Raw genomic sequence first — 163,881 nt, 5'->3', positions numbered from 1 at the left:
CAGAGAAGTTAAGCCCACCAGAGCCGATGGTACTGCGGTAACACGTGGGAGAGTAGGTCGGTGCCAAATCTTAAAGAGACCCTGTAGTGAAAACTGCAGGGTTTTCTTGTTTATAAACGGTTTTCAGGAGCTGATGTATATTATCATTTGGAAATCTAGAGGCCGGAATAGTAGTCGTAACCCTGTTCAGCCCAGTAATCCCGTGGCCGGGTATTGCTAAAAGATAATGTTCCGATCCGCTTTAAATTCTTAATCCCATATTTTACAGGAACGATTAATCTAAGGGGAGCTCCATGCTCATTTGTTAAGGGTTGGTCGTTCATCTCGTAGGCCAGTATCGTTTGAGGGTGAACGGCACTTTCCATATCTAATCCTACATAGTATTCCCCATTTGGTGTTTCCAATCCGATATACTTATTTCCGGCATTTTCCTCCATTTTATAATGATCCAGAAAATCAATCAACCTGACCCCTGCCCAATGCTGGATCTGGTCCCAACCTTCAACGCATTTAAAATCGAATATAAGTTCCGTTTTAGGCATAGCTTTAATCTGTTCCAAGCTCACGCTGAGTAAGCTTCCATCTGCATTTTTAACTTTTAGTGCCCATGTATTAACACTGAAACCTTCGTCTTCGATACCAATCATGCTGTTAATACGAACCTTCGTGGCTGCCATTGATTTTGGGTATGTTTTTACCAGGTGCTTATTACTAAAGAAATTTCGAAAGAACAGTTCGCTTTGATTAAGCGCTCTTCGCAGGGGCACTCTGGCTCCGCCGGTAACGGTAGTTACCTCTTTGGGCGAATTATATAACCATTTCCAACCTGCAAACGCGCCCGTGCCGATCGCTGTAAATATACCAAATGATATAAATGTTCTTCTTTTAATCTGCCGTTCTACACTTAGTTCAGCTTGTTGATTTTGATCGGATTGGTCATTCATGTGTTTTCGTTTTAGCTTTATGCGGTGTCTCATTATCTATCACTTCAAATCCTGAAACTACGGACCTGAAATTGTTCCATCCTGCAAGCATTACTTGCACTACATGGATTAGGAAAAAAAACACATAGCCTATAGTTAGTGCAAAATGTATGATACGTGCAACATGATAACCACCACACAACCAGCAGATCCAAAAGAATTGAACGGGCTTATAAATAGCAAGGCCGGTGAATATAGACCCTAAGCCCATAAATATGATTATTGTGTAAGCTATACGCTGTGCGGCATTGTATTTTTTCTGCGGGGGAATCGTTTTACGGATATGTAAATCGTGTAGCAATACCTGCCAGGCTTCGCTAAAAGAGTTTTTCTTGGGTACTAACTCTCTCCAGGCTCCGGAAACGACGGTGTAAATAATATAGAGCATCCCATTGAAAAAAAAGAACCACATAAAGAAAAAATGGAAAGCCATGCCTTCAGCCAATCGCTGTTTAAGGTTTAAGAATTTATAAAACCACTGCGGAAAAAACTGAAAGATCGTGCTACCTAATATGTTAATGCTATATGCATCATTTGCCCAATAGATTAATAGTCCGCTCCATATCATCAACATCAGCATTGGGAAGTTCACCCAGTGTGTCCAGCGCATAACTAAAGAATGTTTCTCCCTGATCTGTTTCATACCGTAATTTAGTTACTTAGTCGTATAAATGTTTAAAACCTTACTCAGTATTTTTTTTGTAAGGTACTAGCATTTGTTTCGTCTATGAGGGAAAGTATAATTAACTAAGGTGTGCTTTGAATTGCATTGTTTAAAAAAATAGAAAAATGAAAAAGATTGTATTCGTCGTTTTTGCACTTGTGTGCATGCAAATGGGTGTTAAGGCCCAGACTGGATTAAAAGTTGGGCAGCAAGCTCCTCAATTTAGTGGTAGAGACCAGAATGGTAATACCGTGGATTTGAAACAGGTGCTTAAAGCCAAAAAATCGGTGGTGTTGTTCTTTTACCGCGGTCAGTGGTGCCCATATTGCAATAAACATATTAAGGAGATGCAGGATTCGCTGCAGCTGCTGACAGGCAAAAATGCTTATGTAATTGGGGTGACACCAGAGACTGAAGAGAACATTAAGGTTACTATTAATAAGACCAAAGCTGGTTTTTCTATGGTGCAAGATGTAGATGACCGGATTATGAAAGCTTATGGCGTAAATTTCAGGATGGATGATGATACTTTTGCGAAATACAAGACGTATGGGGTAAATCTGGATGCCATCAATGGTAATACTCGCCATACGTTACCTGTGCCAGCAACTTATATCATTGGTCCATCCGGCAAGATTAAGTTTGTTCAGTTCGACAGTGATTATAAAAAGCGTGCTTCGGTTAAAACCCTACTTGCTGAGCTGTAATAGGCTGCATCAATTAATTCGATGGATTGTGTCAAGGATTTTTTGATGTAATTTGTCCTTAAAATCTTTGTCGAGTACGAGATCTTTATACTGATCAGCAAGATGTTTGCTCACCATTTTGTTGATCAGTATACTTTGTTGCTGGAAGATTTTACATACTGAGCATCCGGCTAAATGAATTTTTAGTTCAAATTTTTCTTTCAAAGTAATGCTGCTGAGCTGTTGCTTTTCGATCAGGAATGTTGCTTTCCTGCAGTTATAGGCTATTTTCTTTATTGGATCCATCACAACCAGTTTTTTTGAAGACAAGACCTTAGGTTTACTTTCGTACGGTGGATGATTACCCAGAAGTTGGCAGGTGTTACTTTTAACTCCGTGCAGATAAACTCCGTCGCCTCATCATCCAGATGTTTCATGCTAAATACTGAAAACCAGAGGGAAGGAAGTTTTTGCATGCATTGTTGAAGAATCTTATTGAATTCTTTGCTAACGAGGAGGTCTTCGTGCTCAACTGCAAATGGACTTGGCTGATGTTGATTGTTCCAATGTCCATTTTCCGGATCAAAAAAATCCTGCCGATCGTAATCTGTTTCTTCGGTTGACACGGTCTGATTAGACCGGGAAGATTTCTTACGATAGATATCTATAATTTTATTTTTTAGTATCGCGGTAAGCCAGGTCTTTTCCGAACTGATTCCTTTAAAATTATCGAGCTTTTCAAGTCCAGAAAGAAAAGTTTCCTGTACGAGGTCTCGCGCTTGCTCTTCATCGTTAAGTCTGGACATAGCATAGCGAAAAAGGTAATCCGCATATTGACTTACCCATGTTCCAGGGCTAGCTATATTTTTGTCGAAAATGGGGTGCCCCAAGCTATTATCCATTATTTCTTTTGATTCGCATAAATATACTTTTTCTTTTGTTAGTCGTGGTTTACAGAAAAGCCTTACAATAGAAAATGGGATAATTGAAATAAGATGAATCTTGCTATGTGGCGTGGCTGTGCGGAGAATTCAGCTAGCAATTACCGGCAAGTACATTCATCGTCTATATAAATATATTTGCTAATATATTTAACTATTATTATATTGGTGTAATTATGAGATATGTAGTAAAAATAATGAAGTAGCAGTTTAGATTGATATATAGTAATTGCTAACAGGCCTCGCCCCTATAACCTGACAGTTTGATCTCGCGAGCATAAGTTGAGCAACCGAAACCTTATATTTACAATAGGGCTGGTGCTCACTTATGTCTTTTGTGAGGCGCCTTTTGAAAAAAAGGCGGGTTTTGTCAGGACCAAGGGACATTAGATAAAGTGAGTTACCAGCCCTTTCGTTTTTGTAGGGAACTTATTTTTGAGGCTTATTTAATGAATCAATTAAATAAGGTCATATGGAACAGATTTTAAAAAGGCTGAACTTTCAGCCTGCCACTTTAACGATTACAGAGATGGAAAACCCGGAACAAGTACTAGCAACTTTCTTTGAGAATTGTCCTATCCATGAGGTTAGGGAGAATTTATGGGAGATGTATAAAGGTTGGATTTATAACTCAGCTGAATATACAGATCCTGACCAAACAAGAGCAATGATGTCATTTTATACTGAGCTAGTTAATTTTGTAAATGCTGCTTTTTTATCTGCCGAGAAGACGAATGGAAATTAGTGGCGGAGAGGTATGGTGCGGTTGTAATTTCATGGCCCATACTCACAGACCTTGGTTTTCGTTTAAGGGATAGAAAATGTATTATTGTATTCAGTTTATCTTATCGTAGAATTTCTATGACCAACCCTTTAAAGCATATATGCTGGCTGCTGCTTTTATGTAGTCAATCCCTTTTTTCACAAAGTAAGAAGGTAATTCTTCCACCTAACTGGTATAACCTGGATCGGGTAGAGAGTGGCTACTTTGGCATCAGTACTGAAAAGGCATATCGCGAATTGCTGAAAGATAAAAAGCCTAAAAAGGAAATTATTGTTGCTGTGTTGGATGGGGGTGTAGATGTTAACCATGAAGATCTTAAGGACGTAATCTGGACAAATCCGAAAGAGATCCCTGGGAACGGGATTGATGATGACGGCAATGGATATATTGATGATATCCACGGATGGAATTTTATTGGTTCTGCTAAGGGCAACCTCGCTTATGATAATCTGGAATTGGTAAGGATTTACAGGAAACTAACGCCAAAATACAGGTCGATGATTAATGCCAATAATCTGGACAGTCTGGAAAAAACTGAATTTGCGTTATACCGGAAGGTAACAGCTGAGCTTGGAAAGAAATACGATGACGCGCATCAAACTTTCAGGGTATTGGATTTAATCACGAAAATGCTGGATTCTGTAGCACGGGTTAATCAGGTTAAAGTTCCTACACTGGAACAAATGGATGCTTACAAGCCTGCTGATGAAGAAGAGGAACAAGTAAAAAAAATCATTCGCTCTGAAGCGAAGGATAGAATAAGTTTTGAACGTTTCTGGAAAGATATGAGGCAGGCGTACAAAGAATATGATGTGATGTTACGTTACAATTTGAACCCAGCATATAACGAGCGCGAGCAAATTGTCGGGGACGACTACGCCAACGCAAATCAACGTAATTATGGTAATAACGATGTTAAAGGTCCAAATGCAGAACATGGATCGCATGTTTCAGGTATCATTGCAGCGCTACGGAATAACAATATCGGGATCAACGGTATAGCCGATCATGTGAAGATTATGGCGATCAGGATCGTTCCTGAAGGCGATGAACGCGATAAAGATGTAGCGAACGGCATCCGTTACGCAGCAGATAATGGAGCGCGTATTATCAATATGAGTTTCGGTAAGAATTTTAAATGGGACAAAAAAGCCGTGGATGAGGCAGTCAAATATGCTGCATCGAAAGGCGTTCTACTGGTGCACGCTTCGGGTAATGATAACGCCAATATTGATGTTACAGAATCTTACCCGACGCGATATTATGATAGTCCGGAGGCATTGGCTTATCAACAGAAGCTTAAAAAAGATAAGCCAGCAACTCCACTCAGCAAACCTAACTTCAGTCAAATGACAGGAAGGTATGGTGCGGCAAAATTTAATAAAGAGGTTCCTTTGCCACTGGATACACTAAAGTTCAAGTTGCCACATGCTGAAAATTGGATAGAAGTAGGCGCCAGTACTTATAAAGATAATGAGGAATTAAAAGCAGATTTTTCCAATTATGGAAAGCATACTGTCGACGTATTTGCTCCTGGTTTCATGATTAATTCAACGGTGCCGGATTCTAAATATGATGAGTTTGATGGCACCAGCATGGCGGCACCAGTTGTTTCTGGCCTGGCCGCTTTGATTTTGGGCTATTATCCTGATCTCAGTGCTGTAGATGTAAAGCAAATCATCATGCAGTCGGTAGAAAAAATAGCACATAAGGTAAGGTACAAGAATGAAAAGGATGAAGGTGTGCGTCAAAACTTCAGCGACATCTGTATTAGTGGCGGCGTTGTAAATGCCTATCAGGCGTTAAAGCTCGCTGAAAGTTATCGGCCGAAGGCCAAGTAAATACCCGTTACAAACCGTTTATCCTTGTAAATTGCCATTGGTCATAATTTGGTAGTTGGTTCTGCAATATCTATTGATATTTGAGGGGACAATTAAAATTAACCTTCAGATTAATATGAAAAAATTGACTTTTACGCTGCTCAGCTTTCTAATGATGGGGAGTCTCTATGCGCAGGATATAGCTAAAACATGGTATGGCACAATAAGTATTCAGGGTACAGCGTTGCGCGTTGTTTTCAATATCAGTAAAACTGGCGACAGTTATATTACCACAATGGACAGTCCCGATCAAGGTGTTAAAGGGATTCCAACGGACAAGACCACATTTTCAGGAAATCAGTTGATTATTGAAGCCAGTAAGATGGCATTGGTTTATACCGGAACTTACACCTCGGAAAGTAATACGATTACTGGAATATTTAAACAGGGACCGGGCGAACTTCCACTTACGTTAAGTGCAACGGCACCTGAGCCTAAGAAAGTAGTACCACCTGAAGTTAGGCCTCAAGATCCGAAAGATTTTCCCTATAGACAGGAAGATGTGATGTTTGACAATGCTCAGGCAGGCGTTCAGCTTGCGGGCACCTTGACATTGCCAAGCAGTGGAAAGGTAAATAAAATTGTGGTGCTGATCAGTGGCTCTGGCCCACAGAATAGGAATGAGGAAATACAAGCGTTTAACCACAGACCATTTTTAGTGTGGAGCGACTGGCTTACGCGGAATAATATCGCGGTATTGCGGTACGATGATCGCGGGATAGGGAAATCTACGGGGATATACAAAAAGGCAACTACAGCGGATTTTGCATCCGATGCTGAAGCTGCAGTACGTTATATCCAATCCAGAGTAGACTTGAAGACAATGAAGATCGGCTTAATTGGTCATAGTGAAGGCGGATTGATTGCGCCAATCGTGGCAAATCAAAATAAAGCTGTTCAGTTTATTGTGTTACTTGCTGGCCCCGGGATTCCAATTGATGAGTTGCTGCTTGAACAAAATGAGGATCAGGCACGCCTTGCAGGTGCTCCTGCCGACATGATCAAGATGTCGTCAGTTCTGAATAAAACGCTTTATACGGCGGTTAAGAACTATAATGATTTACCGGAGCCTGCGTTTCAGGAAAAAATAGATACTGTTTTACATGATGCATTGAAGGGCTTTCCTGTTGATGCCCTTGGGGGACGCAGCATGGCACAGGTGATCAGCGAGAGTAAGGTACAGGTTTCTTCGATATGGTTTAAGTATTTTGTAGGTATGGATCCTGCTGTCGACCTTAAACGTGTTAAATGTCCGGTTTTGGCTTTAAATGGAACATTGGATAGTCAGGTGCGTAGCACGAGTAACCTTTCAGGGATTAGAAGTAACTTGCAGAAAGCTGGAAACACAAAGTTTGAAATCGTTGCTATGCCTGGCTTGAATCACCTGTTTCAAAAGTCAACAACGGGAGCTGTTTCAGAATATAAAGAAATTGCGGAGACAGTAAATCCTGAGGTATTACAAAAGGTTTCTACCTGGATTAATAGGATATAAGATGACAAAGGAAAAGTCCTGGTTCTGGCCTGTGCAAATATTGATTTGGCTGATTGTTGGTCTGCTGAATTATCTTGTGCAACATTTTAACGGGAGTTTTCCTTTGGGTATCCAGATCATCAACCTCGTAGGTATGAGTTGCGGGGGATTACTGGTCACAACTATATATCGTTTTTATCTAAAGAAAATCCGGTTCAACTACAGCTTGAGGGTCGGTAAATTTATCGGTTTTGTATTGGGACATGCTGGTATCCAGTCTGTTTGCTGGATGGGTTTTATCATGCTTATTTCTTTGCCCTTTGTAGGAGAATACCACATCAGGATAATTTATCTGCCATTTAATATTGTTCCGTTGCTTACTTTGGTATTGGTCTGGGACCTCGGGTATCTTACTTACCACATCATCAAAAATGCCCACCTGCGGGAAGTAGAGAAATGGAAGATGGATGCGGAGGTGCAGAAGGCGCAGCTAGGTTCGCTGAAGGCACAAATCAATCCGCATTTTATGTTCAATACGCTGAACAATATTAGGTCTTTGATCTTGGAGGATCCACAGTTGGCGCGGGAAATGCTGACTAGATTTTCGGAGCTTTTCAGATACACCCTGCAGCATTCTGATGATCGGGAAACAACGGTAGCAGAAGAACTGATAATTTTAAGACAGTATCTGGATCTGGTTAAAATGCAATATGAGGAGAAACTGCAATATTCAATTGACGCTGGGCCGGAGGTTTCTATGAGAAAAATACCACCGATGGTGTTACAGTTGCTGGCAGAAAATGCAGTCAAACATGGTATAGCGCAAAGCGCTGACGGGGGAATTGTAGCCGTTTCCGTTCATGCTGATGCAGATATGCTTCAGATAGTCGTAAAAAACACCGGAAGTCTTCAAATAGCCAGGCAACTTGAGCATGGTTTGGGGATAGGCCTAAACAATATCTCCGAACGGTTGCGTTTGCTTTACGGAAATCAGGCGAAGCTGACTATACATGAGGAACATCCTTTCGTAATTGTTGAAATCTTAATTTTAAACTCATGATCAGAGCGGTTATTGTTGAAGATTCACGTTTGGCACGGCAGGAGCTAAAGGAGCTACTTAAAGTACATTCGCAAATCCATATTATTGCTGAAGCGGCTTCGGCGGATATAGCCCTGGAACTTATTAAAAAGGAAGATCCCGATCTTATCTTTCTCGATATACACCTGCCTGGCAAAAGTGGATTCGATTTGTTGGCTGAACTGGACTATTTACCCGCAGTGATCTTCACTACGGCGTTTGATCAATACGCGCTTCAGTCTTTTAATTACAATACCGTTGACTATCTCTTAAAACCTATTGTTCCTGATAGGTTGGCTGCTGCAATACAGAAGTCGGAAGCCCTTTTGGGTGCAGCTAAACCATTACCAACCGCAGGTCGGTTAAGTGCGCAATCACGCATCTTTGTTAAAGACGGAAGCAAGTGCTGGTTTGTTACCTTGAGCGATATTCGGTTGTTTGAATCTAAAGGTAACTACACTCAGATTTTTTTTAACAATGATAGTCCTCTGATATTAAAGACGTTGCAGCAATTGGAAGATACGCTTGATGAAAAAATGTTTCTGAGGGTAAACCGGCAGCAAATTGTTAACGTCAACTTTATCAGCTCTGTTACCGAATGGTTTGGCGGGCGATTAAAGTTGACGCTCAATACTGGCGAAAGCATAGAGGTGTCCCGCCGGCAGGTTAGTAAGCTCAGGGAGCTTTTTAGTCTGTAGGCCTATTTTTTATTGGGATACGAATAACGCTTTCTGTACTCCATTTTATTTTCAACGGCGTTTTAGCATCTGAAATTGTTTCTTTACTTACGTCTTTTCCGGTGCCATAATTGATTTGAGCAAAAGAGTTTTTGTCGATGTTCAACACGATCAGAAGTCTGCTTCCTTTGCTTAATTGTTTGCTAATTAGCCGTGTTCTTGAAAAAGGTATTGTTTCCAGTTTGCCCGGTTTTAGTAGTTTTCTATTGGCCATATCCTCTGCATAGCTGGCTCGCCCTAGAAAATAAGACAATTGAAAATATTCACCCGCAGGGGTAACTTCATAAAGTACAACACCGATATCCATGTCTTTTTTGTTGATGATGGCTTTAAGCGTTCCGTTGAATATGCCGTTCAGCTCCATCTGTTTCGTAAGGGGTTCGGTCAAAAAGAACAGACCATTTTCAGTGTCAATTTCCTTTTTTATAATTGGATCGGGATAATAGTCATTATTGGATGAGCTACGATCGGCGAGGTCTACTTCCTGGCTGATGAATCCCGGTCTATCTGGCTTTGAAGAAAGTACATGAAAGTTTGTACCATCCATTCGATCAGATAGATAGAAGGTCAGCGTGGAATCTGCCATTTGAGAAATGGATGCTGTATGTTGCCAGGTATTTGTTCCCATTATCTGATAATTGATTTTGTCTTTTAGCAGACCTGGCTTTTTTCCGTCTTTAAGGATATAGTCAAGCCATTCGAACGTGATCTTTCTTGTATTGATTAGCGCCACGCTATCCACCTGATATCCCCTTAGTACGGAGGTGCCGCCACGTTGCGCACCGAAATGATCGTAAGGGCCGATAATGAGGTAATGGTTTGCCTGAGGATTATATTTATAATGCTCGTTTAGATAATGCATAGCAGATATCTGCCCGTCATCATAATAGCCTGTGATCGACAATATCGGGATATTGATTTTTGCATATTCCTGTTTATAGGGTACCATGGCTTGCCAGTACGCATCGTAAGAAGGGTGTTTTAGCCAGCGCTGCAGCCAGGGATTAGCTTGCCCGTCTATGCTGTCGATTCTGTTATATGCAGCGCCGGTTTGGTACCAGGTGTTCTGCATTTTCCGGAATCGAGCATTATCTGAATTGATCTTGTCGTCAGTATATTTGTTGTTTGTTACGTAAAAAGCCCATTGGTAATTGGCATTCAGAAACACGTTATTTTCCATTGGCAATCCCAGACCGGGTATGGCGGCAACATAGGGAACGATAGTTTTAAGTGCAGGATGCGGATGTTTAAGTGCTGCCCACTGCGCATATCCAGAATAGCTGCCTCCGTACATGCCCACTTTTCCATTGCTCCAGGGTTGTTTAACAATCCAGCTGATCACAGCGTTGACATCATCTACTTCATGTTCGTATGGCGCTATCTGATCAGGACTTAAGCGTTTGCCGCGCGTATCGGCAACAATGCCGACGTAGCCGTGGTCTGCAGCAAAGGTTGCTTCCTGCAGACTTCTGTTTAAGTTGGAATAGATAAAAAACATCAGCGCTGTTGGCTGTGGTTTATCTACGCTTTTGTTGCGTACTACTACTGCGGAAAGCGTTGCACCGTCGTCTGTTTTGATAAATACGCTGTCCTGGATGATGTAATCAGATTTGATTTCGGTAGTGCTTTGCGCATGGCAAAAACCCGCGGTGATTAGGCATAGCAATGCCATACAGAGTTTTCTGTTCATATTTTTTTGATTATATTTTTAAAGGATTGTTCTGTTTTTGAATCTTACGGTTTGTCGGTCTGAAGCTTCAAATAATTCTCCATTATTTGAGCTGATCAATAGCCGGCCAGCGGCATTTGTCTTTATTTGGGTTACGAATTGGAGATTAATGATCTGAGCTCTATTTATCCTAAAGAATAATTGAGGATCCAGTTCTTTTTCGAGGAGGGTCAGTGACTTTTTGATACAGATGATTTGATTGCCAGTATGTAGCTTAGCATAGTTATCCATAGATTCTATAAGATGCACATTTGACCAGGTAATGAAGTGGTATTTGTTGCCGTCCTTTAAAAAAAACTGTTTAGTGCTGTCTGTATTAAATTTCATCAGTACCTGAGCAATTGCTTTCGCAAAGCGTTCTGTTCTTACAGGCTTCATTAGGTAATCTAATGCGCTTACTTCGAAAGCTTTCAGGGCATATTTGTCAAAGGCGGTAACGAAAATCACCTGAGGCGTACTGTTCAATTCTTCGAGTAGTTCAAATCCAGACTTGCCCGGCATTTGAATATCTAGTAACAGTAGATCAGGTTTTTCCTGATTAATCATGGTTAGCGCCTCGTCTGCGTTTTTCGCTTCGCCGATTATAAAGAATTCCGGGAAGCTGGCTAGTAACCTGCGAAGTTCTTGTCGTGCGGCGCGTTCGTCGTCTACAATTAAGGTTCTGATCGGTCTCATGTCAATGGGATTTTGATAGTCGCTAAAACTGTTTGATCAATCTGCTCCATGATTTCAAATGAAGCCCGCTGTCCGTAGTGCAAACTCAGTCGTTTTCTTAGATTCTTTAGGCCGATTCCATTATTTCTCTTTAGGTTTAATATACCCGGATTTTGCACTAAGATGTTCAGGTATCCCTGGTTTTTGTTGATTTTTACCGAAATGCAGCCACCATTCTGCTGTGTGCTAATACCATGTTTAACTGCGTTTTCTACGAGGGTCTGAATGCTAAAGCGTGGAATCATCAGGGTGTTGCAACTTTCGTTGATTGTAAATTCCTTTTCCAGACGTTCCTCAATACGGAGTTTTTCCAGTTCGAGGTAATCGGTAACCAATTCCACTTCCTCAGCGACGCTGACAAGTTGCAGATCGTGCTGATCAAGACTTTTTCTGAGCAACTCTGATAATAAATCAATTCCCCGGCGTGCGGAATCTGCATCTTCAATGATCAATGATTTAATAGCATTGAGTGCATTGAAGAGGAAATGTGGGTTGAGTTGGCTGGATAAATTATGGAGCTGAGCTTCTTGCGTAATTATAGCTAATCGTGCATTTTCTTTCGCAATTCTAATTTCCCGTTGTGCATAATGATAAAGGTGATAGGCAAGGAGCCAGATTGACATCAGCCTGATGCCGGCAATAAATATTGTGGGGCCGTTAATTTCTATGAAGGTTAAAAGATCCTGCCTATAATCGGGCATTGCCAGTCGGCGTAAGAAGTAGATCTTAAAAATGGTGACGACACTATAGGCTACTGCCATAATTAGTATAGAAGGTACTATCCTTTTTACTGTTTCATCGAGGGGTAGATTCTGCCAGCCGTTTCTGATGACAATATTTCGGTACTGGTGACTGAGTACGACATAAAACGCTACATCCGTTACAAACTGAAGTGCCGCCAGTGGAAGTTGAAAATGTTGACCTATTAAACCAGTATACATCCAATATAAGGCGGCAACCGACCATCCGATAAGCTGACATTTCCAATAGAGACTAAGATGTAGGTTGTTGTTCAAGGTTGTTTTGTTATGAATACCCAAAGCAACACATTTGACAATATAAATGAAAGAGAAAATACAGGACTGCGGGATATTGGGTATAAACGCGGAAAGTTGGATGACCTTTAAAATAAAAAGTGCAGGAGATTAATCATCCTGCACTTTTTTGGAGCCAAGCTATTTAAGGCCAGCTTTATCGTAGGTTGTTATTTCAAAAATTGAATTACAGCTTTACCATCTGGGTTCGTCAATTTAATTTCCAGAAGTTTTGCCACAGTAGGAGCAACGTCTTCAAGGCCTATAGATTCCAGTACAACACCTTTTTTAACACCTGCTCCGGCGATAATGAAACCTGTTTGAATATCAGCGACATCAGGATAGTATCCGTGAGCACCACCTTTTTTTGAACTGACTAAGGGTCCGGATGCTCCATCTTGAATATATACACCTTTGGCTGCCGCCAAGGCAAAACTAGCATGTGGATCTGCACCTATCTTATCAAGCTCAGGTCGCTCAACGATCCTGTACATGTCTTTATATTCCTGTGGAAGCTCAGCTAGTTTTTTGCGAACTTTCGCAAGTGTAGCTCTGTCCTTCAAATCCTTGAGGTGAAAGAATGCTGATCCACCGGCAGACTGGAATTTGGCAACAGGCTCTTCTGCACCAACTTTAGTATCGATCCCGATTTCTTTCAACCATACATTGGGAGCCAGAACTTTGTTGTAATCTAGAAATCCATGGTCACCAGTGATGATGATTGTGGTGCTATCCGCGAGTCCCGAACGTTTCACTGCATCCATAAGATTCATTACAGCGTGATCAGCAGCAGCAACGGCCTTGCTGACGCCGACCCCTGAACGACCTTCCTTATGTTCTGCTCCATCAACACCAGCAATATGAATACTTAGCAGACTGGGCTTATACTTGCGGAAAATATAAGCGGCCATGCGGCTGTTATTTTCATCCATGGCAAGCGAAGTCAGGTTCAGGTCTTCCATCTCCACATCGCCAATGGCATATTTTTCCATTTCTTCCAGTAAGCCTTTTGGTGTTGCAAATTGCGATACACCAGTCTTTCTATCGGCCATGTTGGTGGAAGACCAGATTTCGGGCAAGTTATAATCAACCTCCGCACCAACAGATACCGGCCAGGAGATGGAAGCTGATTTCATTCCGCCTTTTCTCACTGCCTGCCATAACGTTTCTGCCTTGATCTTTTTACTGTCAGTCGTCCATTCATATACACGCGAGTCATTTGGCATTGTATTATAATAGATACCATGTTTCACAGGGAAAGTTCCAGTGATGAGGGTGGTATGAGAAGGATAGGTAACACTTGGAAAAATGCACCTTACGCCCTTTGCATAAGAACCTTCAGCCATGAGTTGCTGCAAGTTTGGTGTCGGCCAGCTTTTATCCAGATAGAAATCTGGTCTGAAGCCATCAATACTAACCAAGATTACGTGTTTACCCGACTGTGCAAATACAGTGGCAATACTTGTTAACGCTAGTACAGCGCTGATAGAAATTGTTTTTATGTAGGATTTCATTTTTTGAAAATTAATTGATGAATGGGAAGATTTCTTTGGCTGTTTTGTTAGCTATTAATATTTTGTTCATGTCGTACTTCATCGTAACTACTCCAGTTGTCGTGTTATTGGTGAAGTCGTCCATCCCCTTATTTAAAGGAATGAAGGAAGGAATCTGTGCAACAAGATCTGCAGTTTTAACATTAGGGTTGTTCAACTGCTCAGTTTGTGATACCGGGTATCTGATGCCAAGGTCGGTCATCCTTCTGCCTTCAGCAATAAAGATCTCCTGTCTCATTCTGTAGACCAGATAAAGTAAAGCATCCTGAGTAGTTGCGGAGCTGATGTCTGCTGGAGTAACCAATGTTCCGGAGATTGTAGACACGTTAATGTTAGCAGTTTTCCTGTTAAGCACATACCCTGTTCTCTCGATATCATTAGCATCAAACTTTACCTTTACTGCTGTCAGTGGGTAGTCGAGCCTGTTACCGCCATTTCTGGTTTCCTTGTTATCATTGAGTGATATAACTAGTCTTTTAGCAACAACATCCGTTAAAAGATTTTTCAGCGTTGTTTGTGCAGCCGTTAATTCATTTGCGGAAACCTGAACCTCGGCCAGGATAAGGTATGCTTCTTCAGATTTGATATAGCTCACGGGCTTCTGATCCAGGGCTATAGTTCCTGTATTGTAATACTTAGGATCCAGGAAGTCTAATCTGGGCAGGGGAGCAAATTCATTCGTTGTAGAAGAAAAAAGATACGTCTGGAAATCATTAGAAGCACCATTTTGTCCGTCAAAGACTTGTTGTTTGAGCAGCAGTGGATTCGCCATCGCTGCTGTTGCAAAGATCCTTGCCTGAGCAGCGTTACCCATATCGTAGTATACCCGGGCTTTAAGCAAGGTATACGCTAGTTTCTCTGTTGCGTCTGTTTGTAATGCAATGGCCTGATCAAGGGCAGTGATGGCCAGGTTATAATGGGTAGCCGGACTAAGTACTTCACCCTTATTGGCGCCTGGAAGTCCAATAAACAGCTCTCCACTTAAGATATGCGAATAAGCATTTATAAAATACATTTCTGCCCTTTGTACATTTGTTGTTGTTTTATCGGCAGCAACTACGATTGACAGCCCATATTCTGAGAGTTCTCTTAAGCGTTGTATAGCAGACTGGATGCTATTTACATCAAGATCATAGTTGTCGATCTGAGGAATATCAAACAGTTTGCTGCTCAGGGTTCTATTGTTGTAATAATTATCTGAAACCAGTTCAGTATTTACTATTACCTGATTCATTGTCAGCGCCATCTGCCTTCTCATTCCTGTGAGCCATGTTGTGGTCACATTGGTTGTAGTAAGGTAAACATCATCAGTGATATTAGGATTGTCTTTTGTACAGCCCAGGATTGTCATGCCTGCTGTAACACCAATTATAATCGTTTTTATGAATGTTTTCATGTGTTTTGCTATTAGAAATTTACGCGTAAAGAACCTACAAATTGTCTTGGTGAAGAATAGGTAGAGTAGGATATTCCACCTGTGGTTGCACCATTTTGTCCCTGTGCACTACCACTAATAGTTGCTTCGGGATCGAAGCTGGATGCAGAGAAATTTAATGGATTTACTACAGAGAAGCCGATATTTACACCTTTCACTGCTCCGTTCCAGAATTTAGGCTTAAAACTATACCCTGCGCCAATTGTCCTAACTTTGATGAAATCTGTTTTCTCTACAAATCTATTGGTCACATCAAGCCATCTTGTTCTTCCACTTTTGTCGATCTCTGCTTGTGGAATTCCTTCTGTTGAAGTGCCATAATTAAATCTGAACTGCCTATCGAATGACACAGCATATGCACCTTTCTGATAATCTGCATTGGCAAAGACATTGAATGATTTGTATTGGAAATTCATGCCCATGCTACCAAATAAATTAGGAATGGTAGTTCCGAGATCTTGTTGTGCTGTGGTACTAGTTAATAATCCATCTGCGTTAAACTCGGCATAGTTACCTCTGATAAAGCCGATCGGATAACCTTCCTGCACTACTGTTTGTACTGTTCTGGCACTGAAACCATTGATTGCGAATGCCGCTGCACCCCCTGAACTTAATACTTTATTATAAAGCGTATTTATGGATAGGTTGAATCGCAAGCTATAGTCTGTTGTTTTAATAGGCGTAAGGACTGTATTAAATTCCAGTCCGCGGTTTAGAATCCGACCTGTATTCTGCAACTGGCTGGTTTGTCCAGATGAAGGAGCTGGCGGAACAATGAATAACGCATCGTTGGTGATGGAGTGATAGAATCCTCCGGAGATAATGATGCGATCATTTAAGAACCCAAGATCGATTCCGGCCTCAATAGTTGTTGTTTTCTCTGGTTTCAGGTCCGGGTTCCCAGGCTGACCGAATGAAGCAGCCTGATCTCCGTTAAAACCAATAAAAGATATGGTCCGCTCATTGGCGTATGGAGTCGGGAAGTTACCGGCGATACCATAGTTACCACGGATTTTTGTCGAGGACAGCACATTTGAAATTCCTTTGAAGTAATTTTCTGCACTTGGGATATAGGAGAATCCTATTTTAGGATAGTATTGAATTCCGATATTTTTTCCGAAGGCAGAATTACCGTCTCCACGCAAGCCAAGGTCGAGGAACATTTTATTTTTGTAACCCATGTTCTCTTGGAGGTAAAGACCATAGCTCGTTACTGCCGAGAAATATTCGTCGCTTGTGCGGGTGGCGGCGATACTGATGGTAGCGGCACCATCTCTGATGTTAGATCCGAGGTACTCAATCTGGTGGTCTTCATTTCTGAACAACTGGCCACCCATGGTGGTGATAAACGAGAAGTCATTTACTTTAGCTTCGTACTGACCGTTGAATTCAAAAGTCAATCCCAGATAGTTCCTGTCAAAATTATCTATACTTCCCTGCGTTGTGATGTTTGTGTTGGTGGTGTGCGACAAGTATTTATTTGTGGTAATGATTTGCTGGCGCTGGGCTCTGTAATCAACACCACCTGTTGCCTTAAATGTCAGATTTTTTAATGGCTGGTATTTGAAAACCTGTGAGGTCTGGAACCTGTTTACACTAATTCCATTATTTTGTAATGCTTCTGCTTGATCAACATATGCCTTTATGGAAGCATATTCATCATCAGTCATTGCATCAAGATCACTTTTGAACCTTGGTCCGGTAATGGAGGAAGCCCCACTCTCGGCAAACCACAACCCTGTGTAACCACCTTGATTACCGTTACGGCTACGTTTGTATTTGTTATTGATATAGCTGAAAGAACTTTCATAAGTTACTTTAGAACCAAGAACAGCTCTCAAGCCTGTCCTTAAATCAATTCTTCTGTTGCTGTTCTGGTTGTAAATCTGCGTTCCGGTACTGTTTTGAAAACCACCAGAAAAACTATAGCCAAACTTGCTGTCGCCACCATTGAGCGCCAGGTTGTGCTTCTGATAGAAACCATTTTCAAATAAAAGGTCTTTGGTACGTTTAAAATGCAGAAAATCTGTTGTAGGTGTTTCCAGTCCTAACTGTGTTTCTACGGTGATGTCCGTTTTGTCGCCACCCCCTTTTTTCGTGATAATCTGGATTACACCGTTGGCAGCATCAGAACCGTATAATGTTGTTGCAGCTCCACCATTTACGAACTCAATCTTTTCGATATTGTCCATCGGAATGTCTGCTATAGAACTAATTGCAGCTCCGGTAGCACTTCCACCACCAAGCGCAGCTCTAGTGTTCAGGTTGTCCATACGTACACCGTCGACGTAGATGATGGGTGTTGAGCTGATGAATGCAGAGTTAACACCTCTTGAGCGGATGATAGATGTTGCACCCGCTTGTCCACCAGTGAGCTTAATCTGTGCATTAGGTAGTTTAGATTGCAATAACTGATCTATCCTTTGCGCAGGGATATCTTTTAGATCTTTTTCAGAAATGCTGACCACGTTAGAAGACAATCGTCTTTTGCTGATGTCAATTCCCTGTCCGGTAACAACAACCTCATCAAGACCCAATAAATCCTCTTCCAGTTGGAGATTGAAGATAGTTGTTGTGCTATTGCGCAATACTGTATATTCTCTGGCTTTATAGCCAATTGATTTAACCTCTACAAGAACATCTTCTTTGTCAGTAGGTACAGACAGTCTGTAGTTACCTTTGCTGTCTGTCTGTGTAGCGGCGCTGGTTCCTTTCACTTTAATGCTCACGCCCGGCATAGTCTGACCAGTACGCTTGTCTGTTATCGTTCCAGATATGATAAGCGGAGGGAAAACCTTTTTAGTGTTAATCAGAATATAGGTATCGCTGATCTGGCGGATATCAACATTGGGATAATTGATAAGTCGCTCCAGCACATCGGATACCGATTGTTGTCTGGCTTCGATGTTAATGGTTTTGTTGTTTCCTGCATCGCTGTTTTTGTAACCGATGATAAATGGGGTTTGTTTTTCTATGAGATCAAGTACCTTTCTCAGTGGAAGATTTTTTACTGATAGATCTATTTTTACGTCCTTCATCGACTGAGCAGTAGTTGTACCGGCGTAGATCAGTGCGTTTGAAAGAAAAAGCAGTGCGATTGTTAGCTTCATTTTTAAGTTAAAAAGTAACCGTATCGGGCTTTTGTAAGCCTGGTAAATATTTTGCATATTTGAATAAGTTTTTAATGTTTTTACACGATTCATTGGGAACGATGGGCATTGCTACAATGCGCATGCAGAGCCGGAAATGTTAGCGCAGTTCCGGCTTTTCTATGTCTGATTGTTACATGGTTTTTATTTAATTATGATCTGATTAGTTTGATATATAAATTGTCGTTTGGTAAGCATTGATAAGATTTCGAGAACATTCCGCATAGATTCGTTTTTAAATCGGATGTTGTACCGGTCATCGGCATTTGTTTTACTTTTAATAATCACCTTGATGTCGTAATACCGCTCCAGTTGTTTTGCGATATCATTTATGTTTGCATTGTCGATATATAATTTGTTATCGCGCCAGGAGGTAATAGGGCCAGTATCTTCCGTTCTGAGCTCGCTTTTACCCGTAGATTTGTAATAGCTAAGTGTTTCTCCTTGGGTCATTCCGAGCGCAATAATCTTTTTATGCACGCCCTGCTGCTCTGCCACCCGTACTTTTCCCGTAAACACCGCGACCTTGATTTTTTCCAGGTCTGGATAGGCATTGATATTGAATGATGTACCAACTACCCGGGTGCTTATATTTGCGGTGTGAATGATGAAGGGCTTGGTTTTGTCTTTGGCAATGTCGAAAAAAGCTTCTCCAGAAAGCGAAACGTTTCGGTCATGTTCGCCAAAGTCTTTTGCTATGACAAGCTTACTGCCCATGTTCAATACGATCTCTGAACCATCAGCCAGGGTGATCTTCTTTTGTGTTCTTCTACCCGAAAAAATTGTTGTTTCGTTTTTTGAGGAGTCTTTCAGGTCGGACCGATTAGTAAGAAACAATCCAACACCGGATATCAGGATAATTGCTGCAGCATATTTCAGATATGCTTGTAAAAACCATTTTTTTCGTTCCCGGGGGAGCTGTGCTTTTAAATATCCCTTGATACTATTTTCAAGTTCGGATTTCGAAACAGGATGATCAAGTACAGGTACCTCATCATTTTTCACGCCCAGGTTTTGATACCAGGAATCTACAGCCTCAGATTCTTCCGGACTGGCCGTATGTTGCAGATATTTTTTAAGGATTGATTTAAGCTCCTTCGGCTTGTTGTAGTGTGACATCGTTACTATAGAGATCACACCAAAGGGTGGGAGGTACTTTAAGCTAATGTTATCAGTAGATCAATTTATTTGCAATGAAGTACACAAGCTAGTGCAAGCACGAAACTAACCGTGGTATCTGAGTTATTATGTTTACTGATCTTGAACCTGACGGCGTTAAGTGCGGAAGTGATGTTGTTTTTTACAGTTTGTTCAGAGACAGATAATTTGAGTGCGATCTCTTTGATGCTGAGTTCCTGATCTCTGCTAAGCCGGTAGGGCAGCTTTAATCGTTCCGGAAGTTTATCTACTTCGGAATCTACCAGTTGTTGGAGTTCTTTCAACAGAATCTGATCATCAGCCTGCGTTGTTGAAATAGCGTTTACAGCCAGGTCTAATGCCGTTTCGTCTGCAATAGTTATGGAAGGTCTGGAAAAATAATTGATAATATTATACTTTGCTGCGCGGAATAAATAAGGTGCTAGGCTACCCCGATCATCAGCCATAAGTGTGGATCTATTTTTCCAAAGTCCGAGAAAAATGTCCTGAACGATATCCTTTGCATCATCGGTGTTTTTAATTTTCAACCAGATGTGTCGATATAAGTCTTCCCAATATCTATCTACCAAGGTCGTATATGCGACATGGTCATCTTTTTTTACCAATTCAACTAAGCTACTATCCGAAGGAAGTTTCATAAACTCCGACAAAACTACAAGGACACTATAAACTCCATATTAAGTTATGGTAAGGGATTTGGAGTGGTTTGGGCGGATATTATTCGAATTCGTCATCTTCTGAGTCGTCCAATAACATTGATGTCATTTTATGTGGATCGTCCAGGAAACGTTTGTACAATTGGTAGGCGTCGGTTTCTTTATAATTTACTTTTGCTATTCCTTCTGGTGTAAGTTGGTAAATTAAAGCATTCGGGTAAGCCAGAATAATAGGTGAATGTGTGGCGATGATAAACTGTGATCTCTTGTTAACGAGCTTGTTTATCCTTACCAGCATCGCCATTTGGCGTGTAACGGAGAGTGCAGATTCAGGCTCATCCAACATGTAGAGACCATCACCGCCAAAGCGGTGCATAAAAACGGACCAGAAAGATTCGCCATGGGATTGTTCATGAAGGGATTTGCCGCCGTAAGAATCTTTTATAGGTGGGCCCATGCCCTCTTTGTCCAGTTTGTCTATTTGCGAAGCCACGTTGTAGAAACTTTCGCCTCTTAAGAAGAAACCATCTTTCATCCTGTAGGGGCCTCTACTTATTCTTAGGTAGTCTGTTAAATTGGAGTGTGTCGCTTGAGTATTAAAATTGAAGTTTTTAGTACCGCCTTCCGCGTTAAATCCAAGACTTACTGCAATAGCTTCCATAAGGGTTGATTTCCCCATGCCGTTTTCACCAATCAGGTAGGTTACCTTGGGATGGAAACTGATTTTATCTATATTCTGGATACAGGGGATGTTAAAAGGATAGTTATTCCGGACGTTGTCTGGAACAGTGAGTTTGACGGTGTCGAGATACCCTTGGAAATTTTTCATGAGATGAGCGGTAGACGCTAAATTAACGAATAATATCTAAAAATCGCGTTTAATGATAATTTGACGAAGGGGTACACATTCGCGTGTAAATAAATTTGCTAATCGGCCTTTGAAGCTCTTTGAAGGCACTTCTCGTTTTTGTAAAAAAATATTTTCGACGTTTAAATGGCTTAAAGGCCAATTTTCCCTTTTTTTAGTGGGGGGGTGTATATCCTCCGCAATTGTTATAAATTTTCTTGACTTACGATGTTTACAAAAGGTAAATTGATGCGTGCATCGATAGACCAGGCAAATAGCCGGGATAGCGTTGCAACAGTTGATATATTGACAAACCGATTATAGCGATGAGTAAATTGCTATCGGATCGGTTTGTAAAATTGAAAGGTACCTTTTATGATATGCACCCTATGGGAAGGGCGTATCATATTTTACGGTGTATTATTGGATCTGTGGTGTCAAATGTAGCTGATGAAATAGCTTCCGAAAACATTCATCACATAGATTTGCACAAAACGATTTATTCACTTACTTTTTTCTAGATAGCTTTGAAAATGGATCGACAAATTTAGCGCTGTATAAATTGAGCTTAACGTTTATCTGACGATCAGGTCTGTAAATTAACAAAGTAATTAAAGAGTAAAACCCAGTAGAATTCTTATATCAAACCATTCACATGAATCGCATTTCTCTACTTCTTTTCGCCTTATCGGGTATTTGTTTTTCTGCAAAGTCTCAACGCTTTGAGAAAACAGCTTTAGGTGCGAAAGTCAACATAAACGAAACGACCACAGAGATTCAGTTTTATAGTCCCGGGATTGTAAGAATCCTAAAATATCCGGCGAGCAAAATATTTACGAAAAGAAGTCTCTCTGTAACAAAGAGTCCAGAAACTGTAGCCTTAAAAATCGTACAAAAAGGCGATGTCCTTATGCTGTACAGTAAGGATTTGAAAGTTGTGCTAAATGTTCGAGACGGTCAAATTAATTTCAATAAATCTGATGGTAAATCTCTGCTAAAAGAAAAGATGGCGGGAGCATCTTTTACAGATTTTAATGATTCAGGAACAAAAAGTTACACCGTCGCTCAATCATTTGTTTTGGAAAAAGAGGAACCTATTTACGGACTGGGTATTCTTCAGAATGGCAAACTATCTCAACGCAACCAGAAAATCAAAATGGTTCAAAATAATACCTGGGATTTTATTGCTTTTTTTCAATCGGTAAAAGGGTATGGGTTGTTTTGGGACAATTATTCTCCAACTACATTTAACGATACGGCTGAAGAAACTTCTTTTTCTTCTGAGGTGGGCGATGGGATCGATTATTATTTTATCTATGGAACTAATGCAGACGGGGTTGTGTCGGGCATGCGAAAACTAACAGGGCAAGTGCCAATGTTTCCCTTATGGACTTATGGTTTCCATCAAAGTAAAGAAAGATACAAGAGTCAGGCCGAATTGGTAAGTGTAGTTAAAAAATACCGGGAACTTGGTGTTCCACTAGATGGAATTATCCAGGACTGGCAATATTGGGGGAATAACTACCTTTGGAATGCAATGGATTTTCTTAATCCGGAATTTTCCAATCCGCAAAAAATGATAGATGATGTTCATCAGCTAAATGCCCACCTACTGATCTCTGTGTGGTCATCCTTTGGTCCTGCAACCAAACAATACCGGAAACTCGACAGTTTAGGTGCACTTTTTAACATTGGGACGTGGCCTGAATCGGGCTTAGAAACATGGCCACCAAATATGGATTATCCTTCAGGCGTGCGGGTATACGATGCGTATAATCCCAAAGCAAGAGCTATTTACTGGGACTTTTTAAATAAAGGACTTTTTTCCAGGAATATTGACGGGTGGTGGATGGATTCTACTGAACCTGATCACTTGAGCTACAAGCCATCAGACATGGATACTAAAACTTATTTGGGTTCTTTTCGGAAAGTACGCAACGCTTATCCATTGATGACTGTAGGTGGGGTATATGATCATCAAAGGGCAGTGAGTTCAGACAAACGGGTGTTCATTTTAACCCGTTCGGCCTTTGCCGGACAACAACGATATGGTGCAAATACATGGTCTGGTGATGTTACGTCTTCATGGGAGTCGCTGAGAAATCAGATCCCTGCCGGACTGAACTTTGCACTTTGCGGAATTCCCTATTGGAACAGCGATATTGGCGGTTTTTTCGCAGGTTCGTACAACAAAAGTTGGAATGACGGCTCTGGTGCTAAAAATCCACTCTTCCAGGAACTTTATGTACGTTGGTTACAATTTGCTGTCTTTACACCAATGATGCGTTCGCATGGTGCAGATGTGCCCAGGGAAATTTACCAGTTTGGAAAAAAAGGTGAGCCTGCATACGACGCGATCGAGAATGCAATTAAACTCCGTTACAGCTTATTGCCTTATATTTATTCGACGGCTAGAAAAGTTACTAATGATCAATCAACTTTTATGCGTGCGTTAATGATGGATTTCAGTAACGACAAAAAAGTGCTGGATATCAATAATGAGTACCTCTTTGGCCAGTCACTTTTAGTAGCACCAGTAATTAATGCACAATACACACCCGAAACCGTAGTAAACGTAAATGAAGAAACTGGTTGGAATCGTAATGTTACTAAAGGGAATACCATTGCAGCCGTAAATTTTGAGCAAATTAAATCAAAGAAGGTTTATTTGCCCGCCGGAACTATGTGGTACGACTTCTGGACTAACAAAAGATACGCTGGCGGACAGGAGCTAACTACAGCTACTAGCTTAAACACTATCCCTTTATTTGTCAAAGCCGGAAGCATTATTCCTATTGGCCCCAACGTTCAATATGCTACTGAACAAAAATGGGATAATTTAGAACTCAGGGTTTATGAAGGTGCTAATGGAACGTTCATGTTGTATGAAGACGAAAATGACAACTACAATTATGAAAAAGGTATTTTTGCGACGATTACGCTAAATTGGAATGATAGCAGCAAGACCCTGACCATAAGTGACCGCAACGGTAGTTTTCCAAACATGTTGACTAGTCGTACTTTCAAGATCAAATTGATGACGGCTGGTGGAACTGTACAAGGAGCTTATAGAACAATATCATATACAGGGCATAAAATATCTTTAAAACTGTAATTCCTGATCTAAACTTTTTTTAATAAGTGTACTAGAATAATTAGATTAATAGCTGAAACCGCAGCAATTTCAAGCAATAATAGAAAAGCCAAATATCAATAATATGATGAAGCTCCAACAATATTTGTTAGCATTACTTCTGGTGTTTTTGTTCCATTTACCTAAGCAAAGTACTGCTCAAAACACAGTGAGCGCACCGATTCCGCCAGAAATAGAGAATCCAGAACTTCTTGGTATTAACAAAGAGCCGTACCACGCAACGCTCATGCCCTACGCAAATATGCAGGAGGCATTAGTTGCTAAACGGCATGCATCATCATTAAGCAAATCGTTAAATGGAAATTGGAAATTTAATTGGGTGCCAAGGCCTGAAGAGCGACCTGTTGATTTCTACAAGCCTGAATTCAACGTTGCGGACTGGAAAGAAATACCGGTACCATCAAATTGGGAGGTGCACGGATATGGGACCCCATTTTATCGTAATCTTGGGTATACGATTAAAAAGGACTTTCCACACGTAATGAGCGAGCCTGAAAAATGGTATACTTCATATAAAGAACGCAATCCGGTAGGAAGCTACCGAAGAACGTTTGAAGTTCCTGCCAGTTGGATTGGCAGACGTAATTTCATTACGTTCGATGGTGTTGATTGTGCTTTCTTCATATGGATAAATGGACAAAAAGTTGGCTTTAGTGTAAATAGCAGGAATACAGCCGAATTTGATCTCACCAAATACCTCAACCCTGGGCAGAACATGATTGCTGTTGAAGTATATCAGTACAGCTCGGGAACCTGGCTCGAAGATCAGGATATGTTCAGGTTGCACGGGATTTTTCGCAATGTAACACTATGGAGCGCACCACAAATACACATCCGGGACTTTTTTATAAAGCCTGATCTGGATCAGAATTACAGGGATGCAACAATAGATGTAACTGCGAAAATCAAAAATTACAGCGATAAAGCCGCTAAATCGCAAACGCTAGTGGCTACATTGTATGATAAGGAGGGTAACGAAATTGCAGCAGGCAATGTGAATAGTAAGGCACTAAAAGCCAATCAGGAAGAAGTGGTTCAGGTGAATTTAAGCGTTAAAAATCCACTGAAATGGACAGCCGAAACTCCAAATTTATATACCATGGTTATTAGCAGTTCTCAAGGTGAGTTCTTGTCATCAAAAATCGGCTTCCGGAAAATAGAAATTAAAGGACGCATTTTTACGGTCAATGGCGTTCCTATTAAGCTGAAGGGTGTGAACCGACATGAACACTGGTCGGATGTTGGGCACGCAATTACTGAGGCCCAGATGATAGAAGATCTGAAGGTAATTAAGCAGGGAAACTGTAATCATATCCGTACTTCACATTATTCTGATGACCCCAGATGGTACGAGCTCTGCGATGAATGGGGGATTTGGCTGGTAGCCGAGGCTAATGTTGAATGCCATGGCTATGATAGTCGATTCGATAACGAACCCACCATCAAATCTGCAATTATTGATCGCAACATTGCCAATATAGAGAATTTTAAGAATAGCCCATCGGTTATTATATGGTCTTTAGGCAACGAGTGTGGCTGGGGCCCAACACCAAATTTCGTTGCGGCAATGAATGCAGTAAAGGGTTTAGATCCCTCGAGACCCATTCACTACGAAAGGTTTGGTGTTGGCAAAAACAATCCGGCTGATTTAGATGGAAGGATGTATGGAACTGCACAAGATTACGCGCGTACTGCCCAGGATAAAAGCCTGACCAAGCCTTTCTACATCTGTGAATTTGTACACGCCATGTTCAATTCTATGGGGTCGCTTGATGAGTATGCTGAAGTTTTTGATAACAATCCAGAAATATTGGGCGGTGCAATATGGGAATATCAGGATCAGGGTTTGTGGAACAAAAGAGATCCAAATCATCCTATATTGGCGTATGGTGGTGGCTTCGGTGAAGCACCAAACGATCACTATTTTATCCATAAAGGGGTAGTGTCTTACGACCGGGCAACTTCTGGTAACAATGTCAAGCCACATTTTCCTGAAATGAAAAGAGCATTTCAGTGGATTGACACCGAATTGACTGATCCGATTTCGGGAGAAATTTCTATTAGAAATAAGTTTCAGTTTATCTCATTGAATGGATTTGCGGCATCATGGACACTCACTGAAAATGGAATAGAAATAGCAGCCGGAGAAGTTAATATAGCCCGTCCAATTGGTGCGCGCTCAACGGGTAGGGCATATATTCCATTTAAGATCGCACATCCGAGAGCTGATGCCGAATATTACCTTCGTATTTCTTACCGGCAGAAGGAAAATACGTTATGGGCAGCGAAGGGTTATGAAGTGGCTACTACTCAATTTAAGTTGCCAATAAATACGCCGTCTGGTGCTGTGTCAAAAGCAACACAAGGAGTAAAACTCTCAGAAACAGACCAGGTAGTTACTGTGTCGGGTAAAAACTTTTCATTAACGTTCGACAAAAAAACAGGGTTTATCGGTCAGTTATCAAAAAACCAAACCAACCTGATTACTTTAGATGGAGCTCCGAAATTGCATCTGTGGCGTGCCCCTCATCGCACCGATGACGATTGGGCATACCGGCAATGGGAAAAATTTGGCGTAACCACACTCCAGTACAAACCCCTGTCATTTAGTGCTAAAGTTGTTGACAACGCTACGGTGACTATTACATCGACAACTAAAGCTGAAGGAAAAGAAGGTTTTGCAGTTTACCATACCGCAACCTATTCCATTACCGGAGACGGTTCGATAAGGGTAGATAACCAAGTTAAATTTATTGGACTTCCTATTAACCTCGCCAAAATTGGCATTCGGATGTTACTTGATAAGAAACTGGATCAGATGAAATTCTTTGGACGCGGACCTTTCGAAAACTATGCGGATAGAAAAAGTGCCGCTGAAGTAGGTATATACACCTTGGACGTTAACAAACAATATGCGTACGAAAAGCCCATGGAGCGAGGCAATCACGAAGATGTCCGTTGGGCCGAACTGAGTGGAGCGGGTATACCTTCATTATCGATCCAGTCTGACGAAAAGCTAATGCAGGTAGCTGCATTGCCCCATACCGATGAGCAAATGTATCCTGTGGAATATAAAATTGATCTTCCGGAAAGTTCGGCTACGGTGCTGAGTGTGTCTACTAAAACGCTCGGTGTAGGCTCTAATAGTTGTGGTCCGCAACCGCTGGAAAAATTCAAGGTAGCCGCCCGCGATACTTCGTTTAGCTATACTATTAGGCTTTTTGGTTCTGCAAAATCTGAATAATCAGTTGTCGTTGTGGTAAATGGTATGCATAACTAATTATTTCATGAAGTTATGATGGTGGTGCTCGAACGTTTACCATTAAACCAAATCAGCTGATCTTATCCGTTGATTGTGATGTTGGGTCAAGTTCCTGATGATTCTTGATCAGAAAGATAGTAAATTTGAAGTAAATCATCAATGCCCTTATATGCTTTTTCATTTTAAAGACCAGTTTCCGGAACTGGAGCCATTTCTGGAAAAATACCGATCATACCAGCAGCGCCTCGATGTTGGTGCTAAAACCATTTTGCTGGAAGAGGGTAAGGTATCTGGACAGTATGTTTTTATTGAAAAGGGTTGTGTACGCCTTTTCTTTAATAACGATGGACTTGATAAAACAGTGCAGTTCTTTTTTGAGCATGAAGGGCTGACTTCCCTGGAAAGCTTTGTAGGTAATGTACCAAGTGCATTTACTATAGAAACTATAGAACCCTCGGTGATTTATTTGCTTCCTAAAAAATATGTGATCGAGCTTATAGATGATTTAAGTAGGGAGCCGCAATTTTTCAAGATGATTATGTCGATTTTTGCCCAGCGACAAAGTCATTATATCAATGAGTTCGTGTCTTTTATTAGGGATACGCCCGAACAGCGCTATCTGAAACTGCTAACTGATCGCCCGCATATCATTCAGCGTGTTGCTCAGCATTATATCGCTTCTTATCTCGGCGTCAGCACTGTACATCTCAGCAGGATTAAAAGTAAACTAGCTAAAGGCAACGCTCATTTCTAAACTTGATAACAAATGTTATCGTTCCTGCAGAACCATCCTGGCTAATTTTGTTTCATAATATTTAAGAAAATGAAAGCAGCAGTATTATTTCAAAAGGGGGAAATGCCTCAATATGTCGATTTCCCAGATCCTATTGCAAAAAATCATGATGAAGTGGTTGTTGCCGTGAAAGCGGTAGCTATTAAACATCTGGATAAAAGTCGTGCAAGCGGGAAACACTATTCTACACTTAAACTTACACAAAAGGAAAGCGTTGTTGGCGGCGACGGAGTATGCACGTTGGAAGACGGCAGCCGTGTATATGCTATGGCTGTAAACGGGATGGCAGCGGAAAAGGCGGTGGTTTATAAAGATCGGATGGTTAAAATTCCTGCACTGTTAGACAACATGACGGCAGCAGCGTTGCCTAATGCCGTTATCGGTTCTGCGATGGCTTTACGGTTTAAGGCAGATATTCAGCCTGGTGATATTGTGCTGATCAATGGCGCAACGAGTTTTACCGGGCGAGTGGCCGTTCAGATTGCTAAATACTATGGTGCAAAAAAGGTGATCGTAACTGGCAGAAATCCAGGTTCTCTAGCTGAGTTAGCCGTATTGGGTGCTGATGAGCAGGTTTCGCTATTGCAGGATGACACGCAAATTGTTGAACAGCTTGCGCGCATACACATGCAGACGCCTATCGACGTTGTTATCGATTATTTATGGGGACATACTGCAGAGCTATTGTTGTCGGTAATCAAAGGTGATGGCTCCTTTACCAACCAGATCAGGTATGTTTCTGTAGGCAGTATTGCAGGCGATCTTATCCAATTATCTGCAGCAAGTTTGCGGGGTACAGATCTTCAGTTAACAGGTTCAGGACTTGGCTCCTGGTCAAAAAAACAAGTCGGCCTGCTTTTCTCGGACATTCTTCCCGAAATGTTCGAACTAGCCGCAGCAGGCAAACTGAAGATAGAAACCATAAGCGTTAAATTGGAAAATGTTGCTGAATTATGGGACCTGGAGGTTTCTGGTGGCAAGCGTTTGGTGCTAAGTGTAGGATGATCTGATGACTACGGCTTTTTGAAAATCTTTTTTGCTTTTTCCTCAAACTCCGGAAGTTTGCGCTTATAGTCTTCCAGATCCCAGGTCATTTCCATCGCCTTGGCGTATTGATCCATCGGTATCAGACCCATAGATTTTCTCCTCTCGTCTACATGGTCAGGGTCTTCTATCGGGTAAAAATACAACTGTGCAGATTGCGGGTCTCTTATCGCCTGACTGCCATATGGTTGTTTTTTGCCTTCACGCATCTGTACACGATCCTCCATAATGGCAAGATTGCTTGAAAGTATTTGTCCACGTTTTTCTGCCGAGCGGATCATGGGCAGATACTTTTTTTGTGTAGCGAGGTCTGCATGCTGCAGGACAAGGAACAAAGCCTGACTGGCATTTAAACCTACCTGTTCCGGGCCAAGCCAACCGTACTTATCGATAATTGCGTTTACTTTTTCGAGATTCTCGTGGTCTTTAGTCAACATGATCTTTCTCAGGCTATCAACTACCGGCTGCGGGTCTTTACGTTTTAGCGCTTGCGCAAAGGCTTCGCGCGGTTTTTGATCCTCAATGTAAATGCTATCCAGTGTTTTTGTAAGTGGTTTGATAAATTTGTTGCTATCAATATTGAATGACGTTACTTGTGCTTGAACTGCTATACTTGTTAAAGTAACAGTTACTAAAAGGATATACTTTCTCATGCTTATTTAAATTTCAGCAAAAATGCAGGATGCCGCGGAGCTCGATGGTTAATGTAAGGTTAATGAAAAGTTAATGATGTTTCGATTGTCCGGTTTTTTCTTTCTGCAATGTATCTTTGAGTACTATGAAATTCCGCTCCAAAATACGGGCACTAATTGCTGTTAGCCTAATCACCCTGGGTTTGCTCATTTATATTCAGTATGAGCTGGTGAGCCAGAATTATAAGCAAACATTGGCGCAATACAATCGGGAAATCAAAGCAGTTGCCGTCCCCATCATCACGCAAGGTAAAACGCTGCAATTTGAAATTCTACCAAACCTGACTGCTGATATCCGATCTTTTTCAGGTAAACAGGTCTCGGACGATGTGCTGATCGGATACCTGGCGCGTAAAAACGATTCGTTAACCCGCGTAATCAGCGCTTTGGTTAATTTAAACTTTCAAAAAACAGATCAGCTAAAGAACGGAAAATATCTATTCAGATTCGAGGGGTTCAGTGTTCAGATCAATGGTGTTGTGCACAATATGTTGGCTACGCAAAACAAGCTTTATCGAGATTATGAACGTAATAACGCTGCCAAGGATTTACTCAAATTGGCATCGTTCAAGGGGTCTTTTGATTTAACCATCGACGGTGCAAAAAATAAGGATAAACAGATTAAAGTTTCTTTTTCAGGTATGCAGTATGTGGATGTGGTAGCTATGGGGCAGGTGGTGCTCCACAGAACAACCCGGACCTTTTTATTGGCAACTGCGCTTCTGTTATCCGTAGGATTGCTTTTCTATCTAACGTTTAGTGCTATAATACGTCAGAAAAAGATCAGTGATATTCAAACAGATTTTGTGAACAATGTTACGCATGAGTTAAAAACACCACTCAGTTCGGCCAGTATTATTGTAAAGAGCCTGTCTTTACCCGAAATACGTGAAGATGCCAATCTTTTTGATGAATTACTTGGATCACTCGCGAGGCAGCATGAGAAAATCCGGCAAACGGTAGACGAGGTTTTGGAAACTGAAATGAGCAACTATCGTCAGATTCAAGTTGAACTATTAAATATAACTGATTTTCTTCGTGCCTATATTCAGGATGTCAGACTTGAGGCGCATCAACTGGTTGCTGATATTGAAACATCAACAGTCGAATTACGTGGTAATAGAAAAGTATTGGAAAAGGCCCTGGATAATCTGATCAGCAACGCCGCTAAATATAGCCTGTCAGGAACCGATATCAGTATCGACACTTTCGTGCTTAATCGTTTTTACCTTATCAAAATTACAGATAAAGGCATCGGTATTGCGTATAAACATCAGCGCCTTGTTTTTGATAAATTTTATCGCGTACCGGAACAAAACCTCCATACCGTTAAAGGACTTGGGCTTGGTTTGTACGTAAGCAGGCAGGAAATCTCACAGATGGGTGGTGATCTGATTCTTGAGCACTCTACTAACGAGGGGAGTACTTTTACTATAAAATTGGCACTGTATGAAAACTAAGGTGTTGATTGTAGAGGATGACATAGACCTGGGTAATCTATTAAGCAGATATCTGACTTTAAATGGCTTTTTTAGTAACAGGGTATATAACGGTCGCGAGGCACGGGAAGAATTAAATAATAACACCTATTCGATCCTAATCATTGATGTGATGATGCCCGTTGAGGATGGATTTAGTTTTGCTGCCTATCTTTCTGAAAAACATCCTGAACTACCATTTTTGTTCGTAACCGCGCGCAAACTAAAGGAAGATGTTTTGTTTGGGTTAAGACTTGGTGCCGATGATTATATCGTGAAACCTTTTGATGTTGACGAATTGATTTTGCGCGTTCGGAATATCTTAAAACGAAACAAGCCCTTAGATCGAGCGGGAGGTACGGTCATTCAGCTGGGGAATTCCGAATTCGATCCGGAGAATCTGACATTGGTCGTTGGTAGTGCTGAGAAAATACTTACTGAGAAGGAAGCCGGTTTATTAAAATATTTATATGATCACGGTGATCAACTGATTAAAAGGACTGATATTCTCCATGCTTTGTGGCAAGAACAAGATTTTTTTAGCGGTCGGAGTCTGGATGTATTTATTACCAGGATTCGAAAATTATTGGCGGATGATACTACAGTTAGTATTGAAAGTATCCGGGGAGTCGGGTTTAGATTAAAGATTTTTAAAGATTGATTCTATATTTCTTTCCTGGTAAGTATGTGCATATTGAATAAACAATTAGATAACTAAAAACTAAGGATTGTGTGTTTGAAATCGTTTGATTTTAATTACAAGATTATAAATGATCAAAGCAAGGACAGTCCAATAAATTGCAAGTCCGATAGCCAAAAATGGTGGAGGCGGATCCGGCAGGTCCATTAAAGGCAACACAGGACCAATCAAGACAATTTTAACTGGGTACAAAATTGTGGCGACTGCACTTTTCCAGCCTGTAAGGGTGTCTGTTCTTAAAAAGGCTGCTCCGCTTTCAGGTATGAGTCGGACGACTGATCGAATACCTAGGTTATATAAAAAAAGAAAGATAAATCCAGATGTGAGGAAGATAGCTACAAATTTCTTTTTGGTCGTTTTCATGAGCTGAGACTGATTAACTTCACTTTGAATTGCAAAGTAAATAAAATACTTTGCAATTCATATAAAATATTAGGTAGCCATGCGCTGTTGGGTCAATTACTTACTTTCAAACTGAAGCCCGCTCAAATACTTATATAGGCCTTGCTCAGTCTGGATTAATTCAGCGTGTGTACCAGATTCAATAATTTGTCCCCGCTCTAATACGAGGATTTTATCTGCTTCGCGTATTGTCGATAAGCGATGTGCGATGATGATGGAGGTTCTGCCCTTCATTAATTCTTCGAGCGCGTCCTGTACGAGACGCTCTGATTCAGAATCCAGGGAAGAAGTGGCTTCGTCTAAAATCAATATAGCTGGATTTTTTAGCAATGCCCTTGCAATAGCAATGCGCTGTCTTTGTCCGCCTGAAAGTTTTACACCCCGTTCTCCAACTACAGTTTCATAACCTTCGGGGAATGCAGTGATAAATTGATGGGCATTTGCGCGTTTGGCCGACTCGAGGATTTCTTCCTTCGTGGCAGTTAGTTTACCATATGCGATGTTTTCCAAAATTGTACCGCCGAATAACAAGACATCCTGTGGAACAATAGCTACCTGATTCCTGATATCGCTAAGAGAATACTTGCTGGCAGGCTTGCCGTCAAAAACTATTGCTCCACTTTGCGGGTGATAAAACTGTAAGATTAATCCGGCCATTGTAGATTTTCCTGAACCACTTGGACCTACGATAGCTACTTTTTGTCCGGCTGCGGCCTCAAAAGATACGTTGCTGAGCACCTCTACTTCTGGTCTTGAGGGGTAGGCGAAATTGACGCTTTTAAACTCAAGATTTCCTGCGATAGTTTGTGTTACCCTGTTGTCCTTTTCGTTTACAGCTATTTCTTCCCCCTGTTCAGCCAATATTTCCAACACGCGTTCACTGGCACCAACAGCCTTTTGCAGATTTGCAAATAGCTCAGGGAAACTGCCCAGTGAGCTTCCCAGGAACATCGCGTACAGTGCAAATTTTAATAATTCGCCGAAGGTGATTTCGTGCTGACTGACCAGGATACAACCATAACCGACAACACCCAATATGCCTCCAAAAACACATAGTACGATAAAAGAGACAAACATGCCTCTGAATTTAGCACCCTTAATGGCAATATTAGCTACCTCACGAATGGTGTTTTGATACCTGGTGGCTTCGAAAGATTCGTTAACAAATGCTTTTACATTTGCTATGCCCCAAAGGGTTTCCTCTACAATGGTATTGGATTCTGCCATTTTATCCTGTGCCTGGCGTGAGATCTTTTTAATAAAACGGCCAAATAAAACAGCGAAAACAATCATCACAGGTAAAACGAGCAGCAGTGCGAATACCAGTTTTTCAGAAATAATAGCCATGAAAATGATACCTCCTACCAGCAAGATAGCCTGTCTTAGCATCTCTGCAATGGTAGTGGTTAGCGTGTCCTGCACCTGAGACAGATCTGCAGATATCCTACTATTAAGTTCGCCAACCCTGCGATTGGAAAAGAAGTTCATAGGGAGCGTAATTAACTTGAAGTAAGTATCCCTTCTGATGTCTGCCAGGGAGCGTTCAGCCACGTTGACAAACCATAATATCCTAAAATAGGAAACTACAGCCTGTAAGGCTAATACCACGAAGGCAAGCAATAGAATGCCCTGAATGGTATCGGGTAAATAGTTATTCGTATGTTTCCCTTGTGCAGTATCAATTAAGGCACCTATAAATGTTGGAAAAGCCAGGCCAACCAGGCTTGACAAAAACAGAAAGAATAATGCAGCGATAAATTGATGGCGGTATGGCTTTAGATAGGAGAGCAGACGTGCAACATGACTTAGCGTCTCCTTATTTATCTTTGCTTTTGTCAACTCAATACCCGTTGCGTTACCACTGTTTAAATGTTTTCTTGCCATTATATTGTGTTAGATACACGGCAATTTAAGCCGTGATGTATTAAATAAGTATGGTGTTTTTTTGTTACGCGAATTTTGCGACAATATTGGACACAATATATAAGACGAGGGGGAAGTGAAAATACTTTAAATAATTAAAAATAATTTTTGGTGCCTGTTTGTTCTGCTAGGTTTTGCAGATTGTTATACGCTGCAGGTTGGAATAGATTAGTTTCTGTAATTGTAAGCAAATGCCTGCGCGATGCCTGTTGAATTGCTTGTTCTCTAATATTCACTGGCACGAGGCTGGTCCCGTGCCAGTGAATAATAGAATTACTTAGCTAAGTAAGTCATGCCACCATCAACAAGAAGTTCAGCGCCAAGCAGGAACGAAGAATCTTCGGAAGCAAGAAAAACCGCTGTTTTGCCAATGTCTGATGGTTGTCCGATCCTGCCTATCGGCATTACGCTTGCAAACTGAGTTTTCATAGCATCGATTTGTGCTGCGGGAACGAACTTATCAAATGCAGGTGTATCGGTAGTACCCGGTGTGATTACGTTTACTCTGATTTTTCTTTCCAGCAAGTCGTTTGAAAAGCTTTTTGCGAAAAAGATTACTGCAGCTTTTGCGGCGCCGTACAGCCCAAATGATGGGTATGCCCGATGTGCGGCATTTGATCCAATAAGAATTATAGATCCGCCATCATTCATATACGGTAGCGCTTTTTGCACCGTAAAATAAACGCTTTTCAGATTAAGGTCCATGGTCTTGTTGTAGTCGGCCTCAGTAACATCTGCCACTGTTCCGGTTGTCCCTGCACCGGCATTAGCTACCAGTACATCTATTTTACCAAACTTTTCGGCTGTATCCTTAAAAACTCTTTCTAAATCGGTAAGGTTAGTTACATCAGCATTGATGGCTATAAAATTATCACCTAGCTGAGCCGCAGCATGTCCTAAAGTTTGATGATTTCTGCCTACAATAGTTCCGGAAGCACCTTCGCTTTTAAATGCTTCGGCAATCCCAAATCCAATACCGCTATTGCCGCCTGTAATCACGACTACTTTGTTTTTTAATTTACTCATGATCTTTAGTATTTAATAATAGTTCAAAGATGCACCAGCGCGGCGAGCTGCATCTTATCAAAAGTCATGAAATAGGCTTGACAAAGATCAATCTATTTTGAGGAGTTTTTCCTGATCCGGCTTAGAGTTTCCGGGGTTAAGCCCAGGTAGGAGGCAATTAAATTTTGCGGGAAGCGCTGTATAAAGTGAGGATAATGGTTAATGAGTTCTTGAAATCGTTCTTCGCCAGTCTGGCTGATGGACGACTGCATTCTTTTTTGGGCAGCAATAGTGTTGTTTTGACTGAGCACATTCTGCATCGCTGAAAAAGCAGGAATAGGCTTAATAAATTCTTCTACAAGGGCATGGGTTATTTGTAGGATTTCCATATCCTCCAGTGCTTCTATGTTAAAGCGGCTCGGTGTTAATGTGTAAAAACTTTCAAAATCGGCTAACCACCAGTCTTCAATGCTTAATTTTAATATATGCTCATGTCCTTTTTCATCCACTGTAAATGTCTTTGCAGCCCCTTTTACAATGAATCCAGTGTATTTACATACATCGCCCTCCTGTAAAAAGTATTGTCGCTTCCTTATTTTTTTAGGTTTGAAATGTGCGGTAATTATATGCTTATCATCCGCCGAAAGCGTTTTGCCGGAAAGTCTTTGAACGTAATCGAACAGCGCTTCAAAATTATGCATGTTTAGAGTTCTTGAGGAGAATCTTCAAAAATAAAACTTTCAACTTGTTTTCTGTCGCTTATTATTCGAACTTATGCCTAACTTATAAGTGATAATGACCTTCAACCTCCGCATATTGCCTGCGTTTCTCATGTTATTAATCATGGGGCAGGCCTTCGCGCAAAAACCAAAAGATAAAGTGAAAATATTAACAATAACAGGAACCGCCGCAATTAATGGTATTACTATGTATTATGAGATTCATGGCAAGGGCAGTATACCATTAGTCCTGATCCACGGTGGCGGCTCCACCATACAAACCTCTTTCGGCGTTTTACTCCCGTTACTTGCCGCTGATCATCAAATTATAGCGGTAGAGTTGCAGGCACATGGCCGAACCAGCGACCGTAACGCCCCCGAATCGTTTGAACAGGATGCGGATGATGTGGCGGCATTGCTCAATTATTTAAAAGTAGCTAAGGCTAATATTATAGGATTTAGTAACGGTGGTACCACAACCTTGCAAATAGCTATTAGACATCCAAAGCTCATCAATAAAATGGTGGTCATCTCAGGTGCTTATAAACGTGATGGCTTTATGCCCGGCTTTTTCGATTTTATGAAGACAGCCACCTTTGAAAGTATGCCGCAGCCACTTAAAGACGCTTATCTAAATGTAACACCAAATCCGGCCGGTCTGCTAAACATGTTTAACAAAGACAAACAGCGCATGATTGATTTTAAAGATATCAGTGATGATGTTATCGGTAATATCAAAGTCCCAGCACTTTTTATGGTTGCTGATAAGGACGTGATAACGATCGAACATACTGTTGCCATGTCACGGCTAATACAGGGGTCTAAGCTGATAGTTTTACCTGGTGTGCATGGCCAATTTTTTGGTGAAATGGGATCGGTAAATGATAGCAACAAAACACCTCAGGCTACGGCGATATTGCTTAACGAGTATTTAAAATGATAAGACGTTTGATCTACCCAGATTAGTCATCATGAAGTTAGCCCTTTACAAGAACATAACTTGTGCTTCTACCCCCAGCCTCTTCTTTTATCAGCAAGCCTCGCTCGATTAAATCTGTAATATCGCGCCCAGCAGTGTCTTGAGAACATTTTGTTATTTTAGCCCATTTCGAGGAACTAAGTTTTCCATCAAACCCATCCAAAAGCTTATTAAGCATCAACTTTTGCCTGTTATTGATATTTTCAGTGGCAGGACTTTCCCAAAAGTTAGCTTTTTGCATTACCGTTGATAGCGTTTGATCTGTATTTGACAAAGCTCTGTCATAACAGGAAAGAAACCACTCTAGCCATTCCGTTACATCAAGGCTGCCTTTTTGTGTTCTCTCCAGCATTTCATAGTAGGCGTTTCGTTCCAGCCTTATTTGAGTGGACATGCTATAAAAACGTTGGGCACTTTCATCTGCTCGAGCAAGCTGCATGTCTGTAATTGCCCTGGCGATACGGCCATTCCCATCATCAAATGGGTGAATCGTCACAAACCACAAATGTGCTAATCCGGCCTTTAACACCGGGTCAATGTCCATTATGGCATTGAACCAGTTTATAAATTGAGCCATCTCATTATTCAGAATTTCAGAATCCGGTGCCTGATAATGGACTAGTTCACGTCCCATAGCACCGGACACAACCTGCATAGGGTCATCTTTCCTATTATTACGCCAGTCGCCAAAGACGATTTTATACATGCCGCTTCTGCCGGTTGGGAACAGCGAGGCATGCCACCCAAATAGACGTTCGTCATTTAGCGCTATAGTATATTGTTGAGTAGCATCCAACATCATTTCGACAACGCCATCGACATTTTGGTCTGAAGGCACTAGCCCTGCGACTTCCTTCCTAAGCGCCTTGCAATGGATGAACGTACCTGGTCTGGATTTAAGATTTCGCCTTCGATCTCGCTCGACTTCAAAACATCTTGCGTTAAAGTATATAAGGTCGCTTCTTCTTTTAAACTAAAACCAAGACCCTCCATTTTGCCTAATAGACGACCCTGTTTATGCCGCGCGTTTGCAAGCATTTTAGAAAGAGCTTTCTCTTCCCAAGTTAAGTTTGGCCAAGCTTTGTATTGATGGATGAACATGATATTCTCGGCAGGTTATGCGGTAAATATAACATATAATCTCCGCATGATCAATATTATTATACGCATGATGTGCGGAGATTAAGGGCGCTATTCTCCGCATCAATTTCACTGAATTACGGGGATAAATTTCAAGGTAATAACTCTTTCCTAAGGATAGGTCTATTCAAAGTTAATGGCAGTGGATACGTCTGGGTATCGTTAAATTATAGCAGCAGGGGAAGGTCAGTCTAAAAGTAGGTCTTAATGCTGATGAAGTCAAACAGCTCGAAGAGTTTGCCGCTAATATTCCGGAGATTACCATTTATAAAAGAACGGAAAATTAATAAGCATATAACTTCCATTCTGGTGCGTTTTAACCAAATATAGCATAATTTGTCTTCTTCTCAAACGCGGTGTTATTTACTAAGGAAGGATTGGAATTCACTTGAGTATTACTCGAGTAAAAGAGCTGGAATAAAAAAAGCCTCTAGCTGTTTGTAGCTAAAGGCTTTATTTTCAAGTAGCGGGGAGCAGGATCGAACTGCCGACCTCAGGGTTATGAATCCTGCGCTCTAACCATCTGAGCTACCCCGCCGAAGGGCTTCTTTTTTTAAAGAGTTGCAAATATAGAATAATTTACTTTTCTTTAGAAATAAATAAAAAAATTTAGTCAAATAAACTCAAAATCAGCGAATCAGCGATGTCAGAAAAGAAGAAGTTTACCCTGGAATATGAATTGAGATCCTCGCCGCGTATTTTGTTTAGCTTTATAAGTGAACCAAACGGACTATCACAATGGTTTGCTGATGACGTAGTATTCCGTGATCAGGTATACACTTTCACATGGGACGATGAAGTACAAAAGGCCAAATTACTCAGCATAAAAGAGAATAAGATGGTTAAATTTAAATGGATCGACGATGAACCACACTGCTATTTCGAAATGGAAATTGTGCAGGATGAGTTAACGAATGATGTTGCGCTGTCGATTACGGATTTCGCTACCGACGAAACACTTAAAGAGCGTACGCAAATCTGGGATAACCAGATCACCTATCTCCACAGCGTAATTGGTGCTTAACATTTCATAAGCAATGTTTACCTTTGTATCTTGAAAAAGATTCATAAACTTTTAATTCAAGCTTTTGTAAGGCCGTTTATCGTTACATTTTTTATTGTAATGTTTATTCTGCTTATGTTCTTCCTCTTCAAATATGTAGATGATTTGATTGGAAAGGGGTTTGAATGGTATACCATCCTGGAGCTGATGTTCTATGCATCGGCCTCGAACGTTGCCATGGCGCTGCCATTGGCCGTTCTATTGTCCTCGATCATGACATTCGGGACACTTGGGGAGAACTATGAACTCGTAGCTATCAAGTCTGCAGGTGTATCGCTACAGAAGGCAATGATGCCATTGCTGGTCGTGATTTTGCTGCTTGCCGGCGGCTCGTTTTTATTTTCAGAATACATGCTGCCAAAAGCTAACCTGAAGTATGGATCCCTGCTTTACGATGTCCGTAATAAGAAGCTTTCTTTCCTGATCAAGGAAGGGGTATTTAACAATAGTGTTCCTGGTTATTCTATCCGTGTTGAAAAGAAGTGGGATGATGGCCGACTTGCCGGATTGATGATTTACCAGCGTAACCCGTCAAATGATATCGCCAACGTAATCATGGCTAAAGAAGGGGAGATGACTAAAACGCCCGATGGCAATTTTATCGTTTTAAAGATGAAGGATGCAGTTCGGTACCAGGAAAATCCAGGGAAAAACTCCTATGCCAGTCCGCGTCAGGAATTCACGCGGATGCGTTTTAAAGAGACCGAAGAAAAGCTGGACTTCTCAAGTTTTAAGATGAATAAGACTGACGAAAATAGCTTTAGCTCAAATGACAAGATGCTCAATCTTAAAGGGCTGCAGAAAAAAACAGACTCTCTGCACCGGGATCTCGATAGCGTGGATCGATTTGCGAAGACGAGCTTGGGTAGCTACTTCAAACAAAACAACTTTACCAAAGGCTATACTAAATTAAAAGTTCCAGCGAAAGTGATTAAGGGCTCTGTATTGAATTCGATTCCTGGTAACCAGCGTGTATTGGTGACGCAGGCAGCATTGGATATCGCCACAGCCATACAACAATCTGTATTTATCCGCATCGCCGATCACGATGAGAAAGTGAAGAATCTTGTCAGGGTGAGAATTGAATATCAGCGAAAGTTCACCCTTGCAGCATCCTGTATTCTGCTGTTCTTTATTGGAGCGCCATTAGGGGCAATTATCCGTAAAGGGGGGCTGGGACTACCTGTTGTTATGGCCATCATTTTCTTTTTGATCTACCACATCATTTCTACAGTGGCAGAGAAATCAACTGTGCAAGGTAACGTAAGTCCTGTACTTGGCATCTGGCTTGCCATTCTCATCCTCAGTCCATTGGCGGTATTCCTTACCTACAAAGCTACCGTTGACTCTGCGTTATTCGATCTGTCTTACTATAAGGGTATTATGCAGAATGTTGTCAAGCGTTTTAAGCGTCAGACTAAGTAACTGCGGTCTCGCTATAGTGATTACTTACGCATGATAATTCTAGTATACAAATCGCCATTTAGATCGTAACTTTGTACAAGTATTTGCGCCTGTAACCGCAGGCGGGATATGGCTAAATACTATATAATGGATATTCAATTAAATACAATAGCAGATGCTATTGAGGATATAAAAGCTGGTAAAGTTGTGATCGTTGTTGACGATGAGGACAGGGAAAATGAAGGTGACTTCCTCACAGCGGCCGCCAATGCTACTCCAGAGGTTATTAATTTTATGGCTACTTATGGCCGCGGACTGATTTGCGCAGCACTGACTGAACAGCGTTGTGACGAGCTCAACCTGGAACTGATGGTTGGTAAAAACACCGCTGCGTACGAGACTAATTTTACAGTCTCAGTAGACCTTATCGGACACGGTTGTACGACTGGTATCTCTGCGTCAGACCGTTCTAAAACGATTCAAGCACTCATAAACCCAAACACTGATCCATCAGAATTAGGCAGACCAGGACATATTTTTCCGCTACGTGCTAAAGACGGCGGGGTTATCAGACGCTCCGGTCACACTGAGGCAACAGTTGATCTGGCTAGGCTTGCTGGAATGGAGCCAGCCGGAGTTTTGGTAGAGATCATGAAAGATGATGGCGAAATGGCGCGCTTACCTGATCTGATCAAAATTGCTGAGCAACATAAGCTTAAAATTATTTCTATTAAAGACCTTATTGCATATAGACTCGCGCAGGAAAGTTTAGTGGTTCCCGAAGTTACGATCAACCTGCCTACAGAATGGGGCGATTTTAAAATGACTGCCTATACACAGGTGGATAACAATGCTACCCATTTAGCAATCAGTAAAGGAACCTGGACTGCAGACGAGCCTGTGATGGTTCGTGTACATAGTTCTTGCGTTACAGGGGATATATTCGGTTCCTGCCGATGCGATTGTGGTCCGCAGTTGCATGAGGCTTTAAAAATGATTGAAAAAGAGGGTAAAGGACTCGTAGTGTATATGAACCAGGAAGGTCGTGGTATCGGACTGGTTAATAAGTTAAGATCTTATAACTTACAGGATGCAGGTTTTGATACTGTAGAGGCAAATATTAAATTAGGTTTTAAAGGGGATGAGCGTGATTATGGCGTAGGTGCTCAAATTATCAGGGCACAGGGCGTAACTAAAATGCGTTTAATGTCTAACAATCCTACAAAGCGTGCCGGACTTATTGGCTACGGTTTGGAAGTGGTTGAAAACATTCCTATCGAAATAGAAAGTAATGTGCATAACGAGACTTATTTGCGTACTAAAAGAGATAAAATGGGCCACCAGATTATGAAAGGTTAATTCTTTTTAATCTTCTGGTTTTTTTCATTTTCTAAAACAGCTTCTTTATTCAGGAGCTGTTTTTCTTTTTGTGCCTGTTCTTCTGCTTTCTTTTTCTGATTCCTTTTGTATTGCCCGGTAACCTTTTGCAGGAATTCCCTGAAGGTATCGAACTGTTGGGTGTAAATAAGCCCGAGTGAGGTTACATTTGTGTTTTGATTGATTCCTGAGTTGATAAAGACACTTTGCTGTGTAGGTGGCTTATTAGCCAGTTTACCTACAAGCGATCCGTCTCTTTTAATCAGTGCGAGGATCTCTACTTCTCCACCTACGTTATTTTTGGAAAAGCCAATTAATGAAAGGTCGTTGTTGCTTCTTCTGTCTACAATACCCGCATTGAGTACGATCCTGTCGTTAAAGAATTTGAAGGATGCATTAGCCTCGCTGAATGACCGCACGTTGATATCCACGAAATCAAGATTGAGACTAGACAGCACATTGTTGAATTGATTAAAGAGCAATTCTGTGGCTGTACTCGTTACACCAGAAGTGATCTGCTGACCGAAGTCTTTACCTGTTCCGGGAGCAAAACTTCTGCGTATAATTAAACTGAAAGCCTGAATATCAAGGTTGTTTGAGTCATTAAAGTACGCCTGAAATTCTTCTTTAATACCAGGATTGGAAGGGAAGAAAATATCCAGTTTAATGTCTGGTTTCAATAACAGGCCTGATAAACCCATTTCTACCTCAGTAAGTACCCTGTCGTTTGCAGAACTACTCTGATCCCTGTTGGCTGCGGTATATAGATCTGCAAGGCTCGCGCGCAGCGAATAAACTGCCTTAAGCTGGATCTGTGCATTTAGCGGGTTACCGGTCCAGCGGATAGATCCACCTTGCCTGATGGTGAATTTTTTATTGATGACCTCTTGTGCTGTAAAGTCGAAACTACCTGATTCGATGATATAGTCGCCAGACATCTCAAAGTCGCCAAAACTATTGATCTCCAGACTAAGCTCTGCATTACCTTTCCCACTTAGGTTACCAAGGTTTGTAAACAGGTTACAGGTGGTATTTGGATCTACAGAAAGCTTAAAGCTCATGGTTAGTCCGTCGAAACTAGAGGACGGTTTGACAGCATTAGCCGTGTCTTTGCTCACAAAGGTGATAAAGTCTTTGCTACTCACGGTTTCAGAACTGTTTAACGGCAGATTAAATACTGTCCCTTTTTCAGTTTTAGCATCGATCCCAATGAACATTTTATTTGTTGGGCCTTTAAATTTAAAGGTTCCGGTAGCGTAAGCTAATCCGAAGTAAAGCGGGTTATCTTTTGCAGTAGTATTTAGCGCCATAAAATTACGTGCAGATATATCTATGTCAAGATTAGGGTTGTTAAGATCGTTTAAGTTAACTGTGCCATTTGCTGTAGCTATGTTGCCGTCAACATCTTTTAGTTTAAGGTCCTCAATCTGAACGACACTATTTTCTACCCGTACTTTTTGTGATATTGTATACGCAGTTTTCAGGTAGTTTACGGTGAGTTGCCCCTCGTCGAAACTTACATCGCCATTGATTTCTGGCTTGCTGAGCGGTCCCTTTACAGTGATGTCAGAAGAGATATTCCCGCGTAGATTAGAAACCAGGTCTTTTACGAAAGGTTCAAGAACGGCTAGTTTGCTGTCGTTCATTTTCACCGTAAGGTCGATCTGTTTCTCTTTTAGATCCAGCCCCCCGTCAATTTTGAAAGTCTCCTTGTCGTCGGTTAGGATCCGGGTATAGATATTGACCTGGTCTTTTACCTGGTTGAAAGAAGATGTATCAACAAGACTGCCGATATAGCTATCGTTAAACGTTAAGGAGTCAATTGTAATGTTATCACTAACCCTTGGTGATTTAAGCACACCATAAATACTTGTCCCTCCATTTAAATTGCCTCCAAGTTTCACGCCATATCCTCTGGTGAAAGGATTGAAGGTTTTCAGGTTAAAATTCTTGAAGCCTATGATTACCGCATCAGCTGGATCATTAGATACTTTTCCATCTATTGTAAGCAGTTGTGTCCCGTTGCTTAGGTCAAAATTACTGATCTCGGTTTTTCCATCGATAAAACTGATCCTTACTTTTTCCTGGATCTTCCAATCTTCACTATTGATTTTTAACGTCGATGGCAATATGCTGACTCGTGCAGTGGTATCACTTGCGAATTCTACCAGTCCGTTTAAATCCAGTTGATTGGCGTCATCTGCGTTGGACAGTTTGACGTTGAGCGCCAGACTGTCGTTTCTTAAAATGTTGGAAATGTTGACGTTCTTAATATATAAGCTATCATTTATGTCAACCCGGTCAGATGTGATGATTGCCTGTAATTGTTTGGTGGTTGTATTTTCATCAATAATGATATTATTGGCCGTAATACCATTATACTTTAATTTTTTCACAAAGCCGTTTAGTGTAGCGATGTTATTTCTGGAATCAAAATTTCCAATTAGAAGTGCTTGTTCATCAATTTCAAGTCCGGGTGCAATAAGCTGTGCTACTGGCGCAAACCTTTTGATTTGTAAGTTAAACTGGAAGATCTGATCGTTATAATTTCTGACATCGGTCTTCAGAGATGGGATATAGGTCTTTGCCAGCGCTTTATAATAAGATGGAATGGTGTTCAGGTCATATTGCCCCTTAATGCTGGCGTCAAATACATCCGAATTGATCGTCAACGCACGGTCGGCTCCAAGTCCTTGCGCCTTTAAATACACGGAATCAATGTTGTAGATGCCCTTTACATTGTCCAATCGAATTCTTTCGATCCTAAGATCTCCCTGGATATTATTGAGGTTATCACCTGAAAAATTGGTCTTAAATTCAGCATCTACTTTGAGTGAATCTTTAAAGAGTTTAAGTGCTTTCAGTTTTGCGTTTTTGATGCTTGCCTGGAAATTAAATACTGGCAATTTTGGGTTAAGGTTTACGCTGCCATCAAAAACCAGCTGGATGTTCTTGTCGTTCACTTTAAGGCTACCATCAAACAATCGTTTGTCAAACGTTCCTTTGATTAGCGCATTCCGATATCGGTAATCGTTAAAATCTATATAGTCTACTTTCCCATCAATCTTTTCTTTAAGGGTGCGAATTTCAGTTCCTACCCCCTGTACGGAAACTGTAGCAGACACTTTTCCAAGACTCTGCTCGTCAAGCAGGTTGCCGATATTAAAATCGTATGCCTGAACCTTGCCAGAATAGGAGGGAACCCCCTTCTTGTCAATCTTCATATTCACATCGGAAACAATACGACCTATCTTGGTCTTAAATTCTCCGTAGGCAATGAAGTCATTCTGAAATCCAGTAAAAGAACCATTGAAATTGATATTTCCGAACTTTTCAATTATAGGTGGAATAAGCTTAACTTTCTTTCCTGTCGTGCTACTCAGAATATCGTCCAGATCTTTTCTATTTGTTCCGGCCATTGCAATCTTCAGATCCATATAGGTATCATTCAAATTTGGCAATCCTTTCAGTATAAAATCCCCTTTGATATAGGTTGCCTTCCCGGCCTTTACAAGCAGTTTTTTTGCTTTCAGATCGTTCACCAATCCCGTAATCTCCCCGTCAACGTCAATGTCGAGTTTCATGTTCTCCATCTCAGGAGCGAAATAGGCTATATCATGCGATGACAAGTGGCTATCCTTAAAGTTAGCTTTCATTCTTACTTTTGTGATATAGCTGTTGAAGTCTTTGAAACTATTGAATTTCATTCTGAAATAATCTTTCAGCCGACTTTGGTTTGTTACCAATAACAAGTTCTTCAGTTCAATAGCGTTAGTATCTATCGTAGTATAGGCAGTAAGGTTTTTAAGTTGGAAGCCGCTCTTTTCCTTGAAGTTTAGATTTTTGATGTTTGCCTGCAACAGGTGATCTTTAGTATTTAGGTTTTCGAAAATTCCGTTAAATTGTGTAAGATGTGCATCGTCAAAATTAACCCCTTTGATCGTATCCTTATATTTGAGGTTTTTATACCTGAAATCAATATTATTTAAGATGATCCTGTCGAAAGTTATATTGTAGGGTTTTTTCTTTTTTACCGGCGTTGTAGTTCCGGAGTCAAAGTAATTAATGATGAAATCAAGATTGGTATCGCCATTTGCATAAGATTTAAGAAAAAATCGCCCATCGTTGATCTGGACGGTATTGACATCTACAATACGCTGTTTGATGGACAGCAGGTTTAGATCGATCAAAAATCTTGGTGTATTCAGTAAGGTGTCGTGTTGCAAATCCAGGACCATCAAATCTTCGATGACTACAGATTTAAAAGGCTTAAGGTAAATTCCGGAAAGTGAAATTGTGGTATGTAGTTCTTTAGACAGGTATGCGGCTGCTTTTTTAGCCACATAGGTCTGTACAGGTTTGAACTGTAGGGAGAAAATCAGTACTGCAATCAAGAGCAAAATTGATGCAATGAACCAAAGAAGTATTTTTAATAGTTTTTTGATAGTTTTGTAGCTTAATAAATATAAACGTGTCTATAATCCTTGCTATTGAATCTTCTTGTGATGAAACTTCGGTTGCTGTCTGTAACAACGGCAAAATTACGGCCAATGTTATCGCAAACCAAACAATTCATGAAAATTATGGAGGTGTAATTCCGGAACTCGCTTCCAGGGTACACCAGCAAAATATCGTTCCGGTAATTCAGCAGGCTTTAACAGATGCTAAAGTTAATAAAAAGGAACTGAATGCAGTAGCATTTACGCGTGGGCCAGGACTCTTGGGTTCTTTACTAGTAGGGGTGTCTTTTGCCAAATCGTTTGCTTTGGCGCTCGATTTGCCGCTTATTGCTGTGAATCACATGCACGCGCATATCCTGGCTCATTTTATTGATGATCCCAAACCATCGTTTCCTTTTTTATGTTTGACGGTTTCTGGCGGACATACGCAGATTGTCCTCGTTAAAGATTATTTCGATATGGAAATAGTAGGAGAGACATTGGATGACGCAGCAGGTGAGGCCTTCGATAAGACGGCTAAGATTCTGAATCTTCCTTATCCTGGCGGCCCGTTAATAGATAAACATGCGCAACTGGGTAATCCATTAGCCTACAAATTCCCAGTGCCACAAATAAAAGATCTCGATTATAGCTTTAGTGGCTTTAAAACGGCCATTCTATATTTTGTGCGTGACAACGTGAAAGCCAATCCCGATTTTATTGCTCAACATTTAGAGGATATCTGTGCTTCTGTACAGCATAGTATCGTACAAATTTTACTTGCAAAACTTAAGAAGGCTGCACAACAATATGGCATTAAGGAAATTGCTATTGCTGGGGGTGTTTCGGCAAACTCTGGCTTGCGCGCGGCGCTTAAGGGAATGGAGGCCGAATTAGGTTGGAGAACTTACATTCCGGCGTTTCAATATTGTACTGATAATGCGGCAATGATTGCTATCGCAGGACATTATAAATTTATAGAAAAAGATTTTGTTGGGCAGGATGTTGCTCCCACTTCTAGGATGGTTTTCTAGTATAAAAGATACAGATTATGAGTACAATGAGCTTTGTGTTTATCGGCCTGATGCTGATTCCATTTATTATATTCCTGGTATGGTTGATCAAACAGGATAAAAAGAAAAACTACCTTGGGATTGCCGTGCTGATTGCTGCAATTATTGTAGCGGTTATTGTTGCAATTACCATTGACGCCAAATTTATGGATGGTACAAATACCATCAGCAATACACAATAAAAAAGGCCGCCTGTTTTTGCAGGCGGCCTTATCTACTTTCTAAAGACTAAGCTTCTTTTTCTTCCAGTTTTTCTCCGGTAACTTCTTCCCTGATCTTTTTCTCGATCTCGTCGGACAATTCCGGATTATCAAGCAAGAGTTGTTTCACAGCATCTCTACCCTGACCAAGTTTAGTATCTCCGTAAGAGAACCATGATCCGGCTTTTTTAATGATATTAAAATCAACACCAAGGTCAATAATCTCACCTACCTTAGAGATCCCCTGGTTAAACATGATGTCGAACTCAGCGATTCGGAAAGGAGGAGCAACTTTATTTTTTACGATTTTCACTTTGATTCTGTTTCCTGAAACTTCATCAGAGTCTTTGATCTGTGAGGTTCTGCGGATATCAAGACGAACCGAAGCATAGAATTTCAATGCATTACCACCTGTGGTAGTTTCCGGGTTACCGAACATCACACCAATTTTTTCACGCAACTGGTTGATGAAGATACAGCAACATCCGGTCTTAGCGATGGTACCTGTTAACTTACGCAAGGCCTGAGACATCAGTCTTGCCTGTAGACCCATTTTTGAATCACCCATTTCACCTTCAATCTCTGCCTTAGGAACTAATGCAGCCACGGAGTCAATCACAATGACATCAATTGCACCAGAGCGGATCAGATTATCTGCGATTTCCAAGGCCTGCTCACCATTGTCAGGCTGAGCAATCAGCAGGTTCTCAACATCTACACCCAGTTTCCTGGCGTAAAATTTATCAAATGCATGCTCTGCATCAATAAAGGCAGCGACGCCACCTTTCTTCTGAGCTTCTGCAATAATATGCGTTGCCAGGGTAGTTTTACCTGAAGATTCAGGTCCGTAGATTTCAATAACACGACCTTTAGGTACACCACCAATGCCCAAGGCGATATCCAGACTGATAGAACCTGTTGAAATAGACTCGATCTGCTCTATAGCTTTGTCGCCGAGTTTCATCACAGCACCTTTACCATAAGATTTTTCCAGTTTATCTAAGGTCAGCTGTAAAGCTTTTAATTTATCTGCGTTTGGATTCATATGTTGTTAAATTCTGTACGTAAATATAAAATATTTATTTTTTATAAAAAAGTTTATTTGTATTGTCGTGCTAACTATTTTAGCAAAAATACATATTTATTTGGGAATAAAAGTATATTGATAAAAAATATTTATTCATGACTAATATCTTTAGTTGCTTTAGTCATCCTTTCAAAGTACCTGCAAATAGAAGTGATCTCACAGATGCTACATTTAGGTGATCTGGCAACACAGACGTACCTCCCATGTAGAATCAGCCAATGGTGCGCAATATGAATGGTGTGTTCCGGAAGATTCTTGACAAGGTCTTTCTCTACCGCCAGGGGAGTCTTACCATTAGTAAGGCCAATTCTTCTGGCTACCCTATACACATGGGTGTCAACTGCCATAGCTGGCGCATTATATATTACCGAAGCAATTACATTTGCTGTTTTTCTGCCTACGCCGGGCATTTTTTGCAACTCATTGATGTCTGAAGGAACTTCATTGTTAAAATCATGTAATAGCATATTTGCCATACCTACAAGATGTTTAGCCTTGTTATTAGGATAACTCACGCTTCTGATATAATCAAAAACGATATCAGGCGTCACTTCGGCAAGTGATTTTGGCGTCGGAAAACGTTGAAAAAGTGCCGGGGTAACCTGATTAATCCTTTTGTCTGTGCACTGTGCCGACAAAATTACGGCTACAAGCAGCTGGAATGGATTGTTGTAATGAAGCTCTGTTTCTGCATCAGGTTGTTTTGCGGCGAAATGCGTAACAAAAGCTTGATACCTTTCCTTTTTAAGCATCTACAAATATAAGATAGTAAATAAAAAAAGCTGTCAGATTCTGGCAGCTTTCTTATCGAATTTACATTGTCCTGGAATAGGAAAGTATTTTTAAGATGGTCTCATCACTAGGGTCTTTAACCAGCTTATTGAGTTCTGGTTTAATACTTTCGTAATACAAAGCATCTGCCGGTTCCAGCAAATCCGGATCCGATAAGTCCGGTTGTTGCTGTGCGTGATTTACACTGTCGGGTGAAGTAAAGGTTTTAATCATAAGCATAAATAGGTTTTTGTTTTATATGAAAACGCAACTATTTGCTATTTATTTTAAGCCATAAAAGAATATTAGCTTTTCTTAAACTTAAAGGATTAACTCACCTCTTTTACCTTCATCATCTTACGCAGATTGCTCAATGCATAGCGCATTCTTCCAAGTGCAGTGTTGATGCTAACGTCGGTAAGATCAGCGATTTCCTTAAAGCTGAGATCAGCATAATGACGCATGATCAAAACTTCTTTCTGTTCATCAGGAAGCAGATGGATCATCGTCCTGAGGTCGGCATGGGTCTGTTCCCTTAACAGGCGGTCTTCCGCACTTTCTTCCAGGATTTGCAGGGCACCCAGAACGTCGGTTCCGTCAGAACTTGTGATGACAGGTGTCCGCTTTTCTTTTCTGAAATAGTCGATCACCAAATTGTGCGCAATGCGCAATACCCAAGGTAAAAATTTACCTTCTTCGTTATAACGTCCTGAACGGAGTGTGTTGATTACTTTAATGAATGCATCCTGGAAGATGTCTTCTGCCAGATACTGGTCTTTAACCAATAAATAGATAGAGGTGTAAATCTTAGATTTGTGCCTTTTTAAAAGCTCCTCCAAAACAGATTCATCCCCATTGAGGTAAAACTTCACCAGATCCTGATCACTATGTAACTGTAGTTTAATAGGAGTTTTCATACTAAATTCCTTGCTTTTGCTAAAAAATATCTAGTAGAGGTTTTAATCTATAGCGTTTCTCCTATGAGGTTTAGATGGTGGTGTAAATCGTTTTCTTTATTCTTTTCAAAAGAAGCATTTTTTTATTACAATGCAATATAAAAAGTGTTAAAAAATATTAAATCTGTTTCCGAGGTTTCTTTTTGGGCATCTCCAAAAAACTAATATTGCGTTATTTGGGTTATATTTGCATCCATCTATTAATAGATCAATGAGCAAAGAAACCGAGAAAGATCCACATCAACATATTATCATAAAAGGTGCCAGAGTACACAACCTCAAGAATATTGATGTTGCAATTCCTAAAAACAAACTTGTTGTCATTACAGGGATGTCGGGCTCCGGCAAATCATCCCTTGCTTTCGATACTTTATATGCTGAGGGTCAGCGTAGGTATGTAGAAAGTTTGTCGTCTTATGCGCGACAGTTTATGGGCCGGATGAACAAACCAGACGTAGATTACATCAAGGGGATTGCACCTGCTATTGCTATAGAACAAAAAGTAATTACCTCTAATCCGCGGTCGACAGTAGGAACCTCAACAGAGATTTACGATTACCTGAAATTATTGTTTTCCAGGATTGGAAAGACCTATGCGCCTGAATCTGGTAAGCAGGTAAAAAAAGATACAGTATCAACAGTGGTAGATTTTATTGTCTCGCTTGGCGAAGAAACTACCGCAACAATCTATTGTCCGTTATACCCCCACAACAGTCGCTCGTTAAAAGAAGAACTGGCAGTATTGTTGCAAAAAGGGTTTTTGCGTGTTTTTATTGATGATAAATTATATAAAATCGAAACAGTACTGGAAGATGCTGACTTTGAGGATTATGAATTAACAGATTCCGGAACGGTCAAAATTCTGATCGATCGCGTTGTAGTTCGTACCGATGAAGAAACGATCAACCGGATTGCTGATTCTGTACAAACAGCGTTTTTTGAAGGAAAAGGGGATTGTTATGTAGAGACAGGCAATGAGATTTCTCATTTCTGCGATCGTTTTGAGCTGGATGGAATCCGGTTCGAGGAACCTACGCCGAACTTCTTTAGCTTCAACAATCCTTATGGTGCCTGTAAAAGATGTGAGGGCTATGGGAATGTAATCGGTATTGACGAAGATCTCGTTATCCCCGATAAGAGTAAAAGTTTATATGATAATGCCATAGCTCCATGGAGAGGTGAGAAGATGCGGGAATGGTTGAACAAACTGATCAAAAATGCGGAGAAGTTTGATTTTCCGATACACCGTTCTTACAGCGACCTAACCGAAAAACAACAACGTCTTGTCTGGACGGGAAATAAATATTTCCAGGGCCTTGATGATTTCTTTAAAGAACTGGAAGAGCAGACGTATAAGATCCAATATCGGGTAATGCTGTCGCGTTACCGCGGAAAAACCGTTTGTCCAGACTGCAAGGGATCAAGGCTGAGAAAAGATGCATCTTATGTGAAGATTGATGGACGCTCAATCATTGATGTCGTACTGATGCCGCTGTCGGGTATGCTTGACTTCTTTGATGGCCTGAAATTATCGGAAAACGATCAGAAGATATCTAAACGGTTATTGGCAGAAATCAGGAACAGAGTCTTGTATTTAAATAATGTAGGGTTAGGGTATCTTACCCTGAATCGTTTGTCAAACACACTTTCGGGTGGGGAATCGCAAAGAATTAACCTCGCCACATCGTTGGGCAGTAGCTTGGTTGGATCTATCTATGTACTGGATGAGCCTAGTATCGGTTTGCATCCACGAGATACTAACAAACTGATTGAGGTATTGGTGTCATTGAGAAATGTGGGCAACACGGTGATTGTAGTAGAGCACGAAGAAGAAATGATGAAGGCCGCCGATCATATCATTGATATTGGTCCTGAAGCGGGAACGCATGGTGGTAATCTGGTTTTTAGCGGCACCTACAATCAGATTATTAAAGATAAGAAGAGTCTTACAGGGAAGTACCTTTCTGGTGCAGAGCAAATTGCTATTCCCAAATTGCGCAGGCCATGGAAAGATCATATACTGATTAAAGGGGCGCGTGAAAATAACCTCAAAAATATAGATGTTAAATTCCCTTTAGGTGTATTCACAGTAGTAAGTGGAGTTTCTGGATCTGGTAAAACCAGTCTGATCAAGAAAATTCTGTATCCAGCTTTGCAAAAAGCAATAGGGAACTATGCAGGTGAGCAGACCGGGTCTTATGATGGTATTTCAGGCAACGTGGATCTGGTAAGCCAGGTGGAAATGGTCGACCAAAATCCTATTGGACGGTCGTCGAGATCTAACCCTGTGACCTATGTTAAGGCCTGGGATGATGTAAGGGCATTATTTGCTGCTTTGCCAGCATCTAAAGCTGCCGGATTAAAACCCGCTGCCTTCTCATTCAATGTAGAGGGTGGAAGATGTGATGTTTGTCAGGGTGAAGGAGAAGTGAAAATAGAAATGCAGTTTATGGCAGATATCTATCTACCATGCGAAACCTGCGGTGGCCGGAGATTTAAACAGCAGGTACTTGATGTTACCTATCAGGATAAAAATGTTGCAGACATCCTGGATTTAACGATTGAGGAAGCAGTAGCATTCTTCAAAAACGAAACGAAGATTCTAAATAAACTACAGCCGCTGGTTGATGTAGGCTTGGGCTATGTTCACCTGGGGCAGTCATCAAATACACTATCGGGCGGTGAAGCACAGCGTATCAAGCTGGCCTCTTTCCTTATTAAAGGAAATCAGGCAAATAAAACGATGTTTATTTTTGACGAACCCACTACGGGACTGCATTTTCATGACATCAAAAAACTGCTTATTGCCCTGAATACCTTAATTGAACAAGGGAATACGATCTTGGTAATTGAGCATAATATGGATATGATCAAATCAGCCGACTGGGTTATTGACATCGGTCCGGAGGGTGGCGATAAAGGAGGTAACCTTGTTTTTGAGGGGACGCCTGAAGCACTGCTTACTGCAAAAAGTTCTTATACGGCCAGGTATTTGGCAGACCACATGAAATAATTGTATCTTCGCCTATGCTTTTTTTAACACTCTTTCTGGGAATTCTGTGCAATTCTATCGGCTATATCCCTCCAGGGAATATTAATTTAACAGTTGTGCAGATTACCATCAACAAGGGGTTAAAACAAGCCTATTATTTCATTGTGGCATTTGCATGCGTAGAGATATTATTTACGTTTGCGATTATGCGCTTTGTGCAGTGGTTGGCGCTAACGGTAAATCTAAGTGATTACATCGATATAGCGATGATTGTGGTGTTTGGTATCCTGGGTATAATTACCTGGAGATCGAGAAAAGAGATGCCCAATACAGACCATTCAAAGAAAGACAGTATTCGATATGGTATGTTGCTTGGCGTACTCAACCCCATGCAAATTCCATACTGGTTGTTTGTCGGCACCTACCTTATTTCGCATGAATGGATCAATACGGGCTATTTGTCATTAGCAGTATTTAGCATTGGATCTGGTATTGGTGCAGCCTTGGTTTTATATGGATTTGCACGCTTTGCAAGTTACATTCAGGAAAAGTTTACTTTGAGTAGCTATGTGGTCAATAAAAGTATAGCCCTGCTGTTTTTTGCATTGTCGTTATATCATATTGTTAAAGTCAGCCTGCACTTTATCAAACACTAACGTTTAAGGAATTCCACATTCCAGATCTTTTCAGCTCTGCGGCCAATAAACCAGAATGAGGCCGCGAGCACGCAGAAAAACAATGCTTTATGCCAGCTGTCCCAGAAATATTCAAAATAGCGGGTATATAAATTAAGGAAAAGAAAGGTAATGCCAAATTCGCGAGCTATATCGTCCCGGTATTTCAATCCTGCGTAGATGCTGACTACACAACATCCTGCAGAGATAATAGCCCAGTAAAACAAGTGGATTTGTTTAATGCCAGACCATTCTTCTATCGTGCCGAAGTTGCCAAATACGGAAAGCAACCATAACGATACAAACAGGTAAACCATGCCGCAGATATAACTTGTCTGATAGAAAACGGAGAATCGTTTACTGTCTCTCAACAGGAGAGCGACAGCGGTGATGACCAATCCAAATGCGACAAAACGTAAAGGATAATTCATGCCGGCAAAATACCAGTTCCACCGTGACAGGTAGCCGGTTTCGGTTCCAAACCAGGCGCCTAGGGATACCAGGACAAAAATCCAGATTAACCGGGATCTAAACAGGAAGGCCAGCGCTCCGTAAATAAAAACAGAGAGCAAAATTAACAGGGAATAATGTGAGCCACCATGACTGATACTTTTTCCGAGGTAGGCGATTGCATTGGCGGTAAGCATCACCGCACTGAAAATCAAAGCATCATTGCTAAATATCTGCCGTACATGCGTTTGCCGGCGTTTGAAAGCGAAATAATACAGTGTGCCTGCTGCAGCAGCAGATAGCAAACAGATGATAAAATCGGGTGTGTCGTATAATTTTGCGAGGTAATTTAAGATCTCTTTGTCGATTAACAAGGCACCAAGGGAGATAACACCACAGGCCATGGCAATCCAGAAAGAGTATTGCGCAAGTCGGCGCCAGTCGAATGCCTTTGTTTCGTAACTATTCTTTAGTCGCTTTACCTCATCAGCCGTTAGCAGTTGCTCGTCCTTCCAATGCTCCAGCATCTCATCTAAGAAGTCGCTTTTTTCCTGGTCTATTTTCATGATTGATGATACTGGTTGCAGATTTGAATTTATGTTTTCTTAAGCAGATCAGGAATTTTTTTATTGTTACCAACAATCCAGACGATGTCTTCGTTTTCAAAAATAAGGTTAGAATCAGGATTTAATATCCGCTGACCGCCTCTTTCTATGCCCACAACGAGTCCTTGCGTTTTTTCGCGGATGCCTGAATCCCGGATACTTTGTCCATACACTGGCGAACTACTGTTGATGACGATCTTTTGAAGGGTCATATCTTTTTTAGGAAAACTGACTTCATGTTCGTGTGCATTGCCCTCAAAGAGTTGCTTAACAGCAGCCAGCTCTTCATCAGTTCCGATAATCAATACTTTATCGTTAGGATATAAGCGTTCCGCTCTACCTGGCGTAGGGATCATCAATTTCCCGCGTTCTATAAGTGCGATGTTTATCCCATATTTTTCGCGCACACCAAGGTCTACCAAAGAACGGCCAACAATTTCTGATTCTGGAGCAACAATCAACTCTGTCAGGTGACTATCCCAGGGAAGTATTTCTGGCTGTGCATTTTCAATCTCGCGGGCGTTAAGGTTCCCGAGAAAACGATTTTCTAATCTATCGTAAAAAGTCTGCAGCTTTCTGGAGAAGATAAACAATACCGCAATCATCAACACCAGTGCGATTAGTCCGGCTACTGCGCTGTCATAAAACTGATAAATCAGGAAGCCCACAAAGAAGATTCCCAGTAAAATCCTGAGTACCTCAATCGCTATCAGTGGGCCACGGGTATATCTTTTGTTAAGCCAAAGATTCGTGTAAGCCTTTCTTTGAATTCTTCGGATAGACAATGCCCATAAAAACGGAAGCATCAGCACCAGCGAAAGAAATAAAGCCAGGATAATACCACGGTCGCCATTAATCAGGTGCTCGGTAATAAACGGTTGTAAATATCTTGCCCCTAAAAACACACAGGCAATGAGGATTACAGCATGAATTACCGTATTAGAGGCATAGGATTTTAATAGCGTTTTCCAGTCGCTCATCGTCGTGATCCCAGCCGTAGAAGCACTGTATTTGCGAATACCTGCTGTCCATTTTTCAGGGAGTTTCCGATCCAGGAAGTTATAAAAAGGCTCTGATGCCTTAATCAAATAAGGGGTAGTAAACGTTGTAATTGCAGATACCGCCACAGCAATAGGATAAAGGAAATCACTTGTTACCTTTAATGTTAGACCCAATGTGGCGATGATGAAAGAAAACTCACCAATCTGCGCCAGGCTCATTCCCGTTTGAACAGCCGTTTTAAGCGGTTGCCCGGAGATCAGTGCCCCCATGCCTGAACTTAAAAATTTACCCAGCACTGTAGCCAATGTAATGATGAGGATAGGTAGCGCATAGTCTATCAGAATTGCGGGATCAATAAGCATCCCTACGGATACAAAGAAAATCGCTGCAAATAAATCTTTAACTGACTTAGTGAGGTGCTCAATTTTTTCAGCCTGCGTTGTTTCTGCAAGTATTGATCCCATAATGAACGCCCCAAGGGCGGGGGAGAACCCGACTTTTACAGCAAGCAACACCATAAGAAGACAAAGTGCAACAGAAACCACAAGCATGGTTTCATCATTCATTAAGTTCTTTGTCTTTTTAAGAAATGTCGGCACCAAAAATATACCACCTATAAACCAAAGCACCAGGAAGAAGCAAAGCTTGAGGATCGAGACCAGCATTTCTGTGCCGGCAAATTGCTGACTGACTGCCAAGGTAGATAAAAGAACCAGTAGCAGAATAGCGACCAGGTCTTCTACGATGAGTACACCAAATACCAGGTTAGCGAATTTTTTATGCTTAACTCCGAGTTCTTCAAAGGCCCTGATGATGATTGTTGTGGAGGATACAGAAAGGATCCCGCCTAAGAATATACTGTCCATCGTGGACCAGCCCATGGCCATGCCAGCACAAAAGCCGATTACCAACATCACTAAGACTTCTACAACGGCGGTGATAGAGGCTGAGCCGCCCACTTTAACCAGCTTTTTAAAACTGAACTCAAGGCCGAGACTGAACAGCAAAAAGATTACACCGATCTCTGCCCAAATGTGTATACTTTCGTTATCAGTAACCGTTGGGATGAATTTGATATGCGGCCCAACTAATAACCCTGCAAGGATATACCCTAATACTAACGGTTGTTTTATCTTTTTGAACAGCAGTGTGGTTATTCCTGCCGCGGCAAGTATTAAAGCTAAATCGGTAATGAGCTGCGGTAAATGAATCATAGGCATATTGGGTATCCTTGCCAATATACGCAAATAATAAGCCTGTTTTTAATCTAAAGCTGGTCTTTTTACCTGTCAGGATATTTTTTTAAAGAATTCAAGGGTATCTTCCTTGTCTTTCCCCAACTGGACTTTTAAGGCTTCCAGTCCGGTGAATTTCACATCGTGACGCAAAAATTCATTAAAGTACATCGTGATATATTGTCCGTAAATTTCCTGGTCAAAATCAAAAATATTAACCTCGATATTTCTGGTCATTCCGTTGATTGTTGGACGTTGTCCGATGTAAGCCATACCCCGATATTCTCTTTTGTCTATGGCCACTGTAACCGCATAAATTCCGTCAGAAGGGATGATCTTATAACTTTCTTCTACAAAGATATTTGCAGTAGGGAAGCCTATGGTACGGCCAATTTTGTCGCCCTTAATTACCCTTCCATATAAAGAAAAATAGTAACCGAGGTATTCGGCGGCTAATGCCACATTACCTTCCAGAATAGCAGTTCGGATTTTAGTAGAGGATACGGCAACATCGTTGATATCCTGCTCCGGAATCTCCTCAATACCGTAGTTGAGTATCGTAGAATATTCCTGAAGCTCTTTCATGCCCCCCTTCCGGTCTTTTCCAAACCGGTGGTCATAACCCACGATAATCTGTTTCATGCCCAATTGTCCAACAAGGATGTTTGCGATATATTCCTGCGGACTCAGGTTGGAGAAATCACGGGTAAATGGTGTAATGATGAGGTGGTCAACACCAAGCTCTTCCAGGATCTTTGCTTTCTCATCGATGGTATTCAGCATTTTGAGATCCTGATTTTCGGGATCAATAATCAATCGGGGGTGCGGAAAAAAAGTAAGGATCACACTCTCACCGCCATTTATTTTTGCCAGCTCGCACAGTCTTTTAATAATCTTGTGGTGACCAAAATGTACGCCGTCAAAAGTACCGATGGTTACTGCTGCATTGGTTAACTTTGTAAACTCCGAAAGGTGGTTATATATTTTCAAAACGTGGAAATTATGTTAGTGTAAGGCCTGTTTTTTTACAACGCCTCCTTTAATGTCTGCTATTTGTTGTTGCACCACAAAAGCATCAGCGTCGATCTGACGGATAGCGGTCTGAAGCTTGCCCATTTCCAGCTTAGTAACAACAGTGTATAGGATGTCTATGTCTCTTTTTTCGATATACCCACCTTCACCCTTATAAATGGTCACACCACGTTTCATCTCATTCATGATGTATTGCTTGATGTGTTCATTCTTTTCAGATATAACGGTAACACCGGTATATTGTTCTATACCGTTGACGATATAATCAACAGTCTTAGATGCCGAAAGATAGGTTAGTATTGCATACAATGCAGTGGTTATGCCGAGGTATATGGCCGCAAAGCTGAATATTGCGATATTCAGGATCAGGATGATGTTGCCAACCGTAAGGACACTTTTTCTACTGATGTAGAGTGCCAGAACTTCAGTACCGTCAATTACACAACCACCGCGCATCGCCAAACCGATACCACCGCCTAAAAACAGTCCCCCAAAAAAAGCAATGAGCAATTTGTCGTCTGTAATCGGCTGGAAGGGAATTACAACCAGCATAACCGCCAGGGCGAATATGGCAACAGATGTTTTAATCGCAAAACCTTTACCGATTTGCATATACCCCAGGATTACGAATGGGATATTGATCACCAGGATAAGATAATGGAGTTTAAGTCCAGTCAGCGTGCTGATCAACAGGGATATACCGGTTACTCCACCGTCAATAAACCCGTTAGGGATCAAGAAGCTTTTTAGGCCAAATGTTGCCGATACCACCCCACAGGTGATCAGAAAGAGTTCTTTTAAAAACCTTAGATTTTTACTCTTGAAACGGCTGCGCATGGCTACGATTCTTTTTTGCTACGAATATAGCTAACAAGGTCGGCTACTTCAAATGCATTCTCGAGCAGGAAATCCCCGCTGCGGGTTCTCGTTAGTTTAGACAGGTAGGCCCCGCTGTTAAGCGCCATACCGAAGTCTGAAACGAGGGAGCGGATATAAGTTCCTTTGCTGCACACGATTCTAAAATCTATTTCGGGCAAAGCAATCCGGGTGATCTCGAATGCGGATACGGTTACAAAACGTAACCTGAGTTCCGTTTCTTCGCCACGACGCGCTTTTACATACAGGCGTTCTCCATTCACCTTTACTGCAGAGTGTGCAGGGGGATACTGTTGGATATCTCCGGTAAATGCAGCCGTAGCGGCATAAATTTGCTGTTCAGTAATATGACTGGTGGGGAATTCCTGATCAACCGCTGTCTCCATGTCAAAAGATGGTGTTGTTGCACCAACTATCATGGTTCCGGTATATTCCTTTTCCTGTGCCTGAAAGGTGTCAATCTGCTTGGTTAATTTACCCGTGCAGATAATCAGTAAGCCTGTTGCCAGTGGGTCAAGTGTGCCGGCATGGCCTACTTTCAACTTTAGCGGCTTCATGCTGTTCCTGATCTTGCCAACCACATCAAATGAAGTCCACTTATAAGGTTTATTGATAAGGAGAAGCTCGCCTTCGGCAAAATTGAAATCAGGAAAATTTACAGCCGGTATATTGGAATCTGTTTGTTCTTCAGACATTAGTTAATCGTCATTGGTACATTTGCAAAGTAAAGGGCCAGAATAACGATACCAAGCGCAATTCTGTACCATCCGAAAACACGGAAACCATGCTTGGAAAGGAACGTGATAAAAGATCTGATGGCAATGATAGCCACGATGAAAGCTACAGCATTTCCAAAAAGCAAGAGCTTAATATTATCTGCGTTAAGCAAATGATAACCTTTTAACATTTTATATCCTGTTGCGGCACACATCGTAGGCACAGCAAGGAAAAAAGAGAACTCTGCAGCAGCATTTCTACTGAGCTTTTGCTGCATACCACCTATTATTGTGGCAGCACTGCGGCTTAATCCTGGAAAGGCAACGGCAAGAACCTGAAAGCATCCAATCTTAAATGCAGTCAGATTACTCATTTCTTGTTCATTGTGAATCGTCGGTTTTTGAAAGAAACGGTCGATAAAAAGCAGGACGATCCCGCCAAGTAGTAACACAACAGCGATAAAAATAGGATTACCAAGTGTGTTGTCGATGAAGTCGTTGAGCAGGAATCCAAAAAATAAAGCCGGAATCACTGCAATGATCAGCTTCACGTAAAACTGCCATTTAGAAAAGTCGAAGAACTTTTTCCAGTATAATACCACTACAGCGAGGATAGCTCCAAGTTGGATGGCTACTTCAAAAAGCTTAACAAATTCGTCAGTACCAATGCCCATAAAGGAGCTGGCAATAACCATGTGGCCGGTAGAGGATACCGGTAAAAACTCTGTTAATCCCTCAATAATAGCAAGGATTAAGGCCTGTATGTAATTCATGGTTTTACTATTTCTTTAAAATAGCATAAATACCAAAACCGAAACCGAAAAGCACAACCATTGGCGCCAATAACGTTTTTCTGAAATCGTAGATATCTGTTTCGCCAATCATCAGGATAAAACCGAATACAACGATAGCCATGCTGATTAACAGCAGTTGATAGTTCTTTTTAGTGAATACCAATTCACTCTTTTGATCCTGATGTACAGGAGTTGCTTTTTTTTCTGCCATTATCTGTAAAGGTCGTAAATTTTTAAACGTAAATACTTGCTCACCGCAAATAGGGTGCTGATCGCTGTAATGAAAATCCCTACACCTACAAGGAAGATCAGGACAAAACCGAATTCTGTGTAGTTTCTGAGGATAACGATCTCTGGAATCTCACGCTGGGCATAGAAAAGAACACCCAGCAAAATAATGATGGCAATGAACGCCGCGATCAATCCGTGCAGGGCCGCAATCAGGATGAAAGGTTTCCTAATGAAGTTGCGTGTGGCGCCTACCAGTTGCATACTTTTAATCAAAAAGCGCTGCGAATATATCGCCAGGCGGATGGTGTTGTTGATCAGCGCTACAGAAATAACCAATAAAATCGCAGCAAAAGCCAAAATCACGAGACTGATGGTGTTGATGTTTTTATTCACCATATCAATTAGTGAACTTTGGTAAATCACTTCCTTAACCACGGGATTTTTACTGATTTGAGCCTTTAAAGTCTCAATGCCCTTCGTATTGGCATAGTCTGCTTTCAGGTAAACATCTACTGTAGATAACAGTGGGTTGTAGCCCAGGAAGTTTACAAAGTCTTCGCCAAGATCCTGAGTCAGGTTCCGCGCGGCAAGTTCCTTGTTTACATATTGTGTTTGCCTAACGGCGATATTTCCATCCAGCTCCTTCTGAAATTGAATCACGTCGGCCTCTTTGGCACCTTCGTCAACAATAATATTCAGTACGATATTTTCTTTAACGTAATTAGAAAGGTTTTTGGCGTGCACCAGAATAAGGCCCAACATACCCAGCATTACCAGTACCAATGCAATACTGAAAATGGTTGAGATATAGATGGTCTTAGTCTTTTTAGAAGCATCACTGACTTCAAATTCTTCCATGTAGTTCTATTTATGTTTTGCGAAAATAAAAAATATAAGCAACTTAAATAAATAATAAGGCTTTTTATCCTGTTTTATACCTAAACCTATAACGAATGTCTAAATAAATGGTTTGCCGTCAAAAACCTTAACACAATTTAACATTCCTGGATATTAACAAAGCACGCTTCTGTTTCGGCTTTGGTCAATTATTTCGTTATTTTCGCGCTGTATAAAGGAAAACAGTCGTAATGGATTACCAATTTAAAGAAATAGAGAAAAAGTGGCAGGGCTTCTGGGCTCAAAACCAGACATTTAAAGCAGAAGCTACTTCTGATAAACCTAAGTTTTATGTGCTTGATATGTTCCCATACCCCTCAGGTGCCGGTTTGCATGTAGGCCATCCCCTGGGTTATATTGCATCAGACATCTTTTCAAGATATAAAAGACTCAAAGGCTTCAATGTGTTACACCCGATGGGCTACGATTCTTTTGGCCTTCCTGCAGAACAATACGCAATACAAACTGGTCAGCATCCGGCAGTAACAACAACAGCAAATATCGCAACCTACCGCCGTCAACTAGATCAAATCGGATTTTCATTCGACTGGTCGAGAGAAGTGAGAACCAGTGAACCCGGCTATTACAAATGGACACAGTGGATCTTTATGTTACTGTTCAATTCATGGTACAATCTGGAAACAGACCGCGCTGAAGATATCACCACCCTGATTGAGAAATTCAATGCCGCGGGTAATGCTGATGTTAAGGCGGTGTGCGATGAGGATGTTGTTTCCTTTATGCCTAGCGACTGGGCCACGATGACGCCTGAAGAAAAGCAAATTATTCTATTGAAATACCGTTTGACCTATCTGCGTGAGAGTACTGTAAACTGGTGCGCGGCACTGGGTACCGTGCTTGCTAATGATGAGGTTAAGGAAGGATACTCTGAAAGAGGAGGGCACCCCGTAGAACAGAAAAAAATGATGCAATGGAGCATGCGCATCTCTGCATACGCAGAGCGCCTGTTGCAAGGATTGAATACGATTGACTGGCCTGAGCCTGTAAAAGAGATGCAGCGTAACTGGATTGGTAAGAGTGTTGGTGCCAGTGTTAAGTTCCCTATTGCGGAAAATGAAGGTTTTATTGAGGTTTTTACCACCCGTGTGGATACCATCTTTGGTGTTTCTTTCCTGGTGCTCGCGCCTGAACATGAGCTGGTAAGTACATTGACAACGGCAGCTCAGGCAGATGCTGTTAACGGGTATATCGCCCAGACTAAAAAGAAATCTGAACTGGACAGGATGTCTGATACCAAAACAGTATCGGGAGCCTTTACAGGTAGCTACGTATTGAACCCGATCACCGGAGAAAAAGTACAGCTGTGGATTGCTGATTACGTACTTGCCGGATATGGAACCGGAGCTGTAATGGGCGTGCCGAGTGGAGATCAGCGCGACTGGTTATTTGCTAAGCACTTTGGCCTGCCGGTGGTCCAGATTCTGGATTCACAAACCAATATTGCCGAACAGGCTGATCCAACTAAAGAGGGGAAATATATCAATTCAGGATTTATTACCGGTATGACTTACGCTGAAGCTATTCCTGCAATCAACAGTTGGTTGGAAGCGCAAAATCTGGGTAAAGCAAAAATAAATTACCGCATGCGCGATGCAATTTTTGGTCGCCAGCGCTATTGGGGAGAGCCAATCCCCGTATATTTTAAAGACGGGTTACCTTACCTTATCAAGGAAGAAGAACTGCCTCTATTGTTACCTGAAGTCGATAAATATCTGCCTACAGAAAGCGGCGAACCTCCCCTAGGACGCGCAGAAAGTTGGAGCTACGAAGATCAGTATACCTACGAACTGAGTACAATGCCCGGATGGGCAGGATCCAGCTGGTATTGGTACCGTTATATGGATGCCATGAATCCTGATCGCTTTGCTTCAGAAGAGGCTGTAAGCTACTGGAAGGATGTTGATTTATATATTGGTGGTTCTGAGCACGCAACAGGACACCTGTTATATAGCCGTTTCTGGAATAAATTCCTGAAAGATATGGGCTATGTGAATGAGGAAGAGCCATTTAAAAAGTTAATTAACCAGGGTATGATCCTGGGGCGCAGTAACTTAGTTTACCGTGTAATTGAAGCCGATGGTAAAGCTACCAATACCCTGGTTTCTCACGGACTTAAAAATCAATATAAAACTACCGCCCTGCATGTAGATGTAAATATTGTAGATAACGAAATTCTTGATATTGAGAAGTTTAAACTTTTTAGGCCTGAGTTTGCAGATGCTGAGTTTATTCTGGAAAATGGACATTATATCTGCGGTGTTGAAGTGGAGAAAATGTCTAAATCCCTGTACAATGTCGTTAATCCTGATGTACTGATCGAAAATTACGGTGCAGATACGCTGCGTATGTATGAGATGTTTTTGGGTCCGCTGGAGCAAAGCAAACCATGGAATACAAACGGTATTGAAGGTGTCTTTAAATTCTTGCGCAAGTTCTGGAGGTTGTTCCATAATGAAGCATGGGAATTTAATGTTTCTGACGCTGAGCCTTCTAAAGCTGAACTGAAGACCCTGCACAAAATTATTAAAAAGGTACAGGACGATATTGAGCGGTTCTCGTTCAATACTTCAGTTTCTAGTTTTATGATCGCCGTAAATGAGCTCACAGATTTGAAGTCAAACAATAAGCAGGTTCTGGAAAACCTTGTCGTCGTGTTGGCGTCTTATGCACCCCACATCTGCGAGGAGTTGTGGCAGTTGTTGGGAAATCCTGCAGGATCACTATCGTATGCAAAATATCCTGTTTTCGTGCCTGAGTATTTGGTTGAGGACGAATTTAGCTACCCGATATCGTTTAATGGTAAGACCAGGCTGAATCTGAACATCAGCTTAAGCCTTGACATTCCTGCAGTAGAACAATATGTTCTTGCCGATGAGCAGGTGCAAAAATATCTGGAAGGAAAAGCCCCTAAAAAGATGATCGTTGTTAAAGGACGGATCGTGAACATCGTGATCTAGACTACCATAAATTCCTTGTTAAATGCATCAGTTTTCCGCTGATGCATTTTTTTTTGCCGGTCATAATCTGCCTTTTACCCCGAATTTTCGACCGGTCGTCATCTTTTACTCCTTAAGGGGTGTAACAAAAACGACCTTGCACAGACTAATCTCAGTAAATTATACAAATCGATTATGAAACGAATGATACTATTGTGTGTGGCCCTGTTCAGTATTGCGACTGCTAAAGCGCAATTTGGAGTAGGAGGAGGTACCACTAAAGTAACGGTGACCGGAAGGATTTCGGCATTGATATTAGACTCGGTAACAAAAAAACCTGTTGATTATGCGAGTGCATCTCTAATCCGTGTTAAGGATAATAAATCAGTTAACGGTGGCCTGACTGACGAAAAAGGAAAGATCTCGATTCAGAATGTTTCACCAGATCAATATAAGCTGTCTATAGGCTTTGTGGGTTATAAAAACAAAACAGTACTGGTAAAAACAACACCTGAAAAGCCAGACCTCAATGCAGGAACAATTTATCTGTCACCATCTTCAAATGATCTTCAGGAAGTGCAGATTACAGGCCAGAAAGCATTGGTAGAAAATAAGATCGATAAGCTTGTTTACAACGCTGAGCAGGATGTAACCATCGCAGGCGGAACGGCAGGTGATGTAATGCGTAAAGTACCGATGTTATCAGTAGATATGGACGGGAACGTATCTTTAAGAGGAAGTTCTCAAGTCCGTGTACTGATCAATGGCAAGCCTTCAGGGACCATGGCAAACAGCGTTGCTGATGCATTAAAAATGATTCCTGCGGAGCAGATTAAGAGTATTGAAGTAATTACCAGCCCTTCGGCAAAATATGATGCAGAGGGATCTGGTGGTATCATCAACATCATTACAAAGAAAAAAACAGCTCAAGGGGTAAATGGATCTGTAAATGCATCTGCAGGTACCCGTCAAAACAATGGTACTTTTAGTCTGAATGCCAAACAAGGTCGTCTAGGATTTACCAGTAATGTAGGTGTACAGTATGCAATACCTCAGGATACCAGAATCAGCATCCTCAACCAGAACATCGCTCAAAATACAATTCTTACACAAGATGGTTATACAAAAGCAAAAAGATGGGGTTATAACGGAAGCGTTGGTGCCGATTATGACTTTAACAACTACAATAGCTTCTCCACTAATATCAAGTTCAATAAATTTGAGAACGGTTCTGATGGTTCACTAAACGTAATTAGCACTGCACCTGCCGGAACAACAAACTATGAACGGATCACCAAGAACGAAGGGTCGATGAGTAATGTTGACTGGAGTGCAGATTACAGGAGAACAACTAAAAAAGAAGGCGAAGAACTCGCGATCTCAGGACAGGCATCATTCGGTAGAAATACCAATGACTTCAATACAAGAAACGTATTTGCAACATTGCCAACGGTAACTATCCTGGGTAACAACACAGGTAAGAACAACGAATACACAGCACAGGGGGATTATACCTATCCGTTTTCGAAAACAGTAATTTTGGAAACAGGATTAAAAGGTGTTTTCAGAACGATAGAAAGTAAGTATCAGAATACCAACCAAAACTTCGACTATGATCAGAATGTTGGTGCCGCGTATGGTGTATTAAGTTTCAAAGTAGCCAAAGCAACAAGTGTTAAAGGTGGTTTGCGTGCAGAATATACCGACATCAGTGGTGTTGCAGGTTCCAGTCTTAATTTTAAAAACGATTACTTCAATCTTTTTCCAAGTGTAATCGTATCTCAGGCATTGTCTCAAATGACCAGTTTAAAGCTGAGTTATAACAGAAGGATGCAACGTCCAAGCTTGTTTTATTTGAACCCGTTCCTTGACGATAGTGACCCTGAAAATCAGCGCAGAGGTAACCCTGCATTAAGTCCGGAACTTACCGATCTGATGGAGTTAAGTTACTCCACTTATATTAAAGGATCTGTAATTAATGCTTCAGTATACTATAGAAACACAAAAGATGTAATCGAAAGCGTATTTACTCCAGCGCAAAAATTAACTACTTATTTTAACGTCGGTACAAGTAAATCGTACGGATCTAATGTTTTTGCTTCCTATAACCCATTGCCAAAATGGACGTTAATGGGGAACTTCAGCATCAACTCATATGAGGTAATTAATCCTGATACTCAGGTGAGCACTGGCGTTTACGCTAACTATACTGCATTTATGCGCTCGGCAATCGCTTTTACAGGTGGGTGGAACACAGAGGTCTTTGGGGTTTATAATGGTAAAAGAAGAAGCTTCCAGGGCACAAGTGGTGCGATGGCTTTTTACGGTGCTGCGCTTAAAAAAGACATCATGAAGAAGAAAGCAACTGTGGGTATCAATGTATTCAACATCTTTGCTCGTGATTTGCATATTGAAAACAAAAACAGTAGCCCAAGTTTCGTGCAAAGCACAAACGTCTACTATCCGATCCGTTCATTCGGTTTGAATTTCAGCTACAACTTCGGCAAGATCAATTACAATGCACAGCCTAAGAAAAAGAAAATCACTAACGACGACTTAAAACAAGGTGAGCAGCAACAAGGTGGCCAAATGGGCGGCCAGGGTAAATAACCTATTTCTTCTGTACTCTTTTTAAGATCATCAGATTTAAAGGGTTTTGAGGGTAACCGGTGATGTTGTTCTGCAACATCACCACACTCTCATCATAAAACAAAGGAATCATATTCCCATTCTCCATAACCATATTGTCCATTTGCTGGTAAAGCGCATAGCGTTTTTTAGCATCGGCCTCGTAATAGCTCTGTTCAAATAAACGGTCGTATGCTGCATTAAAATATCCGGTATAGTTAGGCCCCAATGGAACCTTATTGTGCGAATAAAACACGGCCAGATAATTCTCTGCATCCGGATAGTCGGCTATCCAGGATCCCCTGAAAAAGTTTACTGCATTTTTTGACATCAGCTCTCTTAAACTGGCGGTAGGGGTAACATCAACTTTTACTGGAATACCGATAGCGGCAAGTTCATTTTGGACAAATTCAATCAGGTCTTTATAGGTAGTAGATGTGCTCAATATGATCTGTGGCATTCCTTTGCCGTTAGGATATCCAGCTTCGGCAAGCAACTGTGCCGCTTTAGCAGGATTATAGTGATAGCCTTTAACAATGGTGCTGTCGAAACCGGGCATACCCGCGGGCATAAATCCTGAAGTTCCTGGAATACCGATACCATTTCTAAGGTATTTGATCAGCTTTGGTTTGTCTATCGCATATTGAATTGCCTGCCTTATTTTTTTAATCCTCAGCGGCGAATGCTTAACATTGCTCTTGGAGGTATCCACCAATATACCAATATATTCTGTGCAGAGATATGGTTTTTTGGTGAGTTGGAATTTGCCCTTGTACTTAGCAGTCATCTTACCGCTCTTGGTCAGGATATCATCGCGATAACTCCCGTCAACCTTATCAAAAAAGTCCAGTTCCTTTTTTAGAAAATTCATAAAGGCGCTCTGTTTATCGGTGATGAAAGTTACTTTAACGGCATCAAGATAGGGTAGCTGATGATTACCGTCCTTTTCCCAATAATGCTCATTTTTTAAAAGTACAAGGATCTCATCTTCTTTCCAGTGTTTAAGCCTGAAAGGGCCCGTGCCTACCGGGTGACTCCTGAAATCCTTGCCATAGTGCTCTACCACTTCTTTTGGTACCACCGAACAATATTGATGAGTAAGTAGTTTCATGAAAGCGGGAAATGGTTTTGTAAGGTGGATCGTGAATGTGCTGTCGTTTACAGCCTCAAAGCTCCGCTGGTCTTTTACTTTGTCGCTAAATATCCATCCTCCGGAAGACGCAACTCTGGGGTCGATCAGGCGGTAGAAGCTATACGTGAAATCTGCTGCGACTACCTTACGTCCTTTTCCATTCTTGAAGAGTGGGTCGTCCTGGAAATATACATCATTACGCAGATGAAAGGTGTATTCCATTCCATTGTGTGCTATTTCCCAGGATTTTGCAATGCAAGGCATAGTGTTCAGGTTGCTGTCGATCTGCACCAGTCCGTTGTAGATCTGGTTAATCATCCATACCGCATTCTGGTTTCGGGCAAAAGCCGGATCCATGGAAGTCAGGTTCTGGTCGATATTGAAATTGAATACTTTTTTATTGCCGGTATCTGATGATCTGCTGCAACCGGCAAGGCCCAGCATCAGGAATCCCCAAAAAATATGTGGAATAATACGGTTCATCTGTTCAGGAATAGTAATTTTGCACAAAGTAATAAATAATCAGTATGTCTTTTTTAAATGAGGTGATAAATAATGTGACTGACGAGGTTTTGCGTGAGGAGCTTCAGGAACGGGTAGATATCATCCAGCATAAGATCAAGTTTATGGATAAGGTGCCCGTAATTTGTCTGACTACTGATAATGAGATCAGCGGTAGCTTAAAGACTTTGATAGAGGCTGCCGGTGGAATTATGCAGATCGATCCATTTGAAGCAAAAGTTTTGATTTATCAGGAAGCTGGGGTCGGCATGCTTGAAATGATGGGCGTGGTACCGGCGATGCTGAGCAGCGAATGGCCGGCGGTAACCTACAACAGGGTTTATCTGTTTGATGATCATCAGCTTGATGATACTGATCCTGCAGGCATGGTGGCAGCATTGGAGGATCTTGCGGAGATGCTATATCCTGGTTATTTCGTTTTTGGTAATGAAGGAGTTACCTGGACCGGTTTTGGGGTCTGATTAAAAAGCAATAAACTTATCGATCTGATCATTTGTAAACTTTAAGGTGTCTTCCTTAAAGAAATCACCATGCTCATCAAACTCAGTTTTTATCGCTGGAATATGGAGTCTTAATGGCAGTACGTTCAAATGTAAGTACCCGCAAATTCCCGAAAAATGATCAATACCCCGGATGTTTCCGTACTTTCCGGATGAAATACCTGTTAAGGCAGCTTTCTTATCATAAAAACTATCTGGGAAATCACAGGCATCAATAAAGGTTTTTAGGACGCCCGGGAAACTCCCATTGTATTCTGGAATCACAAACAGGAATTTCGTGCTTGCGGTAACCAATTCCTGGATAGCAGCAAACTCATTGCTGCGGTTGCCATATAGATCAGAGGCGATCAGTGTGGCGGGGAGTGACTCCATGCTCAGGATATTGGACGTCACGCCTTTAAGCTGTAAAGCCTTCTGATAATATTTTGCTACTTTCAGCGTATTACTATTGGGTCTGTTGGTGCCTGAAATAATGGTTATCATGTATCCGGATTGTTAATAAGATGTTTAAAACAGTTGAACCATTCCTGCTAAAATTGCCTTTTAGTTCGTATCTTAGCTAACTGTTAAAAAGTGCCTGAATAGATACAAAAATAGCATTTTTAAACATAAAATCAGCTACAAAAAAGAAGCCTCAGATAATTAATTGATAATTTTTAAGAAGATAGATGAGTAAAATTATTGCATTGGCAAATCAGAAAGGTGGTGTAGGTAAAACTACTTCAGCAATCAATTTAGCCGCAAGTTTAGCCGTATTAGAATACAGAACTTTGTTGGTTGATGCAGATCCTCAGGCGAACTCCACGTCGGGTATCGGTTTCGATCCACGGAATATAAAAAATAGCATTTACGAATGTATCATCAACGATATTGAGCCTTCAGAAGCTATCCAAAAAACTGAAACCCCGAATTTAGACCTTTTACCTGCTCACATTGATCTGGTTGGAGCCGAGATTGAGATGATCAACCTGAACAGTCGCGAGTATAAAATGAAAGCTGTGCTGGCTAAGATCAGGGACGATTATGATTTTATTATCATTGATTGTTCACCTTCGTTAGGTCTGATTACAATTAACGCACTTACTGCTGCGGATTCTGTGATCATTCCAGTACAATGCGAGTACTTTGCATTGGAAGGTCTAGGTAAATTGTTGAATACCATCAAAATTGTTCAAACCAGGTTAAATCCTGAACTCGAAATTGAAGGTATCCTGTTAACAATGTACGATGTGCGTTTACGTTTGTCTAACCAGGTGGTTGATGAAGTAAGAACACACTTCCAGGATCTTGTTTTTGAAACGATCATCCAGCGTAACACCCGTTTGAGTGAGGCCCCTAGTTATGGTGTATCTGTAATTATGCACGACGCCAACTGTAAAGGTGCAATCAACTATTTGAACCTTGCCAGAGAGATCGTTCGCAAGAATGGTCTGGTAAAAGAGACTGAAGGTTTGACAACGGCAACTATTTAAATTTAAAGAGAATGACGTCTTTTCAGCGAAAAACAGGATTAGGAAGAGGATTGAGCGCACTCCTGGATGACAACGATGCGACGCATCCACCCAAGAATACTGTAAATCCGGTAAGTGAAACAGAACAGCGTACTGAAAATCATATCGGAACGATTAATATTGCAGACATTGAGACTAATCCTTTTCAGCCGAGAACTGAATTTGATCAGGTAGCTTTGAATGAATTGTCTGAATCGATTAAGGTTCAGGGTCTGATCCAACCTATTACTGTACGCAAAAACGGAACTAATAAATATCAGCTGATTTCTGGCGAACGCAGGCTAAGAGCATCTAAGCTCGCCGGCTTAACACAAATTGCAGCCTACGTTAGAGGTGCCAATGATCAACAAATGCTGGAGATGGCGTTGATCGAGAATATTCAACGTGAAAACTTAAATGCTATTGAGGTAGCCTTAAGCTTTCAGCGGATGCTTGATGAATGTAACCTTAAACAGGATCAACTGGGAGAGCGGGTAGGTAAAAACAGGTCTACGGTAACCAATTACTTGCGTCTGCTTAAATTGCCACCGGCTATTCAGATCTCTATCCGTGATCAGAAAATATCCATGGGTCACGCACGTGCTTTAATTAGTGTTGAGGATACTTCAAAGCAGCTTTTCCTACATCAGGAAATTATAGATAAGGGCTTGTCTGTACGTAAAGTGGAAGAGCTTGTAAGAAGTCTCAATACTTTGCCTCTGCCTGCACCCGTTATTAAACAAACTGCTAACTCGTCGGAATATCAGAAACTGCAGCGGGATCTGGCATCGAAATTCGCTACCAAGGTAAAACTTAAAGTAGGTCAGAATGGTAAAGGTGCGATTGAGATTCCTTTCGTTTCAAACGACGATCTGAGCAGAATTCTTGAATTATTAGATTGGTAATGTCCAGAACACTTTGGGTATCGGTTTGTCTGTTCTTTGCAGCCTTTGGCGCGCGCGCGCAGGAAGCTGTGTTGATGAAAAAAGACAGTACCGGCACCAGGCTGGAGAAAGTAGACACCCTAAAAAGTACATACATCAACCCGGGGAAGGTTGCCGCACGTAAGGCAATTTTTCGCTCGATGATAATCCCGGGATGGGGGCAATATGGGAATGGGATCAACCTGTATCGTGGGATAAAAATTGCTGCGATCTATACCGGAGGAACAATCCTTGCACTTTCTTACATCTCCAATAATAAACAATATAATATCTATCTGAAGGAACTTAGAGATAGACAGGCCAATGGTGGTAAACCGGTAATCGGAAGCCCATATTATGGGGTTTCAGGTACAACAGGCATCGCGGCCGCCAAAGACACTTATCGTAGGAATAAGGACGTAATTGTGTTCTCACTTGTAGGTGTTTATGCCATTCAGGTCATCGAAGCTTATGTGGATGCCAGACTAAATTACTTCGACGTGGGTGATGATCTTGGTTTTAGAATCAAGCCAGGGATCATTAATTCCAACTCCATGTATGGTTATCAGTCTTCTTTTGCGCCAGCAATTAAACTTTCCTTCAGACTGTGAAAAAATTAGCAGACCTTTAAAAATAAATTATAAATTACTACCATGAAACTAGCATTGTTAGGTTATGGCAAAATGGGCCAGATCATAGAGCGTTTTGCAGTAGAAAGAGGGCACGAGGTAGTGCTGAAAATTAATGTAGACAACAAAGAAGAGCTTACAGCATCAAATCTTTCCAAAGCAGATGTGGCCATAGATTTTAGTGCGCCGGCTGCAGCATTAGACAATATTTACGCTTGTTTTGATGCCAATATACCTGTTGTTGTAGGCACCACTGGGTGGTACGGTCAATTGCAAGAAGTTAAGAACGATTGCTTAAACGGTAACCATACTTTATTGTACGGATCTAACTTTAGTATCGGCGTTAACCTGTTTTTTCATGTCAACCAGGTGATGGCAAAAATCATGAACAACTACCCGCAATATGATGTACAGGTGGAAGAAATTCACCATACCCAAAAGCTGGATGCACCAAGTGGAACAGCAATGACGATTGCCGAAGGTATCATAGATAACCTGGACAGTAAATCTGAATGGGTAAATGAAGTAGAGGGAGCAGAATTCGATGTTGCCTTAAAAAATGAACAGCTATTGATTAACTCATTGCGCATAGGCGAGGTACCTGGAACACATACGGTAGTCTACAGCTCTGAAGTAGATGATATAGAATTGAAACATACTGCACATAGTCGGGCAGGATTTGCATTAGGTGCAGTTGTCGCAGCAGAATGGGTGGAACACAGACAGGGCTTTTATACGATAGCCGATATATTTAATTTTAATAAGTAAGATATGAACTATAAGTTCTGGAAAAAGAAAGATAGCACTACGCCGAAAAAGAAGAAAACAAAGGGAAGGGAATGGGTGGATGCCATTGTTTTTGCTGTTGTTGCTGCGACCATTATCAGGGTATTCTTTATCGAAGCCTATACTATTCCCACAGGATCCATGGAACGTTCGTTACTTGTTGGCGACTTTCTTTTTGTGAGTAAGGTAAATTATGGTGCTCGTATTCCTATGACCCCTGTTGCTTTTCCTTTTGCACACCACACCATGCCAATAACAGGTACAAAAGCATATTGGGACGGTGTTCAATGGAACTACCGCAGATTACCAGGCTTGAGCGACATCAAAAGAAATGATGTTGTCGTATTCAACTTTCCTGAAGGGGATACCGTAGCCCTGCAGGCACAGGATAGAAATTATTATGAGCTTGTACGTTCCCTGGGATGGAGTGCTGTAAACAGTCAGTTTACTGTTACCAGTCGCCCTGTTGATAAAAGAGAAAACTATATCAAACGTTGTATTGGTATTGCTGGCGACGTAATTAGTATGAAGAATGGGTTGGTGTCTGTAAACGGTAAGCCAGAAATGTTGAAACCGACCGGGCAAATTACTTACGCTGTGAAGTTCAAATCAGCAGATGTGAACTTTGCCGTATTTACCGATATGGGATTCGATATCCAGTCAGACATCACTGCGCTTTCTGATGCGAATACTTATGAATTTACAGGTACAGCCGAAATGCTGGAGCAGGTACGCAAGCTTAACTATGTAGAATCTGTGAAGGAAAATACTGCCCCTGGAACATACCAGGATCTGGCGGTTTTTCCACATGATAAAAACAGGATTTGGAATGTAGACAATTTCGGGCCGATTACTATTCCCAAAAAAGGATTGACGGTTCAGTTGGATAGCGTTAACATGCCTTTATATGAAAGAACAATCAGGATTTATGAGGGTAATAAGCTGGAGAAATCTGGTAACGACTGGTTAATTAACGGACAAAAAGCAACTAGCTACACCTTTAAAATGAATTATTATTGGATGATGGGTGATAACAGACACAACTCATTGGATTCACGTTATTGGGGCTTTGTACCCGAAGATCACGTCGTAGGAAAAGCATTATTTATCTGGATGAGCTTCAACGATCATGGGTCGTTCTTTAGTAAGATCAGATGGAATAGATTACTTAGAGGAATTCACTAAGCATCTAAAATTTCAATTCCCATTTTTACTGCCAGTTGATTGAGGTCTGTTACCACAGCCTCAATCAATGGTATTCCATTGATTCTTCTTTCAGCTTCAAAAGCGTACTCCGGCTCGCCGGGTATAATCACGCGCTTTTCGGGATCGACCGTTTTTGCACTTTTAAATCTTTCGATCCAATTATCCAGATGGTCTTTGAAGTCCTGCGCCGGACGAAACCCATCAATGCGCATTGCACCAAAGAAGTGTCCGATGCCTTCTCCTACAGGATCTGTAGGTGGATCAAGAAAAGCTACAAAAGGAGGAACCCAGGGGCCATAATTAGCGCCAGAAAGAACTGCCGATAAAATATCTACCGTGGCACTTAGCCCATAGCCTTTATGACTGCCATGGGTTTTATCACTGCCCAATGGTAGCAGAGATCCACCAGCTTTGAGTTCATTGGGGTCTGTTGACATCTGTCCGTTTTTATCCTGTGCCCAGCCTTCTGGAATAGGTGAATTTGCACGCTGTGCGATTTCTAACTTGCCATTTGCTGCTGCTGCGGTAGCCATATCTACCACCACTGGAGGATATTTGCCAGCCGGAAAGGCATAACACATGGGATTAGTACCTAAAAGTCTCTCGTTGGCGTAGGTTGGTGCTACCAATGGGCTTGCATTGGTCATACTGATTCCAATCATGTCTTCTGCTACAGCCATCAATGAATGGTACCCGGCAATTCCAAAATGATTGGAGTTCTTTACGGCAACCCAGCCACTACCGTAAGTCTTTGCCTTATCGATCGCCAGTTGCATTGCAAATGGAGCTACCACAAGTCCTAAACCGGCGTCACCATCTACTGTTGCTGTAGTTGCAGTTTCGTGTACCACTTTAATCTGCGGTCTTGCATTAATTCTTTCCTTCTCCCACAAACGTACATAGCCGGTTAAACGCGCAACGCCATGCGAGTCAATACCACGAAGGTCTGATTTCAGCAAAACATCTGCCGCAAGCTTAGCATCCGCTTCCGGGCAGCCCATTTTTAAAAATACCTGTTCCGTAAACTCGCGCAGACGCTGTTCTGTAAATGTGTAGAAAATCATAAGCTTAAACTATTTGGCGAAAACTACAGTAAACTGATTGTCCAGTGGTTTGAAAGTGTCAAGTAATGCGTTTATAAAATCGTCACCGTAGGCGATATACATGGGTGCGATATTCAGCACCCGTTCTTGCAATACTCCTGATGGGAAGAGTTTATCTTTTAATCCATCAATCTGGCTTAGAGAAGTCACGTGTTTCTTTTTCTCCGCCCGCATCATCTTCTTATCAAGGTTGGTAATGAGTTTGAGGGCTCGGGTTTTAGCGGCGTCTGCCGACTGGGAAAGCGTTTTGTCAATCTTATAGGCATTCAGTTTGATTTGATCAAAAACAGCCTGAATCGCACGTGCCTCATCATCAAGAGAAATGTACGTTGTTACATGTGCCTTAATCCATTCATTTTTCAACACTTCCTTTTCATGGAAAAGGTTTTTGTGACTGATAGCAAGGATTTGCATCTTCCGTTCACTCCGTTGGTCAATAATCAGTGCGGAGTTTCTAAGTAATAAAACAGGATAGGGAACTTTGTAGAAGTCGAAGTTTGCTTTAAGCTGTAGCCAGTAAGTCACCTCTGCACCACCGCCAATATAAGCGAGGTTTGGCAAGATAATTTCCTGATATACCGGTCTCATTACCACATTTGGACTAAAGCGTTCTGGATATTGATCAATCTCCTGCTGAAGGCTTTCTTTGGTAAAAGTAATATCAGTATTATTAACCGCGTAGCCGTTGCTGTCTTCGATGATTCGTTCACGCAGACCATCGGTCATATAAAAGAAATTGATTGCCCTGGGGTTTACCTGAGGTTTGTAGCCAATAGCTTCCAGTGCGGTATTACTCTGCTCGATCAGTTCGTTGCTATGTTGTTCTGTAATATCCTGATAAACCAGTGGAGCAAATTGCTTTTTTAACTGTGCATCGTCTGCATCTATGCAAACAAGTCCCTGTTTATTGAAGAGACCGTCAACGAGATGCCTGGTCGCATCAGCTAAATTAGCGTGTTGGGTATAGGCTGCTTCGATAAGTTCAGACAATTTAGTCCCCGATCCGCCAATACCAAGATAACCTTTGTAAGAATTCAAGGCATCACCAAGATCAGCTGTGCTGATTTTTCCTGTTGCTCCTGTCGATTTCGATAACCAGGTGATCATTTTGTCTTCCACTTTTACATGGTTGATTTCTTCGAAATCGTGATCTTCTGTAGCCATCCAGTATACCGGGATAAAATCACATCCAGGGAATTTGGTCTTTAACTCTTTGGCCAGATTGATTGCCGTAACAATTTTATAGATAAAATAAAGTGGACCTGTAAACAGGTTTAACTGATGTCCAGTAGTGATCGTAAATGTTTTTTCTCCTGCAAGTAATTCTATATTACGAAGTACAAGGGGGCTGGTATTTAACGATTTATATTGCTTCTTCAACACCTCAACTAGTAAGCTGCGGTCGCCCAGCATCTTCCTGTTATCAATAGCCTGCCTAAAGCCGGCGAAATCAGTACTGTACTGATAAAAAGGTTTTAATTGTTCTTTACCTTCAATATAGTCGAGGACTACAGTAGAGAAAGCATGGGTCTGTTGATAAGGAATATATTTCGCCTGCATTGATACGAAATTAGGTTAATAAATATCAATTCTAAGCACCGTATTTTTATTTTACAATTTGTCCATACAGATCGAAATCTTCAGCCCTGTCGATTTTAACATTTACAAAGCTCCCGTTGGCAGCGTAACCTGTAGTTGCATCAATCAAGACTTCATTATCCACTTCCGGAGAATCAAATTCGGTACGCCCGATAAAATAATTTCCTTCTTTTCTGTCAACAAGTACTTTATAAGTATTGCCTACTTTTTCCTGGTTGATATCAAAAGAAATACCCTGCTGAATCTCCATGATCGCATCTACACGTTCTTGTTTCACTTCGTCAGGGACATCATCGATCAGATCATATGCATGGGTTTTTTCTTCGTGAGAATAAGTAAAACAACCCAGTCTGTCAAAGCGGGTATCTTCAACCCAACGCATCATCTCTTCAAAATCTGCTTCTGTTTCACCAGGATATCCGCAAATTAAAGTAGTCCGCATTGCAATGCCTGGTACCTTATCGCGGATCTGGTTTACGATATCAATTGTTTTCTGTTTGGTAATTCCGCGACGCATAGATTTCAGCATGCGATCCGTGATATGCTGTAAGGGCATATCGAGATACTTACAGATATTATCGCGCTCATTCATGGCATCCAGGATTTCCATAGGGAAACCTGAAGGATAAGCGTATTGTAAGCGAATCCATTCAATTCCGGGAACATCAGAAAGACGTCTCAGCAATTCATCCAGGTTACGTTTGCCATAAATGTCAAGACCGTAGTATGTCAGATCCTGAGCAATTAAAATCAGTTCTTTGGTTCCATTGGCAGCAAGGATTTTAGCCTCATTAACGAGTTCTGCCATATCTCTTGATACATGCTTACCACGCATCAGTGGAATAGCACAGAAGGAGCAGGGTCTGTTGCAGCCTTCAGCAATTTTAAAATAAGCAAAATGAGAAGGTGTGGTTAGCAAACGCTCACCGATCAGCTCATGTTTGTAATTGGCATCCAGTGAATGCAAAATGTTGTGTAAATCATTGGTGCCAAAAAAAGCATCTACATTGGTGATTTCAGCTTCCAGCTCAGGTTTATAACGTTCAGAAAGACATCCGGTAACAATCACTTTCGAGATCTTGCCTTCTTCTTTCATCTGGCTATACTGTAAAATCGTATCGATAGATTCCTGCTTCGCATTGTCAATAAATCCGCAGGTATTGATCACGATGATATCGTCTTTGCCTACCTGATTGGCTTCGTGTACCACATCGATGCTATTTCCGCGCAACTGTCCCATCAGTACTTCAGAATCATAGATGTTTTTGGAACAACCCAGGGTAATTACATTTACTTTGGGTTTTTTAAGCGGAATAATTTTGGAAACAGTTTTGGTATTCATGTATGTGTATTTCAGAAATTAGTGCAGCAGCCTAGTTGAATAAGCTATCTACAAAAACTTTTTTATCAAATAATTGAAGGTCGTTAATGCCTTCACCTACGCCGATGTATTTCACCGGAATTTTAAATTGATCGGAGATGCCGATCACGACGCCACCTTTGGCGGTGCCATCAAGTTTCGTTATCGCAAGGGCATTAACATCTGTAGCTTCCGTAAATTGCTTACATTGCTCAAAGGCATTCTGACCTGTTGATCCATCCAACACCAATAAAATTTCGTGCGGAGCATTGGGAATAACTTTCTGCATGACGCTTTTGATCTTACCAAGTTCATTCATCAGTCCGATCTTGTTGTGTAAACGGCCGGCCGTGTCAATGATGACCACATCTTCCTGATTGGCTACAGCCGATTGGAGTGTGTCGAATGCTACTGAGGCAGGATCCGATCCTGTGCTTTGTGCAACAACGCGCACACCAACACGCTCGCCCCAGATCTTGATCTGCTCTACAGCTGCAGCCCTGAAAGTATCTGCTGCACCAAGAACAACTTTGAGGTTTTCTGCTTTCAATTTGTGTGCAAGTTTACCAATGGTGGTAGTTTTACCAACACCATTAACACCCACAACCATGATCACATAGGGTTTATGCTGCCCATATTCGAAATTGCGGAAGTCGTTGCTATTGTTTTCCGATAGCAGCAACTGTATCTCATCACGCAGGATATGGTTCAGTTCTGTGGTCGACAAATACTTATCTTTCGCCACCCTGTTCTGGATCCTGTCAATAATTTTCAGTGTCGTCGTTACGCCAACATCCGATGTTACCAATACCTCTTCAAGGTTATCGAGTACATCATCATCCACTGTAGATTTCCCGGCAACGGCTTTCGTGATTTTACTCAGAAAACCTTCCTTGGTTTTTTCCAGACCTTTGTCCAGTGCAACCTGTGCTTCCGGAGCAGCTTCTTTCTTTTTAAAAAAATCGAATAGACCCATATGAATGTTTAACAAAACAAAAAAAGCCCTCCCATTAAGAAGGGACGGCTCTAATATTATTTAAATATTAAAAAATACTAAGCTTCCTGAGAAGTGGTGATAGCATCTTTAACGTGATCGTTGTGAACAATAACTTCTTTGAAAGAATAAGCACCAGATTTTGGTGATTTAGTCATTGTAATAACTTTCGAATACTCTTTTCCTTTACCCGTTTTTAGGGTTGCAACTACCTTTTTTGCCATGATCTAAATAGATTGTGTTTTAGTTAATACTAAAACGTATTATTTAATTTCTTTGTGAACTGTTACCTTTTTCAAAACAGGATTGAATTTTTTCAATTCTAAACGCTCTGTAGTGTTTTTACGGTTTTTTGTAGAAATATATCTCGACATACCCGGCATGCCACTAGTTTTATGTTCAGTACACTCTAGAATAACTTGTACTCTGTTACCTTTCTTTGCCATTTTTTTATTATTAAAGCTGACAATACATCAGCTAATGTTTTACAAATACCCTTTTTTCATGAAACGATTGATCGCTTCAGTAATACCAATTTTATTGATGGTTTTGATAGCTGAAGTAGATACTTTCAGTGTTATCCAACGATCCTCATCAGGAATATAAAATTTCTGAAGTTGTAAGTTGGGATAAAACTTACGTTTAGTTTTAACGTTTGAGTGAGAAACATTAAAACCGCTCATTGCCATCTTTCCGGTTAAATCACAAACTCTAGACATGCCTTTAAATATATGTTAATTATAAGTCGCTTAATTTTTTTAAGAGTGTGCAAATATCAGAAAAATAATTGTAATCGGCAAGTAGCTGCTGAATATTTTTTATAATATTTCTGTTTTTGTTGAAGCCCCTTTTCCCTTGCGGGATTGCAAAGGTAATCATTTCTTTCTTAATTGCTTAAAAAGGTTGAAAACAAGGCAAACAATCCGCTTTTATCAACGGTATTATTACCATAAAAAGGATCAATCAATTGATTATATCGTTTATATTTGAGTTCAAGACCAAATACAATTACCGAGCAGCATGCAAATTAAATCATTCGAAGAATACGAACAAACCTACGCGCTCAGCGTGGAGCAGCCCGAAACTTTCTGGGCAGGTATAGCAGACAACTTCCTCTGGAGAAAAAAATGGGATAAAGTGCTTTCATGGAATTTCACGGAACCCAATATCAAATGGTTTGAAGGCGCAAAACTGAATATTACCGAAAATTGCCTCGACAGGCATTTGGAAGAGCATGGCGATGATCCGGCAATTATCTGGGAGCCTAACGATCCTGAACGTGATAGTATAACATTAACTTATAAAATTCTTCACGAGCAGGTATGCCGCTTTGCCAACGTACTTAAAAAGAATGGTGTGCAGAAAGGCGACCGGATCTGCATTTATATGCCAATGGTGCCCGAACTGGCAGTAGCGGTGTTAGCATGTGCACGCATTGGTGCTGTACACTCTGTAATCTTCGGAGGTTTTTCTGCTAAGTCTATCGCCGATAGGATTAACGATGCACAGTGTAAATTGGTGATCACTGCTGATGGTGCTTTTCGCGGAGCCAAACAAATTCAATTGAAAGAGGTGATTGATGATGCACTGATCGGATGTCCTACTGTAAGCAAAGTTGTCGTGCTTACGCACACACGCACGCCGGTATCAATGCTTAAGGGTCGCGATATCTGGTGGGAGGACGAGATTAAATTAGTAGACACGCACTGTCCGGCCGAAGAAATGGATGCCGAAGATATGTTGTTTATATTGTATACATCGGGATCTACTGGTAAGCCAAAAGGTGTAGTACATACCGTAGGTGGATATATGGTGTATGCAGGATACACTTTCGCGAATGTCTTCAACTATAAACGTGGAGAGGTTTTCTTCTGCACTGCAGATATTGGTTGGATTACTGGCCATTCGTATATCGTTTATGGACCGCTTTCTCAAGGTGCTACTACACTTATGTTTGAAGGCGTGCCAACCTATCCAACACCCTCCAGGTTTTGGGAAATCACTACTAAACATAAGGTAAACACGTTATATACCGCACCCACAGCCATTCGGTCGTTAATGAGCTTTGGCACTGATCCCGTGCGGGGTCAGGATTTAAGCAGCCTGCGTGTATTGGGCTCTGTTGGAGAACCGATCAACGAAGAAGCATGGCACTGGTTTGATGAAGAAGTAGGCCATGGCAAATGTCCTATCGTAGACACCTGGTGGCAAACGGAGACCGGTGGACTCATGATTTCGCCGATCGCTTTTGTTACACCTACAAAGCCGGGGTATGCTACATTGCCTCTTCCCGGTGTGCAACCAATTCTTGTTGATGAACAAGGGCAGGAAATCAATGGTAATGATGTGAGTGGAAATTTATGTATCAAATTCCCGTGGCCAGGGATGCTTAGGACGCTCTATGGAGACCATGACCGTTGCCGGCAGACTTATTTCTCAGCTTATCCTGAATTGTATTTTACGGGCGACGGCTGTTTGCGTGATGCCGATGGATATTACCGGATCACTGGCAGGGTAGATGATGTCATCAATGTTTCTGGGCACCGCATAGGTACCGCTGAAGTGGAAAATGCCATTAACATGCACGCCGGAGTGGTAGAGAGTGCGGTTGTTGGTTATCCGCATGATGTTAAAGGGCAGGGTATCTATGCCTTCGTGATATTTCCTAACCACCATGAAGATGCAGAGCTTACGCGTAAGGATATCCTCCAAACGGTAACACGCGTTATTGGCGCGATAGCCAAGCCTGATAAAATTCTATTTGTATCAGGACTTCCTAAAACACGTTCAGGCAAGATCATGCGTAGAATCCTGAGAAAGGTTGCAGAAGGGGAGACCGCCAACCTAGGCGATGTATCAACATTGCTTGATCCGACAGTAGTGGACGAAATTATCGATGCAGCAAAGCAGGCATAAAACAAAATCTGGCATTGGCTGTTTTATTAGTATCAAACAAATGATAACTAAAATATACTACCATGGATAAGTTAGAATTAAAAGGAAAATGGAATGAGATCAAAGGTAAAGTGAAACAAGCTTACGGAGATCTTACTGAAGACGATTTGACACATGAAGAAGGTAAAGATGATGAGTTGTACGGAAAACTTCAGCAGAAAACAGGAAAAACCAGAGATGAAGTAATTGACTGGCTGAAATCATTGTAAACTGTTTGATCATAATCTATAGAAAGGTGCTCTCAAGGCACCTTTTTTTATTTTGCCTTAATCTGTATCATTGTACATGGAATCAGCAGAAGCACTACTTATTAAAGCGGCACGGTTAGACTCCAATGCTTGCATTTTAAAAAAAGACGTAGCTGGGGTCGCGAAATACTGGCTTCAGGATTTTGTTCAGATTGCCGGTGATGGAAGTCATACTACAGGAAAAACACAACTTATTAAAGACTGGAAATATATGTTTTCACAAAGCAGCCCTGTATTTGAACGACTACCAAATGAGATTACAATCAGTGATCGTGGAGACCTTGCTTGGGAACAAGGGACATGGAACTATAAAACGGCGCCTTACCGCGGTAACTATGCAGCGATGTGGAAAAAAGTGAATGGCAGGTGGCTCACCCAATCGGAGCTGTATGTGTCATTGGACTAAAATAAAAAAGGGCCGGTAGTCATCCTACCGGCCCTTTCCATATGTATATTAATCTAGTATCCGAAGATCTGCTCTAATGTTAATGTAGTTACTGGACCAAATTTCTGCATGTCTTCCAACTTTACTTTCTTATCAGAAGCAACAATACAATAGGTGTAAGGCTTGCCCGAGATATGTGTAGCATGGAAATTTTTCAAATCGTTAAAAGTTAACGTTTTCAAGCTGTTGTATCTGTCGATTCTTGAATCGTGATCGAAACCAAGTTTCTGATCGGCAAAGTATCTGAAGAAAATACCATCCTGAACGATACGCTGCGTTTCAATTGCATTTAATGCATTTGATTTCGAACCTTCAAAAGATTTATCTACCTGAGGTAATGTAGTTAACAGTTCATTCATACCCGCTACTGCCTCAGTCATCTTATCTGCCTGACTACCTACGTAGGCAACCATCGTGTAATCTTTAGCTGAAGCATCTGGTGAAGAATATAAAGCATTTGTAGAATAAGCAAGTGCTTTTGATTCACGGATAGTCTGGAATACAATAGATCCCATACCACCACCGAAATAGCTGTTAAATAAGTCAACAGTACCAATCATCGAAGGGTTGTAAACACCATCATTACGTACCCATCTGATCTCAGATTGTACCATATCATAGTTTGCAAATAACACCTGGTTTGCTGAATTGGTTGTATAAGCAAATTTAGCTGCAGGAGCCGCCGGAGTAAATTCTTTAGGCAATGCATGCAGCTTCTTGATTTCTACCTGAAAATCAGCCAGCGTTTTAGGACCGTAATAAGTAATCGTGTGCTTGTAGTTGCTGATGTTGTGCAGGATATACATCAATTGCTCAGATGTGATTTTGTTGATCTCATCATTTGTCAGCGTAGTATTTAACGGGTTTTTAGCTCCAAATTGCGCGTAGGTAACTAAACCACCCAAAATAGCTGCCTTGTTTAGTTTCGTGTTGGCTCTTGCTTTTAAGATACTTGCTTTAAGCTCAACTAAAGCCTGCTCATTAGGCTTGCAGTTGGCAAGCACATGCTCAACAAGACTTACAGCCTGATTAAAGTTTTCCTGTAATCCGCTTACATTGATCGTTACGATTTCATTACCTACGCTCATATTGTAATTACAAGCGATATTGTAAAACTGCTTACTGATTTCTTCAGCACTGTATTTGTCGGTGCTCAGGAAGTTCAGGTATTGTGCAGCATAAGGTAACAATTTGTAGTTATAAGCGCCCATATCAAAACGGTACGTCATACGGAACAAACCGTTATCCGTATTTTGGATAGTAATTACATCGGCAATGCCAGATTTGCCAAAATTCAGGTCCTTTTTGTAATCCAAAAATTTAGGCTGAATAGGTTTTACAGGCATCGCAACGATGCTCTTAGTGAAATCCGAAATCGCGTTTGCATTAGGGTTAATTGGCGTGATTAAAGGCTTCTCCACTTTCATGGCATTTTTGTCTTCCCCTTTATGTTTGTATCCAACAACATAATTGTCGCCGAAGAATTTATTGGCAAAATCAACAATCTGCTGTTTGGTAACTTTAGCCATGTCATCAGGTCCATTCAATGATTTATCCCAATCGGCACCGCGACTTAATATAAATTCATTTGAAGCAGTTTCAGCACGGAAATTATTGTTGTCAAACGCAGTGATCAGGCTAAGCTTGGTGTTTGCCACTGTTGCTTTAATCAGGCTAGCATCAAAAGCTCCTTTTTTAAGCAGATCAATCTGCTCCATTAAAAGACCTTTGGCTTGTTCCAGCGTCTGGCCTGTTTTAGGGGTAGCCGATAAATAAAACATTCCGTAATCTTTCATTTGCTGATAACCTGCGCCAGCTCTCAACACTTTTTGTTGTTTATTCAGGTTAATATCAATCAGACCTGCTTTACCGTTAGATAAAACGCTGCTAATCAAATCTAACATTAAGCTTTCTTTGCTGTTTTGTGCATAGCCACGATAAAAAATCTGCAAGCTTTCTGCACTCGGACCATACACATCAACTGTTTGAATGGATGTTAGTGGTTTCTCAGGTGCCGGGTTGTAAAGCGCTAGTGGTTTAGATTGCATGTAAGCAAAAGACTTATCCACCTTTTTAATCATTTCATCAGGATTCAAGTCACCAGACATGATTACCGCCATATTGTTCGGCACGTAATATTTGTCGTAGTATTTCTGAATCTCTACAAGCGAAGGGTTTTTAAGGTGTTCGATAGTTCCGATAGTGGTTTGCTGTCCGTAGTTATGTGTTGGAAATAATAGGCTCGACATAGCTTCATAAAGCTTACTGCCATCATTATCCAGACTTCTGTTTTTTTCTTCGTAAACCGCCTCAAGCTCCGTGTGGAAAATCCTTAAGATCGGTTTGCGGAAACGTTCAGCTTGTAATGCCAGGAATTTATCAGTAGCATTGGAAGGGAAATCTTCATTGTAAACTGTTTCTTCTACCGAAGTATGGGCGTTGGTAGAGTTACCACCGATACTTTTCATCATCTTATCATACTCGTTCGCGATAGAAATGTTAGACGCCTCACCTGAAGTTTTATCAATCTGTGCGTAGATTTCTTTACGTTTTACCGGATCAGTAGTTTTATTATACTGCTCGTAAAGTGCCTGGATCTTGTCCAGATATGGTTTTTCTTTAGCGAAGTCTGTTGTTCCGAATTTATCGGTTCCCTTAAACAACAAATGCTCCAGATAATGTGCCAGTCCTGTATGTGTTCTCGGATCCGTATTACTTCCGGCTCTCACAGACATCCTGAATTGTATGTTGGGTTCTTTAGGGTTTGGTGAAAGGATTACCGTCAATCCGTTTTTCAGGGTGTAAAACCTCGATTTTGTCGGGTCGTTGGTCACATATTTGTAGGTGTAACCCCCTGATGTCGCTGTTTTCCACTGGTGTGTGGACTGGGCCATTAAGCCCGATCCTGTAACCAATAGGCCAGCAATTAATAGTAGTTTATTTTTCATGTTTATTAAGTTATAATCAAATATAACCCGAATGTACATTAATCCTAAACTTTCTATTGATTTCTCGTATTTTTACGCGAATGGTGGTTTTAAATGCGCCATTTAGCAGATTAAAGAATTTTTTTCATGAAAAAACAAGGAAAACCGAATATACTGGTAGTTAATGATGACGGCATTACTGCTCCAGGCATCAAAGCATTGATTGAAGTGATGCAGGAATTAGGCAACGTTGTTGTTGTTGCACCCGATGGGCCACAATCGGGTATGGGGCATGCTATTACCATTGGTAAGCCACTCCGCTTTGATAAAGTTGACCTTTATCCCGGAGTAGAGATGTATAAATGTTCGGGAACACCGGTAGACTGTGTAAAGCTGGCAGTCAATAAAATATTTAAAGGAAAGAAACCAGATCTTTGTGTTTCCGGTATTAACCACGGCCTAAACAATTCCATTAATGTCATCTACTCGGGAACCATGTCTGCAGCAGTAGAAGGTGCTATTGAATCTATTCCTTCCATTGGCTTTTCGCTCGATGATTTCTCGCAGGAAGCAGATTTTGAGCCTGGTAAAAAGTATATCAAAGTAATTGCCGAAGAAGTGCTTAAGCATGGGCTACCACAGGCAACTTTGCTCAACGTTAACTTTCCTAAAGGAGACGACATCAAAGGAATCAAGATTTGTCGCCAGGCTAACGCTAAATGGGCTGAGGAATTTGACGAACGTAAAGATCCTTACGAACGCCCTTATTATTGGCTTACTGGCGTCTTTCAGAATTTTGATAAAGGGGAAGACACTGACGTGTGGGCATTGGAACATCACTTTGTTTCTGTTGTTCCCGTACAGTTTGATCTTACAGCGCACCACGCTATTCCTGTTTTAAATACCTGGACTTTTGATGTTTAGCGCTATTAAAGATTCGGTATTTGTAGGTTTCGGCATCGGCATCGCCGTGCCGGGGGTGTTGGTCAGCATCGTCTGGTTCATCATGCATCAGGTATCCTTTCTGGCAAAGGCCGATCTGCTCCTGATAGGCTGCATTGCGGTAAATGCTGTGTTGCTCAAGATATTTTTTAAACAACAGAAGGATAGCTTGGGCAGGGGTGTACTCAGTGCAACCTTTATCTGGGCATTCGCCTTCTTTTTTTACAAAGTCAACCAGTCATGAAATACTACCTCATAGGAGGCGAGGCCTCCGGTGACCTCCATGGCGCCAACCTGATCAAGGCCATCAAGGCAAATGATCCGGAAGCTGAATTCAGATATTTTGGTGGTGATAGAATGTTGGCGGAAGGCGGTACGTTAGTGAAACACTATGCCGATATGGCTTTCATGGGCTTTACCGAAGTATTACTTAACCTCAGGACTATTCTCAATAACATGAAGTTCTGCAAAGGAGATATCCTGAAATGGAATCCTGATGTACTCATCCTGATTGATTTTCCTGGCTTTAACCTAAAGATCGCCTCATTCGCAAAAAAAGAGGGCATCAGGGTGCATTATTATATATCACCCAAAGTATGGGCTTGGAACCAGAAACGAGTACTCAAGATCAAAAGGGATGTTGACCGTATGTTTTGTATTTTGCCTTTCGAGGTCGACTTCTATAAAAGCTGGGGCATGGACATTGACTATGTCGGGAACCCCTTACTCGATGAGATTTCGTTGTTTAGGGCTGAACCTGATTTCAGAAATAAACACGGGCTAAATGATAAACCGCTGATAGCATTTTTGCCAGGAAGTCGGCGACAGGAGATTGAACGGTTGCTGCCAGTGATGCTGAGCATAACCGATAAATTTCCAGACTATCAGTTCGCTATCGCTGGGGCGCCTAGTTTTGATGCTGCTTACTATAAGCAATTTTTAGAGGGACAGCCAGTTATACCATTGATCTTCGGACAAACATATGATCTGCTGCATCATGCACATGCTGCAATCGTTGCTTCAGGCACTGCGACGTTGGAGACAGCCTTATTCAGAGTGCCGCAGGTAGTAGTTTACAAGGGAGGAGCCATTTCTATCGCTATTGCCAGAATGCTGGTGAAAATCAGGTTCATATCGCTTGTAAATCTTATTATGGATAAACAGGTGGTACGGGAGCTGATTCAGGAACAATGTGAAACTGATACCGTTGCTACGGTCCTGAAAGAGATTGTTAAAGGTGATGTAAGAGATTCGATGTTGGCTGACTATACCGTTCTGGCAAAGAAAATGGGTAGCCCCGGTGCTTCGGAAAAAACTGCTGAGCTTATTGTAGCTGATCTCAAAAATCTACGTTAATCTGCCAGCTGTTGCTGTTGGTAACAGATGGATTCTAACTTCGCTTTTAAAAGATCGGGGTTAAAAGGCTTAGAAACGTAATCATTCAGGCGTGCTTTATCCATTTTTTCCTGAACATTAGAGGAAACTGAGGCGGTCAATGCGATGATATGAACACTGGATTTCCGTGGATCGGGATTAGCACGTATCAGGGTCGTCGCTTCATAGCCATCCATAACAGGCATGTGAATGTCCATTAAAATAACATCAAAATTCTGAATTTCTACTGCAGCAACAGCGTCAGCGCCATTTTCGACGAAATAAGGACTGATGTTCCATTGTCCAAGTAGTTTCTTCATCAACAAAATATTCATGGCATTGTCCTCGGCAATCAGGACTTTCAGACTGCTCAGCTGCTGTGCGGTTACCTTACTGCCCGGAGCGTGTTGCGCCAGCGTAATAGAATCACCAATCTGATAGCTGATGCTGAATGTGAAGGTCGTACCGGCGGCAGGCCTGCTTGTGAGCTCCAGACGGCTGTTATGGATTTCAATTAAATGTTTTACAATAGAGAGGCCTAAGCCCGTGCCGCCATATTTTCTGGTGGTTGTAGAAGATGCCTGAGAAAACGGCTCGAAGATCAACGCTTTTTTATCGTCAGGAATCCCAATGCCCGTATCCGAAACTATGAACTCTACACGCAAAACGTCGCTGTTTTCGACAATAGCATTAATTTTTAGGCATACCACTCCTGCAGGCGTAAATTTAATGGCATTCTCGAGCAAATTGTACAGAATCTGTGTCAGCCTGGTTGGATCACCGATCAAAACTTTGTCGATTAAAAAGGGATCAACTTCTAAATGAAAAGTAAGTCCTTTTTCGGCCGACTTTACTTTAAATCCCAAAGATATTTGTTGTACCAGTTCTGATATCCTAAATGGGATGTGCTCCAACTCAATCTTTCCCGATTCAATTTTTGAAAAGTCAAGTACATCGTTGATGAGCGTTAGCAGACTTTGCGCAGAAAAGTTCAGGATATTAAGGTTTTCTGCCTGGTCATCCCGCGGCTGATCTTTTAGTAAAATATTGCTCATGCCGATTACCGAATTCAGGGGAGTCCTGAGTTCATGCGACATCGTAGAGAGGAAATCTGTTTTTGAACGCGACGATTGCGCGGCAATCTCTATGGCTTCAAGTAACTTTGCATTTAATAGCTCTTCTTCAATCTGTTTTAAGCGAAGTTTTTTTATGGTGAGGTTGTAACTGGTGAAAATGTGGTGATGCATAAATACAAACAACACGAAGTTGTTGATCATTACCAGCATAAATGCCGGAGTACTGAGCTGCCTCGGGGTAATATTGATATGGATGTATTCCTTGCCATTGAATACAGCATAAAATAAAATTGGCAGTATGTTTAGCAGCGCATAGAAAACACCCCAACGGGTGCCCAACATATAAAAAGCAAAAATAATTACGAGTAAGGTGAACTGTATCGTAGCAATGTTAATTGCCATGACGAAAATCAAAAGATTAGACCAGATCACAAAACTGACAATCAGACACATGGCGTGTGATACATTTCTCCAGATCGGCTTTCTCAGTAACGAATACACAATCCCAATCATGAACACCAATACGATACAAGAGCGCCACACCTGGATCATCGGCCCGCTGATCATGTATAAGGGAATTGTGATAAAAACAACTACTGAGGACAGTAAAGTTAGATTAATCAGGAATTTTACACGCTCCTTGTTCAGAGGATCATGGTCATTCCCCAGCACCTTATCCAGCTGTCTGTCTACGTAAGAAAATTTCATTTTATCCCTAATTGCAGACTAATATAGGAAACCCCATGATTTAAGCAAGCCTATGCTGCTCCTTTTATCTGGAAATAGAACCTGCAGGTGTAAGAAATCTATTTTGCTTTGATCCAGGTTGCTATGTCCGTAATGACCTGCGGCGAAACATTGGCCGGCGTCTGGTATTGCGTAGCATTTCCTTTTTCTTTTTGAACACTCAACAGGTGGTTTAATTCCGGATAAAACTTCATCATAACGTTTGGCTTTTTACCCAGCGCAGCATTCCATATTGCATAGTCATCTGCAGTGACCTGGAAATCATTTCCTCCTTGAATTACCATGATACGTTTAGTCAGCTTTTTAGCAATTGCTACCTGATCATTTGTATTAAGATCTATCCAGTAGCTTGCTGGCAACCCGAGTATAACAGAGTCCGCCTTCATTGAGCCAAGGCTGGTAATTCTTGCTTTGTCTACCTCTTTCAGGTTTTCTGCCAGTACAGTTTTAAGACGTTGTGTCGTGTCTTTCATTTGCGCATACATATAGTTGTTTTGTTCAACCATAACATCTGCAAGTTTTTTGGCCGGAGCAGCAATAATAATGATTCCTTTAAGCGCAAGGGAGGTTGCAGCCATGCGTGGCGCAAGCATGCCACCAAGGCTATGGCCTAATAAATAGATTTGCGTTTTATTTACTCCAGGTAACGTTTTAGTCAGTTCCACCGCTGCTAGGGCATCATTCATGACCTCTTCTTTCACCGTAAAGGCGCCATTAAATTCTCCTGGATAAACAAGTGTTCTTTTTACATACCGGATGGTTGCAATGCCTTGCGCAGCCAGGCCAACTGCTAAATCTTTAAACGGTTTATTTGCACCTACAGTTTCGTCCATGTCTGAAGGACCAGAACCGTGTACAAGTACTACGATTGGATAGATCTTAACTTTTGTAGGTGTTGTAAGAATACCAACGAGGTTGCTTTTTGTACCTTTAATTGCAACTTCTTTTTCTTTATAAAGCAGGCTATCAGCGTACGCTGGTTTAGCATAAACCGGTGCGTTATTTTTTGGTTGAAGGAAAAAACCCACAATTTTTTCAGTTTTGTTATAGGCTATCATAAACCGCTGTGTGTCCTTCTCAAATTTTCCATCCAATACCACAACAACGTACTCACCTTCAGTTTTACTTTGCACCACGTCGGCACCCTCGAACTTACCGATGCTCATATTTAGTTTTGACCAGAGTTCGTACAGACTTTCCGGGGTGATTTTTGCCTGAACAGATGGGTCGAAGAAATCTACCGCCTCTTTGAATTTTTCTTCACTCATGAGTTTGAAAAAATCGTCCGAACGGTTCATTAGTGAAATAATGCCTTGAGAAAAAGCAGAGGTGGTGGCCATCATGATCACCAGTAGTATGAAAAATTTCTTCATTTTGTGTTTAGTATATCAGGTTATTGTAGGTTGTGCGTGTTTTTGCAAACCAAAGTTAGCATAATTTGCATTTCTTTATAATCCTGATTAATCATTTAACTAATTACTTAGGTTTTAGAAGAACTTAATGCCCGTATTTAACACCAGGGTGTAGGCAACAGCATAAAGTATCATGAACGAAAATGACCACGCGAAGTAACGGATGATGTTCTGTTTTCCCTTTTTAAATGGTACTAGAAAGACGGTGTTAAATAGTAAGGCAAATATTGCACAAATAAAGTTCATGCATACTAAAATGGCACTGAAAGCTAGTGCAAACACAGCTGGCTCAATGATAATACCTGCGATCAGACCATATAGCCCACCCATCAACATAGTAACTAAAAGGACAATGGATGCGTAGGAAATTCCGCCTTTAACCTGCACAAAGAAGTAAGTCCATAGTGATTTATATCTGTGCTCTGATACGATTGACCTGGCTGGTTTTTTAACTTCTTTTAACATTTCATCCGTTATTGGCTGAACAGTTTTCTTGCTATTCCCCCGCTGTTTTTTATGTCGTGGCCACCAGATCAGAAACCCAGTGATAAATAATGAAATCGGAATCAGTCCGGCTATCAATGCCAGGATCTGCGTGGGTAGTCCGCCAAAACTTCCAAAATGAATTGGAGTCATCCAACTTAAATAGGCGTTACCAACATTTGGGAAGTCACTTCTGCTGTTTAGCAAAGCCTTACCGGTGTACTGATCAACAATCAGCATCTCACGTTTACCTGAAACTAAGGTTCCTTTACTCAATATATCTAAGCGGTAGGTACCAAGATGATCGGTGGGAAAAGCTACCCCTGCAATGCGTCCACCAGGAATTTCTCTTATGCTTACAGCAAGAATATCTTTCAAAGGTAACGGCACCGCATTTTTATGGTAGGCAGATTTGGCACCTAGTAGCTGCACTACACCCTGCGGGGATTTACCGCTAAAGACAAATAATAATGGTATCACGATGGTTGAAAAAGTGATACAAAATCCTGTCAGGGCAATCATCGCCACAACGGGTGAGGAATAAAAGCCAAGTACGTTATGCCAATCATAATTCTTACGTTTGAAACTGCCGGAAAACCGTACAGTGAGCGCAGATTTTAATTGTTTCCATTTTTGGGGAATCCATAGGCGCAATCCAGAAATGATCAGGATCACCATGGATAAGGAGGCCAGTCCAACTATATACCTGCCAGCAACAGGAATCAGCAAGGTGCGATGTAGTTCTGTAACCACGTGTATAAAGCCGCTTTCATATAAACGCTTTCCGCTGATGGCACCGGTATATGGATTAAAAAATGTTTCTTTCTCAGTTTTATAATCAAATACGCGATAAGCTAATCTAGGGTCATTGGCATCCTTATCCATTAAGTAGTCAATTTTAATACCCGGATTCTTACGCTTGATCAGGGGAATAATCTCATCAAAAGGTATCTTATGCTGAGCAGCACCGATATTGAAAAGTTCTGGGTTTAGCGCCCTGTCTATTTCATCCTGAAAAACAAGAATGCTTCCGGTTAAACCAACAAAAGCAAGAATGGCACCCGCAAAGATTCCCAGATATAGATGCCATTTACCAAACCAGCGTTTCTGGTGTTTAGCCCAGTTTAATGTTTTTTGTTTTAATCCCAATGTAGTAGCGTTTAAAGGTTGACAGAACCGCTGGTATTTAACGGCTTTTCGTCAACAAAGTAAAGACTTCATTACTGAATCTGCAAGTTATTTTGAATTAATCTAAATTGCTATAGCAGGAGTTTTACTGCCTGTCGCTCATCGCTGCCTGCTATGGATAAAGCGTAATCTGATCCGCCAACTTCCTCTAACCTTTTTTAACGATTCAAAACGCCTGTTCAACGAATCTTAACCCGCCTGCCCGACCTTTCGCCGTAATTTTAATTCATCAGGCAACAGGGATTCTGTTTGCAGGATATAAACCCTTAAACTCAAATTATATGACTACTCACATTGGAATTACCGAAGAAAACAGAAAAGCTGTAGCAGATCAATTGGCTAAATTATTAGCAGATGAATTTGTGCTTTACACAAAAACGAGAAACGCGCACTGGAATATTGAAGGTGCAGATTTTCACGCCATGCATTTATTCTTTGAATCGCAATACCAGCAACTGGACGACCTAATGGATAGCGTTGCTGAGCGTATGCGCAAAATTGGTCATTATGCCCCTGCAACACTAAGCCAATTCTTACAACTTACACACTTAACGGAAATCAGCGATAGGAAAAATGATAGTGCTGGTTTTATCAAGGAGCTGCTGGAAGATCAGGAAAGTATCATTTCTTTCTTGAGAGGCAACATCAATACTTTTGCAAATACTTACAAGGATCTTGGTACCAGTGATTATATCACGGGACTCATGGAAACCCACGAGGAAATGGCCTGGATGCTGCGTGCACATTTTGGAAATGCCTAATGAAACGGACGCTAACAGTAATAGTTGTACTGCTTGGTATAGTACTGGGTATGCAACTTATCCGTCCAACCTTGCTTAATCCACCTGTAACCGGCGACATCAAAGCGCCGATGCAGGTAAAAGCAATCTTAAAAAAGGCGTGTTACGACTGCCATTCCAATGAGACAAATCTGCGCTGGTATGATCAGGTTGCACCGGCTTACTGGCAAGTTGTGGCGGATGTTAGGGATGGCCGCGCGGGGATGAATTTTTCTACCTGGGATAGCCTCGCCGTATCTGATCAGAAAGCAAAGCTCTGGGAAGCAGTTAATCAGGTAATGGCAGGAGCCATGCCTATTAAAGGGTATACTTTCGTGCATCCTGCAGCCAAAATCAGCAGCGCAGATCTTCAAGTCCTGAAAAATTATGTCATGACCCTTGGTATCCATGGTAAACCTGGAGATACCACAAAAATCAATGCACTGGCAAAGCAAAAGATCCAAATAGATAATATCCAGACAGCTCCTCTTCCGATGGCATTAAATGGTATAAGCTATATACCTGATTATAAAAACTGGCAGGCTATCAGTACTACCGAAAGGTACGACAATGGTACCATGCGCATTATTTATGGAAATGATGTTGCAGTAAAGGCCATCAAAGAACATCGTGTAAGTCCCTGGCCAGACGGAACCATCTTCGCCAAAGTTGCATGGGATCAGTTGGAAGATGCATCGGGCAATGTAACCACAGGCGTTTTTAAGCAGGTGGAGTATATGATCAAGGATCAGCGTAAGTATGCATCAACAAAAGGTTGGGGCTTCGCCCGATTCAAAACCCCCGAAATGTTGCCTTACGGTAAGACGGTTAACTTCGCTAACGAATGCGTAAACTGCCACCGCCCCATGAAAAATAATGATTTTGTATTTACGCAACCAATCAAAAACTGATTATGAAAACGAACATGCAACTCTTGCTGCTGCCAGCAATCCTGCTTATGCTTTCCTGTCGCACAAAGCCAGATTCAGACCAATCACTTAATATAAAAGCAGCGGTTCCAAAGGCGTTTAGCTGGAATCCGGAAGGGTTCAGAGTTATCAATACAGCATTCAATAGAAAGGCGCATACCACCTCTACGCTATACGGTAAATATCTACCAGGTAAAGAGACCCGGATATTACTTACCTGGCAGCAGGAAGAAGACTCACACTGGCTCGGCGCGAGAATTCCTGGAAAATTTCTTAGTGCCGAGCGACTGGAAATACAGAAACCAGCTTCCGGCGTAACCGATACCAGCTACTTTCGTTTCCAGGAAGGTAACAGCGCAGTTTACAAATCGGCTGGTACTGACAAAGAACGAATACAATATATATCCACATTACAGCCAGCAATAACGCCTTAAATAGCCCTTAGCGAGCTAATAATTTCATTATATTTAGCACCACATCTGAAGTCTGCAGATCATTATTTAAAATTTTTCCGATGACCAATAACCGGTTCAAATATCTTATCGTCGCTGCCTTTATTCTCGGCACATTTTTCCTGGGATTTTTACGCTACACTTCTGCGCAAAATATGCAGGTGCTGCTGGAGGGGAATGCTGAACTTTTAAAAGAACTACGCCTCAGTAACCATTTGCGTACCATAGACCGCGACATGCTTGGTGTAGAAAGCCGGATTCGCGCAGCAATCGCTACAGACGACACTTCGCACCTCAATGGCGTGGATGAGAAAATTCAGGAGCTGGAATCTTATATCGATACGTTAAAGGCAACGGACAGAGATGCTCGAACTACCAAATACCTGGATAGACTGCAGGTAATTGCAAACCAGAAAATTGAAATCAAAAAGAAATTAATGGATCTTTATCTTAAAACGGGTAGGGTAGATGATACCACATATATTGCCAACCCCGGCGCTAGAAAGATTTCGGACGAGATTACTTTTACAACGAAGAAAATCTACGATAGCAGACAGCAGTTGATGACAGAGCTCAGCCTTAAAATTGATAAAAGTGGCCGTACTGCCCGATTTTACGGGAATTGGTTGAGCGTTATCCTATTGTTTGTAAGTGGTGGCTTGTGCTGGTTTATCATCAGGCAGTTTGACCATAAGAACCAACTCATTAGCCAGCTCGATCATTCAGAAAAAAAAGCCCGCGAAGCGTTACAGGTCAAGGAAAATTTCCTTGCCAATATGAGTCATGAAATCCGAACCCCGCTAAACTCTATCCTTGGATTTACCAATCTCCTCAAGAGAAAAAAACTGGAGGCGGAGCCTGCAGAATTTGTGGCATCAATACAGGGAGCTGGAGAAAATCTATTGGCGATTATTAATGACATCCTGGACTTAAGTAAAATTGAAGCGGGGATGATGCGCATTGTAGCCAATCCTTTTAGCGTCCGTGGATTGGTACACTCCATAGAGACACTGTTTGGCGAGAAAGTAAAGGAGAAAGGGCTGATTCTGCACAGTCAAATAGATTCTGATGTGCCAGATACATTGGTCGGCGATGCCACCCGGCTAACACAAATCCTCGTTAACTTGATCGGTAATGCACTAAAATTTAGTGAACGTGGACAGATAGCTATCCTGGTATCTGGTAAAAAGTCCAGTGAAAATACTTTTGAGCTGGGTTTCCGAATCAAAGATCAGGGTATCGGTATCGATCAGGCAAAGCTGGAAGGGATCTTTGAACGCTTTAATCAGGCGGAAGATTCCATCACAAGAAATTATGGTGGTACAGGACTTGGCTTATCTATTGTTAAAAACCTCGTTGTTCTGCAGGATGGAAAGATTACAGTAGAAAGTGCCAAAACTACTGGTACTGAGTTTCATTTCGTTATCCCATACGAAATTGCCAAAGAGCAATTGGATGTGGTACCGGTTTTCGACGCCAGTCTACTCACAAACCATATGGATCAAACGCTCCGGATCCTTGTAGTCGATGATAACGTGATGAATCAAAGCTTAATGAAGCATCTGCTGACAGAATGGAATGCTGCATTTGATATTGTTTCCAGCGGAACTGCGGCATTAGCGCAGCTGAAGCAGCAGAAATATGATCTGGTACTCATGGATATCCAGATGCCGGGAATGGATGGTTATACAGCTACCCAGCATATCCGGGAAAATCTGGGCCTTAAAATCCCTGTAATTGCAATGACGGCCCATGCCATGGCTGGAGAAAGGGAAAAATGCCTGAGTTTTGGTATGAACGAGTATATCTCGAAACCAATTAATGAAGATGACCTGTTTAAACTCATTTGTAAGTTTATCCAACTGGATTGTCAGCCCAACGCCGTTAGTCCGGTGGATATTTCCATGTATAAGGTTATCGACCTGAGCTATATGAAAGCCATCAGCAAAGGAAATACCGCTTACGAAAAAACAGTAACCCAACAGTTTATTACATTGATTCCTCAGGATCTTGAAGCGCTACGCGCAAAATATGAGGAGGGAGATATTTTTGGTATCAACCAAATTGCACATAACCTCAAAACAACAGTGGCCATTATGGGTTTGTTACCGCAGCTCGAAGACCAGTTGGATCAGTTGGAATATGTGAAGTCAGATGCATTGGAAATCCCTGATCTGATTGATAATGTGGCTGCCATTTGTACGGCAGCCCTAGGCGAAGCTAGAGAATTTCAAGATACGCTCAACAATGGTTAAATCTTAACCAGTTCTACACGTCTGTTTTGTGCCTTGCCAGCGTCTGTATCGTTATCTGTTAATGGTTTTGAAGCACCAAAGCCAGTGGCTTTTAAACGGGATGCGCTGATTCCAGATTGAACAAGCGATTGTAGCACTGTGTTTGCCCGGGCTATTGACAAGGTTTTGTTTTTGTCGGCAGCGCCAGAATTATCGGTATGCCCCTCGATAGATAATTTTAGATCAGGATTGTTTTTCAAAACTGGAAGGATCTGATTTACTGCATCTTTACCATCTGCTAATAATGATGCCTTGTCTACATCAAAGTTAATGTGCAGCACAGCTTTGCCAGATTTATCCAGCTCACTTTTAATCTCATCAGCCTTGATAATACTTACTTTAGGAACATTTGCTGCTTCTTTTTGAAGGATGTTGATATAGCCACCACCCTCGTACAGGCTTAATTCAATCCAGATTTCGGCAGCGGCAGTTCGTAGCACATAGGTGCGCACATGACTTAAGGTATAATCATTGTCGCCAATAATAGAATATGCATGGTTACCTTGTTCCAAGACTTTTTTTCCAATTCTTTCAATTTCTCCGGGAAGGATTTTATCCGAAACCTGGACACCACCAAGATCAGTAATTGCTTTATTGTAAGCTCTGTCTACCAGCTCCGGACTAAATGGCGTGTCGCTGTCCCTGTTTTTATAAATATTTGTTTTATACGATTTCCCTTCAATCCCCGTCAAGCGGCCCTTAATCGCAAAATGCAAATTTTCGAAATCACTTTTAATAACGTCATTATAGTGATAACCCTCAGGAGCATTAAGATATGGAAACTTGCCAATCTCTTTACTGGTTACGGGGATGGTATTGATGTCAAATGCCGCAGATGCACCTGCAGAAGTAGTATCGGTTCTGGTTACTATGGTGCTATCAGTTTTGCTGGTTTCGATAATTGTGGTGCTTTTGTTTTCGTTATTGCTACATGCAGTCAAAAGCATACTTCCGGCGAAGCATACATACAGGAAATTTTTCATAAGAAGTTGGGCTGGTTCAAAAATTTGATTGATTGGAGCGAATGGTGCGTTCATGTTTTTGATAAGCAAAGCAGGATGTTTGTTTTACTAGATTTCAAATCTCAAGGTTATAACACAAATAGCGAGATAAAGTTTGAGAATGAAAGGTTACCCAAAAATGATTTTTGCGTTTATAAAGCAGCGTATATGCAAAAAAAGCGGGCTGATTTTGTCAGCCCGCTTTCGGAAATTTCATTTAATTATTGGAATTAGTTATATCCAGGATTTTGTTTGAATACTGTTTTATTCGTTACCGCATCTATCTGTGTTTGAGGGATCGGACGGATCAGGTGGTACTCCTTAAAGTTTACCGCAGCATCGGGGTTTAAGGCAGCGATGCGTGAAGCCAGTTTGCCGGTACGTTTCAGGTCAAACCACCTCAATTGCTCACCGCCTAGTTCTCTTGCTCTTTCATCAAGGATAAAATCAAGGGTCACCTGTGCCGGAGTGATCTGCATCTGTGCCGTACGTCCAGTAATGGCGGCACGTGTGCGTATTACGTTAAGGTAAGTAGCAGCAGTGGTTGCATCTCCGGTGTTGAGCTTAGCTTCGGCAGCAATCAAATACATCTCAGCAAGACGAATTACGAAAGCATCTCTCGAACTTTGAGCCTCAGCAACACTGGTACGGGTAGAATCCTTGAATTTTGATAGTGATGCCATAAACTTGCGTTGTAAAGGAACACCGTTTGTTCCGTACACATTAGCAAGATCATAGGTAATGTATTTTTTACTTTGCTGTGCTACAGGGATTGTTGCGTTTGGTGTATATGCAATGGTATCACCTACTTTAATTGCATTACCATTGTATGTTCCAGCTTTATTTGCATACCAAACCGTTTGGAAAGAACCTTTAAAGCGTGAATCATTTGCCTGGTCAAACATTTTCATATAAGATAGCGTTGGCATATATCTGTTAAAAGGGCGACCGTTATTGATGTCACGGGCCAATAGCGCGCTGTTAACCTGATCGTACACCATGAGGAACATCATATGTCCGTTATTAGAGCCGCGGTAGTGGCCGTTGGGGAAGGTAGTTGACGTCAAATCATTATTTGCCAGGTTTGTCGAATAGTCAATCGCCCAGATTACTTCTTTGTTTTTCTGGTTACCCATGTTCCACAGATCCACAAATTTAGGCTGTAGAGCGTAGCCATAGTTTTTAATCACATCGTCTGCCAAAGTAAAGGCTTCAGCATTCATGCCGCGGGTTAGATACATCCGCGCTAAAAATGCCTTAGCAACAGGTACAGTAATACGACCATATTCTGTCGCTGTAACAGGAGCATTTGCCACCGCAAATTTCAGATCTTCAAAAATCTGGTTGTAAAAGGTAGCCACTGGTGTGCGGTTAGCCTCTGTAACGGCACCACTTGTCGGCACTGTTGTGAAGTTAACATCACCCCAGGTTTCTACAATGTGCCAGTAGTAAAATGCACGTAAAAAGCGCAATTCAGCTTCTCTTGTTGTTTTTTGAGCTGGCGTATAATCTTCTACGGCAGCTACACTAGCTATGCCTGTATTACATAGGTTAACTCCGGCATATAAATTATTCCATAATAAAGGAAGTGGATCCGCAGTTCCCTGAAAGTTAAAATATTGCGTAAACTGAGGGTATGGATCGCCTGCAGCACTGGTCCAGATATCTGTGCCCATTTCTCCTGCCAGGAATCCTTCTTCCTTACCATACCAGAATCTGCTATAGGTATAAGCTGCATTAACCAGCGTTTCGAATCCGGTAGCTTTGGTGTAAAGGGTTGCAGCAGTAAAATTACTAGGGTTATATTCTTCCAGTGTTTTCTTGCAGGAAGACAAGGTGACAGCACCTATTGCAACTGCTAGAAATGAACCGTATATAAATTTTTTCATGATTTCTAATTATTAGGTGTTAAAGTGATAAACTTAGTCCTGCAAGGAATAGCTTGGTTAGCGGGCGATCAAATGAGCCGCCGCCTTCCGGATCGTAATCTTTGATTTTAGAGAACGTAGCAAAGTTTTTAGCACTTACATAGAATCTAACGTTGCTTACACGAAGACGTTTAGCAAGGGTAACAGGAAAAGTGTAACCCAAGGTGGCATTTCTGATTTTAACAAAAGAACCGTCTTTATAACCCAGGGTAGTAGCAAAAGGCTCTGCTGCTCTGGATACGTTTGCATTTGGTCTTGGATAGTCATTTGTTGGATTCTCTGGTGTCCAGTAATCTATGTTGGCACTATTCTCGATTCCATTAGGCTCATATTTCAGGGCATATTGAGAAACAAATGTTTGTCCGATGCGGCCAAATACCATGATATTCAGATCAAAGCTTTTGTACTTGAAATCGTTACTGAAACCAAAAGTATAGCTTGGTACTGCAGATCCTACGATAATCCTATCGCCTGTAGTAGTAAATTTACCATCACCGTCGACATCCTGTACCTTAATATCTCCCGGTTTGTAGCCATAGCTGGCAGCTTGAGCAGCTTCTGAAGTTTGCCAGATACCAATTTTATTATAGTCATAGAAAGAAGCTACCGGATATCCGATAAACCAGCTATTCGCCACATCATTTACACCATTTGGTAAATAGGTGATCTTCTCCTTATTGCGGCTATAAGTGATGTTTGATGTCCAGCTAAAGTCGGTGCCCTCAATATTTAACGTCCTTAAACCAACCTCAATACCTTTGTTGCTGGTTTTGCCAAGGTTGGCTAATGTCCTCTGACTACCTGTACTTGCAGGCAGCAACTGCGGCAATAACAGGTCTTGAGTTTTTGAATCATAATAGTCTACAGTACCACTAATTCTGTTTTTCAGGATACCAAAATCAAGTCCTAAATTGAGTGTTTTGGTAAGTTCCCATTTCAGGTCGGGATTACCGATCTTTGGATCAAGTCCGTAAGCCAACGCAGTGATATCGTTCCATGAATAAGGTATGATAGCCACGTTACTTTGGGTTTGGTAAGGCAAAACAGAAGCATTACCCGCCATACCGTAACTTCCACGTACTTTTAATTCGCTGAAGATAGTTTGTTTCTGCATAAAGTTCTCGTCCACAACTCTCCATGCTGCGGCTGCCGAAGGGAAGAATGCCCATTTGTTGCCGGTAGAAAGTACCGATGACCCATCTGCACGGCCGGTTAAGGTTAACAGGTATTTACTTTTGAAAGCATAGTTTAGCCTGAAAGCACCTGATACCAGATTCTGACCAATATAGTTACTCGAGATCTTTAAGTTGGCAGGATTGTTCTGTAGAGCCTGATACGACTGATCGGCCAATAACTGCCCCGTACCTTGTGCCAATGAGTTTTCTGTCCTGTTAGACTGGTAACTCGTTACAGCTGTAGCTGTGAAGTTATGGTCTTTGATGCTTTTCTGATAGGTGATGATGTTCTCCCAGATCAGGGTATTATCACCTGTATGTGTAATTGACGACAATGAACCTGTAGACAAGGCTCTGTTCAAAGTGTTTGCACCTTCAAAATGTCCATTTCTGCTTGTCGACAAAGTAACACCCAGGTTTGAGCGTATGCTCAAACCTGCAAGTGGTTTCCACTCTGCAAAAGCTGTTGATAATAGGCGTGTAATATGATTCTCATTCACATAGGCGCCTTTTTGCTCATTAAAATAAGGGTTTACCTGGTTGCCGTTTCCAGGAAATTTCGCTAACGAACCGTCTGTATTATAAGGATCAAAATAAGGGATGATCTTGTTGGCAACAGAAAGGATGTTGTCGTCTCTAAGGTTCTGATCGTAATAGGCCAGCTGACTTTGCAACCCTACTTTAAAGTCTGTAAAGACCTGGTGATCGATATTTAGACGCAAGGAGTAGCGGTTAGAATAATCGTTGTCATACAAACCCGCTTCTTTGAAATAATCCATGGAGAAGTAGGCTTTTGTTTTTTCAGATCCACCAGCTACGCTGACATTATAGTCTTGTTGCGAACCATCTTTCAGGAAGAAACCCGGCCAGTAAAAATTGGCACCATTACGTGCGGATGCTAAATCTTGTGCACTTGTAAATACTTTCGAATCATCGGCAGTAGAATTCCAGGTGCCAATGGTGCGGTAAGCTTCGCGTTTCAGGTTAGCATACTGCGGGCCAGTCATAGGAACAGGATAACCGGTAAGCTGAGCGATCCCATAGTATGATCCTGCAGTTATTTTAACATCACCCGTAGCACCACGTTTAGTGGTGATAATGATTACTCCATTCGCTCCGCGCGATCCGTAAATCGCAGTAGAAGATGCATCTTTCAGGAATTCTATGGAGGCAATATCATTCTGGTTAATATCCTGATAAGTACTGTACTGGATTCCGTCAACGATATAAAGTGGGCCATTGTTGGCAGCGAGAGAACGGTTACCCCTTACTGTAACACTTGCATTAGCACCCGCAGCACCACTTGTTCTGGTAATGTCGACTCCAGAAACTTTACCCTGCAAAGCTTCAATAGGATTTGAGGAAGCTACTTTAAGGATCTCATCACCCTTAACAGAAACAACAGACCCTGTTAGGTCGCGCTTTTTAACCGTACCGTAACCGATTACAACAACCTGATCCAAATTATTGTCTACCGGCGCCATAGCAATTCTGATGGTTGATTTTCCGGCTGCGCTCTGTTCTATTGGCTTATAACCTACGTAGGCGAATGTTAAGATTGAGTTTGAATTTGGAATGTTTAAGGTAAACTCTCCTTGAGCATTAGTCGCTATCCCAATGGAAGTGCCTTTAACTTTTACAGACACATTGGGAAGACCTTGTCCTGTTTCGTCAACTACTTTTCCGCTGACCTTCACTTGCTGTTGCTGATTCGTTACGCCACTTTGAGCAAAAACACTCGGAATCGCGGCGACGGTTAATAATTGCAAAAGCAAGCCGCATTTTAAAAAATGTAAACTTGTTTTCATACTGGCTATATTTGGTTTGTTTAGCGATTCTTGGTTGGAATCACTAAACAAACATAATGATCGTAATGAGTAAAACGATAAACGCTCCAAGTAAAACTGTGCAAACGTTTGCTGTTTTGAATTTCGTAAAATAATGGTTCATGGATAATAATTTTGGAAATATATTAGCTATTTATTTTTCAAATTAATAACGTAGATTTCAGGCAATTTCAATTTGTCAAGGTATAAAGGTTCAAAAAGTTGCCTTAAAAGCGCGTTCAATGCGAATCCTTCATTATTTTTCTATTTTAGCTTCATTAACTGGATGCCATTTTTCTGTCCAAGGACTTAAGTCTTTGGTTATTACAGATGTCAACTATGTTGATCGAACCAAATATAATTCTCTATATGAATAGACAGCATTTTAAATCGGCACTGAGTTTAGTTTTTGCTATCACAACAATAACACGCTTAGTTTCTCCAATTTCAGCTCAGGCCCAGACTGTATTAGCGCCAATAAAAATTTCGGAAAATCAACGGTATTTCATGGCCAAGGGCAAGCCCTTTTTCTGGCTTGGCGATACCGGCTGGTTGCTTCTGTCGAAGCTGAAAAGAGAGCAGGCCGAACAGTACCTGGAAAACAGACATAAACTGGGTTTCAACGTAATTCAGGTCATGGTTGTCCACGATAATAAAGAAATTAATGCCTATGGCGATTCAGCTCTAGTAAATAAAAAGATCAACACGCCGCATGTAACGTCTGGCAGCACGTTTGGTAAGGGGGATGAGTATGACTATTGGGATCATATGGATTGGATAATCAAACTTGCGGCAAGCAAGGGAATGTATATGGCATTAGTGCCTGTTTGGGGCTCGGTAATTAAAGCTACCAAAGTGAATGCTACCGATGGGGCTGCCTATGCTGAGTTTTTAGCGAAGCGCTTTCGGGACAATTCAAATATCATCTGGCTCAATGGTGGTGATATCAGGGGATCTGACTTTACCGACACCTGGGAAGCAATTGGTAACGCGCTCCGTAAAAATGATCCCGACCATCTGATTACCTTCCACCCCTTTGGTAGGACACAATCGTCTAAGTGGTTCCACGATTCTAGCTGGCTCGATTTTAACAGTTTTCAGTCGGGCCACCGTACCTATGCTCAGGATACCGATAAAAAAGATCTGAACTATGGCGAGGATAACTGGCGGTATGTGCAGGCAGACTATGCCAAAACTCCTGTTAAGCCGACACTGGATGCAGAGCCGTCTTACGAAAATATCCCTTATGGTCTGCACGATGTAAAACTGCCAAAATGGAATGCGGCTGATTTGCGTCGTTATGCATATTGGTCGGTCTTCGCCGGAGCAGCAGGATTTACCTACGGAGATAATGATGTAATGCAGTTTCATCTCCCTACGGATAAAAGCAGTGCATATGGATCCACCACCTACTGGGAGCAGGGAATTGAGGCCCCGGGAGCACAACAAATGCGTTATCTGAAAAAACTAATTGAGTCGCATCCTTATTTCGAGCGTGTGCCAGACCAGTCTTTAATTGCAAGTGGGCAGGGTGAAAAATACGATCGCTTATTGGCCACAAGAGGAAAAAAATATGCCTATATATATACGTATACCGGAAGGGTCATGCTAATTGACGCCAGTAAACTTGATGGGAAAATGATCAAGGCAAACTGGGTGAATCCACGTACTGGGCTCGTCACCACCATTGGTGTATTTCCAAAAGGCAAATCAATGAAATTTAACCCTCCCGGAGCGCAGAAAAACGGAAACGACTGGGTCTTGTTATTGGATGCAATCTAACGCAGCAACCGACTTTTAGTTACAGTCTTTACCAATTTCACAAGATGGGCCGTCGATAATCTCCAATTTAGGTGGATTATTTGCGCTCCATTCTGTGAAGGTCTTTTCCAGAACTTCAGCAAATGCACTGCTTTCCTGTGCTCCCGAAACTGCTAACTTCCTGTCGAACACAAAAAATGGTACTCCGCGAACACCTATTTGCTGTGCTTCAAAGATATCATGTCTCACATCGTTAGCAAACTGCTCACCTTCCAGTACTGCTTTTGTTTGCTCGGGATTCAAGCCGATTGATTCGCCTAAAGACACTAATGTGTCGATATCGTCGATGTTTTTACCTTCAGTAAAATACGCTTTGAATAATCCTTCTTCCGCAAGATCTTGCAAGCCATTTTGTTTTGCGAATTGTGCAAAGCGGTGCGCCATGAAAGAATTAGCAGGAATAGTTTGATCGAAGTTGAAGGTTAAGCCAGCTTGAGCAGCACGACTAGCCACCTGGTTATTCATGTCTTTTGCTTCGGCTAAGCTGATACCTTTATGGTTTGCCAGAAATTGGTGGATGTTTTTGTCTGGTGCCGTTTCCATGTCCGGAGCCAGCTGGAAACTTTTCCAGATAACCTCAATACTTTCAGCATCTTTAAATTCTGATAAAGCCTTTTCGAATTTCCTTTTACCTATATAGCAGAACGGACACATTACGTCACTCCAGATTTCTACGATCATGATTTTGTTGTTTAAAGTTAGATGATAGCGTTTAATGGTGAGGTGTACGTTATCACCAATACAAAATTAAGCATATTTTTAAAGAAGTTGTGCTGAGAGATGGCAAGCTGACGTTAAGATGAATTTTTCATTTTCTTAACCAACATTGAGGCCTATTCTGTAACTGATTAGTTGGTGTTGTTGTATTCCTGAACGATCTGTCTGATTTTTTTATAATCAAAATCGTCACGCTCTTCGTATCGGCTGGCTATTATGGGTTTGTCCTGGAGCAATGTTAAAAAAGCATGAGTTAATTTTTTCTTACTTTTCCAAGGATCGTTGGTTTTTATTTTAGTTAAAGGTTGTCCTGCTTTTTCTGCATAATAATCAGTTACTGATCCACCTCCAGTACCACCCATTGGCATACCCATTGCTATAACGTAATGCATGTTTGGTGTTGAGTAAGGCTCTTTTTCTGGAGTTGTATAAAGGGTTATAGTTCCACGCTCAAGTAATTTTAAAAATAAGGGTTGTTTTCCAGACGGATTCATAGACTTAAAAAATGCGGTATCTTTGGCTACATATACCGCCGAGATTTGATGAGGGGGATATTCGCTTGTTTCTTTTTTATTACCTTCCTGAATCTCAACTAAAGATCTATTGATGTTCTTTACTTTGCACCAAATTGTGTCTTTTAATCGTGTAACGATATAATCTTTCTGAGCGTAAGAGTTAAAAGTAAAAAGGCTAAAGGTGAATACCGTCAGTAGAATTCTAAAATAATGGGCCGTCATAAAGGAGAAATTTTATATTAAAAATCATTAGGAACACACTTGTGTTGTCCCTTTCTGTCGCTCTCCTTCTGAATCCCTTGTGGATAATTTTTTGCCTGTAGATCTTGAAAATAATAAGAATGCAAGCACGGACAGGAAAAAAACTTTGTAAGTGTTATTAAACATTGAAGAGCATTAGGTAAGGCGAACTAAATTAACAAAATTTGTTTAATCGATCATTACTGCTTAAAAAAAATTGTTGTCAGGTTCTCCTTTATCGATCCAGGCGATACTTTTGATTCCATTTTGACGGAGGCGTTCTACCAGCTGACCGGTATGGTGCTGTATGTGACGAAGGCTGTATAAAACAAGTTCCAGCTTGTTCATGGGCAACCATTCAAAGCCCGACGGGCCAGACAAATCCAGTTTGTCGATCCGTTGCTGAACAGCTTCACTAATCTTTAAATTGTAGGCAGCAAGATCCTGTTTCGTATATCCTGGGAATTCGTGTTCAGGCAGTGGAAGCTGGAAACCCAGGCTGTGGTAACTGGGTACATGCAAATGCCAGGGTCTGAAGTAACCCTCGCTTTCTGCAAGATAAAGTGCGGTAAAATGCAGCGTGTGGTAGGCGATACGACGAAAACTGTTTTCGTAACTTGTATTGCCCCAAAGTTCATCGGGACAGCGTTCTATAACATCAAATAGCATTTTAAGGACTGCGCGGTATTGTGAAGCTAACTCTTTTTTCATACATGCTGTTTAACCCAGATATATATTTAGATACATAAATAAATATATATAATTTGTAGCAAGTACAAGGTTTATTAACAGCAATATACTCCTACTTTTTATTTAGGCATGTGCAATACTGGGTCGCTGGCTGCTGCCTGAGCCACTACATCGCTGTTATGGCCTGACGCGATATACCACTTGCCGTTTTGTTTCACAAAAACTATGGTGGCGATATTATCTTTGTCTCCTTGTTTATTAGTGCCGCGGTCTACGCCATCGGGAGGGTAAAATGCGGCGATGTGCGTTACGCGATACATAATTGCAACATCGTTAGTCAAGAAACGCAGATCACTACTTTTATCAGCTGCAGCAGCATTTTTTAAGAAAGCATTTACGAATACTTGGTGTGCAAATTGAACTTCCTTTAGGTTATGCCAGTGCATGCCAACTACATTGATCCAATGGCAGTCGGGGGTAACGTAGTCTTTCATATCGCTAAAATCTTTGTTCTTCCAGCTATTGCCGAACCTTGCCCAGGTTTTTTGGATGGCCGCTTCATCATCAGTGCGACTTTGTGCGTTGACTACAATGTTTGCAAAGAGCAAGACAAGTAAAATTACTGATAGCTTTTTCATGGTGATTTTTATTAATGTTTGAACGAATTTATCACCTGTTTTTTTAGGATTTTCTAAAAGTAGACGGCCGCAGCGCCAGAACTGTCATAATGGTAATTTGTGCCAAGCAACGCCTTTCGTCGTCGATAAAATGCTTATGTATTTCAAAAATCAAGCTTTGTCTATTTTACCCAACCCAAAAGCTACATTGCGGTAATGAGTTGTATCTTTATTGATAAATACTTTAAAGACAGTGAATTCAATCCCCTTTTTGTTTTCAAATCAATTGAAATGGCGACTGTACAGGCATGCCAGCTTCTGGCTATGCTGGTATTTATTCCAGGTTTACCTGTACTCATTTACACCGTCGCCAATGCTTGCCGTTATGGATTTTTGGAGTCGTATACAAGTCAATCTGGTACAGAGTTTCATTTACCTGATCCCCAATATGTTTCTTGCCTATGGTTTAACGTATTGGACTATCCCTAAATTTATATTAACCGGTAAATATGCTCGGGCTGGTTTATCTGTTGTCTTATTATTTTTGCTTACTGGTGGCTTATCCGCATTGGTATCCCTCACAATAATTGATTACTTTACACATTTGTTGTTTAGGCAATATGTTGCTGACCCGCAATTAAATCACATGCCCATTTCAGTGCGCGTTTTTCTAGCCTGGATTTCAGGTCTTCGCGGGAGCATTACCATCGGGGGGCTGGCAGCCTCTATCAAGCTAATGAAATACTTTTACGAAAAGCAACAGCAGGCGCTTATCCTGGAACAGGAAAAAACCGTTGCAGAACTGCAATCGTTAAAAGCACAATTGCACCCCCATTTTTTATTCAACACGCTGAATAACATTTATGCGCATGCACAGGATACAGCACCAGTGGCGGCAGACATGTTACTTGGCCTATCTACCTTGTTACGGTATATCCTTTATCATTGTAATGCGCCATTGGTGCCCCTAAAGCAGGAGGTCGACATGTTATTGGAATATATCGAGCTTGAGAAAAAACGTTATGGCAATGAATTAGAGATCGCCGTACAGGTGCCTGATCATTTCGACAGCCTGATGATTGCTCCACTGTTGATTTTACCTTTCGTTGAAAACTGCTTTAAACATGGCACCAGTAACGTTTTAGAAAGGCCATGGATCAATATGCATCTGAATATAAAAAATAAGTCTATTCACTTAAAATTGATTAACGGCAAGGCAGAGGACATCATCAGCCCAACTAGCGGAATAGGTATAGGAAATGTCCGTAAAAGACTTGAACTCTTGTATCCTCATCGACACGAGCTGCATATCATTGAAGAAGAAGAAACGTATCTAGTTAATTTAAGTATAGAATTAAAAGATCTGACCGATGGAGTTAACGATTTATAATGTTTTAATAGTGGATGACGAACCGCCAGCTCGCGAAGTATTAAAGCGGTATGTTCAAAAAATGCCTACCCTGCGCCTTGCTGGGGAATGTGGCAACGGGCTAGAGGTAATTCCTTTTTTGCATAATAACCCTGTTGATATCATTTTTTTAGATATCCGGATGCCGCAGTTAACAGGTCTTGAACTGGTAAGTACGTTAATAGATCCTCCGAAAATAATTTTCACAACGGCGTATGCTGAACATGCTTTGGAGAGTTACGACCTTCGTGCCACTGATTATTTGTTAAAGCCCATACACTTTGATCGGTTCGTTAAAGCAGTCAACAAAGCTATTCCAATTGTGTCTACGGCATTAAATAATGCTGTGTCTGCTAATATTGAGCATAAGCCAGCTGATAATTTTCTCTATTTTCGGAGCGACCGTAAAATGGTGAAAGTAATGATCAATGATATTTTATATATCGAGAGTCTAAAAGACTATGTGAAGATCATTACGATTAGCGGGCAGGTAATTACGAAATATGCCATGGCCGCGTTAGAAGCGACGTTACCCGCGCCAGATTTTTTGAGGATACACCGTTCGTTTATTGTTGCAGGTGAAAAAATACAATCTTACACACTCAGTCATGTGCAAATAGCAGGATATGAAATTCCTATCGGGAAATTTTATCAAAGGGAAGTTATTAAGGCGCTAGAAGGTTAAAATAATGTTTGGGCTTATTGCAAAGCGCATACTGGTTCTAATCTTGAACTCTTTGCATTTGTAAATTGTCAAGCGGATAAAGGTTTGATAAACTAAATGTTATACTCATTTTAAGTTGTAATTATTACTAATTTCGAAGGGAATGACTAGAGTTTTGTGGAATTCCGACTAAAAACATGCTTTTAGGTTGATTTTTAGGTCTATAAGTTTGATATGAATAAATTTAATGTTAACTTAACGTTAAGTAAGAGTTACTTAAATATTAACAAGCCATCGCCATGTACACCGAAAGCCCTTCAGAGAACCACGGATTAATTTTCAAACTGTCTATCCTTAGCCTATTTGCTGTTTTATTAGCCCTTTTAACTTTGAAAAATGAATCGATGAAAAAACATTCAAATACTGTGTTTGCAAATTTCAGTCCTTTTTCCTTTGAGTATAAGCAGGAGCTTGCACGCCAACTTGCTTCCAGAAGAGGGGAGGAGTTGAATTATTGGTTTAATCGACATTTCCAGATGAATGGAAAAGACTATCTTGATGTAACAATTAAAGGGGATGGTCTGCAGGCTAACAGTGCCATTGAGATTAACGACTGGAGCAAGCTAGAAGCCTTGAAGGCAGCAAGTGGCGATGCTTATCGTGGTGCTGAATTAGACAATTTAAAGTTTGATATCGTCCAAAACGGATCTAATATAAACTTCGTTTTTAAAGATCTGAATGCAGTGATTGAATAATTAAGAATTAGTGCGCTAATTTTGAATTTCCAACAATTTTCTAACCACCTGCAGACACACGTTAATCACACAAATTAAAGTAAACATCAACTGGGTAAAAAAGTTATAAAAAATCCAGTTATAATTTGCTGTTGATTGACAATCAATGCCAATTTAAAGTGATTACTGAGCGGGAGTACTGTATCCCCTGTACTGCTATGAGTCAATTATAATTCGTTCTTTGTGATGCGTTCCCAGTAAGATGTTTATGGAGGGAAGCTATAGTCTAAAAAGAACATGTCATGAAAAATGTAAATCAATCGAAAAACGGAAGAGCAGATGGAATTAGTGAAATAATTCCTAAAAAAATTGGTGCCTTAAACAGATCTTATGTAAATCAGTCGTTTGAAGCCCTCGAAATGGAGCTGAACGCAATGGCTTTTTGTAGCCTTTAGGCAGGCCTACCTGATGCGTACCACATTCGATTAGTGGGGAACAAACACCCCAATAAATAAGGATGAAACTAAGTGTGTGTTATCGGCAATCGGAAGTTTTTTATAAAGGCTTAAATTTTTTTTAAGAAGTGGCATAAGTTGAATTGAAAACACTTAAAATAATAAGGAAATGGCAAAATTACCAGAGGGTATACTGGGCCCGGTATCAGGAACAATCGGTTCCATTGTAGGGGCAAAATGGAGGGGTGTATACTACATCCGGAGCAAGGGCAAGAAGCGAAAAAAAACACGCAGTAAAAAACAGTTAGCGAGTCAGGCTAAATTTAAGTTCCTGCAGGAATTCCTAAAACCTTTCAGGCCCTATTTTATTGTCGGATTTCAAAATGAAGCCTTGTACTGTAGCGAATGGAATTCGGCATTTTCTGCCAACTACAAAGCAGTAACAGGGCAGTCTCCTGATTTCGCCATCGACTATACGCTAGTTAAGCTAAGTTCAGGCCTGCAACCAGGTCTCAGAGATCCAAATGTCAGATATGCGGCGAGAAACAAAGTCGAAATGACCTGGACGTTTCAGGATGAGCCAATGGTAACTTATGATGATCAGATCACCATGGTGATTTATTGTGCTGAAATGAATAAAGCACAGGGTAGTATTGGCGGAGTATCCCGGGCAGATGGAAAATTTGTATTTAAACTCAACCCGCGCATTGCTGGCAAAGAGCTAGATATATTTATCTACGTAAGTTCGTTGAATAGGAAACTTATATCGCCAACGCATTACTTAGGCAAATTAATTTATGCCTCTACTACGAAACCTTAAGTTAATTATTTGAGGTCAGCTTGCCCCTGTAATCATACCGTTTATCATTGATCGTATAGATCACAGATTCATCGCTGCCGAGCGTGCTATAGTTGTTTGCACTAATTACTAAGGGAACTATAAACTTGCCGGTTTTTACATCCAGCAAGCCAACCTGATAGGCGTTGTTAACTACCTTCGTTACCATGGTAATGCCGTGGTTTACGGCGTTCATGTCTTCGTAGATGCAGGGAACAACCAGTTTGCCAGATGAGTTGATGAGGCCTCTTAATCCGGCGCTATTGGTTACTTTTGCATATCCATAATAAAACCGGGCAATTGTTTGATAGGCTGAAACATCAAATTTTTTATTTCTTCGGCTGTCTATATAATATTTCTGCGATGCATTGCCGACCAATAAGAGATCTGATTTAAAACTGGGTTCCAGGGCAAACGTTCCTGCCGGTAAAACGTCTTTTCCTGTTTGTTGCTCCAGGAGGCGGTACTGCTGTGTGTCGTCAACTTCCTTTACGTGAACAAAAATATAGCCACTGTCCTGCGAGATTACATGTGTGCTTGGTGGAATAAAAGCTTTTCCATCCAGCGTATATACACCAAACTCCTCATCGTCAGCCTTAGGTTGTACTGTAATCAGGAAATTACCGGCAATGCCAATCTCATCGTAGATAGGTTGCAAAACGATGTTACCATTATTGTCGGCAATACCCTTTTTATCAAGCCCACTAGCGGCGGGTTTTGAAAATTGAACAAATTTGCTCCCTACGGCTCCCTCAATTACATAGCCTTTCAATGTTGTTGTATTCAGGTTTAAGAGTTTTTTCTGTACTGGATCGAAACGGTAATAAGTGCATGCATTTTCACCCGATCCGGTAATGCAGCTTTTAAAATATGCGGCGCTAAGACTTTGAAGGTTGGCATACGAAGGTGGAATTACCCAGGCTCCATCAGCAGCTACAATGCCGTATATTCCTTTCTTGTCGCCTTCGGCAATACTGTTGCCACTTTCCATCACAGCAGTATTTTTCAAGGTAACATGCTCCTCTACAGTTTTATCCTCCGTAGCGTAAACTACGACTAGTTTAGCGATGTTCTGGTAGAATTTCAACGAGGCTACCCGGATATTTTCTTTCTGCAATTCTTCAGATCCCATTTCTGCAGGCATCGTTTTTCGGATGTCGGCAATAAGTTCTCCGGTATTTTTATATTTTTTATTGTCAATATTTTTCACCCAGCTTTTCAAGGCCTTATTGTAGATCTCCAGAATCTTTTGCTTGGCTTCGGAGGGGAGGGAGTAGCTGCTGTTGCTGTTTTGATCGATGTACCTACCTTTGGTGTCCATTCCGAGAATTGTCAATACGTTATCCGTTTTGCCGGTTATTTGTACGGTAGCCGCGTCGCTACCAAATTCCTTCAGCGCTACGGTGCCGAAAGGGGTCTTTCTAATTGGGTTGTCTTTGTCTAATACCAACTCTTCTGTTTTGGTAGCATAGCTATATTTTAACAAGGCATAAGCACTGTCCAAAGGTTTTTTTGCTGAAATCATCGCCTCGTCGCCGTCGGTTAATATCACTTTTTGATTGGCTGTTGTTTGGTCATGAAAGAATAGTTTGTCCAGACTCAAGCTCCAGGAAAGTACTATTTTGTTTTTTTCATTATTGCCATAAAATTCCGGTATAGGGTATCGATCTCCCAGAACGGCAAATAATGTAGAGCCTTTAGGCTCGATCTGTTGGGTAAAGTCGTAATTGCGCGCCACTACTTTCATGCCTTGCTCTACCGTTTCGGCTGGAAAAAGCGCATGAATTGGCGTTTTAATTACACCCTCATCTCCGGTAGGGTTCTTCACCTCGCTGCTAATGCTCAGCTGAATCCTGGTATTCATCATTTCCAGCAATTGGTCCAACTGTTCGGTTTGGGTATTGAGGAAAGTTCTGGCTTCGGGAAGTGTCTTGTTTTTTAGCTGTTCTGCAAATACATTTTTAATGGAATCTGTAGATCTATACCGGACCTCTGTATGGCCTGAACAAGCAAATAGTAACGAAATAGAGGTAAGGGAGAGGAGTTTGTTAATTAATTTCATGAGGCGGCAATCTGTTGAAATCAGGTAGTTGCCAAAATCGTACCACTAACACGCGGAAATTATATAGATATCCAACAAAATTATATAAGCCCCTATTGGGCATTGTGGTTATCTTTGTTGGTAAATCCAATAACCATGAAAAAGATAAGCTTAATCATCGCAATAGCGGCAATTGCCTTTACATCATCCGTATTTGCACAAGCTACAGCGTTTACTACGCTGTCTTCATACTATCAAATGAAAGATGCATTGGTAGCTGGCAATACTACGCAGGCTGCTGAGGCTGCCGGAACGTTGGTTAAATCAGTAAATGCCGAAGCTAAACTCTCGGACGCGGAAAAGGCAACGTTGGTAAAAAATGCCGGACTGATTGCTAAAACCAAAGACCTTAAAGTACAACGTGAATCTTTTGCCCCCCTGTCTAATCAGGTAATCGATCTCGTTAAAAAGAAAGCTATTGCTGCCGATGTTGCCTACGTGCAATACTGCCCAATGAAAAAAGCATCATGGCTAAGTACGGAAACTGCAATCAAGAATCCATACTATGGTAATGCGATGTTGACCTGTGGTTCGGTGCAGGAAACGCTCAAGAAATAATTGATGCAAAAGATACTTTGTCTGTTCATCTTGCTGATGGGCGGGTTTGCGCATGCGCAAGCTCAGCATAAAATGCAGATGAAAACCCCTGAAAGGGAAAAGAATACTGCTGCAGTCAACAAGAATACAACACGTTATGATCTGTACATTACGGACACCACGGTAAATTACTCCGGTAAGCCTGCGATGGCGATGGCGATAAATGGACAAATCCCCGGTCCGCCGCTCACCTTTACTGAGGGGGACACTGCCGAAGTGCATGTGCACAACTTGACGCACATGGAAACTTCTATCCACTGGCACGGCGTATTCCTTCCAAATTATATGGATGGGGTTCCTTACCTCACGCAGATGCCTATTATGCCCGGCGCAACCTATATCTATAAATTTCCTGTCATTCAAAATGGCACTTACTGGTACCATAGTCATACGATGCTACAGGAGCAGAGCGGGATGTATGGAGCCCTGATTTTTAATAAAAAAAAAGAGCCACAGATTCCTGCAATTCCCGTGGTGCTGAGTGACTGGACGGATATGAAACCCGAAGAGGTAGACCGCTCGCTGCACAATGCCAACGATTGGTTTGCGATTAAAAAGAAAACAACACAAAGCTATGCTGAAGCGATACAGCAGGGTTACTTTAAAACGAAAGTGATCAATGAATGGAAGCGTATGACAGCTATGGATGTGAGTGACGTCTATTATGAGAAATTTCTTACCAACGGTAAACACACCACCGAAGCGCATAACTTTAAAGCGGGTACGCGTATTAAACTTCGTCTGGTAAATGGCGGAAGCTCTACGTATTTCTGGTTAACTTATGCCGGTGGCAAGATTACTGTGGTTGGTAATGACGGTAATGATGTGCAGCCCGTAGAAGTCGACAGGCTCATCATTGCGCCGTCGGAAACATATGATGTGATCGTTAACATCCCCGAAAATAAGTCTTACGAATTTCGTTCTACTGCCGAAGATCGCACAGGTTTCACATCTATGTGGCTGGGTAACGGAACTCAGATAGCGGCAAAGCCCTTAGGCAAACTCAAATATTTTGAGGGCATGGTCATGATGAATGGCATGATGAAGATGAATGGTGATATGGCTCCTATGGGTATGCAAATGAGTAACCAGCAGATGGATATGAATAATGTGATGTATCCTGAAATAAGTGTACCAGACACCGCAACGGCATTACCGGTAACACTTAATTACAGCATGTTGCGTGCCACAGAAAAGACTAACCTCCGAAAAGGGCCGGAGAAACTGTTGAAGTTTGAGCTTACCGGAAATATGAACCGGTATGTATGGACGATAGATAATAAAACCGTTTCTGAGTCGGACAAGATCCTGATCAAAAAAGGGGAGAACGTTAAAATTATTCTCTACAACAACTCTATGATGCGCCATCCTATGCATTTACATGGGCATGATTTCAGGGTGTTGAACGGGCAGGGTGATTATGCACCGCTGAAGAATGTGCTTGATATTATGCCTATGGAAACCGATACACTGGAATTTGCTGCAACTGAAAGTGGCGACTGGTTTTTCCATTGTCACATCCTTTATCACATGATGAGTGGTATGGGCAGAATTTTTACCTATGAAGGCTCAAAGCCTAATCCGGAAATTAAAGACCTTGCTTATGCACAGCGCAAACTTTATGCTGACGACCGTAAGTTTCATCCTATGGTAAATGTAGGCCTTGAAAGTAATGGTACGGATGGCGAAGCTGTGCTTGCAAACACACGCTATCAGCTCTCTACAGAATGGCGTATTGGATTGAAATCGAAATACGGTATAGAGAGCGAGACCTATTTCGGTCGTTATCTCGATAAAATGCAATGGCTGCTGCCCTTCATTGGATTCGACTATCACCATAACAGCTTGGATAATGAGCCTGAGCATAACCTGTTTGGTCAGTTGAGCAACCAGAAAAATAGAAAGGCTTTTGTTGCCGGGCTTCAATATACCCTCCCCATGTTGTTTGTTGCTGAAGCCAGGCTGGATAGTAAAGGTAAATTCCGCATGCAGTTAAAAAGAGAGGATATCCCGGTAACCAGCAGATTGAGATTAAACCTGATGGGAAATACTGACAAGGAATATATGGCTGGCTTGAGGTATGTAATTACAAAGTATTTTTCACTCTCTACACACTATGATAGTGATATGGGCTATGGCGGAGGTTTAACTGTTACCTATTAATGCGTATGTTAGCAGAAAATTTTGCTTATGAAAGTCAGGGAGCGCCTACGTATGTTTGCGATTTTAGCTTTAATTTTATGTAATATCGGCTGTGATCAGATTTCTAAAGGCATAGTCAGAGAAAGAGTAGGCTACCACGAGAATTTCAAGATCTTAACGGATAAGTTTACGCTTATGAAAGTTGAAAATACTGGGGCTTTTTTGAGTGTCGGGAGCTCTTTACCTTACTTTATTAAGGTGCTGTTGTTATCGCTTTTGCCAGTTATCGTGATTTGCTATGCCTTATTTTTGCTGATCAGCAAGAAAAATATACCCATCCTGATTGTGCTTGGGCTAGCCTTTGTAATCGGCGGTGGGACAGGTAATTTATACGACAGGATTCGGTATGGGTCGGTTACTGATTTTCTCCATATCGATTTCGGGTTATTTCAGACAGGAGTTTTCAATATGGCCGACGTGTCCATCATGATCGGAATGCTTATGATCCTGATCGGCCTGAGTAATAGTAAAACTTCGGCCCTAATGAAGGTTTGATGTTTTATATCTCTAACAAATTACGCTTTCCGTAATTTTAGTCGTTTATTTTCCCTAAAATTGTCTGGCAAACATGATGTTTCTCGTTTATCGGTTTGAATTTAAAGAATAATCAGTGATATGAAGCGTGTTTTGAAGGTAGGAATAGATTCTGCAGCACCTTTTCCGATGCATACCGATTACAATTCGAGTATTTTTGAGGGGTTTGAAGTGGATTTGCTTAAAGTTATTGCTGAACATCTTGACCTTGAGGTGCATTACGAAGTTTCGTTGTGGAAAAACATACTTAAACAGTTGTATAAAGGTGAGCTTGATATGATTTGCTCTGCGGTAACTATGACCGCCTCGCGGCAGCGTATTTTGGAATTTAGTGAGCCTTACCTGCAATTTCGACTTTGTGCGGTTGTTAAAGACAATGAGCATCTCTATGAAACTGCTAATTTTAAGAATAAGATTATCGGCGTACGTGTTGCCACTGAAGCAGAAAAATATATCATGGACCAGTTTCCAAATTACATATTGGTACATGCTGATACCAATAAGGAACTGTATGAACAATTACTTAAGGGGAAGATTGATGTGCTTATTGATGACTCGCCGATTGCGGGTGGCTTCCTGAAAAAACACCCCTCGTTAAAAATAGGTTTGTTTTTGCCCGATACGGATTCTCATTACGCAATAGCCATGCGAAAAGGCGATGTGAAACTCAAAAATGAGATCAACGAAGTATTACGTGCTATGAAAAAAAGCGGAACCTACCAAAATATTTTCACCAAGTGGTTTACCCAAATACAACTCTAACCTTAGCCAATAACTATTTTAGTATTATTTGCTGTTGGATGCGCTGTGCAGATTAATACACGACCATTTGCTACTTCATCATCGGTGAGTACTTCATTGTAGTCCATTCTTACTCCTCCCGCTGTACAGGTAGAGGTGCAGGTGCTGCATACTCCCCCGCGACAACTATAAGGTAGATTAATGTTGTTTTCCAATGCTACATCAAGAATGCGTTTGAAATAAGGTACTTCCAATTCATATGAATTTTTATTCCACGCTATTACTACACTGTATGTGTTCTGGTCGGCAGCTTCTTTTTCAGATGTATCATCATCATCGGCTTCGTCTTCGGGAATAAAATAGGTCTCTCTTTTGATCTGATCTATTGTAAATTTCAGGGAAAGTAATACAATTCTGCAGTTGACCATATAGTCTATCGGGCCACAAGTATAGAACAAGGCTTGCTCGGGATCATATTCCATATTTTCCAGCACAATTTGCTCTACCATAAATTTATTGAGTCGTGCTTTTAACAGGTTTTTAGCATCGCTGAAAAAGTAAATGATTTTTAGCCGGTCAGGGTATTGCTGCTGCCATTGATTGAGCTCTTCGTAAAACAGGGTATTAGCTACCGATTTATTACTGTAGACCAGAATAATTTTGGATGCCTCTTCTTCCAGAAGGGCTGTTTTTAGGATAGAAAATACAGGAGTAATACCCACACCTGCGGCGAATAAAAATACAGTCCGCATTGTTTCTTTAAAGGGAACATAGGTAAATACGCCATTGGGTTCTAAAGCGTTCAATATGTCACCTACAGTGGTTTTGTGATGTAGGAACCTGGATATCTCACCATTTTCTACCAGCTTAACCGCGATGCTTAAAGGTTCATTTACCGAGGGCGAACTGAACAGCGAATAGGAACGCCTGATCTCCCGATTGTTAACATTGAAAATCAAAGTCAGGAACTGGCCTGCATGATAATAAACAGGATCTTCGGTAGGCTCAAAGACAATTACCAGATTGTCGCCTGGCTCCGGTCTGATTTCAGCAATCTTTAACGGCAATATTTTCATTGCTTCAATTTTAGCTAATATTAATGACTTCCCGAAGTCTTATAAAGCAGAATCTGCAGGCCTGAATGGTAGACGCCGTATTAAAAACCCAAATTATTTTTTGTCCCGCACAATAAACCTTAAGACTGTTCGTCTATATAATGAGCGTTAATTTAGATGGAAGCGGGGATAATCGAATAGGTTATTCCCGTTTCTTTTTTGTGGCCTGATTTTAGCGGTGTTTTTTACAATGAAAAGACAATTATCCTTGTTAATTTTTATTGTTTGCGGATTTCTGGCCTGTAAAAAAGATTCGCCGGAAGTTAAGGCAGAGTTCCGTGTAAAAAAAACTTCGTTCTATTTATTGGAACAAGTTGAATTTATGAATGTTTCTGCCCAGGGTGTTTATCTTTGGGATTTTGGTGACAAACAGACTTCCACAGACGTTAGTCCTGTTCATACCTATACCAAACCCGGTACTTACAATGTGAGTCTGACCTTAAATGGTCAGGTTACAGAGGTTAAAACAATCGTCGTTTATGCAAGCATATCCAGTTATGTGGTTGTGAACAATACTGGTTTTGACGGTCTTGAGGTTACTGCCTACTACTCTGATATCAACGGTCGGATAGCGGATTCTGTTAAACTTGGTACCTTGGCGGCATTGGCTAAATCAGACACTGTGTTTACTGCAGCTACATTGATCAAGCTCGGAGGAGTTCAGATGGGCAAACGTACCTCAACAGAATATCCACTGCTGCGTAACACCAACAATGTGCTTTCTATGCAATAGTCCGTTATTCAAGAGCTATTCCCTGAGGGTATTTCTTAAATACGCCGCTAAAATCCAGATCTTTATATTGTTCACTTGATTTGCGCATAATAAAACACATATTTCCGTATTCGTACGGGCCTATCTGCTCTGTTGTCCATGCTTTTTCTCCAGATGCATAAGGTATAAGCCATTTAACGGCTCCTTTGATCCCTTTGCCTTGCAAACCCTCTTTGTTCCAAAGGTCTACGCCAAGTCGTTTTGAAAGCATAGCTATCTTGGCCCAGGCATCGAGGTTCATGTTGGTGTAATCCCATGACTTCGTTCTCGCTAGTTCTAATGGCTGTGCTCCTTCAGGGGTAAACTGAACATTTATTCTTGGGATGGTGATATCGTTGATGATATGTTTTGCGAGATTCGTGTTTCCGGTAAATAACGCAAAATCGGCTACCTGAAGATCGTAATTTGTTCCGTGGTTATTAGTTTGTGACTGCTCGCTTTTGCCGTTCTCGCTGTTAAGGAGCCAATCCGTATAACTAGCGAACCATTTTTTTACATCATTAACTACTGTGGGATCAATTTTGCTACCCTGAAGTAGCGCAATGGCGTCAGGGATATTGATCAGCCCAACAGTTTCAATGATCCCAATTCCTCTTCCTTCATTTACTCCTGGAACATATTGCCCGAAATTAAGATTTGGATTCATACGTGTCTCTGGATTAACAAACCATACCCTTAACAATGTTTCTGCCCGTAGCGCATATTTTTCATTGTTGCTGTAATAATAAGCCAGTGCCAGTTTTTTGACGGTGCTACTCATGTCGCCCAGCTGACTTCTATCATGAAGCAGGTAGATCTCCGGATTTCTTTTTCCGTCTTTGCGGATATAAGGCTTGCCATCTGGTTTTGAAGGATCTGCCCACCAATATGGCGCCTGACTAACATAATCATGTGGGTCATTGGTCGGTGCCATTTTAGTTTTCTGAAATGTTACCGAGTAAGGGCCTTTGTCTATTACGCTATCTGCCGATTTGATTAAACTGGTGATTTTGTTTTTGACTGCCGGCTGTATCGCTTTTTTAGCCGTCATTAAAATGGTTTCGTCAACAAGCAGATATTTTGGGCGTTCCTGGGTATAACCATAATTGGCGATTAAGGTGAAAAACAGACATAGGCTTAATGTTGATAATCTTGGCTTCATAGTACGTACATATTTGGATATTCAAACATAACCTGTTTGAACTAAGTGCGATGTGCTTTAGTATAAATTATTTACGAAATCGGTTTCGGCTAAGCTAATTTCTAGCGTTACAGAGAATAAGAGCCTTGACTAGTGTTAAATTTAACATTATTATAGTTGGTGTATTAAGTAAAGCTGTATTTTAGTAGCGTATGGTTAGAGCGTTATTTCTTGTTTTTGCAGTAGTTTGCTTGTTTTTGAGAACCACAGAAGCTTTTGGCCAACAGAAATTTACGGTTAGTGGAATTGTGAAAGACAATACTACGGGCGAAACACTTATAGGTGCCAACGTCAAACTTCAACAACTGGATCAGATGGGTACTTCTACCAATGCCTACGGTTTTTATTCTATTACTGCTCCCCCCGGGAAATATGCGTTGCAAGTAAGTTCTGTAGGGTATCAATCCTTTACCCGTGTGATTGAACTTGCTAAAAATTTGCAAATCCAGGTAACGCTTTCGGCGGCCAACGACCTTGAAGAGGTTGTCATTACCGGCGGAAATAAAAAGGATCAGAATATCAGCAACCCACAGATGGGGCTCGAAAAACTCAATATGGCACAGATCAACAACGTGCCGGTACTTTTTGGTGAGCGCGATGTAATAAAAACAATCCAGCTGATGCCGGGAGTGAAATCTGGCGGTGAAGGGAATACAGGTTTTTATGTTCGCGGAGGAGCATCGGATCAAAACCTCATTTTATTGGACGAGGCAATAGTTTACAACGCGTCACACTTGTTTGGGTTCTTTTCGACATTCAACTCTGATGCCATAAAAGATGTTACGTTATATAAAGGCGGAATGCCCGCTCAATATGGCGGAAGATTGTCCTCAGCTCTGGATATCAGCATGCTTGATGGTAATTCGAAAGCTTTTGGTGTGCAGGGAGGAATAGGTTTGATAGCCTCACGATTAAAAGTAGAAGGGCCTTTGGTTAATGGTAAAGGGTCATTTATGCTAAGCGGGAGACGCACCTATGCTGATGCCTTTCTAAAGCTTTCTTCGGATACTTCACTTAAGAATGCTTCTCTGTATTTTTATGATGTAAATGCAAAAGCAAATTATCATTTTGATGATCGTAATGCGATTTATTTCTCTGGCTATCTAGGTAAGGATGTACTTGGACTTAGAAATTTGTTTGGCACGGATTGGGGCAATAAAACAGGTACCTTAAGGTTCAATCACATCTTCAGCGATAAGCTGTTTTCAAATACCTCGGTAATTTATAGTGACTATAAGTTTGCAGCTCAGAGCTTTTCGAGAGGGAATGAATTTAAGGTGGTGTCGAGTATCCGTGATTTTAACGTCAAAGAAGATCTTCAGTACTACATCAGTAATTCGCACACAGTTCGATTTGGTGTTAATGGTATCAGTCACCGGATTACGCCTGGCGAAGTTACCGCAGCTGCAAATTCAAGCTTCAATGCTAAAACATTGCCAGAAAGACAAGGCCTGGAGGGTGCTGCTTATGTGTCTGACGACTGGCGGATCGGAAGCAAGCTTAATATCCTTTATGGTTTGCGGCTCAGTCTTTTCAACCTGAACGGTCCGGGAACATTCAATACTTATGATGATACAGGGAATATTCTAACTGCTACGGATTACAATAGTGGCGATCTTGTACAGCAGTATTTGACCCTGGAACCCCGTTTGTCATTGAGTTACACCATTAATCCGGCAAACTCAATCAAGGCTGCATATAGTAGAAATACACAGAATATCCACCTGCTTTCCAATTCCAATGCGAGCTCGCCGTCTGATTTATATGTGATGAGCAGCAACAATATCAAGCCTGAAATTGCAGACCAGGTGTCAGCAGGCTACTTCAGGAATTTCAAAGACAATACTTATGAGTTTTCTGCAGAAGTGTATTATAAATGGCTGCAGAATCAGATCGATTATAAGAATGGTGCCCAGATACAAGCCAATGAAAACGTAGAATCACAATTGGTATATGGTGATGGAAGAGCTTACGGCCTTGAATTGTTTGTGAAGAAACGGACAGGTCGCTTTAACGGTTGGGTAGGGTATACCTTATCAAAAACAGAACGTCGGTTTGATGCAATTAATAACGGAAATTACTTCCCTGCACGGCAGGACCGTACACATGACGTATCCCTGGTAGGTATTTACCAGCTTACTAAACGTTGGAATTTATCGGCATCATTTATCTATGGTACAGGAAATGCCGTAACCTATCCGGCAGGAAAATATCAGCTTAATGGCGTAACGAGATTTTATTATGATTCCAGAAATAGTTCGCGCATGCCACCAACACACCGCTTGGATCTGGGTGCAACTCTGGAGGGTAAAATGCATAAACGTTTCCATTCCAGCTGGACATTCGGTTTGTACAATGCCTATAACCACAAAAATCCATATGTGATCAATTTCCAGAATAGGAAAGATGACCCAACAAGAACTGAAGCCGTACAAACCAGTTTATTTGGTGTTATTCCTTCTGTGACATATAACTTTAAATTTTAGGATCATGAACAAGCAAAGATATTTTGGTTTCTTAATCGGTTTATTTGTTTTGGCGTCGATTGTATCTTGCGAGAAAGTACTTGACCTGAACTTAAATAATGCAAGCCCGCAATTGGTTATTGAAGGCAATCTGACCGATGTGCGCGGAGTCCAGTCGGTTAAAATTTCAAAATCGGTACCTTTTGATCAAAGTAATGTTTTTCCGGCTGTCTCGGGTGCTTCCGTGGTGTTGACAGACAATGTGGGTAATAGGTACAACTTGCTGGAAGGTACTACGAAGGGGACTTACAATATCAATAACCTATTTGGCAGAACCGGTAGGGTGTATACGCTAAATGTTGGTGTTGAGGGGCAAACGTTTACTGCGGTGTCAACCATGCCACCATCGGTAAGGCTTGATTCCCTTACAGGAAGTGAAGAGACCTTTGGCAATGAAAAAAGAAAGGTGATTGCAGTGAATTTTTCAGAGCCGGGTGGGCAGGTTAATTATTATCTGTTCCGGATGTCTGTTAACGGTAAGTTAGCCAGCAGGATATTTACAGATAACGACCTTTTTACCAACGGAAAATATGTGCGCCGGAATTTGTATCTGACTGACAATGATAATGTAAAAATCGAATCCAGAGACGAGGTGCTGATAGATTTTCAGACTATAGATAAACCGATTTATACCTATTGGTTTAGTTTGGAACAACAATCTTCATCGGGTAATCCAAATGATGTAACGACCCCAGCTAATCCACCAAGCAATTTCAATAATGGCGTACTGGGCTATTTTAGCGCACATACTACACAGACCCAGGTGGCTGTACTGAAATAGTGCTGTCGTTTGTAGATTATATTTTTAAACTTTTTTCTGTACTGAGTTGTTCATTATAGACCTATGTTTAAAAAATAAAGATGATGGAGAAGCGAATATTAGTTGTCGACAATGATGATGAAATGGGTGATCTCTTCAAGGAGATTTTTAACGACGGCAGTTACACCATATTCTTTCACGAAGAAACTGATGATGTTTTTGACCTGATCAAAACTCATGAACCACATGTTATCGTGCTGGATTACAACCTGAATGGCACAAATGGCGGGGAATTATGCCGGCAGATTAAAGATAATGCTGAGGTTAGCGATATCCCGGTGATTTTGTTTTCAGGATTTCCGAAAGCGATATATGCATCAGAAAATTACGGGTATGATGCCTTTGTTGAAAAACCTTTTGATATCGATGACATCAAGGAGACTGTAGACGAGCAGATTGAACGCTCACTTTAAGATCCAGTAGCCAACAGCAAGCCAGATCAGTCCCTTTATCAGGAAAAATAGAAAGCCCAATACGCCAACACGCTTGAGCCATTTTAAAAAGATATCTTTTTTGGATGATTCAGGAGTTTTCGGTTCCATTGGGCTTTCCTATGTGTTGATGACCTATTACAGGCCGTTGTAATTATCTGCTGTGCTGGCGTAATCTTGCCTTATTTTTTCTTTGAATTGCATGGCTTTCTCTTTCCACTCTGGAATATTGTCCTTGAAATCGTCAACCAGGGATCTTCCATCTTCTACCCTTTTTTTGGTTGCATACTTAACGCCTGCTGCTACAGCGGCGCCAACAATGATCATTTTTAATAGTCCCATTTTTATTCGTTCTAAATTTAAGATTTATAGTTTAGACAATCAAATACAATAGTTGTTCCATTTATTTTGACTTTTATTTTCAATAGGATTCTCAGTTACATCTGATTTATAATGAAGATATTGATCTGGAGGGTAAGCTGATTTCCTATTTCGCCTTTTTTTTAGGAATGACCTTCATTTTGGCCCTAAAAAGCCGATACCTTACTGGTTTTATGTGAGGTCTTTTTCTATATTTGGTTTCTGAAAAACACAAGATATGTCAGCGGAAAAAAAAGAAATATTTGAAAGTATAGCCCAGCGCCTTAAAATTGAAGGATTTAACGTAGTAAATACAGATGATACCCGTCCATGGGGTGGTTTCTTCGTTATTGATGAAGACCAGGCTCAGCAATTTGCCAATGTTTATTTTGATGGACTGAATGTTGAAGACCTGAAGATTGGCGGTAAGTTAAGTCCGAAAATCCTTGTCGTTGCACCTAACAAGCGTTTATCATGGCAATACCACCACCGCAGGGCCGAAATATGGCAGGTAGTAAGTGGAACTGTAGGTGTTAAAACCAGCGATGATGATACTGAAGGCGCAATCCAAGAATTGACTGCGGGCAGCAAAATTAAATTGCAACAGGGTGAGCGACACCGCCTGATTGGTTTGGATGACTGGGGTGTTGTTTCTGAAATCTGGCAGCATACCGACCCCGAAAATCCTTCGGATGAATCTGATATTGTTCGCGTTCAGGACGATTTTGGTAGATAAGAAAGGATCTTTTGTTTACTTTTGAGATTTGAAAATCTAATCTATTTTTTTTCTCGTTAGTAAACGAACACCCTTCTATGATCATTTTAGCATTTTTTCTGGCGCATTGGTTTTTGTCCCTCTTTTCTCAAACATTTTTCTTACACCGTTATGCTTCGCATAAGATGTTTAAAATGAATGGATTCTGGGAGAAATTCTTTTACACCATCACTTTTTTATCACAGGGATCATCGTTCTTGAACCCGCGTGCGTATGCAATTCTACACCGTATGCACCACGCATATAGTGATACTGAGAAAGATCCACATTCCCCACACTTCGTAAAAGATGTTTGGGGAATGATGATTCAGACAAAGAACATTTATCTGAATTATGCCAAATATAATGAAGAGCCTGAAGAGCAATTCAGAGATAGGTATCCATCATGGCCTATCATCGATAAAATCGGTGACTCCTGGATCACGCGTTTGGTATTTATCAGCTTCTACATTTGGTTTTATGTAACTTTCGCTACACAATGGTGGATGTTTCTGTTGCTTCCTATCCATTTTCTAATGGGTCCTTTGCATGGCGCTATTGTGAATTGGTGCGGCCATAAGTATGGTTATTCTAATCATGACAATGACGACCATAGTAAGAATTCACTTCCATTGGATTTCCTGATGATGGGGGAGTTGTTTCAGAATAATCACCATAAGAAACCAAATAGTCCGAATTTTGCTTCTAGGTGGTTTGAGTTTGATCCTACGTATCCGTTGATGAAAGTTATGCATTGGTTGCATATTATTCGTATTCGCAAAACTTGATGCGCTCGGTTATAAGTTCTGGGTCTGTGAAATTTGAGGATTAATTTATTATGTTATTCGAAGTCTGGAATCTTTTCCCTGCGGGAAAACTTCCTAGGCCTTCTCATTAACATAATAAATTAATTAGTGCAAATTATCAAGGACTGTGGAATTTACGCGCTCGCTTTCCGGGAGACTGAGTGGTTTTTTGACTTGAGGTTTATGCATCCGGCAGGTTTTTTTTATTTATAGTAAGGTATGCGATTTTTTCTGGAAAGTTCTAGCTGACTTTATACAGGCCGACGACATCAACGAATTTAAACATTTGACCGGGCCGGGTATCTATGTAATTAAGGCCATCTGTTTTTGATAACTTTTAGCAGGCCTTATACACACCGACGATATCAACGAATTTTGAACATTTGAGTCAGACCTGGTATCTATGTAGTAAGGTGATCTGTTTTTGACAATTTCTAGCTGACTTTATACTGACCGACGACATCAACGAATTTTGAACATTTGAGTCAGACCTGGTATCTATGTAGTAAGGTGATCTGTTTTTGACAATTTCTAGCTGACTTTATACTGACCGACGACATCAACGAATTTTGAACATTTGAGTCAGACCTGGTATCTATGTAGTAAGGTGATCTGTTTTTGACAATTTCTAGCTGACTTTATACTGACCGACGACATCAACGAATTTTGAACATTTGAGTCAGACCTGGTATCTATGTAGTAAGGTGATCTGTTTTTGACAATTTCTAGCTGACTTTATACTGACCGACGACATCGACGAATTTTGAACATTTGAGTCAGACCTGGTATCTATGTAATAAGGCGATCTGTTTTTGACAATTTCTAGCTGACTTTATACTGACCGACGACATCGACGAATTTTGAACATTTGAGTCAGACCTGATATCTATGTAATAAGGCGATCTGTTTTTGATAATTTCTAGCCGGCCTAAAAGCTGATGACGTTAATTCATTTTGAACATCATGTGAGGTAAATTCTTGAGATTCTTGAACGTTTCCTGATTACCGGGTCTTGAATTGTGAAATTAAGAATTGGCATAACGCAGTAAAAAAAGGAAGGGCAAGCTTTTTAGCTTGCCCTTCCTTTTTTTATATATTTCCCGGAATGAACCAAAACAAAATTCCTACCCCGCGAATCGCTATCAGCGCCTCGCTAAAAAAGAATTTGCTGTGAGAAGGCCTAGAAATGTTTTTCCGCAGGGAAAAGATTTCAGCCTTCGAGCAGTAATTCTTTTTTAGGAATTTGATCCTTTTGGTTTACTCCACCTTCGTGAGCCACTTTTGGGTGTTCTTTTAGCACCATTCAGATTTGGCTCTCTTTCCTGGCGCTGGCGTCCACCACCACCACCATTGTTACCGCCACCACCACCTCTTTTAGGTTTTGGTTTATCCTGCTTAGCCATAAGTCCTTGCCAGCTCATTGCGTAAGGGTTATCTTCTGCAACGGGGATGGTTAATCCAATCAGTTTCTCTATATCTTTCAGGAACTCTCTTTCTTCTGAGTCGCAGAAGGAGAATGCTGTTCCACTTAGGCCTGCACGACCGGTACGGCCAATTCTGTGAACGTAAGTTTCAGGAATATTTGGCAGCTCGTAGTTAATCACGTGTGTTAACTCATCCACGTCGATACCACGCGCAGCGATATCTGTTGCTACCAGGATTCTTGTTGTTCTGTCTTTGAAATTTGTAAGCGCACGCTGACGGGCGTTTTGTGATTTATTGCCGTGAATAGCTTCTGCGCGGATTCCGATTTTCGTCAGATCTTTAACAACGCGGTCTGCACCATGTTTTGTACGGGTGAAAACTAAAGCTGTCTGAATCGTTTTATCAGCAAGGATATGCGCAAGCAGGTCTTTCTTGTTGGTTTTCTCAACAAAATACATGGATTGCGTAATTTTCTCTGCTGTAGAAGAAACAGGGGTCACTTCTACCTTTTTAGGAGAAGTTAAGATCGTATCGGCTAATTTCTGAATCTCAGCAGGCATTGTGGCCGAGAAAAACAAGGTTTGCCGCTTAGCAGGAAGTTTAGTGATAACCTTTTTTACGTCGTGGATAAAGCCCATGTCAAGCATCCTATCTGCTTCATCAAGAACGAAAATCTCAACATCTTTAAGGTTGATAAATCCCTGTCCCATCAGGTCGAGCAGTCTTCCAGGTGTAGCAACAAGAATATCCACACCGCGATGCAAGGCATCTGTTTGGGCTTTCTGACCAACACCACCAAAAATTACGAGGTGGCGTAAAGGTAGATTTCTACCATATGCTTTGAAACTTTCTTCGATCTGAATAGCCAGCTCGCGTGTGGGCGTTAAAACCAGTGCGCGGATTGGTTTTGGTCCTTTTACATTAGCGTGCGGCTGGTGTAGTAACTGCAGCATAGGAATTGCAAAAGCAGCAGTTTTACCTGTTCCTGTTTGCGCGCAACCTAAAAGGTCTTTGCTTTCTAATATAGTTGGGATGGATTGTTCTTGTATAGGGGTAGGCTGTGTATAGCCTTCTGTTTGGAGCGCTTTAAGAATAGGCTCAATCAGGTTTAATTCTTCGAATAACAATGTGTTTGTATTTAATATTAATTAATGAGGGAATAAAAAGAAATCATATTCCGATACAAAGGTACGTATTAGTTTCGGCTTTTAGGTATGTGTCTGATTCAGGCTATTTTTGCTCTCTAAAGCGGCTGAAGAACAGGAGAGCAAATACGCAGAGGACAAAGCCTACGACGCCATTTAAGCGTAGGCCGAAGTCGTTACCAGGATCTTTACCATATACGGTCAACATGGCAAAGATCGCAATGCCAAGGGTTTGGCCAAGCTTGACAAACAGATATTTGACGGCAAAAAACATACCCTCATGATTTTCGCCGGTCTCCTCAGTATCGCGCTGGGCGATGTCGGCAAGGATGGCATTAGGGAGGATGCCGAGTGCAGCAAGGGGAAATGCGGCACAGGTAACAAGGATCAGCATTTGTATGTTCGCGCTAAAAGGAAGCCTGCCAAGAAAATAAATGGTGACAAAGATCAGGCTTAATACGGCAAAAGCTGTTAACACGAGTGGCTTGCGACCGAACTTTTTTGCTCCCCAGTTAATGGAAGGGTAGAAAAGAATGGAAAGGAAAACCATGATGCCCATAAATTTGCCCCCATCAGAATCCGGCAGTTTGAGCAATACCGTAACAAAAAAAAGTAAGCCACTCGAGATGATGCTCAAGGCAATATAAAAAGAGAAATCAGAGATGAGGTAGTACTTGAAGTTGGAGTTTCTAAAGGTGTTTTTTATAGCTGGTAGCAGGTCTATGTGTGTAGGTTTTGCCTGACTATATTCTTTTTCATTGATAAATAGTGCAGGGAGCAGCATAACAAGACCGGAAAGGATGCAAAGACCCCAAATGGTATATTGTACGGCCTGCATTCTGTTTGCTACATGAAGAAACTGTTGGATCAGGTCTGCGAAATTATTGGTCAGCGCTGACAGGATCATCCCCATTACAAAACCTACCTGCTGAAAGGTTGATAGTTTAACCTTCTGTTCTGGGCTGTGTGCCAGCTCTGCCAACAGGGCGTTGTAGGGAATAATATAGGTGGTTACTGAAATGAAAAAACAGGCAAGCATAGCCGTCAACCACCAGGCATTGGTTGTACTTTCTGTTTTTACGATCGGATAAAAGATTAATGAACAAAATAATACAGCAGGTATAATGGCATAACGCATAAAAGGAATACGGCGACCGTTTGGGTTGGTGCTTGCATCGCTTACCGAAGCAATAAAAGGATCGTAAACGGCATCGAAAAGGCGACCGGAAGCAGCAATGAGCGACAATATATTGAATGCGCCGAATACCAGCAGTTGTGGTACAAGCGGGTGGAGTCCGGAGTTACTGGGTGGCAAATAAAAATAGGGGAGCATAGCAATAATGATATTGGTCATCGTACTCCAGCCCATCATTCCGGCAGCATAAGCAATCTCTTTCCCCAGTGGTAATTCTTTTCCTTGCATCTGATCTTTCGGGAGGCATTAATTTCATGAAAGATACTAGAAAATGTGTATTTGTTGAAACTTTGTAGTTGATTGAGCCGGTTATTCGGTTAAATTTGTATTTCTACTCAAAATCATCATGGCTGAACCGAATTATAACGAAGATAGTATCCGGTCTCTCGACTGGAAAGAACACATCAGATTGCGTCCGGGTATGTATATCGGAAAGCTTGGCGATGGCTCTGCACACGACGACGGTATTTATGTGTTGCTCAAAGAGATCTTCGATAACTCCATTGATGAGTTTGTAATGGGATCCGGCCGGACGATAGAAATTACTGTGTCTGACCATAAGGTAAATATTCGTGATTACGGGCGTGGCATTCCTTTAGGTAAAGTGATCGACTGCGTTTCCAAGATTAATACCGGCGGTAAATATGATAGTAATGCCTTCCAGAAATCTGTAGGGTTGAATGGTGTGGGTACCAAGGCCGTAAATGCCCTGTCTACTAATTTCCTGGTACAGTCTTATCGTGATGGAAAAACTAAGAAGGTGGAGTTCTCTAAAGGGGAAATTGTTATTGACCATCCGGTAATTGATACGACACAAAGAAATGGTACCGCCATCACTTTCTACCCTGATGAAAGTATCTTCAGAAACTACCATTATATTCCTGATTTTGTAGAAAGCATGATCTGGAACTACGTGTTCCTGAACACTGGATTGACAGTGAATTTTAACGGACAGAAATACTTTTCTGAAAGGGGTCTCTATGACCTGTTAAATAAGGTTGCCGATGTAGAAAGTCTGAGGTATCCAATTATTCACTTAAAAGGCAACGACATTGAGATTGCAATGACGCATGGCCAACAGTATGGTGAGGATTACCATTCGTTTGTTAACGGTCAGCATACCACACAAGGGGGTACGCATCAGGCAGCATTTAGGGAAGCGGTAGTAAAAACCATCCGGGAGTTTTATAAAAAAGAATACGAAGCTTCAGATATCCGTTCTTCTATCATCGCTGCTATTTCTGTGCGCGTGCAGGAACCGGTCTTTGAATCGCAAACGAAAACTAAGCTGGGTTCCCAGAATATGGGTCCCGAAGGGCCTTCTGTGCGTACGTTTATTGGCGATTTTGTCAAGAAGGAGCTTGATGACTATCTGCACAAGCATGCCGATGTAGCGGAGGCTTTGTTAAAAAGGATTTTACAGTCTGAACGTGAGCGTAAGGATATTGCTGGTATTAAAAAGCTGGCAAACGATAGGGCTAAGAAGGCTTCGTTGCATAACAAAAAACTGCGCGACTGTAAAGTACACTTTAACACGACGCATGATAGGAGATATGAAACTACTTTGTTCATTACCGAAGGTGATTCTGCATCGGGGTCAATTACTAAGTCGAGGGACGTAGATTGTCAGGCTGTATTCAGTTTGAAGGGTAAACCGCTGAATTGTTATGAGCTCACCAAAAAAGTGGTGTATGAGAATGAAGAATTCAATCTTTTGCAACATGCCCTGAACATTGAAGATGGGCTAGAGGGATTGCATTATAATAACATTGTGATTGCTACCGATGCCGATGTGGATGGGATGCACATCCGCTTGCTGATGATGACATTTTTCCTGCAGTTTTTTCCGGATCTGGTAAGGGCTGGTCACGTTTATATTCTTCAGACGCCACTGTTCAGGGTTCGGAATAAAAAGGAAACGATCTATTGTTATAGTGACGATGAGCGTAAACGTGCTATTGATAAATTGGGAAATAAGCCTGAGATCACGCGTTTTAAGGGACTGGGTGAGATTTCTCCTGATGAGTTTGGTTTGTTCATCGGAAAGGATATCCGCTTGGACCCAGTTATATTAAAAGACCAGACGATCAAAAGTTTGCTTGAATATTACATGGGAAAAAATACACCAGAAAGACAGAAACATATTATCCGAAACTTGAGGATAGAAAAAGACACTGTTGAAGAGTTAGTATCTGCAGATCTTGATGCTGCAACAGCTGCGGTGTCTGAAGATATTGTTGACGTTGCCTAATCGTTAACTTTCGTTTCTTCCGGATGTTGGGGTGGAAGTACGTCTACTTTTTCCTCAACAATGGTGATTTTTGTATGCACGGCATATTTGCTCGGTCGGATTCCACCATCAAATTTCTCAGCATAAGCTTGCGTAAATTCTGCGCCGAAGTAGAGTATGATGGAGGTGTAATAGATCCAGAGCAGAATCACTATAATAGAGCTGGCGGCTCCGAATGCTGACCCCGGATTTCCTTTTTCAATATAAATTCCGATCAGGTATTTTCCTAAGCTGAATAACAACGCTGTAAACAGGGCTCCGATAATTGCTGATTTCCAGCGAAGATCTACATCTGGTAACACCTTAAAGATGATTGTAAATACAGCGGTTACTGCGACGATGGTGATCACGTTATTGAGCACATAGATTAACAGGGTAGCCGTATCATCGGCTACTGGAATCAAGTCTCCAACCTTGCTGTTGCTAAGGAGAGTGCCAAGCTTGGAACCCAAGCTTACGACCACGCTGTTGATAACCAGGGATACGAGTAAGAGGAAACCCATGGAAACAATTAGGGAGAACGAGAGCAGCCTGTTGGTAATCATTTTTTTCCAACCTTTTTTTGGGATAGCTTTTACCTTCCAGATGATGTTGATGCTATCCTGAATTTCTATAAAGATAGCAGTAGAACCCACTATCAGGGTACCGATTCCAACGATGAGGCCAAATGTAGATTTGCCGGTAAGGTTAGCGTTCTCTACAAAGCCCTGTAATTGTTTGGCAGCCTCAGCACCTACCATGCCACTAATTTGCGCGAAGAGTTCCGTGCCAGGGTTAAGCTTATTGCTAAAAAAGATGCTTGCTGCTGAAATGATAATAATGATCAGGGGCGTAAGGGCAAAGATCGTGTAATAGGCGAGGGAGGCACTGAGCTTAGTAACGCGATCTTCAGAAAAACCTTTACCGGCCGCAATGAAAAGGTGGTATAGGGCAACAAAAAAATTCTTGGTATGGTGTACTGCTCTCATGCTTATTAAAATGGATATCCTATCCCAATATTATAAACTAAATTGTCTTTTCTCCAGCCTTTGTCTCCAAAAGCAATCTGGTCAAACACCCATCTGTCGCCAGGAGCAAGGTTAGGTTTGCGTACCGGAAAGGCAACATCTAAACGTACTACAAAAATGCTTGCATCCACACGTAAGCCTGCACCGGTACCAACGCCGAGCTCGCTCAATGACTCACTGAGTTTGAATCCTGAACCGGGTCTTGTCGGATCTTCTTTTCTCAACCAGATATTTCCAGCATCAGCAAAAAGTGCACCGTATAACACACTTACCAGTTTAAAACGGAGCTCTGTGTTTAACATCATTTTGATGTCGCCCCCCTGATCTGCGATCACGTTTGTAATAGGGGCTTTATATGTTCCAGGTCCAAGCGTTCTTGCGGGAAATGCACGCACATCATTACTACCTCCAGCAAAAAATTGTCTGGTGAACGGGAGCGAGGTGCTATTGCCATAGGCGTATCCATAACCAAGATTTAGCCGACTTGCCCAGGTTACGTTCCTGGTGATTTTATAATAATCTCGCAGATCTGTTTCTAGTCGTACGAACTGCGTAAGTGAAGTGTTGAACAATGTTTTTGTACCGCTATCGTTTTTAGGAACAAACAGTCCCCAAACGTTACCACCTGTTTCTATACCACCATTAAAATATACGTTATTTCTGCGGAACGTTTCCATTTGGTTGGTGTATGTGAAGTTATACGTGCTTCCGATAATGAACTGTGGCTCCAGTGTACTTCTCAATCCAGGATTCTGATTGAACAGCAGAACGGTATCTTTCGCAAGGATTCTTGACGTTACGTAGTTAATAGATATCGGATTAAAAGTGTGCTCTTTTTTCTGATTTTCTTTCCAGTTATATCCAAATTGTGCTTTAAATGAATTGAAGCTGTAGTAAGAGTTTCTGGTTAGTAGCTGATAGGAAATCGAAGCAACGGTTTTTGGAATAAACGCGGTAGTACTGCTAGGTTTGTAAAAAGGCACGATAAACCGTGGGAATGTTAATTTTGCTTCACCAGTAATAGAGCTGGTATTCAGGTTTTTATCAACACTTCCGCCTGTCTGGGTCTCAAATCCAACGCTTGCGCTAAGATCTAACTGCTCTGCCCCTCTGAATAAATTTCTGGTGGTTTGTGTGATCTTCACCTCCGAACCGATAAAGTTGTTTGATTTTTGGGTTCCTGTAACACCAAAGCTTAATGAGTTTTTCTTTAAAGGGGTTAGAAAGATATTCAGATCCAGTTGGTCGTTTTTAAAGCTATCGATTGGCAGGAATTCTGCTCTTACATCCTGAAACGCACCGATATTAACCATCCTGTTTAACGATTGGTTGTGATCAGTCCGGTTGTAGGCTTCGCCTTTTTTAAAGAATACAAGTCTGTCAAATACCCTTGGCTTAAAGGTATTCCTATTGTCGTAGATATTAAAATCGTTATACTGTAAAGGCTTTAATCTGCGCAGTACGCTATCTCTGCGTAAATTATAATTGGGGTAGATATTGATGTTCCTGATGGTATAGGGTTTTAAACCAGCATCTGGTGCTACAGTTTTAACACGAACACGGATGTCAACTAAACTTTTACCAATGGTACTGTCTACCTGAATAATTAAGTAGTCTGGGCTAAAATAGAAATAACCTTTTTCTTTAAGATCATTATCTATTCTGATGCGTTCATTTTTATAGACATCCAGGTCATAGTAATTACCAACCTTTAGCAGTGTTTTCTCTTTATTCTGGTTTACAATTGCAGCAACACCGCTTGTATCAGTAGGGAAGCTGATGCTATTGATTTTATAGCGATCGCCAGTGTTTGCTGTGTACACTGCTTTTCCTTTTTTATCTTTTACAACTGTATCGCCAGTCACCACGGATTGGAGATAGCCCTGACTAATGAGGTAACTGGTTAGCACATCATTATTGTATTTAATTTTTACCTGACTGAGTAAAACAGGAGGCTCACCTACTTTAGTTCTAAGCCAATGCCGGATTCCCTTTGGTTTTTTAGGCTCTCCGGCAAGGTTATAAATGAAAAGTTTTGGTTTCAAGCCGAGAATCGACTTGTTAGGCCTTGGGCGCGTTTTACTTTCCAGGGTAGCTTTAACTTCTTTCTGATCGTCTATACGTTTTGAGGAGTCGGGGTTAACTTTAACCTCAGCTCCGGTATACAGTATTTGTCCGGGTTTCAGATATTTAGTATTGCTGCAGGCAGCCCACACTAAACACACGAGTATAAATAAGCTGAGTTTAATTAGTTTTTTCATTCTTTGGTTTCTGTTCTGTATCCGTTCTGTTTCTTTTTGATCTTTTCTGGAAGATCTCTCTGAATTTGTTGTAATCGATTACCAAGGCAAATCCTACGCCGGTTTCGATAATCTGTCCTTGAAGTACGGCATCATTTTGATTTCTCCGGTAGGCCCTCAGACGGTATCGGCCGTCTGCCGACAGTGCGTATTCTATGTTTACATTACCTGCAATATCGGTAGAGTTGCTGCTTTGTGCTTTAGGTCCTTCTAAGCCAAATGAACTACCTACAGTTACTGTGAGGCGATCGTTCAGCAATTTTTTTGATAAACCAATTTCCAGGTCTGTTCTTTGCTCCAGTGCACCTGAAGAATAATCTTCAGAAGAGTTGATGCCGAAATTGATATCTACACCCTGGATCAGATCCGATGCCAGATTGTTGAGTTGTTCGGTCAGCATATTACTCACACTTGAACGGGCAAGTGTCGATATACCTCCACCGCCACCGGCAAGACTCTGGAATGGATTGTTAGCGATAAAGCGGCCCAATGCCAATAAGGCAAATACCTGTTTGTTCAATTCGTTTTCATCACGGTTAACCTGCTGCACTCTCGTCCAGACCTGGCCATCCAAGGCTCCCTTTTCATTTTCCGGTAAATCTATACGGAAACTGATTGTCGGTTTTAGCAATTCATCTTTCATCATCAGGTATACCTGGAATGGAAGTTTTGTTTTTGCCGTTACCAAATCCGGCTGATTAAGGAGGTCAATAGGAGCAGCATTTACTTCGTATAAGGCTGTAAGGTTTACGTTGGCCGACATTGGGTCTCCCGTCCAGACAATATTGCTTCCTTTAACAAGCTTAAATTCTCTTTTTGCTAATCCTCCAACAGAAAGGTTGTAAGATCCGTCTACAATCTCATATCTTCCAGTCAGGCTTATCTTTCCGCTTGGATCCATTGTAGCCGTCAGATTAGCGTCGCCTTTTACATTTAAAGCATCTCCATTTGCAGGGTCTACAATTACATTAAGTTCTGCATCAGGATCGACTTTTAAAAGAGCGGTCAGGTTAATTCCTTTCACCGGCGATTTGGATACGCTATCTGCAATAAGTGCTTTTTTGCCATTATATGGAGCTGCATCGGCATCTATAAATTGAACGATACCGTTTTGATCAATAATTGATGGGTCGGCCGTTGGTAGCGCAAAGAAAAACTTAGTGCCTTTATTCACGTTGAGACTCATTTCTACGTCCGGTTGATTCATATCGCCACGAACTTTGATGTTACTGGTGATAAACACGGTGCCGTAGATCATATCATTATCTGCAGCGGTAGAATTCAACGCCCTGAAATTATCAGTTTTAATATCCATGTTGAACCTGAAGTTCTTATAATCTGTAGTCAGTACACCTCCAGTAATCGTTGCTTTCTGATTTAGAGAGTCTATTATCGTAAAGTTATTAAAGTCGATACCACGCTCAGTAAAACTGATACGTTCGTTTGGCATTCTGAAATAAGAGTTTACATATGTTGCTGTAAATGCAGTCTGATTGAAGCGGATGTCGCCCAAAACTTTCGGCGCTGTAGGCGTTCCCTTGATATTTAAGGCACCAGTAATTGTGCCTGATCCATTTTTTATCTGACCCATGGAAAGGCTTTGCAGTGATTTAAGGTCTATTTTGTCAATATTCAAAGTCATGTCGAGCGCGGCATTTGGCGCAGTGTAATAGAAACCATTTACGCGTAGTTCGTGGACACCAGATAGCGCGACATTCACTTCAAATGCATTCTGCGTATTATTGTTTACTGCTACGCGTAATGTCCCCAGTTGATCCTTCTGATACCTAAGTTCGTTCACAGTCAGGTTAGCCTCAAATTTAGGTGTTGCCATCAGGTCTTTAACATTAACTGTTCCATTAATGGCACCGCCAATAAGAGCCGTGTCGGTTTCTGCAAAACGTGTTAAAGTTTCTATTCTGAAGTTTTTGAATTCTACATTTAATGGTGAATTCGGTGTGTTGCTGGTACTATTGATACCAAGCAATTGGTTCCCCTGACTTAGGTTGAAGTTGTTGGCCAGTACCCCCGACTTACCAAACTGGATGTAATTTTCTGGAGCGATACTCCATTTTTCATAAGCAAGTAGAAGTTTTGAAGGATCCAGGCTAAACCGGAAGTCTTTGTTGATCGATTGGAACTTTCCACCAAGCACATACTTGTCTTTGAATTTGCTGTCCCTTAAATAGATGTTCAATCCCAAAATGTTATTCGCCGCATCACCACTAACTTCGGTTCTGTATAACGCAAATGAGGGGCTCTGCACAGTCTTAACAAATAGGTTGTAATTCAATTTATTCCTGTTGTTATTCACAGTCAGCCTGGTGCTATCTACTTTATAGTCGCCATATACAACCTGTGGGAAACTAGCATTCATCAATAAGCTATCTTTTTGCGTATCAATCAATCCATTAATTCTTGCTGCAGAGAAGGTAGTTAGGGTAGGCACAAACTGTTTAAGCAACTTAGAATTATAGATGTTTGCCGAGAATCGGAACCGTTGATCTGGTATCTTTGTGACGGTACCGAATTCATAATATTTATTAATTTGGTTAATCAACGCAGCGCCAAGGTTTGTGAGTTGGTATTTACCATCCACTCTAGCACTCATGATTTCAGAACGGAGGGTTAACAAGTTTCTTTCAGCTGTAGCTTCAGAATGTACTATGATTGTGTCTACGTTGATCAACTGCCCTTCTTTGGCTAGTTGAAGTCCGGTTACAGATATATCACCATTTAGATAATCTGGATCTGCTGTCGGGATATCTGCCTTAACTACACCAGCAAGTTTGAACTCGGTAGGGCTAAAATTCAGTTTCTGCAGATCCACTCTTTTCAAATCCAGATTAGCTTTAACAGAAGGGTACTTGCCAGCTATATTGGCTGTTGCTGATAAATTAAAGTTTGCATTGCTATCAGCCATATTACTTTTCAGATTTAGCTGTTGCTTAGCAAAATCACCATTTAACTTCAAATTCCTATAGGTGTATTTATTATAGGTAGCACTTAAAATTAGTGCATTAAACCGAGCTGCGGCTGTTTTAGGGTCAAGCCCTGTTCCAGCTACATCCGCTCTGGCAGAAATGCGTCCCAATTGTGCTTGCTGTTTAAGCAGTCGGCCGACATTGAAATTCAACATCTCAACATGTGCGGTATAGTTTTCTTTCCCTTTAGCCCCTTTCATGCTGGCTACCAGCTTGGCGCCGCCCATATCGGTATTGATATTGAAATTCGTTTTGAAGTCTGTGAGTCCACCGGTAAATTTCCCTGTTGCAGCAATCTTGTTAGGCAATTCTATATTGGCTGGTAACGTTTTTGGGGGAATGATGACAAGCAAATCGGCCTTGCTCATTGCAAATTGTTTGATATTCAGATCCAGATAGGCCTTGTTGATATCAGGCATTCCTTTTACTGTTCCACTTACATCAATACGTGTGCTTTTTAAACCGGTAACCTGAAGTTTAGGAATGCTGAGGTTGTTCAGATATCCGTTAACATTAGCGTTTACGCGAATCTTTTCATTTCTGTAATTTGCAGGAATAGCATTGCTAAAGTAAGTGCCGTCTTTTAGGCCAATTGTAGTATTGTTAATAACCATTGCGATTTTAACACGCTCGGGATGCTTAGTGAGGTCGTCAAGAGATGTGTAAGTCAGTTGAGTGGAATTCTGAATGGAGGTGTTCGGCGTTTTAACGATCAGGTTGCTGATTTTTACGGCCTTATCCGAATAGACAACGTCTCCGCTTAACGCATTTAACTGGAAGCCGCTTTTCTCTTTTAGACTGCCACTTTTCACATTTACTTTAATTCCTGTATTGCTGTAGGACAGTGCCTCTGCCTGAAGACCAAGATTTTTGATGTTTAGATGATTGAAATCCATCCCCGGTGCAAGTTTTGCTGCAAGGTTATCAAACTGAATGGCATTATCTTCAAGACTGATTTTTTTCAGTAGGAAAGCCATAGCCGGAGGGGCTACAGCGGTATCGGTTTTATTTGTTGCTCCTGCTTTTACCGGAGCAGCAGGTTTAAAAGCGAATTTAATATTCGATTTATTGAGTTGCGCCTCGTCTGCCTGGTAACTTCCTTTATTCAGATCAGCAAGGAGTTTGGTTAAGGAAAATTCCTTGATGGCGACGTTGGCCTTCATCTGGGTACCTTCAGAATTAAACACAACAGTACTGTTATTTATCTTGGCGTCGTCGGCCTTGTATATGCTATTGGTCAGGTCTATAAATAAATTTTTCGCACCCAGGTTATTGAGATTGACATCTGCATTTGTTTTCGAAATCAGATCGTTAAAGTTTATTTTAATATTGTTAAATGCAAAATCCTGGATCTCTACCAAAGGTAATTTGCCGGCTGCTGTTTTTGCAGTGTCAATACTATTTTCTATATGATTAGCCAGTTGAGTGAGGGGCTTTTGCTGTGCGTATTTGAGCGAGGTGTTGCTGAGTGCTAATTCTTTAATTACATAGTGTTGTCCGGCAAGGTCAAAGTCTTTAATTCTTGATTTAAATTCCCCCAGATAGAGCACTATAGCATTTCCCGCAACATCGTCACGGTATTTAATGCCAATATCTTTGAAGCTAACCTTATCTATCGAAAACTTAAGTGTTGACGTAGTATCGTTTTCTACCGCTGCATCAGGTTTCTTTTGCTCGGTCATGAAAGCGTCTACTAAAAAGGAGAAGTTAAATGCGGTGTCGGGATTAATCCGCGTTACGTTGGCCCTGATTTTCTCCAGCTCAATATTGTTGATCTCTACTTTATTGCTGAGCAGTTTCATTAAGCTGATATCGACCGCCAGGCGATCGGCGTACAGTAAGGTGTCTTTTTTAAGGTCTTCGATGTAAAACTTATTCAGTACCACATCTTTAGGAAATGCGATCTTGATGCTTTCAAGCCTTACTTCAGTATGGGTTTTTTTCTTTAAATAGGTAATAGCCTTGTCCTTGACAAAGTTTTGAACGGCTGGGATATTGAGCGATAGCGCGATCAAAACTACCAGCATAATAATACTGGCAATTACCCAAAGCACGACTTTTAAAGTTTTACGTATATATGTATTCAAGTTTGTAAGATGAGATTTGTACTGTTTCCTAAAAATTAACTAAAATCATGCCACAGGAGCATTTATCCCTTGCTTACTATTACAATTGAGAACCCATTTTGTTTAAACTAGGGTACATTATCTTAAACGCGCACGTTTTTTGCTTTCACTAAAAAAATTGTATGTTTATTTTATGAATGAATTAAAGTTTACCATAAACTATCAGCATTTCCAAGCGCTTAATGAGCTTGATCCTGCGGATATTGATTTATGTTTAAAAGCCGAGGAAGCTTTACAGACTTCTTATTCGCCTTATTCGAAGTTTAGGGTAGGGACGGCAATACTACTTGCGGACGGGGAAGTGATATTGGGAAGTAATCAAGAGAACGTGGCCTATCCTTCGGGGCTTTGCGCGGAGCGTGTAGCGCTCTTTGCAATTGGTGCTCTGCGTCCGGGTGCCGTAATTAAAGCGATGGCAATAACTGCACAAACGGATAATTTCGAGATCAAGAAACCTGTAACACCTTGTGGAGCCTGCTTGCAGGTAATGTCGGAGTTTGAGCAGCGTCAGAATACAGAAATCGACGTTATATTTTATTGTATCGGTGGGGAAGCACTGAAAGTGAAAGGTATAAAAAGCCTGTTGCCTTTTGCTTTTCTTGAAGATAGGCTGGTTGGCTAATATTTTTAGTGCTGTACAGCAGGAATGTTAAGAACTGTTCAAAAATTCTGTTCTTAAAATTTCATCGTAACCCTTATATTTACAGCATCCAACATCATTTTAATGAGCGAAGAACTAGAAGAAAACATAAACGAAGAGAATAAGCATACCGTAATTCCAATTAATGGACTCTACGAAAACTGGTTTCTCGATTATGCTTCTTATGTAATTCTGGACCGTGCCGTTCCGCATATTCACGATGGGTTAAAACCTGTTCAGCGGAGGATCCTGCATTCCCTGAAGGAGATGGACGACGGGCGTTTTAATAAGGCGGCAAATGTTATCGGAAATACCATGAAATATCACCCACATGGTGATGCTTCTATTGGCGATGCCATGGTTCAGATCGGACAAAAAGATCTCTTGATCGATTGTCAGGGGAACTGGGGTGATCCGGTGACGGGAGACAGCGCTGCGGCGCCGAGATATATTGAGGCGCGCTTATCGAAGTTTGCCAATGAAGTTGTGTTTAACTCAGATACTACGGTTTGGCAATTAAGCTACGACGGTAGGAATAATGAACCCTTAACCTTACCGGTTAAATTTCCTTTGTTACTGGCCCAGGGGGCAGAGGGTATTGCCGTTGGTTTAGCGACCAAGGTGATGCCGCACAATTTTGTGGAGTTACTGGATGCTTCAATCGAAGTGCTGCGGGGAACCAGACCAAACATTTTACCCGATTTCTTTACCGGTGGTATGGCAGATTTTTCTGCGTACAATGAGGGTATGCGTGGTGGTAAGATCCGTGTCCGTGCAAAAATTACGGAGAAAGATAAAAAGACACTAGTAATAACCGAGATCCCCTTTAGTACGACAACGGGTTCTGTAATTGATAGCATCCTTTCAGCAAATGAAAAGGGGAAGATCAAGATTAAGAAAATTGAAGATAACACAGCTGCGCATGTAGAGATCGTGATCCAGCTGGCACCGGGTATTTCTCCTGATGTTACCATCGATGCGCTTTACGCATTTACTTCCTGCGAAGTTTCTATTTCGCCCAATACCTGTATCATTAAGGATGATAAACCTCAGTTTTTGAGTGTTAATGATATCCTTACCGAAAATACGATGCAAACCAAAAGTTTGCTGAAGCAGGAATTAGAAATTAAGTTGCATGAGTTGCTGGAGAAAATCTTCTTTAGTTCGTTATTGAAGATTTTTATTCAGGAGGGGATGTATAAGCATCCTGATTACGAAAACTCAAGCAACTTCGATGCCGTAGTAGTGGTATTGAACGGTTTGTTCGATCCTTTCAAACCACAGTTATACCGGGAGATCTTACCGGAAGATTTTAAGAAACTGATCGATAAACCGATGAGTAGTATCACGAGGTTTGACGTGAAGAAGGCCGATGATCAGATGAAGGCGCTTGCTGATGAGATCAAGGTTGTTAAGAATCATTTACGTCACCTCACCGATTATACAATTGCCTGGTTTCAGCGATTGAAAGACCGGTACGCCAAGGGTAGGGAACGTAAAACTGAAATTCGCTTGTTTGATCGGGTGGAAGCTTCTAAAGTTGCGTTGGCCAATGTTAAGCTATACCTGAACCGCGAAGATGGTTTTATTGGTACCGGATTGCGTAAAGATGAGTTTGTAGCAGACTGTTCTGATCTGGACGAGATTATAGTTTTCAGAGAGGACGGTAAGTGCGTAATCACGAAGGTTGCAGACAAAACATTTGTTGGAAAAGGAATAATACATGCTGCGGTATTCAAGAAGAACGACGAACGCACTATATATAACCTGATCTATAAAGATGGTGGATCAGGGGTTTCCTATATCAAGCGTTTTGCTGTAATGGGTGTAACGCGCGATAAAGACTATGACCTGACTAAGGGCACAAAGGGATCGAAGATCTTATATTTTACAGCGAATCCAAACGGAGAGGCCGAAATTATCACTGTGCAGCTAAAGCCGCATACCAAGCTAAAGAAATTGCAATTTGATGTAGACTTTGCTGAGATAGCGATTAAAGGGCGTGCCTCTCAGGGAAATATTGTCTCTAAATATCCTATAAAAAAGATTCTGTTGAAGAGCAAAGGCGTTTCAACATTGTCTGGTCTCAAAATATGGTATGATGACCTGTTGAGGAGATTAAATGTGGATGGCAGAGGAAAATACCTTGGTGAATTTGACGGAGATGATAAGATCCTCCAGGTACATAAAGAGGGCTGGTACGAGTTAAGCACGTTTGAATTGAGTAATCACTTTGATGCTGACTTACTGATTATTCAAAAATATGATCCGGAAAAAGCATTTTCAGTAGTGCAATATGAAGGGAAAGCGAAAAACCAATTTGTAAAACGATTTGTATTTGAGAGTATTGCAGTAGGTAAAAAACAAGGTTTTATCAGTGAAGAACCAGGTTCAAAATTAATATACATTACCAGCAATCCAGCGGCAAAGCTTACGATTGATGTTTTAAAAGGAAAAACACAGATTCCAGAAACCCTTGATGTTGTACTTTCGGAGTTTATTGATGTAAAGGGGCTCAAAGCTATTGGTAACAGGCTTACCCAGCATGACCTTAAAAATATGACCTTAAGTGAAGCGGAAGAGGAGGAACTGGTAATCGAAGCGGCGGCAGCAGCAGCCGCTGTCAGAGCTTCAAATGAAGAAGAAGTTGAAGGAGCAGAGCCGGGCGTGGAGGTAGAGCAGTCAGAAGCAGTAGCTGATGTTGCGACTGAACTTGATGAAGGCACTGAAACGGAAGAAATTGATGATTTGCCTGAAACAACAGTGGCTGATTCTACAGAGCCGGTAGTTGCAGCCGAGCCGACAAAAGCAGACATGCCTGTAACAACACCACCAAAATCAATGGCTAAAGAATCTGATCAGGCTCCTCCGGATCAAGCAACAGAAACACCGCCGGCTAAAAGGGCATGGACATCATCTGCAAAACCAGCCAAACCGGTAAAGAAAATAGATTTAGAGATTACTAATCCGGACGATCTGGACATCGATGATACCGGTCAATTGGGCTTATTCTAAAAGGCTGCAGAAATTCTTTCTGCGGCCATAATAAAAGCAATTCCGAAAATCGCTGAAGAAAGAAACAGGTTCCAGTCGCGCTTCTTAACCTTAATAATACTGATAAAAATAAAGGATAAGATAAGAATGCCCAGTACAATCAGCACCTGACCAAACTCCAGGCCTACATTAAATGCAAAAAGCTCTGCGACGATGTTGCTGCTTTTACCAAGCAAACTTTTTAAATAATTTGAAAAGCCCATGCCATGTATGAGGCCGAAAAATAGCGCTAGCACGTATTTTAAAGAAACACCTTTTTGTTTGGTTATGGGAATTAAGATGTTTGCCATGGCAGTGGCCAGGATGGTTACAGCTATGAGAAATTCTACGAGTGGTGTATTTACTTTGATGATAGAGAGTACACTCAAAGCTAAGGTAATGCTATGGCCAACGGTAAATGCTGTTACGAGGATCAATACTTTCCTCCAGTCCTGAATGGCATAAGTTCCACAAAGAACCATAACAAAAAGTATGTGGTCATAGCCCTTCCAATCTAAAATATGTTGCCAGCCTAACTGGAAGTACAAAGAGAAATCCTGCATGGCGCAAAATGGGGAATTTGTCAAGAGATTCCAAAAAAGCATTTAATTTGTTGCATTGCAAATGTCGCAGGTACAAAAAAGGCGGTCAGTTTAACTGACCGCCTAAATTACTTTATTGGTATTGGATATAAATCGGAATTGGTCTTAGTTTTAGCAGTTCCTCTGGAGTCATTAAACGATTGGGAGCTTTCTTAAGGTCATTTTTGTAAAACAACTTGAAGCCTGTAAACTGAACTGGTTCGTTTTGAATGAAGTAACGGTAAGTGCCTAACTTCAAGTCTGGTTCACCCCATCCGTCCATGTGCATTACGATCTGAACTTCAGGTCTTAATTTGATGTTTTGGTAGTTGGTAACCATTTTTTTAGTAAAACGGTGTACGGTAAATATTTTTGGAGGCAGGTTATATTTCTTAACCAGGTTGGCCAGATATTGTGAGCAATAGTTAATGTCTTCTGCGTCATAGGTACCAATCTTCTTACCTGGTTTATCGCCACCCTTCATGCTGAACTCAGGGTCAATACCGAGGTGTACATTCGGTAGCATCAGGTATTTTTCTATGCGGGGAAGTTCTGCTTTGATATTACTTAAGGCAACCTGAATATCCAGGAACACAATACCGTTATGCATTTTAGCAATTTTCATTACCGAATCAATTTGTTTATCGCCCATCCTGTTGATGTACTTACCATCCTTGCCGGGCGTACCACTAGCTACAGCTGCTATATAATGTACACCTGCCTGTACTGGCGTAGATGGATCTGCTTTTTCCCAACGCTTAACTTCAGCATTCAGGCGGCTCCACATTTCTTTTGGTGCATATTCTCCCAATGCGCCCATCTTTTTTGAGTGGAGGTTTCCATAATATACAACCACACGTTTGAATGGAAGGATAGCACCTGCCAACGGATAGGGTTGTTTTTTTACCGGCCATTTGCCTGTAGTATCGCCATTTGCGAGTTTTTTGATCAGCAGGTTGTATTTCGCCGTATCTACTGGTGTACGGTCCATTCCGACCTGCTCAGTGGTGTCAGAAACTGTAGAATCTCCAGTGCTTTTTACTTGAGCACCAGGCTTTTTTGCGTCAGAGCTGCAGTTTGCAAAAAGTGTGACAGATGCCAGCCCAATTAAGAGGGTTCCTGCGAGTTGAGGTATTTTCATAGTTTTTAATAGAGGTAAATTCTTTGTGGTACAAGTATACCAATCTTCCGGGGGATAAAAAAACTGATTTATTGATGACCAATAAATTCTTTTCAGGATTATTTGTAATAGTTCTAAATAAGTCAGTATACTTGCAGTTCTATTTGAATCAAGTCTAAATAAAGAATATTAATGAAGATATATTTACTGTTATTTACTTTATGTTTCGTTGTAGGTACTATAAGTGCTCAGGAAAAAACTAATGTAACTAAAGGAAAAAAAGTCAATCAACTGGACGAGGTGGTGGTAACCGCTGAATACCAACCGCAATCTTTAAAGAATTCAGTTTATCGCACCAGAGTAATTAACGGTGAGAAAATCAGATTACGTGCCGCAACTAACATTCAGCAGGTGTTAAGCACTGAACTTGGATTTCGTTTTTCGAACGACTTGACTTTGGGAACGAGTGATGTTCAACTGATGGGGATGTCGGGGAGAAATGTTAAGATTTTATTGGATGGCGTTCCGATGATTGACCGTAGCGATACCCGCGAAAGTTTAAATCAGATCGATATCAATACGGTCGAGCGGATAGAGATCGTTGAAGGCCCCCTGTCAGTATCCTATGGAACGGATGCCCTTGCGGGAGTTATTAACATTATTACGAAGAAGCCGGGTAAAGAAAATTATAATATCAATGCGCGGGTTCAAGAAGAGACGGTTGGAAGCAATTACGGTCCTTTGAACGGAGATGGACTGCATATTCAGCATATCGGTGCGGGCTGGCAAAAGAAGGGATTCTCAGCCTTGGTTGGTGCAACACATAACGACTTTAGCGGTTTTCAAATTCCGTCTCTCACTTCTACAGCAGCAGAAATTGATGCAGTGGGTAATCGGTGGAAACCCAAATCGCAATGGCTGGCCAACACGAAACTGGGTTACACAAATGATAAGCTTAATTTATGGTATAGGTTAGATTACGTTGATGAAGATATCGACACCAGATTAGGTTATAATCCAAACAACTATAAAGGCGTTACGCAACAATATGTCACTAAACGGTATACACAACAAGTACAGGGAAGTTATATTTTCAGCGACAGATTACTGTTTAATGGATCTGTAGCTAATTCGAATTTGAAACGCTCTACAATTACGAAGGAGCATAACTACGCAACGGGCGAAGTAACCTTGTCTGCAGGTGCCGGACAGCAGGATATTTCCAAATTCAACGCTACATCAGTAAGGGGTACTGCACAATATAAATTATCTGATAATATTTCTTTCCAACCGGGTGTTGAGATCAATATGGATGGTTCGAGCGGTGCACGTATTTCTGGATCGCCTTCTATTAATGACTATGCATTTTTTATATCCTCAGAACTGAAGTTGCTGACAGATTTGACGGTAAGACCTGGATTAAGATTCATTCATAACTCAGTGTATGATGCTCCGCCAGTAATCCCCTCTCTAAATGCGAAATTAAAATTGACGGAGAAACTGGATCTACGCGCCGGCTACGCCAGCGGATTCCGTTCACCTGCATTGCGTGAGCTGTACTACGACTTTTTTGATGCCAGTCATTCCATTATGGGAAATCCAGATTTGAAGGCCGAACAATCCAATAGTTATACAGCCTCTCTTACCTGGGCAAATGCTACAACTTCAGCGGTAAACTTTCGCAGCACGTTAAGCGGGTTCTATAACAATTTCAGAAACAGGATTGAGTTCGGTCTGTATAGTGGTGATAAATCGATCACTACATTGATTAATATCGCAAAATATAGGACGACGGGTGGTACGTTCGAAAACACGCTTAGCGCAGGGAATTTTGAAGGTTCACTGGGATTTTCCCTTGTAGGCGTTTATAACAACTACTCTGAATCTGCGAGTACCTATGGCGAGTCGCCAGCGCTAGTGTGGTCGCCTGAATTAAACACAAATCTCACATACACATTTCCCAAAATCGGTACGACGATTAATCTTGCTTACAAGTATACCGGGAAGAAACCGATATATGAAGTAGCTACAGAGAATACAGTGGAAGTACTGCGACTCACCAGAACCGCCGGTTTCAGCATGGCTGACCTGATGATTACCAAAAAAGTTCGTAATTCATTAAACCTGAATGCCGGTGTCAAGAATCTCTTTGATTTAACCACGATTAATAATACCGCGGTAGCTACGGGATCGCCACATGGTAGTGGCGGGGGCCCAGTTCCAATCACTTATGGAAGGTCGTATGTGCTCGGTCTCAGTTTTAATTTATCCAAACCTTAAATAATTCAATTAAATAATAACACTTAAAAACATGAACAAATTCTCCAAAATTATCGGCCTACTATGTATCGCAGCTTGTTTTACGGCATGCCAGAAAGATGATGAGCCAACTATTGTTATTCCTCCTTCGGAAGGAAGCAGCCTCACGTTAAACGGACTAATTGGTGCGGAAGCTGGAGCGAGTGCAGGCAATAGTGTATTCGTGGACTTTAGCACAGATAAACAAACCGGCATCGCTAGAAATTCTTGGGATCTTGGATTTTATTCGGGTAGTGATTTCCGTGTAATTATCAACCATGCTGTAGGTGCAACAGCGATACAACTGAACAAGACTGACCTTAACCAGGTAACCGCTGCTGATACAACGGCTTTGGCAATTAATGGTGATCTTGCTATTGGCCAGGGCGCCGGTGGGTTTGCTACTATTGACCCTGTGGAGAGCGAACTTAGCGCATATCTTTCAGGTACAGTAATTAAACAAGTTTCGGCAACAGATGCTGATAACAAAGTATATATTATTAACCGTGGTGCTGGTGGTCTTACTGAAAACAGAGGCTGGCAAAAAATCCGTGTAATTCGTGCTGGTGCGGGCTATACATTACAGTACGCAAAAATCACCGAAACAACTTTCAAAACTTTAACAGTTACGAAAGATGCAGCCTTTAACTTTAAGTATGTGTCGTTTGTAAAAGGTACTGTTGATGCAGAACCCGCTAAAGCAGACTGGGATATTGAATGGGGTTTCACTACCTATAAGGCAAGCGCCACTATTCCTTACACATTCTCCGATTTTGTATTGATCAACTTTGTGAATGGCGTAACTGCTGCTGAAGTTCGTTTTTCTGGTACAGACGCAAATTCTACTGTTAAATATGCCGATTTTACTGAAAGTAATTTAACAGGAATAACGTTCTCAGGTAAAAGAGATGCCGTAGGTAGTAACTGGAGAGTTACCTCACCGGCTACGAGTGCTGCAGTAAAAACAGATCGCTTCTATCTGGTAAAAGATCCTGCAGGTAATGTATACAAATTGAAATTTGTGAGTTTCATCGCTTCGGATGGCGGAGTTCGCGGTAAACCGGTTATTGAATATAAACTGGTTAAAAAAGCATAGACTTGGTTAGTTTGTGAGGAAAGGGATTTCTGGATATTCCAGAACTTCCCTTTTTGTTTGTAATTTATGATTTAGGTAAAGCGTTATAAAATAAATAGATATGTCGAATAAATTTAGAAATCTCATCGTTTTGACACTGGGAGTAGTTTTCCTGTTCTCGTGTACTGGTAAACAAGAAAAGGCTGCAGACCAGCAACTGGCCGACAGCACTAAGATTGTGTCGCTAAATGGCGCAGTCAGTGAAATAATTGCAGGTATAGGCCTTGAGAAAAATATCGTTGGAACAGATGTAACGAGTAATTATCCTGAGTCGCTTAAGAAAAAAGCGAAAATCGGGCATAACAGAAATATCAATGCCGAAGGTGTATTGGCTTTGAAACCTAACCTGGTAATAGGTATAAAAAAAGAAGTGTCTCCAGCTTTGGTTGAACAATTTAAAGCCGCTGGCATTAAGTTAATCCTACTAGATCAGGAGTTTTCTATCGCTGGAGCAAAAAATCTAATTCATGCGGTGGCCGACAGTTTAAAGCAGACTTCAAGGGGTGACTCGTTAGTTAAAATCCTGGATGCTGATCTTGCGCAAGTTAAGCAAGCGGATAGCGCTGTGAAAAAACCTAAAGTTTTATTTATCTACGCCCGTGGGACGGGTACAATGATGGTTGGTGGAACAGGTACTCAGGTGGAGCAGGCGATTATATTGGCTGGTGGCCAAAATGCTGTTACTGATTTTGCTGATTATAAACCATTAACTGCTGAGGCATTGGTTCAGGCTAATCCGGACGTGATTCTTTTATTTTCAAGTGGTCTGCAAAGTCTTGGCGGTCCTGCCGGACTGATGAGTGTACAGGGTATTAAACAAACAAATGCCGGGCGCAACAATAAAATTATTGAGATGGATGGGGAGCTGCTGAGCAGTTTCGGTCCCAGACTTGGAAAAGCTATTCAAGAGTTAGCTCAGAAAATCAAATAGATGAAGAAAATTGGATTAATTTTAGTCGCACTGACAGTGTTGATGATTGCTGCTACGGTATTATCTGCTTGTATAGGTGCGGTTAAAATTACCTTTGCTGAATTGTTTTCGGGGAAACTTCAACCACAACAGGAAGCTGTGCTGTATTCCATAAGGTTACCTCGGGTGGCATTGGGACTGCTCATTGGTGCTGCTCTGGGTATTTCCGGTGCAGCAATTCAAGGACTTTTTCGTAATCCACTTGCGGAGCCGGGGTTGATTGGCATTTCGTCTGGAGCAACATTGTTTGCGGTGATGATGATTGTGCTTGAGATCAAAGTATTTAAAATGCTTACCGGGACATTTGGTTTTTACGCACTATCTATCGCTGCATTTGCGGGAGCTTGCATTACCGCTATGTTGGTGTACAGGTTGTCGAGATCCAAAGGGAAGACCGTGATTACGACCTTGTTACTTTCGGGGATTGCTATTAATGCGCTTGCAGGTTCTTTTACAGGCTTACTCACTTATGTTGCTACGGATGAACAGTTGCGCAGCATCACTTTCTGGAGTTTAGGAAGTCTTGGCGGGGCCAGTTGGAATACGGTAACCTGGCTATTGCCTTTCGTATTGATACCGGTAGTAGGTCTTCCGTTCTTATCTAAATCTTTGAATGCCATAGCACTTGGAGAATCTCAGGCCCTGCATATGGGGATAAATGTTGTGGTTGTTAGGCGCTTAATTATTATCTTGTCTACAATTGCTGTTGGCGCGTCTGTTGCTGTGGCAGGAATGATCGGTTTTATCGGCTTAATTATTCCGCATATCCTTCGGATGCTGTTTACTGCGGATCACCGCCTGGTTATTCCAGGGTCAGCGTTGCTGGGTGCTGCGTTACTTACTGTGGCCGACCTAATTGCCAGAACGTTGGTTGCCCCGGCAGAGCTGCCAATTGGTATTTTAACGGCGATGATAGGTACACCTGTATTTATATATATCATTATATCTGAACGTAATAAAAGAAACTTGTTATGATCGTAGTTAAAGACCTTGATTTTTTTGTTGGTAAAAAGCAACTTCTGAACAGGCTCAGCTTCGAGGCTAAGCCCGGGGAGTTGCTTGCCGTCCTTGGTGCCAATGGTGCCGGGAAGAGTACGCTTATGAAACTGCTATGTCGTGAGTTGAATCCATCAGACGGAGAGATTCGTATCGATGGCATCAACCTGAGACAGTATACGCTGAAAGAACTGGCAAAAGCACGAGCCGTCCTTTCTCAACACAATACCATCTCAATTTCCTTCCTGGTACATGAACTGGTCATGATGGGAAGGTATCCGCATTTTGACCATCAGCCTTTGCCCGCAGATATTGATATCGTAAAAAGAGTGATGGAAGAAGTAGGCATTACGCATCTTACAAACCGCGATTACAATACCTTGTCTGGTGGAGAACAACAGCGCGTGCAACTGGCGAGGGTGATTGCACAGATCTATGATCAACCGGGTGCCTGTTTGTTTTTGGATGAGCCTACTACGGGACTGGATCTACGATACCAGCAACAGATCATGGAGTTGGCGAGGAACTTCGCTGACAGGGGCTATTGTGTAATTTGCATCCTGCATGATATCAATTTTGCCTCGCGCTTTGCGGATAACATTCTTATGCTTAAGGATGGCCAGAAAATAACTATGGGAAGTCCGTTGGAAGTGATCAACTGTGAAAATATTCATGAAACTTTTGGAATCAAAGTAAAATTAATGGCCTGCGAAGGTTTTAGCTGTCCCCTTGTTATACCGGCAAGTAGCGTAGCCTAACAAGCCGATCAATAGAATTAACTTATTAAAATTATAGAAAATGGAAAAAATTGCAGAATTAAAAAGTCAGTGGGAAACCTTCAAAACTGAAAATCCCAAAGTAAGAATCAGGGATGCTGCGAAACAGCTGGACACTACAGAAGCAGAATTGCTGGCTACTTCTGTCAATGATACTGTAACCAGACTAACGGATAGCTTTCCAGATATATTAAAAGGCGTTGAAGCTTTAGGTCATGTGATGGCACTTACACGTAATGACCACTGTGTACATGAACGTAAGGGGGTATATCACAACCTTTCATTTATGGGGGCTATGGGCTTAGCGGTGAATCCGGATATCGACCTGCGATTATTTATGAGTCAGTGGAAATCTGCTTTTGCAGTAAATGAACAAGGGCGCAAGAGTCTCCAGTTTTTCGGTAAGGATGGTGCTGCGGTTCATAAAATATATCTTACAGAACAAAGTAATGTTGCCGAATATGATGCGTTGTTAAGTGCATTTAGGGCTGAGGATCAATCTGCTGCGCTGGAAATTGTACCTGCTCCTGATGCTGCTCCCGAAAAGGCTGATTCGGAAATTGATGTTGCTGGTTTTCAGGAAGCGTGGCTGAACTTAAAAGATACGCATGCCTTTCACGGGTTGTTGCGCAAGTTTGACGTATCGCGTAAACAAGGTCTGCGTTTAGCTCCGGCCGGTCACGCTGTAGAAATCACGGTAGATTCGCTTAAAGCAATTATGACTAAGGCGTCTGAAACAAACATGGAGATTATGGTTTTTGTTGGGAGTGCCGGATGTATCCAGATTCACACGGGATTGATTCAGAAATTGCTTGAGACAGGACCATGGTTCAATGTGCTTGATCCCGAGTTTAACCTGCACCTCCGCATGGACGGAATCGCTTCTGTATGGTTAGTGAAAAAGCCAACTGAAGATGGTGTTGTTACCAGCATAGAAGTTTTTGATGCTGAAGGTAGCATCATCACTCAACTGTTTGGTAAAAGAAAACCTGGAATTCCTGAAAACGAACAATGGAGGATGGTTGCCAACGAATTGGCAGTTATCGCATAAATAAAAAAAGAGCTGGATAAATGTCCAGCTCTTTTTTTAGGATTTGAAGGTGTTGAATTTACCGAAGACACCGAGTGGGAGCTTAATACCCGAGGTTGCCTGTAGAAAAAGCTCACCTGTTTCCAGATTTTGAACTGCTGGAAAAGATGTTTTGATAAGGTTTTCCACAATTACTGAGGAGAAACCTAAGGAATAGGTGTTAAGGATTAGAAAATGTTCTTCAGGGTCCAGGAGTTGTACAACTTCCTGCATCATTTCCTGAATGTGATCTTCCAATTTCCATTTCTCTCCATTAGGGCCGTGACCAAAAGCAGGAGGATCCAGGATAATACCGTTATATTTTTTTCCGCGTTTTAATTCTCGTTTTACAAATTTCAGGGCATCTTCAACAACCCAGCGTATATCCTGAAGTTTAGAAAGCTCCTGATTCTCATTGGCCCAGTTTACTACCTGCTTTATAGAGTCTACGTGTGTAGTATCCGCCCCCGCAGCTTTGGCAATTAATGAAGCAGCACCGGTATACGCAAAAAGATTTAACACTTTAGGCTGCTTGGTTTTCATCTTTTTAACACATGATGAAATATAGTCCCAGTTAACTGCCTGCTCAGGAAACACGCCTACATGTTTAAAAGAGGTGAGGCCAAGGCGCAGGTTGATGCTTACTTCGTCATTTGTATAGTTGACATTCCAGCGGTCAGGGATCTGCGAAGCAGACTTAACCCATTCGCCAGAGGTGGCAGAGCGACTTCTGAATCTGATATGGGTTCTTTTTTTCCAATCTTGTTCAGAGAGCGTTTTTTTCCAAACGGCCTGAGGTTCTGGCCTGGACAATACCAGGTTTCCGAAACGTTCAAGTTTTTCAAAATCTCCACAATCAATCAACTCATAGTCTTTCCAATGTGTGGGACTCAGCAGGCTTATCATATTCTTATTGTTATTAAATTAAAAGTTCTTCTTGGCGGCTTTCATAAAGCGGCTGGCGAAAACAAAATCGTTAAGTTCGGCAATATCTGTATGGGCAATCTCTTTATTTGAACCTTCCCAGAATTTCTTGCCTTCATGTAAAAACATGATATAATCTCCGATCCCCATTACAGAGTTCATATCGTGCGTAACTACGATAGTGGTCGTATTATATTCTTCGGTGATCTCTTTGATCAGCTCATCGATTACGATCGATGTTTTGGGATCCAAACCGGAGTTGGGTTCATCGCAAAAAAGATATTTTGGGTTCATTGCAATTGCACGGGCAATACCTACCCGTTTTTTCATTCCCCCAGATAACTCTGCCGGGAACAACTTATTCTTGCCCTCAAGGTTTACGCGTTCCAGACAGAAGTTTACACGGTCGAGTTTTTCTGAGCGTGCCTGTTCGGTAAACATATTTAGTGGGAACATGATGTTTTCTTCAACGGTCATGGAATCAAATAGGGCGGATCCCTGAAACAGCATGCCGATTTCTTTACGGATCTCTATGCGCTCCTCGAAACTCATTTTTGTAAATTCCCTACCATCGTATTCTACACTTCCATGTTCAGGAGTATGCAGTCCGATCATACACTTCAGTAGTGTTGTTTTTCCAGAACCTGAACCACCGATAATCAGATTAGTTACCCCAGCTTCAAATTTGCCCGAGATACCCTTTAATACTTCATTCTGTCCGAATGATTTATAAATGTCTTTAATCTCGATCATAATAATAATTGGGTTACAATGTAATCGCAGGCGAGGATAGTGATACAGCTTACTACTACTGCCCTGGTACTTGCCTGCGCAACTTCAAGTGCACCGCCTTTAACATAAAACCCTTCGTAAGCCGGGACTGAAGTAATGATGAAGCCGAAAACAAAAGCCTTAACGAGTGCGACAGTAATCGTATATGGATTAAAATCAGTAGTGATGCCTTGTATATAACCCGCAGCAGAGATAGCACCTGATAAAGTACCACCAATAAAACCACCTGTAATACTCAATACCATTGCGATGATAACAAGCAGTGGAACCATAGTTATACCAGCAATGATTTTTGGCAGGATCAGGTAGCCCGGCGAATTGATTCCCATAATCTCGAGGGCATCGATTTGTTCTGTTACGCGCATAGTGCCTATTTCGGAAGAAATAGCAGAGCCGATTTTTCCTGCAAGTACAATAGCGCTGATTGTTGGGCTAAGCTCAAGGATACTGGAGTCGCGGGTTACAGAACCGATAATAGTTTTTGGAATGAAATCACTTACCAACTGAAAGGCAATCTGAAGGGTCATTACCGCACCGATAAAGGTAGATATGATAGAGATCAATCCTAGAGAACCGACTCCAATAAAGTCCATCTGTTGAAAAATGGCTTTTAAATATATCTTAAACTTTTCCGGCTTTCTGAATACGGCCTTCAGCAGAAGGATATACTTGCCAAAATTTGTGAAATTCATCTATAAAAGTTATGGGGTACATGCAATAATACTACAAAGTAACAATAAAATTTGCTTAGGGTTTCGGAATTCCTGAAAAAGATCGGTTTAACTGCCTAATTGAAGCAAGGAATAGACAAACATTCCGACCTCTTTACTGTTAACTTGCTATGGACTCATTTAACATCATTATCAGTGTATCTGGTCAGGAGCTGGCATTAACACTGCAGCCCGAGGAGGCAGGTACGTATAAAGTTATCTATCACGGTATGCTTGTAGGCGAAATTACGATGGCTGAAAATGGCTGGGAAGCACTTTCTATGGATGAGGTTAGTCCGGGCATCTTTCCAATGTATGAACACAAAGCAGACTCTGATGCACCACGACTTGTACTTGAGAAAAAAATTGTTGCTCAGATTGGCGAAGCTATTGAGACTAGCGAATAGCCGTTGCAATCTTTTAAATTTACATTTACTTTGCTGATCTAAATTTTATCAGCATGAACGCTATTATAACAGGCGCTACCAAGGGTATTGGAAGAGCTATTGCCATTAAACTCGCTCAAGAAGGATACAATCTGGCAATCTGTGCCAGGAACCAGGCTGAACTGACAGCTTTTTCTGCCGAACTGGAATCTACCGGAGTCAAGGTGTTTGCCATGGCCGCAGACTGCAGCATAAAATCCGAAGTATACACTTTTTGTGCCTTTGCCACTGCCGCACTAACAGAAATAGATGTGCTGGTAAACAATGCAGGAATATTTCTTCCGGCAAGCATCTTTGATGAATCCGATGAAGCCTTTGAATTACAACAAAATCTGAACCTCAACTGTGCATATTATCTTTCCAAATATGTTGGTAAATCTATGATTTCCAGACGCTCAGGGCATATTTTTAACGTCTGCTCTATAGCGAGCAAAGAAGTTGTAGAAAATGCAGGCAGTTATAGTGTAACTAAATCGGCGTTGCTCAGTCTTAATAATGTATTGAGGCAGGAATTAGCAAAATACAACGTTAAGGTGACGGCAATTTTGCCAGGTTCAACATTAACATCTTCTTGGGAAGGCACAACAATTCCGGAAGATAAGTTTGTACAACCACAAGATATTGCATCAACCTTGTTCCACATTCTGGGATTAAGCGCCGGTGCTAACGTTGATGAAGTGATCATTAAGCCGATACATTTTTAAGACAATTAATATAGGAGATATTGTTATGGACAAGAGATTATTAAGAAACGAATTCGACAAAGTTGTCGCAGGTGTTTCATCAGGAATTGCAGACTATATGCAGGTGGATGTTACCATTATCAGACTCCTGTTTGTGTTATCGACAATTTTTCTTTTTGGTACGGGGATATTGGTTTATTTAGTGATGTGGATTGTGGTACCTGTTAATAACGATCCGGCAGCACGTTTTTCTAAATTTAACGATTATTTTAAAGGACAGAACCCTTCAACCTTCAATGGCCCGAATGCGTACTCACAGCCTGACCAATCAGAAAAAACTACTGAGCAGCCGTTTAATACTGGTCAGACCTGGAGTGCTGCTCCGCAGGATTTCAAGGCCTATCCAAAGAATAACAATGATACCGGTCGTACTGTAGGTGGTTTGTTTTTACTCGTTATCGGTTTGTATTTTTTGATGAACGAGTTCGATATTATTCCTTACTGGTTTAGATTGGGTAAATTATGGCCGCTTGTATTTGTAGCCATAGGAGTTAGCTTCATCATGAAGTCGAAAAGGAAAAATGCCTTTGAAGACTGGAAAAATGAAACGATCCAAAAAGATATGCAGGAAAAAGATCAATCGGACAAAAAAGAACTATAGCCATGAAACTAGATAGAATAATGTGGGGTATCGTACTACTATTTGTAGGTGGAGTACTCTTGTTGGAAAACTTTAACGTAATTGAATTTTACTGGAGAAATGTGTGGGGCTTCTGGCCGATCTTCCTGATCATTGCTGGTGTAAACATCCTTTTCAATAAAAATAAGTCGCAATTAGGCAATATCATTTCTATTGTTGTCCTGGTTATCACTTTATCTGTATTGTTTTATCGCGGACAGCAGCCTCCTGAACACCGATCATGGTTTGGGCAAAATCTGAAATCCGATATCGACATAGATTTCGATGACAACGACGATGATGACAGTGTAAATTCTCAGCGACTGAGCTTCTCGGAACCATTTAATGCTGATAGTTCTAAGAGCGTAGCGCTTAACATCTCTGGAGGAGGAACTTCTTTCAGCCTTAAGGGGGCGACTGACAGTCTGATTTTGGCTAATGTTGATAATAAAAGAGGGAACTTTACCCTTAGCAAGGAAAGCACAGACTCTGCGCAAACGCTTACTTTCAAAATGCAAAACCATAAAGGTAAATGGAGCATGAATGATGGTGGTAATGACGTTGATTTTAAATTGAATTTACATCCGGAATGGACAATTAAAATGAATATGGGTGCTGGAGAAGTGAACTTCGACTTATCACCATATAAAATTAGAACTTTCCGTTTTGATGGTGGTGCTGCGGCGCTGGATATTAAAATGGGTGACTTGCTGCCGATAACGGATGTTATTGTGAAAACAGGTGTGGCAGATGTGAAGATAAATATCCCTACGGGATCCGGTTGTCGGATTGTTACTAAAACCGGTTTGTCGTCAAGAGACTTTACAGGTTTCACCAAGTTGAGCAACGGAACTTATGAGACTCCGAATTACGCAAATTCAACAAAAAAGATTTTTATTAACCTGGATGGTGGATTGAGTAACTTTGAAGTATCACGTTACTAAATCTTAAAATGAGTACACTACAGCAAGCTGACTATACCGTTGTGATCAACGGCAAGCCTCAAGGGCCTTTCCAACTTGCAGAACTTGCTACACTAAACATCAAACCCGGAACTTTTATCCGCAAACCGGGAATGGCTGACTATAAAGAAGCTCACGAATTCTCTGAATTGCGTGAGCTTCTTGGTTTTACTTTTCAGCAAACTGCCCCTCAGTATTTTGCTTCTTTTGATCAGCGCCTGCTCGCTTCAGCAATTGACTTCTTCGTGATCACACTGCTTTATATCTTTGTAGTCCTGATTAGTTTTATTTTTTTGACAGATAAAACACAACGGATTATTACCGCTGTAGCACTGTTGCCATTGATTCCGGTAGTTAAATTTGTATACGGTGTTTTTGCCGAAGCCTCTGCGGCACAGGCAACACTCGGCAAAAGATTGTTGGCAATTAAAGTTACTGATCTTGGCGGCAGCAGAATAGATATTCCCACATCACTAGGTAGAAATGCCGCCAAAATTATCTCGGTATTCCCACTGTTTTTCGGTTATCTATATAGCTTTCTTAATAGAAAGCAACAATGCTGGCATGATATCATAGCAAATACCTTAGTTATTAAGGATAGATTAATATAATCTTTATCTTTGCCCTGCATGGAAAACGTAGTAGCACAACAGGAACTTAAAGGCGGGTACTGTAATAGTCTGTCCCGGTATTCAAGGTTTTTAACACGTGAGGTACAGATAGGTGATATCCCTATGGGTGGATTGAACCCAATCCGTATTCAATCGATGACGACTACGGATACTATGGACACCATAGGCACCGTTGAGCAGACCATCAGGATGGTCGAGTCTGGATGTGAATATGTACGGATCACGGCGCCGAGTATAAAGGAAGCAGAAAACCTTGCCGAGATTAAGAAACAGCTACGCATGCGTGGATATAACGTTCCTTTGGTTGCTGATATCCATTTTACGCCCAACGCTGCTGAGTCTGCTGCCCGCATTGTAGAAAAAGTGCGGATTAATCCAGGCAACTATGCCGATAAAAAGAAATTCGAAAACATTGACTATACGCAGCAGGCTTATCAGGCCGAGCTGGAACGCATCTACAAGAAATTTACTCCACTGGTAAAGATCTGCAAGGAATATGGCACTGCCATGCGTATCGGAACAAATCATGGGTCTCTGTCGGATAGGATTATGAGCCATTATGGCGATACACCACGAGGAATGGTAGAGTCGGCAATGGAGTTTATCCGGATGTGCGAAGACCTCAATTACTATAATCTCGTAATCTCTATGAAAGCCAGCAATACGCAGGTAATGGTAGAGGCTTACCGACTTCTGGTAGACACGATGGTGAAAGAAGGGATGAACTATCCTTTGCACCTTGGTGTTACGGAGGCTGGTGATGGCGAAGATGGCAGGATCAAATCGGCGGTTGGTATTGGAACACTGCTTGAAGATGGCCTTGGGGATACCATCAGGGTATCGTTAACAGAAGATCCCGAATTTGAGGCTCCTGTAGCACGCGCACTTGCTGCACGTTATTCGAATCGCAAAACTAGTCATGAACAAAGTGCGGAGATACCTTTGGTAGACCTGGGCTACAATCCTTATAGCTACTCCAGACGGGTTACCGAACCCTTGCAGCATGTAGGCGGGCATTTTCATCCTGTGGTAATGCATGATGTATCCCGCGAAAATCTCAAAGATCCTTATTTCCTTTCTGCCCTCGGGTATGCCTATCAGGCAGGATTGGATAAATACAATATGGGAGATCAGGCTGCAGACCTTGTTTATCTTGGTGACGCCCTGCCTTCGTTCTCTTTTCCGGGAAACTTACGTCAGATATATAACGCTTCGACATGGTTACAGCTCAATGATAAGTTAAACTGTCATCCTTTATTTTTATTGGATGATTACCTCCAGAGTACACATAAAGATCCGGTTTTGAATCTTGTGCAGGTAAATGCTGCATTTGATGATATGGCGCTGATCAAGGCGCTGGACAGAAATGTTATTCTAGTGCTGGATACCTCTGCCGATCATGGTATGGCTGAGCAGCGCGGATTCTTTGTGCGCATGCTAAATGCAGATATCAAAATTCCAGTGATCCTTAAAAGGTCTTATCCCGGCATTCCGGCAGATGACCTGATTCTTTATGCAGCTACAGACCTTGGTGCTTTATTAACGGATGGCTTTGGCGACGGTGTCTGGATTGATGCAGACCCTGCAGTGGGACTAGGTCTTGTTAATTCGGCGAGTTTTGGTATTCTGCAGGCTACAAGGACACGGATTTCTAAAACAGAATATATCTCTTGCCCGAGTTGCGGACGCACGCTTTTTGATCTTCAGGAAACAACGCAATTGATTCGTTCGAGGACTGATCACCTGAAAGGGATTAAAATTGGTATTATGGGTTGTATTGTGAATGGACCGGGAGAGATGGCGGATGCGGATTACGGTTACGTAGGTACAGGGCCGGGAAAGATTACGCTCTATAGGGGTAAGGAGGTTGTTAAGAAAAATGTTAATGCTGAGTTTGCGCTGGATGATTTGATTGGGTTGATTAAAGAGGATGGTAATTGGACGGAAGTGAGGTGAAATAATTGATATTGTTTTCTTCCTCAAATCTTTGAAGGAAAGATTTGTATGTCATCAAACAATATCAATTATTTCCAGAAGCACTTCGAATAGGGGGGATACGTAGCGACCGAAATAGTTATAGGGAGCGTTACATAGCGACCGGGATATTTTTAGAAGAGGTTAATTAGCGATCGAGATATTTTTAGAAGAGGTTAATTAGCGATCGAGATAGTTAAAGGGAGCGTTACATAGCTACCGAGATATTTTAGATGTTAAGTAGTTGCCTGAATAGTTGTTTGTTATTGCTGCAGAGGGGCTCCAAAGAAAGTTAGGGTTTTGGTGCATACTTCCTGGAGCTGAGGCGGTAGCTGATCGCTGGTATAGGGATGGGAGGCACCATAGACGTGATTGGCACCTTCGATTTTTTGTAGGGTGGCTGAGGGTTGCGCCTGGGCTAATCGCTGAGCCACGCTAAAATCAACGTTTACATCCTGATCTCCATGGAGAATAAGCCATGGGATAGTTACATTTTTAGCCGCTTTGAGGATGTCATATGCTTCACGGTGCGCTTCGAAGTCTTCCAGGAGGTTTTTGTGTAAAGGCATTTTTTCTTTTGTACGGGCATTTTCTACATAGATGGTTCCGGTTGCACGCCAGTCTGCTTCCTGTTCTTTTTTCCACAAGCTACTAAGGTTATCTATGGCACTCCAGGTA

The 163,881-nt window shown here is 41.4% G+C and carries 138 protein-coding genes and 1 tRNA gene (1 of these 139 running past the window's edge); 69 read left to right on the top strand and 70 right to left on the bottom strand.

The genetic code is table 11. The annotated features are described in order from the left end of the window. Window positions 1–155: 155 nt before the first annotated feature. Both CLV32_RS11430 and CLV32_RS11425 read right to left on the bottom strand, forming a co-directional pair. A complete protein-coding gene (locus CLV32_RS11430) occupies window positions 156–944 on the bottom strand; it encodes a molybdopterin-dependent oxidoreductase (RefSeq protein ID WP_133555500.1) in 789 nt (262 codons plus the stop codon). Next, a complete protein-coding gene (locus tag CLV32_RS11425; protein WP_133555498.1) occupies window positions 937–1,626 on the bottom strand; it encodes a cytochrome b/b6 domain-containing protein in 690 nt (229 codons plus the stop codon). Before CLV32_RS11425 ends, CLV32_RS11430 begins: the two co-directional genes overlap by 8 nt. Window positions 1,627–1,772: 146 nt before the next feature. On the opposite strand from CLV32_RS11425, the gene CLV32_RS11420 reads away from it, so the two are divergent. Next, window positions 1,773–2,354, top strand: a complete 582-nt coding sequence (locus CLV32_RS11420) for a peroxiredoxin-like family protein (protein ID WP_133555496.1) — start codon at window positions 1,773–1,775, stop codon at window positions 2,352–2,354. Window positions 2,355–2,363: 9 nt separating this feature from the next. On the opposite strand, the gene CLV32_RS11415 is transcribed toward CLV32_RS11420, so the two are convergent. Together CLV32_RS11415 and CLV32_RS11410 are read right to left on the bottom strand one after the other, a co-directional pair. Next, complete coding sequence (locus tag CLV32_RS11415; RefSeq protein WP_133555494.1) at window positions 2,364–2,639, bottom strand: hypothetical protein; 276 nt, start codon at window positions 2,637–2,639, stop codon at window positions 2,364–2,366. After that, a complete protein-coding gene (locus CLV32_RS11410; RefSeq protein WP_133555492.1) occupies window positions 2,639–3,235 on the bottom strand; it encodes a sigma-70 family RNA polymerase sigma factor in 597 nt (198 codons plus the stop codon). The genes CLV32_RS11415 and CLV32_RS11410 overlap by 1 nt, the downstream gene beginning before the upstream one ends. A 511-nt stretch (window positions 3,236–3,746) precedes the next feature. On the opposite strand from CLV32_RS11410, the gene CLV32_RS11405 reads away from it, so the two are divergent. The 5 genes from CLV32_RS11405 to CLV32_RS11385 all read left to right on the top strand — a co-directional run bounded on the left by CLV32_RS11405 (window position 3,747) and on the right by CLV32_RS11385 (window position 9,185). Then, window positions 3,747–4,019 (top strand): hypothetical protein, encoded by a 273-nt coding sequence (locus tag CLV32_RS11405; RefSeq protein ID WP_133555486.1) that lies wholly within the window; start codon window positions 3,747–3,749, stop codon window positions 4,017–4,019. Window positions 4,020–4,135: 116 nt separating this feature from the next. Further along, window positions 4,136–5,899 carry a S8 family peptidase gene (locus tag CLV32_RS11400; protein ID WP_133555484.1) on the top strand — a complete coding sequence of 588 codons (1,764 nt, stop codon included), beginning with the start codon at window positions 4,136–4,138 and terminating at the stop codon, window positions 5,897–5,899. Window positions 5,900–6,014: 115 nt separating this feature from the next. Continuing rightward, window positions 6,015–7,430 carry an alpha/beta hydrolase family protein gene (locus tag CLV32_RS11395; protein ID WP_133555482.1) on the top strand — a complete coding sequence of 472 codons (1,416 nt, stop codon included), beginning with the start codon at window positions 6,015–6,017 and terminating at the stop codon, window positions 7,428–7,430. A 1-nt stretch (window position 7,431) separates the two neighbouring features. Beyond that, window positions 7,432–8,469, top strand: a complete 1,038-nt coding sequence (locus CLV32_RS11390; RefSeq protein ID WP_133555480.1) for a sensor histidine kinase — start codon at window positions 7,432–7,434, stop codon at window positions 8,467–8,469. Further along, the gene (locus CLV32_RS11385) at window positions 8,466–9,185 is read left to right on the top strand and encodes a LytR/AlgR family response regulator transcription factor (RefSeq protein WP_133555478.1); all 720 of its coding nucleotides are present in this window, start codon (window positions 8,466–8,468) and stop codon (window positions 9,183–9,185) included. The genes CLV32_RS11390 and CLV32_RS11385 overlap by 4 nt, the downstream gene beginning before the upstream one ends. Here CLV32_RS11385 and CLV32_RS11380 read toward each other — a convergent pair. From CLV32_RS11380 to CLV32_RS11340, 9 genes are all read right to left on the bottom strand, one after another. After that, window positions 9,175–10,914 (bottom strand): CocE/NonD family hydrolase, encoded by a 1,740-nt coding sequence (locus tag CLV32_RS11380; RefSeq protein WP_208110988.1) that lies wholly within the window; start codon window positions 10,912–10,914, stop codon window positions 9,175–9,177. The genes CLV32_RS11385 and CLV32_RS11380 overlap by 11 nt on opposite strands. Before the next feature lie 18 nt (window positions 10,915–10,932). After that, window positions 10,933–11,628 carry a LytR/AlgR family response regulator transcription factor gene (locus tag CLV32_RS11375; protein WP_208110987.1) on the bottom strand — a complete coding sequence of 232 codons (696 nt, stop codon included), beginning with the start codon at window positions 11,626–11,628 and terminating at the stop codon, window positions 10,933–10,935. Then, on the bottom strand, window positions 11,625–12,683 hold the full coding sequence (locus tag CLV32_RS11370; protein WP_133555476.1) for a sensor histidine kinase: 1,059 nt from the start codon (window positions 12,681–12,683) through the stop codon (window positions 11,625–11,627). The genes CLV32_RS11375 and CLV32_RS11370 overlap by 4 nt, the downstream gene beginning before the upstream one ends. 188 nt (window positions 12,684–12,871) lie before the next feature. Continuing rightward, window positions 12,872–14,215, bottom strand: coding sequence for an alkaline phosphatase family protein (locus CLV32_RS11365; RefSeq protein WP_133555474.1), 1,344 nt, complete (start codon window positions 14,213–14,215; stop codon window positions 12,872–12,874). 10 nt (window positions 14,216–14,225) lie between these two features. Beyond that, a complete protein-coding gene (locus tag CLV32_RS11360) occupies window positions 14,226–15,650 on the bottom strand; it encodes a RagB/SusD family nutrient uptake outer membrane protein (RefSeq protein WP_133555472.1) in 1,425 nt (474 codons plus the stop codon). An 11-nt stretch (window positions 15,651–15,661) separates the two neighbouring features. After that, window positions 15,662–18,799 (bottom strand): TonB-dependent receptor domain-containing protein, encoded by a 3,138-nt coding sequence (locus CLV32_RS11355; RefSeq protein ID WP_166641932.1) that lies wholly within the window; start codon window positions 18,797–18,799, stop codon window positions 15,662–15,664. 183 nt (window positions 18,800–18,982) lie between these two features. After that, window positions 18,983–19,957 carry a FecR family protein gene (locus CLV32_RS11350; RefSeq protein ID WP_133555468.1) on the bottom strand — a complete coding sequence of 325 codons (975 nt, stop codon included), beginning with the start codon at window positions 19,955–19,957 and terminating at the stop codon, window positions 18,983–18,985. A gap of 65 nt (window positions 19,958–20,022) precedes the next feature. After that, on the bottom strand, window positions 20,023–20,634 hold the full coding sequence (locus CLV32_RS11345; RefSeq protein WP_133555466.1) for an RNA polymerase sigma factor: 612 nt from the start codon (window positions 20,632–20,634) through the stop codon (window positions 20,023–20,025). Window positions 20,635–20,713: 79 nt separating this feature from the next. Beyond that, a complete protein-coding gene (locus tag CLV32_RS11340; protein ID WP_133555464.1) occupies window positions 20,714–21,481 on the bottom strand; it encodes an AAA family ATPase in 768 nt (255 codons plus the stop codon). Between the two features lie 673 nt (window positions 21,482–22,154). On the opposite strand from CLV32_RS11340, the gene CLV32_RS11335 reads away from it, so the two are divergent. The 4 genes from CLV32_RS11335 to CLV32_RS11320 all read left to right on the top strand — a co-directional run bounded on the left by CLV32_RS11335 (window position 22,155) and on the right by CLV32_RS11320 (window position 29,713). After that, a complete protein-coding gene (locus CLV32_RS11335; RefSeq protein ID WP_133555462.1) occupies window positions 22,155–24,614 on the top strand; it encodes a glycoside hydrolase family 31 protein in 2,460 nt (819 codons plus the stop codon). A gap of 103 nt (window positions 24,615–24,717) precedes the next feature. Then, window positions 24,718–27,897: a glycoside hydrolase family 2 TIM barrel-domain containing protein gene (locus CLV32_RS11330; RefSeq protein ID WP_208110986.1), complete on the top strand. Its 3,180-nt coding sequence runs from the start codon at window positions 24,718–24,720 to the stop codon at window positions 27,895–27,897. A 187-nt stretch (window positions 27,898–28,084) separates the two neighbouring features. Continuing rightward, complete coding sequence (locus tag CLV32_RS11325; RefSeq protein WP_133555460.1) at window positions 28,085–28,669, top strand: Crp/Fnr family transcriptional regulator; 585 nt, start codon at window positions 28,085–28,087, stop codon at window positions 28,667–28,669. A 69-nt stretch (window positions 28,670–28,738) separates the two neighbouring features. Beyond that, the gene (locus tag CLV32_RS11320) at window positions 28,739–29,713 is read left to right on the top strand and encodes a quinone oxidoreductase family protein (RefSeq protein WP_133555458.1); all 975 of its coding nucleotides are present in this window, start codon (window positions 28,739–28,741) and stop codon (window positions 29,711–29,713) included. An 8-nt stretch (window positions 29,714–29,721) separates the two neighbouring features. Here the strand turns inward: CLV32_RS11320 and CLV32_RS11315 are convergent, their stop codons facing one another. After that, window positions 29,722–30,405, bottom strand: a complete 684-nt coding sequence (locus CLV32_RS11315) for a DUF6624 domain-containing protein (protein ID WP_133555456.1) — start codon at window positions 30,403–30,405, stop codon at window positions 29,722–29,724. 125 nt (window positions 30,406–30,530) lie between these two features. Between CLV32_RS11315 and CLV32_RS11310 the strand changes: the two genes are divergently transcribed. Together CLV32_RS11310 and CLV32_RS11305 are read left to right on the top strand one after the other, a co-directional pair. After that, window positions 30,531–31,904: a sensor histidine kinase gene (locus CLV32_RS11310; RefSeq protein ID WP_133555454.1), complete on the top strand. Its 1,374-nt coding sequence runs from the start codon at window positions 30,531–30,533 to the stop codon at window positions 31,902–31,904. Beyond that, on the top strand, window positions 31,894–32,583 hold the full coding sequence (locus CLV32_RS11305) for a response regulator transcription factor (protein ID WP_133555452.1): 690 nt from the start codon (window positions 31,894–31,896) through the stop codon (window positions 32,581–32,583). Before CLV32_RS11310 ends, CLV32_RS11305 begins: the two co-directional genes overlap by 11 nt. A 60-nt stretch (window positions 32,584–32,643) precedes the next feature. On the opposite strand, the gene CLV32_RS11300 is transcribed toward CLV32_RS11305, so the two are convergent. The 4 genes from CLV32_RS11300 to CLV32_RS11285 all read right to left on the bottom strand — a co-directional run bounded on the left by CLV32_RS11300 (window position 32,644) and on the right by CLV32_RS11285 (window position 36,653). Then, the gene (locus CLV32_RS11300) at window positions 32,644–32,985 is read right to left on the bottom strand and encodes a hypothetical protein (RefSeq protein ID WP_133555450.1); all 342 of its coding nucleotides are present in this window, start codon (window positions 32,983–32,985) and stop codon (window positions 32,644–32,646) included. Window positions 32,986–33,081: 96 nt separating this feature from the next. Beyond that, window positions 33,082–34,908, bottom strand: coding sequence for an ABC transporter ATP-binding protein (locus CLV32_RS11295; RefSeq protein WP_133555448.1), 1,827 nt, complete (start codon window positions 34,906–34,908; stop codon window positions 33,082–33,084). 312 nt (window positions 34,909–35,220) lie between these two features. Continuing rightward, a complete protein-coding gene (locus CLV32_RS11290) occupies window positions 35,221–35,973 on the bottom strand; it encodes an SDR family NAD(P)-dependent oxidoreductase (protein ID WP_133555446.1) in 753 nt (250 codons plus the stop codon). Between the two features lie 92 nt (window positions 35,974–36,065). Beyond that, window positions 36,066–36,653 (bottom strand): Crp/Fnr family transcriptional regulator, encoded by a 588-nt coding sequence (locus CLV32_RS11285; protein ID WP_133555444.1) that lies wholly within the window; start codon window positions 36,651–36,653, stop codon window positions 36,066–36,068. 94 nt (window positions 36,654–36,747) lie between these two features. Here CLV32_RS11285 and CLV32_RS11280 point away from each other — a divergent pair, with 94 nt between their 5' ends. Beyond that, entirely contained in the window at window positions 36,748–37,611 is an 864-nt protein-coding gene (locus tag CLV32_RS11280; protein ID WP_208110985.1) for an alpha/beta fold hydrolase, read from the top strand. A 37-nt stretch (window positions 37,612–37,648) separates the two neighbouring features. Here CLV32_RS11280 and CLV32_RS11275 read toward each other — a convergent pair whose 3' ends face one another. The 3 genes from CLV32_RS11275 to CLV32_RS11270 all read right to left on the bottom strand — a co-directional run bounded on the left by CLV32_RS11275 (window position 37,649) and on the right by CLV32_RS11270 (window position 39,328). Then, on the bottom strand, window positions 37,649–38,488 hold the full coding sequence (locus CLV32_RS11275) for a Fic family protein (RefSeq protein ID WP_243732289.1): 840 nt from the start codon (window positions 38,486–38,488) through the stop codon (window positions 37,649–37,651). Next, window positions 38,488–38,751 carry a DUF4172 domain-containing protein gene (locus tag CLV32_RS23335; protein ID WP_243732288.1) on the bottom strand — a complete coding sequence of 88 codons (264 nt, stop codon included), beginning with the start codon at window positions 38,749–38,751 and terminating at the stop codon, window positions 38,488–38,490. The genes CLV32_RS11275 and CLV32_RS23335 overlap by 1 nt, the downstream gene beginning before the upstream one ends. Before the next feature lie 503 nt (window positions 38,752–39,254). After that, window positions 39,255–39,328 (bottom strand) — tRNA-Met (locus tag CLV32_RS11270). Between the two features lie 105 nt (window positions 39,329–39,433). Between CLV32_RS11270 and CLV32_RS11265 the strand changes: the two genes are divergently transcribed. The 3 genes from CLV32_RS11265 to CLV32_RS11255 all read left to right on the top strand — a co-directional run bounded on the left by CLV32_RS11265 (window position 39,434) and on the right by CLV32_RS11255 (window position 42,616). After that, a complete protein-coding gene (locus CLV32_RS11265; protein ID WP_133555442.1) occupies window positions 39,434–39,814 on the top strand; it encodes an START-like domain-containing protein in 381 nt (126 codons plus the stop codon). 30 nt (window positions 39,815–39,844) lie between these two features. Beyond that, window positions 39,845–41,278: an LptF/LptG family permease gene (locus CLV32_RS11260; RefSeq protein ID WP_133555440.1), complete on the top strand. Its 1,434-nt coding sequence runs from the start codon at window positions 39,845–39,847 to the stop codon at window positions 41,276–41,278. Window positions 41,279–41,404: 126 nt separating this feature from the next. Continuing rightward, complete coding sequence (locus CLV32_RS11255) at window positions 41,405–42,616, top strand: bifunctional 3,4-dihydroxy-2-butanone-4-phosphate synthase/GTP cyclohydrolase II (protein WP_133555438.1); 1,212 nt, start codon at window positions 41,405–41,407, stop codon at window positions 42,614–42,616. Here the strand turns inward: CLV32_RS11255 and CLV32_RS11250 are convergent. Continuing rightward, window positions 42,613–47,028, bottom strand: a complete 4,416-nt coding sequence (locus tag CLV32_RS11250; protein WP_243732287.1) for a translocation/assembly module TamB domain-containing protein — start codon at window positions 47,026–47,028, stop codon at window positions 42,613–42,615. The genes CLV32_RS11255 and CLV32_RS11250 overlap by 4 nt on opposite strands. Before the next feature lie 77 nt (window positions 47,029–47,105). Here CLV32_RS11250 and tsaD point away from each other — a divergent pair, with 77 nt between their 5' ends. Both tsaD and CLV32_RS11240 read left to right on the top strand, forming a co-directional pair. After that, complete coding sequence (gene tsaD, locus CLV32_RS11245) at window positions 47,106–48,107, top strand: tRNA (adenosine(37)-N6)-threonylcarbamoyltransferase complex transferase subunit TsaD (RefSeq protein WP_133555434.1); 1,002 nt, start codon at window positions 47,106–47,108, stop codon at window positions 48,105–48,107. A gap of 17 nt (window positions 48,108–48,124) precedes the next feature. Next, a complete protein-coding gene (locus CLV32_RS11240; RefSeq protein WP_133555432.1) occupies window positions 48,125–48,328 on the top strand; it encodes a hypothetical protein in 204 nt (67 codons plus the stop codon). 46 nt (window positions 48,329–48,374) lie between these two features. Here CLV32_RS11240 and recA read toward each other — a convergent pair whose 3' ends face one another. From recA to CLV32_RS11220, 4 genes are all read right to left on the bottom strand, one after another. Next, the gene (gene recA / locus CLV32_RS11235; protein ID WP_133555430.1) at window positions 48,375–49,391 is read right to left on the bottom strand and encodes a recombinase RecA; all 1,017 of its coding nucleotides are present in this window, start codon (window positions 49,389–49,391) and stop codon (window positions 48,375–48,377) included. Window positions 49,392–49,522: 131 nt separating this feature from the next. Beyond that, the gene (gene nth, locus CLV32_RS11230) at window positions 49,523–50,185 is read right to left on the bottom strand and encodes an endonuclease III (protein WP_133555428.1); all 663 of its coding nucleotides are present in this window, start codon (window positions 50,183–50,185) and stop codon (window positions 49,523–49,525) included. 61 nt (window positions 50,186–50,246) lie between these two features. After that, entirely contained in the window at window positions 50,247–50,444 is a 198-nt protein-coding gene (locus CLV32_RS11225; RefSeq protein WP_133555426.1) for a hypothetical protein, read from the bottom strand. An 89-nt stretch (window positions 50,445–50,533) separates the two neighbouring features. Next, window positions 50,534–51,109 (bottom strand): RNA polymerase sigma factor, encoded by a 576-nt coding sequence (locus CLV32_RS11220; RefSeq protein WP_133555603.1) that lies wholly within the window; start codon window positions 51,107–51,109, stop codon window positions 50,534–50,536. 262 nt (window positions 51,110–51,371) lie between these two features. Between CLV32_RS11220 and uvrA the strand changes: the two genes are divergently transcribed. Further along, on the top strand, window positions 51,372–54,173 hold the full coding sequence (gene uvrA / locus CLV32_RS11215) for an excinuclease ABC subunit UvrA (RefSeq protein ID WP_133555424.1): 2,802 nt from the start codon (window positions 51,372–51,374) through the stop codon (window positions 54,171–54,173). Between the two features lie 14 nt (window positions 54,174–54,187). Next, a complete protein-coding gene (locus CLV32_RS11210) occupies window positions 54,188–54,808 on the top strand; it encodes a LysE family transporter (RefSeq protein ID WP_133555422.1) in 621 nt (206 codons plus the stop codon). Here CLV32_RS11210 and CLV32_RS11205 read toward each other — a convergent pair. From CLV32_RS11205 to CLV32_RS11170, 8 genes are all read right to left on the bottom strand, one after another. Further along, window positions 54,805–55,842 carry a DUF2157 domain-containing protein gene (locus CLV32_RS11205; protein ID WP_133555420.1) on the bottom strand — a complete coding sequence of 346 codons (1,038 nt, stop codon included), beginning with the start codon at window positions 55,840–55,842 and terminating at the stop codon, window positions 54,805–54,807. The two genes, CLV32_RS11210 and CLV32_RS11205, sit on opposite strands and share 4 nt — an antisense overlap. A 29-nt stretch (window positions 55,843–55,871) precedes the next feature. Beyond that, window positions 55,872–58,097 (bottom strand): cation:proton antiporter domain-containing protein, encoded by a 2,226-nt coding sequence (locus tag CLV32_RS11200; protein ID WP_133555418.1) that lies wholly within the window; start codon window positions 58,095–58,097, stop codon window positions 55,872–55,874. 75 nt (window positions 58,098–58,172) lie between these two features. Beyond that, window positions 58,173–59,108, bottom strand: coding sequence for a bifunctional riboflavin kinase/FAD synthetase (locus tag CLV32_RS11195; protein ID WP_133555416.1), 936 nt, complete (start codon window positions 59,106–59,108; stop codon window positions 58,173–58,175). Between the two features lie 15 nt (window positions 59,109–59,123). Beyond that, window positions 59,124–59,987 carry a YitT family protein gene (locus CLV32_RS11190; RefSeq protein WP_133555414.1) on the bottom strand — a complete coding sequence of 288 codons (864 nt, stop codon included), beginning with the start codon at window positions 59,985–59,987 and terminating at the stop codon, window positions 59,124–59,126. A 2-nt stretch (window positions 59,988–59,989) separates the two neighbouring features. Continuing rightward, complete coding sequence (truB, locus tag CLV32_RS11185; protein WP_133555412.1) at window positions 59,990–60,721, bottom strand: tRNA pseudouridine(55) synthase TruB; 732 nt, start codon at window positions 60,719–60,721, stop codon at window positions 59,990–59,992. Beyond that, window positions 60,721–61,515 carry an undecaprenyl-diphosphate phosphatase gene (locus CLV32_RS11180; protein WP_133555410.1) on the bottom strand — a complete coding sequence of 265 codons (795 nt, stop codon included), beginning with the start codon at window positions 61,513–61,515 and terminating at the stop codon, window positions 60,721–60,723. The genes truB and CLV32_RS11180 overlap by 1 nt, the downstream gene beginning before the upstream one ends. A gap of 7 nt (window positions 61,516–61,522) precedes the next feature. Then, window positions 61,523–61,747 carry a DUF3098 domain-containing protein gene (locus CLV32_RS11175; protein ID WP_133555408.1) on the bottom strand — a complete coding sequence of 75 codons (225 nt, stop codon included), beginning with the start codon at window positions 61,745–61,747 and terminating at the stop codon, window positions 61,523–61,525. Beyond that, window positions 61,747–62,625, bottom strand: a complete 879-nt coding sequence (locus tag CLV32_RS11170) for a cell division protein FtsX (protein WP_133555406.1) — start codon at window positions 62,623–62,625, stop codon at window positions 61,747–61,749. The genes CLV32_RS11175 and CLV32_RS11170 overlap by 1 nt, the downstream gene beginning before the upstream one ends. Window positions 62,626–62,855: 230 nt before the next feature. Between CLV32_RS11170 and leuS the strand changes: the two genes are divergently transcribed. Both leuS and CLV32_RS11160 read left to right on the top strand, forming a co-directional pair. Next, entirely contained in the window at window positions 62,856–65,642 is a 2,787-nt protein-coding gene (gene leuS, locus CLV32_RS11165; protein WP_133555404.1) for a leucine--tRNA ligase, read from the top strand. Window positions 65,643–65,816: 174 nt separating this feature from the next. Further along, window positions 65,817–68,231, top strand: coding sequence for an outer membrane beta-barrel family protein (locus CLV32_RS11160; RefSeq protein ID WP_133555402.1), 2,415 nt, complete (start codon window positions 65,817–65,819; stop codon window positions 68,229–68,231). 1 nt (window position 68,232) lies between these two features. Here CLV32_RS11160 and CLV32_RS11155 read toward each other — a convergent pair whose 3' ends face one another. Next, window positions 68,233–69,864, bottom strand: a complete 1,632-nt coding sequence (locus tag CLV32_RS11155; protein WP_133555400.1) for an ABC transporter substrate-binding protein — start codon at window positions 69,862–69,864, stop codon at window positions 68,233–68,235. Between the two features lie 44 nt (window positions 69,865–69,908). Here CLV32_RS11155 and CLV32_RS11150 point away from each other — a divergent pair, with 44 nt between their 5' ends. Next, the gene (locus tag CLV32_RS11150; RefSeq protein ID WP_133555398.1) at window positions 69,909–70,364 is read left to right on the top strand and encodes a substrate-binding domain-containing protein; all 456 of its coding nucleotides are present in this window, start codon (window positions 69,909–69,911) and stop codon (window positions 70,362–70,364) included. On the opposite strand, the gene CLV32_RS11145 is transcribed toward CLV32_RS11150, so the two are convergent. After that, window positions 70,365–70,886, bottom strand: a complete 522-nt coding sequence (locus tag CLV32_RS11145) for an NADPH-dependent FMN reductase (protein WP_133555396.1) — start codon at window positions 70,884–70,886, stop codon at window positions 70,365–70,367. It abuts the gene before it with no gap. A 185-nt stretch (window positions 70,887–71,071) separates the two neighbouring features. Between CLV32_RS11145 and CLV32_RS11140 the strand changes: the two genes are divergently transcribed. From CLV32_RS11140 to lepB, 5 genes are read left to right on the top strand one after another with little or no spacing between them, the layout of a single operon-like run. Beyond that, window positions 71,072–71,875 carry a ParA family protein gene (locus CLV32_RS11140; RefSeq protein ID WP_133555394.1) on the top strand — a complete coding sequence of 268 codons (804 nt, stop codon included), beginning with the start codon at window positions 71,072–71,074 and terminating at the stop codon, window positions 71,873–71,875. A gap of 11 nt (window positions 71,876–71,886) precedes the next feature. Next, window positions 71,887–72,798, top strand: coding sequence for a ParB/RepB/Spo0J family partition protein (locus CLV32_RS11135; protein WP_133555392.1), 912 nt, complete (start codon window positions 71,887–71,889; stop codon window positions 72,796–72,798). Further along, window positions 72,798–73,427 (top strand): DUF5683 domain-containing protein, encoded by a 630-nt coding sequence (locus CLV32_RS11130; RefSeq protein ID WP_133555391.1) that lies wholly within the window; start codon window positions 72,798–72,800, stop codon window positions 73,425–73,427. Before CLV32_RS11135 ends, CLV32_RS11130 begins: the two co-directional genes overlap by 1 nt. Window positions 73,428–73,469: 42 nt before the next feature. Next, window positions 73,470–74,213, top strand: a complete 744-nt coding sequence (gene dapB, locus CLV32_RS11125) for a 4-hydroxy-tetrahydrodipicolinate reductase (RefSeq protein WP_133555389.1) — start codon at window positions 73,470–73,472, stop codon at window positions 74,211–74,213. Window positions 74,214–74,216: 3 nt separating this feature from the next. After that, complete coding sequence (lepB, locus tag CLV32_RS11120) at window positions 74,217–75,416, top strand: signal peptidase I (protein ID WP_133555387.1); 1,200 nt, start codon at window positions 74,217–74,219, stop codon at window positions 75,414–75,416. On the opposite strand, the gene CLV32_RS11115 is transcribed toward lepB, so the two are convergent. The 7 genes from CLV32_RS11115 to rpmB form a co-directional block, all read right to left on the bottom strand. Beyond that, window positions 75,413–76,501: an Ldh family oxidoreductase gene (locus CLV32_RS11115; RefSeq protein WP_133555385.1), complete on the bottom strand. Its 1,089-nt coding sequence runs from the start codon at window positions 76,499–76,501 to the stop codon at window positions 75,413–75,415. The genes lepB and CLV32_RS11115 overlap by 4 nt on opposite strands. A gap of 9 nt (window positions 76,502–76,510) precedes the next feature. Continuing rightward, entirely contained in the window at window positions 76,511–78,100 is a 1,590-nt protein-coding gene (gene bshC, locus CLV32_RS11110; protein WP_133555384.1) for a bacillithiol biosynthesis cysteine-adding enzyme BshC, read from the bottom strand. 46 nt (window positions 78,101–78,146) lie between these two features. After that, window positions 78,147–79,481 (bottom strand): 30S ribosomal protein S12 methylthiotransferase RimO, encoded by a 1,335-nt coding sequence (gene rimO, locus CLV32_RS11105; protein WP_133555382.1) that lies wholly within the window; start codon window positions 79,479–79,481, stop codon window positions 78,147–78,149. A 31-nt stretch (window positions 79,482–79,512) separates the two neighbouring features. Continuing rightward, window positions 79,513–80,475: a signal recognition particle-docking protein FtsY gene (ftsY, locus tag CLV32_RS11100; protein ID WP_133555380.1), complete on the bottom strand. Its 963-nt coding sequence runs from the start codon at window positions 80,473–80,475 to the stop codon at window positions 79,513–79,515. 77 nt (window positions 80,476–80,552) lie between these two features. Continuing rightward, window positions 80,553–80,717, bottom strand: coding sequence for a DUF4295 domain-containing protein (locus tag CLV32_RS11095; protein ID WP_133555378.1), 165 nt, complete (start codon window positions 80,715–80,717; stop codon window positions 80,553–80,555). Between the two features lie 39 nt (window positions 80,718–80,756). Then, window positions 80,757–80,939, bottom strand: coding sequence for a 50S ribosomal protein L33 (rpmG, locus tag CLV32_RS11090; protein ID WP_008242799.1), 183 nt, complete (start codon window positions 80,937–80,939; stop codon window positions 80,757–80,759). Between the two features lie 39 nt (window positions 80,940–80,978). Beyond that, complete coding sequence (gene rpmB / locus CLV32_RS11085; RefSeq protein WP_133555376.1) at window positions 80,979–81,212, bottom strand: 50S ribosomal protein L28; 234 nt, start codon at window positions 81,210–81,212, stop codon at window positions 80,979–80,981. Between the two features lie 301 nt (window positions 81,213–81,513). On the opposite strand from rpmB, the gene acs reads away from it, so the two are divergent. The 3 genes from acs to CLV32_RS11070 all read left to right on the top strand — a co-directional run bounded on the left by acs (window position 81,514) and on the right by CLV32_RS11070 (window position 84,102). Continuing rightward, window positions 81,514–83,409, top strand: a complete 1,896-nt coding sequence (gene acs, locus CLV32_RS11080) for an acetate--CoA ligase (RefSeq protein WP_133555374.1) — start codon at window positions 81,514–81,516, stop codon at window positions 83,407–83,409. Window positions 83,410–83,471: 62 nt separating this feature from the next. Next, complete coding sequence (locus CLV32_RS11075; protein WP_133555373.1) at window positions 83,472–83,657, top strand: CsbD family protein; 186 nt, start codon at window positions 83,472–83,474, stop codon at window positions 83,655–83,657. A gap of 76 nt (window positions 83,658–83,733) precedes the next feature. Further along, entirely contained in the window at window positions 83,734–84,102 is a 369-nt protein-coding gene (locus tag CLV32_RS11070; protein WP_133555371.1) for a YybH family protein, read from the top strand. A gap of 53 nt (window positions 84,103–84,155) precedes the next feature. Here CLV32_RS11070 and CLV32_RS11065 read toward each other — a convergent pair whose 3' ends face one another. Continuing rightward, window positions 84,156–87,089: a M16 family metallopeptidase gene (locus tag CLV32_RS11065; protein ID WP_133555369.1), complete on the bottom strand. Its 2,934-nt coding sequence runs from the start codon at window positions 87,087–87,089 to the stop codon at window positions 84,156–84,158. 126 nt (window positions 87,090–87,215) lie between these two features. On the opposite strand from CLV32_RS11065, the gene surE reads away from it, so the two are divergent. The 3 genes from surE to lpxB are packed head-to-tail and all read left to right on the top strand — an operon-like array spanning window position 87,216 to window position 89,366. Next, window positions 87,216–87,992 (top strand): 5'/3'-nucleotidase SurE, encoded by a 777-nt coding sequence (gene surE, locus CLV32_RS11060; RefSeq protein ID WP_133555367.1) that lies wholly within the window; start codon window positions 87,216–87,218, stop codon window positions 87,990–87,992. Continuing rightward, window positions 87,985–88,254 carry a stationary phase survival protein SurE gene (locus CLV32_RS11055; protein ID WP_133555365.1) on the top strand — a complete coding sequence of 90 codons (270 nt, stop codon included), beginning with the start codon at window positions 87,985–87,987 and terminating at the stop codon, window positions 88,252–88,254. The genes surE and CLV32_RS11055 overlap by 8 nt, the downstream gene beginning before the upstream one ends. Then, window positions 88,251–89,366, top strand: coding sequence for a lipid-A-disaccharide synthase (gene lpxB, locus CLV32_RS11050; RefSeq protein WP_133555363.1), 1,116 nt, complete (start codon window positions 88,251–88,253; stop codon window positions 89,364–89,366). The genes CLV32_RS11055 and lpxB overlap by 4 nt, the downstream gene beginning before the upstream one ends. Here lpxB and CLV32_RS11045 read toward each other — a convergent pair. The 3 genes from CLV32_RS11045 to CLV32_RS11035 all read right to left on the bottom strand — a co-directional run bounded on the left by CLV32_RS11045 (window position 89,363) and on the right by CLV32_RS11035 (window position 94,251). Next, the gene (locus CLV32_RS11045; protein WP_133555361.1) at window positions 89,363–91,168 is read right to left on the bottom strand and encodes an ATP-binding protein; all 1,806 of its coding nucleotides are present in this window, start codon (window positions 91,166–91,168) and stop codon (window positions 89,363–89,365) included. The two genes, lpxB and CLV32_RS11045, sit on opposite strands and share 4 nt — an antisense overlap. A 98-nt stretch (window positions 91,169–91,266) precedes the next feature. After that, window positions 91,267–92,580 (bottom strand): alpha/beta hydrolase, encoded by a 1,314-nt coding sequence (locus CLV32_RS11040; RefSeq protein ID WP_133555359.1) that lies wholly within the window; start codon window positions 92,578–92,580, stop codon window positions 91,267–91,269. Between the two features lie 114 nt (window positions 92,581–92,694). Further along, window positions 92,695–94,251 carry a PepSY-associated TM helix domain-containing protein gene (locus CLV32_RS11035; protein ID WP_133555357.1) on the bottom strand — a complete coding sequence of 519 codons (1,557 nt, stop codon included), beginning with the start codon at window positions 94,249–94,251 and terminating at the stop codon, window positions 92,695–92,697. A 320-nt stretch (window positions 94,252–94,571) separates the two neighbouring features. Here CLV32_RS11035 and CLV32_RS11030 point away from each other — a divergent pair, with 320 nt between their 5' ends. The 4 genes from CLV32_RS11030 (at window position 94,572) to CLV32_RS11015 (ending at window position 98,705) form a co-directional block, all read left to right on the top strand. Beyond that, entirely contained in the window at window positions 94,572–95,051 is a 480-nt protein-coding gene (locus CLV32_RS11030) for a Dps family protein (protein WP_133555355.1), read from the top strand. Next, a complete protein-coding gene (locus CLV32_RS11025) occupies window positions 95,051–95,980 on the top strand; it encodes a heme-binding domain-containing protein (protein ID WP_133555353.1) in 930 nt (309 codons plus the stop codon). Before CLV32_RS11030 ends, CLV32_RS11025 begins: the two co-directional genes overlap by 1 nt. Before the next feature lie 2 nt (window positions 95,981–95,982). Then, window positions 95,983–96,432 (top strand): hypothetical protein, encoded by a 450-nt coding sequence (locus CLV32_RS11020; RefSeq protein WP_133555351.1) that lies wholly within the window; start codon window positions 95,983–95,985, stop codon window positions 96,430–96,432. A gap of 80 nt (window positions 96,433–96,512) precedes the next feature. Beyond that, window positions 96,513–98,705, top strand: coding sequence for a response regulator (locus tag CLV32_RS11015; protein WP_133555349.1), 2,193 nt, complete (start codon window positions 96,513–96,515; stop codon window positions 98,703–98,705). Here CLV32_RS11015 and CLV32_RS11010 read toward each other — a convergent pair. The 3 genes from CLV32_RS11010 to CLV32_RS11000 all read right to left on the bottom strand — a co-directional run bounded on the left by CLV32_RS11010 (window position 98,702) and on the right by CLV32_RS11000 (window position 104,656). Further along, a complete protein-coding gene (locus CLV32_RS11010; protein ID WP_166641931.1) occupies window positions 98,702–99,727 on the bottom strand; it encodes an OmpA family protein in 1,026 nt (341 codons plus the stop codon). The two genes, CLV32_RS11015 and CLV32_RS11010, sit on opposite strands and share 4 nt — an antisense overlap. Window positions 99,728–99,975: 248 nt before the next feature. After that, a complete protein-coding gene (locus CLV32_RS11005) occupies window positions 99,976–101,634 on the bottom strand; it encodes a RagB/SusD family nutrient uptake outer membrane protein (RefSeq protein WP_133555345.1) in 1,659 nt (552 codons plus the stop codon). A 19-nt stretch (window positions 101,635–101,653) separates the two neighbouring features. Continuing rightward, window positions 101,654–104,656 (bottom strand): SusC/RagA family TonB-linked outer membrane protein, encoded by a 3,003-nt coding sequence (locus CLV32_RS11000; RefSeq protein WP_133555343.1) that lies wholly within the window; start codon window positions 104,654–104,656, stop codon window positions 101,654–101,656. Between the two features lie 387 nt (window positions 104,657–105,043). Here CLV32_RS11000 and CLV32_RS10995 point away from each other — a divergent pair, with 387 nt between their 5' ends. Beyond that, window positions 105,044–106,456, top strand: a complete 1,413-nt coding sequence (locus CLV32_RS10995) for a glycoside hydrolase family 140 protein (RefSeq protein WP_133555341.1) — start codon at window positions 105,044–105,046, stop codon at window positions 106,454–106,456. Window positions 106,457–106,471: 15 nt separating this feature from the next. Here the strand turns inward: CLV32_RS10995 and CLV32_RS10990 are convergent, their stop codons facing one another. The 4 genes from CLV32_RS10990 to CLV32_RS10975 all read right to left on the bottom strand — a co-directional run bounded on the left by CLV32_RS10990 (window position 106,472) and on the right by CLV32_RS10975 (window position 109,295). Next, window positions 106,472–107,176, bottom strand: coding sequence for a DsbA family oxidoreductase (locus tag CLV32_RS10990; RefSeq protein WP_133555339.1), 705 nt, complete (start codon window positions 107,174–107,176; stop codon window positions 106,472–106,474). Between the two features lie 167 nt (window positions 107,177–107,343). Then, a complete protein-coding gene (locus tag CLV32_RS10985; RefSeq protein ID WP_133555337.1) occupies window positions 107,344–107,949 on the bottom strand; it encodes a hypothetical protein in 606 nt (201 codons plus the stop codon). A gap of 225 nt (window positions 107,950–108,174) precedes the next feature. After that, window positions 108,175–108,678, bottom strand: coding sequence for a DinB family protein (locus CLV32_RS10980; protein ID WP_133555335.1), 504 nt, complete (start codon window positions 108,676–108,678; stop codon window positions 108,175–108,177). A gap of 98 nt (window positions 108,679–108,776) precedes the next feature. Then, a complete protein-coding gene (locus tag CLV32_RS10975) occupies window positions 108,777–109,295 on the bottom strand; it encodes an SgcJ/EcaC family oxidoreductase (RefSeq protein ID WP_133555333.1) in 519 nt (172 codons plus the stop codon). Window positions 109,296–109,545: 250 nt separating this feature from the next. Here CLV32_RS10975 and CLV32_RS10970 point away from each other — a divergent pair, with 250 nt between their 5' ends. From CLV32_RS10970 to CLV32_RS10955, 5 genes are all read left to right on the top strand, one after another. Then, window positions 109,546–110,664 carry a sensor histidine kinase gene (locus tag CLV32_RS10970; RefSeq protein WP_243732286.1) on the top strand — a complete coding sequence of 373 codons (1,119 nt, stop codon included), beginning with the start codon at window positions 109,546–109,548 and terminating at the stop codon, window positions 110,662–110,664. Next, complete coding sequence (locus tag CLV32_RS10965) at window positions 110,645–111,367, top strand: LytR/AlgR family response regulator transcription factor (protein WP_133555331.1); 723 nt, start codon at window positions 110,645–110,647, stop codon at window positions 111,365–111,367. The genes CLV32_RS10970 and CLV32_RS10965 overlap by 20 nt, the downstream gene beginning before the upstream one ends. Before the next feature lie 383 nt (window positions 111,368–111,750). Next, the gene (locus CLV32_RS10960; RefSeq protein WP_133555329.1) at window positions 111,751–112,101 is read left to right on the top strand and encodes a hypothetical protein; all 351 of its coding nucleotides are present in this window, start codon (window positions 111,751–111,753) and stop codon (window positions 112,099–112,101) included. Window positions 112,102–112,382: 281 nt separating this feature from the next. Continuing rightward, the gene (locus CLV32_RS23095) at window positions 112,383–112,535 is read left to right on the top strand and encodes a hypothetical protein (protein ID WP_166641930.1); all 153 of its coding nucleotides are present in this window, start codon (window positions 112,383–112,385) and stop codon (window positions 112,533–112,535) included. Between the two features lie 169 nt (window positions 112,536–112,704). After that, window positions 112,705–113,355 (top strand): DUF6266 family protein, encoded by a 651-nt coding sequence (locus CLV32_RS10955; RefSeq protein ID WP_133555327.1) that lies wholly within the window; start codon window positions 112,705–112,707, stop codon window positions 113,353–113,355. A 1-nt stretch (window position 113,356) separates the two neighbouring features. Here CLV32_RS10955 and CLV32_RS10950 read toward each other — a convergent pair whose 3' ends face one another. Then, window positions 113,357–115,435: a WG repeat-containing protein gene (locus tag CLV32_RS10950; protein ID WP_133555325.1), complete on the bottom strand. Its 2,079-nt coding sequence runs from the start codon at window positions 115,433–115,435 to the stop codon at window positions 113,357–113,359. Window positions 115,436–115,570: 135 nt separating this feature from the next. On the opposite strand from CLV32_RS10950, the gene CLV32_RS10945 reads away from it, so the two are divergent. From CLV32_RS10945 to CLV32_RS10930, 4 genes are all read left to right on the top strand, one after another. Beyond that, window positions 115,571–116,032, top strand: coding sequence for a DUF3347 domain-containing protein (locus CLV32_RS10945; RefSeq protein WP_133555323.1), 462 nt, complete (start codon window positions 115,571–115,573; stop codon window positions 116,030–116,032). A gap of 3 nt (window positions 116,033–116,035) precedes the next feature. Next, entirely contained in the window at window positions 116,036–118,234 is a 2,199-nt protein-coding gene (locus CLV32_RS10940) for a multicopper oxidase domain-containing protein (protein ID WP_243732285.1), read from the top strand. A 27-nt stretch (window positions 118,235–118,261) separates the two neighbouring features. Beyond that, window positions 118,262–118,768, top strand: a complete 507-nt coding sequence (gene lspA, locus CLV32_RS10935; protein WP_133555321.1) for a signal peptidase II — start codon at window positions 118,262–118,264, stop codon at window positions 118,766–118,768. A 120-nt stretch (window positions 118,769–118,888) separates the two neighbouring features. Further along, window positions 118,889–119,569, top strand: a complete 681-nt coding sequence (locus CLV32_RS10930) for a substrate-binding periplasmic protein (RefSeq protein WP_133555319.1) — start codon at window positions 118,889–118,891, stop codon at window positions 119,567–119,569. 2 nt (window positions 119,570–119,571) lie between these two features. On the opposite strand, the gene CLV32_RS10925 is transcribed toward CLV32_RS10930, so the two are convergent. Then, window positions 119,572–120,624 (bottom strand): ferredoxin--NADP reductase, encoded by a 1,053-nt coding sequence (locus tag CLV32_RS10925; RefSeq protein WP_133555317.1) that lies wholly within the window; start codon window positions 120,622–120,624, stop codon window positions 119,572–119,574. A 229-nt stretch (window positions 120,625–120,853) separates the two neighbouring features. Between CLV32_RS10925 and CLV32_RS10920 the strand changes: the two genes are divergently transcribed. Then, complete coding sequence (locus tag CLV32_RS10920) at window positions 120,854–121,396, top strand: PKD domain-containing protein (RefSeq protein WP_133555316.1); 543 nt, start codon at window positions 120,854–120,856, stop codon at window positions 121,394–121,396. Window positions 121,397–121,400: 4 nt separating this feature from the next. On the opposite strand, the gene CLV32_RS10915 is transcribed toward CLV32_RS10920, so the two are convergent. Beyond that, window positions 121,401–122,576, bottom strand: a complete 1,176-nt coding sequence (locus CLV32_RS10915; protein ID WP_133555314.1) for an alginate lyase family protein — start codon at window positions 122,574–122,576, stop codon at window positions 121,401–121,403. A gap of 191 nt (window positions 122,577–122,767) precedes the next feature. On the opposite strand from CLV32_RS10915, the gene CLV32_RS10910 reads away from it, so the two are divergent. The 3 genes from CLV32_RS10910 (at window position 122,768) to CLV32_RS10900 (ending at window position 126,373) form a co-directional block, all read left to right on the top strand. Further along, complete coding sequence (locus CLV32_RS10910; protein WP_133555312.1) at window positions 122,768–125,101, top strand: TonB-dependent receptor; 2,334 nt, start codon at window positions 122,768–122,770, stop codon at window positions 125,099–125,101. Window positions 125,102–125,105: 4 nt separating this feature from the next. Beyond that, window positions 125,106–125,921 carry a DUF4249 domain-containing protein gene (locus CLV32_RS10905; protein WP_133555310.1) on the top strand — a complete coding sequence of 272 codons (816 nt, stop codon included), beginning with the start codon at window positions 125,106–125,108 and terminating at the stop codon, window positions 125,919–125,921. Between the two features lie 80 nt (window positions 125,922–126,001). Further along, complete coding sequence (locus CLV32_RS10900) at window positions 126,002–126,373, top strand: response regulator (protein ID WP_133555308.1); 372 nt, start codon at window positions 126,002–126,004, stop codon at window positions 126,371–126,373. Here CLV32_RS10900 and CLV32_RS10895 read toward each other — a convergent pair. Further along, window positions 126,365–126,502, bottom strand: a complete 138-nt coding sequence (locus tag CLV32_RS10895) for an alanyl-tRNA synthetase (RefSeq protein ID WP_133555306.1) — start codon at window positions 126,500–126,502, stop codon at window positions 126,365–126,367. The genes CLV32_RS10900 and CLV32_RS10895 overlap by 9 nt on opposite strands. A 27-nt stretch (window positions 126,503–126,529) precedes the next feature. After that, on the bottom strand, window positions 126,530–126,733 hold the full coding sequence (locus CLV32_RS10890; protein WP_133555304.1) for a YtxH domain-containing protein: 204 nt from the start codon (window positions 126,731–126,733) through the stop codon (window positions 126,530–126,532). Between the two features lie 256 nt (window positions 126,734–126,989). Between CLV32_RS10890 and CLV32_RS10885 the strand changes: the two genes are divergently transcribed. Together CLV32_RS10885 and CLV32_RS10880 are read left to right on the top strand one after the other, a co-directional pair. Next, a complete protein-coding gene (locus tag CLV32_RS10885; protein WP_133555302.1) occupies window positions 126,990–127,487 on the top strand; it encodes a cupin domain-containing protein in 498 nt (165 codons plus the stop codon). A gap of 77 nt (window positions 127,488–127,564) precedes the next feature. Next, window positions 127,565–128,293: an acyl-CoA desaturase gene (locus CLV32_RS10880; protein ID WP_133555299.1), complete on the top strand. Its 729-nt coding sequence runs from the start codon at window positions 127,565–127,567 to the stop codon at window positions 128,291–128,293. Window positions 128,294–129,546: 1,253 nt separating this feature from the next. Here the strand turns inward: CLV32_RS10880 and CLV32_RS10875 are convergent. Together CLV32_RS10875 and CLV32_RS10870 are read right to left on the bottom strand one after the other, a co-directional pair. Beyond that, window positions 129,547–130,863, bottom strand: a complete 1,317-nt coding sequence (locus CLV32_RS10875) for a DEAD/DEAH box helicase (protein ID WP_133555297.1) — start codon at window positions 130,861–130,863, stop codon at window positions 129,547–129,549. A gap of 103 nt (window positions 130,864–130,966) precedes the next feature. Then, window positions 130,967–132,304, bottom strand: coding sequence for an MFS transporter (locus tag CLV32_RS10870; protein WP_133555295.1), 1,338 nt, complete (start codon window positions 132,302–132,304; stop codon window positions 130,967–130,969). 118 nt (window positions 132,305–132,422) lie between these two features. Between CLV32_RS10870 and CLV32_RS10865 the strand changes: the two genes are divergently transcribed. Then, window positions 132,423–134,327, top strand: a complete 1,905-nt coding sequence (locus tag CLV32_RS10865; protein WP_133555293.1) for a DNA topoisomerase IV subunit B — start codon at window positions 132,423–132,425, stop codon at window positions 134,325–134,327. Here CLV32_RS10865 and CLV32_RS10860 read toward each other — a convergent pair. Genes CLV32_RS10860 through CLV32_RS10850 form a run of 3 tightly spaced genes read right to left on the bottom strand, consistent with a single transcriptional unit; the run spans window position 134,324 to window position 142,744 of the window. Next, a complete protein-coding gene (locus CLV32_RS10860; protein WP_133555291.1) occupies window positions 134,324–135,334 on the bottom strand; it encodes a YihY/virulence factor BrkB family protein in 1,011 nt (336 codons plus the stop codon). The two genes, CLV32_RS10865 and CLV32_RS10860, sit on opposite strands and share 4 nt — an antisense overlap. 5 nt (window positions 135,335–135,339) lie before the next feature. Beyond that, window positions 135,340–137,634, bottom strand: coding sequence for a translocation and assembly module lipoprotein TamL (gene tamL / locus CLV32_RS10855; RefSeq protein WP_133555289.1), 2,295 nt, complete (start codon window positions 137,632–137,634; stop codon window positions 135,340–135,342). Further along, window positions 137,618–142,744 carry a translocation/assembly module TamB domain-containing protein gene (locus tag CLV32_RS10850; RefSeq protein WP_243732284.1) on the bottom strand — a complete coding sequence of 1,709 codons (5,127 nt, stop codon included), beginning with the start codon at window positions 142,742–142,744 and terminating at the stop codon, window positions 137,618–137,620. Before CLV32_RS10850 ends, tamL begins: the two co-directional genes overlap by 17 nt. A 172-nt stretch (window positions 142,745–142,916) precedes the next feature. Here CLV32_RS10850 and CLV32_RS10845 point away from each other — a divergent pair, with 172 nt between their 5' ends. Both CLV32_RS10845 and CLV32_RS10840 read left to right on the top strand, forming a co-directional pair. After that, window positions 142,917–143,405, top strand: coding sequence for a cytidine deaminase (locus tag CLV32_RS10845; RefSeq protein WP_133555286.1), 489 nt, complete (start codon window positions 142,917–142,919; stop codon window positions 143,403–143,405). 102 nt (window positions 143,406–143,507) lie between these two features. Then, a complete protein-coding gene (locus CLV32_RS10840) occupies window positions 143,508–146,438 on the top strand; it encodes a DNA gyrase/topoisomerase IV subunit A (RefSeq protein ID WP_133555284.1) in 2,931 nt (976 codons plus the stop codon). Here the strand turns inward: CLV32_RS10840 and CLV32_RS10835 are convergent. Next, complete coding sequence (locus CLV32_RS10835; RefSeq protein WP_133555282.1) at window positions 146,435–147,019, bottom strand: HupE/UreJ family protein; 585 nt, start codon at window positions 147,017–147,019, stop codon at window positions 146,435–146,437. The two genes, CLV32_RS10840 and CLV32_RS10835, sit on opposite strands and share 4 nt — an antisense overlap. Window positions 147,020–147,131: 112 nt before the next feature. Beyond that, window positions 147,132–148,178 carry a hypothetical protein gene (locus CLV32_RS10830; protein WP_133555280.1) on the bottom strand — a complete coding sequence of 349 codons (1,047 nt, stop codon included), beginning with the start codon at window positions 148,176–148,178 and terminating at the stop codon, window positions 147,132–147,134. Between the two features lie 171 nt (window positions 148,179–148,349). Here CLV32_RS10830 and CLV32_RS10825 point away from each other — a divergent pair, with 171 nt between their 5' ends. The 6 genes from CLV32_RS10825 to CLV32_RS10800 all read left to right on the top strand — a co-directional run bounded on the left by CLV32_RS10825 (window position 148,350) and on the right by CLV32_RS10800 (window position 155,383). After that, entirely contained in the window at window positions 148,350–150,437 is a 2,088-nt protein-coding gene (locus CLV32_RS10825; protein WP_133555279.1) for a TonB-dependent receptor plug domain-containing protein, read from the top strand. A gap of 31 nt (window positions 150,438–150,468) precedes the next feature. Then, complete coding sequence (locus CLV32_RS10820) at window positions 150,469–151,551, top strand: HmuY family protein (protein WP_133555277.1); 1,083 nt, start codon at window positions 150,469–150,471, stop codon at window positions 151,549–151,551. Between the two features lie 100 nt (window positions 151,552–151,651). Next, window positions 151,652–152,521 (top strand): heme/hemin ABC transporter substrate-binding protein, encoded by an 870-nt coding sequence (locus tag CLV32_RS10815; protein ID WP_133555275.1) that lies wholly within the window; start codon window positions 151,652–151,654, stop codon window positions 152,519–152,521. Next, window positions 152,522–153,535, top strand: a complete 1,014-nt coding sequence (locus CLV32_RS10810) for a FecCD family ABC transporter permease (protein ID WP_133555273.1) — start codon at window positions 152,522–152,524, stop codon at window positions 153,533–153,535. It begins immediately after the preceding gene. Further along, window positions 153,532–154,314: a heme ABC transporter ATP-binding protein gene (locus tag CLV32_RS10805; protein WP_133555271.1), complete on the top strand. Its 783-nt coding sequence runs from the start codon at window positions 153,532–153,534 to the stop codon at window positions 154,312–154,314. Before CLV32_RS10810 ends, CLV32_RS10805 begins: the two co-directional genes overlap by 4 nt. A 40-nt stretch (window positions 154,315–154,354) precedes the next feature. Continuing rightward, window positions 154,355–155,383 carry a hemin-degrading factor gene (locus CLV32_RS10800; protein ID WP_133555269.1) on the top strand — a complete coding sequence of 343 codons (1,029 nt, stop codon included), beginning with the start codon at window positions 154,355–154,357 and terminating at the stop codon, window positions 155,381–155,383. A 36-nt stretch (window positions 155,384–155,419) separates the two neighbouring features. Here CLV32_RS10800 and CLV32_RS10795 read toward each other — a convergent pair whose 3' ends face one another. The 3 genes from CLV32_RS10795 to CLV32_RS10785 are packed head-to-tail and all read right to left on the bottom strand — an operon-like array spanning window position 155,420 to window position 157,809. Continuing rightward, window positions 155,420–156,307 carry a class I SAM-dependent methyltransferase gene (locus CLV32_RS10795; protein WP_133555267.1) on the bottom strand — a complete coding sequence of 296 codons (888 nt, stop codon included), beginning with the start codon at window positions 156,305–156,307 and terminating at the stop codon, window positions 155,420–155,422. An 18-nt stretch (window positions 156,308–156,325) separates the two neighbouring features. Then, window positions 156,326–157,078 carry an ABC transporter ATP-binding protein gene (locus tag CLV32_RS10790; protein WP_133555265.1) on the bottom strand — a complete coding sequence of 251 codons (753 nt, stop codon included), beginning with the start codon at window positions 157,076–157,078 and terminating at the stop codon, window positions 156,326–156,328. Then, window positions 157,075–157,809 carry an MlaE family ABC transporter permease gene (locus CLV32_RS10785; RefSeq protein WP_133555263.1) on the bottom strand — a complete coding sequence of 245 codons (735 nt, stop codon included), beginning with the start codon at window positions 157,807–157,809 and terminating at the stop codon, window positions 157,075–157,077. The genes CLV32_RS10790 and CLV32_RS10785 overlap by 4 nt, the downstream gene beginning before the upstream one ends. Before the next feature lie 149 nt (window positions 157,810–157,958). Between CLV32_RS10785 and CLV32_RS10780 the strand changes: the two genes are divergently transcribed. From CLV32_RS10780 to ispG, 6 genes are read left to right on the top strand one after another with little or no spacing between them, the layout of a single operon-like run. After that, window positions 157,959–158,234, top strand: coding sequence for a hypothetical protein (locus CLV32_RS10780; protein WP_133555261.1), 276 nt, complete (start codon window positions 157,959–157,961; stop codon window positions 158,232–158,234). A gap of 53 nt (window positions 158,235–158,287) precedes the next feature. Further along, the gene (locus CLV32_RS10775; protein WP_133555259.1) at window positions 158,288–158,977 is read left to right on the top strand and encodes an SDR family oxidoreductase; all 690 of its coding nucleotides are present in this window, start codon (window positions 158,288–158,290) and stop codon (window positions 158,975–158,977) included. Between the two features lie 25 nt (window positions 158,978–159,002). Then, entirely contained in the window at window positions 159,003–159,617 is a 615-nt protein-coding gene (locus CLV32_RS10770) for a PspC domain-containing protein (protein WP_133555257.1), read from the top strand. Between the two features lie 2 nt (window positions 159,618–159,619). Next, entirely contained in the window at window positions 159,620–160,579 is a 960-nt protein-coding gene (locus CLV32_RS10765) for a LiaF transmembrane domain-containing protein (protein ID WP_133555255.1), read from the top strand. Window positions 160,580–160,587: 8 nt separating this feature from the next. Continuing rightward, complete coding sequence (locus CLV32_RS10760; protein ID WP_133555253.1) at window positions 160,588–161,208, top strand: RDD family protein; 621 nt, start codon at window positions 160,588–160,590, stop codon at window positions 161,206–161,208. An 18-nt stretch (window positions 161,209–161,226) separates the two neighbouring features. After that, window positions 161,227–163,185, top strand: a complete 1,959-nt coding sequence (gene ispG, locus CLV32_RS10755) for a (E)-4-hydroxy-3-methylbut-2-enyl-diphosphate synthase (protein ID WP_133555251.1) — start codon at window positions 161,227–161,229, stop codon at window positions 163,183–163,185. A gap of 281 nt (window positions 163,186–163,466) precedes the next feature. Here ispG and CLV32_RS10750 read toward each other — a convergent pair whose 3' ends face one another. Further along, on the bottom strand, window positions 163,467–163,881 hold the final stretch of the coding sequence (locus tag CLV32_RS10750) for an alpha/beta hydrolase family protein (protein WP_133555249.1). It continues 419 nt past the right edge of the window; 415 of the gene's 834 nt are visible here — the last part of the coding sequence; the start codon falls outside the window, past its right edge — the gene reads right to left on this strand; it ends in the stop codon at window positions 163,467–163,469.

The sequence above is a fragment of the Pedobacter duraquae genome, from assembly GCF_004362245.1.
Taxonomy (GTDB): domain Bacteria; phylum Bacteroidota; class Bacteroidia; order Sphingobacteriales; family Sphingobacteriaceae; genus Pedobacter; species Pedobacter duraquae.
This window is presented reverse-complemented; position numbering and strand designations above follow the sequence as displayed.

Bases quoted from the DNA above. Each gene is read 5' to 3' on its own strand.
- nth (WP_133555428.1), bottom strand. From the start codon at position 50,185: ATGCTTAAAAAGGAAAGGTATCAAGCTTTTGTTACGCATTTCGCCGCA.
- CLV32_RS11380 (WP_208110988.1), bottom strand. From the start codon at position 10,914: ATGAACAGAAAACTCTGTATGGCATTGCTATGCCTAATCACCGCGGGT.
- CLV32_RS11130 (WP_133555391.1), top strand. From the start codon at position 72,798: ATGTCCAGAACACTTTGGGTATCGGTTTGTCTGTTCTTTGCAGCCTTT.
- CLV32_RS11395 (WP_133555482.1), top strand. From the start codon at position 6,015: ATGAAAAAATTGACTTTTACGCTGCTCAGCTTTCTAATGATGGGGAGT.
- CLV32_RS11355 (WP_166641932.1), bottom strand. From the start codon at position 18,799: ATGAAGCTAACAATCGCACTGCTTTTTCTTTCAAACGCACTGATCTAC.
- CLV32_RS11175 (WP_133555408.1), bottom strand. From the start codon at position 61,747: ATGGCAGAAAAAAAAGCAACTCCTGTACATCAGGATCAAAAGAGTGAA.
- CLV32_RS11315 (WP_133555456.1), bottom strand. From the start codon at position 30,405: ATGAGAAAGTATATCCTTTTAGTAACTGTTACTTTAACAAGTATAGCA.
- CLV32_RS11330 (WP_208110986.1), top strand. From the start codon at position 24,718: ATGATGAAGCTCCAACAATATTTGTTAGCATTACTTCTGGTGTTTTTG.
- CLV32_RS11115 (WP_133555385.1), bottom strand. From the start codon at position 76,501: ATGATTTTCTACACATTTACAGAACAGCGTCTGCGCGAGTTTACGGAA.
- rimO (WP_133555382.1), bottom strand. From the start codon at position 79,481: ATGAATACCAAAACTGTTTCCAAAATTATTCCGCTTAAAAAACCCAAA.
- dapB (WP_133555389.1), top strand. From the start codon at position 73,470: ATGAAACTAGCATTGTTAGGTTATGGCAAAATGGGCCAGATCATAGAG.
- CLV32_RS11305 (WP_133555452.1), top strand. From the start codon at position 31,894: ATGAAAACTAAGGTGTTGATTGTAGAGGATGACATAGACCTGGGTAAT.
- CLV32_RS10910 (WP_133555312.1), top strand. From the start codon at position 122,768: ATGGTTAGAGCGTTATTTCTTGTTTTTGCAGTAGTTTGCTTGTTTTTG.
- CLV32_RS10840 (WP_133555284.1), top strand. From the start codon at position 143,508: ATGAGCGAAGAACTAGAAGAAAACATAAACGAAGAGAATAAGCATACC.
- CLV32_RS10990 (WP_133555339.1), bottom strand. From the start codon at position 107,176: ATGATCGTAGAAATCTGGAGTGACGTAATGTGTCCGTTCTGCTATATA.
- CLV32_RS11340 (WP_133555464.1), bottom strand. From the start codon at position 21,481: ATGAAAAATTTCCAAGGGTATCTCGACACCGTCAAACTCACTGTTCCA.
- CLV32_RS11065 (WP_133555369.1), bottom strand. From the start codon at position 87,089: ATGAAAAATAAACTACTATTAATTGCTGGCCTATTGGTTACAGGATCG.
- CLV32_RS10885 (WP_133555302.1), top strand. From the start codon at position 126,990: ATGTCAGCGGAAAAAAAAGAAATATTTGAAAGTATAGCCCAGCGCCTT.
- CLV32_RS10915 (WP_133555314.1), bottom strand. From the start codon at position 122,576: ATGAAGCCAAGATTATCAACATTAAGCCTATGTCTGTTTTTCACCTTA.
- CLV32_RS11005 (WP_133555345.1), bottom strand. From the start codon at position 101,634: ATGAAAAAATTTATATACGGTTCATTTCTAGCAGTTGCAATAGGTGCT.
- CLV32_RS10830 (WP_133555280.1), bottom strand. From the start codon at position 148,178: ATGAAAATACCTCAACTCGCAGGAACCCTCTTAATTGGGCTGGCATCT.
- CLV32_RS10800 (WP_133555269.1), top strand. From the start codon at position 154,355: ATGGAAAAAATTGCAGAATTAAAAAGTCAGTGGGAAACCTTCAAAACT.
- CLV32_RS11190 (WP_133555414.1), bottom strand. From the start codon at position 59,987: ATGCGCAGCCGTTTCAAGAGTAAAAATCTAAGGTTTTTAAAAGAACTC.
- CLV32_RS11410 (WP_133555492.1), bottom strand. From the start codon at position 3,235: ATGGATAATAGCTTGGGGCACCCCATTTTCGACAAAAATATAGCTAGC.
- CLV32_RS11430 (WP_133555500.1), bottom strand. From the start codon at position 944: ATGAATGACCAATCCGATCAAAATCAACAAGCTGAACTAAGTGTAGAA.
- CLV32_RS10985 (WP_133555337.1), bottom strand. From the start codon at position 107,949: ATGACGGCCCATTATTTTAGAATTCTACTGACGGTATTCACCTTTAGC.
- CLV32_RS10860 (WP_133555291.1), bottom strand. From the start codon at position 135,334: ATGAGAGCAGTACACCATACCAAGAATTTTTTTGTTGCCCTATACCAC.
- CLV32_RS11000 (WP_133555343.1), bottom strand. From the start codon at position 104,656: ATGAAAACAAGTTTACATTTTTTAAAATGCGGCTTGCTTTTGCAATTA.
- ftsY (WP_133555380.1), bottom strand. From the start codon at position 80,475: ATGGGTCTATTCGATTTTTTTAAAAAGAAAGAAGCTGCTCCGGAAGCA.
- leuS (WP_133555404.1), top strand. From the start codon at position 62,856: ATGGATTACCAATTTAAAGAAATAGAGAAAAAGTGGCAGGGCTTCTGG.
- CLV32_RS11170 (WP_133555406.1), bottom strand. From the start codon at position 62,625: ATGGAAGAATTTGAAGTCAGTGATGCTTCTAAAAAGACTAAGACCATC.
- bshC (WP_133555384.1), bottom strand. From the start codon at position 78,100: ATGCAGGCGAAATATATTCCTTATCAACAGACCCATGCTTTCTCTACT.
- CLV32_RS11160 (WP_133555402.1), top strand. From the start codon at position 65,817: ATGAAACGAATGATACTATTGTGTGTGGCCCTGTTCAGTATTGCGACT.
- CLV32_RS10890 (WP_133555304.1), bottom strand. From the start codon at position 126,733: ATGGGACTATTAAAAATGATCATTGTTGGCGCCGCTGTAGCAGCAGGC.
- CLV32_RS11415 (WP_133555494.1), bottom strand. From the start codon at position 2,639: ATGGATCCAATAAAGAAAATAGCCTATAACTGCAGGAAAGCAACATTC.
- truB (WP_133555412.1), bottom strand. From the start codon at position 60,721: ATGTCTGAAGAACAAACAGATTCCAATATACCGGCTGTAAATTTTCCT.
- CLV32_RS10965 (WP_133555331.1), top strand. From the start codon at position 110,645: ATGGAGTTAACGATTTATAATGTTTTAATAGTGGATGACGAACCGCCA.
- CLV32_RS11400 (WP_133555484.1), top strand. From the start codon at position 4,136: ATGACCAACCCTTTAAAGCATATATGCTGGCTGCTGCTTTTATGTAGT.
- CLV32_RS11335 (WP_133555462.1), top strand. From the start codon at position 22,155: ATGAATCGCATTTCTCTACTTCTTTTCGCCTTATCGGGTATTTGTTTT.
- CLV32_RS10805 (WP_133555271.1), top strand. From the start codon at position 153,532: ATGATCGTAGTTAAAGACCTTGATTTTTTTGTTGGTAAAAAGCAACTT.
- CLV32_RS10775 (WP_133555259.1), top strand. From the start codon at position 158,288: ATGAACGCTATTATAACAGGCGCTACCAAGGGTATTGGAAGAGCTATT.
- CLV32_RS10900 (WP_133555308.1), top strand. From the start codon at position 126,002: ATGATGGAGAAGCGAATATTAGTTGTCGACAATGATGATGAAATGGGT.
- CLV32_RS10865 (WP_133555293.1), top strand. From the start codon at position 132,423: ATGGCTGAACCGAATTATAACGAAGATAGTATCCGGTCTCTCGACTGG.
- ispG (WP_133555251.1), top strand. From the start codon at position 161,227: ATGGAAAACGTAGTAGCACAACAGGAACTTAAAGGCGGGTACTGTAAT.
- CLV32_RS11300 (WP_133555450.1), bottom strand. From the start codon at position 32,985: ATGAAAACGACCAAAAAGAAATTTGTAGCTATCTTCCTCACATCTGGA.
- CLV32_RS11390 (WP_133555480.1), top strand. From the start codon at position 7,432: ATGACAAAGGAAAAGTCCTGGTTCTGGCCTGTGCAAATATTGATTTGG.
- CLV32_RS11240 (WP_133555432.1), top strand. From the start codon at position 48,125: ATGAGTACAATGAGCTTTGTGTTTATCGGCCTGATGCTGATTCCATTT.
- CLV32_RS11265 (WP_133555442.1), top strand. From the start codon at position 39,434: ATGTCAGAAAAGAAGAAGTTTACCCTGGAATATGAATTGAGATCCTCG.
- recA (WP_133555430.1), bottom strand. From the start codon at position 49,391: ATGAATCCAAACGCAGATAAATTAAAAGCTTTACAGCTGACCTTAGAT.
- CLV32_RS11055 (WP_133555365.1), top strand. From the start codon at position 87,985: ATGTTTAGCGCTATTAAAGATTCGGTATTTGTAGGTTTCGGCATCGGC.
- tamL (WP_133555289.1), bottom strand. From the start codon at position 137,634: ATGAAAAAACTAATTAAACTCAGCTTATTTATACTCGTGTGTTTAGTG.
- CLV32_RS10870 (WP_133555295.1), bottom strand. From the start codon at position 132,304: ATGCAAGGAAAAGAATTACCACTGGGGAAAGAGATTGCTTATGCTGCC.
- CLV32_RS11205 (WP_133555420.1), bottom strand. From the start codon at position 55,842: ATGAAAATAGACCAGGAAAAAAGCGACTTCTTAGATGAGATGCTGGAG.
- CLV32_RS10765 (WP_133555255.1), top strand. From the start codon at position 159,620: ATGAAACTAGATAGAATAATGTGGGGTATCGTACTACTATTTGTAGGT.
- CLV32_RS11360 (WP_133555472.1), bottom strand. From the start codon at position 15,650: ATGAAAACATTCATAAAAACGATTATAATTGGTGTTACAGCAGGCATG.
- CLV32_RS11280 (WP_208110985.1), top strand. From the start codon at position 36,748: ATGACCTTCAACCTCCGCATATTGCCTGCGTTTCTCATGTTATTAATC.
- CLV32_RS10975 (WP_133555333.1), bottom strand. From the start codon at position 109,295: ATGAAAAAGCTATCAGTAATTTTACTTGTCTTGCTCTTTGCAAACATT.
- CLV32_RS10880 (WP_133555299.1), top strand. From the start codon at position 127,565: ATGATCATTTTAGCATTTTTTCTGGCGCATTGGTTTTTGTCCCTCTTT.
- CLV32_RS11285 (WP_133555444.1), bottom strand. From the start codon at position 36,653: ATGCATAATTTTGAAGCGCTGTTCGATTACGTTCAAAGACTTTCCGGC.
- CLV32_RS10785 (WP_133555263.1), bottom strand. From the start codon at position 157,809: ATGAATTTCACAAATTTTGGCAAGTATATCCTTCTGCTGAAGGCCGTA.
- CLV32_RS11020 (WP_133555351.1), top strand. From the start codon at position 95,983: ATGAAAACGAACATGCAACTCTTGCTGCTGCCAGCAATCCTGCTTATG.
- CLV32_RS11210 (WP_133555422.1), top strand. From the start codon at position 54,188: ATGCTTTTTTTAACACTCTTTCTGGGAATTCTGTGCAATTCTATCGGC.
- CLV32_RS11045 (WP_133555361.1), bottom strand. From the start codon at position 91,168: ATGAAATTTTCTTACGTAGACAGACAGCTGGATAAGGTGCTGGGGAAT.
- CLV32_RS10810 (WP_133555273.1), top strand. From the start codon at position 152,522: ATGAAGAAAATTGGATTAATTTTAGTCGCACTGACAGTGTTGATGATT.
- lpxB (WP_133555363.1), top strand. From the start codon at position 88,251: ATGAAATACTACCTCATAGGAGGCGAGGCCTCCGGTGACCTCCATGGC.
- CLV32_RS10950 (WP_133555325.1), bottom strand. From the start codon at position 115,435: ATGAAATTAATTAACAAACTCCTCTCCCTTACCTCTATTTCGTTACTA.
- CLV32_RS23335 (WP_243732288.1), bottom strand. From the start codon at position 38,751: ATGTTCATCCATCAATACAAAGCTTGGCCAAACTTAACTTGGGAAGAG.
- CLV32_RS11015 (WP_133555349.1), top strand. From the start codon at position 96,513: ATGACCAATAACCGGTTCAAATATCTTATCGTCGCTGCCTTTATTCTC.
- CLV32_RS11140 (WP_133555394.1), top strand. From the start codon at position 71,072: ATGAGTAAAATTATTGCATTGGCAAATCAGAAAGGTGGTGTAGGTAAA.
- CLV32_RS11150 (WP_133555398.1), top strand. From the start codon at position 69,909: ATGTCTTTTTTAAATGAGGTGATAAATAATGTGACTGACGAGGTTTTG.
- uvrA (WP_133555424.1), top strand. From the start codon at position 51,372: ATGAGCAAAGAAACCGAGAAAGATCCACATCAACATATTATCATAAAA.
- CLV32_RS10940 (WP_243732285.1), top strand. From the start codon at position 116,036: ATGCAAAAGATACTTTGTCTGTTCATCTTGCTGATGGGCGGGTTTGCG.
- CLV32_RS10905 (WP_133555310.1), top strand. From the start codon at position 125,106: ATGAACAAGCAAAGATATTTTGGTTTCTTAATCGGTTTATTTGTTTTG.
- lepB (WP_133555387.1), top strand. From the start codon at position 74,217: ATGAACTATAAGTTCTGGAAAAAGAAAGATAGCACTACGCCGAAAAAG.
- CLV32_RS11075 (WP_133555373.1), top strand. From the start codon at position 83,472: ATGGATAAGTTAGAATTAAAAGGAAAATGGAATGAGATCAAAGGTAAA.
- CLV32_RS11025 (WP_133555353.1), top strand. From the start codon at position 95,051: ATGAAACGGACGCTAACAGTAATAGTTGTACTGCTTGGTATAGTACTG.
- CLV32_RS11010 (WP_166641931.1), bottom strand. From the start codon at position 99,727: ATGAAAAATTTCCTGTATGTATGCTTCGCCGGAAGTATGCTTTTGACT.
- CLV32_RS10780 (WP_133555261.1), top strand. From the start codon at position 157,959: ATGGACTCATTTAACATCATTATCAGTGTATCTGGTCAGGAGCTGGCA.
- CLV32_RS11425 (WP_133555498.1), bottom strand. From the start codon at position 1,626: ATGAAACAGATCAGGGAGAAACATTCTTTAGTTATGCGCTGGACACAC.
- CLV32_RS11290 (WP_133555446.1), bottom strand. From the start codon at position 35,973: ATGAGTAAATTAAAAAACAAAGTAGTCGTGATTACAGGCGGCAATAGC.
- rpmG (WP_008242799.1), bottom strand. From the start codon at position 80,939: ATGGCAAAGAAAGGTAACAGAGTACAAGTTATTCTAGAGTGTACTGAA.
- CLV32_RS10760 (WP_133555253.1), top strand. From the start codon at position 160,588: ATGAGTACACTACAGCAAGCTGACTATACCGTTGTGATCAACGGCAAG.
- CLV32_RS10920 (WP_133555316.1), top strand. From the start codon at position 120,854: ATGAAAAGACAATTATCCTTGTTAATTTTTATTGTTTGCGGATTTCTG.
- CLV32_RS11070 (WP_133555371.1), top strand. From the start codon at position 83,734: ATGGAATCAGCAGAAGCACTACTTATTAAAGCGGCACGGTTAGACTCC.
- CLV32_RS11310 (WP_133555454.1), top strand. From the start codon at position 30,531: ATGAAATTCCGCTCCAAAATACGGGCACTAATTGCTGTTAGCCTAATC.
- CLV32_RS11040 (WP_133555359.1), bottom strand. From the start codon at position 92,580: ATGAAGAAATTTTTCATACTACTGGTGATCATGATGGCCACCACCTCT.
- CLV32_RS11345 (WP_133555466.1), bottom strand. From the start codon at position 20,634: ATGAAACTTCCTTCGGATAGTAGCTTAGTTGAATTGGTAAAAAAAGAT.
- CLV32_RS10820 (WP_133555277.1), top strand. From the start codon at position 150,469: ATGAACAAATTCTCCAAAATTATCGGCCTACTATGTATCGCAGCTTGT.
- CLV32_RS11200 (WP_133555418.1), bottom strand. From the start codon at position 58,097: ATGATTCATTTACCGCAGCTCATTACCGATTTAGCTTTAATACTTGCC.
- CLV32_RS10945 (WP_133555323.1), top strand. From the start codon at position 115,571: ATGAAAAAGATAAGCTTAATCATCGCAATAGCGGCAATTGCCTTTACA.
- CLV32_RS10995 (WP_133555341.1), top strand. From the start codon at position 105,044: ATGAATAGACAGCATTTTAAATCGGCACTGAGTTTAGTTTTTGCTATC.
- CLV32_RS10925 (WP_133555317.1), bottom strand. From the start codon at position 120,624: ATGAAAATATTGCCGTTAAAGATTGCTGAAATCAGACCGGAGCCAGGC.
- CLV32_RS23095 (WP_166641930.1), top strand. From the start codon at position 112,383: ATGAAAAATGTAAATCAATCGAAAAACGGAAGAGCAGATGGAATTAGT.
- CLV32_RS11030 (WP_133555355.1), top strand. From the start codon at position 94,572: ATGACTACTCACATTGGAATTACCGAAGAAAACAGAAAAGCTGTAGCA.
- CLV32_RS10790 (WP_133555265.1), bottom strand. From the start codon at position 157,078: ATGATCGAGATTAAAGACATTTATAAATCATTCGGACAGAATGAAGTA.
- CLV32_RS10815 (WP_133555275.1), top strand. From the start codon at position 151,652: ATGTCGAATAAATTTAGAAATCTCATCGTTTTGACACTGGGAGTAGTT.
- lspA (WP_133555321.1), top strand. From the start codon at position 118,262: ATGAAAGTCAGGGAGCGCCTACGTATGTTTGCGATTTTAGCTTTAATT.
- CLV32_RS11145 (WP_133555396.1), bottom strand. From the start codon at position 70,886: ATGATAACCATTATTTCAGGCACCAACAGACCCAATAGTAATACGCTG.
- CLV32_RS11095 (WP_133555378.1), bottom strand. From the start codon at position 80,717: ATGGCAAAAAAGGTAGTTGCAACCCTAAAAACGGGTAAAGGAAAAGAG.
- acs (WP_133555374.1), top strand. From the start codon at position 81,514: ATGCAAATTAAATCATTCGAAGAATACGAACAAACCTACGCGCTCAGC.
- CLV32_RS10895 (WP_133555306.1), bottom strand. From the start codon at position 126,502: ATGGAACCGAAAACTCCTGAATCATCCAAAAAAGATATCTTTTTAAAA.
- CLV32_RS11350 (WP_133555468.1), bottom strand. From the start codon at position 19,957: ATGTCACACTACAACAAGCCGAAGGAGCTTAAATCAATCCTTAAAAAA.
- CLV32_RS11295 (WP_133555448.1), bottom strand. From the start codon at position 34,908: ATGGCAAGAAAACATTTAAACAGTGGTAACGCAACGGGTATTGAGTTG.
- CLV32_RS11225 (WP_133555426.1), bottom strand. From the start codon at position 50,444: ATGCTTATGATTAAAACCTTTACTTCACCCGACAGTGTAAATCACGCA.
- CLV32_RS11320 (WP_133555458.1), top strand. From the start codon at position 28,739: ATGAAAGCAGCAGTATTATTTCAAAAGGGGGAAATGCCTCAATATGTC.
- CLV32_RS11135 (WP_133555392.1), top strand. From the start codon at position 71,887: ATGACGTCTTTTCAGCGAAAAACAGGATTAGGAAGAGGATTGAGCGCA.
- CLV32_RS10845 (WP_133555286.1), top strand. From the start codon at position 142,917: ATGAATGAATTAAAGTTTACCATAAACTATCAGCATTTCCAAGCGCTT.
- surE (WP_133555367.1), top strand. From the start codon at position 87,216: ATGAAAAAACAAGGAAAACCGAATATACTGGTAGTTAATGATGACGGC.
- rpmB (WP_133555376.1), bottom strand. From the start codon at position 81,212: ATGTCTAGAGTTTGTGATTTAACCGGAAAGATGGCAATGAGCGGTTTT.
- CLV32_RS10795 (WP_133555267.1), bottom strand. From the start codon at position 156,307: ATGATAAGCCTGCTGAGTCCCACACATTGGAAAGACTATGAGTTGATT.
- CLV32_RS11325 (WP_133555460.1), top strand. From the start codon at position 28,085: ATGCTTTTTCATTTTAAAGACCAGTTTCCGGAACTGGAGCCATTTCTG.
- CLV32_RS10835 (WP_133555282.1), bottom strand. From the start codon at position 147,019: ATGCAGGATTTCTCTTTGTACTTCCAGTTAGGCTGGCAACATATTTTA.
- CLV32_RS10770 (WP_133555257.1), top strand. From the start codon at position 159,003: ATGGACAAGAGATTATTAAGAAACGAATTCGACAAAGTTGTCGCAGGT.
- CLV32_RS11255 (WP_133555438.1), top strand. From the start codon at position 41,405: ATGGATATTCAATTAAATACAATAGCAGATGCTATTGAGGATATAAAA.
- CLV32_RS10825 (WP_133555279.1), top strand. From the start codon at position 148,350: ATGAAGATATATTTACTGTTATTTACTTTATGTTTCGTTGTAGGTACT.
- CLV32_RS11155 (WP_133555400.1), bottom strand. From the start codon at position 69,864: ATGAACCGTATTATTCCACATATTTTTTGGGGATTCCTGATGCTGGGC.
- CLV32_RS10955 (WP_133555327.1), top strand. From the start codon at position 112,705: ATGGCAAAATTACCAGAGGGTATACTGGGCCCGGTATCAGGAACAATC.
- CLV32_RS11365 (WP_133555474.1), bottom strand. From the start codon at position 14,215: ATGAAATCCTACATAAAAACAATTTCTATCAGCGCTGTACTAGCGTTA.
- CLV32_RS11180 (WP_133555410.1), bottom strand. From the start codon at position 61,515: ATGAATTACATACAGGCCTTAATCCTTGCTATTATTGAGGGATTAACA.
- CLV32_RS11385 (WP_133555478.1), top strand. From the start codon at position 8,466: ATGATCAGAGCGGTTATTGTTGAAGATTCACGTTTGGCACGGCAGGAG.
- CLV32_RS10960 (WP_133555329.1), top strand. From the start codon at position 111,751: ATGAAAAAACATTCAAATACTGTGTTTGCAAATTTCAGTCCTTTTTCC.
- CLV32_RS10930 (WP_133555319.1), top strand. From the start codon at position 118,889: ATGAAGCGTGTTTTGAAGGTAGGAATAGATTCTGCAGCACCTTTTCCG.
- CLV32_RS11420 (WP_133555496.1), top strand. From the start codon at position 1,773: ATGAAAAAGATTGTATTCGTCGTTTTTGCACTTGTGTGCATGCAAATG.
- CLV32_RS10980 (WP_133555335.1), bottom strand. From the start codon at position 108,678: ATGAAAAAAGAGTTAGCTTCACAATACCGCGCAGTCCTTAAAATGCTA.
- CLV32_RS11375 (WP_208110987.1), bottom strand. From the start codon at position 11,628: ATGAGACCGATCAGAACCTTAATTGTAGACGACGAACGCGCCGCACGA.
- CLV32_RS11405 (WP_133555486.1), top strand. From the start codon at position 3,747: ATGGAACAGATTTTAAAAAGGCTGAACTTTCAGCCTGCCACTTTAACG.